The organism is Streptomyces sp. 2131.1 (assembly GCF_900105515.1).
Lineage (GTDB): Bacteria > Actinomycetota > Actinomycetes > Streptomycetales > Streptomycetaceae > Streptomyces > Streptomyces drozdowiczii.
Genome location: NZ_FNSY01000001.1, coordinates 2,623,527 through 2,850,922 on the forward strand (window position 1 = coordinate 2,623,527; position 227,396 = coordinate 2,850,922).

Below are 227,396 nucleotides of genomic sequence, written 5' to 3' on the forward strand. Positions count from 1 at the left end.
CCCTCCTGGGCGAGGGTGCTTAGGCCGGCCGTGAGCTGCTCCCCGCACGCGCGGGGATGGTCCCCCGTGGTGATCGACCGTCACGCCCATGACATCCTGCTCCCCGCACGCGCGGGGATGGTCCCCCGGTCAGGCCCTTACCGACGGACACCGACCGCTGCTCCCCGCACGCGCGGGATGGTCCCTGCCCCACCGTCGCCGACGGTTTCACGCGGTACTGCTCCCCCGCACGCGCGGGGATGGCCCCGGGCAGCAGACCGGGGCTACATCAACGGCCGGCTCTGCTCCCCGGCACGCGCGGGGATCAGTCCTCAACCCGTTCGCGAAGACCTTGGCGCAGGTACCACCGCTTCGGCCCAAACCGTCTTGCCGGGCCCGACTCTGTTCCTCACGCCCCAGGAGGAGGCCACCGCATCAACGATCATGAGTCCCCGACCGCCATCCGCATCCACGTCGGGCTGCGACACCAGCAAGGGGCCGGGGCGGGCGTCGTGAGTGTCGGACACCTCAACCCGCACGACGCCGGTTCCGGACGTATGCACCAATCGAAGCTCGAAGTCCCGTCCCGGCACGCGCCCGTGCAAGACGGCATTGGCAGCGAGTTCCGCCACGAGCAGCGCCACCGTGTCCGAGAGTGAGGTGCCGTACGGAATGCCCCACGCGTCGAGCTGCCATAGGGCCAAGCGGCGCGCGAGGGCCGCGCCACGGCGAGTGGCGGAGTACCTCTGAGTGAACACATTTGCGGTAACGGGGCGTTGCTCCTGGAGCGGTGTCATGCGTACAGCCTTCCGCCCCACCCCGCCCCGGCAGCAGGAACTGCACCCATACAGATCACCCTGTACGAGTTGACCCGCTGGACAGGGTCGGTAGCTCTCCGTAATCCTGGCGATGTTGATCGACGCTCGAAAGGCGGGGCAGCCATGGCGGCACACCACGACGGCACCAGGGCCTCCGGTGAGCCCGAACTCCCGGACGGCTTGCAGACATTCGGCGCCGTCCTGAAGGCCCTGCGCGAGGCCGCCGGTCTCACTCAGGAGGAGTTCGCGCCCCGAGTGCGGTACTCGTCGGCCTACATCGCCAAAATCGAGCAGGGCAAGCGGTTCCCTCCCGAGGACCTGCCGGACCGGGCTGCGGAAGCTCTCGACCCTCTTGCGGGCAAGGTCCTGGCCGCTGCGATCCGCAGCCTACGGAGAAGGGCCGGGCTGGCGTCCTGGTTCCTACAATGGGCGGGGATCGAAGAGGAGGCGATCACGCTTTGCGCGTACGAGTGCCGGGGCATCCCTGGGCTGTTACAGCCGGAGAAATACATCCAGGCCGTGTTCGGACTCCAGCTGCCACCCCTTACCGAGGCGCAGATCGAGCGCCAGGTTGCAGCCAGGCTGGAGAGGCAGAGACTCCTGACCGAACACCCGAACACAGCCTTCAGCTTCATTATTGAGCAGTGCGTTCTGGAGCGTCAGGTTGGCGGGCCTGAAGTAACGCGGGCCGTCATCGACCATCTGCTCGACATCGGGCGGCGCACCAACGTCGAGGTGCAGATCATGCCGCTCCGGCAAGAGGACCACGCGGGAGTCGACGGACAGTTGTACCTGGCCGAGAGCCCTGACAACAGGTGGTTCGGCTACACCGAGGGACACCGCTCAAGTGCTCTGATCAGCGCCTCCAGTGAAGTGAGCATCCTGCTTCAGCGCTATGGCAAGCTGCGTTCACAGGCCTCGGATTGCCGGGCCACGGTGAGCTTGCTGAAACAGATGCGAGGAGCGCTATGAACACCACTCAAGACATGAACTGGTTCAAGAGCAGCTACAGCGGCGGCGACGGCGACAACTGCGTGGAGATCGCTCTGCTGTCCACCACAGTGCACGTGCGCGACTCAAAGGACACCACCCTTCCCCCTCTGTCCGCCTCCGCTGCCGCCTGGTCGGACTTCACCGCGTACGCATCCGCTACCCGCGCCCTCTGATCGGCCTGAGCTCCAAGATTGGTTGGCCGACGGCACGGTGCGGAACAAGAACGGTGGCGGAGCTGCGCGGGCGCGTAACGGCAAGCAAGCCAATTCCGTTGATCGCGTGTGCCGCTGTCAGGAGTTGGAGAGCCGCACGCCGGATCAGGTTCAAGGCATTTGTCCGCAATGTCGGACTCTGCAAAAGTGGTCGAAAATCGTCCGCCGGCTCAGTAACACCGCAGGTCGCGCAGCCTGCTCCCCGCACGCGCGGGGATGGTCCCGGTGGCCGTGTCGTGTACGACGACGAGACCTCCTGCTCCCCGCACGCGCGGGGATGGTCCCCCGCCGGAACGACGCGAATTTCGTGCCGGACGCTGCTCCCCGCACGCGCGGGGATGGTCCCATCACCAAGGGGCGCAAGGCGGTCGGGGCGCTCTGCTCCCCGCACGCGCGGGGATGGTCCCTCCAGCGCAGGTTCAAGGCGGCCTGCGTCCTCCTGCTCCCCGCACGCGCGGGGATGGTCCCGCCTGCAACGACGGCGAGTGGTACAACGCCGACTGCTCCCCGCACGCGCGGGGATGGTCCCTGCTCGCTCTTCGCGCTCATAGCGGGTTCCTTCTGCTCCCCGCACGCGCGGGGATGGTCCCGGATGGTCAGGTCCGAGAACTCCGCCGCTCCGCTGCTCCCCGCACGCGCGGGGATGGTCCCCGGTGCCAGGCCGGGGCGGGCTCCCCGGCGAACTGCTCCCCGCACGCGCGGGGATGGTCCCGCTCTGCCGTACGGGCTCACGGGCGACGTCGGCTGCTCCCTGCACGCGCGGGGATGGTCCCCAGCCCGCCGTCGTCGTCCGGGTCCGGGCGGCCTGCTCCCCGCACGCGCGGGGATGGTCCCGGCGTCTGGTTGCCGTGGCGGCCCTTCTTGAGCTGCTCCCCGCACGCGCGGGGATGGTCCCGACCTGGGCGGGTACCGGTTTCTGTCTTCCCGCTGCTCCCCGCACGCGCGGGGATGGTCCGCCTCCGCAAGGGCCAGACCCTCTTCACCTACCCTGCTCCCCGCACGCGCGGGGATGGTCCCTAGCCAGCTAGTTGATGGGGTTCTTTGCGAGCCTGCTCCCCGCACGCGCGGGGATGGTCCCGGCCTCTTCCCCCGCTGGGGAAGAGGTGTCGGCTGCTCCCCGCACGCGCGGGGATGGTCCCTGTCAGTTGGCTTGAAACTTGCGAGGGTTTTCCTGCTCCCCGCACGCGCGGGGATGGTCCCAGGAACTCGCCCTTCACGCTGGCCACGTGCTCCTGCTCCCCGCACGCGCGGGGATGGTCCCTGCGGCACCCCGAACATCCGGGACACCTCGGTCTGCTCCCCGCACGCGCGGGGATGGTCCAAGTGGCCGAGCTGTCCGGTAGTTCGGACACAGCTGCTCCCCGCACGCGCGGGGATGGTCCCGCCCTCCCGAAGGCCGGCATCCACCGGTGGATCTGCTCCCCGCACGCGCGGGGATGGTCCCCTTCGGAACCTTGGCCTCTTCCACGGCTGACTCTGCTCCCCGCACGCGCGGGGATGGTCCCGTCGCCGGGACCACCGTGCAGAAGGCCCTCCTCTGCTCCCCGCACGCGCGGGGATGGTCCCAGGGAGCGGGTGAGCGAGGTGCAGGGGTAGCCCTGCTCCCCGCACGCGCGGGGATGGTCCCCTGCCCGTCCGCCGGGCTCACGAGTGAGGCCACTGCTCCCCGCACGCGCGGGGATGGTCCCCAGACCACCCTCGCCGTTGCCCGGGACCTCGGCTGCTCCCCGCACGCGCGGGGATGGTCCCGAACGCTGACGGGTGACCAGCAGACGGCCCCCTGCTCCCCGCACGCGCGGGGATGGTCCCGCGGCGACGGCGGCGGAGCTGCGGCGGCGGGCGCTGCTCCCCGCACGCGCGGGGATGGTCCCGAGCCGGTCACGGTGTCGCGGGTCAGCACCTCCTGCTCCCCGCACGCGCGGGGATGGTCCCCGGCGACAGTTCGGCGCCGAACTGCGCCGACTCTGCCCCCCGCACGCGCGGGGATGGTCCCACCACCGTCCCCGGTACCTCGGTGCTCGGCGTCTGCTCCCCGCACGCGCGGGGATGGTCCCCTGTCCAGCACTCCGGAGCTTCAGGAGATTTCCTGCTCCCCGCACGCGCGGGGATGGTCCCTCGACGCAGGGCGTCGCCATCGCCAACAACTCCTGCTCCCCCCACGCGCGGGGATGGTCCCGACTACACCGCACTGTTCGCCGAGGAGTGTGTCTGCTCCCCGCACGCGCGGGGATGGTCCCCCGCTCAGTCCGTATTACGGGCTGCTGGGGCGCTGCTCCCCGCACGCGCGGGGATGCTCCGCCAGGCAGGGCGCGGAATGCCGACGCCAGGCTCTGCTCCCCGCACGCGCGGGGATGACCCCGACACGGCGGTGCGCGCGGCGGCCTCCGAGCTCTGCTCCCCGCATGCGCGGGGATGGTCCCAGCCGCGCTGGCTCGTTGCCCGCGCGAACCAGGGCCCGGGCCCGAGGCGCGGGGGTGTCGTCGGCGGTCTCAACTCAACGCGTCAGCCGTCGTCCGCCACCCGCAACGCGCGTGTGGCCTGTTGACCGAACTAACTTGACTGTTTACGCAGGTCAGTTGTGGTTCTGCTAGCTTCCCGTCATGCCCCGTGAAGAACGTCCCGGCAGGGATCTGAGGAACTTCGTCTTGCCTGAAATAGGCAAGGTGCTGAAGACGGGAGATCCTTGGGAGCCCTACCAGTTGCTGGACCCAGCCGGGAGACCGGTCGAGCCGGTCGCGGTGTACTTCAAGGATTTGATGGCCGGACCCTACTCGCCGCTAACACTTCGCTCGTACGGCATGGACCTGCTGCGATGGTGGCGCTTCCTATGGGTGCTCGGGATCGAGTGGGACCGCGCGACAAGCGAGGACGCCCGGGACTTCATGCTATGGATGAAGCTGGCGGACAAGCCCGTACGCGTCCACTGGCGCCACCGCAGCAAGGACCCCTCTGATATCCCCCGCCCCGGGCCGATAGGCCGGCACCACAGGCCGTGGTAGACGGCGAAGAGCGGGCCGGACAAGCAGGCGCCGGCCGTCCTCAAGTGGGAGAAGAGCAGCTCGGTCGAGTCCGCGAGGAAGGCCGGCAGGTCCGCGGCCGTCACGTGGCGCTGGATGAAAAGGACCTTCTGCTCCGGTACTTCGCGTTCGAGGATCTCGTACATGGCCGGGTTCCTTCCGGTGAGGACCTCACGGGCGTAGCCCACCGCCTCCCGAAGGGCCGCGTGCACGGACTCCTGCTGTCGCCAGTGGGCGGCGAGCAGCCGTACGGGCTCCTCACCACTCGCGACGAGCACCTCCGCGATCCCCGCCAACGGCATTCCGGTGGCACGCAGCAGGGCGATGCGGCGGGCCTGCTCGACCTGGGCGAGGCCGTTGCGGCGGAAACCGGTCCGTGGATCGACCCGGGCCGGTGGCAGGAGGCCCCGTTCCCCGTAGAGCCGCAGAGCCTTCGGGCTGAGCCTGGTCCGTGCGGCGAACTCGCCGATGCTGATCAAGTCCTCGTGCACGGGGCCACTGTGCACTCTCCCCCTGGGGCAGGAACAAGCCCTACGGCAGCAGGCTCCCCCGCCGTCCCAGCAGGAACTTCTTGAAGGCCGCCACCGGAGCCGTGTCCGGGTGCCCGTCCAGCCAGGCCACCCCGATCTCGCGCACCGCCCTCGGCGCCGTCACCGTCAGCTCCACCACGCCCGGCCGGGCCACCGCGGGCGGCGGGAGCAGGGCCACGCCCAGGCCCGCCGCGACCAGGCCCCGGAGGGTCTCCGCCTCCTCGCCCTCGAAGGCGACGCGGGGGACGAAGCCGGCCTCGGCGCAGAGGTCGTCCGTGATGCGGCGGAGGCCGTAGCCGGGTTCGAGGGTGACGAACGTTTCGTCGGCGGCTTCGGCGAGGCGGATGCGGCGGCGGGTGGCCAGGGGGTGGTCGTCGGGGACGACCAGGCGGAGGCGTTGTTCGTCGAGGCGGCGGGTGACGAGGTCGGGGGCGTCCGGGACCGGGGAGGTGAGGCAGAGGTCGAGGCCGCCGGCGCGGAGGCGTTCGATCATGGCCTCGCCGTAGTTCTGGACGAGCTGGAACCGGACCCGGGGGTGGTCGGCCCGGAAGGCGCGGATGAGGGCGGGGACGGTTTCGGAGCCCATCGTGTGGAGGAAGCCGAAGGCCACCTTGCCGGCGGTGGGGTCGGCGTCGGCGCGTACCGAGTCGGCGGCCTTCTCCACCTCCTCCAGGGCGCGCTCCGCCGAGCCGAGGAAGGTGCGGCCGGCCGGGGTGAGGGAGACCGTGCGGCCCTTGCGGGCGAAGAGGGCCACGCCCAGGTCGTCCTCCAGCCGCACCATGGCCCGGGAGAGCGTGGACTGCGGCACGCCCAGCTCCTGCGCGGCGCGGGTGACGTGCTCGTGGCGGGCGACCGCCTCGAAGTACGCGAGGCGCGGTGCGAGGACCGCGCGAATGTCTTCTTCGTAACTGCTCGGTGACAGCCGGGGCTGTGAGCTGCGTTGATGCGCCATGGGATTGATTATCCGTTGTTTGTGCATTGGACGCATGAACCGCGGGAGGCATACGTTCTCGGCATGCCTCCCGCCAGTACCGGGGCGTCCACCCTCACCGTGGCCGCCTCGACCCAGTCGTCCCCCGTCACCACCGACACCACCGGCCGGCTCGAACCGGGGCGCCCCGGCTACCGCCGGATGAGCTTCGCCCTCTTCGCCGCCGGTGTCGCGACGTTCGCGCTCCTCTACTCCACGCAGGCGCTGCTGCCCGCCGTCTCCGTGTCCTTCGGCGCGACGGCCGGGCAGGCCAGCTGGACGGTGTCCGCGGCGACCGGCGCGCTGGCGCTGTGCGTGCTGCCGATGAGCGCGCTGTCCGAGCGGTTCGGGCGGCGGCAGATGATGACCGCTTCGCTGGTGATCGCGGTGACGGTCGGGCTGTTCGTACCGTTCGCTCCCTCGCTGGGTTCGCTGATCGCGCTGCGCGCCGTGCAGGGCGCCGCGCTGGCCGGACTGCCCGCGTCCGCGATGGCGTACCTGGCGGAGGAGGTTCGGCCCAAGGCGCTCGTCGCCGCGATCGGGCTGTTCGTGGCCGGCAACAGCATCGGCGGGATGAGCGGTCGCATCCTCACGGGATGGGTCGCGCAACTGTGGGGCTGGCGGGCGGCTGTCGGCGCGGTCGGCCTGCTGGCCCTGGCCTGCGCGGTCGTCTTCCACCTCATGATCCCGCGCGCCCGGAACTTCACCCCCGGGACGCTGAACCCGAAGGCGCTCGCGAAGACGGTCGGTTCGCACCTCGCCGATCCGCTGCTGCGGCGGCTGTACGCGATCGGCGCGCTGTTCATGACGGTGTTCGGCGCCGTCTACACGGTCATCGGTTACCGGCTCGTCGAGGCGCCGTTCAACCTGCCGCAGGGCATCGTCGGTTCGATCTTCCTCGTGTACCTCGTCGGTACGGTCTCCTCCGCCGCCGCCGGACGGCTCGTCGCCCGGCTGGGGCGCCGGGGCGCGCTGTACCTCGCCGTCTCGACCACGGCCGCCGGCCTGCTGCTCTCGCTGGCGGACCAACTGGCCGCGGTGCTGCTGGGCCTGGTGCTGATCACGGCCGGGTTCTTCGCCGGGCACGCGGTCGCCTCGTCCTCGGTGAGCCGTACGGCCACCACGGGCCGCGCCCAGGCGTCCGCGCTGTACCAGTCGGCGTACTACCTGGGCTCCAGCGCGGGCGGCACGCTCGGCGCGGTAGCCTTCCACGCCGGCGGCTGGGCGGGCACGGTCGCGCTGGGACTGTTCGCGGTCCTCGGTGTCGTCACCATCACGCTGTACGGGACGCGTGCCGCGCGGGTCGAACGGCTCCGGCTCGCGCCCGTACAGAACTGAGACATTCGGCGCACAACCAACCGCTCCCCTTCGCGCATCTAGCAGGCGGAATCACCGCAGTGCGCGCGAAGGGGAGTTGGCGTACATGGGAGTCAGGAAGAGCATGCGGAACATTCGAGACATCGGGGGCATACGGGTCCGCCGCGGGCTCGTTCTGTCGGTCGCGGGTCTGACCGCGATTCCGGCGTTCGTCCTCGGTACGGGCGGCACCGCGCAGGCGGCGTCCTGCACGACGTCCAAGGGCCCGTACCAGAAGCAGGTGGAGAAGTACCTGCACCTGAAGGTGGACGGCAAGCAGTCGGCTGCCGACTGCAAGAAGATCCGTTCGTTCCAGAGCACGTACGGGGTCACCCCGACCATCGGCTACGCGGGACCCGTCACGTGGCGCACGATGCAGACGCTCACCGCGCAGAAGGCGGCAGGCAAGAACCCGAACAAGGCCGGGAAGTGCCCCACCAACAAGGGGCGCATCGCGTGCGTCGACCTGACCCGGCAGATCAGCTGGATCCAGGACGGCAAGAAGCTGAAGTTCGGGCCGGTGCCGGTGCGGACCGGGCGGGACAAGTACGAGACCCGTACGGGTGCGAAGAAGATCTACTGGCGCCACAAGAACCACGTGTCGTCGATCTACAACGTGGCCATGCCGTACTCGCAGTTCTTCGACGGCGGGCAGGCTTTCCACGCGGTCGGCGTGAAGATGTGGAACCCGCCGGGGTCGCACGGCTGCGTCAACATGCGCACCGCCGACGCGAAGTCATACTGGAACCTGTTGAAGAACGGCGACGACGTCTACGTGTACGGCCGCAAGCTCGGGACCTGACCGGTTTCGGCTCTTCCCGCCCCGTTGTCAGTGCCCTGCGGTAGCTTCCGAAGTGTTACGTGAAGTGAGCGGTGTCACAGCACGACAGGGGTGGAGCGGGCGATGAGTGAACTGGCAGCGGCGGCGGGGTCCGGTACGGGAGCCCGCCCGTCGGGCGATATCGACAGCCGCCTGGAGGGACACCGGGTCGAGCTGACCGGTTACTGCTACCGGATGCTCGGCTCGGCCTTCGAGGCGGAGGACGCGGTCCAGGACACGCTGGTACGGGCGTGGCGGAGCTTCGACAAGTTCGAGGGCCGGTCCTCGCTGCGGTCCTGGCTGTACCGCATCGCGACCAATGTCTGCCTGGACATGCTGAACGCGGGCAAGAAGCGGGCCCGGCCGGTCGACCTGACCGGTCCGACGCCGCTCGCGCAGGCCGCGCTCAACCCGCTGCCGGAGAACACCTGGCTGGAGCCCATGCCTGACGGCCGCATCCTCCCGACGACCGACGACCCGGCGGAGGCCGCGGTGGCGCGTGAATCCGTGCGGCTGGCGTTCGTCGCCGCGCTCCAGCACCTGCCGCCGAAGCAGCGGGCCGTGCTGATCCTGCGCGAGGTCCTGGCGTGGAAGGCCGCGGAGGTCGCGGAGCTGCTCGACACCTCGGTCGCCTCGGTCAACAGCGCCCTCCAGCGCGCCCGGGCCACGCTGACCGACCAGGACACCGTGGCCGCCGACGCGGCGAACCCGCTGGACGAGGAGCAGACGAAGCTCCTGGAGCGGTACGTGGCCGCGTTCGAGGGCTACGACATGAAGGCCCTGACCGCCCTGCTCCACGAGGACGCGGTCATGACGATGCCGCCGTTCGACCTCTGGCTCCGGGGCCACGACGACATCACCGGCTTCATGACGACGATGGGCGCGAGCTGCGCCGGTTCCCGCCTCATCGCGACCTCCGCCAACGGCACCCCGGCCTTCGCCCACTACAAGCCGAACCCGGAGGGCCCCGGCTTCGTCCCCTGGGCGGTCCAGGTCATCGACATCAAGGACGGCGCGATCACGGGCATGCACTGCTTCCTGGACACGCCTCGCTGGTTCCCGCTGTTCGGGCTGCCGGACCACCTGGACGACGATGCGGCGTGAGGCGACGGCTCGTCCACGGGCTGGCCGCGGGGTGGGTGGTGCTCGCGGGTGCGGGGTGGGGCGCGACGCAGTGGCTCGGTGAGCCGACGGCGACGTCGGGGCCCGCCCCGGTGACACCGCCGTCGTCGGCCGCCGAGCCCGGACCGCAGCCGGAGTTCGACTGCGCGGAGGCGGTACGGGCGGCGCAGCGGTCACCGTCGCCCTCGGGTGCGAAAGCGGACCGCGTGCCGAAGGGCGGCGGCGTGAACCGGCTCACGGTGGTGGCGTGCGACTACTCGACGTCGGAACGCTGACGCGCGGGGGCCGGGGCGTCCTGCCGGGCCGGAGTGTGCTCCCCGGCCGCCCCCGCCAGCTCCCCCAGCCCCACCAGTTCGAGCAGTGCCCGTAGTTCCGGGGGCGTTCCGTACAGGCGCAGTCGGCGACCGCCCGCTCGCCGGGCCGTGAGCGCGAGGCGGGCCAGGGCCTCGATCGTGGCCAGGTCCGGGTGGACGGCGGCGCTCGCGTCGCAGACCGCCTCGGCGGCGGGGGCGGCGGTCAGGGCCGTGTGCAGTCGGGCGCAGAGGCGGGGGACGTCGGCCCGGGTGAGGTGGTCCGGGAGGACGACGACGGCCGCCGGCTGCTCGGGGTTCATATCCAAGGAGACCGGCGGCGCGCCGAAAACTCATCGCGGCTGAGGACAGGCCGTCAGGCGATGCGCTCCCGGACGACCGGGGTCGCCGTGAACGGGGTGCCCGCGGGCTCGATGTCGTACGCGTCCGGGAGCGCCTTGAGGGCGTAGTCGAACTTCTCCGGGGTGTCCGTGTGCAGCGTCAGCAGCGGCTGGCCGTCGGTGACGACGTCGCCGGGCTTGGCGTGGATCTCGATGCCGGCGCCGGCCTGGACCGGGTCCTCCTTGCGGGCGCGGCCCGCGCCGAGGCGCCAGGCGGCGACGCCGATGTCGTAGGCGTCCAGACGGGTCAGGATGCCGGAGGAGGACGCCTTGATGACGTGCTGCTCGCGGGCGACCGGGAGCGTGGCGTCGGGGTCGCCGCCCTGGGCGGAGATCATGCGGCGCCAGACGTCCATGGCCGAGCCGTCCGCGAGGGCCTTCTCCGGGTCGGCGTCCTTGAGTCCGGCCGCGTCCAGCATCTCGCGGGCGAGGGCCAGGGTGAGGTCGATGACGTCCTTGGGCCCGCCGCCGGCCAGGACCTCGACGGACTCGCGGACCTCCAGGGCGTTGCCCGCGGTGAGGCCGAGGGGGGTGGACATGTCGGTGAGCAGGGCGACCGTGCGGACGCCGCTGTCCGTGCCGAGGGCGACCATGGTGGAGGCGAGCTCGCGGGCGTCGTCCAGGGTCTTCATGAAGGCGCCGGAGCCGACCTTGACGTCCAGGACCAGGGCGCCGGTGCCCTCGGCGATCTTCTTGGACATGATCGAGCTGGCGATGAGCGGGATCGCCTCGACGGTGCCGGTGACGTCGCGCAGCGCGTACAGCTTCTTGTCGGCGGGGGCGAGGCCGTCGCCCGCCGCGCAGATGACGGCGCCGGTGGAGTCGAGGACGTCCATCATCTCGGCGCCTGTGAGGTGGGCCCGCCAGCCGGGGATGGACTCCAGCTTGTCCAGGGTGCCGCCGGTGTGGCCGAGGCCGCGTCCGCTGAGCTGGGGGACGGCCGCGCCGCAGGCGGCGACGAGCGGGGCGAGCGGGAGGGTGATCTTGTCGCCGACGCCGCCGGTGGAGTGCTTGTCCGTGGTGGGGCGGGAGAGGCTGTCGAAGTTCATCCGCTCGCCGGAGGCGATCATCGCGGCGGTCCAGCGGGCGATCTCCGTACGGTTCATGCCGTTCAGCAGGATCGCCATGGCCAGCGCGGACATCTGCTCGTCGGCGACCTCGCCGCGGGTGTACGCGTCGATGACCCAGTCGATCTGCTCGGGTGTCAGCTCGCCGCGGTCCCGCTTGGTGCGGATGACGGAGATGGCGTCCATGGTCTGGCGTCCTTCCGGCCGTTACGTACAAACGCGTGGGTCCCGTTGACTCTACGCGCATAGAGAGAGAAAGAGGCGCCGGGTGGGCCCGAAGGGGGCCCACCCGGCGAGGGGTTCAGCCGAGGTGCGACGGCCCGAAGGCCTGGGGCAGCATCTCGTCCAGGGTGCGGAGACCGTCCGGGGTCTCCAGGACGAGCTCCGGTCCGCCGAACTCGTACAGCAGCTGCCGGCACCGCCCGCACGGGACCAGGATCGCGCCGGTCCCGTCCACGCAGGTGAAGTGGGTCAGCCGGCCGCCGCCCGTGGCGTGCAGCTGGGAGACCAGACCGCACTCGGCGCACAGGCCGATCCCGTACGAGGCGTTCTCGACGTTGCAGCCGGTGATCGTACGGCCGTCGTCGACGCGGGCGGCGACGCCGACCGGGTAGCCGGAGTACGGGGCGTACGCCCGGGACATGGCGTCCCGGGCGGCGGTCCGCAGGGCGTCCCAGTCGGCCTCGGTGGCCTGGGGGGACGCGGTCACTTGCCCTCACCCTTGCGGTACGGGAGACCGTCGGCCTTCGGCATGCGCAGCCGCTGCGCGGACAGGGCGAGCACCAGCAGCGTGGTGACGTACGGCGCGGCGTCGACGAACTGGCTCGGGACCTGGTCCGTCAGCGCGTACCAGGTGAACAGCACCCCGGAGCAGACGGCCGCGACGACCGCGGTGACGTACTTCTTGCGGTAAAGCTGCCAGACGGCGGCGATGATCACGAGGATGCCGAGAAGCAGCAGCATCGCGTGGACGTTCTCCGCGCCACCGCGCAGCTTGAGGCTGTCGGTGAAGCCGAAGAGACCGGCACCGAGCGCCATGCCGCCGGGCATCCAGTTGCCGAAGATCATCGCGGCGAGACCGATGTAACCGCGGCCGCCCGTCTGGCCCTCCTGGTAGATGCTGGTGGCGACGATGGAGAGGAAGGCGCCGCCCAGGCCCGCCAGACCGCCGGAGATGACTACGGCGATGTACTTGTACTTGTAGACGTTCACGCCGAGCGTCTCGGCGGCCACCGGGCTCTCACCGCAGGAGCGGAGCCGCAGGCCGAAGGCCGTGCGCCACAGCACCCACCAGGTGACCGGGACCAGGAGCAGGGCGACGACGGTCAGCAGGGAGAGACCGGTGACGAGCCCACCGATGATGCCGGCGAGGTCGGACACGAAGAACCAGTGGTGTTGCTGGAGGTCCTGCAGCCAGTCCGAGAGGCCCGGGATGGTGATCTTGTCGATCTCGTCCACGCGGGGTGACTGCTTGGAGGAGCCGCCGGGCGCGTCGGCGAAGGTGAAGTTCGACAGGTAGCGGGTGACACCGGCGGCGAGGATGTTGATCGCCACACCGGAGACGATGTGGTTCACGCCGAAGGTGACCGTCATGACCGCGTGCAGCAGACCGCCGAGCGCGCCGCCGATGATGCCGAACAGCACGCCGACCCAGGGGCCCCACTGGAAGCCGGCCCAGGCACCGAACCATGTGCCGAGGATCATCATGCCTTCGAGGCCGATGTTGACGACCCCGGCCCGTTCGGCCCACAGGCCGCCGAGACCGGCGAGGCCGATGGGTACGGCCAGTTCCAGGGCGCCGGCCACCTGACCGACGGAGGTCACGTCGTTCGCGCCGCTGATCAGGCGGACCAGCGAGACGAGGGCGAGCGCGCCGGCGAGCAGCAGCAGGACCACGGGCAGGGAGAGTTTGCGGCGGCCGCCCTTCGAGGGGGCGAGGCGTGCGGCGGAGACCTTGGTGGTGCTCACAGGGCCGCCTCCTTCTCGGTCGTGAGGGCGTGGCCGGCGGCGAGTTCTTCGCCGACCTTCTGCTGCTGGCGGCGGGTCCCGTAGCGGCGGACGAGTTCGTAGCTGATGACGACGGAGATCACGATCAGGCCCTGCATGATCGTGGCGATCTCCTTCTCGAAGCCGAACTGGTCGAGCGGGGAGGACGCCTTGTCCAGGAACGCGATCAGCAGGGCGCTGAGCGCGATGCCCACCGGGTGGTTCCGGCCGAGCAGGGCGATGGTGATGCCGGTGAAGCCGATGCCCACGGGGAAGTCGAGGCTGTAGGTGTGGGTGTCGCCGAGCAGGGTCGGCATGCCGGCCAGGCCGGCGACCGCGCCGGAGACCAGCATCGAGGTGAGGACCATCTTCTTGGCGTCCACACCGGATGCCTGCGCGGCGCTCTCGCTGGCGCCGGTGGCGCGCAGGTCGAAGCCGAAGCGGGTGCGGTTCAGAACGAACCAGTAGACGAGGCCGCAGCCGGCGGCGACGAAGGTGAAGCCGTAGATCTCACCGGACTCGGGGCCCAGGGAGAGCCCCGGGAACCAGCCGGACTCGTGGATCTCACCCGTGGTGAGGTTGTTGGAGCCGGCGGCCTGGTCACCGAAGTTCTTCGGCAGGATCAGCCAGGCGATCAGCGAGGTCGCGATGGAGTTGAGCATGATCGTCGCGACGACCTCGCTCACGCCCCGGGTCGTCTTGAGGATGCCCGCGATGCCCGCCCAGAAGGCACCCACCAGCATCGCCACGATCACGATGAGGGCGATCTCCAGCGGTCCGGGCAGGTCGACGCTCGCGCCGACGAGGGCCGCCATCATCGCCGCCAGACGGTACTGGCCGTCGACGCCGATGTTGAAGAGGTTCATCCGGAAGCCGACCGCGACCGCGAGAGCGGCGAGGTAGTACGTACCGGCCTGGTTGATGATCAGGACCTGGACGTCGGAGTACGACGCCTGCTCGAACAGCAGCCGGTACAGCTCGAACGGATCGCGGTTCGACACGAGCAGCACCAGGGTGCTGAGCACGAAGGCGACGACCAGGGCGAGTACCGGGCCGGCGAAGCCCAGGATCAGCCGGTCCTTGTCGAGTTTCTTCATCAGGCCTGGTCCTCCGGTGCTGCCTCGAGGTGACCTGCGGCGGCGCCGGTCATGGCCGAACCCAGTTCCTCGGGGGTGATGGTCGCGGGGTCCGCGTCCGCGACGAGCTGTCCGCGGTACATGACACGCAGGGTGTCGGAGAGCCCGATGAGCTCGTCCAGGTCCGCGGAGATGAGCAGGACGGCGAGTCCTTCGCGGCGGGCCTCGCGGATCTGGTCCCAGATCTGTGCCTGCGCGCCGACGTCCACGCCGCGGGTGGGGTGGGCGGCGATCAGGAGCTTGGGCCCGTGGCTCATCTCGCGGCCGACGATCAGCTTCTGCTGGTTGCCGCCGGACAGGGAGCCTGCCGTGACCTCGATGCCGGGGGTGCGGACGTCGTACTCGCGCACGATCCGGACGGTGTCCTCGCGGGCCGCCTTGGGGTCGAGCAGGAAGCCGCGGCTGTTGGGCTTCTCGGTGACGTGGCCGAGGATGCGGTTCTCCCAGAGCGGGGCGTCCAGCAGGATGCCGTGCCGGTGCCGGTCCTCGGGGATGTAGCCGATGCCGCCCTCGCGCCGCTTGCGGGTGGGGGCGCGGGTGATGTCCTGGTCGTCCAGGGTGATCACCCCGCTGTCGGCGGTCCGCATGCCGATGAGGGCGTCGATGAGCTCGGTCTGGCCGTTGCCCTCGACGCCTGCGATGCCGAGGACCTCGCCCTTGTGGATGGTGAAGTCGACGTCGGACAGGACGTCGCGGACGACACCGTCCGGGTCGGTCATGGCGAGTGAGAGCCCCTCGACGCGGAGCATCGGGACGTCGGTCACCGTGGACTCGCGGGTCTCGGGCGACGGCAGTTCGCTGCCGACCATCAGCTCGGCGAGCTGCTTGGTGGTGGTGTGCGCCGGGTCGGCGGTGCCGACCGTCGTCCCGCGCCGGATCACCGTGATGTCGTCGGCGACCGAGAGCACCTCGCCGAGCTTGTGCGAGATGAAGATGACGGTGAGGCCCTCGGCCTTGAGCTCGCGGAGGTTCGCGAAGAGCGCGTCCACCTCCTGCGGGACGAGCACGGCGGTCGGCTCGTCGAGGATGAGGATGCGGGCACCGCGGTAGAGGACCTTGAGGATCTCCACCCGCTGCCGGTCGGCGACGCCGAGGTCCTCGACCAGCGCGTCGGGCCGGACGCCCAGGCCGTACGCGTCGGAGATCTCCTTGATCTTCTTCCGCGCGGCGGAGCCGATGCCGTGCAGCTTCTCGCCGCCGAGGACCACGTTCTCCAGGACGGTGAAGTTGTCGGCGAGCATGAAGTGCTGGTGGACCATGCCGATGCCGCGCGCGATGGCGTCGCCCGGGTTGGAGAACGAGACCTGCTCGCCGTCCACCGCGATGGTGCCCTCGTCCGGCTTCTGCATGCCGTAGAGGATTTTCATCAGGGTGGACTTGCCGGCACCGTTCTCGCCGACGAGGGCGTGGACGGTGCCCTTGCGGACGGTGATGCCGATGTCGTGGTTGGCGACGACGCCGGGGAAACGCTTGGTGATGCCGTGCAGTTCCACGGCGGGGGGGCTGCTGGACGCGTTGATGACGCACTCTCCTTGGCCGGACAGGAGTGGGGGCGGAGGGGCGGGGCGGGCTGAAGTTATCGCGCCTGAGGGCTGTCTACACGCGTAGCGTTGCCGAATCGTCAGACGCTCGCGTGCGGCAGGGCCGGAACACCGGGGTCCACTGCCTGTCCGAGAGTGCAGTGCTACGGGCGGAACTCACTTCGCGGAGTGACCCGCAGGCCCGGAGCGGCGGTCGCCGCGCGCTCCGGGCCTGGGAAGCCAGCCGTACGACGGGTCGTTACGGGGCGGTCTTGACGGTGATCTTGCCGTCGATGATCTCCTGCTTGGCCTTGTCCACGGCCTTGATGACGTCGGTCATCTTGGTGAACGCCGGGTTCGACATGGCCAGGCCCACGCCGTCCTTGTCGAGGCCGTAGCGGACCTCACCGGACTGCGGCTTGCCGTCCTGGACGGACTTGATCAGGTTGAAGACCGAGTCCTCGACGTCCTTGGTGACCGAGGTCAGGATCGACTCCTTGTAGGCCGCGAGACCCTTCTGGCTGTACTGGTCGGAGTCGACGCCGATGTTCCACTTGCCGGCCTTGGAGACGGCCTCGATCGCACCGGAACCGGCCAGACCGGCCGCCGAGTAGATCACGTCGGCCTTCTTGTCGAGCTGGCCCTGGGCAGCGGCCTTGCCGAGGTCGGGCTTGGAGAAGCCGTCGAAGTTCGGCGGCTGGGTCAGGTACTGGGAGATGACCTTGACCGAGGACTTGGTGTCCTTGACGCCCTGCGTGAAGCCGGCCTCGAACTTCTTGATCAGCGGGGTCTCGACACCTCCGATGAAGCCGACCGTGTTGGTCTTCGTGACCTTGGCGGCTGCCACGCCCGCGAGGTAGGAGCCCTGCTCCTCGTTGAAGACGATGTTGGCGATGTTCTTGCCGGTCACCGAGGCGTCGTCGATGATGCCGAAGGTGATCTTCGGGAACTTCGGCGCGACCTTCTTGATGGCCGGCGCGTAGGCGAAGCCGACGCCGATGACCGGGTTGTTCCCGGCGCGGGCCAGCGAGGTCAGGCGCTGGACCTTGTCCGCGTCCGACTCGCCGTCCGAGGGCTCGGCCTCGGTGCCCTTGACGCCGAGGTCCTTCTCGGCCTTCGCCAGGCCGGCGTACGCGGCGTCGTTGAACGACTGGTCGCCGCGGCCGCCGATGTCGTACGCGAGGGCGGTCTTCTTGCCCTTCGAGTCGGAGCTGCTGCTCGACGACGAGGACGAGTCACCACACGCTGTGACGCCGAGCGCGAGTGCCGCGGACATGACGCCCGCGGCGGCAATGCTAGTGATCCGGCGCAAGGGAAGGCTCCTTCAAACCTGACCGAAGCGCCTCTTCCGGCGCTGGTTTCGCGGCGATCGTAACGCGCGTAGATGTCAGATAAAGCCCTGTACGGAAGCCGTTATCGGATCGTCGCGAACGCGGGGCGACCTGTCCGGTTACGGATGGTTGACGTGGAGCAACGCGGAGGCGGTGAAGAGTTCGACGGCCACGGTGATCGCCTCCTCGTCGACGTCGAAATTGCCGCGGTGGAGGTCGAGTCCGCGCGTGTCGCCGGGGGTGCGGACCCCGAGGCGGGCCATGGCGCCCGGGACGTGCTCCAGGTACCAGGAGAAGTCCTCGCCGCCGAGGCTCTGCTCGGTGTCCTCGACCGCGTACGGGCCGCGGCGGGCGGACATCGCGCCGGCCAGGAGGTCGATCGCGGCGGCTTCGTTGACCACGGGCGGGACGCCGCGGACGTAGTTGATCACCGTCTTGGCCCGGTGCATTCCGGCCACCTCGTCGATCGCCGCGTGCACCAGGTCCGGCGCCTCGCGCCACGCCTTGATGTCCAGGCAGCGGACCGTGCCGGAGAGCTCCGCGTGCTGCGGGATGACGTTGCAGGCGTGGCCGGTCTCCAGCCGGCCCCAGGTGAGCGCGAGCCCGGACCGTGCGTCGACCCGGCGGGCCAGCAGCGCGGGCACCTCGGTGGCGACCTTGGCGGCGGCGGTGACCAGGTCCGTGGTCAGGTGCGGGCGGGCGGTGTGGCCGCCGGGCCCGTCCAGGGAGAGCTCGAGGCGGTCGCAGGCGGAGGTGATCGCGCCGACCCGGAGGCCGATGCGGCCGACGTCGACCTTGGGGTCGCAGTGCACGCCGAGGATCCGGCCGACGCCCTCCAGGGCCCCGGACTCGATCGCGTCGGGCGCCCCGCCGGGCAGCACCTCCTCGGCCGGCTGGAAGATCAGCCGCACCGGGTTGGGCAGCCGCCCCTGCCGGTCCAGCTCGGCGAGGACCAGGCCGGCGCCGAGGACGCCGGCGGTGTGGACGTCGTGGCCGCAGGCGTGGGCGCGGTCGGGCACGGTGGAGCGGTACGGCACGCCGGCCTTGGTGTCCGGGATGGGCAGCGCGTCGATGTCGGCCCGCAGCGCGAGCATGGGGCGGGTGTCCTCGCCGCGCGTCCCGACGTCGCAGATGAGCCCGGTCCCGGAGGCGAGCACCCGTGGGACGAGGCCCGCGCGCTCCAGCCTGTCCTTGATCGCCGCGGTGGTGCGGAACTCCTGTTTGCCCAGCTCAGGGTGCATGTGGAGGTCCCTGCGGAAGGCGATCAGCTCCGCGCGCAAGGCGTCGGAGAGGGCGCCGGGCAGGTTCTCGCCCTGGGACGGGCCGGCTTCGGACTCGGGGCAGATCAACTGGCTCACCTTTTGAAGGGTAAGCCTGTTCCCTCCTCAACTGACCATGAAACAAGAAAACTTCAGCCACACAGGCGAATGTTTGGCCGCGTCTCAGCGTGTGGGACGCGCGCGGGATGGGTACACTCCCGCGCTCGTCCCGCGGTGAAGCCCCGGTTGCGGGCGTGGTGAGGGGGGCCGGTGCGGGTGCCTGTGCTCCTACGCCTCCCCCGTCACCGCCGTGACCCGCCACGGCGCCAGGCGGTGGACGTCCCGGGCGGTCTCCGTGACGCCGCTCAGGAAGCCCTGGGCGCGCGGGGACGCCGTCTCGTGGAGCCATTCCGGGGCGATGTCGCAGACCGCCACCTTCACGTCGGTGCCGGCCAGCGCGAGGGGCAGGGTGTGGACGACGGTGGACGGGAAGCTCAGGACCGTACGGCCGATGGGGCCGCGGCGGGCGATGAGCTCCAGGGGGAGGTCGGGGCGGACGATCTCCAGGCCGGTGACCGCCTCCAGGGCGTGCAGCTTCTCGGTGGACTCGCGGCGGTGCGCGAAGTAGCGGGTGGCGCCGTGCGTACGGGCGAGGGCGCCGACCGCCTCCAGATAGCGGTCCCGGTCCACCACACCCGTCTCGACCAGCGAGGTGCCGACCAGGTCCGCGCCCTTGGTGAGCGTGGGCGGACCGAAGCGGGTCCGGGTCCAGGAGAAGGTGTTCGGGATGAGGGTGACGCCCGGTGGCGGGATCACCGGCATGGCGGTGAACAGCTCGACCTCGCGCGCCGCCGACGGGGTGAACCGGCGCCGCGCGGTGGCCGTCACCGGGGCCAGGGCCAGGCCGCGCGGGTCGAAGCCGCCGCGCCGGTGCCAGCGCACCAGGCGCTCGCCGCGGGTGACCTGGGCGACGAACTCCATGGTGGCGGTGCCGTCGTCGACCACGGTGAGGCGGCGGGGGCGCACGAGCGACAGCAGCAGCTGCACGTACCGCGAGAACGGGTCGCCGATGACGATGTGGTCGGCGTTGCGGACGAGCCGGGTGAGGGCGCGCAGCGACTTCACGGGGGTGCCCGAGTCGCCGCGCGCCTCCTGCCAGCGCACGGTCATGCCCTCGTCGCGGGCCAGCTCCGCCATCCGGCGCAGCTGACCGCGCGACATCGGGTCGACCGGGGGGAGGACGACGACGGTGACGTCCGTGAGGACGCGTCCGCCGCCTCCCTCGGTGACGGCCCACTCCAGGACGTTCAGGAGCTGGACCGGGCTCTCGACGAAGGCGAGGTTCACCGGCCGGCCCGTCAGACCGCGACCGGCTCGGCGGCCGGGGCCGCCGCGTCGCTCTCCGCCACGACGCCCGGGACCCGGCGGAGCTTCTTCATCGGGCCGAGCTCGGACTCGTACACCTTCTTGACGCCGTCGCCGAGGCTCGCCTCGATGGTGCGGATGTCGCGGACGAGGCGGGACAGGCCCTGCGGTTCGACGGACGCGGCCTGGTCGGAGCCCCACATGGCGCGGTCCAGGGTGATGTGGCGCTCGACGAACGCGGCGCCCAGCGCGACGGCGGCGAGGGTGGTCTGGAGGCCCGTCTCGTGGCCGCTGTAGCCGATCGGGACGTTGGGGTACTCCTGCTGGAGGGTGTTGATGACCCGCAGGTTCAGCTCCTCGGCCTTCGCCGGGTACGTGGAGGTGGCGTGGCAGAGCAGGATGTTGTCGGAGCCGAGCACCTCGACGGCGTGCCGGATCTGGCGCGGGGTCGACATGCCGGTGGAGAGGATCACCGTGCGGCCGGTGGCGCGCAGGGTGCGCAGCAGCTCGTCGTCGGTGAGCGAGGCGGAGGCCACCTTGTGGGCGGGTACGTCGAACTTCTCCAGGAAGGCGACGGCCTCGGTGTCCCACGGGGAGGCGAACCAGTCGATGCCGCGCTCGGCGCAGTGCTCGGAGATGGCCCGGTACTCGTCCTCGCCGAACTCGACGCGGTGGCGGTAGTCGATGTACGTCATGCGGCCCCAGGGGGTGTCGCGCTCGATGTCCCACTGGTCGCGCGGGGTGCAGATCTCCGGGGTGCGCTTCTGGAACTTGACGGCGTCGCAGCCGGCTTCGGCGGCCACGTCGATGAGCGCGAGGGCGTTGTCGAGGTCGCCGTTGTGGTTGATGCCGATCTCACCGGTGATGTACACGGGGTTGCCGGGTCCGGCGGTGCGGTTGCCGAGGGTGCGCAGGCGGGAGGTGCTCATGAGGGTGTTCCTTACTGGGTGGGGGCTGTGGTGAGGGTGGGGCCCAGGAGCCAGGCCGCGATCTCGCGGATGGCGCCGGAGCCGCCGGGGGTGGTCGTCACGGCGCGCGCCGCGGCGCGTACCGAGTCGTGGGCGCTCGCGACGGCCACGGGCCAGCCGGCGAGCGCGAAGCAGGGGAGGTCGTTGACGTCGTTGCCGACGTACATGACGCGTTCGGGGGCGAGGGACTGCTCGTCGCACCACTGTTTGAGCGCGAGGTCCTTGCGGTCGACGCCGTGCAGGACGGGGACGCGCAGCTTGTGGGCGCGGGCGGCCACGACCGGGTTCTGTTCCGTGGAGAGGATCAGCAGCGGGATGCCCGCCTTGCGCAGGGCCGCGATGCCGAGCCCGTCGCCCCGGTGGACGGAGACGGTCTCGCGGCCGTCGGCGTCGACGAGGACCCGGTCGTCGGTCTGGGTGCCGTCGAAGTCGAGGACGACGGCGTCCACGTCGTCGCGGGTGGGCAGCGGGGCCGGGTCGACGACCGGGGCGAGCGCGCGGGCGCGGGCCAGGTCGTGCGGGTCGTCGATCTCCAGGACGCGGGCCGGGTCGGTGCGCACCAGCGCGGTGTGGCCGAAGAAGCGGTGGCGGTGGGTGCGGAACCCGACGGCGTCCATGGCGTAGGCGGCGCCCGTCTCCAGGAGGTCCTCGGGGCGGTCCTGGCGGCGGGGGCGGACCCGCTTGTCGTGGTTGACCCCGTAGTTGTGGTCCTCGACCGCGGTGCCGTCGCGCCACAGGAAGCCGTGGAAGGGGGCGACGGTGACGGCGGTGTCGGCGCCCTCGCGGGCGACGGCCGCGGCGACCCCGTCGATGTCCTCGCGGGCCACGAAGGGGCTGGTGCACTGGACGAGCAGGACGACGTCGGCGGTGCGGTCCCGCATGGCCTCGTAGGCGTCGAGCGCGTGCAGGACGGCGGCCTCGCTGGTCGCGGTGTCGCCGGCGATGTCCTCGGGGCGCTGTACGCAGTGCAGCCGGGCGCCCTCGCCGAGCGCTTCGGCCGCCGCGCGGGCCGCTTCGGCGACGGCGGGCGCGTCGGTCGTCACGACGACGTCGGTCACCTCGCCGGAGGCCAGGCAGGCGCGGACGGCGCGGGCGACGAGCGGCACGCCGCCGACCCTGGCGAGGTTCTTGGCGGGTACGCCCTTGGAGCCGCCGCGTGCGGGGATCACGGCGAGCACGGTGGGTCGGTTCATCGGTGCTCCAGTGGGTGGCTCGGAGGTGGTGTTCACAGCTCGCCCATCCGCCGGACGACCGGGGCGACGCGCTGGACGCCGTGCCGGTACGCGCCCCGGGCCGCGTCGCGGACCGCCTCGCGCACCGCCGTCCTGACCCGGCCGGCCTCGCGGGGCGCGGCGGCGCCGGGCACCGGGTGCCCGTCGGGGCCCAGGTGGTGGCGGGCGAGGATGCCCGGGAGGTAGCCGGGGGCGGTGGCGGACGTGTAGTAGGGCGCCGGGTCGGGCAGCCGGCCCCGGGCGAGCAGTGTGGTGACCCGGGCGCGGGCGGTGTCGTACGCGGTGGCGTAGCTGCCGTCGGCGGCGACGCCCTGGCCCGCCAGCCACGCGGGGTCGGGCCGGGGGCGGGCGCCCGCGTCCAGGTGGTCGAAGGAGGTGAGCAGGCCGGACCCGGTGAAGTGGTGGTTGCCGAGCGCCTCGCGGACCCCGAGGTCGGTGAGGACGGCGGTGGGGATGCGGCGGTGCAGGGACTCCAGGGCGGCCGTGGAGGAGACGGTGACCAGCAGGTCGGTGCGGTCCAGGACCTCGCCCATGTGCCCGTACACCAGGCGGAAGTTGGGCGGGAGGCCACCGGGCAGGCGCTCGGCGAGCCGCTGGTACGGGTGTTCCTCGATGTGCGTGGTCTGCTCGCCGGGCTTGGAGCGCAGCTTCAGCAGGACCTCGCGGCCGGGGTGCAGCCGGGCGTGCTCGACGAGCCTGCGCAGCAGGTACGTACGGTCGGCGCGGTTCTCCGGGACGGAGGGCTGGGCGGCGAAAACCAGGGTGTCGCGGCCCGGTTCGGGCCGGTACGGGTCGCCGCCGAGGAACGGGAGGGCGGCTTCGGTGACGGCCGAGGCGTCGGCCCCCACGCCCTCGTACACCGCGCGGAAACGCTCCGCGTCGTGGCGGGAGTTGGCGAGGACGACGTCGGCGCCGTGCCGCAGCAGGAGCCCGTCGGTGAGCTTCTCGTAGACGACGCCGACGTATCCGGTGACGAGGACGGGCCGGACGGGCAGCCGGAGCGCGGCGATGCCGTGCAGCATGGCCTGGACGGCGCCGCCGACGAGCGCGAGGACGACGACGTCGTACCCCTCGTCCCGTACGGCGTGCAGGAATTCGACGGCGGTGACCTCGCGCACCCGGTCGGCGTCGATCCCCACGTCGCCGACCTCGGCGAGCTGGCGGGGGGTCGGGGTCGCCCGGCCGCGGAGCAGGAATCCGGTGGTCCGTGCCCGGGGCGCGCTCGCACCGCCCTCCGGAGTCAGCCGGCGCGCGGTGAGCGCGCCCCACTTCCATCGGGTGTCGGAGTCGGCGAGCACGGCCACCCGGAGCGCGGGGAAATCCGCCGCGGGAGGGACCGAATTGCTGTTGCTGAGGGGCACGTCCAAGACGTTAGGAAGGCCCGGGGGTGGGCGGCCCAACGTGAAAGCAACAAAGGGTTAACAGCCCGCCGACGCTTGTCGAACCCGCAGCCGGGCGCATTGCGTCCGGCCGGGGAATTCCCCGGCCGGCCTGCCGGTTCATCGTCCCGACGGATTTCGTTCACCCGCCGTCCGCACGGCCGACAGGGCGGATGCCCGGCCCGGAACTAGCGTGACGCGGGTGGTCAAGCTCTCCGTCATCGTGCCGTTCTACAACGTGCGGACATACGCGCCAGACACCCTCAGAAGCCTCCGGGCCAATGCTCGGGAGGACTTCGAGTTCATCCTCGTCGACGACTGTTCGACCGACGGGACCGCGGAGCTGCTGCGCCGCGCACAGGACGGGATTCCGGGGGTGGTCGTCCGCAGACACGAGAAGAACGGCGGACTGGCCACCGCCCGGAACACCGGCCTGGACGCGGCCCGCGGCACCTATATCGCCTTCCTCGACGGCGACGACTGGCTGGCCCCCGGTTACTACGCCGAGCTGCTGGCCAGGACCGAGGCCCTGGGCTGCGACTTCGTGCGCACCGACCATGTCCAGGTCGAGGGCCGAGCCCGTACCGTGCACCGCGTCCCGCACGGCCGCCGCGACCAAGTGGCCGCGCCTCGCGACGCGATCCTGCCCGCGACCAGGACCACCTCCGTCGACTACGCGTACGCCTGGGCGGGGCTCTACCACCGCCGGCTCCTGGACCGGGGGCTGCTGCACTTCACGGACGGGCTGCGCACGGCGGAGGACCGGCCGTGGATCTGGCGGCTGCACCGCGAGGCGGATTCCTTCGCGGTGCTCGGCCTCCTCGGCATTTTCTACCGGCGCGGCGTCGCCTCTTCGCTGACGCAGATCGGCGACATGCGCCAGCTCGATTTCATTCGTTCGTTCGACCAGGTGGTGCGGGAAACGGCGGCGGACCGCGATGCGCGGGAACTCCTGCCGAAAGCGGTGCGCAACTATTGCGCGATCATTTCCCATCACATGAGTACGTTGGAAAGGTTCGAGCCGCCCGTGGCCCGCGCGCTGAAATCGATGAGTTCCGGTGCGCTGCGGCGCATGCCGCAGGACGTGCTGGACGAGGCGCTGGATTCGATGGACGTGGAGCGCGCGACCCTGCTGCGCCGGCTGCGGCGGCGGTCCGCCGCGAAGGAGGTGGCGGCCGCGTGAGCCGGAGCCGTACGACGCAGGTCTTCCTCGCCTCCACCCTCTACGGGACGGCGACGCTCGCCGCCGCCCTGGACGCGGGCCTCTTCCCGGACGCGGGGCGGCGCGTCCTGCTCGTCGCGAACAACGCGTCGGTCCCGGAGACGACCCCGGCGCTGGACGGGATGCCCGGGTTCGACGCGCTGCGCACGCGTTTCGACGACGTCGTGTCGTGGAACGCGACGATCGCCCCGCACCACCCCGCCGCCTGGTCCCCGCGCCCGGACGACATCCCGCTGTGGGAGCGGCATCTGCGGCTGGCCTGGGGGCTCGGGGACGACGACGTCGAGCTGGCCGTGGAGTCGATCCAGGTGGACCCGGCCATGGCGGTCTGCCGGATCTTCACCGGCGTACCGGTCGATGTGTACGCGGACGGGCTGATGAGTTACGGACCGACCAGGAACCGGATCGATCCGCTGGTCGGTACGCGGGTGGGCCGCCTGCTCCACCTCGATCTCGTGCCGGGCCTGCGGCCGATGCTCCTCACGGAGTTCGGGGTACGGGCGGAGACCGTGCCGACGGACGCCTTCCTGAAGGTGCTCGGCGAGCTGGACGAGGCCGCCGGTGCGGCGGGGCTGCCGGCCGTGGAGTCCCCGGCACTGCTGCTGGGCCAGTACCTCTCGGCGCTCGGGCTGATCAGCGTGGTCGAGGAGGAGGAGCTGCACCTGCGGATGATGCGGGGCGCGGTCGGGCGGGGGCACCGCAGTCTGGTGTTCAAGCCGCATCCGACGGCGCCGGCGCAGTGGTCGCGGGCGATGGAGGAGGAGGCGGCCCGGCTCGGCGCGGAGCTGACCGTGCTGGACGCGGACGTCCTGACCGCTCCGGTCCTCGCCGAGGTGCTGTACCGGCGGATGCGGCCGGCCCTGGTCGTCGGGTGCTTCTCGACGGCGCTGCTGACGGCGTCGGAGTTCTACGGGCTGCCGGTGGCCAGGGTCGGTACCCGGACGCTGCTGGAGCGGCTGACGCCGTTCGAGAACAGCAACCGGGTGCCGGTGACGCTGGTGGACGCGCTGGTGCCGGACCTGGAGGACGGGGAGGCGCGGGAGGCGGCGCCCGCGGTGGCGCCGGAGGGGCTGAGCGACCTGGTGACGGCGGTTGGCTTCGCGATGCAGCCGAAGATCTATCCGCAGCTGAGGCCGGTGGCGGAGCGGTATCTCGCCGCCCGGCTCACGGACGGGACCTGGCGCTACTTCAAGCGCAGGCGGCTGACGTCGCTGGGGCTGCCGGGCGGGGTACCCGCGCAGTTCGCGTTCCTGCCGCGCAACGCGACGGTACGGCGGGTGGCCCGGCGGGCGCGGGCCCTGCGGCGGATGGCGCTGCGCTAGGCGCTACGAAGGAACGGCGAAGGGGGCGGGGTCCGGTCGGACCCCGCCCCCTTCGCGTGCGTCAGACGCCTCTCAGGTCAGCCGCGTTGGCCTCGGTGACCTTCCACAGCTCCTGCTGGCGGGCGTGCACGTCGGCGACCGCCGCCGCGTGGTCGTCGAGCAGCCCGGCCGCGCGCTCCACCAGCCGCGCCCCCAGGTGGCGGTCGTGGACGGAGATGCCCCACTCGGGCCGGTCGATGTCGGACAGGAAGTACGCCATCTTGGGGTGCGAGATCAGGCTGATGACCGGGGTCCCGCAGCCGAACGGGATCATGCCCGCGTGCCCGCGCATACCGATGACGAGCTTGGTCCGGGCGTAGGTGTCGCGGATCTCGTCGTTGCCGAAGTCGTACATCGGGATGACCGGGAGCGAGACGCCGTGCTCGCGGCGCAGGTCGAAGGCGATCCGTTCGTCGTCCAAGGAGTGGGCGACGCACTTGACCTCGGCGCGGCCGCCGAGCGCCTTCACCGCGGCGGCCGTCTCGGCGAGGAAGTGGGCGTAGTCGTGGCCGAAGCGGAGCCCCGACCGGTCGTACGCGGCGTTGAGCAGCACGGTGTCCTCGCGCCGCGCCGGGTCCGTCCAGCCCTCCACCAGGTGCCGGGTGACCGTGGTCGGGCAGGGCTGGAAGCGGACCTTGTCGTGCAGGGAGGCGGGCAGCAGCGCGCGCACCTTCTCGATCGACCCGTGATTGCGCAGCCCGAAGAACGCCGCCCGTTCCACGAGGGTGCGCAGCGAGGACAGGAAGCGGCCGCGCCCGTGGCCGTACGCCTGGCCGTCGAAGGCGTTGAAGCCGACGGCGTAGACCATGATCGGTACGTCGATCCGCTCCAGCAGCCGGTCCGGCACGTTCCACTGCCAGCCGCTGTTGCCGTTGGGCGCGGTGTCCGGGATGAACAGCCCGCCGCCGCCGATGACGAGTCCGCGCCGGGCGTTGACGCGTTCGAGGGCGGCCTCGTCGAAGAGGCGGTGGGCGTGGACGGAGTGCCAGCGGCCGGGTCCGGTGTCGCGGTCGAAGGCGAGCCGGACGCTTTCCGGGAGGAGCTTGTCGCCGGCGTTGCCCTGACGCTCCATGTAGAACGCGACATGGGCGAGCTGGCGCTCCGCGGGGCCCTCCTCGGGTGCGGGGGCGGGCTGGGTTCGCAGGTGCATCAGCCGGTTCGCCCGGTGGGTCGGGTCCACGGCGAGCCCGTCGCGCGCATACCGGGACGCGGCCTCGTCGTCGCCGTGGATCCAGGCGATCTGGGCGAGCCGCGAGAAGGCGGTGGCGGCCCTGTTGGGGGCGGCGGCGGCCAGCAGGAGCTGGGTGCGGGCCTCCTCGTAGCGGGAGACGCTCATCAGCGCGTGGCCGAGGACCTCGTGCGGCCACGCCTCGTCCACGGGGATGCGGACGGAGCCGAGCAGGTCCGCCGCCTCCTGGTACTCGCCCGCCGCGATGTGCGCGGCGGCGACCCGGCGGGCGCTCTCCGGGTCGCCGGTGCGGCGGACGTGCGGGGTGCCGTAGTGGACGAGCAGGTCGTGGTGCTTGGCGCCGGGCCGGGCCAGGTAGGCGGCGTGGAACTCGGCGTCGCTCATCTCGTAGTGGCGCCAGCGGTCCTCGGCCTGCCCGTACCCGGCCTCGCCGCCCTGCCAGGGCTTGTGGCGCCCGGTGAAGTGCAGGATCGCGGTGGTGTCCGGCACCGGGAGGTCACCGGAGAGGCGGCGCTTGACGTAGTTGTAGCGGGCGTCGAGCTGGACGAATTCACCGTCCAGCACGGCGTTCAGGATGCCCTGGTCGTGCTTGTCCAGCTCGTACGCGCCGGAGCGGCCGGTCTCGTCGATCCTGGCGCAGAAGTCGTCGCTCAGGTACGGGCGCTGGATGACCAGCAGGCCGCTGTTGAGCTTGTGCTGCCCGTAGAAGAACTGCGGTACGGCGGCGAGCCCGTCGCGCAGCCTGAGCAGTTCGCCCAGGTCGCCGAGGACCACCATGTCGGTGTCGAGGGTGATCACGGTGTCGTAGTCGCGCAGCCGGAACACGTCGAGGATGAAATAGGCCTTGCGTACCAGGTAGTTGTCCTGGTCGCCCTTGGCGTACGTGTCGTAGTGGTCCGCGTCCACCCGGCGGAAGTCGGCGCGCGGGTGCAGGGCCCTGATCCGTTCGACGGACGCGGGACGCAGTCCGTCGTGCAGGACGACGAAGTCCTCGCAGATTCCGGGGTTGGACAGGGCGAGGCTGCGCAGCAGGGTGAGGAAGCCGGGCAGGTAGTTCTCGTCCACGAAGCTCGCGAAGGCCACGCGACGCTTGCCGGTGAGGGCGTTGGCGGGGGCCGTCGGGGCGGGGGTCGTCGTCATCGCAGGGCGATCCTCGTCTCGGTGACGCTCTGGGCGCGTTCCATGACCCACGCCTTCTCACTGGTGTACTCGTGCACGGAGGTGATGGGCATCTTCATCGCGGCGGGGATCCGGTAGGCGCCGCTCTCGTAGAAGTCGAAGCCGATCAGGTCGAGCTTGGGGCTGACGTCCAGGAAGTCCAGCAGCCACAGCATGTTGAAGCCGCTGGTGGGGATGGACGGCCAGACTTCGGTGCCGACCCGGCCGATGTCGCGCATCGGCCAGCGCAGCGACTCGTCGCCCAGATACCGCTGGGCGCCCGGCACCAGCCGGGTGCGCAGCGACTGCTTCCAGTCGCCCGGAACCCCGCCGAAGACGAGCCGGGTGTCCACCTCCTTGTCCCAGTTGAAGCCGTGCTTGTGGATGGTGGCGTGGATGTCGGTACGGCTGCCGGTGGCCGCCGGGTCGATGCGGTACGAGTTGAAGCGGACCACCAGGTCGTACGCGTCGATCTCGCCACCCAGCGAACTGCTGCCGACGCGCTGCGAGTTGGCGATGAGGCAGATGGACTTGCCGGCGATCCGGTTGCGGAACTCGCCGAGCGTGGTCCAGGTGACGCCGCCGAAGAGGGGGTCGGCGACGGGTCCGCGCATCCGGGACCGGCGCTGCGCCGCGTAGAGCGCGACCAGCTCGTTGAGCGCGGCCGTGTCTCCCGTGGCCGTGGGGGTGCCGCCGCTGCCGGGTGCGCCGGCCGCGGCCAGCGCGAGGGCGAGGTACTGGCCCAGCGCCTCCTGGATCTCCGGCACGGGGGCGCCGGTGCGCTCCTGGGCGAGGAGGGCGCCGATCAGCCGGGAACGCGCCCGGTTCCAGTCGCCGCGCCCGGCGAGGGCCAGGCCTTCGGCCCAGACGTCGGTGACGGACGCGGCGGCGAAGGCGCCGGCCTCGGGGCAGCCGCGTTCGAGCGTCCGCAGCAGTTCGTCCTGGTACCCGGCGCCAGCGCGCAGCCCGGCGGTCCTGGCCGCGATGCCGAAGCCGTCCTCGTCGGTGAGGGCGAGGTAGCGCTCGTACGCCTGGACGGCGTCGTTCTCCGCGCCCATCGCCTCCAGCACTCGGGCCCGCAGCCGCCAGGCGGCCCGGGAGTTCTTGCGCTGGGTGAGCACGGCGTCCGTGACGAGGACGGCGAGCTTCAGCTCGTCCTCGTACCCGCAGTCCAGCGCCTTGGTGCCGACCGCGAGGAGCGGATCGAGCAGCCGGTCGCCGAGGACCAGCGCGGCACCGGGGCCGCCGCGGGCGGCGCGGCGCAGCAGGGGCACGGGGGCGGTGCCGGGGGTTGTCTGCTCCATCGCGGCGTGGGTGGCGAGCAGGTGCCGCAGCGCCTCGGCGAGCGCGTTGCGGCGCCGGTCGAGTGAGGTGACGAGCTTCCCGCTGTGCGCGCCACAGGCCCGCAGGCAGGTCTCCAGATCCGTCGGGCGGACGGTCGCGAGGGAGGACGTGCCGTCACCGTCGGGTATCGGCTGCTCGGCCTCGCGCTGTCGTGGCCAGCGGGTGCGGGCTTTCGTCATGGCGCTCCAAAGCGTCTGGTGCCCGTGGGGGGTAGGGGCGGAGGAAGGGGCCGATGTCCATCGGCCGTCGGGGGTTGCGTGCACGTTAGGAAACCTGAACGGCCACCGGATGAACTCGCCCTGTCGACACGGGAAACTGCGTTCCGGTGGGTCGGCGACGCGTGATGACGGCCCTTCGGCGACCGGATGAACGCCTGCGGACCATCGGGTGAACCGCCTTTGCGGGCGCGTGATTTCACGATGTTCGATGACATATTCGACGCATCATGAGGACTCCGTCGCTACTCCGATCGCCGCGCGGCCGGAGCGCCGCCCTGGCCGCCCTGCTCTCCGTCGCGACCGTCTGCGCCGGGGACGCGGCGGCGGGCGGCTTCCCGTTCGGCCGGCGCACCCGCAGCGTGAACGACCTGGGCAATCAGTTCGTCCCGTTCCACACCCACCTGTGGGACCTGCTGCACGGCCGGGCGGACGGCGGGCTGCTGCTGAACTGGCAGTCCGGGTACGGAACGAGCTTCCTGCCGGATCTCGGTACCTATCTCACCAGCCCGTTCGCCCTGCTGGTCGGGGTGTTCCCGAGGGACCGCGCCGATCTGGCGGTCTACGTGATCACCCTGGTGAAGACGGGCGCGGCGGCGGCCGCCATGACGTGGCTGCTCACCGCGTTGCGCCGGGGGCGGGGCCGGGAGTGGGCGGCCCTGGTGCTGGGTGCCTCGTACGCGCTGTGCGGGTGGTCGGTGACCGAGGCCGTGTACAACCCGATGTGGCTGGACGGGCTGATCGCCTTCCCGCTGCTGTGCCTGGCCGGTGAGTGGGCGCGGACCGGGCGGCGGCCCGTGCTCGGCACGCTCCTGGTGACGCTCGCCTGGGTGTCGAACTTCTACACCGCGTACATGGCCACGCTCGGCGCGGCGCTCGTGCTGGCGGTCCGGTTGCTGCTGGAGGACGGCACGGCCCGCGGACGGCTGCGCGGGCTGGGGCGCGCGGCGCGCACGGTCGTGCTGGGCATCGGGCTCGCCGCCCCGGTCCTGCTGCCGGTCTTCCTCGGCACCCGGCACGCCTACCCGGGCTGGACCCGGCAGTTCGCCCGGGCCGGCTGGCCGGACGCCGCCGCCCGGCTGCTGCCCGCCACCTACGGGTTCTTCAGCCCCGCGCTCTTCCTCGGCACCGGTTCCCTGCTGCTCGCCTGCGCCCTGGCCTTCCACCGCGGGTTGCCGCGCGCCGAGCGGTGGGTGTGGCCGGGACTGGTGGCGCTCGTCGCCCTCTCCTTGCAGTGGAGGCCCGCACATCTGCTCTGGCATGCCTTCGCGACGCCGAACGGCAGCGCGTTCCGCCAGACGTTCGTGCTCTCGGGCCTGGCGGTGATCGCCGCCTGGATGGCTGTGGCGCGCGGCTGGCCCGACCGGCGGGCGCTGCTGGGCGGGGCCGGGGTCCTGGTCCTGATCGCGGCGGGCGCCGCGCCGAGCGACCTGGTCACCCGCTGGACGTATCCGCTGTTCGCGGCGGGACTGCTGGCGGCGCTCTGCGCGCTGGCGCTGGTACGAGGGGGCCGGTTCGCCGTACTCGCGGCGGTGCTGCTGGTCGGGGCGCAGGCCGGACAGGCCGCCGCGACGACCGCGTACGCCGACCGGCAGCGGCTGAAGCAGCTCGACGACTACGCGCCTTGGGGCGAGCGTCAGCGCCTGGAGGCCGAGGCGGTCGCCGGGGCCGACGGCTGGCCGCGTTACCGCACCGATCCGGGACTCGAACAATCCACTGCCAACGACCCGTTGACGGTCGGCGGCCAGGGCGGGGCGTACTACAGCAGCCACACGCCGGACGTGACGACCCGCACCTTCCTCGCTCTCGGCGCCGGCTGGACCTCGCGCGGGCGCGCCCTCCAGAGTCTGGACAACCCGGTGACCGACGCGGTGTTCTCCGTCGGCGCCCGGGTGCACATGCCGCGCGACCCGCACCAGGTCTGGAACCGCCCGGACGCCCGCCCGGTGACCGTGACCCGGCAGGACGTTCCGCCGCTGGTGACCGTACGGCCGCCGGGCGCCGCGGCCTCCGGCTGGGAGCGCTCGCCGTTCCGCAACCAGGAGAGGCTGCTGGGCGCGCGGGTCTACACGCTGCCGACGACCGCTCTGCGCTCCGACGACGGTGCGCCCGCCGCCGACCGGAACGCCCGCGCGTACGAGGTGGAGCCCGGCGCGTACACGCTGAGCGCGAGCTGTCCGGCGGGCAGCCGGGTCTTCCTGTGGACGCCCGACCTGTTCGGCACCGCACTGCTGGGCACGGCCGGCGATCCGCAGGACGTGCGGGGCGACCTCCCGGCCCGGCGCGCGGGCATCCTGCAGCTCGGCACGGGATCGGGCCGGATCGCGGTAACTCTGCGGGTGGAGCGCCCCGGAAGCGTCCCGCACGACTCCGTCGGCTGCCTGGCCCCTGACCGGCTGGCCGCTGCGGTGGCCGGGCTGAAGCGGACGGGGGCGACGCGGGTGGCGGTCTCCGGCAGCGGTGTTCTGGCGGAACTCCCGGCGGGGGCAAGCGGGATCGCGGTGCTGGCCGCGCCCCGGATCGCGGGCTGGACGTGCGACGGCCGCCCGGCCGGCTCGTACCACGGGCTGGTCGCGGCCCCGCTGGCGGAGGGCCGGACGACGGTGGACTGCGCGTTCCGCCCGCCGGGCCTGCGCGGGGGGACGGCGACGGGCGCGGCGGCGCTGGCGGCCCTGCTGGCCGTGGTGTTCACGCCGCTGATCCGGAACCGGGTGCGGGGGGCGCGTCCGGGCGTGAGGTCCGCCGGGCAGCCGGGTCAGACGCTGCTGAACGAAAGCTTCGCCGCGAACCCCAGGAACAGCACTCCCGCCGCCGACGTGGCCCCGGCCGAGAGCCGCCGGCGCCTGCGGAACGCGGCGGACAGCCGGGTGCCGCCGAAGATCAGCGCCGACAGGTACAGGAAGCTGGCGATCTGGAGCAGGGTCCCGAGGACCAGGAAGGACAGCGCCGGGTAGGCGTAGCCGGGGTCCACGAACTGCACGAAGAACGAGATGAGGAAGAGGATCGCCTTCGGGTTGAACAGGCTGACCACCAGCGCCCGCCGGTACGGCCGCTCCATGGCCCCCGGGGCCTGCGCCTCGGCCTGCTCCTCGTCCGTGATCTCGGCGAACCTGCGGTGCCGCTCGCGCCACATCGACACGGCCGTGCGCAGCATCCCGATCGCCATCCAGGTGAGATAGCCCGCGCCCGCGTACTTGACGATCGCGAACAGCACGGGCGTCGTCCGGAGCAGCGACGAGGCACCCAGCGCGGACAGCGTCATCAGCACGGTGTCGCCGGTCCACACCCCGGCGGCGGCCACGTACCCGGTCCGCACCCCGCGCCGCGCGGCGACGGACAGCACGTACAGGGAGTTGGGCCCCGGCAGCAGGACGATGAGCGCGAGGCCGGCGAGATAGGTCGGAAGATCGGTGACACCCAGCATGGGACGGAGTCTCGCACGCGGGCGGAATGATCCGGAAGCGGGTCTTGCGGGGGTATCGGCACGCGGAGGTGCGTTCTCCGTCACAGAAGCGCGACGGGAACTGCGGGACAGGATTCGGCAACCGGGTGGAGCGGGAACCCGTCCCATGAGATACGCGGGTTCAGGGCCCGACGACGCCGGGGCCGAGGACGCAGGGGGCTGGGATGACGAGCACGGGCAGGACCGGGCGCGGTTACGCACTCCGAGGAGCGGCCGCCGCCGTGGCCGTGGTGGCGCTGGCCGCCGTGACCGCGGGCTGCAAGGAGCAGCCCGCGTCCGGCGCCTCGGCCGCGCCCTCCGCGCCGCGGAGCGGTGACTCCCCCGCCGACGACGCGAAGCCGGGCGGCGGCTCCGCGAGTCCGTCCGCGAGCACGCCGGCGAAGGCCTCGCCGAAGCCGAGCGCGAGCCGCACCACGACTCCGCCGACACCCTCGGCCACGCCCACGGCCGATCCGCAGGGCAAGGTCCTGATGGCGAGCGGGTCCGAGGGCAAGCAGGTGCGCGAACTCCAGGCGCGGCTGCGGCAGATCGGGCACTTCAACCGCACCCCCACGGGCTACTACGGGACCGTCACGGTCGCCGCCGTGCAGTCGTTCCAGGGCAAGCGCGGCCTGTCGCGCACCGGAAGGACGGACAGCGTCACCTGGCAGAAGCTCCTCGGCATGACGCACGCGCCGACGGCCGCCGAGCTGAACCCGCCGACCACCCGGCCGGTGGCGAAGCCGGACAAGCGGTGTCTGACCGGGCGGGTGCTCTGCATCAGCAAGAACAGCCGCACGCTGTCCTGGATGATCGACGGCAAGGTCGTCTCGTCGATGGACGTACGGTTCGGCTCGCAGTACACGCCGACCCGCGAGGGCACGTTCTCCGTGTACTGGAAGTCGCGGCACCACGTCTCGACGATCTACCACACGGCCATGCCGTACGCGATGTTCTTCAGCGGCGGCCAGGCGGTGCACTACTCGTCCGACTTCGCGGCCCGCGGCTACAGCGGGGCCTCGCACGGATGCGTGAACGTCCGGGACGAGGGCAAGATCGCGGCCCTGTTCGCCGCGGTCCGCAACGGCGACAAGGTCGTCGTCTACAAGTAGGGGCACCGGATACGGAGAGGGGCGCGGGCGGGACCGGGGGAACGTGTCCCGCCCGCGCCATGTGCGCCGAGCCGCAGGTACGGGGGGAACCCCGGCTCCGGGCGCTGCCGATGACCAGTCGGCTCATTGCGTACAGCGTCGGGCGGCCGAAAAACGTCACACCGACCGGTACGTGCGGTCAGCGGGCGGCCGCTCCAGCGGTGGCCCAGGGGGCGTCGGCCACGGCGGAACCCGACGGCTCCGGGGCCGGGGCGATGGCCGCCATCGAGGGGCCGGGCGACTCGGAGAACCGGATCGAGGGGAGCGGGCCGGACGCGTCGCCGCCCTGGTCGTCGTCCCCGTCGGCGGGATCGCCGCTCTTGCCGTCGCCCTGTCCGCCCTTGCCGTCGAGCAGCCGGTCGCAGAACCGGTCGAGGTTGCCGGCGCCCTTGGCCAGGGTTTCGAGCCGGGTGCGGCGGTCGTCGTCGAGCTTGCCGTCGCGGTAGTCGCGGCAGGCCTTCAGGGTCTTGGCGTACCAGGTGCCGGCCCCGCTCCCGTCGTTGCCGCCGGACTGCCCGGTCCCCTTGCCGGGGTCCGGGGCGCCGTCGCCGTCGTCGGAGCCGGTGTCGCCGGAGCCCGTACCGGCGCCCGGCCGGCTGCCGTCCGTCCGGTCGGTGCCGGTGGTGCCGTCGCCGCCCTTGCCGCCCTGGCCGCCCCGGGGGGCGCTGCCGCCGGGGCGCGCGGTGTCGTTCCTGTCCTTGCCGGTGCCGGTGTCACCGCCGGGGGGCGGGGTGTCCGGGGACGGGGTGCCCGGCGGCGGGGGCGCGGAGGTCTCCTCGTCGGGCATGACGTCCGCGCCGAGTTCCTCCGGGGAGGCGGCGGCCGAGACCGAGGTGGCCGGTGAGGGGGTGTGCCGGCCGAAGGGCGCGGGCAGCATCCCGGAACCGGCGGCCACGGCCACCCCTCCTATGGCGCAGCACGCCAGGGACGCGACCAGGCCGAAGCGCAGGGGCCGGCTCCAGCGGAAGGTGCGGTCACCGCGCGAATCCCCGGCCCCGCCCCCCGTACCGGAGGCGGCCCTGCCTATGTGGACCGGGGCGAGCACCGCGCTCTCGTGGCCCTCGCCCTCGCCGTGCGCGGACCGTGCCGGTGCGGCGGTGCGGCGGGGGGCGGCGCGGAAGGCGGCCAGCGCGGCGGCCTCGCCGGGCAGTTCGCCGGTGGCGGGGAGGGCGGTGCGGGCCGCGTCGCCGAGGGCGGCGGCCAGGCGTTCGGCGTCCTGACAGGGACGGCCATCGGCAGGGTCGACCGGTTCGCCGCGGAGCAACTTCTCCGCCGCTTCCTTGTCAAGCCATGCGTACTGCTCGTCGGCCATCACATGTCCTTCTGCGTCCACAGACGCGAATGCGTCACACCGGCGGGAGCCACCAGGCCGGTGCGCGGAGGGCGTTGTACGGGTACGGCGGCGAGCCCCCCGGTCCGTCCCGGAGCGCCCGGCGCATTCTCCCGCAGCGACGCCGACGGCGCCTCGGGGCCACCCGCCACGCGGGGCGGAACCGGTGCGTCGGGGGTCGGGGTTACGCCCGGTCCGCCGTCCGCCGGCACCGGTACGCCCGGTCCGTCCGCCGGCACCGGTGCGCCCGGGCCGCCCCGGCCGCCGTCCACGGCGGCGACGCTGTCCGCCCGCAGCAGTTCCGCCAGCCGCTTCAGGCCGCGGTGAGCGGCGGTGCGGACCGCACCGGGGCGCTTGCCGAGCGTCTGCGCCGCGCTCTTCGCGTCGAGCCCGACGACCACGCGCAGCACCACGGCCTCCGCCTGGTCCTGCGGCAGCTGGGCGATGAGCGACATGGTGCGGCCGGTGGCCAGGGCCTCGATCGCCTCGTCGGCCGTGTCGGAGCCGGCCGGCTTGTCGGACAGCTCGGTCTCGTCGCCGCCTATGGCGGGCCGCCTGCCGCGCATCCGCAGATGGTCCAGGGCGCGGTTGCGGGCTATGCGCGCCGCCCAGCCCCGGAAGCGGTCGGCGTCCCCGGTGAAGCGGTCGAGGTCCCGGGCTATCTGAAGCCACGACTCGGACGCCACGTCCTCGGCGTCCGGCTCCCCCACCAGCGTCCTTATGTAACCCAGCAGCCGCGGCTGCACAGCGCGGTACACAGTACGGAAGGCGTCCTCGTCCCCGCGCTGTGCCGCGAGCACCGCGGCAGTAAGCCCCGCGTCGTCCCCCAGCACTACCTCAACCCTGCCCTGCTGTCCGAATCGCAGCTGGTCACCACTGCCGCGCCACCCTGCGCGACTCAGCACGCTACGTCCTCGGCGTGCACCGCGTCCATGACTTGTACAACCCGCAACATTCCATCGTCTGCCCCCGGTGTGACAGAAAACGCACCCGCGGCGCTGAGATGAATACGGGGTCGTCCTGCGGCCCCGCGGAAGACGACCGGGGCCTCTCCTGTGGGGGGTGGCGGCCCCGGTCGTCCTCGTTCTTCCCGCCACGCGGCGGCGGTCACGTACGAGGATGACTCCGTGACGACGACTCAGGGCGTTCCCGCCCTTCCGATCCGCGTCTGCGCGGCCCTGGTCGAGGGGGATCTCGCGGCAGGCGGCGAGCTCTGTCTCATCCGCCGCGAGCGGCCCACCGGCGCCCAGTACTCCCTGCCGGGCGGGATCCTCCACCCGGACGAACAGGTGCCCGAGGCGCTCGCCCGTGAGCTTCGGGAGGAACTCGGGCTCGACGTCGCCGCCCTGCCCGGGCGGCCCCGGCTGCTCTGGGCGCAGGACCAGGCCACGACCCGGCCGGGCCGGCCCGGCACGTTCCGCCGGCTCCATCTCATCCATCTACTCGCCGTGGATCGGGAGGTGCGCGCCGCCCTTCCGGCGGCCGAGCTGGACGCCGAGGACCGCACGCGGGTGGTCTGGGTGACCCTCGCGGAGGCCGCCGGGCTCCACCTCTACCCGCCGGTCGGCCCGGCGCTCGGCGGGCTGACCGGGCCGGCCGCAGACGTGCTGCTGCCCCCGGTCACCGACCGGACCTACGCCTGGCGGTAGCCGTTTCAGCCCCGCACCCGGGCCCGCCGGGCCGCCGCCGCCCGCAGTACCCGCTGGCCCTCCGTCGAGACGTCGAGCACCTGGCGGAGGCCGGCGCCGGCGGGGGCGTCGTCGTCGATGCCCGCGAGCATCTCCAGGATCAGGACCTGCCGCGCCACCTCACCGGCCAGCAGCGGCCCGGCCCCGGACGGGTCGCCCGCGCGGCAGCGGGCCACCCGGTCCGCCGCCGCGGGCCCGGTCGCGTCGTGGCCGAGGTGGACCTCCAGGGCCAGCACCGAGCAGGCGTCGGCCCAGACGCGCAGCTCCTCGCCGGCCCGGTCGTCCGGAGCCCGGGCCAGCAGTTCCCGGACGCGTCCGACCGGCTCCCCCGGGTCCGCGAGGGAGTCCAGGGCGGCGCGGGCCTCGGCGAGCCGGCGGGGCCAGAGCCCGGGGTCGGCGCAGCCGGCCCAGAGCGGGCGGAGCGGGTCGGGCTCGTCGCCCGGGGCGGGCTGGGGCAGACAGCGTTCGAGGCACGCGGCCGCGCCGGCGGCGAGCCCGCGTTCGTCGGCGGCGGCGATCAGGTCGAGCAGGCTCATCGGCGTCTCCTGTCAGCCCTCCCGTAGGTGCCCCATGCCGGGACACAGGGGGGGCGCAGCGCTTCCTGTTATCGCGTTCAGCGCCGAATGGCCGAAAAGCGTCACTGCCGCTGGCTGATTACCGCCGCCCCGATGCGCGCCGCCTCAGTGCGCCCGCTCCACGGGGAGCGGGCCGGTCATCGCGCGCAGGGTCTGCATCGCCGTCAGCCTGCGGACGAACAGGATGGCCAGGACGGCCGCGCCGACCTCCAGCGCGTCGCAGAACGCGATCATGTCGAGGCCGTCGATGATCTTCTCGCCGGTCTCGGCCGCCTCGTAGGCCCGGCTGCCGACCCCGGACAGGATCTCCGCCGCGAGGAACGCCGCCCACCAGCCGTTCAGCAGTCCGCGCGGGGCGGCGGACCGGCCGCCGGGGGTGTCGGCCGGCGCGCTCGCGGTCCAGACGCCGCTCGCCACCCGGTAGGGCAGCCAGAAGTTGCCGACGGGCACGAACCAGGCGCCGATCGCCCAGCCGGGGACCATCGAGTGGGCCTGCGGGTCGAACACCTCGGCGTTGAGCCGGACCCGGCGGAACCACACGACGAAGACGACGGCGCACACCAGGAAGGTGAGCGCCTGGAGCCTGTCGGCCCCCCGGTACAGCAGGTCGGCGCGGTCCCACGCCTCCGCGTCGACCGCGAGGAAGCCGCCGTCCAGCCCGTCCGCGAGCAGCATGCGGGTGTGGATACCGGCGGCGATCGCCAGCACGTCCGCGACGGCCACCGCGCCGAGCAGCACGCAGACCGCCTTGGCCAGGCCCACCGGCGAGCGCAGGGCGTCCAGCCGGGCCGGTGTCGGCATCAGGCCGCCGGCCCGTGCCCGGTGCGTGGCGGCGCACACGGTGCACCGCCCGTCGGCGGTGGAGGCCGGTCTCGTACCGCAGAGTGAACAGAGCATGGAAAAGGAACCCCCCCAGGATTCGGACAGACATTCAGACGTCGACGCGAGAAGCGCGCGTCCCCTCCCCAGGACGACGCGGCCCCCGGACCGTAGTGCTCCGGGGGCCGCGTTGTCCATGGTCAGAGGCGCGTCGAGGGGGGCAGGGGCCGGCTCAGCCCGCGTCGATCTCCTTCGCCAGGGACTGGAACTTCGCGTAGCTCAGCTTCGGCTTGCCCGGGACCCACAGCTTCTGGGCCGTCGCCGCCAGCGGCATCCGGATGCCGTCGGCGACCTGTTCGGCGGTCTGCGCGTTCGGGAAGTCGCCCCAGACGGCGAACCGGCCGCCGAGGATCTGGTCCGAGTAGCGCGCGGGGACCGGGGTGGTGCCGCGCAGGACGAGCGGGGTCCACAGCTCGTAGATCCGCTTGCCGGTCGGGTAGACGAAGGCGTTGGGCTGGCCGAGCACGTAGTACATGAACTCGTCGTTGAGGTTGAGCACCTTGCGGCCCTCGCTCAGGTACTCCTCCGGCGACCGGGCCCCGTACTCCTTGCCCGTCCAGTACTCGACCTCGATGTCCTTGTCCGCGCGGACCTTGCTGTCGCGGAACTGGCCGTCGTTCCACGCCTTCGGCTGCTTGCCGTGCTTGCGGACGACGTCGGCCCGGTCGTTGAGCCAGCCGGTGGCGAGGTCGGAGATGCCGGCCCCGGAGCCGTACTTCGCGACCGCCGCGCGCTGGAGCTGCGGGTAGGAGGCGGCCGGGTTGCTCGCCATCAGCGCCCGGTACTCGTCGCCGCCCAGGTGCCAGTACGTGCCGCCGAACAGCTCCGCGTACTCGCCCAGCAGCTCGTCGATCAGCTTGGCCGCGCCAGGCTTCGAGATGTCGAGCGACCCGGTCGAGGCCACGCCGGAGACGTTGTGCAGCTGGAGATCGGGGTGGGCGCGCAGCACCGCGCCGAGGTGGCCCGGCGAGTCGATCTCCGGGACGACCTGGATGTGCAGCCGGCCGGCCAGCGCGAGGATGTGCCGGACCTGCTTCTTCGTCAGGTGATCGGGCGAGACCACCTCGGGGTGGCTGTCCGACTCGATGCGGAAGGCCTGGTCGTCGGAGAAGTGCAGGCCGAGCTGGTTGAGCTTGAGGTCGGCCATCTCGCGCATCCGGTCCTCGATCCAGGACGCGGTGTAGTGCTTGCGGGCGATGTCGAGGTTGAGGCCGCGCTGCGGTTTGGCGGGCCGGTCGCGCACCTCCCCCTCGGGCATGGAGCCGTCGGCGCGCACGGACTGCTTCAGCGTGCGCGTCCCGTAGAAGACGCCCGCCTCGCCGGGTCCGCTGATCTTGACGCGTCCGTCGGCGGTGCGCAGGGTGTACGACTCCGCGCCGCCGGACGCCTTCGGGGTGAGTGCCAGCTCGACGTCACCGGCGCGGGCGGCCGCCTCGCCCCGGTAGTGGATCTTCAGCTCGCCGGCCAGCAGCTTTCCCTCGTCGGCGAGCTTGCCGCTGCCCTTCGCGATGACGACCCCGCTGTCCTTGCCGGGCTTCCAGCCGGGCCCGTGGGCGGGGGTGTGCTCGCGTACGGCCGGGATGGTGCGGGGGGTCCTGGAGAGCGGGTAGCTCCGGGTCGGCGAGGGCTCGGGGGACGGGGACGACGCCGCGCGGGACGTCTCGGGACCGTTGCCGTGCTCGGTTCCGGAGCCGTCGCAGCCGACGAGAGCGACGCTCGCCGCGGCCGCCGCCGTCACGGCCAGGAGGGCGCCGCGTGAGGGTGCCATCTGTCAGAAACCTCCGGTTCGGGGGAAGGGGTCGGAAAGGGAGCACAAGGGGGCAGAACTGCGAGAGAACGGGGCAGATGCAGGGAGGTAACCGGGCATTCTCCTCACACATCCGCTCGCCGGGCATCGCGAAACTCTCCCGTCCGGGTGAAATTCGCGCATCCTTCGCCCGCCCTTATCCCCTCCTCGCTAGCGTTGAGCACCCTCAGTCCCTTCAGTCTCTCCATTTCGGGAGCCCACGCTGTCCAGGTCCAGCGAGTCCCACGCCGGCCTCCCCGAGCGACCGCCCCGGCCCGCCCGGCGCACCGCCGTGCCCGTCCAGCACCGCGGCGGCACGCCCGCCCGGTCCGCCGCGCACGGCTGGGACCTGCCCCGGTTCAACGAAGCGCCCGCCCCGGAGGCCGAGGCCGCCCTGCTGGAGTGCTTCGGCAGCCGGGCCTGGGCGCAGCGGCTGGCCTTCCACCGCCCCTACCCGGACACGGAGGCGCTGCTCGCGGCGGCCGACGAGGCGGTCTACGACCTCTCTCCCACCGACCACACCGAGGCGCTGGCCGCCGAGGTGTCCCCGGGGCTGCGGCCGGACGCGCCGCGCTCCGCCCACCTCGCGCTGGCCGCCGCGCACGCCGAGTACGAACGCAAGTTCGGCCATGTCTTCGTGATCTGCCTGGACGGCTACCCGCCCGCCGAGCACCCGGACCAGGTGCTGGCCGGCATCCGGGCCCGGCTGGCGCACGAGGAGGACCGGGAGCGGGCGGTCACGGCGGACGAGATGCGGCGACTCGCCCGGGGCCGCCTGACCGTGCTGGTATCGAGTCGGTAACGGGTCGGCGGCGAGCCGCGCGGCCCCGTATCCCCGGCAACAGGCGGGTCAGCGGGGTGCCGGAGGCCCGTCCATAGCCCGTCCGTGCCTGTTTCGTTGCCACTTTGATCACACCAGAGGCCCCCGCGCGATCGAACCGACAATCCGTCGCTACGATGGCCGGGGCCGGTGGACCGTACCCGGCCGGGTCAGACCGACAGTCAAGCCGGCCGACCCCAATCCCCGCTCCCGGAGGGTTCTTCCGTGCCGGCTGGAACGCTGTACCGCGGCCGGGAAGGCATGTGGTCCTGGGTGGCTCATCGAGTCACCGGTGTCCTCATTTTCTTCTTCCTGTTCGTGCATGTCCTGGACACCGCCCTCGTCCGCGTCTCTCCCGAGGCGTACGACGACGTCGTGTCCACGTACAAGACGCCGATCGTCGCGTTGCTGGAATACGGCCTGGTGGCCGCGATCCTCTTCCACGCGCTGAACGGTCTGCGCATCGTCGCCGTGGACTTCTGGGCCAAGGGCCCGCGCGTTCAGAAGCAGATGCTCTGGGCTGTGCTGGGCATCTGGATCGTGCTGATGCTGGGGGCGCTGTACCCCGTGCTCGGCCACGCCGTACGCGAACTCTTCGGGAGCTGAGGCCCATGTCCACCGAGACTTCCGCGATCGGCGCCGTCGAGGGCGTTTCCCTGTACGACGTCGACAACCCGGCCCCCGTCATCGAGCCGCCGCGCAAGCGGACCGGCAAGACCCCCAAGGGCTCGCGCACCAACTTCGAGATGTACGCCTGGCTCTTCATGCGCCTGTCGGGCATCGTGCTGGTCGTCCTGGTCATCGGCCACCTGCTGATCCAGCTGGTGCTGGACGGCGGCGTCTCCAAGATCGGCTTCGCCTTCGTGGCGGGCCGCTGGGCCTCGCCGTTCTGGCAGGTCTGGGACCTGGCGATGCTGTGGCTCGCCATGCTGCACGGCGCCAACGGTCTGCGTACGGTCATCAACGACTACGCCGAACGGGACAACACCCGCTTCTGGCTGAAGATGCTGCTGTACACCGCCACGGTGTTCACCGTCCTGCTGGGCACGCTGGTGATCTTCACCTTCGACCCGAACATCCGCTAGGCGCCGGGCCCGAAGGACCAGAGGTAAACCATGCAGATCCACAAGTACGACACCGTCATCGTCGGCGCCGGCGGCGCCGGCATGCGCGCGGCCATCGAGTCGACCAAGCGCAGCCGCACCGCCGTGCTGACCAAGCTCTACCCCACCCGCTCCCACACGGGCGCCGCGCAGGGCGGCATGGCCGCCGCGCTGGCCAACGTGGAGGAGGACAACTGGGAGTGGCACACCTTCGACACGATCAAGGGCGGTGACTACCTGGTCGACCAGGACGCCGCCGAGATCCTGGCGAAGGAGGCCATCGACGCCGTTCTCGACCTGGAGAAGATGGGCCTGCCGTTCGGCCGTACTCCCGAGGGCCGGATCGACCAGCGCCGGTTCGGCGGTCACTCCCGCAACCACGGCGAGGCCCCGGTCCGCCGTGCCTGCTACTCGGGCGACCGCACCGGCCACATGATCCTCCAGACGCTGTACCAGAACTGCGTCAAGGAGGGCGTGGAGTTCTTCAACGAGTTCTACGTCCTTGACCAGCTGGTCGTCGAGGTGGACGGCGTCAAGAAGTCCGCCGGCGTCGTCGCCTACGAGCTGGCCACCGGCGAGATCCACGTCTTCCAGGCGAAGTCGGTCATCTACGCCTCGGGCGGCACCGGCAAGTTCTTCAAGGTGACGTCGAACGCGCACACCCTGACCGGTGACGGCCAGGCCGCCTGCTACCGCCGGGGTCTGCCGCTGGAGGACATGGAGTTCTTCCAGTTCCACCCGACGGGCATCTGGCGCATGGGCATCCTGCTGACGGAGGGCGCCCGCGGTGAGGGCGGCATCCTCCGCAACAAGGACGGCGAGCGCTTCATGGAGAAGTACGCGCCCGTCATGAAGGACCTCGCGTCCCGTGACGTCGTCTCGCGCTCCATCTACACGGAGATCCGCGAGGGCCGCGGCTGCGGTCCCGAGGGCGACCACGTCTACCTGGACCTGACCCACCTGCCGCCGGAGCAGCTGGACGCCAAGCTCCCGGACATCACCGAGTTCGCGCGTACGTACCTCGGCATCGAGCCCTACACGGACCCGATCCCGATCCAGCCGACCGCGCACTACGCCATGGGCGGCATCCCGACCAACGTCGAGGGCGAGGTGCTGGCCGACAACACCACCGTCGTCCCGGGCCTGTACGCCGCCGGCGAGGTCGCCTGCGTGTCGGTGCACGGCGCCAACCGCCTCGGCACGAACTCGCTGCTCGACATCAACGTCTTCGGACGCCGCGCGGGCATCGCCGCCGCCGAGTACGCCGAGAAGAGCGACTTCGTCGAGCTTCCCGAGAACCCGGCGCAGCTGGTCGTCGACCAGGTCGAGCGGCTGCGCGACTCCACGGGCACCGAGCGGGTCGCGACGATCCGCCAGGAGCTCCAGGAGTGCATGGACGCCAACGTGATGGTGTTCCGCACCGAGCAGACGATCAAGACCGCGGTCGACAAGATCGCGGAGCTGCGCAAGCGCTACCTGGACGTGTCCGTCCAGGACAAGGGCAAGCGGTTCAACACGGACCTGCTGGAGGCCATCGAGCTGGGCAACCTGCTCGACCTCGCCGAGGTCATGGCGACGTCGGCGCTGGCGCGCAAGGAGTCCCGCGGCGGTCACTACCGCGAGGACTACCCCAACCGCGACGACGTCAACTTCATGCGCCACACCATGGCGTACCGCGAGGTCGCCGAGGACGGCACCGAGTCGATCCGGCTGGACTACAAGCCGGTCGTCCAGACCCGCTACCAGCCGATGGAGCGTAAGTACTGATGGCTACACCCACCCTGGACAAAGCCGACAAGGCTCCCGAGCCCGAGGCCGGCTTCGCCGACTCGCCGTACATCACGGCCACGTTCCGCATCCGGCGGTTCAACCCGGAGGTCTCCGACGAGGCCCAGTGGCAGGACTTCCAGATCGAGATCGACCCGAAGGAGCGTGTGCTCGACGCCCTTCACAAGATCAAGTGGAACCAGGACGGGACGCTCACGTTCCGCCGCTCCTGCGCGCACGGCATCTGCGGTTCGGACGCCATGCGGATCAACGGCAAGAACAGGCTCGCCTGCAAGACGCTGATCAAGGACCTGAGCCCGGAGAAGCCGATCACGATCGAGGCCATCAAGGGCCTCACGGTCCTCAAGGACCTCGTGGTCGACATGGACCCGTTCTTCCAGGCCTACCGCGACGTCATGCCCTTCCTCATCACCAAGGGGAACGAGCCGACCCGCGAGCGCCTGCAGTCCCCCGAGGACCGCGAGCGCTTCGACGACACCACCAAGTGCATCCTGTGCGCCGCGTGCACGTCCTCGTGCCCGGTGTTCTGGAACGACGGCCAGTACTTCGGCCCGGCGGCGATCGTCAACGCGCACCGCTTCATCTTCGACTCGCGCGACGAGGGCGGCGAGCAGCGCCTGGAGATCCTCAACGACCGTGACGGTGTGTGGCGTTGCCGCACCACCTTCAACTGCACGGACGCCTGCCCCCGCGGCATCGAGGTCACCAAGGCGATCCAGGAGGTCAAGCGCGCGCTGATCACGCGTCGCTTCTGATCCCCCGAGCACGTGAAGAGGCCCGGTCCCCCGAGGGGGGCCGGGCCTCTTGCCGTCCCCGGGTGCCCGGTGGTCGAGGGACGCCACCTCAAGTCCGGTGCGCGGTACGAGACCGACGGGCCCGACGACGCGGAGCGCATGACGCCGGGCATGCGCGAGTGGCGGCGCACCCCGGTGCCGTCGAGGTGTCGCAGCTGGTGACCGCGCCGGACCTCAACGGCCGGCTGCCGCTGCGGCTGGCCTCCCCGGACCGCCCCGGGCTCCTGGAGGCGCGGGGCCGGATGTGGGGGCCGGACGGATCCGGGGCGCTCCGGCGGGGTTCGGCGAAGGCGCGGGCCGACCTGGTCGCGTGGTGGTCGGCGGCGGAGGGGTGGAACGAGGCGGCGGGCCGACTGCTGGAGCTCGGCCCGGACGGGATCCGCGAGGAGCTGGCCAGGCAGGCGGCGGAGGGTCGCCCCGGCGAGGAGAGCGAGGAAAGCAGGACGAGCAGAGAAAGCAGGGACGCGTCGAAGGACTGACTCAGTCCCAGGCGGCGCCGCCCTGGTCCTCGGCGACCACCATGATGCGCCGCAGCATGTCGTTGAGCAGCGCCCGCTCCCCCTTGTCCAGGACGCCCAGCAGCCGTTCCTCCTCGTGGCCGAGGATGCCGATCGCGCCGAGCCAGGTCGCCCGGCCCTCGTCGGTCAGCTGTACGTCGACGCGCCGCCGGTCCGTGGTGGACGGGGTGCGCCGGACGAATGCGCGGCGTTCCAGCGCGTCGAGCCGGCCGGTGACGGAGGCGGGGGCGAGGTCGAGGTCGGCGGCCAGATCGGACGGGGTCGCGGTGCCGCCGCGTCCGGCGAGCTTGTGCAGGGTGTCGAACTCCTGCCGGTCCAGGTCGAAGTCGACGAGGGACTGCTCGCGCACCCGGCGCAGATGGACGGAGAGCTTCTTCATCCTGGTCACCGCGCCCTCGACATCCGCGTCGAGCTGGGGAAGCACGGGTCTCCACCGGTCCACGTGCCCGTCGGTCCAGTCGCGTCGCTGCATGCGCCTCAGCCTACGCGTACCGCCCGCTGGATACTTCGGAACCGAAATGAAGTTCCCGCGCACGGCCCACCGGGATGCCCGCGACCGGCGAGGGGCCGGGCCCCGGATACCCTCGGGCCGTGGTGAAGGAAGAGAAGGACGTGAAGGCGGTCAAGGCCCCCAAGAGCGAGCAGACCCGTGCCCTGATCCTCGAAACCGCGCTCCGGCTCTTCCAGGAACGCGGCTTCGACCGGACGACGATGCGGGCCATCGCCCAGGAGGCCGGCGTCTCCGTGGGCAACGCCTACTACTACTTCTCGTCCAAGGAGCACTTGGTCCAGGGCTTCTACGACCGGCTCGCCGCCGAGCACGCTGCGGCGGTGCGGCCGGTACTGGAGGAGGAGACGGACCTCGCGGCGCGCATGCGCGGGGTGCTGATGGCCTGGCTGGACGTGGCGGAGCCGTACCGCCCGTTCGCCACCCAGTTCTTCAAGAACGCCGCCGATCCGGAGAGCCCGCTCAGCCCGTTCTCGGCGGAGTCGGCCGGGGCGCGCGAGGTGGTCATCGCCCTCCACGAGCGCTGCCTGACCGGCTCCACCACCCGGACGGACCCGGAACTTGCGCCGCTGCTCCCGCAGTTGATGTGGCTCATGCACATGGGCCTGGTGCTGTTCTGGGTGTACGACCGGACGGAGGGCGCCGAGCGCAGCCGCCGCCTCGTCGCGCGCACCGTACCGATCGCGGCCCGCGCCGTGGCCCTGTCCCGGTTCCGGGTGCTGCGGCCGCTGGTGCGCCAGGTGCACGAGGTGCTGGAGGAGTTCCTGCCGGAAACGACGGCGCGGACGGCCGGACCGGAGAAGTCCTAGCCGCCCGCGCCACGGGGTCGATCAGATCCAGCCGAGCTCCCACAGGCGCCACACGCCCGTGCCGTCGGAGAGGTACTGCGAACCGGACACGTCGGCCTTGGCGACGACGTAGTCCTTCTTCTGCCACAGCGGGACGAGCGGCACGTCCTCGCCGACGAGCTTCTGGAGCTCCTTGAAGTCGGCCGAGGCCCGGCTGCGGTCGCTGTACTGCAGCGTCGCGCTGATCAGCTGGTCCATCTTCTTGCTGGTGTAGCCGTTGTGGAGGCTGCTGTCGCGGCCGACGAGCGGCTGGCTGAAGGTGTCGGGGTCCGGGTAGTCCGGGAGCCAGCCGACGGTGTACATGTCGTACTCGCCCTTGGCGTAGCCCTTCTGGAACCTCGTCCACTCGACGGCCTTGATGCTGACCTTGAACAGCCCGGTGGCGTTCAGCTGACGCTGGATCTCCTTCGTCTCCGCGATGTACTGGTCACCCTCGCGGTAGGCGAAGAGGACGGGCAGCGGCGTCTGGACGCCGGCGTCCTGCATGAGCGCCTTCGCGCGCTTGGTGTCCGGCGAGGGGTAGGCGTCGAAGAACGGGGTGCTGTGCCCGATGGTGCCCTGGGGGATCAGCGAGTAGAGCGGTTCGACGGTGCCCTTGAAGACGTCGCTCACCAGCGGACCGCGGTCGATGACCGCCGCGATGGCCTGGCGGACCCGGCGGTCGGCGAGCGGGGAGTCCTTGCGGACGTTGAAGACGAGGTTGCGGATCTCGGCGGAGTCGGCCTCGGTGACGCGCTTGTCGGAGTCGCCCGGGTTCAGGTTCGCGAGCGTGGACGGCGGCAGCTGACGGTGCGTGACGTCGACCTGTCCGGACTTCCAGGCGGCGAGGAGGTCCTCGGACTGCTTGTAGTAGCGGACGGTGACCGGGCCGCCGGTCTTGGTCAGCGCGCCCTTGTACCGCGAGTTCGGCACGAGTTCGGCCTTGACGCCGGGCTCGTAGGACTTCAGGACGTACGGCCCCGAGCCGCTCACCTTGTCGTCGGCGCGCAGCTTGTGCTCCGAGTAGGCGTCCTTCTCGACGATGGCGCCAGCGCCCGTGGCGATCTTCTGCGGGAAGGTCGCGTCGCGCGCGGAGAGGTTGAAGGTGATGAGCCTGCCCTCGGTGACCACGTTCTTCAGGCTGGGGAAGAGGACCGAGGGACCGACGTCCGTCTTGATCTCCAGCATCCGGTCGAACGAGTACTTGACGTCCTCGGCGGTCACCTTCTTGCCGTCGGAGAACGTCAGGTCGTCACGGAGCTTGCACTGGTACGTCTGCAGCTTCCCGCCGAGGAAGCTGCAGCTCTCCGCGGCGTCCGGCTCGGGCACGATCGCGCCCGACTTGAACGTCATCAGCGACTGGTAGACGTTGCTGTACATAGCCCAGGAACCGGCGTCGTAGGCGCCCGCCGGGTCGAGCGAGGTCACCGCGTCGGTCGTGCCGACGACGACCGGATCGGAGTTCCCCTCGTCCGAAGGAATCAGTTGCCAGGCGACCACGCCTGCGATGACCAATACCGCGAAAATCGCGAGAATCCGTAGCCGGATCGACCGCATTGACGTGCTCTCCCTTAACTGCCCCACCTCGGTGTCGCGCTCAGATACGCAGATCACCGCACGTTCGCGCTCAGCCAATCACACGATTTTCACATCTGGAAGGGGAGATCAGAGGCTCACAGTCAATTGTTTGCCAGTCGAAACCTTCGGCCGTTACCGCGAATACAGAGGGTTCACCGCCGGTCACCCGATCGGCCATTACGCCTGCCCGGAGGCGAGTTCGACGACGGTGATGTCGGAGGGGGCGCCGACCCGTACGGGCGGACCCCAGGCACCGGCGCCCCGGGTGACGTACAGCTGGGTGTCGCCGTAGCGTTCGAGCCCGGCGACCGTGGGGTTGGACAGCCCGGCGATGTGGTTGCCGGGCCAGAGCTGGCCGCCGTGGGTGTGCCCGGAGAGCTGGAGGTCCACGCCGTATTCGACGGCCTCGTCGACGACCACCGGCTGGTGTGCCATGAGCACGACCACGCGGCCCGGATCGCGGTCCCCGAGGGCGCGGGCGAAATCGGGTCCCTGCCCTTCGCTCTCGCCGGCGATGTCATTGACGCCAGCCAGATCGAAACCGCCCGTCTCCACCCGGGCGTTCTCCAGCGGGTGAAGCCCCAATTCCCTTACATGATCAACCCATTGGGCCGCGCCGGAGTAGTACTCGTGATTGCCGGTGACAAAGAACGCCCCGTGCCGGGCGCGGAGAGCGGCGAGCGGTTCGGCGGCCGGGCCGAGGTCGGCGACCGATCCGTCGACCAGGTCGCCGACGACCGCGATGAGATCGGGCTGCGTCCCGTTGACCGCGTCCACGACCCGCTGCGTATGGGACCGCCCGAGGATCGGGCCGAGGTGGATGTCGCTGACGACGGCGATACGGAAGCCGTGGGCGGACCGGGGCAGCCGGGCGAGCGGCACGGTGACCCGCTTCACCCGGGGCCCGCGCAGCACGCCGTACGCCCCGTAGCCGGTGGCCCCGAGCCCCGCCACCGCGGCGGCGCCACCGACGGCCCGCGCCACGAAGAGCCGCCGCGAGGGGGCGCCGGGCGCGGGCTCCGGTACGGGCCCGGGCTCCGGTACGGGCCCGGGTGCCGGTTCCGGTACGGGCGCGGCCTCCGGCGCGGAGGCGGGTACGGACACCGGCGCCGGTTCCGGTTCGGGCTCCGGCGCGGCCCGGCGCGCGAGCCACCGCCGGAGCAGGGGCCGCACGGCCTCGCCCACCAGCAGCGCGAGCGTCAGGTAGAGCAGCGCGGCGAGCCAGAGGAACCCCGGCCAGGCCAGCACCTGCTGGAGGAGGAAGGGCGCGCCCGCGCGGCCGGAGACCAGGGCGCCGACGCTGAGCAGCGGCAGCACGTACGCGGCGGCCGTACCGGCCCGGCGCCACGGGCTGCCGGGTGTCGTCGTGTCACCGACGAACCGGCGCCACACATAGCGGTGCACTCCCACGAGCAGCGCGAGCACCGCGACCGCCGCCAGAGCGAATCCCACGACCCGCATGCTGCCTCTCCCGCCCCATTCGTCCCGGTACCAGCCGGTTCAGGCCCCGGTCGGGACCGGTGGTTTCAAGCCTTCTCGGCGCGCAGGGCCCTGACGCCCCGGAACCCGATCCATCCCACGGCCGTCCCCAGGAGAAAGGACGTGATGGCGAGCAGCAGATGCACCCAGAAGTACGCGGTCGGGTCCCCGGCGTCGTCGAAGGCGAGGCCGCTGCCGTCCTTCCACAGGTTTTTGACGAAGGTGACCCAGATGAACCAGCTCCACACCCCGAAGGCGAGCAGGAACCAGGAGACGGGGCGGCTGAGCTTCATGGATTCAGTATCGCCGCCGCGCTCCGGGCGGTTCGGGCGGGGTGGTCCGTCCCGGCGGTCCGCCCGGCGGGTCACGCGGGCGGTACATATATTCACATCAACTGCATGTACGTTTTCGACCGTGCCAGCTCTCAAGAAGGCCGCGTTGGCGGTCACCTCTGCCGCCCTGCTGTCCGCTTTTGCCGTCACGCCCGCCTCCGCGGCCGGCGGGGACGACGACGCCCCCAAGCCTCCGGCGGACATGTCGCAGGTCGGGGGCGCGCAGCTGGGGCGGTCCGGCACCCAGGCCAATCTCCTGGCCGGCGCCCCGGTCCTGCCCAAGAAGCTGACCGGCCGGTCGTGGATGGTCTCGGACGCGGAGAGCGGCAAGGTGCTCGCCGCGCACAACGCGCACTGGCGGCTGCCCCCGGCGTCCACGCTCAAGATGCTCTTCGCGGACACCCTGCTGGAGGACCAGGCGCTCCTGCCCAAGACGCGGGAGTACACGGTGAAGGACGAGGACCTCGCCGATCTCGGGGAGGGCAGCAGCCTGGTGGGGATCAAGGAGGACCTCAGCTACACGGTCCACGACCTGTGGCTCGGAGTCTTCCTGCGTTCCGGGAACGACGCGGTGCACGTACTGGCCTCGATGTACGGCGGTGTCCCGAAGACCGTCCAGGCCATGCAGGACCGCGCGGTGGAGCTCCAGGCGCTCGACACGCACGTGGTGTCGCCCGACGGGTACGACGCGCCCAACCAGGTCTCCAGCGCGTACGACCTCTCGCTCTTCGCCCGCGACGGACTCCAGAACGCGGACTTCCGGGAGTACTGCTCGACCGCCGCGGCGCAGTTCCCCGGGGAGAAGAAGAAGGGCAAGAAGCGCGAGACCTTCGGCATCCAGAACACCAACCGGCTGCTCACCGGGGCCGACGGCGTCGACGCGTACAAGGGCATCGCGGGCGTCAAGAACGGCTACACCTCGCACGCCGGCAACACCTTCACCGGTGTCGCCGAGCGCGATGGCAAGGTCCTCCTGGTCACCGTCATGAACCCGTCGTCCGACGAGACCCACGCGGTCTACAAGGAGGCGGCCCGGCTGCTGGACTGGGGGTTCGCCGCGAGCGGCAAGGTGACCCCGGTGGGTGAGCTGGTCCCGCCGAAGTCCGCGCTCGTCGACGAGGGCTCGGACACCGAGGGCACGGGCAAGGGCGCGGAGGCGCCGACGCCGGCCGGGGGCAAGGGCGAGCACGGGGCCGGTGCGGCGCAGGCGGCGGCCGCCACCGACGGCTCCAGCGGGGCCGGGATCGCGCTGGGCGTCGTCGGCGGCGTCCTGGTCCTGCTGGCCGGCGGGGTGTTCCTGGTCAACCGGCGCTGGCCGCTGCCGGACCTGATGCGTCGCCGTCCCCGCCCGTGACGCGCCGGGCGGCGGGCGCGGGATCCTCCTCCGCGTCCACCGCCGGGTCGTCCTCCTTGCTCGGCGTCGCCGTCCACGCGGCGCAGAACAGCAGCAGCTTGGCCGTGAAGTTGATCCACAGCAGCAGGGCGATCGGCACCCCGAAGGCGCCGTACATGCTCTTGGACGCGACGCCCCGCATATAGCTGCCGAGCAGCAGCTTCAGCAGCTCGAACCCGACAGCGCCGAGCAGCGCCGCCACCATCAGCCGGCGGCGCGGCGGTTCGACGCCGGGCAGCAGGGTCAGCAGGTAGAGCAGCAGCAGGAAGTCGGCGGCCACGCCCACCAGCAGGGCGGCGATCCGCAGCAGCACCCCGCCCGCCCCGTTCTCGGGGATGTTGAGCAGGTCCGCGACCCAGCCGACGGCCACCGAGCCGACCGAGGAGATCGCGAGGGTCACCAGCGCCGCGCCGCCCAGGCCGAACAGCACCCCGGCGTCCTTGATCTTGCGGACGACCGGATTGCCCTCGTCGAGGTCGTCCATCTCCCAGACCGCGCGCAGGCAGTCCCGCATCGAGCCGATCCAGCCGATGCCCGTGAAGAGCAGCAGCGCACCGGCCACCAGACCGACCGTCCCCGCGTGGGCGACCAGGTTGTCGATGCCGAGCTGGTCGGAGATCCCGGGCACCTGGTCGGCGATCTTGCCCTCGATCCTGTCCAGCTGCTTGTCGGAGAGGAGCGCGGCACCGATGGCCGCGCCGACCGCGATCAGCGGGAAGAGGGCGAGGAAGCTGATGAACGTGATCGCCGCGGCGAGCCGGGCCCAGTGGACCCGCACCAGCGTCTCGTAACTGCGCCACGCGTGCGTCTCCATCAGCCGGGAGACGAGCGGCCCGATGACGGGGAGATTTTTCAGCCAGTCCATGTCCCACGACTACCCCTCGTGCCCGGGAAAACCGAAATCCGTTGCGGAGTGGAGGAGATGACGGACGTTCAATCACCCATTTCGGTGAGTGTTGTAACAAATCCCTCAGAGGTGTTATCCCGGGCGATACGGTCACCTCCATGTCTGTCGACACCGTGTCCCTGACCGGCTGGGGCCGCACCGCCCCGACGACCGCGCTGCGTTTCCGCCCCCGTAGTTACGAGGAGGCCGCGGCGACCGTGCTGGGCTGCGGGCCTCGCGGTTCGATCGCCCGGGGCCTGGGCCGGGCGCACGGCGACGCGGCGCAGAACGCCGGGGGTTCGGTCCTGGACATGACGGCCCTGGACCGCGTCCGGGCGATCGACGCGGCGGCCGGTCTGGTGGTGTGCGACGCGGGCACGACCCTGCACCGGCTGCGCGAGGTCATGCTGCCGCTCGGCTGGTTCCTGCCGGTGGTGCCCGGCGGGCGTTACGTCACGGTGGGCGGCGCGATCGGCTCCGACGCCCACGGCGACAACCACCGCGCGGCCGGCTCCTTCGCCCGGCACGTCACGGAGTTCACACTGCTCACGGCCGACGGCGAGGTGCGTACGGTCCACCCCGGCACCCCGCTCTTCGACGCGACCGCCGGCGGTCTGGGCCTGACCGGGGTGATCCTCTCGGCCACGCTCCGGTTCCGCCCGGTCACCACCTCCCTGATGGCGGTCGACACCCAGCGGGCTGATGGGCTCGACGACCTGCTGGCCCGGATGACGCGCGGCGGCCACCGCCCCTACGAGTACGCCCGGATCGACCTGACCGCCCGGGGCCGGGCCACCGGGCGCGCCGTCCTGGTGACGGCGGACCACGTCCCCGTGCACGCGCTCCCGGCGTCCGCCCGGCGCACCGCGCTCGCGCTCCGCCCGGCGCCGCGCCGCCCCGGCGGACTCCCGTTCCTGTCCGGCCTGTTCGGGCGGCTGTCCGCGAGCGCGCTCAACGAGATCGGCTACCGCTCCGCGCCCCGGTCCCGGACCGGCGAACTCCGGTCGCTCGCCGCCTTCTTCCACGCCCTGGACGCCGCGCCGCACAGCAACCGCGTCTCCCCCACCGGCGGCCGCGTCCACTACGCGTTCCTGGTCGGTCACGGGCAGGAGGAGACGCTGCGCCGGATCGTCGGCCGGATCGCCCGCAGCCGCTGCCCCTCGTTCCGCGCGGTGCTCAGGCGGTGCGGCGAGGGCGGCCCCGGCTGGCTGTCCTTCCCCGCGCCCGGCTGGAACCTCGCCCTCGATCTGCCGGCCGGCCTGCCGGGGCTCGCCCGCTTCCTCGACTCCCTGGACGAGGAGGTGGCGGCGGCGGGCGGCCGGGTCTCCCTGACGGAGGACGCCCGGCTGCGCCCCGACGCGCTCGCCGCGATGTACCCGCGGCTGCCCGGCTTCCGGGCGCTGCGGGCCGAGCTGGACCCGACCGGGGCGTTCCGCTCGGACCTGTCCCGCCGGCTGTCGCTGTAGACCCCTCTTCCCCTTCCAAGGAGCGTTCCCGTGAAGGATGCCTTCGGTGCCCCGCAGTCCCTGCTCGTCCTCGGCGGCACGTCGGAGATCGGGCTCGCCACCGCACGCCGCCTGATCGCCCACCGCACCCGCACGGTCTGGCTGGCCGGCCGCCCGTCGCCCGCCCTGGAGGCGGCGGCGGAGGACCTGCGCCACCGGGGGGCGTACGTGCAGACCGTGGCCTTCGACGCGCTGGACACCGAGTCCCACGAGACGGTCCTGGGCAAGATCTTCACCGAGGGCGACATCGACATGGTGCTGCTCGCCTTCGGCATCCCGGGCGACCAGGAGCGCGACGAGGAGGAGCCGCTCGCGGCGGTCCGGGTCGCGCAGACGAACTACACCGGCGCAGTCTCCGCCGGTCTGGTGTGCGCGGGCGCGCTCCAGGCGCAGGGGCACGGTTCGCTGGTGGTGCTGTCCTCGGTGGCCGGTGAGCGGGCCCGGCGGGCCGACTTCATCTACGGGTCGAGCAAGGCGGGCCTCGACGTGTTCACGCAGGGCCTCGGGGACGCGTTGCACGGCACGGGGGTGCACGTGATGGTGGTGCGGCCGGGGCTCGTGGTGCCGGACTCGGCTGCGGCGCGGGGCACCGGGGGGCCGCTGGCGACGATCCCGTTCACCCGGACGCCGCTGGTGACGACGCCGGGGGCGGTGGCGGACGCGATCGTGACCGGGCTGCGGCGGCGGTCGGAGACGGTGTGGGTGCCGGGGGCGCTGCGCGCGGTGATGTCGGCGCTGCGGCACGTGCCGAGGCCGCTGTTCCGGCGGCTGCCGGTCTAGGCCGGGAGGCCGGTCCGGCTTCCCGCTACGGGCGCAGGGACGGGGCGTCCAGGGAGCTGCCGCTCTGCGCGGGGACGGCGGGGCCGGTGCCGCCCGCGCCGAACGGGAACTCGTTGATCTTGCGCCAGACGCGGTCCAGGCGGCCCTGCTCGTACAGGGCGAAGGAGCCGCAGATCCAGGACGCCTCGTAGTCGGCGAGCTCCGCGTACGCCCGGTCCATCGCCGCCTCGGAGATGTCGTGGGCGACGGTCACGTGCGGGTGGTACGGGAACTGGAGCTCGCGCACCAGGGGCCCGGAGGCGTCCCGTACCCGCTTCTGGAGCCAGGAGCAGGCCGACGCGCCCTCGACGACCTGGACGAAGACGACCGGCGAGAGCGGGCGGAAGGTGCCGGTGCCGGAGAGCCGCATCGGGAAGGGGCGGCCGCCGGTCGCGATCGAGGCGAGGTGCGCCTCGATCGCGGGCAGGTCGGCCGCTTCCGCCTCGGTCGGCGGCATGAGGGTGACGTGGGTGGGAATGCCGTGTGCGGCAGGGTCCCCGAAGCTCGCGCGCCGCTCCTGGAGCAGGCTGCCGTAGGGCTCCGGGACCGCGATCGAAACGCCGAGCGTTACGGTCCCCACGTCGTTCTCCTCAATCCTCGGTGGTCTGTTTTCAGCCACGGACGGCCGCAAGCATCACGCCGCAAGTGTGCCGCCTGCGGGTGCCCCGCCGCCAGGGTCCTTGGACTCAGTGCTTCGCGGGCAGAAGACCCATCCGGTCGTAGGTGAGCGCGAGGGTCTCCGCCGCCACGGCCCGCGCCTTCTCGGCGCCCTCGGCCAGGATGGAGTCCAGCGTCTCCGTGTCGTCCAGGTATTCCTGCGTACGCGTGCGGAACGGTGTGACGAAATCGACCATGACCTCGGCGAGGTCCGTCTTCAGCGCGCCGTAGCCCTTGCCCTCGTACTTCTGCTCCAGCTCCGGCAGCGACGCACCGGTGAGCGTGGAGTAGATGGTCAGCAGGTTGCTGACGCCGGGCTTCTCCGCACGGTCGAAGCGGATCACCGTGTCGGTGTCGGTGACGGCGCTCTTGACCTTCTTGGCGGTCGCCTTCGGCTCGTCCAGGAGGTTGATCAGGCCCTTCGGGTTCGCCGTCGACTTGCTCATCTTCGACGACGGGTCCTGGAGGTCGTAGATCTTCGCCGTCTCCTTGAGGATGTACGGGTCCGGGATCGTGAAGGTGTCACCGTACGTCGTGTTGAACCGCTCGGCGAGGTTGCGGGTCAGCTCCAGGTGCTGGCGCTGGTCCTCGCCCACCGGGACCTCGTCGGCCTGGTAGAGCAGGATGTCGGCGACCATCAGCATCGGGTAGGTGAAGAGACCGACCGTGGTGCGGTCGGTCCCCTGCTTGGCGGACTTGTCCTTGAACTGCGTCATGCGGGACGCCTCGCCGAACCCGGCCAGGCAGTTCATGACCCAGCCCAGCTGGGCGTGCTCGGGGACATGGCTCTGGACGAACAGCGTGCAGCGCTCGGGGTCGACGCCGGCGGCGAGCACCTGGGCGACGGCGAGCCTGGTGTTGGCGCGCAGCTCGGCGGGGTCCTGGGCGACGGTGATCGCGTGCAGGTCGACCACCATGTAGAAGGCGTCGTGGGACTCCTGCAGGGCCACCCACTGGCGCACGGCGCCGAGGTAGTTGCCGAGGTGGAACGAGCCTGAGGTGGGCTGGATTCCGGAGAGCACACGGGGACGTTCAGAGGCCATGGACTCATTGTCTCAGGTGCGCGGGCCTTCTCGGGCAGCCGGTGGAGTAATCGCCCGCCGGGCCCGCGCGGCGGAAGAATCAGCCGCGCCGCGAACCGAAGGTTTCCTCGTGGGCGAACCGACCGACGATACAAAGTGGGCCCAACCTCAGCCCACGCCGCACGACGATCGGAGATCCCGTGTCGACCACGGAAAACGCCATCGCCTCCGCCGAGGCGCACAGCGCGCACAACTACCACCCGCTGCCCGTCGTCGTCGCCACGGCGGACGGGGCCTGGATGACCGATGTCGAGGGCCGGCGCTACCTCGACATGCTCGCCGGGTACTCGGCGCTCAATTTCGGCCACGGCAACCGCCGGCTGCTCGACGCGGCGCGGGCGCAGCTGGAGCGGGTCACGCTCACCTCCCGCGCCTTCCACCACGACCGGTTCGCCGAGTTCTGTACGCGCCTGGCGGAGCTGTGCGGCATGGAGATGGTGCTGCCGATGAACACCGGGGCGGAGGCCGTCGAGACCGCGGTGAAGACCGCCCGCAAGTGGGGCTACCGGGTGAAGGGCGTCCCGGACGGCATGGCGAAGATCATCGTGGCCGCCGACAACTTCCACGGCCGGACGACGACGGTCATCAGCTTCTCCACGGACCCGGAGGCCCGCGCCGACTTCGGCCCGTACACCCCCGGCTTCGAGATCGTGCCGTACGGGGACCTCACCGCGATGCGCGAGGCCATGACGGAGAACACCGTGGCGGTGCTCCTCGAACCGATCCAGGGCGAGGCGGGCGTGCTGGTGCCGCCGCAGGGCTATCTCGCCGGGGTCCGTGAGCTGACCCGCGAGCGGGACGTGCTGTTCATCGCCGACGAGATCCAGTCCGGGCTCGGCCGGACCGGGAAGACCTTCGCATGCGAGCACGAGGGCGTGGTGCCCGACATGTACCTCCTGGGCAAGGCGCTCGGCGGCGGGGTGGTGCCGGTGTCGGCCGTGGTGTCGTCGGCGGCGGTGCTCGGGGTGTACCGGCCCGGGGAGCACGGCTCGACGTTCGGCGGCAACCCGCTGGCCTGCGCGGTGGCGCTGGAGGTCATCGCGATGCTGGACACCGGCGAGTACCAGCAGCGCGCCGTCGAGCTGGGTGACCACCTGCACCGGGAGCTGGGTCTGCTGGTGGGCGGGGGCGCGGTGCGTGCCGTACGGGGACGCGGGCTGTGGGCGGGCGTGGACATCGAACCGGCCCTGGGCACGGGCCGGGAGATCTCCGAGCGGCTGATGGAGCGCCGGGTCCTGGTGAAGGACACCCACGGCTCCACGATCCGGATCGCCCCGCCGCTGGTGATCGGCAAGGAGGACCTGGACTGGGGTCTTGAGCAGCTGCGCGAGGTCCTGCGGGGCTGAGGGCCGCTTCACGGCCTGTCCGATGATTCCCGTCGTCGCACGGAGGGCGGCCGGGCGGCGTGCGCGCATGGCGTCGAGCGGCTGACGGGACTCTACGGACACGCCCTAGGTGAGCACCCGGAGCAGCGCCTCCAGCGCGCCCGTCCAGGCGCTGTCCGTCGGGGTGCCGTAGCCGATGACCAGCGCCTCGCGCTCCGGGTCGGCGTCCGGGTGGCGGTACCAGGCCAGGCCCTCGACCGCGAGGCCCTGCCAGGCCGCCGCCCGGATCACCTCTGCCTCGCCGCCTTCCGGCAGTTCGAGGACGGCGTGCAGCCCCGCGGCGATCCCGCTGACCCGGATGTGCGGGGCGCGCTCGGCCAGGGCCGCGACGAGCTGGTCGCGTCGGTTGCGGTAGCGCAGCCGCATGGACCGCACATGCCGGTCGTACGCGCCCGAGGCCATGAACTCCGCGAGCGTCAGCTGGTCCAGCGCGCCCGGCGCCCAGTCGCTCGCCCCCTTCGCCTCGGCGATCTCGGCGGCCAGGGCGCGCGGCACCACCATCCAGCCGAGCCGCAGCCCCGGTGCCAGGGACTTGCTGGCGGTGCCCAGGTAGACGACGCGCTCCGGGTCCAGGCCCTGGAGGGCGCCGACCGGCTGGCGGTCGTAGCGGAACTCGCCGTCGTAGTCGTCCTCCAGGATCAGCCCGCCGGTGGACCTCGCCCAGTCGACGGCCGCCGCCCGCCGGTCCGGGTGGAGCGGGACGCCCGTGGGGAACTGGTGGGCCGGGGTCAGCAGGACCGCGCCCGCGTGGCGCAGGGTGTGCAGCTCGCCGGTCAGGGTGCCGTGCTCGTCGAGCGGCAGGCAGGGGATGCGCAGCCCGGCCTCGGTGAGCAGGCGGGTGTGGATGCCGAGACAGTACGACTCGACGGCCACCTCCCGGACCCGGCGCCGACGGAGCACCTTGCCGAGCAGCATCAGGCCGTGCACGAATCCGGAGCAGACGATGATCCGGTCCGGGTCGGCGTACACCCCGCGTGCCCGGGCCAGGTACTCGGCGAGGACGGTGCGCAGCTCGATCCGGCCGCGCGGATCGCCGTAGCCGAAGGCGTCGTTGGGCGCGGCGGACAGGGCGCGCCGGGCGGCCTTCATCCACTCGGCGCGCGGGAAGGTGGCCAGGTCCGGTGTGCCCGGCTTCAGGCTGTACGCCGGTGTGCTTCGCGGCGGCCGGGTGCGGGGCGCGGCGGCCGCCGGGGGCCGGGGCTCGGCGCGCCGGGCGACCCGGGTGCCGGAGCCCTGCCGGGCGGTGAGCCAGCCCTCGGCGACCAGTTCCGCGTAGGCGTCGGCGACGGTGTTCCGGGCGATGCCGAGGTCGGCGGCGAGGGTGCGGGAGGACGGCAGGCGGGTGCCGGGGGTCAGCCGGCCGGTGCGGACGGCCTCGCGCAGGGCGTCCATCAGGCCGGCCCGCAGCCCGGTCGAGCCGGTCGGGTCGATGTGGAGGTCGGCGCCGAAAGTGGCCCAGGTATCCGTCATGGGAATGGACCATAGCGCTGCGCCACTCCCCCCGTAGCGTGAGGGGCATGACGACGAACGAGAACAGCGGCAACACCTCCGAGCACTGCCCCGAGCACACCCAGCGGCTGGCCTGGTCGCAGCACGCCCCGGACGTCTACAAGGCGATGGCCCGTCTGGACGCCGCCTCCCGGAAGGGCATCGACCCGGTGATCGGCGAGCTGGTGAAGATCCGCGCCTCGCAGATCAACCACTGCGCGTTCTGCCTGGACATGCACACCAAGGACGCACTCGCGGCCGGCGAGTCGCTGGAGCGGATCATCCAGCTCAGCGCGTGGGAGGAGTCGCAGCACTTCTACACCCCGAAGGAGATCGCCGCGATCGAGCTGACCGAGGCGGTGACCGTGCTGACCGACGGCTTCGTCCCGGACGAGGTGTACGCGCGGGCCGCGAAGCACTTCGGCGAGGAGGAGCTGGCCCACCTCATCGGCGCGATCATCACGATCAACGCCTGGAACCGGTTCGCCGTGTCCACCCGCATGGTGCCTGGTCACTACACGCCCGGCGACCACGGCTGAGCGGCCCGGTGACCGCGTCCGGCCTGCGGGCCCTGCATCACGGCCGCGCCCCCGGCGACCCGCTGGTCCTCCCCGGCCCGTGGGACGCCGCGAGCGCCCGGGTCCTCGCCGAGGCCGGTTTCCGCGCGCTCGCCGTCCCGAGCGCGGGGGTCGCCGCGTCACTGGGGTACGAGGACGGCGCGACGCCCGCCGACGAGATGTTCGCGGCGGTGGCACGGATCACCCGGGCCGTGTCCGTACCGGTGTCGGCGGACATCGAGGCCGGATACGGGCTGGCGGCCGGTGAGCTGGTGGAGCGGGTGCTCGCCGCGGGGGCCGTCGGCTGCAATCTGGAGGACACCGTGGACGGGGTGCTGGTGGACGCCGGGCGGCAGGCGGACCGGCTGGCGGCGGTGCGGGCGGCGGCCGGGGACGCGTTGTTCGTCAACGCCCGGATCGACACGTACGTGACGGGCGTGCCGGACTCCGTGGACCCGGTGGCGGAGACCCTGCGCCGGGCCCGGCTGTACGTGGCGGCGGGCGCGGACTGCCTCTACCCGATCGCCGCGCCCGTCGAGGTGTTCGGCCCGCTGGCCGGTGCCCTGCCGGGGCTGCCGCTGAACGCGCTGGCCGTCCCGGACGGACCGGGGCCGGGGCGCCTGGGCGAGCTGGGGGCCACCCGGATCACCTTCGGACCGGGGCTCCAGCGGCGGGCCATGGCGGCCCTGCGCGGGATCGCGGACGGTCTGCGCTGACATAGGAAACACCACGCCCCCGGCAGCGCTGCGGCTGCCGGGGGCGTGTGCGTACCCAGGGGGTGTCTCAGATGAGGCCGAGCTCGCGGACCGCGTCGCGCTCCTCGGTGAGCTCCTTCACCGAGGCGTCGATGCGCGCACGGGAGAACTCGTTGATGTCCAGGCCCTGGACGATCTCGTACTTGCCGTCCTTCGTGGTGACCGGGAAGGACGAGATGATGCCCTCGGGCACGCCGTAGGAGCCGTCCGACGGGATACCCATGGAGGTCCAGTCGCCCTCGGCGGTGCCGTTGACCCAGGTGTACACGTGGTCGATGGCGGCGTTGGCGGCGGAGGCGGCGGAGGACGCGCCACGGGCCTCGATGATCGCGGCGCCGCGCTTGGCGACGGTCGGGATGAAGGTGTCCGCGAGCCAGGCCTCGTCGTTGACCAGCTCGGCGGCGTTCTTGCCGGCGACCTCGGCGTGGAAGATGTCCGGGTACTGGGTGGCCGAGTGGTTGCCCCAGATCGTCAGCTTCTTGATGTCGGAGACGGCGGCACCGGTCTTGGCGGCCAGCTGCGAGATCGCGCGGTTGTGGTCCAGGCGGGTCATCGCGGTGAAGCGCTCGGCCGGGACGTCCGGGGCGGCGGCCTGCGCGATGAGCGCGTTGGTGTTCGCCGGGTTGCCGACGACGAGGACCTTGATGTCGTCCGCGGCGTTGTCGTTGATCGCCTTGCCCTGCGGCTTGAAGATGCCGCCGTTGGCGGAGAGCAGGTCGCCGCGCTCCATGCCCTTGGTGCGGGGGCGGGCGCCGACGAGGAGGGCGACGTTCGCACCGTCGAAGCCGACGTTGGCGTCGTCGGTGATCTCGATGCCGCGCAGCAGCGGGAAGGCGCAGTCGTCGAGCTCCATCGCGGTGCCCTCGGCGGCCTTCAGCCCCTGGGGGATCTCCAGGAGGCGCAGGTTGACCGGCACGTCCGGGCCGAGCAGGTGGCCGGAGGCGATGCGGAAGAGCAGCGCGTAGCCGATCTGGCCGGCTGCGCCGGTCACGGTGACATTCACGGGAGTGCGGGTCATGGCGATCTCCGTTAGACAGCTGGCGGTCCGGGCTCCTGGCCCCTGGTGCGGGACATCCCTGAATCTTGATGTGAAGAGATATCCGCCCGCCAGGCTATCCGACCCGGAACCCCACGGCCGCCCGGCCCCCGTTGCCCGACGATCACACAGTGGCGGAATGGTCACTTCCGTGCCACAGGCGACAGCCATCCCTTGAACGGGTGAGGCCCGTCAACAAGGCTGGACGCAGGCCGGGGCAAGGCCGCTCACGTCGCCGAGTTCGGAGCTTTCCGCTCCGGGTTGCCCCCGCCCCCGGTGTCCGTCCCTTCTCGGGGGAGGGGACGGGCACCGGTTCTTTTGCCGCAGGTCAGCGGACCGTGAAGTGGACCGCGTCCTCCAGGAACGGGATGTCCAGCCACGGCTTCGGCTGCGCGACCAGCGCCAGCAGCACGATGAGGGTCCCGAGCAGCCCGTACGTCACCAGGTCGGTGAACCGGGACCGCACGGCGAGCATGCCCACCGAACGGACGGCGATGCGCAGCACCGCGCCCGTGACGAGGGCCAGGCCGATCAGTATCGTGCCGACGCGGAATGCCTCGTCGAAGGAGTCGGCCGCCACGATCAGCAGCCCGGCGCCGGCCGTGCAGAGCACGGCGAGCAGCGGCCACTGGCGCGCGGGCGCCGGGGCGTCGCTGCCGGCCGCCCGTCCGCCGCCCTCGGGCCGCGCGGTGTCCCGCGTCAACGAGAACCGCCGCGACCGCCGCGTCTCAGCGGTGGCGCCGGTGTCGGGGGTGGCGGGGGTGGCGCCGGTGCCGGGGCCGGCGCCGGTGTCGGGGCCGGCGGTGGCCCCGTCCGGGGCGGCCGCCGGCTCGCCCGCCTCGGCCGCACCGGACGCGGCTTCCGGCTCCGCCGGGGCGTCGGCCGCTTCGCCGTCCCCGGCGGCGACCGTCGCATCCGACGCGCTCCGGGCGGGCGCGGGCCCATCGCCCTCGGCAACGCCGGACGCCGCATCGCGCTCCGCCGGGGCGTCGGCCTCGGCCGCGCCGTCAGCCGGACTCGTACCCATGGGGTTCCTCCCGGACCTGATCAGCCGGCGGAGACGGCAGACGCGTCGCGCTCGGCGGCCTCGACCACGTTGACGAGCAGCTGGGCACGGGTCATCGGGCCGACACCGCCCGGGTTCGGCGAGATCCAGGCGGCGACCTCGGCCACGCCCGGGTGGACGTCGCCGACGATCTTGCCGTTCTCGTCGCGGCTGACGCCGACGTCCAGGACGGCCGCGCCCGGCTTCACGTGCTCCGGCTCGATGATGTGCGGCACACCCGCGGCGGCGACGATGATGTCGGCCTGCTTCAGGTGGGAGGCCAGGTCACGCGTACCGGTGTGGCACTGCGTCACCGTGGCGTTCTCCGACTTGCGGGTGAGCAGCAGCGGGATGGACCTCCCGATGGTGACGCCGCGTCCGACGACCACCACGTGCGCGCCGTTGATCTCGACGCCGTGGTGGCGCAGCAGCTCGACGACGCCCTGCGGGGTGCACGGCAGTGGGCCCGTCTCGTTGAGCACGAGCCGGCCGAGGCTCATCGGGTGGAGGCCGTCGGCGTCCTTGGCCGGGTCCATCAGTTCCAGGACGCGGTTGGTGTCGATTCCCTTGGGCAGGGGCAGCTGCACGATGTAACCCGTGCAGGCGGGGTCGGCGTTGAGCTCGCGGACGACCTCCTCGATCTCCTCCTGCGTGGCGGTGTCGGGGAGTTCGCGCTGGATGGAGCCGATGCCGACCTGCGCGCAGTCGCGGTGCTTGCCGTTCACGTACCACCTGCTGCCCGGGTCGTCCCCGACCAGCAGGGTTCCCAGGCCGGGCGTGACGCCCCGGGCCTTGAGGGCCGCCACGCGGGCGGTCAGATCGGACTTGATCGCGGCTGCGGTGGCCTTGCCATCGAGAATCTGGGCAGTCATGGTCCCCATACTCGCGGATGACCCCGCCCTCGGACCAATCCCGCCCACGGTCCGAGCAGGCCAGGTTGCACTTGCACAACTTCTTCGGGCGTGACTGGACAAACTTACTTTCCACTTATAACGATGAAGGCCGCAGTGCCGCAGAAGTACCCGGGGGGCGGACCACTGACGTTTTCTCTCCTCCGTTCCGTGCGGCCTCACCCGTCCCCGTACGTCCGTTGGAGGAACGCCCACATGAGCTTCGGCGACCCGAACCCGAACAACCCCTACGGGCAGCAGCCCGGCCAGCCGCCGCAGGGCCAGCCCGGATACGGCTACCCCCAGGCTCCCCAGGGCGTCCCGCCGCAGGGCCAGCCGGGCTACGGCTACCCGCAGGGCGGCGTCCCGCCGCAGGGGCAGCCCGGTTACGGCTACCCGCAGCAGCCGGGCGGCCCCGGCGGTCAGGCCCCCGAGGGCTACGCGAACGTGCCCGGGCTCGGCGTCGTGGAGGTCGGCACGTACGGTGCGCGCTTCGGCGCCCGACTGCTCGACATGATCTTCGCCTACATCGTGGTGATCGTGCTCAACATGATCATCTTCGGTGCGGCCTTCGCCGGTTCCAAGGCGAGCGACGGCGATTCCGCCGGACTCGCCCTGGGCTCCCTCTTCGGCGCCCTGCTCGTCACGGCACTGACGTTCATCTTCTACGACGTCATCTTCGTCAGCACCATGGGCACCACGCCCGGCAAGATGATCCTCGGCATGCGGATCGTCAACTCCCGCACCGGCCAGAAGCCGAGCTTCGGCCCGGCGCTCGTCCGCTGGGGCTTCCCCATCGGCCTCGGCTACATCACGTGCGGTCTGGGCTACGTCCTGATCGTCATCTCGCCGTTCTTCGACAACACGGGCCAGCTGCGCGGCTGGCACGACAAGGCCGCGAACACCCTGGTCATCAAGAAGTAACGCACCGGCGGCACACGAAGGGCCGGTCCCCCCGAGCGAGTTCGGGGGGACCGGCCCTTCGTCGTACGGATCAGGCGTACCGGTCAGTGGAAGAAGTGCCGCGTACCCGTGAAGTACATCGTCACGCCCGCCTTCTTCGCGGCCTCGACCACCAGCTCATCGCGGACCGAACCGCCCGGCTGGGCCACGGCCTTGACGCCGGCGGCGGTCAGGATCTCCAGCCCGTCCGGGAAGGGGAAGAAAGCGTCGGACGCCGCGTACGAACCGGCCGCCCGCTCCGCGCCCGCGCGTTCGACGGCCAGCTTCGCGGAGTCGACCCGGTTGACCTGGCCCATGCCGACGCCGACCGAGGCGCCGTCCTTGGCGAGCAGGATCGCGTTGGACTTGACCGCGCGGCACGCCTTCCAGGCGAAGGCCAGCTCGCGCAGCTCCCCGGCGGAGAGCGCCTCGCCCGTGGCGAGCGTCCAGTTGGCCGGGTCGTCGCCCTCGGCCTGGAGGCGGTCGGTGACCTGGAGCAGCGCGCCGCCGTCGATGGGCTTGACCTCGACCTCGGCGGACGGGGCCTCGGGGGCGCGCAGCACGCGGATGTTCTTCTTGCGGGACAGGACCTCGACCGCGCCGTCCTCGTACGCGGGGGCGACGATGACCTCGGTGAAGATCTCCGCGACCTGCTCGGCCATCTCGACGGTCACCGGACGGTTGACGGCGATGACACCGCCGAACGCGGAGAGCGGGTCGCAGGCGTGCGCGTTGCGGTGCGCCGTGGCGACGTCGTCGGCGATGGCGATGCCGCACGGGTTGGCGTGCTTGATGATCGCGACGCACGGCTCGTCGTGGTCGTACGCGGCCCGGCGCGCGGCGTCGGTGTCCGTGTAGTTGTTGTAGGACATCTCCTTGCCGTGCAGCTGCTCCGCCTCGGCGAGACCGCCGGTGCCGGAGGTGTAGAGCGCGGCGGGCTGGTGCGGGTTCTCGCCGTAACGCAGGACGTTCTCGCGGGCGTACGTCGCACCGAGGAAGTCCGGGAAGCCGGAGTCGTCGGCGGCGGCGTACTCGTCGGCGAACCAGCCGGCGACGGCCACGTCGTACGCGGCGGTGTGCTGGAACGCCTCGGCGGCGAGCCGCTTGCGGGCGGTCAGGTCGAAGCCGCCCGCCTCGACCGCGGCGAGCACGTCGGCGTAACGCTCCGGGCTGGTGACGACGGCCACGGACGGGTGGTTCTTGGCGGCGGCGCGGACCATCGAGGGGCCGCCGATGTCGATCTGCTCGACGCACTCGTCGTCGGACGCGCCGGAGGCGACGGTCTCCTTGAACGGGTAGAGGTTCACGACCACCAGGTCGAACGGCTCCACGCCCAGCTCGGCGAGCTGCTCGCGGTGCGCGTCGAGGCGCAGGTCGGCGAGGATGCCGGCGTGGACGCGGGGGTGCAGCGTCTTGACGCGGCCGTCGAGGCACTCGGGGAAGCCGGTCAGCTCCTCGACCTTGGTGACCGGGACACCGGCGGCGGCGATCTTTCCGGCGGTGGAGCCGGTGGAGACCAGCTCGACACCCGCCTCGTGCAGACCGCGGGCGAGGTCTTCGAGCCCCGTCTTGTCGTAGACGCTGACCAGGGCGCGGCGGATGGGCTTATTCACCGACATGACCGAGATGAACCTTTCGTCCCTCAATGCGATAGCCGTCACGGGCGAGCCGCCCCACGGCCTCGACGAGCAGCTTGCGCTCGACTTCCTTGATGCGTTCGTGGAGGGCCGCTTCGCCCTCCGGGGTGTCCTCTTCGGTCACCTCGACCACGCCCTGCGCGATGATCGGACCGGTGTCGACACCGTCGTCGACGAAGTGGACGGTGCACCCGGTGACCTTCACGCCGTACGCGAGCGCGTCGCGCACGCCGTGGGCACCGGGAAAGCTGGGGAGCAGGGCGGGGTGCGTGTTGACGAACCGGCCGCCGAACCGGGCCAGGAACTCCTTGCCCACGATCTTCATGAACCCGGCGGACACCACGAGGTCCGGCCGGTGCGCCTCGGTGGCCCCGGCGAGCGCGGCGTCCCACTCCTCGCGCGAGGCGTGGTCCTTGACGCGGCACACGAAGGTGGGGAGCCCGGCGCGCTCGGCCCGTTCCAGGCCGGCGATGCCGTCGCGGTCGGCGCCGACCGCGACGATCCGGGCACCGAAGCCCTCGGGGTCGTCGCCGATCGCGTCGAGCAGGGCCTGCAGATTCGTACCGGAACCGGAGACCAGGACGACCACACGGGCCGGGGCGGCGGAGGGAAGCGGGGAGGCCACGGCTGGGCCCTTTCTCGCGTGCGAGCGGTTCGAAGCGGCCGGCCCGCCGCCACGGCACCGGGGCGGCATGCGATTTGTACGGTCGTACGAAAGAAGCGCGCTCCCCGATACGGGGAACTCTACGAACGGGCCGACCGTCAGCAACGATACCGGCACCTCGCCCAACCCCTGCCTGACGGGGTGAGGCAGCCCCGGCCGGGCCGTCCGCGCGCACGGGCCCGCGACGCCCGCGCTCCCCGCTTTCGGCGTCTCCTCGCCGGAAGGTAGCGTCAGGGGCAGCGAACCGTCCGCCGGGCGGAAACGACGAGATGGGGAAGACGTTCACCACATGCCGGACCGACGCCGCACCGCCTTCCGCCAGCCGCTGCCCGAGCGGGCCACCCTGCTGATGCGCGAGCGCTCCTCCTCGTCTTCCTCTTCCTCGTCCGCCGGCTCCTCCGACGCGTCCGGAGGCCGTCGGGACGACGACAACCCGTTCGCGCCGCCGCCGGAGGGCCGCCCCGACCAGCCCTGGCAGCCGCGCCACCCGTCCGGCGGGGGCAACGGCGACGGAGGCAACGGCGAGGACGCGCCCGAGGGGCAGCCGTCGGACGACCGGCCCGTGTGGGGCAGCCAGTGGAGCAGTCAGCAGCCGGGCCGCCAGAACGGCCCGTTCGGGGGCCGGCCCGCAGGACCGGGCGGACCGAACGGCAAGGACGGCCCCGACGGCGCCCCCGCCGGCCCGCGCTGGGACCCGACCGACCCGATCCAGCGGCGCGCGCGCTACGCGCTGCTCACCGGCATGTGGGCCTTCTTCTTCGCGATCTTCGACTTCTCGGAGATCGCCCTGCTGCTCGGCGCGCTCGCCACGTACTGGGCGATCAGCGCCCTGCGGGCCAAGCCGAAGCCGCCGGTGGCGGGGGCCCCCGACCCGGCCACCGCGGCAGCACCGGCGCCGGGCGCCGGGAGCACCACGCCCCCGCCGAACGTCCAGGCCGCCCAGCGCGGGAACCGGCAGCAGACCACCGCCGCGGTGAGCGGTCTGGTGACGGGCGTGGTCGCGCTGGCGATCGTGGCGACGACGTTCACCGTGCAGATGGTCTACCGCGACTACTACACCTGCGTGAACGACGCCCTCACCAAGTCGGGCCAGCTGACCTGCAACGAACTGCTCCCGAAGCCGCTGGAGCCGTTCTTCGGGGTGAAGCGGTAGCGCTGCGCTAGGCGTCGGCGGCGGGCGGGCCCGTCTCGGAGGACGCGTCGGCGTCGGCGACAGGCAGGTCCGGCTCGGAGGACGCGTTGGCGTCGACGGCAGGCAGGTCCGTCTCGCAGGACGCGTCGGCGTCGTCGGCAGGCAGGTCCGTCTCGCAGGACGCGTCGGCGTCGGGCTCGGGACGCGGGGGCGTCGGCTCCTGGCCCGGGCGCTCGGGCTCCGGGAGCGGAGTCGCGGGCTCCTGACGCGTGTGCCAGGGGTCCGTCGGCAGGAAGTCGTACGAGTCGAGGTCCGCCTCCGGGCCGCCGGACGGCGGTACGGGGACGGTGGCGGCCGCCCCCTCGGCCTGCGGCTCGTCGGCGGTGCGGGCGGGCCGGGACCACCACCTGTGGCGGGGACCGGCCGGTTCGGGGACGGCGGCGGGGGCCTTGCTGTCCTCCTTGCGGTCCGCCTTGGTCTCCTTGGTCTCCTCCTCGCCCTCCTCCTTCGTACGTCTGCGCAGCCGCCAGGCCCGCAGCAGCAGGGCCGCCGGGACACCGATGACCGTCGACCAGGCCAGGGCCGCCGCCCCGGTGAGCCACCAGAGCGGGCCGAAGTCCGCCAGGGCGTGCGTGCCGAGCGGGCCCCCGGACGCCGCCGCCAGCAGCGCGGCGCCGATGCCGCAACCGACCGCTCCCAGCGCGGTGGTGAGCGCGGTATCCCCCAGGCCCCACGCCTCCTCCCGGTCGCCCTCGGCGGGCACCGCCCTGCGTACGGTGAACCAGGCGACGGTCAGCGCCGCCGCCACCGGGACCGCACCGGCCGCCCAGTTCAGGGGCGTGCCCGCGCCGTGGGCCGGCATCGCGGCGAGCAGCGGGAAGTCGGGGAGGGCCGGGCGCCCGGTGAAGGCGAGCGGGGTCACCGTCGACGCCGTACCGAGGACGAATCCCGGTCCGAGCCCGTACGCCGCGCCCCACACTGCCGCGTTCGGCACCAGTCCGAGCGCCAGCAGGAGGAGGGCGACGCGGCCGCCCCAGTCACCGGCGAGCCGCAGGAAGGAGTCCTGCACCGGAGCGCCGTGCCAGACCAGGGCCGACGCGACGACCAGGGCGCCGCCGCCCAGCAGGACCGCGGTCCCGGCCAGCGCCGCCCGGCCCACCGCGTCGGCCCGCCGCAGGAACCGGGTGCGCGCCATCGCCTCGTGCAGCCGCACCGGCGCCCAGGACGGCGGCGGGCCGAGCGGGTACCCGCAGGCCGTCCAGACCCCGGCCGCGGCGGCGGCCGCCACGACGAGGGCGGCGGGAAGGAGCAGCGAGAGCGGGCGGGCGGACAGCGTGGCATCTCGCGCGTAGAGGGCGACCGCCCCGCCGACCAGCAGGTATCCGCCCGTCACCGAGGCGAACGCGGCCCCGGGCGACGGGGCGCCACGCCCCTCGTCGGGCTCCAGGACGTCCCGGGCCGCGCGGTGCACGAGCCACACCGGCAGCGCGGCGAGCAGCAGCGGGACGACCCCCATGGGTGCGGGGACGCCGGTCAGCGTCTCGGTTCTGATCAGCTCGGCGCCGTGCGCGAGCAGCCACATCGCGGCCGCCGCGTGGAACGCCTCGCCGGGCCCGCTGTCGGGGGCCGGCGAGCTGATCCAGAGCGCGGCGACGAGGACGGAGACGGAGCCCAGGCCGAGCCCGGCCGCGAGCGCTCCGCGCAGTACGGCCGCGACCAGCACGGCGGGCCGTCCCTGATCGGCCGACAACGACGGGCTGCGTTCGGTCACTTGGGTCACGCGGTCATGCTGCCAACGACACGCGCTTATTCCGTGTAACGGGCGAACAGCCGGGGTGTCGATCAATATACGTTTATGTACTTTATGACCCGGTGCAGGTCCTGTGGGTGGGCGTCATGACGCAGAGCACGTCCGACGCCACCGCCGCCTCCCCGCTCCCCTCGCCGAAGGAGCGGCGCAGGCTGCGGGAGGCGAAGTCGCTGACGGAGGAGCAGGTGGCGGCGGCCGTGGGCGTGACCCGGGCAACGGTACGGGCCTGGGAAACCGGCCGTACCAGCCCGCGCGGCCGCAAGCGCGAGGCGTACGCCCGCCTGCTCACCGATACGGGTGCGGTGTCCGGCACCGCTCCCGCCGAGCCGTCGGCGCCCCCTCCACCCGCCCCCGTCGAGCCCAGCGGGAGCGATGCCATGGCCGCCATGGAGCCCGGCGAGGCGGTGGAGCCCGGCGGAGCGGTTGAGCCCGGCGAGGCGGTTGAGCCCGGCGACGCCGGTGAACCGGAGGCGGGCGCCGAGGCCGTCGCGCCGCTTGCGCCGGTAGGGCCGGGGGCCGGCGTGCCCGCCGTGGCGGTGGCGGTGGCGGTGGCGGACGGGGCCAGTGCGCCGCAGGCCGTCGCGCCGGTTGCGCCGACTGCGCCGGAGGCCGGCGTGCCCGAGGCCCCACCGGCCGCACCGGACGACGCGGCCGACACCGCCGACACCGCTGACACCGCCGAAGGCGGCCTCTCGCCGGCGCAGGCGTTCGACGCGCTGTACCAGCACGCCGCCTCCGCCCTCTTCCGGCAGACCTACCTGCTCACCGGGCGGCACACCCTCTCCCGCACGGCCGTGGCCAAGGCGTTCGAGCTGGCCTGGGAGCGGTGGCCGGAGGTGGCGGTGGACCGGGACCCGGTGGGGTGGGTGCGGGCCGCCGCGTACGAGTACGCGATGTCCCCGTGGCGCCGGCTGAACCGGGAGCACCGCCGCCCCGACCCGCCGCCCGAGGCCCCCGACTCGCGTGCGCTGCTCGACGCGCTGCTCGCCCTGCCCCCCTCGTACCGCCGCACACTGGTGCTGCACGACGGTGTCGGGCTCGGGCTGCCGGACACCGCGGCGGAGACCGAGGCGAGCACGCGCGCCGCGGCCGGGCGGCTGGTGACCGCGCGGGCGGCCGTCGCCGAGCGGCTGCCCGAGGTCGCCGGAACCACGTCCCCGGACGCGCAGTCCGCACTGATCCACGAGCACCTGGGCACGCTCGCCCGCAGCAGGCCCGCCGCCTCGCTCCCCGTACCGGAGCTGATCCGGACCGGCAGCGAACGCAAGGCGCAGCTCTGGGCCAGGACGGCCATCGCGTTCACCGTGCTGATCGTCGGGCTGACGCTGATCACCCTGGCGACGGCCCCGCGGAAGTACGAGACGCCCCCGTCGCCCGCCCAGAAGGTCGGCGGGGTGCCACCGGTCGGCGGTCCGCAGAAGCTGACGCCGCAGGACGTGAAGCTCCGCAAGCAGCTGGGCGACGAGCTGTTCAACGGCCCCGCCCGGCTGGTCCCCGAGACCGGCTGAACCGGCCCGGCACACAACGACGCGGGCCCGCCCCCGGTGAGGGGACGGGCCCGCGTCGTGCGTACGGTGACACCCTGCCGGGCGAGCGCGGCGGCGGTGTCAGGCGCCGAGGATCTCGCGCGCCAGCTTGGCGGTCTCGGTCGGCGTCTTGCCGACCTTCACGCCGGCGGCCTCAAGGGCCTCCTTCTTGGCGGCGGCCGTACCGGAGGAGCCGGAGACGATGGCGCCCGCGTGGCCCATGGTCTTGCCCTCGGGGGCGGTGAAGCCCGCGACGTAACCGACGACCGGCTTGGTGACGTTCTTCGCGATGAAGTCCGCCGCACGCTCCTCGGCGTCGCCGCCGATCTCGCCGATCATGACGATCAGGTCGGTCTCGGGGTCCGCCTCGAACGCCGCGAGGGCGTCGATGTGCGTCGTACCGATGACCGGGTCGCCACCGATGCCGACGGCGGACGAGAAGCCGATGTCACGGAGCTCGTACATCATCTGGTAGGTCAGCGTGCCGGACTTGGACACGAGACCGATGCGGCCGGGCTTGGTGATGTCGCCCGGGATGATGCCGGCGTTGGACTGGCCGGGGGTGATCAGGCCGGGGCAGTTCGGACCGATGATCCGGGTCTTGTTGCCCTTCGAGCCGGCGTACGCCCAGAAGGCGGCCGAGTCGTGGACGGCGATGCCCTCGGTGATCACGACGGCGAGCGGGATCTCGGCGTCGATCGCCTCGACGACGGCGGCCTTCGCGAAGGCCGGCGGCACGAAGAGGACGGACACGTCGGCGCCGGTCTTCTCCATCGCCTCGGCGACGGAGCCGAACACGGGCACCTCGGTGCCGTCGAAGTCGACGGTCGTGCCGGCCTTGCGCGGGTTCACGCCGCCGACGATGTTGGTGCCGTCGCCGAGCATGAGCTTGGTGTGCTTCATGCCCGTGGCGCCGGTCATCCCCTGGACGATGACCTTGCTGTCCTTGGTGAGGAAGATAGCCATGGTGGTCTGAGTCCCTCTTCCTTACTTCGCAGCCGCGGCGAGCTCGGCGGCCTTGTCGGCCGCGCCGTCCATGGTGTCCACGCGCTGGACCAGCGGGTGGTTGGCGTCGGAGAGGATCTTGCGACCCAGCTCCGCGTTGTTGCCGTCGAGACGCACGACGAGCGGCTTGGTGACGTCCTCGCCCTTCGTCTTGAGCAGCTCCAGGGCCTGGACGATGCCGTTGGCGACCTCGTCGCAGGCGGTGATGCCGCCGAAGACGTTGACGAACACGGACTTGACGTCCGGGTCGCCGAGGATGATCTCCAGGCCGTTCGCCATGACCTCGGCGGAGGCGCCGCCACCGATGTCGAGGAAGTTGGCGGGCTTCACGTTGCCGTGCTTCTCACCGGCGTACGCGACGACGTCCAGGGTCGACATGACCAGACCGGCGCCGTTGCCGATGATGCCGACCTCGCCGTCCAGCTTGACGTAGTTGAGGTTCTTGGCCTTGGCGGCGGCCTCGAGCGGGTTGGCCGCGGCCTTGTCCTCGAGGGCCTCGTGCTCCGGCTGGCGGAAGTCGGCGTTCTCGTCGAGCGAGACCTTGCCGTCCAGGGCCAGGATGCGGCCGTCCTTGGTCTTCACCAGCGGGTTGACCTCGACGAGGAGCGCGTCCTCGGCGACGAAGGTCTCCCACAGGGTGACCAGAGCCTCGGCGACACCCTCGGCCACGTCGGCCGGGAACTTCGCCTGGGCCACGATCTCGCGGGCCTTGGCGATGTCGACACCGTCGACGGCGTTGACCGGGACCTTGGCGAGGGCCTCGGGGGTCTTCTCCGCGACCTCCTCGATGTCCATGCCACCCTGCACCGAGGCCATCGCCAGGAAGGTGCGGTTGGTGCGGTCCAGGAGGTACGAGACGTAGTACTCGGCCTCGATCTCCGGCGACAGCTCGGCGATCATCACCTTGTGGACCGTGTGGCCCTTGATGTCCATGCCGAGGATGTCGGTCGCGCGGGCGACCGCCTCGTCGGCGTTCGCCGCCAGCTTCACGCCGCCGGCCTTGCCGCGGCCGCCGACCTTCACCTGCGCCTTGACGACCGACTTGCCGCCCAGCCGCTCGGTCGCCTCGCGGGCTGCCTCAGGCGTGTCGATGACTTCACCGGCCAGCACCGGTACACCGTGCTTGGCGAAGAGGTCCCTCGCCTGGTACTCGAACAGGTCCACGCGCGTCCGTCCCTTATCAATGGTCTCGCGGTTGGTTTTCTGCGTGGGCGTGCCGCGAGGGGCAACGTGACTGCGGTGTCACTAGGAAGGCGCACACGGTGACCGAATACGCGGCATGTCCATCTCGCAGGTTATCCCCGAGGCCGGTGTGACCCTAAATCGCAGATCACACCTGGGCGGTGATTACGGTCACAGAATCGCCGGTGGTGGGGCCGTGGGCGCCGGTCAGGAGGGCTCCTTGTCGGGTATCGGCAGGGGCCGCTTCTCGATCGCGGCGGCCATCACGTCGGGGAAGAGGTCCGGCGTGCAGGCGAAGGCCGGAGCGCCCAGGGCGGACAGGGCGGCCGCGTGGTCGCGGTCGTAGGCGGGGGCGCCCTCGTCGGAGAGGGCGAGCAGCGTCACGAACTGCACGCCCGACGCCTTCATGGCCGCGACCCGCTTCAGCATCTCGTTGCGGATGCCGCCCTCGTACAGGTCGCTGATGAGCACGACGACGGTGTCGGCCGGCCGGGTGATCCGGGACTGGCAGTAGGCGAGGGCGCGGTTGATGTCGGTGCCGCCGCCGAGCTGGGTGCCGAACAGGACGTCGACCGGGTCGTCGAGCTGGTCGGTGAGGTCGACGACGGCCGTGTCGAAGACGACGAGCCGGGTGTTCAGGGCGCGCATCGAGGCGAGCACGGCGCCGAAGACGGACGCGTAGACCACGGACGCGGCCATCGAGCCGGACTGGTCGATGCAGAGGATGACCTCCTTCTTCACTGACTGCGCGGCCCGCCCGTAGCCGATGAGCCGTTCGGGGACGACCGTGCCGGCGCCGTCCTGGCCGGGCAGCTCCAGGTAGTTCTTGAGGTTGGCCCGGATGGTGCGGTCCCAGTCGATGTCGTGGTGGCGGGGACGGGTGACCTTCGCGGACCGGTCGAGCGCGCCGGTGAGCGTGGCCCGGGTGCGGGTGGTGAGCCGCTTCTCCAGCTGCTCGACGACCTTGCGGACGACGGCCCGGGCGGTCTCCTTCGTCGTCTCGGGCATGGCCTTGTTGAGGGAGAGCAGCGTGCCGACAAGGTGTACGTCCGCCTCGACGGCCTCCAGCATCTCCGGTTCGAGCAGGAGCGCGGAGAGACCGAGGCGGTCGATGGCGTCTCGCTGCATGACCTGGACGACGGAGCTGGGGAAGTACGTCCGGATGTCACCGAGCCAGCGCGCCACGGAGGGCGCGGAGGCGCCGAGCCCGGCGGAGCGCCCGCCGCCGCTCCGGCCGCCCGGGCGGCCGCCGTTCTCGTAGAGGGCGGTGAGCGCCTGGTCCATCGCGGCGTCGCGGCCGGTGAGCTTCCGGCCGGTGCTCGCCTCGCTGTCGGCGCCCAGCACCATGCGCCAGCGGCGCAGCCGCTCGTCCTGGGCGGCGTCGGTGCGGCCCGGGCCGGCGGCGCGGGAGGCCGTGGTGTCCGTGGTCGTCATCATGCCGTTTCCCCCAGTGGCGTGTCGTCGTGGTGGGCGGGGGCCGTGGCCGGGGGCCGTCCGCCGTGGGCGCCGGGCGCCGTGGTCGCGGGGTGCGCGGGCGTGCCCGGGACGGTCGTCGCGGGGCGCTCGTCCAGGCCGAGGACGAGGCGGAGGACCGGGAGGACCGCGTCGGCGCGGGCCGTGTCCAGGACCGGTCCGAAGCCCGGGGCCGTCGCGCCCGCGCCCGCCGGGGTGCCGGCCCCCGGGGCCCCGGCGGGGACCGGGCCGCGCCGGACGAGGTCGCCCAGGGTGCGCCGGACGCCCGCTTCGTACGCGGAGAATGTGCGCCGCAGCAGGGGCAGCACGTCGGTGAACGTGTCGGTGGGGACGCCGGTGAGCCAGGCGTCGACCAGGGCGAGCAGCCGTTCGTCGTGGACGAGGAGCATGCCGCCGCCCGCCGCCCCGCCGACGAAGCCCTCGATCCAGGCGGCGGCGTCGGCGGGCGGGGTGCCCGGGGAGAGGGCGAGGCCCATCAGCCGGGCGGCGGCGTCCTGGTCGAGGTGGCCGTCGTCCAGGAGCAGCCGGGCGGCCCGGCCCCGGATGACTCCGGCGACCGTGTCCCGGACGGTGAGCTTGTGCAGCACCGCGCGCCACCGCTCGCGCAGCCCGTCCGCGCTCGAAGGGACGGCTCCGGCGAGCAGCCCGATGGCGGTGTGGACGCCGTCCACCTGGCGGCGAAGCGCCTCGGCCCCTTCGGCGTCGAGGCCGGTGCAGGCCGGCGGCAGGCCGACGCAGATGCGTTCCGCGAGGCCGGCGGCGACCTCGCCGAGCGCGGTGGTGTCCGTGGCGCGGACGTCCCCGTAGCGCAGGGTGCGGGCGAGGGCGGGCAGGGCGTCGGCGAGGTGGCCGACGTCGGAGTCGAGCGCGGCGCGGTCGGCGAGGGCCCGCATCACGACCGGCAGGGCGTCGGGCAGATCGGCGAGCAGGCAACGCTCGGCCAGCGCGGTCACCTCGGCGAGCGCGGTCGCGGCCACGGCGTCCGACTCGGCGCGGGCGGTGGCGGCGGCGAGCACGGTGGTCCCCCAGACGCCCGCTTCCGCGACGCGCACGTACAGCTCGGGCTCCCAGCGCAGCCGCCAGCTCTCCCGGAACGTGCCGGTGCTCCCCCGGCCCGCGGCCGGTTCGCCCCAGCCGATTCCGAGGACGCGCAGCCGATGCAGCAGGCGACTGCGGGAGGCGTCGGTGTCCTTGCGCAGGTCGAGCTCGATCTCCCGCTCGTCGGCCTCCGGCTTGAGCCGCAGGGTGCGCTGCTGCCGGGTGAGGTCGCGCTGGAGCGGGACGGCGGGCGCGGTGTCGGGGACCTCGCCCAGCGTGGTGCCGACGACGAGGCGGTCGTGGACGAGGGCGAGCGGCACGTCGGAGCCGTCGCACATGACGGCCCGGATCGCGTCGGTCGTCTCGCTCAGCCCGGCGAGCGGCCGGCCGCGCATCGCGGCGAGCGTCGCGGCGAGCCGGACGGCCTCTATGACGTGGGCGGACGACACGAACCGGTCCTCGTCGCGCAGGAGTCCGGCGACCTTCGTCATCCAGCGTTCGACCGGGCGGTCCGGGGCGGCGAAGAGGTGTTCGTACCAGCCGGGCGACTCGATGCCGGCCCCGTATCCGCTGTGCCGGGCGAGCCGTCGGTGGGTCCAGGGCACCCAGGTCAGTTCGGCCTTGACCTTGGGCAGGCCCTTGAGCAGGGCCCGGTCTGCCGTGAGCGTCGTACGCGTACGCAGGGCGGGGACGTGCCAGGCGCCGCAGACCACGGCGAACTCGTCCCCGAACTCCTTCGCCGCCGTACGGAGTTGGATGCGCATGTACGCCTCGCGCACCGCGTCCCGGGGGTGGCCGCCGTCCCCGTACGCCTCGCGCAGGGCGGCCATCGCCTCGCCGAGGGCGGCGAAGGCGGTGAGCGGTCCGGCCGCCTCTCCGCTGCCGGGCACGCGGTGTTCGACGACGTCCTCCCACCAGCGCTCGGGGTCGTCGTAGCCCGCGGTCTCCGCGAGCACCCGGATCGGGTCGACGGGGACGAGCCGCTCCTCTGCGGTGTCGTCCGGGTCCGCCTCCGCGTCGGCCTCCATCGCCAGCGAGTGCGCGGCGGGCAGGTCGATGAAGCGGACGGGCACGTCGCGGGCCAGGGCCCAGCGGATCGCGACCCACTCGGGGGAGAACTCGGCGAACGGCCAGAACGCCGCACGCCCTGGGTCGTCCACCGCGTGGGCGAGAAGGGCGACCGGGGGCCGCATCTCCTCGTCGGCCGCGAGCGGCAGGAGCGCGTCGCCCTCGGGCGGGCCCTCGATGAGGACCGCCCGGGGGTTCGCCGCGTCGAGTGCGGCGCGCACGGCGCGGGCCGAGCCGGGGCCGTGGTGCCGCACCCCCAGCAGCAGCGGCCCCGAAGCGGGGGTGCCGCTCATGCGGACGCCTCCCGGCAGGCGCGGTAGAAGTCCTTCCAGCCGTCGCGCTCGCGCACCACGGTCTCCAGGTACTCCTGCCAGATCACCCGGTCCGCCGCCGGGTCACGGACGACCGCGCCGAGGATGCCGGCCGCGACGTCCCCGGGACGCAGCACGCCGTCCCCGAAGTGGGCGGCGAGCGCCAGGCCGTTGGTGACGACGGAGATGGCCTCGGCGGTGGAGAGCGTCCCCGAGGGGGACTTGAGCTTGGTGCGGCCGTCGGTGGTGACGCCGTCGCGCAGTTCGCGGAAGACCGTGACGACACGGCGGATCTCGGCGAGGCCGTCGGGCGCGGGTGGCAGGTCCAGCGAGCGGCCCACCTGGTCGACGCGGCGGGAGACGATGTCGACCTCGGCCTCCGGTGTCGCGGGCAGCGGCAGGACGACGGTGTTGAACCGGCGGCGCAGCGCGCTCGACAGCTCGTTGACGCCCCGGTCCCGGTCGTTGGCGGTGGCGATGACGTTGAACCCGCGCACCGCCTGGACCTCCTGGCCCAGCTCGGGCAGCGGGAGGGTCTTCTCCGACAGGATCGTGATCAGCGAGTCCTGCACGTCGGCGGGGATGCGGGTCAGTTCCTCGATGCGGGCGGTCATGCCCTGGGACATGGCGCGCATCAGCGGGCTGGGCACCAGCGCGTCGCGGCTGGGCCCGTGGGCGAGCAGCTGCGCGTAGTTCCACCCGTAGCGGACGGCTTCCTCCGGAGTGCCCGCCGTGCCCTGGACGAGCAGCGTCGAGTCACCGCTGACGGCGGCCGCCAGATGCTCGGAGACCCATGTCTTGGCGGTGCCGGGGACGCCGAGAAGCAGCAGGGCCCGGTCGGTGGCGAGCGTGGTGACGGCCACCTCGACGAGGCGGCGCGGGCCCACGTACTTGGGCGTGATGACGGTCCCGTCGGGCAGGGTGCCGCCGAGGAGGTACAGGGCGACGGCCCAGGGCGACAGGCGCCAGCGCTCGGGCCTGGGGCGGTCGTCGGCCGCCGCGAGCGCCTTCAGCTCCTCGGCGAAGGCGTCCTCGGCATGCGGGCGCAGGGCCTCGCCGGTGCTTGCTTCGGTGGTTTCGGACACGGTCATGGATCCCCCTCCGGATCGGTCGCCAGGTCGGTCGGCCGGATGTGGTTCCACCGTGCACCATGGCACTGACAATCGGTCTTTGCACAGGTCAGGGCGATTGTCAGTGGGGCCACCTAACGTCGTTGGCATGCTGCTGACTGACGGGGGAGAACCCTTGGGCGCCGCTGCCTCGGCCGCGCGCTGGACGGTGGAGCAGGTACTGGCCCTGGCTCCTGACGACGCCTCACGCAAGGCGGGGAACAAGCTCGGTGCGGCCGGCTCCTGGTCGGACACCGGGTGGGACGTGACGGGTGCGGTCTGGGGGCTGTGCAAGGGGAGCGGAAGCAAGCCGTACCGGACGGTGGTGGACACCACCGGTCCCGCGTACAAGTGCAGTTGCCCCAGCCGGAAGTTTCCGTGCAAGCACGCGCTGGGCCTGTTGCTGCTCCGCGCCGCGGACGACGCGGCGGTGCCCGCCGGGTCGCCGCCGGACTGGGCCGAGGAGTGGCTGACCGGCCGCCGGGCCCGCGCGGAGGCGAAGGCGCGGCCCGCCGGAAGTGACGGTGCGGCGGGGCCCGCCGATCCGGAGGCGGCCCGCAAGCGGGCGGAGAAGCGCGCCGAGCGGATCGGCGGCGGGGCGAGGGAGTTGGAGCAGCGTCTGACGGACCTGCTGCGCGGCGGTCTCGCCTCGGCCGAGCAGGCCGGGTACGGGCTGTGGGAGGAGACGGCCGCGCGCATGGTCGACGCGCAGGCGCCCGGACTCGCGGGCCGCGTGAGGGAGTTGGGTGCCGTCCCGGCGTCGGGCCCCGGCTGGCCGATGCGGCTCCTGGAGGAGTGTGCGCTGTTGCATCTGCTGGACTCGGCGTGGCTGGGCCGCGACCGGCTGCCGCCCGCGCTGGCGGCCACGGTCCGCACCCGGGTGGGCCTGCCGGCCTCCCCGGAGGGACCGCCGGTCCGCGACCGCTGGCTGGTCCTCGCCCAGTACGACACCCCCGAGGGCAAGATCGTCACCCGCCGCATCTGGCTGTACGGCGAGGAGTCGGGCCGCACGGCCCTGCTGCTCTCCTTCGGCGCGGCCGGCCGCTCCCCCGCCCAGGCGCTGCCCGTGGGCGTCACCATCGACGCCGCGCTGACGCCCCACCCGGGGTCCGGGCAGCTGCGGGCCGAGCTGGGCGAACGGTTCGGGGTGCCGGTGCCCGCCGTCACGCCCCCGCCGGGGGTCACGGCCGCCGAGGCGATCGGCTCCTACGGGCGGGCGCTGGGCGACGATCCCTGGCTGGAGTCCTGGCCGGTGACGCTGCGCGACGTCATACCCGTGCCGTCCCCGGACGGCTGGCAACTGATCGACGCGGAGGCCGGGGAGGCCCTGCCGGTGACCCCTGCCGCGCTGAACCGGCCGGCGCTCTGGAAGCTCGTCGCCGTCTCGGGCGGCGAGCCGGTCACCGTCTTCGGCGAGTGCGGGCACCGGGGGTTCGACCCCTTGGCGGCGTGGCCGTCGGCGGCGGTCGCGGCCCACGCGGGCACGTCCGCGTCCGCCGTCTCCGCCGCGTCCGCCGGCATCGAGACCGTCGCGCTCATCTGACTCCGTAGTCCGGCTCCGAAGGAGGGGCGATGTCCCGTACGACCACACCACCCGCCACCCCGACAGCCGCCCCGCCCATGGCGGCGGGCGCGGCACCCGCGCACGGCGGGCTCACGGACGCGCTCGCGGCCACGCCGTGGGAAGAACTCGTCACCTCGGCCCTGCTGGGCACGGACCGCCGCCCGCCCGAGGGCGCTTCCGGCACCGGCCCGGACGGCGCGGCCGCCGCCCTGCTGGACGCCGCCGCGCTGCACACCGTGCGGCGGCGCGCGGGGCTGCTGCCCGCCGCCGCGTCCCCGCCCCCCGCACCGGCGCCCGACGATCCCCGGCCGCCCCTTCCGGAGGCCGCCCGTGGCCGGCTGGCCCAGCTCCTCGCTGACCGGGCGGCTGGTTCCGGCGGCCGGCGGGGCACGGCTCCGGACCTCACGGAGCTGATCCCGCAGTGGCTGGCCACCGCCAACGTCCACGGCTACCGGGCGCCGGACTCCGCCCTGCCCTCGCTGCTCGACGCGGCCCGGGCCCGGACCGATCTGCGCCCGCAGACCCTGGAGTTCGCGGGGCCGCGCGGCCTGTGGCTGGCCGGGCTGAACCCGGAGTGGAAGTTCGCGCTGCGCGGTGCTTCCGGGTCCGCTCTACTGCCGTCGCCGGACGATTCGGAGGCGGTTCAACGGCTGTGGGAGGAGGGCCTGTTCGCTGAGCGGATCGCGCTGCTCGGGGCCGTACGGGCACGGGACGCGGACGCCGCCCGGGCGCTGCTGGCCGCCACCTGGAAGACGGAACGGGCCGAGGACCGGCTGATGTTCGTGGACTCGTTGCGTACCGGGCTGTCCGCCGACGACGAGGAGTTCCTGGAGCGGGCGCTCGCCGACCGCAGCCGCAATGTCCGGGCGACGGCGGCCGAGTTGCTGTCCGCGCTGCCCGGTTCGGCGCTCGCCCGCCGGATGGCTGACCGCGCGCTGTCCTGCGTGAGCCCCGGCCTCACCGGGGACGAGCCGTTCGTCGCGGTGGAGGCGCCGCACGAGTGCGACGAGGGGATGCAGCGGGACGGCGTGGTGGCGCTCCCGCCGTCCGGCCGGGGCGAACGGTCCTGGTGGCTGGGCCAGTTGGTGGAGGCGTCGCCGCTCTCCGTCTGGCCGGCGCGGTTCGGCGGGCGCGGCGCGGCGGAGATCGTGGCGCTGCCGGTGGCGGACGGCTGGGGCGAGGAGCTGCACGCGGCGTGGTGCCGGGCGGCCGTGCGGCAGCGGGATGCCGCATGGGCGCGGGCGCTGCTCGGCCCGCCGTCGACACCCCCGTCGAACGGCCCCGGTACGGCCTCGCTCGCCGAGCGGGCGAAGCTCCTGGCCGTGCTGCCTCCGGCGGAACGGGCGTCCTGGGTGGCCGACTTCATCGCCGCGCACGGCTTGTCGGAGGCGTTCCAGCTGCTGGGCGTGTGCCCGGTCCCGTGGGACCGGCCGCTCGGGCGGGCCGTGGTGGACGCCCTCGACATAGCCAGGGACGCGGGCAGCTACCCGTGGAGCTTCAGCGGTGTCATGGGCCTCGCCGAACGCTGCCTCGACCCGTCGGAGGCGGACCGCCTGGAGGTCCTGACCACCACCCCGGCCGAACCGGCGGACGCCTCCCCCGGCGCGAACGGCTACTGGTCCGAGGCGTTCCAGCGCCTGGTCTCCACGCTGCGCCTACGCGCCACGATGGACAGCGAGCTGTCCGGGTCCCCGGAGCGCTGAGCCACCGGTCCGGTGCCGCGCCCGCCGGACCACGCGCCGGCTTGGCCGGCGAGCGCGCGGCCGGCTCGCCCCGGGGGTTCGATGGCGTACCGACGCGGCCCGGCCCCTCAGGGGCACCCCGGGCGTGAACCTCGCGCGCCCGAGCGCGTGCTTCACCGGGGCACCATCAGGCGACCGGCGCTCCGGCGCGCGAAGCGCTCGGGCCCGGCGCGGCCCGGAAGCCGCCCGGCAGCCCGGTGGGACGCCCGACCCGCCCGGCTGGACGCCCCCCGCCCGCCGGGCACAGGCCCGACGCCGCCCGGAAGCCGCAGAACCGACCCGCAAGACGGCCCGCCCCACCGGCACAGGAGCGACAGCGCCCGGAGCCGCACGCTCGCCCCGCGAGACGCCCCGGTTCTGGCAGGCACCCGGTGCCCCGCGACCATCGCGGAAATCCCCGGCCCCCGGGCCGGCTACGCCTCGGCCGGGGTGCGGACGTTCGCGTTGACCCAGTCCACGATCGCCGTCGTCGTCGCGCCGGGGGTGAAGATCTCCGCGACGCCCTGTTCCTTCAGGGGGGCGATGTCCGCCTCCGGGATGATGCCGCCGCCGAAGACCTTGATGTCCTCCGCCTCGCGCTCCTTCAGGAGTGCGATCACCTTGGCGAAGAGCGTGTTGTGCGCGCCGGAGAGGATCGAGAGGCCGATCGCGTCGGCGTCCTCCTGGATCGCGGTGTCGACGATCTGCTCGGGCGTCTGGTGCAGCCCCGTGTAGATGACCTCCATGCCGGCGTCGCGCAGCGCCCGCGCGATGACCTTCGCCCCTCGGTCGTGGCCGTCGAGGCCCGGCTTCGCCACCACTACACGGATCGGACCGGTCACACCCATCTCTGCCTCCACCTGCGTCTCCCGTGCCTGAAGGGCCGGGGATGTGAACGAACGTTATCCACAGCATCCCGCAAGCCGCAGTTTCGCGGTGAGCCGGGAGGGGGAAATCACACATGGGACATTGTTCACGGGCACCGGTCCCAGGGCCCGCGGCGGTTTCGCCGTGTGGGACCGGGCGCCCGGGGAGCCGCATCGGGTCGCCGTATCACCGCGCCGTCAGCCGCACGGCACGGTGGTACGGGCCTCCGTCCGACACGGACACCGTCCGCAGGGACCTGCGACGCGGCGCCCCGCCCGGGCAGACCGGAGCCCCGGGCCACCGGAGCAGGAGGCCGATCATGAAGACCCCCAGCCTGCCGTTCCCCTCTCCACCGACCGCGCTGCTCAGAGCGACCGCACTGGAACTCGTGGTGCTCGCCGGGCACGCCCTGCTGTATCCGACCGGGATCACCGGCGAACGGCGCCCGGGCCGGACCCCGGCCGCCCGGTGCGCCCCGGCCGCCGAGGGCGTCCGCACGGACATCCCGCCCGCCGACGGCACCGAACGGCCACCCGTCGTCTTTCTTCACGGTTTCATCGACAACCGCTCGGTCTTCGTCCTGCTGCGCCGCTCGCTGGCCCGGCACGGCTGGCGTCACCTGGAGTCGCTCAACTACTCCCCGCTGACCAGCGACATCCGTACGGCCGCCGAGCTGCTGGACCGGCACATCGAGGAGATCTGCACCCGCACAGGCCACCACCGGGTCGACATCGTGGGCCACAGCCTCGGCGGGCTCATCGCCCGCTACTACGTGCAGCGACTGGCCGGTGACCACCGGGTCCGCACCCTGGTCACGCTGGGTACGCCGCACGCCGGTACGGCCGTCGCCCCGCTGGCCGGCGCACTGCCCATCGTGCGCCAGATGCGCAAGGGGTCGGCCCCCATCGAGGAGCTGCGGCTGCCCGCGCCCGGCTGCCGCACCCGGTTCGTCAGCTTCTGGAGCGAACTCGACCGGGTGATCGTGCCGGCGGAGGCGGCCTGCGTCGACCACCCGGACCTCGACGCGGTCAACGTACGCGTCACCGGCATCGGGCACCTCGCACTGCCGGTGCACCCGGCGGTGGCGGCCGCCGTACGCCAGGCGCTGGACACGCCTGACACCGCCCCGGGGGCCGCAGGAGCCACCGGCCCGGCATCCGTCGCCTGAATTCGAACAGGTTTCGAACGTAGAGCCAAGGGTCTGTGCGGGCTCCGTCGAAAGACGGCCGATTGCCCAATTTCTCGAGCCCGGCGGCGCCGTCGAAGATTGTCGACGGCGGATACCGCCGGGTACAGTCGCGGCCACTGCTTAGCCCCGGGGTCCCCACGCCCCGGACGGGTCCTGCTGCCGAGGCGAGAGAGAAGTTGGTGAACGACCAGCACCCCCACGCCGCCGGGTATGCCGGATACGACGGTCACTCCACGCGCAGCTTCGACAGTGACCCGCTCTTCGGCTCCCTCCCCGGCACCTACGACGCCTCGTACGACACCACCGGCGGCTACGGCATTCCGTACACCGACGGACAGGCCGACCACACCGGCTCGTACGACGCCACCCAGTGGGACACGGGCGCGCACCACACCTTCGGGACCGGCCAGTACGACGCCTACCCCGCGTACGCCGACCAGACACAGCAGCATCCGCAGTGCGACGGAATGCCGCAGTACGACACCGCCACGACCTGGCTGCCGACGGAGGGCTACGCCCCCGGCATCCCGTCCCAGGGCGGCGCACCCGACACCTCCGGCCAGTGGGACACCACCACCTGGACCACCGCGACCGCGTGGCCCGCCGACGACACGGCCTCGTACGACACCGGCGTGTACGACGCCACCGCCTGGAACACCGGCGCCACGCCCGGGCACGAAGAGCAAAATGTGCAAAGCCCGGCCGCCTCGAACGAAGCCGAACAGTCGGCACCCTCGGAGTCGTACGAAAGCTACGAGGCCTACGACCACACCGGCTCCTACGACTACGACCCGTACGAGCCCTACCGCACCGCCGATGAGAGCGGTGACGGGACCGGCGGTCATCCCGTGCCGGTCGACGAAGCCGACGCCGAGGACACCGAGCACCCCGCTCTCGCCCCGGCCGGGACCCGCCGCGACGCGGCCCGGCCCGCCGCCCGCACCGGGGGCCGCAGCCGCAGGCGCACCCCCGCGAAGCGCTCCGCGCTTCTCACCGTCGCCGTTCCGTCCGCCTGCGTGATGAGCGTGGCGGGGATCGCCGCCGCCTCCGTGAGCGGCATGGGCGGGGGCGAGACGAAGAAGGACGCGACCACCACCATGGCCGCCGCCGACCCCGGCACGGTCAAGCCGGTCGCGGCCAACAACGCGCTGGACACCCAGCTCGCCAACCTCAGCGCCGACGCGGAGAACTTCGCGGACCGCGCGAGCCGCACCCAGGAACGCATCGACCTGAAGGCGCGGCAGGCGGCCGAGAAGAAGAAGCGCGCGGAGGAGGCCGCCCGCAAGGAGGCCCTGCGCCCCAAGTTCGTGCTGCCGGTCAAGCAGCACGGGCTGAGCGCGTACTTCGGCCAGGCGGGCGTGAACTGGATGTCCGTGCACACGGGCATCGACTTCCCGGTCCAGTACGGCACCCCGGTGATGGCGGCGACGGACGGCACGGTCCGCACGCAGTACAACAGCGCCTACGGCAACATGGCGATCGTGACCATGGCCGACGGCACGGAGACCTGGTACTGCCACCTCAGCAGCACCCGTATCCGCTCGGGCCAGGTCAAGGCCGGCGACGTCATCGCGTACTCGGGGAACTCCGGCAACTCGACCGGTCCGCACATGCACTTCGAGGTGCGGCCCGGTGGAGGCGCGGCGATCGACCCGCTGCCCTGGCTGCGCAGCCACGGAATCGATCCGACCTGAACGCGTAACGGACCGCCGTGACGGACCGCCGTGACAGACCGTCGTAACGGCCGGGGGCCTCGGGGCTCCGGCCGTTACGCGTGTCCCGGGACCTGCGGTCTCAGAGCTTCTGCACCGGCGCGTACCGCAGGAGCAGCTTCTTCGGGCGGTCGTCGCCGAAGTCGACCGTGGCCTTGGCCTGGTCGCCGACGCCCTCGACCGCCGTCACCGTGCCGAGGCCGAACTGGTCGTGCGTGACCCGGTCGCCGGCGACCAGTGTGATCGTCGGCTTGTCGGAGGTCCGCCGGGTCGCGAAGCCCGAGGGCCCGGAGCGGGCACGCGAGGCGGAGAGCGACGAGGTGATCCCCGAGGTGGGGCCCGCCGGGGCGGCCATCGGGCCCTTGCGCTTCCAGTCCAGGTGCTGGTCCGGGATCTCCTCCAGGAACCGCGACGGCGGGTTGTACGAGGGCTGGCCCCAGGCGCTGCGCATGGCGGCCCGGGTCAGATAGAGGCGCTCGCGGGCGCGGGTGATGCCGACGTACGCGAGGCGGCGCTCCTCCTCCAGCTCCTTGACCTGGCCGAGCGCCCGCATGTGCGGGAAGACGCCGTCCTCCATGCCGGTCAGGAAGACGACGGGGAATTCGAGGCCCTTCGCGGTGTGCAGGGTCATCAGCGTGATGACGCCGGAGCCGTCGGTGTCCTCGTCGGGGATCTGGTCGGAGTCGGCGACGAGCGCGACCTGCTCCAGGAACTCCGCGAGCGTGCCCGCGCCCTCCTCCTCGCCCCGGTCCTGCTCGAATTCGAGGGCGACGGCGGCGAGCTCCTGGAGGTTCTCGATACGGGTCTCGTCCTGCGGGTCGGTGGACGCCTGGAGCTCGGCGAGGTAGCCCGTACGCTCCAGAACCGCTTCCAGCACCACGGCGGGGCCGGCGCCGGACTCGACGACCGTGCGCAGCTCCTCCATCAGCGTGTTGAACCGCTTCACGGCGTTGGCGGAGCGGGCGGCCATGCCGTACGCCTCGTCGACGCGGCGCAGCGCCTGCGGGAAGGTGATCTTCTCGCGCAGCGAGAGGGCGTCGATCATCGCCTCGGCGCGGTCGCCGATGCCGCGCTTGGGGACGTTGAGGATGCGGCGGAGCGGGACGGTGTCCTCGGGGTTGGCGAGGACCCGCAGGTAGGCCAGGACGTCCCGGACCTCCTTGCGCTCGTAGAAGCGCACCCCGCCGACGACCTTGTACGGCAGGCCGACGCGGATGAAGATCTCCTCGAAGACACGGGATTGCGCGTTCGTCCGGTAGAAGACGGCGACGTCACCGGCCTTGGCGTCGCCCGCGTCGGTGAGGCGGTCGATCTCCTCGGCGACGAACTGCGCCTCGTCGTGCTCGGTGTCCGCGACGTAGCCCGTGATGCGGGCGCCGGTGCCGGCGTTGGTCCAGAGGTTCTTCGGGCGGCGGCTCTCGTTGCGCTCGATGACCGCGTTGGCGGCGGACAGGATCGTCTGGGTGGAGCGGTAGTTCTGCTCCAGCAGGATCGTCGTCGCGTCCGGGTAGTCCTCCTCGAACTGGAGGATGTTGCGGATGGTCGCGCCCCGGAAGGCGTAGATCGACTGGTCCGCGTCACCCACGACGCACAGCTCGGCGGGCGCGTCCTCGGGACCGGCCGGGCCGACCAGCTCCCGTACCAGGGTGTACTGGGCGTGGTTGGTGTCCTGGTACTCGTCGACCAGGACGTGCCGGAAGCGGCGGCGGTAGTGCTCGGCGACGTCCGGGAAGGCCTGGAGCAGGTGGACCGTCGTCATGATGATGTCGTCGAAGTCCAGCGCGTTGGCCTCGCGCAGCCGGGCCTGGTACATCGCGTACGCCTGGGCGAGCGTCTTCTCGAAGCCGTCGGAAGCCTGGCCGGCGAAGGTCTCCTCGTCGATGAGCTCGTTCTTGAGGTTGGAGACCTTGGCGGTGAAGGACTTCGGCGGGTAGCGCTTGGGGTCCAGCTCCAGGTCGCGGCAGACCAGGGCCATGAGGCGCTTGGTGTCGGCCGCGTCGTAGATCGAGAACGAGGACGTGAAGCCGAGCTTCTTCGACTCGCGGCGCAGGATGCGGACACAGGCGCTGTGGAAGGTCATGACCCACATGGCGTTGGCCCGGGGCCCGACCAGCTGCTCGACGCGCTCCTTCATCTCGCCGGCGGCCTTGTTGGTGAAGGTGATCGCCAGGATCTGACCGGGGTGCACGCCCCGCTCGGCCAGCAGGTGGGCGATGCGGTGGGTGAGCACCCGGGTCTTGCCGGAGCCGGCGCCGGCGACGATGAGCAGGGGCGACCCGGCGTGCACGACGGCGGCGCGCTGCTCGGTGTTCAGCCCGTCGAGCAGCGCCTCGGGGTCGATGACCGGGCGGTGCGCGCCGTCGCGGTAGTACGCGTCGCGGGACGGCGGGGGCCCGTCGAACACGCCCGCGAAAAGGTCCTCCGGCACCGCTTCGGGTGCGGAGTCCTCGGGGGGCGGCGGAGGCCCTTCCTCCTCGTTCTGGAGGCCGGCCAGGAAACTGTCGTCAAAGAGGCTGCTCATCGCTGTCCGAGTCTAAGGCGCCCGACTGACACTCGACCCCCGTCCGAAAAGGTCACGGAAATGTATCGGGCATATCGAACACCAACCTTCACAGCGGCCCCATGAGTTGGCTAGCGTGCACGTTCGGACGGCCCGTACCCCCAGAGGCGACCCACGCCGAACGTGCCTCCACGCCGAATCCGGGCCCGCCCGGAACCGGGGACCCACACGCATCACCGGGGTGAATCGGTCCTTCCCCACTGGACCGTAGGGCAGCCTTCCGTTCCGCCCGAACCCGACAGCTAACCCGGTAGGCGGTCCACGGAAGGAGATGCCGGCCTTGGCGTCGCATCGCAAACCGCGCACCCGGGTGCGCGCCACCGCCCCCGCCGTCGGGCTCACCTCGGCCGCGCTGGCCTCGGTGACCCTGCTGTCCTCGCAGAGCGCGATGGCCGCGCCCACGCCCAAGCCGAGCATCGAGGAAGTCCAGAAGAGGGTCGACGACCTCTACCGGCAGGCGGGCACCGCGACCCAGAAGTACAACCAGGCCAAGGAGGCCACGGACAAGCAGAAGAACAAGGTCGACGCGCTGCTGGACGACGTGGCCGAGCGCACCGCGAAGGTGAACGACGCCCGCAGGACGCTGGGCAACTACGCCGCCGCCCAGTACCGCGACGGCTCCCTCGCGCCGACGGCGACCTTCTTCCTGGCCGACGACCCGCAGTCGTTCTTCGACCAGACCCACCTCATGGACCGGATGGCCGAGCGCCAGCAGCAGGCGGTCACCGAGTTCCGTACGCAGCAGACGAAGGCGTCGAAGCAGCGGGCCGAGGCCGTGAAGAGCCTGGAGACCCTCACCGAGTCGCAGACCGCGCTGCGCACCAGCAAGCAGAACGTCCAGACGAAGCTGACCGAGGCCCGGACGCTGCTGTCGAAGCTGACCGCCGAGGAGAAGGCGCGCCTGGCGGAGCTGGAGCGCAAGAAGGAGGCGGAGGCCGAGCGCAAGGCGGAGGAGCTGGCGAAGAAGCAGGCCGCCGCCAAGAAGGAGGCCGAGCGCAAGGCGAAGGAGGCGGGCGGCAGCGGTACGGAGGCGGGCTCGGGGTCGGGTTCCGGCTCGGGGTCGGGTTCGGGTTCCGACAGCAGCGCCTCGACGAAGGCGGAGAAGGTCCTCGCGTTCGCCCGCGCCCAGATCGGCAAGCCGTACGTCTGGGGGGCGACCGGTCCCGCTTCGTACGACTGCTCGGGGCTGACGCAGGCGGCCTGGAAGGCGGCGGGTGTCGACATCCCGCGCACCACCTGGGACCAGGTGAACGTCGGAACGCGGATCGCCACGGACGATCTGCAACCCGGTGACCTGGTGTTCTTCTACGACGACATCAGCCACGTCGGGATCTACAAGGGCGACGGGATGATGATCCACGCGCCGAAGCCCGGGGCGAACGTGCGCGAGGAGTCGATCTACTACATGCCGATCTACGGGAGCGTGCGCCCGGCCTGAACCGGCGAAGGGGGCCGGTGGCCTGACCGGCGAAGGGGGCCGGTGGCGTGACCGGCGAAGGGGGCCGGTGGCGTGACCGGCGAAGGGGGCCGGCCCGGGCGGGCCGGCCCCTTTTCTTCGAGGCGCGTCCGTCTCTTTCGCGGCCTGTCTCTCAGGTCCAGAGCGTGGCGATGAAGATGTTGGCGAGTGTCAGGGCGCCGACCGCCGCGAACAGGCCCTTCTCGACCTTCTCCTCGTCCCGCTTGACGTAGACGAGCCCGAGGATGACGACCAGGATCAGCAGCTTGATCCCGATCTTGACGTTGTTCACGGGGTGGTCGTCGGCCTGGTCGAGGCCGACGAGAGCGACTCCGGTGACCAGCATGGTCAGCGCGCCGTGCAGCATGCCGGGGACGAACCGGGCGGTGCCGGCCTTCATCGCCTTCATCTGGCCGAGGAAGCCGCCGAGCAGGGCGGCGATGCCGATGATGTGCAGGGCGACGACGAAATCGATGAGTACGCGCATGGTTCCGCACCCTAGCCCCGGGGGTTCCGGCCCCTTGCGGGCAGGGTGGGCCCCTACGGGCCGCTTGAATGATGAATGCACTATTTGCCGGTATCTGCGGCTATTTTTCCTGTCGCTCACGCGTCACACACGGTCGTTCAGCGACAATGCCACGCCAAGAGTGGGCAATAACCGCCATAACGACACCTTCCCGTGACCTGGGATTAGCGTCCCTTCCCGGTGGCCGGCCCAGGCGCCGTCCTCTCCGGACCACCGAACCAGCCCGCCGGTAGACCCCGCCGGGCAGTCGCACGGAAGGACGCCCGCCCTCGTGGCAGCGCATCGCAAACCCAGGCAGCGCCTCTCCACCGGCTCCGCGGCCCGCACCGCGGCGACCCTCGCCTTCGCCGGGGCCGCGACCGCCGCCGTGCTGCCGGGGGCCGCGCACGCCGACCCCGCGCCGACCGCCGCGCAGGTCAAGGCGCAGGTGGACCGGCTGTACCGGGAGGCGGAGACCGCCACCGAGAAGTACAACGGCGCGAAGACCGAGGCGGCCGCCGCGGCCAAGTCGGTGGACGCCCTGCGCGACGAGGCCGCCCGCAGGACCGAGCGCCTCAACGCCGCCCGCGACGTGCTCGGCGCGTACGCCGCCGCGCAGTACCGTTCCGGCGGGCTGGACCCGTCCGTTCAGCTGGCGCTCTCCTCCGACCCCGACCAGTACCTGCGCCGCGCCACCTACGCCGAGCAGGCCGGGGAGCGCCGCGCGACCGAGGTGCGCACGGTGCGGCGCCAGGTCGCGGAGATCGCCCAGGTACGCGCCGAGGCGGCCGGGAAGCTGACCGAGCTGGCCGCCAAGCAGGCCGACCTCAAGAAGCACCGGGCGACCGTCCAAGCCAAGCTGGCCGAGGCCCGCCGCCTGCTCGCCCGCCTCACCCCGGCCGAACGGGCCGCCTACGACGCGTCCGAGGACGGTCGCGGCACCGGCCACGCCGACCGCAGCGCCCCACGTTCCACCGTCGCCGCGCCGAACCCACGCGCCGCCCAGGCCGTCGCCTTCGCGTACGGCGCCCTGGGCAAGCCGTACGTCTGGGGCGCCACCGGGCCCGACTCCTTCGACTGCTCCGGCCTCACCCAGGCCGCCTGGCGCTCCGCAGGCGTCTCGCTCCCGCGGACCACGTACACCCAGATCAACGCGGGCCAGCGGGTACCCCGGTCCCAACTGGCCCCGGGAGATCTCGTGTTCTTCTACTCGGGCGTCAGCCATGTCGGCCTGTACATCGGGAACGGGAAGATGATCCACGCCCCGCGCCCCGGAGCGCCGGTCCGTGTCGCGCCGATCGACGAAATGCCTTTCGCGGGGGCGGCCCGGGTGGCATAGGCTCCGGCCTCCGAGCCCCGGACCCGACCGCGCGAAGGACACCCGCACATGCCGATGGACGCCGACGTCCAGACCCATGCCCGTACGCTCACACTGCGCTCCCCGGACCACGTCCGGGTCGGGCCGTTCGTGATCCGCTACAACCCGAACTGGTCGCTGAAGTACGCCAACTACGCGATCCCGGACCGGGACGCCGAGCCGACGCCCGCCGAACTCGACGCGCTCGTAGCGGCGTTCCGCGAGCGGGACCGGATGCCCCGCCTGGAGTTCCTGCCCGGCTGGGCGCCCGCCGTCGAACCGGCGCTCCTCGCCGCCGGGTTCACCGTCGAGAACCGCGCCCCCATCCTCGCCTGCGCCCCCGGCGACCTGGTGGACCCGAAGCCGGTCGCGGACCTGGTCATGGCCGAGCCCGCGACCGACGCGGAGTGCGCGGCCGCCGCGCTCGTCCAGCACCTCGGGTACGGCGGGGAGGGAGAGCCCGAGGACGGCACGGCCGAGTGGCTGCGCAACGCGGTGGCCGGCGGCGGGGTCGCCGCGCTCGCGACGGTCGGCGGCATACCGGCGGGCGCGGGCGGCTGCTCGGTCCCGGTGGACGGGCTCAGCGAGCTCGCCGGTCTCGCGGTCGGCGCGGACTTCCGCCGCCGGGGCATCGGGGCCGCGCTCTCCGCCCACCTGACGCGCACCGCGTTCGAGCGGGACTGCCGGGTGGTCTGGCTGGAGCCGGGCGACGCCGACGTGGAACGGATCTACGCGTCCATCGGCTACAGCCGGGTCGGCGAGAAGCTGAACATCTCGCTGGACCCGGCCTGATCCGGGCGGAAGGCCTCAGACGAGCCTGCGGGCGGTCGCCCAGCGGGTCAGTTCGTGGCGGTTGGAGAGCTGGAGCTTGCGCAGCACCGCCGAGACGTGGGACTCAACGGTCTTCACCGAGATGAACAACTGCTTGGCGATCTCCTTGTACGCGTACCCCCGGGCGATCAGCCGGAGCACTTCGCGCTCGCGCTGGGTCAGCCGGTCGAGGTCCTCGTCGACCGGGGGCGCGTCCGTGGAGGCGAAGGCGTCGAGAACGAAGCCGGCCAGGCGGGGCGAGAACACCGCGTCGCCGTCCTGGACCCGGAAGACCGAGTCGACCAGGTCGGTGCCGGTGATCGTCTTGGTGACGTAGCCCCGGGCGCCGCCGCGGATGACCCCGATGACGTCCTCCGCGGCGTCCGAGACGGACAGCGCGAGGAAGCGCACCGGGTTCTCCGCAGCGCCCATCAGGGACGCGCAGCGGCGGAGCACCTCGACACCGCCGCCGCCGGGGAGGTGGACGTCGAGGAGGACGACCTCGGGGCGGGTCGCCGTGATGACGGTGACCGCCTGGTCCACGTCGGCCGCCTCGCCGACGACCTCGACGCCGGTCTCCTCGGTGCGGCCGATCTCGGCCTGGACGCCGGTGCGGAACATCCGGTGGTCGTCGACCAGCACGACTCGTACCCGGCGCTCCGGGCCCTCGTGGCCCCCGGTCGCCTCACTGGTCCCGTTCATCGCTCGTCCTCTCCATCTCAAGCTCGACCTCGGTGCCCCCGCCGGGCACCGAACGCAGCCGGGCCGTACCGCCGTTGCGCTGCATCCGGCCGATGATCGATTCTCGTACGCCCATTCTGTCCCCCGGTACGGAGTCCAGGTCGAATCCCGGGCCCCGGTCGCGCACGGAGACGAAGACCGTCCGGCCCTCGACCTCCGCGTAGACCTGGACGGCGCCGCCCTCGCCACCGTACTTCGCGGCGTTGACCATCGCCTCGCGCGCGGCCTGCATCTGCGCGGCCAGCTTCTCGTCGAGCGGGCAGTCGCCGACGACGACGACCTCCAGCGGGACGCCGTGCTTGTCCTCGACCTCGGCGGCGGCCCGTTTGACGGCCTCGGCCAAGGTCTCCGGCTCGTCGTCCTCGTCCTTGCCGGTGCCCTCGGGGTTGTACAGCCAGTTGCGCAGCTCGCGCTCCTGGGCGCGGGCCAGCCGCCGGACCTCGCCGGCGTCGTCGGCGTTGCGCTGGATCAGGGTGAGGGTGTGCAGCACGGAGTCGTGGACGTGGGCGGCGACCTCGGCGCGCTCCTGGGCCCGGATGCGCATGAGCCGTTCCTCGGAGAGGTCCTGGGTCATGCGGACCAGGTAGGGGCCGGCGAGGAGGGCGATGCCGGTGAGCACGGCGATGGCGGCGGTGAGGACGTTGCCCAGCTGGGCGGCGGAGCCGCGTACGACCATGAAGACGGCGAGCCCGAGGCCGACGAGGGCGACTCCGGCGAGGGCCCGGGCCAGCTGGAGGACGCGGCGGCGGCGGCCGACCTCCATCCAGCGGGCGCGGCGGGCGTTGTCCGCCTGGCGCCAGACGAGGACGGAGCCGGCGCCGATGAGGAGGCTGGGCCAGATGTAGCGGTCGGCCTTGCTGCCCATGTCGACGTTGCCGACGAAGACGGCGGCGCCGAAGAGCAGCGCGATGAGGGCGAAGACCTGGCCCTTGTCGGGCTTGCGCAGCCTTCGGGTGCCGTCGGGGGCGGTCTCGAAGACGGACCTCGGCCCCTCCACGCCGCCGACACCGAGCGGGACCACGATCCAGAACACCGCGTACAGCAGGGCGCCCAGGCCGTCCGCGAAGAACAGGCCGAGGAAGACGAACCGGAGCCAGGCGACCGGCAGGCCGAGGTGCCCGGCGAGCCCGCGCGCCACTCCGCCCAGCAGCCGGCCGTCCGCGCTGCGGTAGAGCTTGCGCAGCGGGGGCTCCTCCGGGTCGGGGGCTTGAGAGCTTGCGGCTCGGGCGGTGGCGGCTGGCATGGACCGATCGTCACATGCGCGCCCGTGCGGGGGCATCAGGGTCGGCCCCCAGTTCGACCCTGAAACCCCCAGGGCGGTGTGGGGGGCGGAAGGGCGGAACGGGCTTTCGCGTCCCTGAGGCCGGGGCGGACCAATATCAGGGACCGGCCAGGGTCGGGGCGGGTGCCGGAGGGGCGCGGGGGCCGTCACCATGGAGTTATGACCGTTCCTCAGGACGCGCCACCCGCCGCGCCTCCCCCGCCCCCCGCTCCGCGCCTGCACCGCAGCCCGCGGCACAAGGTGGTGGCCGGGGTGTGCGGCGGGATGGGCCGGTACTGCGACGTCGATCCGGTGATCTTCCGGATCGTGCTCGGAGTGCTGTCGGTGACCGGCGGCTTCGGGCTGATCTTCTACGGCTTCGCCTGGCTGCTGATACCGGTGGAGGGCGAGGACGAGAACGAGGCACGCCGGCTGCTATCGGGGCGCGTCGAGCTGGCATCGCTGAGCGCGGTGCTGTGCGCGCTGATCGGCTGCGGTCTGTTCCTGTCGATGCTGGGCAACGGCGGCACGCTCGCCTTCTCCGCCATGCTGTCGGTCGCGGTCCTCGGCTTCTCCATGTGGACGCAGGCGCGCAAGAGAGCCGATCCCGAGGACCCGCTGCACCATGCGGCCGCGCAGGCCGCGTCGGACGCCCCGCCGGAGGTCATGGCGCCGCCGACGCTGTCGTGGCCTTCCTGGTGGCGCGACCCGATCATCAAGGACGGGTCGACGGGCAAGGTGGCGATCGGCTATCTGTGGGGGCCGCCGGACGCGACGGTCAGCGGGGAGCCGCTCGGGGCGACACCCGACGCACCGTTCCGCCCGCCGCCGCCCCGGTCCCGGGAGGTGCGCGGCCCGCGGTCCATAGCCGGCCCGGCGTTCCTGGCCGCCCTGCTGGCGGGCGGCCTCGGCACGGGGCTGAGCTGGGACTCGCAGCCGCTCGGGACGAGCCTGGAGATCGGGCTCGCCGCCGCGCTGGCGGTGTTCGGCCTCGCGATGCTGGTCAGCGCGTTCGTCGGGAGGACCGGTTTCGGCACGCTGCTGATGGCGATGACCACGGCCGGGCTGCTGGCGGGTGCCGCGACGCTGCCCAAGGACATCAGCACCCACTGGGTGCGCGAGGAGTGGCGCCCGGCGTCCGTCGCCGCGGTCCAGCCGCGCTACGCGGTCGGCTCCGGGCAGGCCGAGCTGGACCTCACCCGGATCACGGTGCCGAAGGGCGACACCGTGCGGACCCGGGTCGAGGCCCGGGCGGGCCGGGTGCTGGTGCACGTCCCGCCGGAGGTCACCGTCCGGGTGCACGCGCGGACCCGGGTCGGCGCGCTCGTGCTGGTGGACGGGCATCGCAAGGGTGATCTGGACATCCGCGCCTCGCAGGACGAGCGCCGGACGCTGTCGCCGGCCGAGGGCAGTACCCCGGGCGGCACGATCGAACTCGATCTGGAAGTGGACTACGGACAGGTGGAGGTCAACCGTGCCGCGTCATGAGTTCCGGCCCGGGCGGGCTGTGACGGGTCTGGTGATGCTGGCCCTGGCCGGCGGGTACGCGGCGGACGCGGCGGGCGCCTGGGACGCCTCGCCGCAGTTCTTCATCGCCCTGTTCTGCGGCGGTCTGTGGACCGCCGCCTGGGTCACCTGGATCGGCTACCGGATCCGTCGCCGGCGCGCCGCGAGGAGCGCGTCGAGGGAGAGCGAGGCGCCGCCGCCCAGCAGCAGCGGGAGCCACGCCATGAGATAGATCAGGTCGTTGCCGAGGTAGTACGGGGAGACCTGCCAGCTGACGGTCAGCCAGAGGCTCAGCGAGATCAGGGCGCCGCCGAGCGCGGCGATCCGGGTCCACAGGCCGAGGAGGGTGCCGATGCCGACGGCCAGCTCGCCGAGGGCGATGGCGTACCCGAAGCCGGACGGGCTGTTGAGCGCCAGGTCGACGAGGCCGGGGATCGCGGCGGAGTCGCGGACGGCGTGCATCTGCTCGCCGATCGATCCGGGGCCCGAGGCGTGGAAGAAGGCGCTGTCGGTGAGCTTGTCGAGTCCCGCGTAGAGGAAGGTGACGCCGAGGAAGATCCGCAGCGGCAGCAGGGCGTGCTCCCGCCCCAGGTCCCGCAGGCTCCTGGCCTCGCCGAGGCCCCGCCCGTTACCGCCGCCGTACCCGTACATGCTGCTCCCGCCTTCCGCGGCCGTGCCTTGTCGTGACATGCCCTGCCGTGACGCGGCCCGCCGTAACGGCCGTGACGACCGTGCCCAGCCGTGACGTGCCGTGCCGTCGTGCGGCCGCCCGGCCGTTGTCACCGGACCGTGTGGCCCGTCACCCGACCTTACGTACGAACGCGGCGGAAGGAACCGGCGCGGTCGGGTTCACAGGAAAGGAGGCACCCGCATGGTCCGGGTTCGCGGGGAGGGGGCTCGGCATGGCTGGCCCGCGCGGCGGGGGGGGCTCGGCGTGCCTGGCCCGCGCGGCGGGGGGGCTCGGCGTGCCTGGCCCGCGCGGCGGGGGGCTCGGCGTGCCTGGCCCGCGCGGCGCGGGGGGCTCGGCGTGCCTGGCCCGCGCGGCGCGGGGCTCGGCGTGCCCGACCCGCGCGGCGCGGGGTGTCACCGCGGACCCCCTGCCGATCGACACGGCCGGCCGGCTCGGGGCGTGCCCCGTCAGTCGGTACCGTGCCCCCTCAGTCGGTACCGTGCCCCCTCAGTCGGCGGCGTGCCCCGTCAGTCGGTGACGTCGATCTCGACGCGGTTGGATTCCGTGCCCGCGGCCGTCACGACCTGTACCTCGACCACGCCGGGCTCCACCTCCACCGGCACCGGCACGGTGAGCAGCGTGTCGGAGGGGTTCGCGAAGCCGCCGGTGACCGGCACCAGCGGGACGTGGACGTGGACGGAGCCGATCCGTACGACGACCCGGGCCAGCCGGTCCGGTGCCCCGGCGCCGGGCGGCACGAACCCGGCGCCCCGGATCTCGATGTCGTCGCCGGTGCGGATCGGCGCGTCCAGGTCGCCCGCCTCCCGGGACCGGACGACCGAGAGCACGACGGGCCGCCCGCCCTCGCCGTACTTGCCGGTGAAGTAGACAGCCGCGGAGACGGCGACGAGGAGGGCGAGACCCCAGGGCAGGTCGGGGAGTTGTTCGGGCCTGCGGGCCAGGCGGACCGCGGCGAACACCACCGCGACGGTGGACACCAGCACGTACTGCACATCGGTGAAGCCGCCGCGCCCCGAGTCGTCGGTGAGCAGGTCCGCCGCGCGCGGCCGGTCGGCCCGCAGCTTCTGGAGCCGCCCGGACAGCACCCGCACGCTCACCACCCGGCGTACGGCCACCGCGACGGCGCACACGAGCGCGAGCACGGACACCACGCCCGCGCCGCGTGCCAGGTCGAGGCCCTCGATCAGCTCGTCGCGGCGGGCGTGTCCGGAGGCGGCGGCCAGTTCCAGGGCGAGGACGAGGACGGAGAACACGGCGAGCAGCACCCAGGACGCGGCGACGGCGCGGGAGGTGGAGAGCCGGTTGTCCTCGCCGATCAGCGGCGCGAGGAGGCCGCCGCGCGCCCGGTGGACGTGGGCGGCGCCGGTCAGCAGCGCGGCGGTGACCAGGCCGGCGAGGAGTCCGGCGGTACGGGCGTGGGTCCAGCCCACGCCGATCGCGGTGGCGGCCTCGGCGAGGGCCAGCACGGCGAGGCCGCCCCAGACGATGAGCAGGGTGCGCTGCCACACCCGGTACAGCCAGGCGTCCCCGGCCTCGCGGCCCCGGTCGGCCACCTCGCGGGCGGACTCGGTGAGTTCGTCGGAGACCCACTGCCGGGTCGCGGAGGCGGACTGCGCCACCCCGGCGGGCAGCCCCTGGCCCGCCGCGAACTCGTCCCGCTTGGCCAGGAAGGCGGCCACCGCGCGCCGGTGTCCCTGGCGCGCCCCGTGCGGGCAGTCGCCGCAGGTGCAACCACCGCCGTGCGCGCCCTGTCGTGCCTCGTCCAACGCCACGGAGAACGCCGCCCCTTCCCGCCCCTGTTGTTGCCGTCGCCCGGCCAACTCGTCCTTGAACGCTGCGAATTGTGCCGTACGGGGTCGGCGGTTGCCGCATCGGGGCGCACCGGAGGGGCATCTTCGTCAGCGCGTTCGAAATTCGCTCAGGCGCCGAGGGCTTCGCTCAGGCGCCGAGGACGAGGTAGGCGAGGCCGAAGGTGCCCCGGTAGCCGCCGTAGTAGCCGGTGCGCCGCTCGTCGACGGCGGCGACGACCCCGTCGCGCAGGGGGTGGTCCGGGTGGGCCAGCGCCCAGCGCTCGCCCCGGCCGATGTTGGCGTGCGACTCGAAGAGGTCCCATTCCCGCTGGTCGGCGACGGTCACCTGGAGCGCCCGCAGCCCCGCCGCCTCGGCCTGCCGGATCAGGTCGAGCAGTGAGCCGAAGTCGCCGGGTTCGGCGCCGAGCCCGGCCAGCGCCGCCGCGTCCGGCTCCCGCTCCCAGAAGCCCTCGCCGAACAGCACCCGGCCGCCGGGCCGTACGGACGCCCGCAGCGCGGCCAGTGCCTCGGCGGTCCCGCCGGGCCAGGCGTGCGAGGCGCCGATGGACACGGCCAGGTCGTAGTCCCTCTCCGGCCACTCGGCGGCCGGCACCTCGTGGAACCGTACCCGCTCCGCGAGCCCCCGCTCCCCCGCGAGCGCCCGGCCGCGCGCGACGGCCTCCGGGTCGGTCTCGACGCCGTCGCCCGTGCTGCCGGGCGCCGACTCCACCAGTCGCGCCAGCAGCTCGCCCCAGCCGCTGCCGAGGTCCACGATCCGCGCGCCTGGCGCGGGTGCGCAGGCGGCGACGAGCCGGGCGGCGTGCTCGTCGGAGAGCGGGGTGTTCCAGGTCAGGCGGTCGTTGTGGGCGGCGGACATCAGAGCGCGGATCTCTTCGGACGACATGGGGGCGGAGCCTGCCACGGGCGCCCCGGCGCCCGCCATGAGTTTTCGGGGGCGCGGCTGGAGGGCTGGTGCGCCTGCGGCGGAATCCCGGTACGACGATGCCGCCGCTCGGCGTACCGGGCGGCGGCATCGTCAGGGTCCTGCGGGGAGGGTCACTCCCACTCGATGGTCCCCGGCGGCTTGCTCGTCACGTCGAGCACCACGCGGTTGACGTCGGCGACCTCGTTGGTGATGCGGGTGGAGATCTTGGCGAGGGTCTCGTACGGCAGCCGCGACCAGTCGGCGGTCATGGCGTCCTCGGAGGAGACCGGGCGCAGCACGATCGGGTGGCCGTAGGTGCGGCCGTCGCCCTGGACGCCGACACTGCGGACGTCCGCGAGCAGGACCACCGGGCACTGCCAGATGTCGCGGTCCAGGCCGGCGGCGGTCAGCTCCTCGCGGGCGATGGCGTCGGCCTCGCGCAGCAGGTCGAGGCGGTCCTTGGTGACCTCGCCGACGATGCGGATGCCGAGGCCGGGGCCGGGGAAGGGCTGGCGCTGGACGATCTCGTCGGGCAGGCCGAGCTCCTGGCCGACCATCCGGACCTCGTCCTTGAACAGCTGGCGCAGCGGTTCGACGAGCTCGAACTCGATGTCCTCGGGGAGGCCGCCCACGTTGTGGTGGGACTTGATGTTGGCGGTGCCGGTGCCGCCGCCGGACTCCACGACGTCCGGGTAGAGCGTGCCCTGGACGAGGAAGGCGACCTCGGGGCCGTCCTCCTGGAGGATCTCCAGCTGGGCCTGCTCGAAGACGCGGATGAACTCGCGGCCGATGATCTTCCGCTTCTGCTCCGGGTCGGACACGCCGGCCAGGGCGTCGAGGAAGCGCTTCTCGGCGTCGACGACCTTCAGCTTCGCGCCGGTCGCGGCGACGAAGTCCTTCTCGACCTGCTCGGTCTCGCCCTGGCGCATCAGGCCGTGGTCGACGTACACGCAGGTGAGCTGGGAGCCGATGGCCTTCTGTACGAGGGCGGCGGCCACGGCGGAGTCCACGCCGCCGGAGAGGCCGCAGATGGCGCGCTTGTCGCCGACCTGGGCGCGGATCGCGGCGACCTGCTCATCAATCACGTTGCCCGTGGTCCAGGTGGGCTCGATGCCCGCGCCCCGGTACAGGAAGTGCTCCAGGACCTGCTGGCCGTGCGTGGAGTGCATGACCTCGGGGTGGTACTGGACGCCGTAGAGCTTCTTCTCGTCGTTCTCGAAGGCGGCGACCGGGACGACGTCCGTGGACGCGGTGACGGTGAAGCCCTCGGGGGCGGCGGAGCAGGCGTCGCCGTGCGACATCCACACCGACTGCTCGTCCGGGGTGCCCTCGAAGAGGGTGGAGCCGGACTTGGAGACGGTGAGCGGGGTGCGGCCGTACTCACGGGCGCCGTTGTCGTCGACGGTGCCGCCGAGCGTGGTCGCCATCAGCTGGAAGCCGTAGCACATGCCGAAGACGGGGACTCCGGCCTCGAACAGCGCGCGGTCCAGCGAGGGCGCGCCCTCGGCGTAGACGGAGGAGGGGCCGCCGGACAGGATGATCGCCCGGGGGTTCTTGGCCAGCATCTCGGCCACCGGCATCGTGGACGGCACGATCTCGCTGTAGACCCGGGCCTCACGGACGCGGCGGGCGATGAGCTGGGCGTACTGCGCGCCGAAGTCGACTACCAGGACCACGTCGGTGGTGGTGTCGGGGGCGGCGGGGGGTGCTGCTGGCACGGGCGGCCTTCCGGCGGTGGAGAGGGGTCGGTCCTCCAATTCTACCGGCGGCCGGAAGTGACCTGCCCCGGCTACGGGCGCCCGGCGGCGGACGTGGGCCGTCTCACGATCCGTGCCCGGCGTGAGCAAGGGGCGGGGCCGTCTCACGCTCCCGGCCCGCCGTGAGCAACACGAGCCCGGCCCGCCGTGAGCAAGGAGCGGGGCCGTCTCACGATCCGGGCCCGGCGTGGGCCAGGGGCCGGGGTGGGGCCATACTGTCCTCATGCGTCAGCACACGACCTTCGTCTTTACCTATGGCATCCGGCCCGCCGGCTGCCATGGTCGTGCTGCTTGAGCAACTGACAAGCGACGTTCCAGGCGCCCCGGGCCGACAGGCCCGGGGCGTTCTTGCGTTCCGGGCCCGTCGGCCCCCGGGGAGCCGCATCTCACCGGGAGACCCGACATGAGCACCAGCACCCCCGCCGCCAGGACCGCCACCGAGGCGACCGGCGCCCGCACCGACGAGGCCGCGTCCCTGATCGGCGACGCCCGCACCCGTATCGACGCCCTCGACGACCGGATCATCGGGCTCGTCCAGGAGCGGATGGCCGTCTCCGCGGTGATCCAGGAGGCCCGGATCACCTCGGGCGGCCGCCGGGTCAACCTGTCCCGCGAGACGGAGATCCTCGGCCGCTTCCGGGACGCCCTGGGCAAGCCGGGCACCCCGCTGGCGATGACGCTGCTGGAGCTGTGCCGCGGCCGGGTCTGAGCCCGGCGCTCCCCCGCCGTATCCCAGTTCGGGCGGAGTCTCACCCGTACGGCGCGTGACCGGGCCCGGCGCGGCTTCGTTGGTCCCGGTGTCCGTGTCAGCCAGGGGCGGGCTCTCGATGGGAACCACATGTGGCTCCGCCGGGGCGTGTGGCGTACCGCTCGGTACGCCGTGGGACCGCGCACCGGCGTGCGTGACCGGTCGGCAGGGGACAGCAGCCCGGTCACTCGGAGAGACCGTTCATTCGGTCACTCCATGGAACGGCCGGATCCGGGGACGCCCGGAGCCGGCCGCTTCCGCGTGTACGGACCTCGGCGCGCCACCGCCGTACGAACCTCAGCGCGCCGCCGCCACCGCCGTACGAACCTCAGCGCGCCGCCGCCACCGCCGTACGAACCTCAGCGCGCCGCGCGCCGCCGCGACACCGTGAACAGCACGCCGCCCGCGAGCAGCGCGGCGAACGCCGCGGCGGTCGCCGCGAGCGCGACGGTCCCCGTGGAGGCGAGCGCGCCGCCGGAACCGCCGGAGCCGCCGGAACCGGACCCCGTCGTACCGCTCGTGCCGGACGACGAGGACGGGCCGCCCGAACCCGTGCCGGACCCGGTCGTGGCGCCCGTGGAGCCGTCGGTGGAGCCGCCGCCCGTGGCCGTGGAGCCGGAGCCGCCCGTCGTGGTGTGCCCGTCCTCGGCGTTGAGCACCACGGACGCCTTGTTGTTGCCGGTCTCCGGGTCGAAGGACAGCGGCGGGGCCTGGAGGTGGGTGTCGCGGACCACGACGGCGCCGGTCGCCCCGGCCCCCGCCGTGCCGATGTTCAGCCGGAACGGCAGGGCGAAGTCCGCGTCCTCACGCACGGACATGGGCGTCGAGCAGAAGTAGCGCGGGGCCTTCTCCTGGTTCTCGCGGTACTCGCCGGACGCGGTCACGCCCCGGCAGCCGTCCGGCTTGGAGACGACGTAGGCGCCGCGGGGCACGGTGAAGTCGACGGTGGCGACGGCCTCGCCGGAGCGGATGTAGCCGACCCAGGCGGGCCCCTTGTTGCGAAAGCCCAGGGTCACGTCGACGGTGTCGCCCGGCTTGCCCGCGGCCCGGTCGCCGTAGGCCGCGAAGTCGGCGGTGTTCGTGGTCCGGAAGTCCGTCTCCTGCTGGTTGTCGGCCGGGTCGAGGTCGGCGGAGCGGAGGGACGGGGTCCTGCGCAGGGTCAGCTTCGCGCCCTTGCCGGGGCTGAGGCGGGCGCCGGCGCGCTGCGCGGTGCGGGCGTCGGTGCCGTCCTCGTTGATCCGGTAGAGGAAGGTGTCGTAGAAGGCGTGCTCGGTGGCCCGCAGGACGGGCGGCACCTCCAGCGTGTACGTGGCGCCGGGCTCGTAGCTGCCGGGGAAGGTGCAGAGCGCGACGGTCCAGACAGCGGGGCTGCCCATGCCCCCGTCGTCCTCGCTGTACTCGCAGTTCTGGTACCGCTCGGTGAGTTCGAGGCCGCGCGTGTTGCGCAGGGTGAGCAGGACGCCCTGGGCGGCCCGGGTGCCGTTGTTCGTGAAGGTGATGGGCACCGGCTGGCTGTCGCCGGGCTTCAGCTCCGTCTTCAGCCGCAGCGGCTTCATCGACAGGTCGGGTCCGCCGACGGAGACGCGCGCGGTGAACGGCCGGAAGGTGGCGCCCTCCCCCTCGGCGGTGACCGCGATGGTGCCGGAGTCGCCGTCCTCGCTGCCCTTGGCGGCGGTGACCTCCAACTCGGCGAGGGTGCTCAGACCGGGCCATACCCCGTAGTCGTGGCAGACGGCGGTGGTCCCGGTCCGCTCGCAGTCCAGGCTGCCGTCCTCGCCGAAGGCCACGTCCGCGACGCCCGCCAGCCCGCTGAAGTCGAAGCGCACGGTGTACTCGTGCTGGTAGGCGCCGTTCTCCTCGTCCTCGGACGGGTTGGTGACCGTGAGGCCGAGGCTCGCCTTCTGCGGGGAGCCCGTGGCCGGGTACGGGTGCAGGGCCGTCTCGGCGGGGCCGCCGATCGTGAACTCGGGGTCGGCGGCGTGCGCGGGACCGGCCGTCGTGAGCGTTCCGGCGGCCAGCAGACCGGCCGAGGCCAGGACGCCCATCGCACGGCGGAACGGAATCGTGCTTCTCATTCTCGGGGCCTTCGGGGTCGTCGGGAGCTGTGTGGCCGCTGGGGCGGCGACAGGGGGTACGACCGGGGGCGCCCGGGAAAAGTTGCCCGGGATCAGATCACGGATCGAGCACGACGGGCGAAGTGATCCACCTCACATAAGGATTTCATCAGTACGAGGACAACCATCGAGGCGTCCGGCAGGTCATGCATGCGGAACACCGGTTGTCGGTTGTTGTACGACGGACCGGTTACAGCGTGAGGGGCTGCACTGGGAGGGGGGTGCAGCCCCTTCTGCTGTTCTCAGGCCGTTTCCGCCTCTGCCTTCTTCGGCGGCACCGTCGGCATACCCAGGAACGGCAGCCGGAGCGCGCCGAACGCCTCCTTCGGGACCGCCGGAGCCTGCGGTTCCACCGCCGCCAGCCGCTCGTACGCCTCACCCTGGGCCGGGCGCGGGTCGGCCTCGCCCTTGTTGGGCCAGAACGACATGGCGCGCTCCGCCTGGGCGGTGATCGTCAGCGACGGGTTGACGCCGAGGTTCGCGGAGACCGCCGAGCCGTCGACGACGGAGATGCCCGGGTGCCCGAACAGCCGGTGGTACGGGTCGATGACGCCCTCGTCCGCGCTGGCGCCGATGGGGCAGCCGCCGAGGAAGTGGGCGGTGAGCGGGGTACCCATCAGCTCGCCGATGTTGGACCCGGGGAAACCGTTGATCTCGTCCGCGAGGAGCGAGGCGCTCCGGGTCGCCTCGGCTATCTGCGTCGGGTTGGGCGCGCCGTGGCCCTGGCGGGCGGTGAGCAGGCCCTTGCCGATGCCGCTGGGCTTGCGGTACGCGGTCAGGGAGTTGTCGAGCGACTGCATGACGAGCCCGATGATGGTCCGCTCCGACCAGCGCCGGTTGGAGAGCGAACGGACCGCGAGCGTGGGGTGCTTGGCCAGGTTCCCGAACCAGGCGAGGACCCGGTGGGTGCTGAACGGCACCTGGAGGATGGTCATGCCGCCCATGGCGTTGGAGCCCTTGCCGTAGCGGACGGGCTCGATGTGGGTGTTCTCGTCGGGGTGGATGGACGAGGTGATGGCGACACCCTTGGTGAAGTCGGGGTTCGTCCCGTGCTTCTTGCGGTAGCGCCGCTCGGAGGTCTGCGCGCCGACGAGCCCCTCGGAGTTGGTACGGGTCAGCTCGCCGAGCCTCGCGGAGAGCCGGGGCAGCAGCCCCTTGTCCTTCATGGTGTGCAGCAGGGTCTGGGTGCCGTACGTGCCCGCCGCGACGACCACCTTGCGGGCGCGCAGCGCGGTGGGCTTCGCCTTCTTCCGGCGGTCGGTGGGCACGGTGGCGACGCGGTAGCCGCCGTCGGGGTGCTCGGTGACGCCGACGACGGAGGTCATGGGATGGATGACCGCGCCGGCCTTCTCGGCGAGGTGGAGGTAGTTCTCGTTGAGGGTGTTCTTCGCGCCGTGGCGGCAGCCCGTCATGCACTCGCCGCACTCGGTGCACGCCTTGCGGGCCGGGCCCGCGCCGCCGAAGTACGGGTCCGCGACCGTGCCGCCGGGCTTCGCGCGCGCCGTGCCGTCCGCGTCCTCGCCGTCCCCGAAGAAGACGCCGACCGGGGCGAGGTGGAAGGTGTCGCCGACGCCCATGGCCTCGGCGGTCGCCTTGAGGTGGACGTCCGAGGGGGTCGTCGTGGGGTTGAGCCGGACCCCGAGCATCCGCTTGGCCTGGTCGTAGTACGGCTTCAGCTCGTCCTGCCAGTCCGTGATGTGCGCCCACTGGCGGTCCTCGAAGAACGGCGCGGGCGGCACGTACAGCGTGTTGGCGTAGTTGAGCGAGCCGCCGCCCACCCCGGCGCCGGCCAGCACCATCACCTTGCCGAGCAGGTGCACGCGCTGGATGCCGAAGAGGCCGAGGGCGGGCGCCCAGAGGTAGTTCTTCAGGTCCCAGGAGTTCTTCGGCAGGGTGCCCGGGGTGAAGCGGCGGCCCGCCTCCAGGACGCCGACCCGGTACCCCTTCTCGCTCAGCCGCAGCGCCGAGACCGCGCCGCCGAAGCCCGAGCCGACGACGAGCACGTCGTAGTCGTACGCGTCGTCGTCGGCCGCACCGGCCGGCCGGTCCTGATTCTGGGCAGGGCTGTCCTGGGACATGGCACTCCTCGGTACGAAAAGGACAGAAGTGGTGCGGTGCGCGGGGGCGCGGGGGCGTCAGCGCAGGCGGAAGGCCTTCATCGCCTTCAGGCTGCGGCTCATGAACGCCGCGTACTTCTCGTCGTCCATCCCGAAGGACGGGGCGAGCGGGATCAGGCGCTGCTGGGCAACGGTCTGGGCCTCGGTGTACTTGAGGATGCCCTCGGAGCCGTGGCGCCGGCCGAGACCGGAGTCCTTCATGCCGCCCATCGGGGACTGCACGCTGCCGTACGCGGGGGCGTACCCCTCGTTGATGTTGACCGTGCCGGTGCGCAGCCGGGCGGCGACGCGGTGGCCGCGCTTGGAGTCCTTGGTCCAGACACTGGAGTTCAGGCCGTACGGGGTCGCGTTGGCCAGCTCCACGACCTCGTCCTCGTCGCGGAAGCGGTAGATCGAGACGACCGGGCCGAAGGTCTCCTCGGTGCACACGGCCATGGGCGCCTCGACGCCGTCCAGGATCGTCGGCTCGTAGAAGAGCGGGCCGATGTCGGGGCGGGCGACCCCGCCGGCCACCAGCTCGGCGCCCTTCTCGACGGCCTCGGCGACGTGCCGGCTGACGGTCTCCAGCTGGCGTTCACCGACCAGCGAGCCCATGTCGGCGCCGTACGCGAGGGAGTTGCCGAGCCGCATCGCCTTCGTACGGGCGGCGAACCGCTCCACGAAGTCGTCGGCGACCGACTCGTGGACGTACAGCCGCTCGATGGAGATGCAGAGCTGGCCGGCCGAGGAGAAGCAGGCGCGCACGGCGCCGGCGGCCGCCTTCTCCACGTCGGCGTCGGCCAGGACCAGCATGGCGTTCTTGCCGCCGAGCTCCAGCGAGACGCCGACGAGCCGGGCGGCCGCGCCCTGGGCGACCTCGCGGCCGGTGCGGGTGGAGCCGGTGAACGAGACGTAGTCGGCGTGCTTGACGACCTCGGGGCCGACGACGGGTCCGTCACCGAGGACCACCTGGAAGACCTCCGGCGGCAGCCCGGCCTCGATCAGGAGGTCGCGGGCCCACAGGGCGGTCAGCGCGGTCTCGGTGTCGGGCTTCATCACCACGGCGTTGCCGGAGACGAACGCGGGCAGCGCGTCGCCGACAGACAGCTCGAAGGGGTAGTTCCACGGAGCGATCTGGCCGATGACACCGCGCGGCTGGCGCAGCTCGGTGACCTTGGTGAGGGTCGGTACCACGCCGGTGTGCCGCTTCGGCTTCAGGTACGCGGACGCCTTGCGGCCGTAGTGCCGGGCGGCGACGGCGACCGCCTGCACCTCCTCGTGGGCGTGCAGCCGGGCCTTGCCGGTCTCCAGCTGGATGAGGTCGAGGACCTCGGACTGGCGGCCGATGACCAGGTCGTGGAAGCGCAGGAGGACCGCGGCCCTGGTGCGGACGGGCAGAGCGGCCCAGGCGGGCTGGGCGGCGCGGGCCCGCTCGAAGGCGGTGGCCACGTCCTCCGGGGTGGACTCCGGCAGGTCGGCCAGCTTCTCGCCGGTGAACGGCGTGTGGTTGGCGGTGCGGCCGGAGCCGACGACGCCGCGCGTCAGCTGGGCGATCACCTCGGGCGTCACGACGTCGGCGGCCGTGCGCACGCCCGCGGGGGCGGCGGCGACGGGGTTGGTGCCGACAGCGGCGGCGGAGGGGGACGTGAGGGCCTGCGAGTCCGTCATGAGGGCGAGAGTACGTCGGCCGGAAGGCTTTGGGTACCCGTGGGTAACAGCTTTTCACCGTCTCTCCCGGAGTCCCGCCACCCACCCGTCGACTCAGCCAGCGATCACTGGCGGCATAACCCCTGATCAGGGGCGTTCGCTCGACTGAGGGCCTACTGCTCGGCCGGCGGGCGCCAGCTGCGGAGGATCGCGTTGAATCGGTCGCGGGTGTCGTCCCAGTCGTCGGCGGGGCCCGTCATGTAGAGCGCGTACTCCGGGCCGCCCTCCTTCTCGAAGTACATCTGGTCGATGGCGTGCCGCGCCTCGCCGTTCTTCTCGGTCCAGGTGAACTCCCAGATGGACCCCGGGTAGTCGCGGTAGAGGTTGGTGTTCAGCTCCAGCCGGTGGTACTCCGGCAGGCGGGTGCTGAGGGTCGCCTCCAGCCCCGTCATGTGGTCGTAGGAGTTGTCGAAGTCGGGGGCGGGGTCGACGCTCACCCGCAAGTAGTGCACACCGCCGTCGGGGGTGTAGTCGATGTTGTTGTCGGTGACCTTGCGCTCCCAGCCCTCCGGCAGCAGGACGCTGAACCCGGAGGGGTCCTCGACGCGCCGCCAGCCGTCCGGCACGTTCTGCGTCGCCGTGTCCCCCGAGGGCGAGCCCGTCGGGGTCGGCGTGGGCGTCGGCTTCGGCTTCGGCGGCCCCGGCGTGCGGGTGCCTTCGGAGGTCGTGGAGCCGGTCGTGGAACCGGCCGCGTCCGTGCGGTGCGCGTACAGCATCGCGGCGATCCCGGCGCCGCCGCCGAGCAGGGCGGCCAGGGCGATGACCAGGACGGCCGTACGCCACCGGCTGCGGCGGGCGGCCGGGGCGGGCGCCGGCACGGGCGGGGGCATTACGGCGGGGCCGGGCTGCGGCAGCACCGCGGTGCCTCCGCGCAGCATGTCCTCGGAGACCTGCTGGGTCGGGACGAACGCCTGGGCGGCCCGGGGCGTACGGCCCTCCATGGCCTCCAGGAGCATCCGCTCGGTCTCCGCCGCCGTCGGGCGGTCCTCCGGCTCCTTGCGCAGCAGCGCGGTGATGACGGGGGCGAGCGCCCCGGCCCTGGCAGGCGGCGGCGGTTCCTCGGTGACGACGGCCTGCATGGTCGATATGGGGGACGTCCGGCGGAACGGCGAACGCCCCTCGACGGCCGTGTACAGCGTGGCGCCCAGCGACCACAGGTCGGACGCGGGGCCGGGGTCGCCGCCGCGTACCCGTTCGGGCGCCAGGTAGTCGATGGAGCCGACGAGTTCACCGGTTCTGGTGATGGTGGAGTCGCCCTCGATCGCGGCGATCCCGAAGTCGGTGAGCAGGACCCGGCCGTCCCGGGCGAGCAGCACGTTGCCCGGCTTCACGTCGCGGTGCAGCACCCCGGCCCCGTGCGCGGCGCGCAGGGCGCCGAGCACGTGCAGCCCTATGCGGGCGGCCTCGCGCGCGTCGATCTCGCCGCCGGACTCCTTCGCCCGGTCGGCGAGCGAGGGGCCGTCGACGTACTGCATGACGATCCACGGCCGGTTGTCGTACTCGACGACGTCGTGGACGGTGACGACGCCGGGGTGGGTGATCCGGGCGGCCGCGCGGGCCTCCTTCTGCGTGCGCTGGTGCAGCACGATCCGGTCCGACTCGGCCACGTACAGACCGGCGGTCAGCTCCTTGACGGCCACCGTGCGGTGCAGCACCTCGTCGTGGGCGCGCCACACCTTGCCCATGCCGCCGCGCCCGAGTACGTCGCCCAGCCGGTACCTCCCGGCCAGCAACAGCCCAGCTTCCGTGCCCTGTGATCGATCCACCTGTGTCCCCGCCCCCGTTGCTTCGGAAGACAGGTTACGGAGGGGACGCGCGGCCACGGAACCTCGCATCGCCCACGAGACCGCACTGTGATGCAGATCCTGTGCTTCAGCCCGTCACTCGGTAGGACAGGCCGGCCTGTTGGTAGATCTCGGTGATCCGGTCGCGCTCGTCCTCCGGGCCGATGACCTGGAGGATGTGGTAGCGCCCGCCGACGAGCATCACGAGGTTGCGTACGTACACCTCGCGGCCGTTGACGTCCTGCCAGGTGAACTGGCCCTCCGCCATGGCCTGTCGGCCCACGTCCGTACGGCGCAGTCCGCTCGCCGTCGACCAGCTGGAGTCCCGGAACGGCTTCAACTCCGGTTCCCTGTCCCGCTGGTAGTCGAGCGGGTCGCTGCCGTTGGCCTTGGCGGTGTCGCGCCCGGGGACGATGAGCACGCTGAAGCCGTCGCTGCCGTAGCGGACCTGGCGCTCCGCGTTGGCCGGGCTGCGCTGCCAGCCCTTGGGCAGCCCGACCTCGAAGCCCTCGGCGTCCTTGCGCAGCGTGTAGCCGGGCGCGAGCGCGGCGGCGGACCGGCTGGTCTGCGGCTTCTGCGCCCCGGACGACTTGGCGGGCGACGGCTTCTTCGAGGCGCCGGCCGTGGGCTCGGGCGTCGCGGAGGCCGGGGGCGCGGAGGCGGTACGGGAGGGTGCGGCGCCGGTCCCCTTGTCCTCGCCGTCCTCGCCGGACCTGGGCATGAACAGCACCGCGTACGCGATGGCCCCGACGAGCGCCAGCAGGATCAGGACGAGCAGGGTCCGGCCGAGGCTGCGCGGCCGGTCGCCCTGCCGCAGCGCGCGGGGCTCACGGGGTTCCCGGGGCCGGCGGGGCTCCTTCAGCCGTGGCTCGTGGTGCGTTACGGCGGTACGGTCCACGGCGTCCCGGGTCTGCCGGTGCCGGGCGTGCGTCCCGCCGCCGCGACGGGCGCGCCGCTTGCGGACGAGCTCGCCGCGCCGGCGTACGACGGGCAGCCGCGTGGCGTCCTCGGCGGGCATCATCACGACGTCGAGCCCGGCCTCCGGTTCCGGCGCCGACCGTACGAGGGAGCGCAGCCAGCCGCTCAGCTCCTCCACGTCGGGCCGTTCGGTCGGGTCTTGGCGCAGCAGCGACTCGACGACCGGGCGCAGCGGCCCGCACTCCTCGGCGAAGGCGGGTGGCTCGCCGCAGACCATCTGGACCAGCTCGGCGGCGCTGTCCTCCGGGTAGGGCGCGTGCCCCTGTACGGCGCGGAACAGCAGCGCGCCCAGGGCCCACAGGTCGGTGGCGGGCCCGATGGGCGGCGCCAGCTGCCAGTTCCCGTGCACGGGCCCGGCCTGCTCGGGCGCCCAGCGCTCGGTGACGGCACCGACCACGGCGATCCGAGCCTGCCGGGCCCGCTCGGCGGCGAGCGCGGTGGCGGGGCCCTGGTACCCGGACCCGCCGGGTGCCTCGGAGTCGTCGTCCCACCGCGAGGAGGGTGCCTCACGCCCCGCGTCCCGCCCGCGCGGCCCGGCGCCGTACGGTTCGCGACCGGCCGATGGCAGCTCGGCGCGCCGGGTTTCCTGGCGACCGGGCGTCCGACGGCCGGAGGCGTCGCGACCGGCCGGCGGCAGCTCGGCGCGCCTGCCCGGGGCCGCGCCCCTCCGCGCCGCGTCGGCGCGCAGCGCGTCCTCGCGGGAGCCGCCCGCCGGGACGGGCCGGCCGGCGGCGGGGCCGTCGTCCCACGTACCGGTCAGGTGCAGCCGTCGCGGCGGCGGCCCGCCGTCGTCGTCCTCGTCGTCGTCCTCGTCGTCATAGGGCTCGGGGTCGTAGGGCGGCACCTGGCCGTACGGTCCCCGCGCGTCGGGGTCGCGCACCCAGCCCCCGGGCAGCTGAGGCAGTTCGGGGCGGGGGTGCGGCGGGGTGCTCCAGGAGCGAGCGGGCCCCCGCTCGTCGCCGAACTCGTCGTCCCGCGCCGGCGGAAGGACGCTCCAGGCCCCGGAGCCCGTGCCCGGCCCGTCCCCGTCCTCGGCGTCCACCCCCTGCGGGCCGTCCCACCACGGCCGGCCGTCACCCGTCTCCTCGCCCCGCCCCACCGGCACGGCCCCCCAGCCACCCGACGGCGCGCCCGGGTCGTCCCCGTACGTGTCGTCCCGCCCCTGCGGCGCCACACTCCAGTCACCCGACGGCGCACCCGAGTCGTCCCCGTACCCGTCATGCCGCCCGTGCGGGCCCAAGCCCCCGGCGCCCGACGGTGCCTCCGGGTCGTCCCCGTACCCGTCATGCCGCCCGTGCGGGCCCAAGCCCCCGGCGCCCGACGGTGCCTCCGGGTCGTCCCCGTACCCGTCGTCCCGCCCCTGCGGTCCCGCACCCCAGGCCCCGGAGGCCGCGTCCGGACCCTCCCCGTACTCGTCATCGGCCCCCTGCGGCCCCGCACCCTCGCGCGTCCCCGGCGGCAGTGCCGCCCCCGTGGCGCGGGCGCCCGCACGGGTGCCCGCGCGGTACGCGGCGATCGCGCCGGCCCGGGCGCGGGCCGCGCTGTCCGTGCCGGCGGCGGGCGCCGACCCGTCGTACGGGCCCGACTCGATCGCGGCGGGGCCGCGCGACGCGGGCAGCCGCCCGGGGTCGGTGGCGGGCGGCACGTAGGGCCCGGTGGGGCCGGTCTCGACGGCGGGGCCGCCGTGGCCGTCCTCGTCCGGCTCGTCGTCCTCGGGGCGCGGCACCGGGCTGTAGCCGCACAACGCCTCCTCGGCCGCACCGGCGGCGAGCCCGGTGAGGACGACGCGTCCGTCGTCGCAGACGAGCACCGTGCGTGCGGTGATGTTGCGATGGGTCCAGCCGTGCGCGTGCAGCACGCGGAGCGCGGTGAGCACGTCGGAGCCGATCTCCGCCGCCCGGTACGGGGTGAGCGGGCGCTCCGCGAGCAGGGCCGCGAGCGGTCGGGACGCGACGAGTTCGCTCACTATCCAGAGCGAGCCCGCCTCCGCGAAGACGTCGAAGACCTGGTCGAGGCGCGGATGGTCGGGGACCTGGGCCGCCGCCTGGGCGGCCTCGATCGCGCGCCGCACGGCCGGGTCCGCCGGCCGCCGGACGTCGGCCAGCACGGCGGACGCGCGCCCGTCGCCCTCGACGAACTCCGCGTCCACCACCTCGGGCAGCGGCACCTGACGGACCAGGACCTCCTGCCCGCTGTACGTGTCGAAGGCCCGTGTCTCGACGAGTTCGTACGCGTCGGACGGAGGCAGCGGAAGGCGATAGCGGTCGGCGAGCACCCGACCCGCGTAGTCGTCCACGACGCCTCCCCAGAGCGCGCTGTCCCCCGGTCACGAAGACCGCACCGAATCGGTCGATCGCGGTCGCTTGCGGTGCAATTGACTGCGTGTTTCGGCTGCGTACGGTCTCCGGGCTCTCACCATACGTGGCATGCGGCGGCCGCGCGGCAGGGTCGGTGCAACCCGGCCGCCCGGCCGGCCCTCAGTCCACCGGCTCGAACGAGTCGAACGCCGTCTTCCGCAGCGTCCGGCACTCCTTGCCGTCCCACTCGTCGGCCTTGCAGCTGATCATGATCGCGTAGCCGTGGCTGCCGTCGGCCTTAAAGCCCCGGTTGAGCACCCGGACCCGCTGCCCGTGCTGCGTGCGTTCGAACTGCCAGTCGGCGACGGTCGGGTAGCCCTTGTACTGCACCTTCTGGATGCCGAGGTGGTGGTAGTTCGAGCTGGAGGAGGCGACCCCGCCCCGGGCGGCCTTCCACGCGGCGGCTGCGTCGCCGCCGGGCGAGGAGGTGTAGTCGACCTGGAGCCGGGGGAAGCCGCCGTCGGCGTTGTAGATGGCGCCGGCGCCCTGCCCGGACGTGGTGTCGAAGCGGAAGCCCTTGGGCATCGCGATGGAGAAGTGGAACCGCTTGTTGGTGACGGTGTGGTAGCCGGCGGGCACGGCGTCCTCGGCCGAGTCGCCCTTCTTCCCGCCCTCGCCCTGCTGGTCGGCGTCGCCGTTCCCGCCGGCGTCCTTGCCCTTGTCCTCGCCCTTACCGGTCTCCTGCTGCTTGCCGCTGCCGCCCTGTTCGGCGTCGGCCGGGTCGGACGAGCCGCCGGTGCTGGGCGTCGCGGCGGGCGCGGACGCGCCGGTGTTCTTCCCGCCCGAGTCGTCGGGGTCGTCGCCCCCGCCGAGTGTGAGGGCCAGCACCGTACCGAGGACGGCGAGCACGATGACGGCCGCGATGATCGCGAGGGTGCGGCGCGGCACCACGTCCGTGAGGGACGCCCGGGGCGCGGTGACCGGCGAGGAGGCCGGGCGCTGCGGCGGCACGGCACCCGAGGGGGACGCGGCGCCGGGGGCCGGGGTCGGCCGGGCCGGTACGGGCGGCGCGGTGACGGGCGCGGCGGCCGCACCGGCGGCGGGCGCCGTCCGGGCGCTCCGCACGGAGCGCAGCGCCCCGCGCAGCCGGTCACGGGTGCCCTCGCCCGCCTCCGCGTCGGCGACGCCCTTGGGCAGCGCCATCACCTGCGTGGCGTCGGCCGGGGGCGGGACCGGGCGCTCCGGCTGCTCGAAGGAGCTGATGACGTCGTTGAGCAGGGCGCGCGCCCCCGCGTCGTCGAGCCGCTGGTCGGGGTCGCGGGTGAGCAGGCCGTAGATGACGTCCTTCAGCGGGCCCGCGTTCTTCGGCGGGTCCAGCGGTTCGGTCATCACGGCGGTCAGGGTCGCGATGGCGGAGCCCTTGTCGTACGGCGGGGAGCCCTCGACGCTCGCGTACAGCAGACCGCCGAGCGACCAGAGGTCGGCGGGCGGGCCGGGCTTGTGCCCGCGCGCCCGCTCCGGCGAGATGTACGAGGGGGCGCCGACGAGCATGCCGGTGGAGGTGACCGAGGGGTCACCCTCGACCTGGGCGATGCCGAAGTCGGTCAGCACGACCCGGCCGTCCTCGGCGATCAGCACGTTGGACGGCTTCACGTCGCGGTGCAGGATGCCCTCGCGGTGCGCGGAGCGCAGCACGTCGAGGAGGGCGAGGCCGATCTCGGCCGCCCGCTTCGGGGTCAGGACACCGTCCTCGCGGACCGCCTCGGCCAGCGACTTGCCCTCGATGAGCTCCATGACGATCCACGGCCGGTCGTCCTCGTCGACGACGTCGTAGACCGTGACCGCGCCGTTGTTCCGGATGCGCGCGATCGCCTTGGCCTCGCGCAGCGTGCGCGTGATGAGCCGGCGCTTCTCGTCCTCGTCGATGGCCGAGGGAAATCGCAGTTCCTTGACCGCGACCGTGCGGCCCAGTGTCTCGTCGACGGCACGCCAGACCGTGCCCATACCGCCCCGGCCGAGCACCTCCCCCAGCCGGTACCGCCCCGCAAGGAGCCGTCCGTCCTTGTCCCGTTGGGGCTCCCGTGCCTGCTCCGCCTCCGACATGCGTCCCCTCTGCGATCAACCCGCCCTGGCAGAGCTGTCATTGTCCCTCACCCCGGGACCGGCCCCGGTGCCGGGGCCGGTCCCGTGTCCCGGGCTCGGCCGTGACGGGGCCCCGGCGCTGTCCGTGGAGCCCCGCTGAACGCCCGTCAGAGCGGCACGATGTCCGGTGCGCCCAGCCGCGCCGCGTCCGCCGTCAGGTCGTCCGGCTGGCGCTGCGATTCGCGTTCGGCCTCCACCCGCTTCTCGTAGTGCGCGACCTCGCGGTCGATCTGGCCCGCGTCCCAGCCGAGGACCGGCGCCATCAGCTCGGCGCAGAGCCTGGCCGAGCGGGCGCCCCGGTCGAAGGTCTCGATGGAGATCCGGGTGCGCCGGGTCAGTACGTCGTCCAGGTGACGCGCCCCCTCGTGCGAGGCGGCGTACACGATCTCGGCCTTCAGGTAGTCGTCGGCGGCCGGCAGCGGCTCGCCGAGGACGGGGTCGGCGACGATCAGCTCCAGGAGCTCCTCGGTCATCGAGCCGTACCGGTTGAGCAGGTGCTCCACCCGGGCGACGTGCAGTCCGGTGCGGGCGGCGATCCTGGCGCGCGCGTTCCACAGGGCGCGGTAGCCCTCGGCGCCGAGCAGCGGGACGTCCTCGGTGACGCAGTCCGCGACCCGCTGGTCCAGGCCGTGCACCGCCTCGTCGACGGCGTCCTTCGCCATCACCCGGTACGTCGTGTACTTGCCGCCCGCGACGACGACGAGCCCGGGCACCGGGTGGGCCACGGTGTGCTCGCGGGACAGCTTGCTCGTGGCGTCCGACTCACCGGCCAGCAACGGCCGCAGGCCCGCGTAGACGCCCTCGACGTCGTCCCTGGTCAGGGGTGTCGACAGGACCGAGTTCACATGTTCAAGGAGATAGTCGATGTCGGCGCTGGAGGCGGCCGGGTGGGCCTTGTCCAGGTCCCAGTCGGTGTCCGTGGTGCCCACGATCCAGTGCCGGCCCCAGGGGATGACGAAGAGCACGGACTTCTCGGTGCGCAGGATGAGGCCGGTCGAGGAGTGGATGCGGTCCTTGGGGACGACCAGGTGGATGCCCTTGGAGGCGCGGACGTGGAACTGGCCGCGCTCCCCGATCAGCGACTGGGTGTCGTCCGTCCAGACCCCGGTCGCGTTGACCACCTGTTTGGCCCTGATCTCGTACGTGCCGCCCGCCTCGGCGTCCTCCACGAGGGCGCCGACGACGCGCTCGCCCTCCCGGAGGAAACCGGTCACCCGCGCCCGGTTCGCCACCCGCGCGCCGTAGAGGGCGGCGGTGCGCACCAGCGTGGCCACATAGCGGGCGTCGTCCATCTGGGCGTCGTAGTACTGCAGGGCCCCCACCAGGGCGTCCCGCTTCAGGGCCGGCGCGACGCGCAGGGCCCGGCGGCGGGAGAGGTGGCGGTGCACGGGCAGACCGCGGCCGTGCCCGGACGACACCGACATCGCGTCGTACAGCGCGACCCCGGATCCGGCGTACAGCCGCTCCCAGCCCTTGTGCCGCAACGGATAGAGGAACGGCACCGGCTTCACCAGGTGCGGGGCGAGCCGTTCGAGGAGCAGCCCGCGCTCCTTCAGCGCCTCCCGCACGAGGGCGAAGTCGAGCATCTCCAGATAGCGCAGCCCGCCGTGGATCAGCTTGCTCGACCTGCTCGACGTGCCGGACGCCCAGTCGCGCGCCTCGACCAGGCCGGTCGAGAGCCCTCTGGTGACCGCGTCCAGCGCCGTGCCGGCGCCGACCACGCCCGCCCCGACGACCAGCACGTCCAGTTCGCGCTCGGCCATGGCGGCGAGCGCCTCGGTGCGCTCCGCGGGTCCCAGTGTCGCTGTCCTCACTGCTGCCTCCCGGTGGATCGGGGTGGTCCGGCACGGAATACGGCCCCGATCGTGCGTTCGGGACCCGTGCCCACAGATCGATTCTGTCCGCGCTCGGCGACTTCAGCCACCGCCTGTGGACAACACCCGGGCGACAACGCCCCGACAATGCGACATACAGGTCATATTTACGCCTAACCTGACATAGCGCTGTCCACAGCGGTTGCGCTTTCTGTCTCCTGGTCTTAAGGGAAGGACGGCCACCCACGTGCCCGCAGACCTCGCCGTCATCGGACTCGGCCACCTCGGCCTGCCCCTCGCTCAGGCCGCCGTCCACGCCGGCATCCAGACCATCGGCTACGACACCGACCCCCGGGCCTTCGCGGAGGTCGCGGCCGGCCGCGCCCCGGTCGAGGGGTCGCTCCCGGCGTCCGACATCCGCCGCATGCTGTCCCTGGGCTTCCGGCCCACCACCGACCAGGCCGAGCTGGGCCGGGTCCGCACCGCCGTGATCTGCGCTCCGACCCCGCTCGGCCCCGACCGCACCCTCGACCTGAGCGCCGTCGCCGACGCGGCCCGCGCCCTCGCCGCCCGGCTGCGCCCGCACACCACGGTGCTCCTGGAGTCGGCCGTGCCCCCGGGCACCACGGAGAACTTCCTGCTCCCGATCCTGGAACAGGGCTCGGGGCTGCGCGGCGGGCGCGACTTCCACCTCGCGCACTCCCCCAGCCGGCTCGACCCCGGCAACCGCACCCACGTGTACGCCAACACCCCCAAGGTCATCGGCGGCCTCACCCCCGCCTGCACCGAGTCGGCCGCCGCCTTCTACGGCCGGCTCACCGACAAGGTGGTCCGCGCCAAGGGGCCGCGCGAGGCCGAGATGACGAAGGTCCTGGAGACGAACTTCCGGCACGTCAACATCGCCCTGGTCAACGAGATGGCGGTGCTCTGCCACGACCTCGGCGTCGACCTCTGGGACGTCATCCGGTGCGCCGAGACCAAGCCGTTCGGCTTCCAGCCGTTCCGCCCGGGGCCCGGCGTCGGCGGCCACGGCGCCCCGGTCGACCCCGGCCACCTCCCGTACAACAGCCGCACCCCCGGGCCGCCGCTGCGGATGGTCTCGCTGGCGCAGGAGATCAACGACCGGATGCCGCAGTACGTGATCCAGCGCTGCGCGACCCTCCTCAACGAACACGGGAAGGCGGTTCGGGGCGCGAGAATTCTCCTCCTCGGCGTCACCTACAAGCCCGACCTCGCCGACCAGGAGGCGTCCCCCGCCCGCGAGATCGCCACCCGGCTGATGGACATGGGCGCCCAGATCGGCTTCCACGACCCGCACGTCCTGGACTGGCGCGTCCGCCAACTCCCCGTCCCTCGCGCCGATTCGCTCTACGAGGCCGCTGCCGGCGCGGACCTGACGGTCCTGCTCCAGCACCACCGCACGTACGACCTCCAGGGCCTCGCCGTGAAGGCGCAGCTCCTCCTGGACACCCGCGGCGCGACCCCCGCCGGAGCCGCGCACCGGCTCTGATGACGGGCCCTCAGCCCAGTTCCCCCAAGGATTTCGGTGGGCCGATGTCGGAACCGGCTGCTAGCCTGCGGCGTCACTCCTCGCACAGCAGTGCGTAGACGTCCCCAGGGGGAGAAACCCAGCATGAGCCAGCCCGTCCCGCCGCCGAACCAGCCCTACGACGCCCAGCCCCAGGGCGGCAACCCGTTCGCCGGCGGCCAGCAGCCCGGCGGCGCCCCGTTCGGCGCCCCCGCCCCGTTCATCCCCCCGGCCCCGCCGGCGCGCGACAACATCGCGCTCGGTCTGGTGGCCGCCGTCGTCGCGGCGCTCGTCGGCGCACTCGTCTACGGCCTCATCCTCGGCAACTTCGAGCACGAGATCGGTTACATCGCCGTCGGCGTCGGCTTCCTCGTCGGCTTCGGCGCGAGCAAGGTCGGTGGCGCCAACCCCGCCCTGATCGTCGTCAGCGCTCTGCTGTCCGTCGGCGCCGTCTACATCGGCCAGATAGCGGGCGTGTCGATCGCCCTCACGGACGTGGCGCAGGAGTCGGCGACCAGCATCTTCTTCAACCACTTCGGTGACCTGTCGCACGCATGGGGCCAGGCGGCCGACTTCAAGACGTACATCTTCCTGGCGCTCGGCGCGGTCGGTGCCGTCGCCGGTGCGAAGAAGGCTGCGTAACGAGAACCCGACGCCCGGACCGCGAGGCGGTCCGGAAGGGGTTGTTGCAACGCGCGGTCATGTGATCAGGCCGCAAGCAGTACATGCATGCGCTCGGCGGGGGTCTACCCGCCGAGCGTTTTGCGTGGGCGGTCGTTGGGTTCGGCGGCGCCGGTACGGGTCTTCACAGCGCCCGTGAAAGCGTCGCGGACGGCCTCGCAGGTGCGGCCCGTCGGGCACCGCCCCGGTCCTTGCGGACCAGGGCGGGCCCTTGCTCTGCGCCTACTTCGCGGAATGCGTGTAGCGGTAGCCAACGGCCTTTCGGGCCGTGCCCTTACCCACGTACCTGCCGTCGAGCTTGCTGTAGATCTTGAAGGAGTACGACTTGTAGATCGGGTATGCCTTCAGCGTGCCGAACTTGCCCTTCGGAACGCCCCAGCTGCCCGACATGCTCTTCGTGCGGGACTTCGTGACGTCGAACCCGACTGCACCCGAGATGGCCCCCTCAGTTACCGTGACCGTCGAGCTTTTGGTGTTGCTCACGGTCTCGATTGAAGTCAGTGTGAGCGTCATGGGCCCCCGCCCCTGCACTATGGCGATGGCCGCCTTCCCTTGGACCACACCCTCGTACTTGACGTTCTTGAGCTTGCAGTAAACGAAGTGGCCGCCTCTGCTCAGACAGACCCGCTTGCTGACTGCCTGGGCTTCACCAGCCATGCCCATCGTCGCAAGGACGACAGCAAGAACGGCAGTTGCAGCGCCTATCCCTCGGGCGACAGCAGAATTCGTGAATCGCAAAACTTCCCCCTCGTCGTGGCTGCTGATCAGGGCAGCGCCCCGACGCTAGTCCGGCTCGCGGCTCCGCACACGACTCTCCCACTCGAATTGAGCGAGATCTGAGCTCCGTCAGGACACTGGCGAGTGGGAAGCCACCTCCCGAGGCACACACGTGATGGGGGCCCACCGATCCGGTGGGCCCCCATCACGTCCTGAAATGACACAGCGTGCTAAGGCACAGTCAGCGACGGTGCTGCGAGTCCGCCACCGTTACCTCGACGCGCTGGAACTCCTTGAGGTCGCTGTAGCCCGTGGTGGCCATCGCGCGGCGGAGGGCGCCGAAGATGTTCATCGAGCCGTCCGGGGTGTGCGAGGGGCCCGTGAGGACCTCCTCCGTGGTGCCGACCGAGCCGAGGTCCACCAGCTTGCCGCGCGGCACGTCCTCGTGGACGGCCTCCATGCCCCAGTGCCGGCCGCGGCCGGGCGCGTCCGTCGCGCGGGCCAGCGGGGAGCCCATCATCACGGCGTCCGCGCCGCAGGCGATGGCCTTCGGCAGGTCGCCGGACCAGCCGACGCCGCCGTCCGCGATGACGTGCACGTACCGGCCGCCGGACTCGTCCATGTAGTCGCGGCGGGCACCGGCCACGTCGGCGACGGCGGTCGCCATCGGGACCTGGATGCCGAACACGTTGCGCGTGGTGTGCGCGGCGCCGCCGCCGAAGCCGACGAGGACACCGGCAGCGCCGGTCCGCATCAGGTGCAGGGCCGCGGTGTACGTGGCGCAGCCGCCGACGATCACCGGGACGTCCAGCTCGTAGATGAACTGCTTCAGGTTCAGCGGCTCGGCCGCGCCCGAGACGTGCTCGGCGGAGACCGTGGTGCCGCGGATGACGAAGATGTCGACGCCCGCGTCGACGACCGCCTTGGAGAACTGGGCGGTGCGCTGCGGGGAGAGCGCGGCGGCGGTGACGACGCCGGCGTCCCGCACCTCCTTGATGCGCTGGCCGATCAGCTCCTCCTGGATGGGGGCGGAGTAGATCTCCTGGAGCCGGCGGGTCGCGGACTCGACGGGCATCTCGGCGATCTCGTCGAGCAGCGGCTGCGGGTCGGCGTGCCGGGTCCACAGCCCTTCCAGGTTGAGGACGCCGAGGCCGCCGAGCTCGCCGATGCGGATGGCGTGCTGCGGGGACACCACGGAGTCCATGGGGGCGGCCAGGAACGGCAGCTCGAAGCGGTAGGCGTCGATCTGCCAGGCGATCGAGACCTCCTTCGGGTCGCGGGTCCGGCGGCTCGGGACGACGGCGATGTCGTCGAATGCGTATGCCCGGCGGCCGCGCTTGCCGCGCCCGATCTCGATCTCAGTCACGATGATGTGGCCTTTCCCTCTGCGTCTGCGCTGTCCAGTATCCCCGACACACACGTGAGGGGCGGTCCCGGGAACCCCGGTCCGCCCCTCACCTGCGCTGTCGCGTTACTTCCTGCTGTAGTTCGGTGCTTCGACCGTCATCTGGATGTCGTGCGGGTGGCTCTCCTTGAGGCCCGCCGAGGTGATCCGCACGAAGCGGCCCTTGCTCTCCATCTCGTCCACCGACGCGGCGCCCACGTAACCCATCGTCTGGCGGAGGCCGCCGACCAGCTGGTGCAGCACGTTGGCGAGGGGGCCGCGGTAGGGGACCTGGCCCTCGATGCCCTCGGGGACGAGCTTGTCGTCCGAGGCGACCTCGGCCTGGAAGTACCGGTCCTTGGAGTAGGAGCGGCCCTGGCCGCGGGACTGCATCGCGCCCAGCGAGCCCATGCCGCGGTACGACTTGAACTGCTTGCCGTTGATGAAGAGGAGCTCGCCCGGCGACTCCTCGCAGCCCGCGAGGAGCGAGCCCAGCATCACGCTGTCGGCGCCGGCGGCGAGCGCCTTGCCGATGTCGCCCGAGTACTGCAGGCCGCCGTCGCCGATGACCGGGACGCCCGCGGCGCGAGCCGCCAGGGCGGCCTCGTAGATCGCGGTGACCTGCGGGACGCCGATGCCGGCGACGACGCGGGTCGTACAGATGGAGCCGGGGCCGACGCCGACCTTGACGCCGTCCACGCCGGCGTCGATCAGGGCCTGGGCGCCGTCGCGGGTCGCGACGTTGCCGCCGATGACGTCGACGGAGACGGCCGACTTGATCTTGGCCATCCAGTTGAGCGCGTTGCTGTTGTGGCCGTGCGAGGTGTCGACGATCAGGAAGTCTACGCCCGCCTCGGCCAGCGCCTGGGCGCGGTCGAGCGCCTCGGGGCTGGCGCCCACGGCGGCGCCGACGAGCAGCCGGCCGTCGGCGTCCTTGGCCGCGTTCGGGTACTGCTCGGCCTTCTTGAAGTCCTTGACCGTGATGAGGCCCTTGAGGATGCCCGCCTCGTCGACCAGCGGGAGCTTCTCGATCTTGTGGCGGCGCAGCAGCTCCATGGCGTCCACGCCGGAGATGCCGACCTTGCCCGTGACCAGCGGCATCGGCGTCATGACCTCGCGCACCTGGCGCGAGCGGTCCGACTCGAAGGCCATGTCGCGGTTGGTGACGATGCCGAGCAGCTTGCCCGCCCGGTCGGTGACCGGGACGCCGCTGATGCGGAACTTCGCGCAGAGCGCGTCGGCCTCCGCGAGCGTGGCGTCCGGGCCGACCGTGATCGGGTCGCTGACCATGCCGGACTCGGACCGCTTCACCAGGTCGACCTGGTTGACCTGGTCCTCGACCGAGAGGTTGCGGTGCAGCACGCCGACGCCGCCCTGCCGGGCCATGGCGATGGCCATGCGGGCCTCGGTCACCTTGTCCATGGCGGCGGACAGCAGCGGGATGTTGACGCGTACGTTGCGCGAGATGAGCGTCGAGGTGTCGACCGCGTTGGGCAGCACTTCGGATGCGCCCGGCAGCAGCAGCACGTCGTCGTATGTCAGCCCGAGCGTCGCGAATTTCTCGGGCACTCCGTCGACGTTTGCAGTCATGACACCTTCCCCAAATGGCCTTGATCGGTGCGGATGTCCATGCTAACGGCCTCTGGAGGCGTCTCATTCCACGAGCAAGATCACCCGCAGGTTCTGTAGCTTCCTACGGCAGTGGCGTACGTCTCCGAGGGGCCCGGCCCACCTTCGGACCCTGCCGGCTCACTGCTCGGCGAGGGCCCGCAGCCGGCTCAGCGCCCGGTGCTGCGCGACCCGGACGGCGCCCGGGGACATGCCCAGCATCTGCCCGGTCTCCTCGGCGGTCAGCCCGACGGCGACGCGCAGCACGAGCAGCTCGCGCTGGTTCTCCGGCAGGTTGGCCAGGAGCTTCTTGGCCCAGGCGGCGTCGCTGCTGAGCAGCGCGCGCTCCTCGGGTCCGAGCGAGTCGTCGGGCCGCTCCGGCATCTCGTCGGAGGGCACGGCGGTCGACCCCGGGTGCCGCATCGCGGCGCGCTGGAGATCGGCCACCTTGTGACCGGCGATGGCGAAGACGAATGCTTCGAAGGGTCTGCCGGTGTCCTTGTAGCGCGGCAGCGCCATGAGCACCGCGACGCAGACCTCCTGCGCCAGGTCCTCGACGAAGTGGCGGGCGTCACCGGGCAGCCGGTTCAGCCGGGACCTGCAGTAGCGCAGGGCGAGCGGGTGGACGTGGGCCAGCAGATCGTGGGTGGCCTGCGCGTCGCCCTCGACGGCGCGGTGCACCAGGGCACCGATCACCGTCGTTCCGTCGTCGCGCATCGAACCATGGTGCCCCGGTCCCACTTCATCCGCGGCACCGCGTCCGTAGTTGTGCACCGAAGCGTTATGAGCGGGTGCGCCGGAAGTCATGTCCTGCGCCCTCCCCTTCCGCTCGACCGAATCGTTCCCGAGGAACTCCACGTCTCAAGGATGCGGCATCGGCCGGGAAGCGTCACATACCGCCGGAGCGCGGGCTCCGTCGGGCGGGGTACGGCTCGCGCCGCACCCCCCGGCCCGGGCCGGCCGTCAGCGGACCAGGCCCCACCGGAAGCCGAGGGCCACCGCGTGCGCCCGGTCCGATGCGCCGAGCTTCTTGAACAGCCGCCGGGCGTGCGTCTTCACCGTGTCCTCGGAGAGGAACAGCTCGCGGCCGATCTCCGCGTTGGAGCGGCCGTGGCTCATCCCTTCGAGGACCTGGATCTCGCGGGCCGTGAGCGTGGGCGCCGCACCCATCTCGGCCGACCGCAGCCGGCGCGGGGCGAGCCGCCACGTCGGGTCGGCCAGGGCCTGGGTGACGGTCGCCCTGAGCTCGGCCCGGGAGGCGTCCTTGTGCAGATAGCCGCGGGCACCGGCGGCGACCGCGAGCGCGACGCCGTCCAGGTCTTCCGCGACGGTCAGCATGATGATCCGGGCGCCGGGATCGGCGGAGAGCAGCCGGCGGACCGTCTCCACCCCCCGAGGCCGGGCATGCGTACGTCCATGAGAATGAGATCCGAACGGTCGGCACCCCAGCGGCGGAGGACTTCCTCGCCGTTGGCGGCCGTCGTCACACGCTCGACGCCGGGCACGGTCGCAACCGCGCGACGGAGCGCTTCTCGGGCAAGCGGGGAGTCGTCGCAGACGAGGACGGATGTCATGACCGCCCTCCGCAGCTGATGCGCGTCACCTTGAGCCTCCAGGCTGTTACAAGTCGTCACCTGTGCGGTTGACGCTCTCGGACATCTGCCCGATCGCTCTTTCTGCCAACCGCCTCCGCACTCTCAACGATGGTCACTCGAAAGAGTTACGGGTTGGAAGACCGAGTTCGGCACTCTACGTGAGGAAGCGCTCACGGAGCAGAGCGCCACGGGTTGTACAGCCGTCAACCGAAACTTTTGGTGCACCCGTGCCCCATTTAGCGGGATTTCTTCCCTTTTGCTGGTGTCTGTGGCTAGATTCGCAATCAGTCATATTTACATCTACTAACACCGTAGATGTACGGTCTTGTACACGGTCATCGACGAGCACCCGCCCACGACGCACGACGACGCTTCCGACTCAGCACGGTTTCGAGGGGACAAGCAATGGCCGATTTCTCCCGCCTTCCCGGACCCAACGCCGATCTGTGGGACTGGCAGCTGCTGGCCGCCTGCCGCGGGGTCGACAGTTCGCTCTTCTTCCATCCCGAGGGGGAACGCGGGGCCGCCCGGAGCGCCCGCGAGACCTCCGCGAAGGAGGTGTGCATGCGCTGCCCCGTACGCGCGGAGTGTGCGGCGCACGCCCTGGCCGTCCGTGAGCCCTACGGGGTGTGGGGCGGGCTGACCGAGGACGAGCGCGAGGAGCTGATGGGGCGTGCGCGCAATCGGCTGATCACGGCCGCGGTGCCGGCTTCGCCGCCGGAGCACGGCTGACGCCCCGCGCGCCGCACGTTAGAGGAGAAACGTTTCTTCACCCCACCCCGCCCCTTCCCGGAACCGGGGCTCCGCCCCGGACCCCCCTCCTCAAGCGCCGGAGGGGCTGGGTTTCGGGGCTCCGCGCCTCAAACGCCGGCGGGGCTGGAAGTGGCGGTGAGGCCTGAGCTGGCCCGGGCCAGTTCGTCCAGGGTCGCCGAGACCGCCGGGACCCTTGCCAGGTCGGGGAGGGTCAATGCGACGATCTCGCGTTCGATGGCCGGCTCCACCGTGACGGTCCTGGCCCCCCTCGGGCGTACCGACTCGATGGCCAGCGCCGGCAGCACGGCCACGCCCAGGCCCGCGCCGACCAGGCCGATCACCGCCGGGTAGTCGTCGGTGGCGAAGTCGATGCGCGGGGTGAAGCCGGACTCCTCGCACACCTCCACGAGCTGCCTGCGGCACCGGGGGCACCCCGCGATCCAGGACTCCCCGGCGAGTTCCGCGATGCCGACCGCGTCCCGGTCCGCCAGTGCGTGGCCCTCGGGGACGAGGCCGGTCAGCCGGTCGGTGAGCAGGGGGCGCACCACCAGGTCGTCCCACTCGGCGCCCGGTTCGCCGTACCGGAAGGCGAGGGCGATGTCGCAGTCGCCGTCGCGCAGCATCTCCTCGGACCGGGGCGGCTCGGCCTCGACGAGGGACACCCGCGTCCCGGGGTGCGCGGCGCGCAGTGCGGCGAGGGCACCGGGGACCAGGGACGAGCTGCCGCTGGGGAACGAGACGAGGCGGACCCGGCCGGCCCGGAGCCCGGCGATGGCGGCGACCTCCTCCTCGGCGGCGGTGAGCCCGGCGAGGATGCCGGAGGCGTGCCGTACGAGTGCCTCGCCCGCCTGCGTCAGCCGCATCTCGCGGCCCGTCCGGATCAGCAGCGTGGTCCCCGCCGAGGACTCCAGGGCCTTCATCTGCTGGCTGACCGCGGGCTGGGTGCAGCCCAGTTCGCGGGCGGCGGCGGAGAACGAGCCGGTGGCGGACACGGCGCGCAGGACGCGGAGGTGGCGGGCTTCGATCACCCCTCCAGCATAAGCGGGTCTTGGGGCAGCGGCGAGTTCCCGCGTGCGGGCTTTGAGGGCGGGCCGTCCGGCTCTCCGGGCGTACCACTAACGTGCCGCGTATGACGACTGCACTGATCACGGGCGCGACGGCGGGCATCGGCGCCGCCTTCGCCCGGCGGCTCGCCGCCGACGGGTACGACCTGGTCCTGGTGGCCCGGGACACGGAGCGGCTGCGCGAGCAGGCGACCGAGCTGCACGACCGGCACGGCATCGAGGCCGAGGTGCTGAGGGCCGACCTGTCCGACGACAAGGGGATCCGCGCGGTCGAGGAACGCCTCGGGGACGCCCGGCACCCGGTCGACCTGCTGGTGAACAACGCGGGCTTCGGCAACAAGGGCCGTTATCTGGACGTCCCCATGGCCGACGAGCTGGCGATGCTGAAGGTGCACTGCGAGGCGGTGCTGCGGCTGACCTCGGCGGCGGCGGCCGGTATGAAGGAGCGCGGCCGGGGCGGGATCGTGAACGTGGCCTCGGTGGCGGCGTTCGTGCCGCGCGGTACGTACGGGGCCTCCAAGGCGTGGGTCGTGCAGTTCAGCCAGGGCGCGGCGAAGGACCTCGCCGGGTCCGGGGTGCGGCTGATGGCGCTGTGCCCCGGCTTCGTGCGTACGGAGTTCCACCAGCGGGCCGGGATGGGCACGGGCAACATCCCGGGCTGGATGTGGCTCGACGCGGACAAGCTGGTGAGCGCGGCGCTCGCGGACCTGGCGCGCGGGAAGTCCGTGTCGATCCCGGACCCCCGTTACAAGGTGCTGATGGGCGCGGTGAAGCTGGCGCCCCGCGGCCTGCTCGGAGGGCTGACCTCGCGGACGGGCCGCAAGTACGGGCCGCAGTAGGGGGCCTTCACTCCTCCGGGAGCCGGAGTACGGCGGTGGTGCCGTCGTGCCAGGCCACCCGGATCTCGTGGGGGCTGTGTACGTGGATCCCGGCGAGGGTGTCGACGGGCGCCGGGTCCGCCTCCCCGGTGAGCGAGGCGAGCGCGACGAAGAGGGACCGGGGTCCGGTGGTCGTGCCCTCGACGGCCAGGAGCCGGGAGGTCTCGCCGAACATGGTGTCCCCGCCGGGCCGTTCGCGGACTCCGCCCTCGTAGCCGTGGACCGGGTGGAGCTGGGCGGTGAGCGCCTGGTCGTCCCCGGTCGCCCACCCCGTCTGGCGGACGGGCGTGCCCTCGGGCGCGCCCGTGACCAGATGCGCGCGGACCTCGGCGCGGCCGTGGGCGAGGGTGGCGGAGACGACGCGGACGCCGGGGCGCGGGGTGTGCGCGGAGGCGGCGTGGCCGAGGGGGTCGGCGGTGAGGCGGGCGGTCGGTTCGCCGCCGTCGACGAGCAGCGCGAAGTGGTTGTCGCGTTCGGCGTCCCCGTGCGTGGGGCCGGTGCGGGTGGAGTACGCGAAGCGGGCGTAGCCGGGGTCCTCGTCGTCGCCCACGTGGTTCGAGCCGTGGTTGTGGAGCCGGACCAGGCCGTCCGCGGCGGTGGACTGGAGGAGCAGGCCGGTCGGCCCGAGGACGGTCACGGCGTCCTCCCGCTCGGCGGGCAGCGGCTCCTCGTCGGCCGTCCAGACGGGGTGGTCCGGGGGCATCAGCAGCCCGAGGAAGCCCTTGGACGCCCAGTACGGGGAGGCGGGGCCGGAGTACGTCTGGAGCACGGGTTCGTACGGGCCGTGCCAGCCGAGGGTGAGAAGGCCGTCCCGGCCGGTGGCGCCCCGGTCCAGGAAGTAGCCGAGGGTGCCGGAGGCCAGGCGGCGGGTGGCGCCCGGGGTGAGCGGGGTGTGGCCGGTCATGGCGCCGAGCCAGGGGGCGGCCGCGGCGGCGAAGCGGTAGGTGAGGGAGCGGCCGAACGGCATGGGGGCGCCGTCCGCGCCGAACATGCGGCTGTAGTCGTCGAGCTGGCGGTGCAGCCGGGGGCCGTAGCGGTCGAGGAGGTCCCGGTCGCCCGCGAGCTGGGCGTGCAGGACGGGGTAGAAGTGCATCGCCCAGGCGTTGTAGTGGTCGAAGGAGCGGTTCGGGCCGTCGCTGTACCAGCCGTCGCCCACGTACCAGTCCTCGACGTGCTCCAGCGCGCGGTCGATCGTGCGCCGGGCGCGGTCGGTCTCGATGCCCGCGTCCTGGAGGAAGCCGGCGACGGTGAGCCCGAAGAACCACCAGTTGTTGTTCACCGGGGGCGCGTCCAGGGCGGGGAGCAGCCAGTCGACGGCGCGCTGCCGGGTGGTGTCGTCGAGGGTGTCCCAGAGCCAGGGGCGGGTGAGGCGCAGGCCCAGGGCGAGGGAGGCGGACTCGACGATGGCCTGGGGGACGTCCGCGATGCGGGGCCAGGCGTCGGGGCTCCCCGCCGGGTCCGACGTACCGGCGGCGAGCCCTTCGGCGTACCGGCCGAGGAAGCCGTGCGAGTCCTCGCCGCCCGCCCCGGCGATCCGGAACGCGGCGAGCAGCCAGGTGCGCGCGTAGCCTTCGAGGCCGTCGGAGAGGGGTCCGGACCAGCTCGGCCGGGGGCCGGGGAGGTCGATGCGGCCGTTCCGGGGCGAGGCGTAGGGGCGTACCGCGAGCAGCAGCTGGTCGGCCGCCCGCTCCCAATCGGCACGGGTGCGGCCCGTGTACGGACTCGTCGTGGGCATGATGCTCCCCTGGAGGCGGACTGCGGCGTCGCCGGGAATCCTGAACCGTGGACGATCGAACGTCAATGGCGAAGTAGCGAATGATCGAAACTTCCGTCAATCGATCACACTGCACTAGGGTCTCCGGTGCGGGTCGGGGTCCGGCCGAGCCACCGCATCGGAATTCACGAGGGGGACTGCCGCCGTGCGCGAGAGTGCTGCTGAACGTCACGACCGACTTCTGGCCCTGGTACGGGAGCGCGGCTCGGCCCGCGTCTCGGACCTGGCCGGCCTGCTGGGGGTCTCCCCCGTCACCGTGCGCCGCGACGTCGAGGCGCTGTCCGAGCGCGGGCTGCTCGACCGGGTACACGGTTCGGTCTCCTGGCCCCGGGACGCCGCGGCCCCCGCCGGCGCCGACCCGGCCGGCGGCCCGGTGATCGGGCTGATCGCGCCGTCGGCGACGTACTACTTCGCCGAGGTCATCCGCGGTGCGCACGAGGCCGCGGCCCGCGCCGGCGCCCGCCTGGTGCTGCGGATCTCCGACTACCGCCCCGAGGAGGACCGGGCGCGCGCCGAGGGGCTGCTGGCCTCCGGGGCGGACGGGCTGCTGATCGCCCCGGCCTGGCGGGGCGCCGAGGACCAGGCGGCGTACGGGGACTGGATGGCCGGGCTGCCGGTGCCCACAGTGCTCCTGGAACGCACCCCGGCGCCCGGGTCACCCCTCGACGGCCTGGACCGGGTCTGCTCGGACCACCGGCACGGGGTCCTGCTCGCCGTGCGCCATCTGGTCGGCCTGGGCCACGGCACCCCGCTGCTCGTCGCCCGCGCCGACAGCCCGACCGCGCTCGCGGTGCGCTCCGGGTACGAGGACGCGCTGGCGGTGCTGGGGCACACCGGGGCACCCGCGATGATCGGGACGTCCGGCCCCGAGGTCGACCCGGCCCGCTTCGACGCGGCGGTGCGGGAGGTGCGCGACGCGGTGGTCTCCGGCCGGGCCGCGTCCGCGCTGGTGCACAACGACGTGGACGCGATCCACCTGGTCCAGCGCCTGTCGGACCTGGGCGTGCGCGTGCCGGAGGACCTGGCGGTGATCGCGTACGACGACGAGGTGGCCGCGCTGGGTGACATCCCGCTGACCGCGGTCAGCCCGCCGAAGCGTCATATCGGGCGCTGCGCAACGGAGTTGCTGATCAGCAGGCTCGGTTCCGGGCAGGACGAGGACGAGCCCGGCCGGCATCTGGCGCTGCTGCCCCGACTGCGGGTGCGGGCTTCGACCACTCGATAACGTTCTGATCTTTTCTCGATCAATCAATCTTTCGCTCTTGACTTCGGACATCGCTGGGCCAAGGATCACGCCCAACGTCAATGTCGCCGCTGATTCAGGAGCTACGCCGTGAACCGCAGTTGGAGCAGAACGACTCTTTCCATAGCCGGAGCCGTCACCGCCCTCGCCGTCGTCACGGCCTGCGGCGGGAGCGGAGACGACTCCGACGGCGGCGGCACCGGCACCGCCGCCAAGCCCGTGACCATCACCTTCTGGGGCTGGGCCAAGGGCACCAAGGAGGTCGTGGACGCGTTCAACGCCTCGCACAAGAACATCCGCGTGAAGTTCGAGGAGACCCCGTCCGGCAACGCCGGCGGCTACGCCAAGATCTCCAACGCGATCAAGGCGGGCAACGCCCCCGACCTGGTCTCCGTCGAGTACCCGCAGCTCCCCGAGTACGTCAGCCAGGGCGGCTTCCAGGACATCGGGAAGTACTTCACCGAGGAGACCCGGAAGAAGTTCCTGCCTCAGGCCGTCGAGCAGACGACCCTCGGCGGCAAGACCTGGGCGGTCCCCTTCGACGCGGCGCCGCAGGCCTTCTTCTACCGCAAGGACCTGTTCGAGAAGTACGGCATCGCGGTGCCCAAGACCTGGGACGAGTTCAAGTCCGCCGCCGAGAAGGTGAAGAAGGCCGACTCCAAGGCCCGCATCGGCACCTTCTTCCCGGACGACCCGACCACCTTCGAGGCGATGGTCTGGCAGGCCGGCGCCCAGTGGTTCAAGGCCGACGGCGACACGTGGAAGGTCAACACCACCGACGGCACCACCACCAAGGTCGCCGACTACTGGCAGGGCCTGATCAAGGGCGGCCTGGTCCGCACCGACGCCTCCTTCTCGCCCGCCTGGACCAACTCCCTGAAGACCGGCGGCACCATCGGCTACCTCGGCGCCTCCTGGGGCGGCGGCGTCCTCGGCTCCACGCTGCCCGAGCAGAGCGGCAAGTGGGCCGTCGCCCCGATCCCGACCTGGGACGGCAAGCCCGCCAGCGGCATGCTCGGCGGCACCACCTTCGCCGTGCCGAAGAACAGCGAGAAGGCCGCGGCGGCCGTCGAGTTCGCCACCTGGATGACCACCACGGAGGAGGGCATCAAGGCCCGCATCTCCTCCGGCACCTCCAGCGCGTTCCCGGCCGCGCTCTCCCTGCGCCCCGCCGCGAAGAAGGCCTTCGACACCGAGTTCTACGGCGGCCAGGACATCTACCAGGTCTTCGAGGACGGCGGCTCCGCCATCGCGCAGGGCTGGACCTGGGGCCCCTCGATGGGCACCACCAACACCACGCTCAAGGACCAGTTCGGCAAGCTCGCCGGCGGCGGCACCACCGTCCCCGAGGCGGTGAAGGCGGCCCACGACGCGACCGTCGCGGAGCTGTCCAAGCGCGGCCTGAAGGTCGAGGGCTGACCGGATGAAAGCCCGCACCCGCGCCGCCGCGACCCTGCTGACCCCGTTCTTCGTCCTGTTCACCGTCGTGATGCTGATCCCGATCGGTTACGCGGTCTGGCTCAGCCTCTTCACCGAACAGCAGTCGGGGCTCGGCTTCGGCGGATCCGAGACGGTCTTCACCGGACTCGGCAACTACACGGCGGCGCTGGGTGACCGGGTCTTCCGCGACGGCTTCCTCGTCCTGCTCGGCTACTGCGTCGTCTACATCCCGCTGATGGTCGGCGGAGCCCTCGCGCTCGCGCTGCTGCTCGACTCGGCGCTCGCCCGCGCCAAGCGCTTCTTCCAGCTCGCGCTGTTCCTGCCGCACGCCGTGCCCGGCATCATCGCCGCGATGATCTGGCTGTACCTGTACACCCCGGGCCTGAGCCCCGTGGTCTCCGCGATGCACTCCGGCGGGATCGGCTTCGACTTCTTCTCCCCGGGCGGCGCGCTCCCGTCCATCGTGAACATCGCGCTCTGGGAGTGGCTCGGCTACAACATGGTGATCTTCTACGCCGCGCTCCAGGCCATCGACCGCTCGGTGCTGGAAGCCGCCACGGTCGACGGGGCGAGCGGCGGGCGCATCGCGTTCAGCATCAAGCTCCCGCTGATCCGCTCCTCGGTCCTGATGGTCGTACTCTTCACGATCATCGGCTCGCTCCAGCTGTTCACCGAACCCCTGATCCTCAACACCGGCTCCGGGTCCGCCGTCTCCTCCTCCTGGACACCGAACATGTACGCCTACACCGCGGCCTTCTCCCGCAACGACTTCGGACTCGCGGCCGCCGCCTCCGTACTCCTCGCGCTCACCGCCGCCCTGCTGTCCTTCGTCGTCACCCGCCTCACCGGCCGGAAGGGCGCGCACGCATGAGCACCACGACCCGCAAGAACCCCTGGCTGTCGAAGGCCGCCGTCAACGGAGCCCTGCTCCTGGCCGTCCTCTACATGCTCTTCCCGCTCGTCTGGCTGGTCACCGCCGCCACCAAGGACACCGGCTCTCTGCTCGCCGGGGACACCTTCTCCTTCGAGGGCTTCGACCTCTCGAAGAACCTCTCGGACATCGCCTCGTACGGGGACGGCGTCTACTTCCGCTGGTACGGGAACAGCCTGCTGTACGCGGGGGTCGGGGCTGCCGTCTGCTCGCTGATCTGCGTCGCGGCCGGGTACGCCTTCGACAAGTACGAGTTCCGGGGCAAGGAGAAGCTGTTCGGGCTGGTCCTGCTCGGCGTGCTCGTGCCCACGACGGCCCTGGCCCTGCCGATGTACCTGCTGGCCAGCAAGATCGGGATCGTCAACACGTACTGGTCGGTGCTGATCCCCGTCCTGGTGAACCCCTTCGGCGTCTATCTCGCCCGGGTCTTCTCCGCCGGCTACATCCCAGGCGAGGCGCTGGAGGCGGCCCGCATCGACGGTGCGGGCGAGCTGCGCACCTTCTTCTCCATCGGGCTGCCGATGATGATGCCGGGCTTCGTGACAGTGTTCCTGTTCCAGTTCACCGCGATCTGGAACAACTTCTTCCTCCCCCTGGTGATGCTCTCGGACCGCAAGCTCTTCCCGCTGAGCCTCGGCCTGTACTCCTGGAACACCAACACCCACAGCGAGCCCGGCTTCTACCCGCTCGTCGTCACCGGGTCCCTCCTCGCCGTCATCCCCCTGATCGTCGCCTTCGTCTCCCTTCAGCGGCACTGGAAGGCCGGACTCACCGCCGGCAGCGTCAAGTAGCCCACCGCGACCCCCAGGGAGCCACCACCGCCATGCAGTCCACCTCCGCCCACCGGCCCTCGCTCCTGCTCGCGATGGGCCCGGACATCTACGAGCGCCTCTTCGAGCCGCGCCACCGCGACCGGCTCACCGCCCTCGCCCGTACGGACCCGGCCCTCGTCGCCCACGACCTGGCCGACCCGGACCCCCGCGTCGCCGCCGCCCTCGCCGAGGCCGAGGTCCTCCTCACCTGCTGGGGCGCGACCCCGCTCACCGACCGGGTCCTCGCCGCCGCGCCCCGCCTCAGGGCGGTCGTCCACGCGGCCGGTTCGGTCAAGCACCACATCACGGACGCCTGCTGGGAACGCGGCCTCGCCGTCTCCTCGGCGGCCGGGGCCAACGCCCTGCCCGTGGCCGAGTACACCCTGGCCACGATCCTCCTGGCCAACAAGCGCGTCCCGCACTCCGCCCACGTCTACCGCGAGGTCCGCGCCGACCACGACTGGCGCGCCGAGCTGGACGGGGCCGGCAACTACCACCGCACGGTGGGCATCGTCGGCGCCTCCCGCATCGGCCGCCGCGTCATCGAGCTGCTCCGGCCGTTCGACCTGCGGGTCCTGCTGTACGACCCCTTCGTCACCGCGGCGGAGGCGGCGCGGCTCGGCGTCGAACCGGTCGGCCTGGACGAGCTGTGCGCCCGCGCCGACGTCGTCTCCGTACACGCCCCCCAGCTCCCCGGGACCCACCACATGATCTCCGCCCGCGAGCTGTCCCTGATGCGGACCGGCTCGACGCTGATCAACACCGCCCGCGGCTCCCTGATCGACGAGGCGGCCCTGCTCCGCGAGGTGGTCCCGGGCAGGCTGCACGCCGTACTGGACGTGACGGACCCCGAACTGCCGCCCGCCGACTCCCCGTTGTACGACCTGCCGAACGTGCTCCTCACCCCGCACGTCGCCGGCTCCCTCGGCAACGAGCTCCACCGCATGACCGACCACACGCTGGACGAGCTCGAACGGTACGCGGCGGGCCGCCCGTTCGCGGACCCGGTGCATCCGGCTGCGCTGGACCGCTCGGCGTAACCGGCACATCCAGCCCCGCCGGCACAGGATGTGCGGAAGGCCCGGCACCCCCGAGGGGGGCGCCGGGCCTTCCGTTTGCGCCGGAGCGCTACACGCTAGTGGGAGTGACCGTGGCCGTGGCCCGCGGCCTCCGGCTCCTCCTCGGCCGGCTTCTCGACGACCAGGGTCTCGGTCGTGAGCAGCAGCGACGCGATGGACGCGGCGTTCTCCAGCGCGGAGCGGGTGACCTTGACCGGGTCGATGACGCCGGCCTTCACCAGGTCGCCGTACTCGCCGGTCGCGGCGTTGAAGCCCTGGCCCTTGTCGAGCTCGGAGACCTTGGAGGTGATGACGTAGCCCTCCAGGCCGGCGTTCTCGGCGATCCAGCGCAGCGGCTCGACGGCTGCGCGGCGGACGACCGCGACACCGGTGGCCTCGTCGCCGGTCTTGCCGAGGTTGCCCTCGAGGACCTTGACGGCGTGGACGATGGCGGAGCCACCACCGGAGACGATGCCCTCCTCGACCGCGGCGCGGGTCGCGGAGATGGCGTCCTCCAGACGGTGCTTCTTCTCCTTGAGCTCGACCTCGGTCGCGGCACCGACGCGGATCACGCAGACACCGCCGGCCAGCTTCGCCAGGCGCTCCTGGAGCTTCTCGCGGTCCCAGTCGGAGTCCGTGGCCTCGATCTCGGCCTTGATCTGGTTGACGCGGCCGGCGACCTCGTCGGACTTGCCGCCACCGTCGACGATGGTGGTGTCGTCCTTGGAGACGGTCACGCGGCGGGCGGTGCCCAGCACGTCCAGACCGGCCTGGTCGAGCTTGAGGCCGACCTCCTCGGCGATGACGGTCGCACCGGTGAGGGTGGCGATGTCGCCGAGCATGGCCTTGCGGCGGTCACCGAAGCCGGGGGCCTTCACGGCGACGGCGTTGAACGTACCGCGGATCTTGTTGACGACCAGGGTCGACAGGGCCTCGCCCTCGACGTCCTCGGCGATGATCAGCAGCGGCTTGGAGCCACCGGCCTGGATGACCTTCTCCAGGAGCGGCAGCAGCTCCTGGATCGAGCCGATCTTGCCCTGGTGGATCAGGATGTACGGGTCGTCGAGGACGGCCTCCATACGCTCCTGGTCGGTCACCATGTACGGGGACAGGTAGCCCTTGTCGAAGGCCATGCCCTCGGTGAAGTCGAGGTCCAGACCGAAGGTGTTGGACTCCTCGACGGTGATGACACCGTCCTTGCCGACCTTGTCCATCGCGTCCGCGATGAGCTCGCCGACCTGGGCGTCCTGCGCGGAGAGCGCGGCGACGGCGGCGATGTCGGACTTGTCGTCGATCGGGCGGGCGGTCGCCAGAAGCTCATCGGACACGGCCTTGACCGCGGCGTCGATGCCCTTCTTCAGGGCGGCCGGGGAGGCGCCGGCGGCGACGTTGCGCAGACCCTCGCGGACGAGCGCCTGGGCGAGGACGGTGGCGGTGGTCGTGCCGTCACCGGCCACGTCGTTGGTCTTGGTCGCCACCTCCTTCACCAGCTGGGCACCGAGGTTCTCGTACGGGTCGTCCAGCTCGACCTCGCGCGCGATGGTGACACCGTCGTTGGTGATGGTGGGGGCACCGAACTTCTTGTCGATGACGACGTTGCGGCCCTTGGGGCCGATCGTCACCTTCACCGTGTCGGCAAGCTTGTTGACGCCGCGCTCAAGGGCGCGACGGGCGTCCTCGTCGAACTTCAGGATCTTCGCCATGGAGCTGAACTGTTCCTCTCGAAAACAAGAACTGCGCCCCTGCCGCCCGGCTAGTTATGTCGCAGGGGGCCAGGGGCGCAGAACAGAAGCAAACGTGGGTGAATTACTTCTCGATGATCGCGAGCACGTCGCGAGCCGAGAGGACGAGGTACTCCTCGCCGTTGTACTTCACCTCGGTGCCGCCGTACTTGCTGTACAGCACGACATCGCCGGTCTTGACGTCGAGCGGCAGGCGCTCGCCGTTCTCGAAGCGGCCCGGGCCCACGGCCAGGACGACGCCCTCCTGGGGCTTCTCCTTGGCGGTGTCCGGAATAACCAGGCCGGAGGCCGTGGTCTGCTCGGCGTCGAGCGGCTGGACCACGATGCGGTCCTCGAGCGGCTTGATCGCAACCTTGGAGCTGGCGGTCGACACGATCCGGTCTCCCCCTTCGGAGATCTCACGGGGTTTAACAGTCTTGGGTGTGGCGACCAGGTGAGCCCGTCGTCGCGGGTGCCGGACCTGCCGGTCGCACAGTACTGCTGGCACTCTCCAGTGGGGAGTGCCAGCACTGACACTATGACTGCGATTAGCACTCGGTCAAGCGGAGTGCCAATTCCCGCCCCTCGTGGCGTACGCGGCACCTCCGCCCCGTAGGGACAACGCGGGGGCCGCCCGGTCCGTTCCGGGGGAGGGTGACGGCATGCGCATACGCCCCGCAGGACCGGACCGCCCGGGGCCGCCGCCCCCGCGTGCGCCGCCCTCCCTACACGTAGTCCTCCAGGCGGGCCACGGAGTAGCCCTGGTCCGTGACGACCTTCATGACGGACCGGATCAGGTCGGGCATGCCGCCCTTCCACTCCTTCGTGCCGCGGAAGTGGGTGAGGATGATGTCGCCGGGGTGCAGCTTCCGGTCCCCCTCGCGCCACTCCATGTGGTCGGGGAACGCCTCCGCCTCCCACAGGGGCACGGCGGTGATGCCGCAGGACTTGGCGATCCTCAGGGTGTCGGTGTTGTAGTTGCCGTACGGCGGCCGGAAGAGCCGGGGCCGCTTGCCGAACTGCTGCTCCATGATGTCCTGCTGGTCGCAGATCTCGCGCTTCTGCTCCTCGTGGGACAGGCCCGGCATGTAGCGGTGGTTGAGCGTGTGGTTGTTGAGCGTGAGCCCGCGGGCCTGGGCGTCCTTGAAGTACGTGTAGTCGTCGCGCACCAGGTAGTCGGTGAGGAAGGCGCTGTACGGGATGTTCAGCTCCGACATCATCTTCAGCAGCTCGGGATCCTTGTCGTCCCCGTCGTCCATGGTCAGGAAGACGACCTTGTCCGTGGTGGGGACCCGGGTGAAGACCGGCGGCAGCGAGTCGTCCTGGCCCTCGACCTCGAAGCCCTTGCGGGTCGTGATGTGCGGCTTCTTCGCGGGCGGTACGGGCGCCGCGAGCGGCGTGCTCGCCAGGCCCCACTTCTTGGCGGCGACCACGCGGGCGGCCTGCGCCAGCTTCGCCCGCTCCGCCTGCGCCGCGCGGGTGCCCAGCGCCCCGGCCGCCGGCTCCGCCTGCGCGCCCGGCTGACCGGCCTGGAGCTTCGCGCTCCGGGCCGCGGAGTCCGCGTCGCCCCCGGCCGCACAGCCGGAAGCGGCGGCGGCGACCAGGAGCGCCGCGAGGACCGCGTAACCCGGCCTGCGCCGCAGGCGAGCCCGTACCCGCTGCCGCCCGCCCGTCACCGCACCCGGTTCACGCCCATTCATGGCCAATTTGTCCTTTTGTCGTACTGGCTGCATGGCGCCGGATACTGCCAGCACGAAGGAGGGCCGCCGCCCCGACACCGCCGCAGGCCCCGCGCGGTCCCCCGGGTGGCTCACACGGAGGCGGCCGAACAGGGCCGCCCGGTTCAGCGGTGGGCGCCGCCGCCCCACGCGGGCAGCGGCTCGGGCGCGGCCGTCCCGGTCACCGTGCGGACGATCCAGCGCCGGTGCCAGAACGCCTTGAAGACGCCGATGAGCCCGACGATCCAGGCCAGCAGCCCGAGCCCCATGATCAGGGCCACCAGCCCGTACGTGTCCTCGCCCCGGACCGCGCCCGCGGGCACGACGACGCAGGCGAACAGCCCCAGCGCGGCCAGCACGAAGGAGGTCAGCAGCCACACCAGGCTCACGCCCGGCAGCCGGAGTCCGGCGTCGCGGGCGGGGTCGCGGTCCAGCTCGCCCCACTGCGTGAGCAGCCGGCGCACCGCCACGTCCCGGCGCACCCCGGCGCCGACGAGGATCGCCGCCGGGATCAGGGCGGCGGCGCCGAGGGCGAGCATCACCACGCCGAAGATCGCGCCGACGGGGTCGTACGACTCCTCGAAGGCGATCAGCGCCGTCCCGATCAGCGACCAGCCGAGCGCGCCGACCGCACCCCACAGCGACAGCAGCCCGAGCCGCCCCGGGCCGATGTGCGCCTCGACCAGCACGCCGAGCAGGTACGACCGGTCGGCGAGCAGCGCGTCCCGGTCGGGCCAGGCACGTATCTCCGGGGGCGGCGGAGGCGGCGGCAGCACGGAGCGGGGAGGCATGGGGCAGACCCTATCGAGCCGCCGCATGCCCCAATTGCCGCATGGGGCTCAGGCGTTGCGGATGGCCTCGATGTCCAGGCGCTTCATGCCGAGCATGGCCTTCATCGCGCGGGCGGCCTTCTCCGGATCGGGGTCGCCCAGGGCGTCACCGAGGCCCGGCGGGACGATCTGCCAGAAGAGGCCGTACTTGTCCTTGAGCCAGCCGCACTGGATCTCCTGGCCGCCGTCGGAGGTGAGCGTGTTCCACAGCCGGTCCGCCTCGTCCTGCGAGTCGCACTCCACGGAGAGCGAGGCGGCCTCGTTGAAGGTGAATTCGGGCCCGCCGTCGAACGCGACGTACTCCGCGCCGTCCAGCTGGAACCGTACGGTCATCGCCTTCCCCGCCTCGCCGGGGCTCGCGGCGGTCCAGTGGGTGGTCTCCAGGACGCGCGAGTCGCCGCCGATGACGGAGACGTAGTAGTCGGCCGCTTCCTCGATCAGGTCCTTCGGGAACCACAGGAACGTGGTGACCTTCTGCATGGTCCTCTCCTCACGTACAGGGGCAAAGTGCCGTGAAGGGTAGACCGCGGAAGCGTCCGGAACTCATCGACCTGCCGGGTCGCCCAGCGATTCGAAGCGCCAGCGGTGCACCGCCCGGGTGACCAGGGCGGCATCCGGATCGGGCAGCTCCGGCAGCTCGTCGGCGTACCCGCCCCGCCACCAGGTGATGACCAGGACCCGGTCCTGCGGGGCCCGCAGCAGCTCGCTGCGGAGCGGGGTCCGGGGCAGCTCGGCGGCGCGGGCGCGGGCCCACTCCAGGAGCTCGCCGCCCCGGCCGTCGGAGGCGCGGGCCTCCCACATCAGGGCGGTGACGGGGGCGCTCATGAGTACAGGTTGTCCTTGCTGACCTCGTGCACGTGGTCGTGGTCGTGGCTGTGGGCGCCGGGGACGTGGGTCTCGGTGACGGGCAGCGAGGAGTCGGCGGACAGCTCCAGGTCGGAGGCGGGCCGGTTGCGGGCGACCATCTCGGCGCCGAGCGCGGCCACCATCGCGCCGTTGTCGGTGCACAGCTTGGGGCGGGGCACGCGCAGCCGGATGCCGGCCCGCTCGCACCGCTCCCGGGCGAGCGCGCGCAGCCGGGAGTTGGCCGCGACACCGCCGCCGATCATCAGGTGGTCGACGCCCTCGTCCTTGCAGGCGCGGACGGCCTTGCGGGTGAGCACGTCGACGACGGCCTCCTGGAAGGACGCGGCCACGTCCCGTACCGGCACCTCCTCGCCGGCCGCCCGCTTGGCCTCGATCCAGCGGGCGACGGACGTCTTCAGGCCGGAGAAGGAGAAGTCGTACGCGGGGTCGCGCGAGCCGGTCAGGCCGCGCGGGAAGGCGATGGCCGCCGGGTCGCCCTCGCGGGCGAGGCGGTCGATGACCGGGCCGCCGGGGAAGCCGAGGTCCAGCACCCGGGCGATCTTGTCGAACGCCTCACCGGCCGCGTCGTCGATGGTCGCGCCCAGCGGCCGCACGTCGTTGGTGATGTCGGGCGCGAGGAGCAGCGAGGAATGCCCGCCGCTGACCAGGAGCGCCATGGTCGGCTCGGGCAGCGGCCCGTGCTCCAGCTGGTCGACGCAGATGTGGGAGGCCAGGTGGTTGACCCCGTACAGCGGCTTGTTCAGCGCGTACGCGTACGCCTTGGCGGCGGAGACGCCGACGAGCAGCGCGCCCGCGAGGCCGGGCCCGGCGGTGACGGCGATGCCGTCGAGGTCCCGGCCGCTGACGCCGGCCTCCTTCAGGGCGCGCTCGATGGTGGGGACCATCGCCTCCAGGTGGGCGCGGGAGGCGATCTCCGGGACGACGCCGCCGAAGCGGGCGTGCGTGTCGACGCTGGACGCGACGGCGTCCGCGAGGAGCGTCGTCCCCCGGACGATGCCGACCCCGGTCTCGTCGCAGGAGGTCTCGATACCGAGTACGAGGGGTTCGTCAGCCATCAGTCAGTCTCGTTTTCTTGTACGTCTTCGTGTACGTGGAGGCGCATGACGAGCGCGTCGATGTTGCCCGGCTGGTAGTAGCCGCGGCGGAAGCCGATCGGTTCGAAGCCGAAGCGCTCGTAGAGTTTCTGGGCGCGGGTGTTGTCGACGCGGACCTCGAGGAGCACCTCGGCGCACTCGAACGCCGTGGCGTGCTTGAGCAGGTCGGTCAGCAGCTCGGAGCCGAGCCCGCCGCCCCAGTGGTCGCGGGCGACGGCGATGGTCTGTACGTCGGCGAGGTCGCCGGCGGCGGCGAGGCCCGCGTACCCGACGATCCGGCCGGTGCCCCGCTCCTCGGCGACGACGTAGCGGCGGGTGGCCGCCGGGCCGCGCGCGTACGCCAGCTCGGACCAGAACATGCCTGCCGACCAGGCGTCCTCCGGAAACAGCTCGTGCTCCAGGGCGAGCACCGGGTCGATGTCCCACCAGCGCATCTCGCGCAGCACCGCGGTCGTGACGGTCACTTCGGGGTGACCACCTTGTAGTTCTTCGGGACCTGCGCGTCGGGCCTGCGGAGGTAGAGCGGCTGCGGCGGCAGCAGCTCCTCACCGGCGGCCAGGCGCTCGGCGGCGAGACCGGCCAGCGCGCCGGCCGCGAGGTGCTCGGGACCGCGCGCGTCCGGGAACGCCTCGGGGTAGAGCACCGCGCCCGCGCCGACGACGGGCAGGCCCGCGAGCCGCTCCGCGATGTCGGCGGGCCGGTCGACGGAGGGGCCCTCGGTCCGGGTGCGGGCGTCCTGGTACCGCGCCCAGTAGACCTCCTTGCGGCGGGCGTCCGTGGCGACGGCGAAGGGGCCTTCCAGCCCGGCGGCGTACGCGAGGCCGTCCAGGGTGCACAGCCCGTGCACGGGCACGGAGAGCGCCGAGCCGAACGTGGCGGCCGTCACCAGGCCGACGCGCAGTCCGGTGTACGGGCCGGGGCCGACGCCCACGACGACGTCCGTCACGGCGTCGAGTTTCACCCCGGCGTCGGCGAGGACCCGGTCGACGGCGGGCAGCAGCAGCTCCCCGTGCCTGCGGGCGTCGACCTGCGCGGACTCGGCGACGACGCGGGTCCCGTCGTGCAGGGCGACGGTGACGGCGGGGGTGGCGGTATCCATTGCGAGCAAGAGCACGCAAACAGCCTACGGCTCCGGCGCGGCCCGCCCCGCGCCCCGTACGGCATCCCGGTACGGGCGGTCCCGGCTGCTACCGTCACCGGGTATAAGCGGAGTACGTGTAAACGCTTGTACGACTTACAGTTCGCGCCTTACGGCACACGACAGCGAAAGAGGCACGCACGGTGGCAAGGGGCAGCTCGGGAATCGTGGCCGCGCTCACCGCGGCGGCCGTCGCGGGGGTCGCTTTCCTGGCCTACCAGGCCTCCGCCAACGTGCCGGACGACCTGGCGGCGAAGCCTAAGGCGTCCAGCAGCGCGTCGGCGCCGGCTCCGGCCGGCGGGCACGGCGAGGCCAAGCCGAAGAAGGACCCGCTGGCCGTTCCCGCCGGGTCCGGCAGCGGGATGCGGGTCGTGTACGCGCTGAAGGACCGGCGGGTGTGGCTGGTGGACGCGAAGGGCAAGGCGTCCCGGACGTTCAAGGTGATGCCGAGTTCGGTGAGCGCCGTGCCGGGCAGCTACGCGGTGACCTCGCGGTCGGGCAGCGTGAAGGGGTCGGACGGGGTGCCGATCGAGCACGTCGTGCGGTTCGCCACGGTGAACGACGTGACGATCGGCTTCAGCGCCGCGCAGGACGGGTCCATGGAGGAGCCGGACCCGGCGGTGAAGGCGGGGGGCGTGCGGATGTCCCGGGCCGACGGAGATGCGGTGTGGCGGTTCGCCACGGTGAGCGTGAAGGTGGTCGTCGTCCCGTAGCCGGGGGCTGGCTTTCTCCGTGCGGGCCGTCGTCCGGCCCGCGTCACAGATGTCCTCAATCGCCGGACGGGCTGGATGTTGCCGCCCGTCCGGCTCTTGCTGCGGGCTTCTTCTTCGGCGTCTGCGGGGCCGGCGGTGTCGACACCGCGCTCGCCGCCGCGTTCGCGGCCAGTAGGGCGGTCATCGATACCGTCGGCCGCGGCGGACGCGGTTCGCGCTCGGGTGTCGGCATGGACGCCTCCTGGGCTCCGGTGGAAGGCATGGTTAGGTAGACCTAACCCGCTCTCGTCCTCCATGTCACCACGCCTGCCCCGCCCCGCGCAACATTTTGCCGACAGCACGTCGGAATCTCGGAAGAACTCAGCCCCAGGGCGCCCAGGACTCGTTCCGCAGCCCCGCCCAGCGCGTCCCCACGCCCACCAGCGTCACCGTGCGCCGCTCGTCGTCCGTGTCCCCCACCGCACGGTCGATGAACACCTGGAGCCGGTCGTCCGACAGCTCCTCGACCTTGCCGTCGCCCCACTCGACGACCACCACGGACTCCGGCAGCGAGACGTCGAGGTCCAGGTCCTCCATCTCGTCGAGCCCGCCGCCGAGCCGGTAGGCGTCGACGTGGACCAGCGCGGGGCCCCCGGAGAGCGGGGGGTGGACGCGGGCGATCACGAAGGTGGGGGATGTCACCGCGCCGCGCACGCCCAGGCCCTCGCCGAGCCCCCGGGTCAGGGTCGTCTTGCCGGCGCCCAGCTCGCCGGTGAGCATGACGAGGTCGCCGGGGCGCAGCGCGGAGGCGAGCCGGCGGCCCAGGGCCCGCATTTGTTCGGGGGAGTCGACGGCCAGCTTGACGGTGACGGCGCCGGGGACGTTCTCGTACGCGGTGGCCTCAGCGGCCGCCGGGCTGTTCTGCGGTTCCATGCCCGCCAACGTTAGAGGACTCCGGTACGGCTCCGGCGCGCACCAGCAGGTCCGCGAGCCGGTCGGTCACCGTCTCGGGGTGCTCCAGCATCACCAGGTGCCCGGCGTCCGGGACGATGACGAGTTCCGCGTCCGGCAGCCGGTCCGCGATGGCCTCACTGTGCGAGCTGGGCGTCACCAGGTCCTTGTCGCCGGCCAGGATGAGGACGGGGAGATCGCGGAAGAGGGACAGGGTCGCGCTCTTGTCGTGCTCCGCGAAGGCCGGGTAGAACTCCGCGACCACGTCGATCGGGGTGGACTCGATGAGGCGTTCCGCGAACCGTGCGACGGCCGGGTCCACGTCCCGCGAGCCGAACGAGTAACGCTTGATCAGCCCGGCGAACAGGTCCGCGGTCGCCCGCCGCCCCCGCTCCACCAGCTCCGCCTGCGAGCCGAGCGCCCGCAGCACGCCGGGCAGGACCCGCCGCACCGCGTTGACGCCCATGACGGGCAGCCCGAAGCTGACCTCGTTCAGCCGGCCGCTCGACGTGCCGACGAAGGCGACTGCGGCGACCCGGTCGCGGATCAGCTCCGGGTACTGATCGGCCAGCGCCATGATCGTCATGCCGCCCATCGAGTGGCCGACGAGCACGAGCGGGCCCTCGGGGGCGGCGGCGTCGATGACGGCCTTGAGGTCGCGGCCGAGCTGGTCGATGCCGACGGGCACCCCTCCCCCGGCGCGGGCCTGGGCGCGGCCCCGCTCGGAGCGGCCGTGGCTGCGCTGGTCCCAGTGGACGGTGCGGACGATCCCGCGCAGCGCGGCGCGCTGGAAGTGCCAGGAGTCCTGGCCGAGGCAGTAGCCGTGACTGAAGACGACGGTGACGGGGGCGGGGGCCTTGCGCCCGAAGAGCCGCCGCCTGCGGGAGCCCGAGGGGGCGGCGTCGTCGGGGGGATCGACCTCGTCGACCTCGTAGTACAGCTCGGTGCCGTCGTCGGCGGTGGCCCGGCCGGGCGTCCCGCGCAGCGAGCCGTACGGGCCGGTGGCGTCCAGGGCGAGCCGGGCGCGCTTGCGCATGCCCCGGCCGACCGTCAGCCGCTCCACGGCGACCCCGGCCGCCGCTCCCGCGGCGATCACGCCTATGGCGGCGCCGGCGATGCCCGCCCGGCGCCAGCCGGCTCCCGAGGCGGCCGCCGTCGCCACCACGTCCCCCGTGCTGATGTCGCTCACCGTGCCGCGCTCCTCGTGAGTCGTGTCGGTCGGTCCCGGCCCGAGCCGGGGCCGCCTTCAGATCGTGCCTGGTCAGGGGCGCTTGCCCGGTCAGGGCCCGGCCGGGGACCCGTCGGCCGTCGCGCCCAGGTGGACGCGTGGCACCCGGCCGCCGATCCGGGTGACGATCTCGTACGCGATCGTGCCGGCGGCCTCCGCCCAGTCCTCGGCGCTCGGCTCGCCCCGGTCGCCGGGGCCGAAGAGCACCGCCTCGCTGCCCGCCGCCGGCTCGTCGCCGTCGAGGTCGACGACGAACTGGTCCATGGCGACCCGGCCCGCGATCGTCCGGCGCACCCCGCCGACGAGGACGGGGCCCCGGCCGGACGCGTGGCGCGGGATGCCGTCGGCGTACCCGAGGGGCACCAGGCCGAGGGTGGTCCCGCGGGGCGTCGTGTAGTGGTGGCCGTAGCTGATGCCGTGCCCGGCCGGGACCCGCTTGACCAGGGCGACGGACGCGGCGAGCGTCATCACGGGCCGCAGCCCGAAGTCGGCGGACGTGCCCAGCTCCGGGCTGGGCGAGATCCCGTACATGGCGATCCCCGTGCGTACGAGGTCGAAGTGGGACTCGGGGACGGTCAGGGTCGCCGGGGAGTTGGCGATGTGCCGCACCTCGGGCTCGACACCGGCCTTCTCCGCGTACGCCACCATGTCGCGGAAGGTCTCCAGCTGGGCGGTGATCGAGGGGTGGCCCGGCTCGTCGGCGCAGGCGAAGTGGGACCACAGGCCGGTGACGCGGACGGCGCCGGCGCGCTCGGCGGTGCGGGCGGCGGCGACCAGTTCGGGCCAGTCGGCGGGCTGGCAGCCGGCCCGGCCGAGTCCGGTGTCGGCCTTGAGGTGGATCCGGGCGGTCCGGCCGGCCGCCTCGGCAGCCCCGGTGACCTCGCGCAGCGCCCACATGCCGCTGACCGACACGTCGATGTCGGCCTCGATCGCCTCGCGCCAGGGCCCGCCCGGCGTCCAGAGCCAGCACAGCATCCGGCCGTCGAGCCCGGCCGCGCGCAGGGCCAGGGCCTCCTGGGGGGTCGCGGTGCCCAGCCAGGCGGCGCCCGCCTCCCGGGCGGCGCGCGCGCAGGGGACCGCGCCGTGCCCGTAGGCGTCGGCCTTGACCACGGCCATCAGTTGCGCCCCGGCCGCCCGGGCACGCAGGACGCGCACGTTGGCGCGGAGTGCGGCGAGGTCGATCTCGGCACGGGCTCGCAAGGACGCTGTCTCGTTCATATCGCGCCCAGTCTCTCAGAGCCGTCCGCGCGGGCCGGTCCGGCGGGGCGCGTCAGCGGTGGCGCAGCTCGTGCTCCAGGTGGTCGGCGAGGACCGGTACGTGGCTGTGCTCGACGTCCTTGACGGCGGTGACGAGCGTGACCGGGCCGCCGTCGCGGACCAGCCCCACCAGCTCGTCGACGGCCGCCGTCTCCGCCGGTCCGGCCAGTTCGGCGCGGTAGCGCTCCACGAAGGCGTCGTAGCGGGTGGCCGAGCGGTCCTCGTGGTACCAGGAGCGCAGCTCGTCGGAGGGGGTGAGGTCCTTGAGCCAGCGGTCGATCGCGGCCTTCTCCTTGGACACCCCGCGCGGCCAGAGCCGGTCGACGAGGACGCGGGTGCCGTCGCCCCCCTCCACCCCGTCGTAGACCCGGCGTACGCGGACGTCACCGCTGCTGCTCACGGCCGGCCACCTCTCCTCGGCTCCTTCGCGGACGTTCTCCTCAGCTTCGCTCAGGCCCGGACGTCCCGCCACGCCCCGGGGATCGCCTCGGCGACGTCCAGCGCGGCGAGCGGGGAGCCGTCCGCCGCGCGCCGGGCGGCGAGCCCGTGCAGATACGCCCCGGCGGACGCGGCGTCGAGCGGGGCGAGTCCGGCGGCGAGCAGGGAGCCGGTGAGACCGGAGAGGACGTCGCCGCTGCCGGCGGTGGCCAGCCAGGAGGTCCCGGTCGGGTTGACCCGGACCGGGGTGCGCGGGGTATCGGTGGCGATCAGGGTCGTCGAGCCCTTGAGCAGGACCGTGGCACCGAACCGCCGTGCGAGTTCCCGTACGGCGGCGAGCCGCCCCGCCTCGACCTCCTCGCGCGCCACGCCGAGCAGCGCGGCGGCCTCCCCGGCGTGCGGGGTGAGGACGGTGGGCGCGGTACGGGCCCGGACCACGTCCACGTCCAGCAGCCGCAGCCCGTCCGCGTCCACGAGCACCGGCACCTCGGCGGCCAGCACGTCGGAGACGGCGTCCACCGCTTCGGTGCCGTCGCCGAGCCCGGGTCCGACGACCCACGCCTGCACCCGCCCGGCCCCGGAGGGGCGGCCGGCGTGGACCAGGGTCTCCGGGTGCCGGGCGATGACCGCCTCGCCGCCGGGGCCCGCGTAGCGCACGGCCCCCGCCCCGCCGCGCAGTGCCCCGGAGACGGCGAGCACGGCGGCGCCCGGGTAGCGCGTCGATCCGGCGGCGATGCCGACGACACCGCGCCGGTACTTGTCGCTCTCGGCGGCCGGTACGGGCAGCAGCGCGGCGACGTCCGCGTACTGGAGCGCTTCCAGGTCCGGCACGGCCGGGAGTTCGGCATCGAGCCCGATGTCGACGAGGCGCAGCGCCCCGGCCCGTTCGGCGGCCGGGTCGACGAGCAGCGCGGGCTTGTAGGCCCCGAAGGTGACGGTGGCGTCCGCGCGCACCGCGTCCCCGGTCACCTCGCCGGTGTCCGCCTCGACCCCGCTGGGCAGGTCGACGGCGACGACGGGCGCGCCGTGCGCGGTGTACCGCCGGACCAGCTCGGCCGCCTCGGGCCGCAGTCCGCCGCGTCCGCCGATGCCGGTGATGGCGTCCACGACGAGGTCGATACGCCCGGCCCAGTCCTCGTGGGCGGTGCTCTCCTCACCGTCGACGACGTGTCCACCGGCGGCGGTCAGGGCCGCTGTGCCGCCCTCGTGGGACCTGCCGGGGGTGACCCGTACGGCGACCACGCCCGCGCCGCGCCGGGCCAGCCGGGCTCCGGCGTACAGGGCGTCGCCGCCGTTGGCGCCGGTGCCGACGAGGAGGACGACGCGGGAGCCGTAGACCCGGCCGGCCCGTCGCAGCAGATCGGCACAGGCGGCGGCGAGCCCGGCGGCGGCACGCTGCATCAACGCCCCTTCGGGAAGCCGCGCCATGAGGGCCTGCTCGGCGGCCCGTACGGTGTCAACGCTGTAGGCGGTACGCATGCCTTCAACGTACGCATGTTCAGAAGCGCGCGCAGACCTCGGCCACATCGAGCCCGTCCGGCGATTGCAGACCTCAGCCACATCGAGCCCGTCCGGCGATTGAGGACGGAACCGGCCCGCCGGACCCCCCGAGGCCACCGGAGCACCGCACCCCGGACCGGCTAGGCCCCCTCCGCGATCACCACAGCGGAAGCGACCCCCGCATCGTGGCTGAGTGACACATGCCAGCTCCGCACCCCCAACGCGGCGGCGCGAGCCGCCACCGTGCCGCGCACCCGCAACCGCGGCTGCCCGCTCTCCTCCACGTACACCTCGGCGTCCGTCCACAGCAGCCCCCCGGGCGCGCCGAGCGCCTTGGCCAGGGCCTCCTTCGCGGCGAACCGGGCGGCCAGCGAGGCGATCCCGCGCCGCTCACCGCTCGGCAGCAGCAGCTCCGCCTCCACGAACAGCCGCGAAGCGAGCTGCGGCGTACGCTCCAGCGCCGCGTCGAACCGCTCGATCTCCGCCACGTCGATCCCGACCCCGATGATCACGTTCCCACCCTCACTGCTCGGCTCACTCCACGGTGACGGACTTCGCCAGGTTGCGCGGCTGGTCCACCTCGTTGCCGCGGGCCGTCGCGAGTTCGCAGGCGAAGACCTGCAACGGCACGGTGGCGACCAGCGGCTGAAGCAGCGTAGGCGTTGCGGGGATGCGGATGAGGTGGTCGGCGTACGGGACGACCTCGTCGTCGCCCTCCTCGGCGATGACGACGGTACGGGCGCCGCGGGCCCGGATCTCCTGGATGTTCGACACGATCTTGCCGTGCAGCACGGAGCGCCCGGCCGGGGACGGCACCACGACGACGACGGGCAGCCCGTCCTCGATGAGCGCGATCGGCCCGTGCTTCAGCTCACCGGCGGCGAACCCCTCGGCGTGCATGTACGCGAGTTCCTTGAGCTTCAGCGCGCCCTCCAGGGCGACCGGGTAGCCGACGTGCCGGCCGAGGAAGAGCACGGTGTCGTGGGAGGCCAGCGAACGGGCCAGCTCCCGGACGGGTTCCATGGTCTCCAGGACCCGGTCGACGGAGCCGGAGATCTCGGAGAGCTGCCGGATGACGGTCCGGATCTCGTCGCCCCACTTGGTGCCGCGCACCTGGCCCAGGTAGAGGGCGACGAGGTAGCAGGCGACGAGCTGGGTGAGGAACGCCTTGGTGGAGGCGACGGCGACCTCGGGCCCGGCGTGCGTGTAGAGCACGGCGTCGGACTCGCGCGGGATGGTGGAGCCGTTGGTGTTGCAGATGGCGAGCACCTTCGCGCCCTGTTCGCGGGCGTGCCGCAGCGCCATCAGGGTGTCCATGGTCTCCCCGGACTGGGAGATGGCGACGACCAGCGTGTGCGGGTCCAGGATCGGGTCGCGGTAGCGGAACTCGCTGGCCAGTTCGGTCTCGCAGGGGATACGGGTCCAGTGCTCGATGGCGTACTTGGCGATCATCCCGGCGTGGAACGCGGTGCCGCAGGCGACGATCACCACCTTGTCGACCTCGCGCAGCTCGCCGCGCGTGATGCGGACCTCGTCGAGGTGGAGGGTGCCCTCCGGGTCGATGCGGCCGAGGAGGGTGTCGGTGACGGCCTTCGGCTGCTCGGCGATCTCCTTGAGCATGAAGGAGGCGTAGCCGCACTTCTCGGCGGCCGACGCGTCCCAGTCCACGTGGTACTCGCGCACCTCGGCGGGCTCGCCGTCGAACCCGGTGACCAGGACGCCGTCCCGGCGCAGCTCCACCACTTGGTCCTGGCCGAGCTCGATCGCGTCCCGGGTGTGCTCGATGAACGCGGCGACGTCGGAGGCGAGGAAGGACTCGTCCTCCCCCACCCCGACGACGAGCGGCGAGTTGCGCCGGGCCCCGACCACCACGTCCGGGGCGTCCGCGAAGACCGCGACGAGCGTGAACGCCCCTTCGAGGCGGCGGCACACCTGGCGCATGGCCTCGGCCGGCTCCCCGCTCTGGCTGTACGCCTCGGCGAGGAGGTGGGCGACGGTCTCGGTGTCGGTCTCGGAGAGCAGGTCGTGGCCGCGCTCGCCCAGCTCGGCGCGCAGGGCCGCGAAGTTCTCGATGATCCCGTTGTGGACGACGGCGACGCGGCCGGCGTTGTCGAGGTGCGGGTGGGCGTTGACGTCGGTGGGTCCGCCGTGGGTGGCCCAGCGGGTGTGCCCGATCCCGGCGGTGCCGGCGGGCAGCGGCTGCTCGCTCAGCGCCTTCTCCAGGTTGACGAGCTTCCCGGCCTTCTTGGCGGCGGCGAGCCCGCCGTCGGCGAGGACGGCGATCCCGGCGGAGTCGTACCCCCGGTACTCCAGCCGCTTGAGGCCCGCGACGACGACGTCCTGCGCCGACTGCCCACCGACGTAACCCACGATCCCGCACATAGTGGCCCTTTCCTGATCACCAGCCCGCGTTCTTCGCATAGTCGCAGAAGTGACCCCTATTTCAAGCGCAACGGAGCCCGTAGGCCCCGTCCGGCCACTTCAAGCCCGTCCGGCCGCCACTTCCAGCCCGTCCGGCGATTGAGGACAAGGCGCCGCCGAAGGTGGCGCGCCCCCTCACCCGGCCCGCACGGCCTCCGCCACCGCACCACCCTCCACAGCCTCCGGCGCCTTCGGCGCCCCGCGCCCGCCCTTGACCAGCAGCAGCACCGCCACCCCGGCGACGATCCCGACCGCACCGGCCACCACGGCCGCCGTGTTCAGCCCCGACGCGAACGCCGACCGCAGCGCCTGCTCCGGCACCCCGGCGGCCCGCAGCCCCGCCGCGCCGCCGCCCGCCAGGGCGTGGGACTTCGCGTCGCCCAGGCTCTCCCCCATCCGGGCGGTCAGCACCGTCCCGAGCACGGCGACCCCGAAGGCGTACCCGAGCTGGCGGAAGGTGTTGACCGCGCCGCCCGCCATGCCGGCCCGCTCCGGCGGCACCGCGGCGAGCGCCGCGCCCGCGATGGCCGGGGAGACCAGGCCCGTACCGATGCCCGCGACCGCCAGGCCCGGGATCAGCACCGGCCACGAGGAGCCCTCGCCGAGCACCGCCTGGCCGAGGGTGCCCGCGCCGACGAGGACGAGCCCGACGCCGATGGTGAGGCGCGGCGGCGCCCCGTGCAGCAGCCGGCCGCCGACGGCGGCCACCACGAACGAGGTCGCGGCCAGCGGCAGCACCGCCAGGCCGCCCTGGACGGGGCTGAGTCCGAGGACCGTCTGCAGCCAGATCGAGGTGTACGGCAGCACGCCGAAGGCCGCCAGGTTGAACGCGAGCGACCCGGCCATCACCCCGGTGAACGCGGAGGTGCGGAACAGCGACAGGTCCAGCAGGGGGTGCGCCACGCGCAGTTCCACGACGACGAAGCAGACGAGGGCGAGCGCGGCGATCCCGAACGTGGCGAGCGTCTGCCCGGAGGCCCAGCCGGCACTGCCCGCCCGGACGACGGCGTACGTCGCCGCCCCCGCGAACACCGCGAACGCGGCGGTCCCCGCCCAGTCGGTGCGCCGGTCCCGCGCCCCGTGCGACTCGGGCACGGTCCTGCCGGTCAGCCAGATGGCGGCCACGCTGACCGGGAGGTTCACGAAGAAGATCCACCGCCAGCCGGGCCCCTCGGTCAGCAGCCCGCCGACCACGGGCCCGATCGCGGCGGCGCCCCCGGCCACCGCGCCCCACAGCCCGAGCGCGACGGACCGGTCCTTGCCCCCGTACACCGAGGCGAGCAGCGGCAGCGTCGTCGCGAACATCGCGGCGGCCCCGACGCCCTGCACCCCCCGCGCGGCCACCAGCAGCGCCGGCGAGGAGGCGAGCCCGCAGGCCAGCGAGGCGGCGGCGAACAGCACGATGCCGACGACGTGGACCCGGCGCCGGCCGAGCCGGTCGGCCGCCGCCCCTATGCCGAGCAGCAGGGCGGCGAGCGCGAGGGCGTAGCCGTCGATGACCCATTGCAGATCGGAGAGCGAGGCGTCGAGCGCCCGCGCCATGTCGGGCAGTGCCACGATGACGATCGTGACGTCCAGCAGCAGCATGAACGTCCCCAGACAGACCGCGGTGAGCGGCCCCCACTTACGCATGTCCTTGGTCCTTCTCCCGTACGGCTTCGGCGTGACCGGCGGCCACCCCGTACGTACGATCGGACGACCGCGTCCGGAATCCCCAGCCAGTGACACCCCGGCGCCGGAATCCGACACGGAAGAGGTTCTCGGAAGTGGAATCACCCATCCGGGGCGACGCCCTGGACCTGCGCCTGCTGCACGCCCTGGAGCTGGACGCCCGCGCGCCCTTCAGCCGCATCGCGTCGGTGCTCGGCGTCTCCGACCAGACGGTCGCCCGCCGCTTCCGCCGGCTCCGGGCCGAGGCGGGGCTGCGGGTGGTGGGGGTGCGGTGCGCGGCCGCGGAGGAGTCGTTCGAGCACTGGCTGCTGCGGGTGCGGTGCGCGCCGGAGGGCGCGACGGCCATCGCGGAGGCCCTGGCCAAGCGGCCGGACACCTCGTGGATCGGGCTGACGTCGGGCGGTACGGAGGTGACGTGCACGGTCAACGTCCGCAGCCGGGGCGACGCGGACGACCTGCTGATCGGCAAGCTGCCGCGTACCCCGCACATCGTCGACATCCGCGCCCACCAGCTGCTGCACCGCTTCTACGGCGGCCCCGCCGGCTGGCTCCACAAGAGCGGCGCGCTCACCCCGGAGGAGACCGCCGCCCTCACCCCGCCGCCCTCCCCGGCCCCGTCCGGCCCGGCCGTCATCACCGCCGATGACGAACCCCTGGTCACCGCCCTGGAACGGGACGGCCGCGCCACCTACCCCGAGCTCCAGCGCGCGACCGGCCTATCCGAATCGGCGGTCCGCCGCCGCCTGGCCCGCCTGGTCGCCTCGGGGGCGCTGTACGTGGACGTGGAGTTCGACTCCGACCACATCGGCTACCGCAACGCGAGCATGCTGTACGTCACCGCCGCGCCCCGCGCCCTGCACGCGGTGGGCACGGCCCTGGCGACGGACCGCGAGGTCGCGTACGCGTCGGCCACCACGGGCCCGTCCAACATCGTCGCGGTCGTCATCACCCGCGACTCGGCCCACCTCTACCGCTACCTCAGCGACCGCTTGGGCGGCCTGGACGGCGTCGAACACGTGGAGTCGATGCCGCTCCTGCGCCGCGTGAAGCAGCTGACGTACCGGCCGTTCCGGGGGTAGCGCCCGGACGCCACGGGCCCACCCGTCACCCCGCCGCTCCCGGCGACCGCAGCCACCCCGCTCCCCTCGCCACCTCTCCCGCCGTGCGCAGGAGTTGGGCGACCAGGGGGCGTGCGCCGCGACCCCGGGTGAGCAGGTGGAGTTCGATGGCCGCGTCCCCGGTCAGCGGGCGCCAGACCAGGCCGGCGGGCAGGCTCGGTGCGGCCGAGCCGCCGACGACCGAGACGGCCTCGCCGCGGGCGACCGGGGTGTGTCCGGCGTCGAACGACAGCGCGCGCAGGAGGAGTCGGGGCGCGGCGCCGGCGCGGTCCAGGAGGGCGGTGATCGCGTCGTAGTGGCCCGGGTTGGCCTCGCGCGGGTGGATGAGGACGGTCTCGGCGGCCAGCTCGGCCGGGTCCACGGCGGGCCGCGCGGCGAGCCGGTGGCCGGCCGCCATCAGGACGCCCTGGGGCTCCAGCCGTACGAGCGTCCGCACCAGCTCAGGCGTCGGCGGCGGGCAGCGGACCAGGCCCGCGTCCAGAGTGCCGTCGGCGACGCCGGAGAGGATCTCGGCGGTGGACAGCAGCCGGGTGTCGGCGGTGACGCCGGGCAGCCGGTCCGCCAGGGCGGCGAGGATCGCGGGGGCGGTCTCGTAACTCGTGCTCATGCTGTAGCCGAGCACCAGCGTGCCGCACTCGCCGCCGGCGAAGCCGCGTACATCGCGCCAGAGGCGGTCCGCCTCCTCGCAGAGGGCGGTACCGCGCTCCATCAACAGCCGCCCGGCCTCCGTGGGTTCGACGGAGTGCGTGGTGCGGTCCAGGAGCTGGACGCCCAACTCCCGCTCCAGTTCGCGTATCTGGCGGCTGAGCGCGGGCTGCGCGATATGCAGCCGCTCGGCGGCGCGGGTGAAGTTCCGTTCCCCGGCCACGGCCAGGAAGTAGCGCAGGCGCCGCAGATCCATCATGGCAAGGAGCATACGAGGGGACTCTGACCAGCGGTGATGCCGGATGGTTCTGGAACCATCGGAAACAGGTCTTTCCCTGGGCGGCCCCGCACTCCATAGCGTTCAGGCATCGGAGGGAACCACTCGACGAAAGGCCTCACGATCATGAACGGCACCCCCAAGGACGTCGTCCTCGACTACATGAAGACCCTGGCCGAGGGCGACATGGACCGGCTGAGGGCGTTCTTCGACGCCGATGTCACCTGGACGCTCGCCGGGGACCTGCCCGTCTCGGGCACCTGGACCGGCCCGGACGAGATCTTCGACGAGTTCGTGGCGGCGATGACCGCCCGGCTGGTGCCGGAGACGGTGGAGATCGAGTTCCTGGACGTCCTCGCGGAGGGCGAGCGGGTTCTCGCCGAGTGGCGGACGCGCGGGCTGACCCGCAAGGGCGGCCGGTACGACCAGCACTGCCTGGCCGTGTTCACCGTGCGCGACGGCCGTATCGCCTCGGTGCGGGAGCACTTCGACACCCTCCACGCCCACGACGTCGTCTTCGCCTGAGGAGCCAGCGATGCGCGCACAACTCCCCGTCGCCGAAGCGGGCGGCACCGTCCGCGTCGGCGACGCCCCCGAACCCGTCCCGGCCGCCGACGAGGCGCTCGTCGCGGTGGAGGCGTACTCCGTCAACCGGGGCGAGACCTTCCAGCTCGACGGGCGACTCGACCGCCGGTGGCCCGGCTGGCGGCCCGGCAAGGACGTCGCCGGGACGGTAGTACGGGCGGCGGCCGACGGCACCGGCCCGGCAGCCGGCACCCGCGTCGTCGCCCACCCGCCCGCGTACGGCTGGGCCGAGCGCGCCGCCGTCCCGGTGCACAGCATCGCCGCGCTCCCCGACAGCGTCGACGCGGTGACGGCGGCGGCCCTCCCGCTGGCCGGCATCACCGCGCTGCGCCTGCTGCGCGCGGCGGGCCCGGTCGCGGGGCGGCGCGTGCTGATCACCGGTGCGAGCGGCGGCGTCGGCCACTACGTCACCGAGCTGGCGGCGTCCTCGGGCGCGGCGGTGACGGCGGTCAGCGCGACCCGGGAGCGCGGGGCGCGGCTGCTGGAACTGGGGGCGCACGCGGTGGTGACGTCGCCGGCGGACGCCCAGGGCCCGTACGACGTGGTCCTGGAATCGGTGGGCGGCGACTCGCTGCCGGCCGCGCTGGCCCGGCTGGCCCCGGGCGGCCTGCTGGTCTGGTTCGGCCAGGCGAGCCGCGACCCGGTCACGCTGGACTTCTTCGACTTCTTCAAGGGCCCGGCCCAGGCCCGTATCGCCCACTTCGACTACACCCGCGCGGACACCACGTACGCCGACGAACTCACCACGTTGGTACGGCTGGTGGCGAGCGGACGCCTGCACCCGGAGATCGGCTCGGTCCGCGACTGGTCCCGCACGGCGGACGTCGTCGCGGACATCCGGGCGCGCCGAGTGCGGGGGAACGCGGTGCTTACGGTGGGATGAGCAACCGGGACGGTGTACGGCGATGAGTCCGGGCCGCCCGGGGAGTCACCCCTTGCGTTGCCACCCATTCACCGGGAGAAAGCACTCATGACTCAACTCCTGAAGGTCCAGAACTTCACCGTCTCCGCCGACGGCGTCGCCTGCGGGGAGAACCAGACGCTGGAGCGGCCCTTCGGCCATGTCGACCCGGGGCAGCTGTTCTCCTGGGCCGGGGCGACCGCGAGCTGGCCCAACCGGACCGATCCGGGCGGGAGCCGGGGCCTGGACGACTACATGACGCGGGACTTCTCGCACAACATCGGCGCCGAGATCATGGGCCGCAACAAGTTCGGTCCGCAGCGCGGCCCGTGGGAGGACCACGAGTGGCAGGGCTGGTGGGGCGGCGAACCGCCGTTCCACACCCCGGTGTTCGTCCTGACCCACCACGAGCGGCCCTCGTTCACGCTCTCCGACACCACGTTCCACTTCGTGGACGGCGAGCCCGCCGAGGTGCTGGCGCAGGCCCGGGAGGCCGCCCAGGGCAAGGACGTGCGCCTCGGCGGCGGGGTGTCGACCATCAGGGAGTTCCTGGACGCCGACCTGGTCGACACCCTGCACGTGGCGGTGGCGCCGATGAAGCTGGGGTCGGGCATGCGGCTCTGGGAGTCGCCCGACGACCTGCGCGACCGCTTCCACCTGGACGTCGTACCGAGCCCCAGCGGGATGACGCACCACCTGTTCTGGCGGAAGTGAGCTCGTACGCCCCTCAGTGGTAGGCGTGCACCACGGCGTGGCCCTTGCCCCGGCCGATCATCCACCGGTTGACCGGTGTGGTGATCACGAAGGCGAGGACCAGCGAGCCGGCGAGCGCGCCCCAGAAGAGGAGGTCGGACAGGCCCGCGTCCATGGCGCCGGGGATCGTCACCATGACGGTGTTGTCGATGATCTCCATGACGGCGATGGACAGCGTGTCGGCGGCCAGCGCCACCTTCAGCGCCTGCCGCAGGGGCACGCCCGCCTTCAGGACCCCGCGCATGGTCAGCGCGTAGCCGAAGACGAAGGCCAGCACGACGGAGAGGGCCACGGTCGCACCGTTGTGCAGCCCGGCCGCCGTTCCGATCACCATGCCGAGGATCTCGCCGATGGCGCAGCCGGTGAGGCAGTGCAGGGTGGCCTGCGCGGCCATGCGCCAGGTGGTGGGGGCGGCGTGACCGTCGTGGCCCGCGTGGTCGTGGTGCCCGTGTCCGTGGTCGTGGTCCATGGCACTTCCCTCCGTAAGGCGTACGGGACGGGTGTCGGATGTCGGGTTGCCCCGCCCGCACGACGACAACCATATACCCCCTAGGGGTATTCCCCCGCAGGAGACGCACTCGCGTTGCATGATCATGCGAGATGATGCATAATCTTCCTATGTCTAAGGTCCTCACCTCCCTGCCCACCGGCGAACGCGTCGGCATCGCCTTCTCGGGCGGCCTCGACACCTCGGTCGCGGTCGCGTGGATGCGCGACAAGGGTGCCGTCCCCTGCACCTACACCGCCGACATCGGCCAGTACGACGAGCCCGACATCGCCTCGGTGCCGGGCCGCGCCAAGGCGTACGGCGCCGAGCTCGCCCGCCTGGTCGACTGCCGCGCCGCGCTCGTCGAGGAGGGCCTGGCCGCGCTGACGTGCGGGGCGTTCCACATCCGCTCGGGAGGCAGGGCGTACTTCAACACCACGCCGCTGGGCCGCGCGGTCACCGGCACGCTCCTGGTCCGGGCGATGCTGGAGGACGACGTCCAGATCTGGGGCGACGGCTCCACGTTCAAGGGCAACGACATCGAGCGGTTCTACCGCTACGGCCTGCTGGCCAACCCGCACCTGCGCATCTACAAGCCCTGGCTGGACGCCGAGTTCGTGACGGAGCTCGGCGGCCGCAAGGAGATGTCGGAGTGGCTGGTCGCCCACGGCCTGCCCTACCGGGACAGCACCGAGAAGGCGTACTCCACCGACGCCAACATCTGGGGCGCCACCCACGAGGCGAAGACGCTGGAGCACCTGAACACCGGTGTGGAGACCGTCGAGCCGATCATGGGCGTGCGGTTCTGGGACCCGTCGGTCGAGATCGAGACCGAGGACGTCACGATCGGCTTCGACCAGGGCAGGCCGGTCACCATCAACGGCGAGAAGTTCGAAACCGCCGTCGACCTGGTCATGAAGGCCAACGCCATCGGCGGCCGCCACGGCATGGGCATGTCCGACCAGATCGAGAACCGGATCATCGAGGCCAAGAGCCGGGGCATCTACGAGGCCCCCGGCATGGCCCTGCTGCACGCCGCGTACGAGCGCCTGGTCAACGCGATCCACAACGAGGACACCCTCGCCCAGTACCACAACGAGGGCCGCCGCCTCGGCCGGCTGATGTACGAGGGCCGCTGGCTGGACCCGCAGGCGCTGATGGTCCGCGAGTCGATCCAGCGCTGGGTCGGTACGGCCGTCACCGGCGAGGTCACCCTGCGGCTGCGGCGCGGCGAGGACTACTCGATCCTCGACACCACGGGCCCGGCGTTCAGCTACCACCCGGACAAGCTGTCCATGGAGCGCACCGAGGACTCCGCGTTCGGCCCGGTCGACCGCATCGGCCAGCTCACCATGCGCAACCTCGACATCGCGGACTCCCGCGCAAAGCTGGAGCGGTACGCCGGCCTCGGCATGATCGGCAACGCCAACCCGGCCATCGGCGCGGCCCAGGCCGCCGCCACCGGCCTGATCGGCTCCCTCCCCGAGGGCGGCGCCGAGGCCATCGCCTCCCGCGGCGAGGTCTCGGACCAGGACGAGATGCTGGACCGCGCGGCGATGGAGTCCGGCACGGACTAGTCGCCACGACGCGTACGAAAAGGCCGGGCACCCCTGGGGCGCCCGGCCTTTTCGTACGCCGCTCCCCCACGTGACCGAGCCCACCCTCCGCTCCCGCAAAACTCCCGCAACAATGAAGACGTGATCACTTCACCCGCACGGAGCCCCCGACGCGCCGAGCACGCCGCGACGCCGTACGTCGATCTGACCCGGGCGGAGTGGAGCGCGCTGCGGGACAGGACGCCGCTGCCGCTGACCGCCGAGGAGGTGGAACGGCTGCGCGGGCTCGGGGACGTCATCGATCTCGACGAGGTGCGGGACGTCTATCTGCCGCTGTCCCGGCTGCTGAACCTGTACGTGCAGGCCACCTCCGGGCTGCGCGGCGCGCTGAACACCTTCCTCGGGGACGCGGGCAACGGGCAGGGCGCGCAGCGCGGGACGCCGTTCGTCATAGGGGTCGCGGGCAGTGTCGCCGTGGGGAAGTCCACCACCGCGCGCATCCTGCGGGCACTGCTGGCGCGCTGGCCGGAGCACCCCCGGGTGGAGCTGGTGACCACGGACGGGTTCCTGCTGCCGATGAAGGAGCTCCACGCGCGCGGCCTGATGTCCCGCAAGGGGTTCCCGGAGTCGTACGACCGGCGCGCCCTCACCCGTTTCGTCGCCGACATCAAGGCGGGCAAGGACGAGGTGACCGCGCCGGTCTACTCGCACCTGATCTACGACATCGTGCCCGGCGAGCGTCTCACCGTACGGCGCCCGGACATCCTGATCGTCGAGGGGCTCAACGTCCTCCAGCCCGCCCTCCCCGGCAAGGACGGCCGAACCCGGGTCGGGCTCGCCGACTACTTCGACTTCAGCGTGTACGTGGACGCCAAGCCGGAGGACATCGAGACCTGGTACCTCAGCCGCTTCCGGAAGCTGCGCGAGACGGCGTTCCAGGACCCGTCCTCGTACTTCCGCAAGTACACCCAGGTCTCGGAGGCCGAGGCGATGGAGTACGCGGCCACCATGTGGCGGACCGTCAACCGGCCGAACCTGGTGGAGAACGTGGCGCCGACCCGGGGACGTGCCACGCTGGTGCTGCGCAAGGGGCCCGACCACAAGGTCCAGCGGCTGTCGCTGCGCAAACTCTGAACCGGGAAGGGTCCGCCCCGTGCTGCATCTGCGCCTGCTCGTCCCCGCCGACCGCACGAACGAGGTGACCGACCTGCTGGAGCGGACCGTCGGCACCGCGCACCTCGCGGTGCTGCCGGGCGTCGCGCGGGACCCCGTGGGCGACATCGTGCTGTGCGACGTGGCGCGCGAGGCGGGCGACGAGCTGATCGCCGAGCTGCGCCGCCTCGGGCTCGACGACTTCGGCGCGATCACCGTCGAGAACATGGACCTGACGCTCTCCGCGCGCGCCGACCGGGCGGAGGAGGCGGCACCGGGCGAGGGTTCGGACGCGGTGCTCTGGGAGGAGCTGGTCGAGGCCACGCACGACGACTCGACGTTCAGCGCCACCTATGTCGCGTTCCTCGCGGTCGCGACGATGCTGGCCGCCTGCGGGGTGATGCTGGACAACGCGATCCTGATCGTGGGCGCGATGGCGGTGGGGCCCGAGTTCGGGCCGCTCGCCGGGATTTCGACGGCGCTGGTGCAGCGCGCCCCGCGCCTGGTGGGGCGCTCGCTGATCGCGCTGATCGGCGGGTTCGCCGCGGCGATGCTGCTGACGGTCGGCTTCGCCTGGCTGATGGACGTCTTCGGGCTGTTCAACGCCGACATGATCGAGGGGAAGCGGCCCAACACCGCGTTCGTCTGGCAGCCGGACTGGATGTCGTTCGTCGTGGCGTTCCTCGCGGGCATCGCGGGGACGCTCTCCCTGACCTCGGCGAAGTCCGGCGCGCTGATCGGGGTCGCGATCTCGGTGACCACCGTGCCGGCGGCGGCCAACGCGGCGGTGGCCTTCAGCTACCGGGACTACAGCCAGATGACGGGGTCCGTGCAGCAGCTCCTTGCGAACCTCGGCGGGATCGTCGCGGCGGGGACGCTGACGCTGCTGGCCCAGAAGGCGCTGTGGCGGACGACCCGCCGCCACCAGCGGGCCCACCAGCGCGCCCACACGAAGCCCACGGCACCGACGCGCTGAGAAACGAGCACGGGAGGGGCGGGCGCCCGCAAGAGCGCCCGCCCCTCCCCCGGGCTCCTAGCCCAGCGCCGACTTCACGACGTCCGCCAGCCGGCCCGCGACCGCGCGCGCCTGCTCGATGTCCGCCGCCTCGACCATGACCCGTACCAGCGGCTCCGTGCCCGACGGGCGCAGCAGCACGCGGCCGGTGGCGCCCAGCTCGTGCTCGGCCTGCGTGACGGCGGCGGACACCTCCTGCGAGGTGTGCACGCGGGACTTGTCGACGTCCGGGACGTTGACGAGGACCTGCGGCAGGCGCTCCATGACCCCGGCCAGCTCCGCGAGCGAGCGGCCCGTCGCGGCGACCCGGGCCGCGAGCATCAGGCCGGTCAGCGTGCCGTCGCCGGTCGTGGCGTGGTCCAGGACGATGACGTGGCCGGACTGCTCGCCGCCCAGCGCGTAGCCCTCGGCCTTCATCGACTCCAGGACGTACCGGTCGCCGACGGCCGTCTGGACGAGCCGGATGCCCTCGCGCTCCATGGCGATCTTGAAGCCGAGGTTCGACATCACGGTGCCGACGACGGCGTCCCCGCGCAGCTGGCCGGCCTCGCGCATGGCGAGGGCCAGCACGGCGAGGATCTGGTCGCCGTCGACCTCCTCGCCCGCCGCGTCGACGGCCAGGCAGCGGTCGGCGTCGCCGTCGTGCGCGATGCCCAGGTGCGCGCCGTGCTCGACGACGGCGGCGCGCAGTAGCGCCAGGTGCGTCGAGCCGCAGCCGTCATTGATGTTCAGCCCGTCCGGCTCGGCGCCGATCGTGACGACCTCGGCCCCGGCGCGGGCGAACGCCTCGGGCGAGACGCGGGCGGCGGCGCCGTGGGCCTCGTCGAGGACGACCTTCAGGCCGTCGAGGCGGTTCGGCAGGACGCCGATGAGGTGGGCGACGTAGCGGTCGAAGCCCTCGGCGTAGTCGGTGACGCGGCCGACGCCGGCGCCGGTGGGGCGGGTCCACGGCTCTCCGGTGCGGTGCTGCTCGTACACCGTCTCGATGCGGTCCTCCAGCTCGTCGGCGAGCTTGTGACCGCCCCGGGCGAAGAACTTGACACCGTTGTCCGGCATGGCGTTGTGGCTGGCCGAGAGCATGACCCCGATGTCGGCGCCCAGGGCACCGGTGAGGTGGGCGACGGCCGGGGTCGGCAGCACGCCGACCCGCAGGACGTCGACGCCCGCGCTCGCGAGGCCGGCCACCACGGCGGCCTCCAGGAACTCTCCGGAGGCACGCGGGTCGCGGCCCACCACGGCCGTCGGCCGATGGCCCTCGAAGGTGCCCGCCTCGGCCAGTACGTGCGCCGCGGCCACCGAGAGGCCGAGCGCGAGCTCGGCCGTCAGGTCCGCATTGGCGACGCCGCGCACGCCGTCCGTGCCGAAGAGTCGTCCCACTGGTGTCCTCCGAAAGTGCTCCGAAACGCAAAAGTCAGATCACGCAAACCAACAAGCCTATGAACGCCTTATGTCGCTATATGCCCGAGGATGTCGATAAACGAACGCCCCGGCAGCACGAGGTGTGCCGCCGGGGCGAACGTATAACGCGGATGAGCAGGCGGTTTAGCGCTTGCTGTACTGCGGGGCCTTGCGGGCCTTCTTGAGACCGGCCTTCTTGCGCTCGACCGCACGGTCGTCGCGGGAGAGGAAGCCGGCCTTCTTCAGCGTCGCGCGGTTGTTGTCCACGTCCGCCTCGTTCAGCGCGCGGGCCACGCCGAGGCGCAGGGCGCCGGCCTGACCCGAGACGCCGCCACCCGCGATGCGGGCGATGACGTCGTAACGGCCGTCGAGCTCGAGCACCTTGAAGGGCTCGTTGACTTCCTGCTGGTGCACCTTGTTCGGGAAGTAGCTCTCGAGGGTGCGCCCGTTGATCTTCCACTTGCCGGTGCCCGGAACGATCCGGACGCGGGCGATGGCGTTCTTGCGACGGCCAAGGCCGGCGGCGGGCTGCGGGTCGCCGAAGCGGCCGGCGAGCGACTCGGAGGTGTACTCACCCTCGACGGGGACCTCCGACTCGAAGGTGGTCACCTCGGCGTAGGTCTCCTCGCCCTCGGTGCCCTCGGCGGTCTCAACAGTGGTCTCGGCCACGATTCTCCTCAGATCTTTCTTTATGTCTTTGGGGGGAGGCCGGAACTACTGCGCGACCTGGGTGATCTCGTACGGGACCGGCTGCTGCGCAGCGTGCGGGTGCTGCTCGCCCGCGTAGACCTTCAGCTTCGAGATCATCTGGCGGCCCAGGGAGTTCTTGGGGATCATGCCCTTGATGGCCTTCTCGACGGCCTTCTCGGGGTTGTTCGCGAGGAGGTCGTCGTAGCGCACGGAGCGCAGACCGCCCGGGAACCCGGAGTGGCGGTAGGCCATCTTCTGGGTCCGCTTGTTGCCGGACAGGTGAACCTTGTCGGCGTTGATGATGATGACGAAGTCGCCCATGTCCATGTGGGGGGCGTAGATCGCCTTGTGCTTGCCTCGCAGGAGGTTCGCAGCCGTGGTGGCGAGACGGCCCAGGACGACGTCCTGTGCGTCAATGATGTGCCACTGGCGAGTCACATCGCCGGGCTTGGGGCTGTACGTACGCACTTCGTAGCCTTCGCTTCTTCAGTGGATGGGGTCCAGACACACGACACCTCTGAAGCGATCATGCAGCTGGGGCGCACAATGCCGGGACGAGGCCCGTATGCGTGCCACTGGTAACTGCTCCAGAGAACCTGCGTGAGGGCTCTGCGCGCCTTGACGGCGCAGCCCAAACGCATAACAAACGTCGAGACTACCCGCCCGGTCCCGGACGGGTCAAAACGCCTCCGCCGCTACCGCGCCCGCTCGACCCGCCGCTCGTCCCACACCGGCTCCGACGTCTCGCGTACGACCCCGTCCGAGCCGAAGACCAGGTACCGGTCGAAGCTCTTCGCGAACCACCGGTCGTGCGTCACCGCGAGCACCGTGCCCTCGTACGCCTCCAGACCGTCCTGGAGCGCCTCCGCCGACTCCAGGTCCAGGTTGTCCGTCGGCTCGTCGAGCAGCAGCGCGGTCGTGCCGGACAGCTCCAGGAGCAGGATCTGGAACCGGGCCTGCTGGCCGCCCGACAGCTTCTCGAACGGCTGGTCCCCCTGCCGCTCCAGCTCGTAGCGGCGCAGCACGGACATCGCGGCGCCCCGGTCCTTCGCGTGCTCGGTCCACAGGATGTCGACGAGCGTGCGGCCCAGCAGCTCCGGGTGCGCGTGGGTCTGCGCGAAGTGGCCGGGGACGACCCGGGCACCGAGCTTCCACTCCCCCGTGTGCGCCACCGGCTCGCCCGCGAGGAGCCGCAGGAAGTGCGACTTGCCGGACCCGTTGGAGCCGAGGACCGCGACCCGTTCCCCGTAGAAGACCTCCAGGTCGAACGGCTTCATCAGGCCGGTCAGCTCCAGCCGCGCGCAGGTCACCGCCCGCACCCCGGTCCGGCCGCCGCGCAGCCGCATCCGGATGTCCTGCTCGCGCGGCGGCTCCGGCGGCGGACCCGCCTCCTCGAACTTCCGGAACCGGGTCTGCATCGCGTGGTAGCGGCTCGCCATGTCGGGGCTGATCGCCGCCTGCTGCCGCAGCCGGTGCACGAGCGCCTTCAGCCGCTTGTGCTCCTCCTCCCACCGGCGCAGCAGCTCCTCGAAGCGGGCGAACCGCTCCTTGCGGGCCTGGTGGTACGTGTCGAAGCCGCCACCGTGCACCCATACGTCGCTGCCGGCCGGGCCCGGCTCCACGCTGACGATCTTCTGCGCGGCCCGGGACAGCAGTTCCCGGTCGTGCGAGACGAAGAGGACCGTCTTACGGGTCTCCTTCAGCCGCTCCTCCAGCCACCGCTTGCCGGGGACGTCGAGGTAGTTGTCCGGCTCGTCGAGCAGCAGCACCTCGTCGGGGCCGCGCAGCAGGGCCTCCAGGACCAGCCGCTTCTGCTCACCACCGGACAGCGTGCGCACCTCGCGCCACTGCGCCTTCTCGTACGGGACGCCGAGCGCGGCCGTCGTGCACATGTCCCAGAGCGTCTCGGCCTCGTACCCCCGCGCCTCCGCCCAGTCGCTCAGCGCCTGCGCGTACGCCATCTGCGCGGCCTCGTCGTCCACGGTGAGGATGCGCTCCTCGGCACGGTCGACGGCGCGCGCGGCCTCCTGGATGCGGGGCTGCGCCACGGAGACCAGCAGGTCGCGGACCGTGCGCTCGTCGCGCACCGAGCCGACGAACTGCCGCATCACGCCGAGCCCGCCGCTCACGGACACCGAGCCGCCGTGCGGCTGGAGCTCCCCGGCGAGCAGCCGCAGCAGCGTGGTCTTGCCGGCCCCGTTCGCCCCGACGAGGGCGACCACGGCACCGTCGGCCACCCGGAACGAGGCGTCGCCGAGCAGCACCCGCCCGTCCGGAAGGTAGTACTCAAGGTGGCCTGCTTCGAGATGTCCCATGCACAGCATTGTCACGGGCCTCGGCGGGATCACCCAACCGGATTAAAGGCCCTAGGATGCGCGGCATGAGCTTTGGGGATGGGGGGCCCTCCTGGGGGCCTGCGGGGCCCGCGGGGCCGGGGAACAGCGGAACTCCCGACTGGGAGGCAATGGCCGAGGCGTCCGCGTCACGCGCCAGGCGCAGGAAGTGGCTGATGATCGGCGGCGGCGCGCTCGCCACCGCGGCCGTCGCGGCGCTCGTGGCGACGGCGGTCATCCGGGCCAACGGCCACGACCCCGGCGCCACCGCCGGGAAGCACGCCGGCGAACTGCCCACCGCGAACGACCTGCCGAGCGAGACCTCCGCGCCCGAGCCGTCCTTCTCCTCGGTCGCGCCGCCGCCCCCGCCGGACCCCAGGGACTACATAGCCGACGCCAGGAAGGACCGGCTGCCGGTCGGCGTCGAGGCGTTCTTCCCCGGCGACAAGCTGGTCTCGCGCGGCCACACCTACGCCAGGGGCGCGACCCACCGCACCACGAGCTGCGCCTCGACCACCCAGGGCGCGCTGGGCTCCATCCTCACCGCCAACGGCTGCGACCAGGTCATCCGGGCCACGTACAGCCGGGACGGCGTGGCGGTCACCGTCGGCATCGCGGTCTTCAAGACCGAGGCCCGGGCGAAGAAGACCGCCCAGCAGGCCAGCGGCGGCCTGGCCTCGCTCAGCGGGTCCGGCGTCCCGGTCTTCTGCCGCGACGGCGCGATCTGCCGCCGCACCGCGAACTCGTACGGCCGGTACGCGTACTTCACGGTCGGCGGCTTCACGAACGGCAAGAACGTCACCAAGGCGGACAAGAACGTGTTCACCGTCGGCGACGACCTGACGGACTACACGTTCCGCCAGATCCGCCACCGCGGCGAGGTCCAGGCATCGGCCGCCGCGAACCTCACGACGACCTAGCAGGCCGGCCTAGCAGCAGGAGGCCCCCGGCAGGCTCCGCACGTTGCGCGCCTCCACCGCACGCGCCGCCAGCAGCTCGTCCGCCGGGTACGCGACCTCCTCCAGCGTCAGCCCGTGCGGACGCACCACGTGCACCCCGGGGTCGCGCACCCCGGCCGCCAGCACCTCGGCCGGCCACGGGTCGGGGCGCCGCCCGTCGCCGACGAAGAGCATCGCGCCCACCAGGGCCCGCACCATGTTGTGGCAGAAGGCGTCCGCCTGCACGGTCCCGGTGATGATCCCGGTCTCCGCGTCGCGCACCCAGTGCAGCTTCTGGAGCGTCCGGATGGTCGTCGCGCCCTCGCGCTTCTTGCAGTACGCGGCGAAGTCGTGCTCCCCGGTCATCCGGGCCGCGGCGGCGTTCATCGCGGCCACGTCCAGCGGCCGGTCGTGCCAGAGCACGTGGCCCCGGACCAGGGGGTCGACGCCGCCGGGGCGGTCGGCGACACGGTACGCGTACCGGCGCCACAGGGCCGAGAAGCGGGCGTTGAACCCGGGCGGCGCCTCCTTGATCCGCCAGACCCGCACATCGGCGGCCATCCGCCCCGCGAGCCGCCGCAGCAGCTTCTCCTCGTGCTCGGCCCACACCTCGGCCGGCAGGTCCACATGGGCGACCTGACCGCGGGCGTGCACCCCGGCGTCGGTGCGGCCGGCCACCGTCAGGTCGTACGTTCGCGAGGAGCGGGTCACGGTCCGCAGCGCGTCCTCGATCTCGCCCTGGACCGTCCGCCGGGCGGTCTGCTTCGCCCAGCCCGAGAAGTCCTTGCCGTCGTAGGCCAGGTCCAGCCGCACCCGTACGAAGCCGGGCTCCACGTCGTCACTCACCAGCGCATCCTCTCAAGATCCCGCACAGCCGAACGGGCCCGCACCTCCCCGGAGGGTGGTGCGGACCCGTTCAGTGGTTCCGGAACGCTCAGGCGTCCTTCGCGTCCTCGACGGACTCGACCGGGGTCTCGTCCTTCTTGGCCGCGTCTTCCTTGACCGCACGCTTGGTGGCGGCCTCGGCCTCACCGGTGGCCTGCTGCGCCACGGTCAGCGCCTCGACCAGCTCGATGACGGCCATCGGGGCGTTGTCGCCACGACGGTTGCCGATCTTGGTGATGCGGGTGTAACCACCGGGGCGGTTCTCGTACCGCGGGGCGATCTCGGTGAAGAGCGTGTGGACGATGCCCTTGTCCGTGATCGACTGCAGCACCAGGCGACGGTTGTGGATGTCGCCCTTCTTCGCCTTGGTGATGAAACGCTCCGCGACCGGACGCAGGCGGCGGGCCTTGGCCTCGGTCGTGGTGATGCGGCCGTGCTCGAACAGCGACTTCGCGAGGTTGTTGAGAAGAAGCTTCTCGTGCGCGGCGCTGCCGCCCAGACGGGCACCCTTGGCGGGCTTCGGCATGGGTTTTCTCCTTGTGTGCTGCACCGGCCGTATCAGGTACCGGTGTCAGTTCCCACCCGGCGGCTGCCGAGCGGAAGTGTGTGTGCTGTCTCCGGACCGGCTCTCGCGAGTCGAATCCGCACTCAGAATCCGGGCCCCAGCCCGAAAACCAAGGGCGCCCGCACTCGACATCAGGCCTCAGCCCGAAAACCACGGGCGTCCGCCCCCGAAGTCCGGGCCTCAGCCCGAAAACGAGGCGCGTCCGCACTGGACATCGAGCCTCAGCCCGAAAATCAAGCCCGTCCGGCGATTGAGGACGAAAGTCCTCGCCCGGACCGGGACACCCACACGGGCACCCCGGCCGGGAGGCGACTCAGTACTGCTCGGTCTCCACGAAACCGGCGTCCGCGTCGTCATCGGCGCCGAAGGCGTCGGCGGCGGCGGTCGGGTCGAAGCCGGGAGGCGAGTCCTTCAGCGCCAGGCCCATACCGGCCAGCTTCGCCTTGACCTCGTCGATCGACTTCGCACCGAAGTTGCGGATGTCGAGCAGGTCCGCCTCGGAGCGGGCCACCAGCTCGCCCACCGAGTGGATGCCCTCGCGCTTCAGGCAGTTGTACGAGCGGACCGTGAGCTCCAGCTCCTCGATCGGCAGCGCCAGGTCCGCCGCGAGCGCGGCGTCCGTCGGCGACGGGCCCATGTCGATGCCCTCGGCGTCGATGTTGAGCTCGCGCGCCAGACCGAACAGCTCGACCAGGGTCTTACCGGCCGAAGCCATCGCGTCACGCGGACGCATGGCCTGCTTGGTCTCGACGTCGACGATCAGCTTGTCGAAGTCGGTGCGCTGCTCGACACGGGTCGCCTCGACCTTGTACGTGACCTTGAGCACCGGCGAGTAGATGGAGTCGACCGGGATACGGCCGATCTCCTGGCCCACCTGCTTGTTCTGGACGGCGGAGACGTAGCCGCGACCGCGCTCGACGGTCAGCTCCATCTCCAGCTTGCCCTTGCCGTTCAGCGTGGCGAGGACCAGGTCCGGGTTGTGCACCTCGACACCGGCCGGCGGCGCGATGTCCGCGGCGGTGACCAGGCCGGGGCCCTGCTTGCGCAGGTACATCACGACGGGCTCGTCGTGCTCCGAGGAGACGACCAGCTGCTTGATGTTGAGGATGAGGTCGGTCACGTCCTCCTTGACGCCCGGCACGGTGGTGAACTCGTGCAGGACACCGTCGATGCGGATGCTGGTGACAGCGGCACCCGGGATCGAGGAGAGGAGCGTGCGGCGCAGGGAGTTGCCGAGCGTGTAGCCGAAGCCGGGCTCCAGCGGCTCGATGACGAACCGGGAGCGGAACTCGTCGACGACCTCTTCGGTCAGCGACGGACGCTGAGCGATAAGCATGCTGTGATCCTTCAGTCGTGGGCACCCACTATTTGATGCCCGACAGATGTAACAAGGGTACGGGCGGTACGCCTCATAAGAGGTGTACCGCCCGGACCCGGCGCTACTGGCGCACGGCCGTCACCGGCCGTGACGACTCAGACGCGGCGACGCTTCGGCGGACGGCAGCCGTTGTGCGGCGTCGGGGTGACGTCCTGGATCGAGCCGACCTCCAGGCCGGTGGCCTGGAGCGAACGGATCGCGGTCTCGCGGCCGGAGCCCGGACCCTTCACGAAGACGTCGACCTTGCGCATGCCGTGCTCCTGCGCGCGGCGGGCGGCCGACTCGGCAGCCATCTGCGCGGCGAAGGGGGTGGACTTGCGCGAGCCCTTGAAGCCGACGTGGCCGGCGGAGGCCCAGGAGATCACGTTGCCCGAGGGGTCCGTGATCGAGACGATCGTGTTGTTGAACGTGCTCTTGATGTGCGCGTGGCCGTGAGCGACGTTCTTCTTTTCCTTGCGACGCACCTTCTTGGCTGCGCCCTGACGACCCTTGGGGGGCATGTCTTGACTCCAGATGGAGAGGGGAGGTGATCGGTCCTACAGCGAAGACCGCTGGTTGCTGCGGAGGCCCGGGATTCCGGTCGCTCGCAGTGCGTCCGCTGAGGACTACTTCTTGCCCGGCTTCTTCTTGCCGGCGATCGCGCGACGCGGACCCTTGCGGGTACGGGCGTTGGTGCTGGTGCGCTGGCCGTGGACCGGCAGACCGCGGCGGTGACGGAGACCCTGGTAGCAGCCGATCTCGACCTTGCGGCGGATGTCGGCCTGGATCTCGCGGCGGAGGTCACCCTCGGTGCGGAGGTTGGCGTCCACGTACTCGCGGATCTTGACCAGGTCCTCTTCGGCCAGGTCACGAACGCGGGTGTTCGGGTTCACGCCGGTGGTGGCGAGGATCTCCTTGGACCGGGTGCGCCCGATACCGAAGACGTAGGTGAGGGCAACCTCCACGCGCTTTTCGCGCGGGATGTCAACACCTGAAACGCGTGCCATTCAATGGCTCCAGTTGTTAAGTCGGGGGTCTTCCGCAGAACCACTCCCGACCGCCGACCTCTCACTCGGAGAGGTGGTACGTCCGGGTCCCCGGCCCCCGCCGGAGGTGTCGTCAGCCGTGGCTTGGACGGGCTCTGCGTATGTACGTGTTACGTGCGTCGCGCGAAGAACTGCGAGATGCAGGGGGTCGTGCGTCAGCCCTGGCGCTGCTTGTGGCGCAGGTTGTCGCAGATGACCATGACCCGGCCGTGACGGCGGATCACCTTGCACTTGTCGCAGATCTTCTTGACGCTCGGCTTGACCTTCATGGGATGTCAGGTTCTCCGGGTCAGTGCCAACACCGCGCCGAGGCGGGCGGCGGCAAGATCTACTTGTAGCGGTAGACGATCCGGCCACGCGTCAGGTCGTACGGAGACAGCTCCACTACGACCCGGTCATCCGGGAGGATGCGGATGTAGTGCATACGCATCTTGCCGCTGATGTGCGCGAGGACCTTGTGACCGTTCTGAAGTTCCACCTTGAACATGGCGTTCGGGAGGGACTCGATCACGGTGCCCTCAATTTCGATGGCACCTTGCTTCTTGGCCACGCTTCGCCCTTCGAATCGGCTACCTTGATCGACTTTCGCTCTTCGCATGCGGACACACGGATGCACGAGAGCCGACGAGTCAGTCTACGTCAGCGGACTCCCAAAGGCGAATCCGTCAAGTTTGCCCACCCCGGGAGATCCTTAGACCTTCCGGAGCCAACCGATCAGCCCAGGGGGTCGGGCGCCGCCTCGATCCCGTACGCCGCCAGCCGCTCGCGGCCGCAGTCCGGGGCGGTGAGGACCAGCGGCCCCTGCTCCGTGAGGGCGATGGAGTGCTCCCAGTGCGAGGACCAGGTGCCGTCGGTGGTGATGACGGTCCACTCGTCCTCCAGCACCTCGGTGTGCGGGGTGCCCAGCGAGACCATGGGCTCGATGGCCAGGCAGAGGCCCGGGACCAGCTTGATGCCCTTGCCGCGCTTGCGGGAGACGTAGTTCAGCAGGTGCGGGTCCATGTGCATCTCGGTGCCGATGCCGTGCCCGCCGTAGTCCTCGACGATCCCGTACTTGCCCGTGGCCGGGCGGGGCTGGCGGCGGATGTAGGACTCGATGGCCTTGGAGATGTCGACGAGGCGGTTGTTCACCTTCATCGCGGCGATGCCGGCCCACATCGACTCCTCGGTCACCCGGGACAGCTCGATCAGCTCCGGAGCGTGACCCGTACCGACGAAGGCGGTGTACGCGGCGTCGCCGTGCCAGCCGTCGACGATCGCGCCGGCGTCGATGGAGATGATGTCGCCGTCCTTCAGGACCGTCTTGTCGTCCGGGATGCCGTGGACGACGACCTCGTTGACCGAGGTGCAGATGGTCGCGGGGAACCCGCCGTACCCGAGGAAGTTCGACTTCGCCCCGTGGTCCGCGATCACCTTGCGGGCGACCTGGTCCAGGTCGCGCGTGGTGGCGCCGGGCACCGCCGCCTCACGGGTGGCCGCGTGGATGGCAGCGACCACCAGCCCCGCCTCGCGCATCTTCGCGATCTGCTCGGGGGTCTTGATCTGCACCATGCTGCGGCGCCTTTCCGGTAGGGACGGTGACGGGGGCGGGTAGTCCACGATACGCGGCCACAAGCAGTCGGCCGCGGCGTCCGAGGACGCCGCGGCCGACTTGTACTGCGCTACTTCGGGGTGGGGAGCGCTCAGCCCTCCGCGGGCTTCTTCAGCGCCTCCATGGCCCGGTCGGTCACCTCGGTGACCTTGCCGAGCGCGGAGATGGTGACCACCAGGTCCTGCGCGCGGTAGTAGTCGATGATCGGCTCGGTCTGCGTGTGGTAGACCTCCAGCCGGGTACGCACCGTCTCCTCGCTGTCGTCCTCGCGCTGGTACAGCTCGCCGCCGCAGGTGTCGCAGACACCCTCGGTCTTCGGCGGGTTGTACGTGGCGTGGAAGACGTGCGCGCTGTCGTTGCGGCAGATGCGGCGACCCGCGATCCGCTTCACGACCTCGTCCTCGGGGACCTCCAGGTCGAGCACGGCGTCCAGCTTCACGCCCTCGTCCTTGAGCATCACGTCCAGGGCTTCGGCCTGTCCCACGTTGCGCGGGAAGCCGTCGAGCAGGAAGCCGTTGACCGCGTCCGGCTGGGACATGCGGTCCTTGGCCATTCCGATCGTCACCTCGTCCGGCACCAGCTGCCCCGCGTCCATGAAGGCGCGGGCCTGCTTGCCAAGGTCGGTGCCCTGGCTGATGTTGGCGCGGAAGAGGTCGCCCGTGGAGATGTGCGGAATCGACAGGTTCTTGGCAAGGTACGCAGCCTGCGTTCCCTTGCCGGCACCCGGCGGGCCGACGAGGACGATTCGCATCAGCGGAGGAACCCTTCGTAATTGCGCTGCTGGAGCTGACTCTCGATCTGCTTCACGGTCTCCAGACCCACACCCACGATGATGAGGATGCTCGTCCCGCCGAACGGGAAGTTCTGGTTAGCGCCGCCGAAGCCTGCCAACGCCATCGTCGGCACCAGAGCGATCAGACCCAGGTACAGCGAGCCCGGCCAAGTGATCCTGTTGAGCACGTAGCTCAGGTACTCGGCAGTAGGTCGACCAGCCCGGATACCCGGGATGAAGCCACCATACTTCTTCATGTTGTCGGCGACTTCCTCGGGGTTGAACGAAATCGCCACGTAGAAGAAGGCGAAGAAGACGATCAACAGGAAGTAGGCGGTCATGTAGTACGGGTGCGTGCCCTTGGTCAGGTTGTCCTGGATCCAGATCGCCCAGCCAGCCTTGGAGTTGGAGAACTGGACGATGAGGGCCGGGATGTAGAGCAGCGAAGAAGCGAAGATGACGGGAATCACACCCGCCTGGTTCACCTTGAGCGGGATGTACGTGGACGTTCCGCCGTAGGAACGGCGGCCGATCATGCGCTTCGCGTACTGCACCGGGATACGGCGCTGGGCCTGCTCGACGAAGACGACGAGCGCCACCATCACGAAGCCGACCAGGATCACGGTGAAGAACTCGATCCAGCCGTCCGCGAGCTTGCCGCTGGTCTTGATGGCCCAGAGGGCGGACGGGAAGCTGGCGGCGATCGAGATGAACATCAGGATCGACATGCCGTTGCCGATGCCGCGGTCGGTGATGAGCTCACCGAGCCACATGACGGCGGCGGTGCCGGCGGTCATCGTGACGACCATCACGATCGTCGTGAACATCGACTGGTTCGGGACGATCTGGTCGGCGACCGGGCAGCCGCTGAAGAGCGCGCCGCTGCGGGCGGTGGCCACCAGGCCGGTGCCCTGGAGGATGGCGAGCGCGACCGTCAGATAGCGCGTGTACTGCGTGATCTTGGCCTGGCCGGACTGCCCCTCCTTCTTGAGCGCCTCGAGTCGGGGGATGACCACGGTCAGCAGCTGGAGAATGATGCTGGCCGTGATGTACGGCATGATGCCGAGCGCGAAGATCGTGATCTGCAGCAGCGCACCACCGCTGAACATGTTCACCAGGCCGAAGAGGCTGTTGTTGCCCTTGCTTGCCTGATCAACACAGGTCTGGACGTTCTCGTAGCTCACACCCGGGACCGGGATGTGGGCCCCGAGCCGGTAGAGCACGATGATGCCGAGAGTGAAGAGCAGCTTCTTGCGCAGGTCGGGCGTCTTGAACGCCCGGGCGAAGCCGGTGAGCACGGTGCCTCCTGCGACCCCCGCGCAGAGCGTAGAGGTGACGGTCTTGAGGATCGACGGATACGTAAAAGCCAAGGAGCCCCGGGCGGGTGGGCCCAGGGGTTACCACAGCAACGGACGCCACCTTACCGGCGGACATGCCCCCCTAGGAACGACCAACCGGGGATGCCCCATTTGAGAGGGCATCCCCGGTCGGATGTTCAGGTCACCTGAGTGTCCGAGTTGTCTCAGACGAGCTCGGTGACGGTACCGCCGGCGGCGGTGATCTTCTCCTTGGCGGAGCCGGAGACGGCGTCAACCGAAACCTGCAGCGCCACGGAGATCTCGCCCTGTCCGAGGACCTTGACGAGGTGGTTGTTGCGCACGGCACCCTTGGCGACCAGGTCGGCCACCGTGACCTCTCCACCCTCGGGGTAGAGCGTCGCGAGCTTGTCCAGGTTCACGACCTGGTACTCCGTGCGGAACGGGTTCTTGAAGCCCTTGAGCTTCGGGAGACGCATGTGGAGGGGCATCTGCCCACCCTCGAAGCGCTCCGGAACCTGGTAGCGGGCCTTGGTGCCCTTGGTGCCACGACCAGCGGTCTTACCCTTGGACGCCTCACCACGACCCACACGGGTCTTGGCGGTCTTGGCGCCCGGGGCAGGCCGGAGGTCGTGGGCCTTCAGCGGCTTGTTCTCCGCCATGTCAGTCGACCTCCTCAACCGTCACGAGGTGGCGGACGGTGTGCACCATGCCGCGGAACTCGGGGCGGTCCTCCTTGACAACCGAGTCGTTCAGGCGCTTGAGCCCGAGCGAACGCAGGGTGTCGCGGTGGTTCTGCTTGCTGCCGATGTACGACTTCGTCTGCGTGATCTTGAGGCGAGCCATTACGCACCCGCTCCCGCACGCGCACGAAGCAGAGCCGCGGGGGCGACGTCCTCGAGGGGCAGACCGCGGCGGGCCGCGATCTCCTCGGGACGCTGCAGGCCCTGGAGGGCCGCCACGGTCGCGTGCACGATGTTGATCGGGTTCGAGGACCCGAGCGACTTCGACAGGATGTCGTGGACGCCGGCGCACTCCAGCACGGCGCGCACCGGACCACCGGCGATAACACCGGTACCGGGGGAAGCCGGCTTGAGCAGGACGACGCCCGCAGCCTTCTCACCCTGGATCGGGTGAGGGATGGTGCCCTGGATACGCGGGACCTTGAAGAAGTTCTTCTTGGCCTCTTCCACGCCCTTGGCGATGGCCGCGGGAACTTCCTTGGCCTTGCCGTAACCGACACCGACGGTGCCGTCACCATCGCCCACCACGACCAGCGCGGTGAAGCTGAAGCGACGACCACCCTTCACAACCTTGGCGACTCGGTTGATCGCGACGACGCGCTCGACGTACGCGGTCTTCTCGGCGGCAGCAGCGCCGCCGTCACGGCCCTTCCGGTCCCGCCGCTCGCCGCCACCGGCACCGCTTCCGCGGCGCTGGGGTCCAGCCATTGGATTTACCTCTCTCTGTTACGTCCGCTGTGCGTAGGAACCGGGGCTAGAACTTCAGCCCGGCTTCACGGGCGGCGTCAGCCAGAGCGGCAATCCGCCCGGCGTACTGGTTACCACCGCGGTCAAACACGACGGCCTCGACGCCTGCGGCCTTGGCACGCTCGGCGACCAGGGCGCCGACCTGCTTGGCCTGGCTGCTCTTGTCGCCCTCGCCGCCACGGATGGAGACGTCCAGGGTCGACGCCGACGCGAGCGTGTGGCCCGCGATGTCGTCGATGATCTGGGCGACCATGTGACGGTTGGAACGGGTCACGACCAGGCGCGGACGCTCCGGCGAACCGGAGATGTGCTTGCGGACGCGGATGTGGCGCCGCTTGCGGGCCGCGCGCTTGTAGGCGTCGCCCTTGGCGATCTTCACGCCGTATGCCATGGCTACTTACCAGCCTTTCCGACCTTGCGGCGGATGACCTCGCCGGCGTACTTGACGCCCTTGGCCTTGTACGGGTCAGGCTTCCGCAGCTTGCGGATCTTGGCCGCGGTCTCGCCGACCTTCTGCTTGTCGATGCCCTCGACGGTGAACTTCGTGGGGGTCTCCACCTTGAAGGTGATTCCCTCCGGGGCCTCGATCAGGATCGGGTGGCTGTAGCCCAGGGCGAACTCCAGGTTGGAGCCCTTCGCCTGGACGCGGTAACCGACACCACTGATCTCGAGCGCCTTGATGTATCCCTGGGTCACACCGGTGATCATGTTCGCCACCAGCGTGCGGGACAGGCCGTGCAGGGCCTTGTTCTGACGCTCGTCGTTCGGGCGGACGACGTTCAGGACGCCGTCCTCACCCTTGGTGACCTCGATCGGCGACGCGACGGTGTGCGTGAGGGTGCCCTTGGGGCCCTTCACGTTGACCGTGCGGCCATCGATGGTGACGTCCACACCGGCGGGAACCTGGATGGGGAGCTTGCCGATTCGCGACATGAGCTATTCCTCCGTTCCCGACTACCAGACGTAGGCGAGGACTTCCCCACCTACGCCCTTCTTGCTGGCCTGCTGGCCGGTCAGGAGACCGTGGGACGTGGAGATGATCGCCACGCCCAGGCCGCCGAGGACCTTCGGCAGGTTGGTGGACTTTGCGTAGACACGCAGACCCGGCTTCGAGATTCGCTTGATGCCGGCGATCGAGCGCTCGCGGTTCGGGCCGAACTTCAGCTCGAGGACGAGGTTCTTGCCGACCTCGGCGTCCTCGACCTTCCAGCCGGTGATGAAGCCCTCCTGCTGGAGGATCTCCGCGATGTGCGACTTGATCTTGCTGTGCGGCATCGTGACGTCGTCGTGATACGCCGAGTTCGCGTTGCGCAGACGCGTGAGCATGTCTGCGATGGGATCAGTCATGGTCATGAGTTGGCCTTCGGCCTCTCTCGCCGGGGTTTCCTGTATGCGCCATCCCTCTCCCCGCTCAGAGGCGGGACGGGTGCGGTGCGGGGACCTACGGCGTAGTAAGTCGGTCATGGGCGGCAGGCGCCCAACCCTGCAAGCCTACGGCATGCGGGGCCGGGCTCCTGCCGACCAGATGCTTACCGAGAGTCTCCGGTGATTCCCAACGCCCAAAGGGCGAAGGAGAATTACCAGGAGCTCTTGGTCACGCCCGGCAGCTCGCCACGGTGAGCCATCTCACGAAGGCACACGCGGCACAGGCCGAACTTGCGGTAGACGGAGTGGGGCCGGCCGCAGCGCTGGCACCGGGTGTAACCCCGGACGCCGAACTTCGGCTTGCGGGCGGCCTTAGCGATCAGAGCCTTCTTCGCCACGGTCAGTTCTCCTTGAACGGGAAGCCGAGGTGACGAAGGAGGGCACGACCCTCGTCGTCATTGGTCGCCGTGGTGACCACGGTGATGTCCATGCCCCGGACCCGGTCGATCTTGTCCTGGTCGATCTCGTGGAACATGACCTGCTCCGTGAGACCGAAGGTGTAGTTGCCACGGCCGTCGAACTGCTTCGGCGACAGGCCGCGGAAGTCACGGATACGCGGAAGCGCGAGCGACAGCGTACGGTCCAGGAACTCCCACATGCGGTCACCGCGGAGGGTGACGTGGCAGCCGATCGGCTGCCCCTCGCGCAGCTTGAACTGCGCGATCGACTTGCGGGCCTTGGTGACGGCCGGCTTCTGACCGGTGATCGTGGTGAGGTCCTTGACGGCACCGTCGATCAGCTTGGAGTCGCGGGCGGCGTCGCCCACACCCATGTTGACCACGATCTTGACCAGACCGGGAATCTGCATGACGTTCTCGTAGGAGAACTCCTCACGCAGCTTGCCGGCGATTTCCTCGCGGTAGCGCGTCTTGAGACGCGGCGCGGTGGTGGTAGTCATCAGATGTCCTCACCGGTGCGCTTGGCAACACGGATCTTGTTGCCCTCGTCGTCAAAGCGGTAGCCGACGCGAGTAACGACCTTGTTGCCGTCCTTCTCAACAACCAGCTGCACGTTGCTGACGTGGATCGGGGCCTCGGTCGTCACAATGCCACCGGTCTGCGAACCGCGAGCGGTCTGGCCGGCCTTGGTGTGCTTCTTGACCCGGTTGACACCCTCGACGAGGACGCGGTCCTGAGCGGGGTAGGCCACGATGACCTTGCCCTGCTTGCCCTTGTCCTTACCGGTGATGACCTGTACCAGGTCGCCCTTCTTGATCTTCATGCTTACAGCACCTCCGGCGCGAGCGAGATGATCTTCATGAACTTCTTCTCGCGCAGCTCACGGCCCACCGGGCCGAAGATACGGGTGCCGCGGGGGTCGCCGTCGTTCTTCAGAATGACGGCGGCGTTCTCGTCGAAGCGGATGTACGAGCCATCCTGGCGACGACGCTCCTTGACGGTGCGAACGATGACCGCCTTGACGACGTCACCCTTCTTCACGTTGCCACCGGGGATCGCGTCCTTGACGGTGGCGACGATGACGTCACCGATGCCCGCGTAGCGGCGACCCGAGCCACCGAGAACACGGATGGTGAGAATTTCCTTCGCACCCGTGTTGTCGGCGACACGCAGTCGCGACTCCTGCTGGATCACGTCTATCTCCTGATCGTCTGCCGGTTCCCGGCAGGGGCTCCGTTGCGGGAGCCCCTGCCGAGCCTGGCGGAACTGACCTGAGGGGAAGTCCCCTCAGGAATTACTTGGCCTTCTCGAGGATCTCGACGATGCGCCACCGCTTCGTGGCGGACAGCGGCCGGGTCTCCATCAGGAGGACGCGGTCGCCGACGCCGGCGGCGTTCTGCTCGTCGTGGGCCTTGAGCTTGTTCGTACGGCGGATGACCTTGCCGTACAGCGCGTGCTTCACGCGGTCCTCGACGGCGACGACGACGGTCTTGTCCATCTTGTCGCTGACGACGAGGCCCTCGCGGGTCTTGCGGAAGCCGCGCTCGGTCTTGGTCTCAGTCACAGTCTTCTCGCTCATCAGACGCTCTCCACCGTCTCGATACCGAGCTCGCGCTCGCGCATCAGGGTGTAGATCCGGGCGATGTCCTTACGGACGGACTTGAGCCGACCGTGGTTCTCGAGCTGGCCCGTCGCCGCCTGGAAGCGGAGGTTGAACAGCTCTTCCTTGGCCTCGCGGAGCTTGTTCAGGAGCTCCTCGTTGCCCAGCTCGCGCAGCTCGGACGCCTTGGTACCGGCCGACATCACGCTTCACCTGCCTCGCGCTTGACGATCCGGCACTTCATCGGCAGCTTGTGGGCCGCGCGAGTAAGCGCCTCACGGGCGATCTTCTCGTTGGGGTACGACAGCTCGAACATGACGCGTCCGGGCTTGACGTTGGCAATCCACCACTCCGGCGAACCCTTACCGGAACCCATGCGGGTCTCGGCAGGCTTCTTGGTGAGGGGACGGTCCGGGTAGATGTTGATCCAGACCTTGCCGCCACGCTTGATGTGACGGGTCATCGCGATACGAGCGGACTCGATCTGACGGTTCGTCACGTACGCCGGGGTCAGCGCCTGGATGCCGTACTCGCCGAACGCAACCTGCGTGCCACCCTTGGACATGCCGCTGCGCTTCGGGTGGTGCTGCTTGCGGTGCTTGACCCTACGGGGGATCAGCATTTCGGTCAGGCCTCCGTTCCGGTGCTCTCAGCAGCCGGAGCAGCGGCGGGCGCCTCGGCCTTGGGGGCCTCGGCGGCCGGAGCCGACTGCTGCGGCTTGCGGCCGCGTCCGCCACGCTCGCCACCGCGGCCACCGCGGCCGGCCGGACGGTCAGCGCCGCCACGGGCCGGGCGGTTGCCCGCACGGGCAGCAGCGTTCTCGGCGCGGACCTCGGCGATGTTCTTGACGTCGCCCTTGTAGATCCAGACCTTCACGCCGATGCGGCCGAAGGTCGTCTTGGCCTCGAAGAAGCCGTAGTCGACGTTCGCGCGGAGCGTGTGCAGGGGCACACGGCCCTCGCGGTAGAACTCCGAGCGGGACATCTCGGCGCCGCCGAGGCGACCGCCGCACTGGACCTTGATGCCCTTGGCGCCGGCCTTCATCGTGCTCTGCATGCTCTTGCGCATGGCACGACGGAAGGAGACGCGGGAGGAGAGCTGCTCGGCGACGGCCTGGGCCACCAGCTGAGCGTCCACCTCGGGGTTCTTGACCTCGAGGATGTTCAGCTGGACCTGCTTGCCGGTCAGCTTCTCCAGCTCGCCGCGGATGCGGTCGGCCTCGGCGCCGCGGCGGCCGATGACGATGCCCGGACGAGCGGTGTGGATGTCGACGCGGACGCGGTCGCGGGTGCGCTCGATCTCAACCTTCGAGATGCCGGCGCGCTCCATGCCCTTCGTCATCATGCGACGAATGGCGACGTCTTCCTTGACGTAGTCCTTGTACAGCTTGTCGGCGTACCAGCGGGACTTGAAGTCCGTGGTGATGCCGAGCCGGAACCCGTGCGGGTTTACCTTCTGGCCCATTACCGGGTTCCTTCCTTGCTGCTGACGACCACGGTGATGTGGCTGGTCCGCTTACGGATCCGGTAGGCACGGCCCTGGGCACGCGGACGGAACCGCTTCAGGGTCGGACCCTCGTCCACGTACGCCTCGCTGATGACCAGCGAAGAGGCGTCGGTGTGGTCGTAGTTGTGTGCGGCGTTGGCAATGGCGCTGTCCAGCACCTTGCCGACCGGCACGCTCGCGGCCTGCGGGGCGAAACGCAGGACCGCCTGAGCCTCCGTGGCATCCATGCCACGGATGAGGTCCACCACGCGGCGGGCCTTCATGGGCGTGACGCGGATGTACCGCGCCTGGGCCCTGGCTTCCATGGTTGTCCCTTCGGTGTAAGTCATAGTCAGTCACCCCGCTTTAGCGGCGCTTCGACTTCCGGTCGTCCTTGACGTGGCCGCGGAAGGTGCGAGTCGGCGAGAACTCGCCGAGCTTGTGGCCGACCATCGACTCGGTGACGAACACCGGGACGTGGATCTTGCCGTTGTGCACCGCGATGGTGTGACCCAGCATGGCCGGGACGATCATCGAGCGACGGGACCAGGTCTTGATGACGTTCTTGGTGCCGGCCTCGTTCTGTACGTCCACCTTCTTGGCGAGGTGGCCGTCGACGAAGGGCCCCTTCTTGAGACTGCGCGGCATCTAAACCCGCTCCTAGCGCTTCTTGTTCGTCTTGCGGCGGCGGACGATGTACTTGTTCGACGCCTTCTTGGGCGAACGAGTACGACCTTCCTTCTTACCCCACGGCGAAACCGGGTGACGGCCACCGGAGGTCTTACCCTCACCACCACCGTGCGGGTGGTCGACCGGGTTCATCACGACACCACGGACGGTCGGGCGGACGCCCTTCCACCGCATGCGGCCGGCCTTGCCCCAGTTGATGTTCGACTGCTCGGCGTTGCCGACCTCGCCGATGGTGGCGCGGCAGCGGGCGTCGACCAGGCGGATCTCACCCGACGGCATACGAAGGTGGGCCATGGTGCCCTCCTTCGCCAGCAGCTGCACGGAGGCACCCGCGGAGCGGGCGAACTTCGCGCCGCCGCCGGGCCGCAGCTCGATGGCGTGGATGGTCGTACCGACCGGGATGTTGCGCAGCGCCAGGTTGTTGCCGGGCTTGATGTCGGCGGCCGGGCCGTTCTCGACACGGTCGCCCTGCGCCAGGCCACGCGGCGCGATGATGTAGCGCTTCTCGCCGTCCGCGTAGTGCAGGAGCGCGATGCGCGCGGTGCGGTTGGGGTCGTACTCGATGTGCGCGACCTTGGCCGGCACGCCGTCCTTGTCGTGACGACGGAAGTCGATCACGCGGTAGGCGCGCTTGTGGCCACCACCCTGGTGGCGAACGGTCACACGACCGGTGTTGTTACGGCCGCCCTTGCTGTGCAGGGGGCGGACCAGCGACTTCTCCGGCGTGGACCGCGTGATCTCGACAAAGTCGGCGACGCTGGAGCCACGACGGCCCGGGGTCGTCGGCTTGTACTTGCGGATACCCATTTCTCAGTCCTCGTCCGATTCCGGACGACTCGGCCTCACTAGGAGGTCGGGCCGCCGAAGATGTCGATACGGTCGCCCTCAGCGAGGGTCACGATGGCGCGCTTGGTGTCAGCGCGCTTGCCGAAACCGCTCTTGGTGCGCTTGCGCTTGCCCTGGCGGTTGATCGTGTTGACCCCGGTGACCTTGACCGAGAAGACCGCTTCCACGGCCTGCTTGATCTGGGTCTTGTTGGAGCCCGGCGCGACGATGAACGTGTACTTGTTCTCGTCGAGCAGCGCGTAGCTCTTCTCCGAGACAACCGGCTTGACGAGAACGTCGCGCGGGTCGTCGTAGGTCTTGCTGGTAACGGTCGCCTCGCTCATCAGGCGTCGCTCCCTTCGGTCTCAGCGGTCTGGGGGCCAGACACGAAGGACTCGAAGGCGGCCTGGGTGAAGACCACGTCGTCGGAGACGATCACGTCGTACGTGTTCAGCTGGCCCGGCTCCAGGATGTGCACCTGGGGCAGGTTGCGGGCGGAGAGCCACGCGGCCTCGTCGGCGCGGTCGACGACCAGGAGCAGGTTCTTGCGCTCCGAGATCTTGCCGAACAGCGTCTTGGCGGCCTTGGTGGAGATCGCACCCTCGACCACGCCGGTGACGACGTGGATGCGGGAGTGACGCGCCCGGTCGGAGAGGGCACCGCGGAGGGCGGCGGCCTTCATCTTCTTCGGGGTGCGCTGCGAGTAGTCACGCGGCTGCGGGCCGTGGACGACGCCACCGCCGACGAACTGCGGCGCACGGGTCGAACCCTGGCGCGCGCGGCCGGTGCCCTTCTGGCGGTAGGGCTTGCGCCCACCACCGCGGACCTCGCCACGGGTCTTGGTCTTGTGCGTGCCCTGACGGGCAGCTGCCAGCTGTGCGACGACGACCTGGTGGATCAGCGGAACGCTGGTCTTCGCGTCGAAGATCTCCGCGGGGAGCTCGACGGTACCGGCCTTGTCGCCTGCCGGCGAAAGGATGTCAATGGTGCTCATTACCTCAAGCCCCCTTGGCCGCGGTACGGACCAGGACGAGGCCGCCGTTCGGACCGGGGACCGCGCCCTTGATGAGGAGCAGACCCTTCTCCGCGTCAACCGCGTGGATGGTCAGGTTCTGGGTGGTGACGCGCTCGTTACCCATGCGACCGGCCATGCGCATGCCCTTGAAGACACGCCCAGGGGTGGCGCAGCCACCGATCGAACCGGGGGAACGGTGCTTGCGCTGCACGCCGTGACCGGCGCCGAGGCCCCGGAAGTTGTGACGCTTCATGACACCGGCGAAGCCCTTGCCCTTGCTCTTGCCCGTGACGTCGACCTTGACGCCGGACTCGAACACCTCGGCATTGATCTCCTGGCCGAGCGTGTACTCGCTCGCGTCAGGGGTACGGATCTCCACCAGGTGGCGGCGCGGGGTGACGTCGGCCTTGGCGAAGTGACCCTTGAGGGGCTTGTTCACCTTGCGCGGGTCGATCTCGCCGAAGGCGATCTGCACCGACTCGTAGCCGTCGCTGTCGTTCGTACGGACCTGCGTCACGACGCACGGACCGGCCTTGACGACGGTCACCGGGACGACCCGGTTGTTCTCGTCCCAGACCTGGGTCATGCCGAGCTTCTCGCCCAGGACGCCCTTGATGTTCTTGCTCATCTCGGCCCGTCCCCTCAGAGCTTGATCTCGATGTCGACGCCCGCCGGCAGGTCGAGGCGCATCAGCGAGTCAACCGTCTTCGGCGTGGGGTCGAGGATGTCGATGAGGCGCTTGTGCGTGCGCATCTCGAAGTGCTCGCGAGAGTCCTTGTACTTGTGCGGCGACTTGATGACGCAGTACACGTTCTTCTCAGTGGGCAGCGGCACCGGGCCCGCGACCGACGCACCAGTGCGGGTCACCGTCTCGACGATCTTCTTCGCCGAGGAGTCGATGACCTCGTGGTCGTAGGCCTTGAGCCGGATGCGGATCTTCTGTCCCGCCATGGCTACTAGTAGTCCTGTCTCTCGTTTAACGCTCTGGAACCCGGGGTTCGGTAACTTCTCCTCCGACCCACGCGGTCGGGCGTGTCGCATCCCCTCTACGCAGAAGTCCCGAAGGATTTCCCAACCAAGGGGGTGCGGGCCGAAGACCACGCTGCCGGGGGTGAAACCCCACCGGGCGCCTGGCCGGTGCCCCACTTACGCTTCCCGGAAGATTCCCGTACGTCCGGCCCGCATGGGGCCGACGAGTACTGTGGGACTCGCTTCCGGTCCTCCCGGCGGGAGGCGCGCAGCATTGACACTCAACCGAGCAACCTGGCTAGTGTGCCATACGGGTCACGAGCCTGGCCAATCGGGCCGGGGATCTTACCCCGGCCGAGTGGCTGGTCAAACGCGGGCACGCATCGGGGTCCTTCACGGACCGGCCGGATCAGGTACGGGTCAACGTCCAGCAGCCGCTGTACTTGTCCTCGCACAGCGACCGGTGCCGGTCGTACGGGTTCCTGGCCGGGTCCATCAGGGAGGTCGTCAGATCCCGGCGGACGATCGTCCGGGTCACGCCACCGTCCCCGTCCGCCCGGGCCACCGGGTCGACGAACGTGTAGTCCGCGTGCACCCGCACCTGGCCCCGCTCCCCCGCCGCGAACGTCAACGGTGCTCACGGGCTCGCCCTTTCACGGTGAGTACGGGACGGCACGGGGCCGCACAAGATCACCGGACATTGTCGTCACCGCACCTGCCGTGTCCGTAACCGACCGCGTCGAACTCGTGATCCATCCGGTGCGGAGCCGAGTCCGGGAGCCCCTCGCCGAGCCGGCCGTACGCGTTATTGGTTCGTACGCGAGGGGCCCGCCCACCTACAGTTTCCGGCCGGGAACGGCGCGACGGTACGGGGGCGGAAGATCATGCGGACGCACTATCCACGGACCCCTCATCTGCCCTGGTCGCCCGGGGCCACGTCCGACGACGTGCGGATGACCGACCTCGCCGCGCTGGCCGGGACCGAGGTCGTCGTCACCGAGAAGCTGGACGGGGAGAACACCACGTTGTACGCGGACGGGCTGCACGCCCGTTCGCTGGACTCGGCGCACCATCCGTCCCGGACGTGGGTGAAGGCTCTCCAGGCGCGGGTCGGTCCCCGGATTCCGCCGGGGTGGCGGATCTGCGGGGAGAACATGTTCGCCCGGCACTCCCTCGCGTACGAGGCGCTGGAGAGCCACTTCTACGGGTTTTCCGTGTGGGACGGCGACCGCTGCCTGGGCTGGGACCGGACGGTGGAGTTCCTGCGCTCCCTGGGCATCCCGGCGCCGCCGGTGCTGTGGCGCGGGGTGTTCGACGCGAAGGCGCTGCGCGCGCTGAAGCCGGACACGGGGCGGCAGGAGGGGTACGTCGTGCGGCCGGCGGCGGACTTCCCGGCGGCGCTGTTCGGGCGCGTCGTCGGCAAGTGGGTGCGGCCGGGGCATGTGGTGACCGATACGCACTGGATGCACGCGGAGGTCGTGGAGAACGGGCTCGGGTCTGCGGCGGCGCTGTGGGCGGTACGGTCCGGAGCACCCGTCGACCCGACAGCGCTGGCGGCGGCGGTGGGTGCCGGTCCGGGAGGCGGGGTGTCCGGGGGGCCCGCGGGTCCGGCGCGCGAGGTCCCCGGCGCCGCGGGCCCCCCGGACACCCCGCACCGCGCCGCCGCCCTCGCCGCCGCCGATGCCCTGGACGCCCTCGGCCGCACCGGTGACGACCGGCTCACCGGCGTCCTCGCCGCCCTGCTGCACGGCACCCGCCGCACCGCCCTCGCCCCGCTGCTGGCCCCCGCCCTCGGCATGCCGCTCGCCCGCCGCGTCGCGGACCTCGTAGGGCTCGCCCCCGGCCTGCACCGCCCCTACCCCGACGAGGAGCGGCGCGCCGGGCTGGCCCGGATGGCGCTCGCCGCCGACCTGCCCGTGCTGCACGCGGTGTCCGGGGTGCTGGCGGACACGGCCGTGGCGCGGGAGCAGGTCGAGTGGTCGGCCCTGCACGCCGAGGACGTAAGGGAGCCGGACGGGCTCGCCGGGGCGTTCGCCGATCTCTCGCCGGAGGCCGCCGACCGCTGCCTGGCGCAGGCCCGCGAGGCGTACGCGGACGGCCGCATCGCCACCGCCGAGGAGGCGGTCGCCGCGACCTGGCGGTGGCGGTCCGGGGACTTCCCGCGCCTGGTCCAGCTGGCCGGGCCCCCGGGCAGCGGAAAGAGCACCTTCGGCCGGGGCCTGCCGGGCGTCGCCACGTACATCTCGCTGGACGACCTGCGCCTGGCCCGGGGCTCGCGCGCGGACCAGAGCGCCAACGGGGACGTGCTGCGCGAGGGTCTGGACCGGCTGGACGCGGCCCTCGTCCCCGGCGCGACGGTGGTCTGGGACGCGACCTCGCTCAACCCGCACCAGCGTTCCCTGGTCCACGCGGTCGCCCGCCGCCGCGACGCGCTGGTCACCCATGCCGTGGCCTGGGTCGGCGAGGCGGAGCTGGCCGCGCGCAACGGGCGCCGGGAGCACCCCGTACCGCCGCAGGTGCTGGCGTCGCAGCTGCACCGGTTCGTCCCCCCGTACCCCGGCCAGGCGCACCGCACCTGGTACGTCGGCAGCAGCGGAACCGTGGAGGACCGGGCCTGATGCGCACGAGCGAGGAGATCTACCACCGGGTCCGCTGGGACGCCCGCTTCGACCCGGCGCGCTTCGTGCTGGGCGTGGCGCAGCGCGGCCGGGAGCCGAAGCGGGTGCCGCTGGACCGGTTCACACCGGGCGGGGACATCCCCTGGCACCGGGTCCTCTTCTTCGAGGCGGACGGCGAGGTGGTCTGGGACCGGGCGACGGGCACGGACCGCATCGACGCGACGGACGCCGGCCGGATACGAGAGTCGCGCCGCCTGCCGTCCCCCTACTTCACGGCCCGGATCCCGCACGCGTACTCCCCGGCGACGGGAACCTGGGAACCGGCGCCCACGGGCACGAAGGGCCCGCCCGGCCCGCTGACGGTCCTCACCTGGAACACCCTCTGGGACCGCTACGACAGCGACCGGATCGACACCGCCCGTCGCCGTCCCCTGCTGGCCGAGGCCCTGCGCGCGGCGGACGCGGACGTGATCGCGCTCCAGGAGGTGGAGCCCGCGCTGCTCACACTGCTGCTGGGCTGCGACTGGGTGCGTGCCCACTACACGCTCGCGACCGACCCCGCCGGGCACGACGTCCCGGACAACGGCCTGCTGCTGCTCAGCCGCCTGCCGGTGAGCGAGGCGGCGGTGCACGTGCTGGGCCCGCACAAGGCGGTCGCGGCGGCGGTCGTGGAGACGGCGGAGGGCCCGGTCACGGTGGCCGTCACGCACCTCAGCAGCGACCACTCCCCCGAGGGCGCGACCCGCCGTGACGCCGAACTGACGGATCTGGCAACGGGGTTGGCGGCGGTGGCGGGCGAGCTCGTACTCGTCGGCGACTTCAACGACGGCGGCGACCACCCGCAGACCCGCCTGGCGATGACGGACGCGTGGACGCAGGTGCGCGGCCCGGCGGACGACACCCCGACCTTCGACCCGTCGGCCAACCCGCTGGCCGCGATCTCGTCCCTCTCGGGCCGGGTCTCCCGCCTGGACCGGGTGCTGCTGCGTACGGAGCGGCTGCGGGCGTGCGGGGCGGCCCTGCTCGGGGAAGAGCCCGGGCCGGGCGGGCTGTATGTGTCGGATCACTACGGGGTACGGGTGGGGCTCGGCGCGGCTTCCCGGGTGGCCGCCGAACCCGAGCGCTCCGCCCCGGAGACCGAGGCCGTGACCGCCCGCGTCGCCGCCGCCCTCCCCGACGCACTGGTCCACCTCGTCGGCTCCCGGCGCATGGGCTGCGCACGCCCCGGCGCGGACCTGGACCTGGTGGCGGCGCTCCCCGACGTCCCGGGCGTGCGGGACCGGCTCGCCGCCGCCTTCCCGGAGGCGCGGGACCTGCGCGAGGTTACGGGCGCCCGGGTCCCGGGCCTGCGGTGGTACGTGGACGGCCTGCGGGTCGACCTGGTCACCGTGGCAACGGGCCCCCTCCCCCCGGCCGAAGCGGTCGCCCGCCGCGCGGAGTCGGGCGAGGCGGCGGCGGTCGCGCTGAGCGCGGTGAGCGACGCGGAGGCGGTGCTCGCGGCGGCGGAGCACCACCGGGAGGCGTTCACCGCCCTGGCCCGGGGCGTGAAGGAGTGGGCGGCGGCGAGGGGTCTGGACTCCGCGCCGTGCGGCGGCCTCCCGGGGATCGCCTGGGCGCTGCTCGCGGCCCGCACGGCCCACGAGGGCGGCGGCCTGCGGGACTTCTTCGCGACCTGGGCCGCATGGGACTGGCGCACCCCGGTGGGCGAGGGCCCGGCGACGGGCGACCCGGTCACGGTGTACACCCCGACGGCCCCGGTCCGTTCCTGCACGACCCAAGTGAGCACCGCAGGGCGCGACTTGCTGACGGCGGAGCTGTTCCGGGCCTGGGAGCTCCTGGACACCGATCCGGACCGGCTCTGCGCCCCGCCGACCCTCACCGAGCACACCGCCTGGGCCCTCGCGACGGCGGCCCCGCCCGAGGAGGGCCGCCTCCGCGGACGCCTCCTCGCCCTCACCGCCGCCCTGGCGGAGGCGGGCGCCCCGGACTGTCGCGTGTGGCCGCGCCCGGTCACGGCCCCCGACCGCACGGGCTACGCGATCGGCCTGGGCGCGACACCGCCGGACGGGGCCCGGCTGGCGGAGATCGGGGCGGAGGTGCTGCGCGGGCTCAGGGGGGCGTCGCTGCGCCCCGGCCCGCGTCCGGGCGACGTCTGAGACCAGGCGGCTACGGGGTCTCGTGCCGCGTCAGCCAACTCGCGACCTCGTCCACCACGGCGGGGTCCACATGGCCGGGCCGTGCGTAGTCGGCCGGGGTGGACGGGCCGCTCCCGGCGAAGAAGAGGTGGTCGAGGTGTTCATGGACCCGGACGGACACCTCCGGCCGGCCCGCCAGGGCCCGCCGCCAGCCCGGCAGGTCGTCGGCGACGGTCACCTGGTAGTCCCGGCCGCCCTGGAGGATCAGCATCGGGCATTCCAGCCCGGCCGCCGCGGCCGCCGGGTCGTAGCCGCGCAGGTCGAGCCAGTAGGAGGCGGAGAACCCCAGCGGCAGCGACTCCGGGGGCGCGTCGGGCGTGAGACCCGGGTCCGCGACCGCGGCGGCCTGCCGGACCAGGGTCGCCACCATCGCGTCGGCGGCCGGCCCGGGCGCTAGCCGCGCCAGGTGGCGGGCCACGCGGACGGCCGCCTCGTGCATCGGCTGCGTGTCCGCGGCGAGCATCACCAGACCCGCGATCGACGGATCGGCCGCGGCGATCCGGGGCGCCGCCTTGCCGCCCATGCTGTGCCCCAGCAGGTGGATGCGGTCCGGAGCCACCTCGGGCCGCTGCCGCAGCAGCCGGACGGCGGCGACGGCGTGCGGCACGTACTCGTCGGCCATCGTGAAGTCCGGCCGCAGACGGTCCGGGTGGGCGAAGGTCACCTTGTCGAAGCGCAGCACGGCCACCTGCCGGGAGGCGAGGCCCCACGCGAGGTCCTTCAGCGGCTTGTTCGCGCCGCTGCTCTCGTCCCGGTCGAACGCGCCGCCACCGCTGAGCAGCACCACGGCGGGCCACGGCCCCTCGCCCCGGGGCAGGGTGAGCGTTCCGGGGACCGCGAGCGGCCCGGTGCCCACGACGACGTCGCACTCGGTGAACCGGTCCTCGTCCACGTACCCCGGCGGCTCCCACGCGGCGCCGCCCTGCGCGTCGAACCGCAGCCCCTGCAAGAGACCGTCGGCCCCGGCCGACGTGACCACGGTGAACCCGCCTTCGGCGCAGACCACGGGTATGCGTGCGCGCGCCGAGCCGGCCTCGGCCACCGGCTCCTCGACGGCCGCGCAACCGCCCCGTCCGGCGACCTCGGCCGCCCACGCGAGCCGCAACTGCTCTCCGGACACGGCCGCGCGCAGCGGAGGCGCGAACAGTTCCACCGACTCCTCGAACTGCTCGGCCCGCAGCAGCGCGGCGAACCGACGCGCCGCCTCCGGCACCCCACCCTCAACCGTTCTCATAGTTGAGAAAGGTATCAGCCATGAGAAGGTGAGCGGGTGGACTCCTTGGACCTGCTCGCCCATCCCATCCGGCTGCGGATCGTTCTCACGATGGGCGGCGCGCGCACCCTGACCACCTCTCAGCTCTGCACCCGCATCCCGGAGGCGTCCAAGGCCACGGTCTACCGGCACATCGACCTGCTGACGTCCGGCGGGCTCCTTGAGGTGGTCGAGGAGCGCCGGGTGCGCGGTGCGGTGGAACGCCACTACCGGCTCCGCCAGGACCGGGCCACGATCAGCCCGGAAACGGTCTCCACGCTCACCCCGGAGGACCACCGGCGCGCCTTCACCACCGCGATGACCGCCCTGCTGGCCGAGTTCACCGCCTACCTGGCCCGCGACGAGGCCGACCCCGTGGCCGACCGGGTGGGCTACCGCCAGCACGCGCTGTGGCTCAGCCCGGCGGAGCTGGAGGAGCTGATCGGCGGCCTGCGCGCGGCCATCGCCCCGAAGCTCGCCAACGAGCCGGGCCCCGGGCGCACGCAGTACCTGCTCAGCCCGATCCACTTCCCGATGGAGGCGCCGTCCCCGGAACCCGGCGCGCAGGCGCCCCGCGCCTGATCAGTGGCAGCGCCGGCCCATGGGGTTGCTCGCCGCGGCGTCCAGCGGACGGCCCGCTCGGTGGCGGGGCAGAGGCACGGGCCGGGACAGGTCAAGGCCGCCCGAGCGGTTCAAAGCCCTCGGGCAGCGGAAGCCCGAAGCGCCGGCACAGGAGGGGCACGTCGTGGCGGTCGACGTCACGGGGCTCGTAGCCCGTGTGGCAACGCACCGCCCAGTCAGCCGACTCACACCGAACCGGGGTGCCCGCGATCGATCCGCGCCCGGCAAGCGCGTCGGCGGAGAAGACCGTACCGGTCACCACGGACCCGTAGTGCAGCCTGCCTCCGGCAAGCGGCTCGTACAGGTGCAGGTCGATGCGCCGACGGACGCCGTCGTGCAGGACGAAGTTCCACGGCCGATCGTCCGGCCACGGGAAGATCCGGTCGACACCGGCCTCCGCGAACGCGCGGAACAGGGCCTCAAGGTGTGCGGCCGGCACCCATACGTCGAGGTCGGAGTGGTCTCGCGTCTGCTCCCCGAGCAGTGCGTCCACGCCCCACCCGCCGCCGATGCACGCATCCACGCCGTGGGCGTCCAGCCGCTGAACCAGCGCGACCACGTCTTCGGCCGGCATCGCATAGTCGCTCACCACGCCAGGGTAGGAGCCGGCGGCCTCCTGCTCACGCGTTTTTCGGCTGCCGCCACTCGCACCACGATCCTGAGCGCCCCCCGCAGCCTCGGGGGGCGCTCAGTGCCGGGTCACCGACCGGCGGCGTACGAAACGAACCCCGCCCACGCGGTCTCGCCGAAGGCGAGCGGCGGCACGGACAGGTCCTTGGAGTCACGGACGTGCACCGAACCGGACGCCGACGCGACCTCAACGCACTCGTTGCTGTCGCTGCTGTCGCTGTAGCTGCTCTTGAACCACTCCAGCCGAGGAACGTCGGCGCCGAAGTTCTCGCTGATCATGTCTCTCCCAGTACTTGCTCGATGAAGGCCCGCGACTCCCGAGGCGTGAGAGCCTGAGCCCGCATGATCCCAGTTCGCAGCTCGATGATTCGCAGGTGCCTCGGATCCGCGACCGGACGGCTGCCGAACTCGCCTTCGGAACGCCCCACCGCGGACCCGTCTTTGAACTTCAGCACCTGCATCACGCCACCCATTCCCGCATGGTCCTCGCGGCTGGTCGGCATCACCTGGATCTCAACGTGCCGCAACTCCCCCACCTCCAAAAGGTGTTCGAGCTGACGTCGCAGGACCATTCTGCCCCCGAGAGGGCGCCGCAGCGTCGCTTCTTCCTGCACAAAGCTGAGCTCCGGCGCAGGTGAGCGGCTGAAGATGGATTTTCGGGCCATGCGAGCAGCGACCAGCCGATCGACTTCGTCGGGCGAGAAGGCCGGCCGCCGCATTCCGAACAGCGCCCGCGCGTACTCCTCCGTCTGCAACAGACCGTGGAGGTTGTGACTTCCGTAGGCCGAGAGCTCGACGGCCTGAGCCTCCATCTTCGCCAGCTCGCGAATCTTCTTCGGGTACCGCACCGCCGCCAGGTCCTGCTTCATCGCGGCGATCTTGCCGCCCGCTCCGCACACCTGATCCGCCATGTCCAGCAGCTCCGGCCGAGGAATCCGCCGACCGCCCTCCACCTTGTAGATCAGGTTCTCCCCGTAACCGAGCCGCGTCCCGAACTCCGCCGCCGTGAGCCCCGCCGCCTCCCGCCAGGCCCTGATCTGGCGGCCCACGGCGGCGACCACCGCGACGCCCGACTCGTCGTCCGGGTCGACGTCCCAGCCCGGTTCGTCCGCCCCGGCGTCGGGCTGCCACTGCGTACCGATCTCGTCCACACTCATCCGTGCCCCGCTTCCGCGCGCGTGCCGTTCTTCCTCAACCGTGTACGTCCCCCGGGCGTCACCCCGTACAGCGGGGACAGCGCTGGACAAGCTGGGGACAATGACCGTACGTAAGCACCGAGTCACTGTTCACGGTAGGCGCCCACGGCCACCCTGAGTGACGTGAACCGAGAAATCACCCGACCCGAACGTTCCGCTCCTCCCCGGCAGTTCGCGGTCCAGCTCTCCCCCACGCGCCGGGGCGCACGGCTCGCCCGGCTGCTCACCACGGCGCACCTGGGCCACTGGGGGCTCCCCACCGAAGCGGCCGCGCACATCGTGGCCGAGCTGGCCGCCAACGCCGCCGTGCACGGGCGCGTGCCGGGCCGCGACTTCCGGCTGAGGCTCACGGTGAGCCCGGAACAGCGCCTGCGGATCGAGCTGACGGACACCCGGAGTGACCGCCTGCCCGTGCCCGACTCCCCCGGCCCCTACGCGGAGAGCGGGCGCGGTCTGCTCATCGTCGAGGCCCTGGCCGACCGCTGGGGCGTCGTGGAGGGGCCGGTGCCCCGCAAGACGGTGTGGGCCGAGCTGGACCTCGTACCGTGACCGACTCCACCGCGTCGCGGCCGACCGCGTCCCGGGCCACCGGGTCGTGGTCCTCCGGGACGTAATAAAGGCTTTTAAAGAACCCGGGAAAGAACCTCACCCAACCCCACCCCACCCCGCTCTGACCTGCATCACTCGCGCGGGTGAACTCGGGCAACTGGGCTGGATTCGGCACGGGTTGGCTGGCATATGCTCGCCGCGACAACACCACACAACGTAACGGCCCCCGGCGAGACGCCAATCTCCACCGAGGGCCTGACCAACGAGGAAGTAGTCCCTTCCTGATGGCTATCCCGCAGATTATCGCGCCCCCGCGCAGCCGATCCGGCTCCCCCACCGCAGGCGTCCAGCACGTCAACGTCCGCCACAGCTCCGGCTTCACGGTGATCGGCAACCACCTCGCCCAGCACCCGGACCTCTCGCTGCTCGCGATCGGGCTCGCCGCGCACATCCAGTCACTGCCCGCCGGGGCCAGGGTCGGCATCAAGTGCCTCACCGCCCGCTTCCCGGAGAGCGAGGCCCGGATCGCCGCCGCGCTGAAGGAACTGGAAGCCGCCGGATACCTGCACCGCAGCCGCGTACGCCTCCCGGACGGCCGCGTCGTCACCCGCACGACGTCGTACAACCAGCCACAGGCCACCGCCGCACCCGCGTCCCCGCCAGCTCACCGGAAACGCCCACCCACGCGCCACCTGCTCCCCCCGTGCCCAGGAAGCAGCCCCTGCCGCCGCCCCCACCGCACATCCCGAGCAACCCAGACCACCGGCCGACCGCGAACCTCCTCGCCGGACGCCGCCGCCACGCACCCCAACTCACGCTCTCCGAGCGGGACATCACCGCGCTCGCCCCAGCGGTCGCCACCTGGCTCGACCGCGACGTGCACCCCGCGACCATCCAGCACGCACTGACCAGCGACCTCCCGGCCCCCCTCAGGCACCCGGCAGGCTTCGTACGCAACCGCCTCACCGCGCTCCTGCCGCCCCCGCTCCCACTCCCGCTCCCCGACACGGCGGCACCGCGCCCCGCAGTCATCCCGCTCCAGGACTGCGACCTCTGCGACCGCGTCTTCCGCGCCCCGGAGCCCGGCCACTGCCGGGACTGCCGCGAGGCGGAGACGTACGGAGCCGTCTGACCGGCGGGAACCCTCCCCGCCGGGCTGGACGTCCACCTGTATATGGAAACCGAACAGACGTCCCGGCGCGAAGCCGCCATCGGCGCAGCCGGCCTCCTGACAGCGGTCCTCGGCGCCCTCGCCGGCCTCGCCGTCTGGCTCCCGTACGGCCGCAGAGGCATGTTCGGCGCGTTCGAAGGCGAGCGGAACACCGACGTGCTCCTGCTCGGCCTGCCCGTCCTCGTCGTCGGCGGGACCGTCGCCGCCCTGGCCGCCTTCGCCGCCGCACGGGGCCGGTGGCGCACCGCGCTCGGCCTGGCGACGGCCGTCGCGGGGCTCACCGCGCTCGGGTACGGCTTCGACGTCCTGGCCGCACCGCAGGCGGCGACGGACTGCGGGTCGCCCTGCTGAGCCCGTCCGATCTCGCGGGCCGGAACGGCGACGGCCGCCCACCCGCCCTCTGACAGACTCCCGTCATGCACGTACGTACCACCCAAGCCTGGGACCTGCGCCCCGCCACCCCCGGCGACCTGGGGGACATGGTGGAGCTCCGGGCCGTCGTGATGCGCCCCGACCAGGTCCGCCTCGGCCGCTTCGACGAGCACCGGGTGTGACAGCGGATGCGCGCCTCGTACGTCCCCGAGCGCACCTCGGTCATCGTGGTGGACGGGCGGTTCGCGGGCTGCGTGACCCTGCGGCCGTACGAGGACGGGTGGTGCCTGGAGAGCTTCTTCCTGGACGCGGCGCTCCAGGGGCGCGGCATCGGCTCCGGCGTACTGCGGCACCTGCTGGACCGTACGGACGCCGAAGGGGTGCCGGTGCGGCTGAACGTGCTCCGGGGCAGCGCCGCGCGGCGGCTGTACGAGCGGCACGGGTTCGTGACCGAGCGGGAGGACCCGGTGGACGTGTTCATGATCCGGCGGCCCGGCGCCGTCGCGTAACCCCCGTAAAAAACCGAAGGGCCCCGCCCCACCGCGTGAACGGTGGGACGGGGCCCTTCTTGGTGCTCTGTGCGGAGCTACCAGGTCAAACCAACAAGGACTTACTTGTTGATCTTGGTGACCTGGCCGGCGCCCACGGTCCGGCCACCCTCACGGATGGCGAACTTCAGGCCCTCCTCCATGGCGACCGGCTGGATCAGCTGGACCGACATGACGGTGTTGTCGCCCGGCATGACCATCTCGGTGCCCTCGGGGAGGGTCACGACGCCGGTCACGTCCGTGGTACGGAAGTAGAACTGCGGGCGGTAGTTGTTGAAGAAGGGGGTGTGACGGCCACCCTCGTCCTTCGACAGGATGTAGGCCTGGGCCTCGAACTCGGTGTGCGGCGTGACCGAACCGGGCTTGATGATGACCTGGCCGCGCTCGACGTCCTCGCGCTTGATGCCACGGAGGAGCAGACCGACGTTCTCACCGGCCTGGCCCTCGTCGAGCAGCTTGCGGAACATCTCGATGCCGGTGACCGTGGTGGTGGTCTTCTCCTGCTTGATGCCCACGATGTCAACGGTCTCGTTGACCTTGAGGACACCACGCTCGATGCGGCCGGTGACGACGGTGCCACGACCGGTGATCGTGAAGACGTCCTCGATCGGCATCAGGAACGGCTTGTCGACGTCGCGCTCGGGCTGCGGGATGTTCTCGTCCACGGCCTTCATCAGGTCGAGAACGGTCTGGCCCCACTCCTTGTCGCCCTCGAGCGCCTTGAGCGCCGAGACCTTGACGACCGGAAGGTCGTCGCCCGGGAACTCGTACTCGGAGAGCAGCTCGCGGACCTCGAGCTCGACGAGCTCCAGGATCTCCTCGTCGTCCACCATGTCGGCCTTGTTCAGGGCGACGACGATGTACGGAACGCCGACCTGGCGGGCCAGGAGCACGTGCTCCTTGGTCTGCGGCATCGGGCCGTCGGTGGCGGCGACCACGAGGATGGCGCCGTCCATCTGCGCGGCACCGGTGATCATGTTCTTGATGTAGTCCGCGTGACCCGGGCAGTCGACGTGCGCGTAGTGACGCGACTCCGTCTGGTACTCGACGTGCGCGATGGAGATGGTGATACCGCGCTGGCGCTCCTCGGGAGCCTTGTCGATCTGGTCGAAGGCCGAGGCCTCGTTCAGGTCCGGGTACGCGTCGTGCAGCACCTTGGTAATGGCGGCCGTGAGGGTCGTCTTACCGTGGTCGATGTGACCGATGGTGCCGATGTTGACGTGCGGCTTAGTCCGCTCGAACTTTGCCTTCGCCACTGGGGTCCTCCTGAGTGGTTCTGTACGCCTTGCTTCATCGGCGCCAGGTGATCTTTGCTGGGATGCCGGTGCCGGGGGCATTCGCCACGCTACTTACGCGCTGCGACGAATGCCCGACCGGACTCCGGTGATAAGCCTAAAGCGTGTGCTCCGAAGAGTTACTCGCCCTTGGCCTTCGCGATGATCTCCTCGGCGACGTTCCGCGGAACCTCGGCGTAGGAGTCGAACTGCATCGAGTAGCTTGCGCGACCCGAGGTCTTGCTGCGGAGGTCTCCGACGTAGCCGAACATCTCCGAGAGGGGCACGAGGCCCTTCACGACGCGAGCGCCGCTGCGCTCCTCCATGGCCTGGATCTGGCCACGGCGGGAGTTGAGGTCGCCGATGACATCGCCCATGTAGTCCTCGGGCGTGGTGACCTCGACGGCCATCATCGGCTCGAGGAGCACGGGGGACGCCTTGCGGGCACCCTCCTTGAACGCCTGCGAACCGGCGATCTTGAAGGCGAGCTCCGAGGAGTCGACCTCGTGGTAACCACCGTCGATCAGGGTGACGCGGACGCCCACCATCTCGTAACCGGCCAGGACACCGAACTGCATGGCTTCCTGGGCACCCGCGTCCACCGAGGGGATGTACTCACGGGGGATGCGGCCACCGGTGACCTTGTTGACGAACTCGTACGACGCGTCGCCGCCCTCGAGGGGCTCGATGGCGATCTGCACCTTCGCGAACTGGCCGGTACCACCAGTCTGCTTCTTGTGCGTGTAGTCGATGCGCTCGACGGCCTTGCGGATCGTCTCGCGGTACGCGACCTGCGGCTTGCCGACGTTCGCCTCGACGCGGAACTCGCGCTTCATGCGGTCGACGAGCACCTCGAGGTGAAGCTCGCCCATACCACCGATGATGGTCTGGCCGGTCTCCTCGTCGGAGTGCACCTGGAAGGACGGGTCCTCCTCGGAGAGGCGCTGGATGGCGACACCCAGCTTCTCCTGGTCACCCTTGGACTTGGGCTCGATCGCGACCTGGATGACCGGCGCCGGGAAGTCCATGGACTCCAGGATGACCGGGTTCTTGTCGTCGCACAGCGTCTCACCGGTGGTGGTCTGCTTCAGGCCCATGACGGCGATGATGTCGCCGGCGCCCACCGAGTCGATCTCCTCACGCTTGTTCGCGTGCATGCGGTAGATCTTGCCGATGCGCTCCTTCTTGCCCTTGACGGAGTTCAGCACCGCGGTGCCGGCGTCCAGGCGACCGGAGTAGATCCGGACGAAGGTGAGCTTGCCGAGGTGCGGGTCGCTCGCGATCTTGAACGCCAGAGCCGAGAGCGGCTCGTCGTCCGAGGGCTTGCGCTTGATGACCGTCTCGGGGTCCTTGGGGTCGTGGCCCTCGATGGCCTCGACGTCCAGGGGGGAAGGCAGGTAGCGGACGACCGCGTCGAGCAGGGGCTGGACGCCCTTGTTCTTGAACGCCGTGCCACAGAACACCGGGGTGACGGTGACGGAGTCGGCGCTGCCCTTGGAAGCCAGCGTGATGCGACGGATCGCCTCGTGCAGCTGCTCCTGGGTGGGCTCGGTGCCCTCCAGGTACAGCTCCATCATGGCGTCGTCGTTCTCGGCGACGGCCTCGAGCAGCTTGCCGCGCCACTCGTCGGCCTGCTCCTGGAGGTTCTCCGGGATGTCGACGATGTTGTACATCTCGCCCTTGGCGGCCTCTTCGGGGTACACGAAGGCCTTCATCGACACGAGGTCGACGACGCCCGTGAAGTCCGCCTCGGCGCCGATGGGCAGCTGCATGACGATCGGGGTCGCGCCGAGGCGGTCCACGATCATGTTGACGCAGCGCAGGAAGTCGGCGCCGGTGCGGTCGAGCTTGTTGACGAAGCAGATGCGCGGCACGCCGTAGCGGTCCGCCTGACGCCAGACGGTCTCGGACTGCGGCTCGACGCCGGCCACACCGTCGAACACGGTGACGGCGCCGTCGAGGACGCGGAGCGAACGCTCCACCTCGACGGTGAAGTCGACGTGACCCGGGGTGTCGATGATGTTGATGGTGTGGTCAACATCGTTGAGCGGCCAGTGACAGGTCGTCGCGGCGGACGTGATGGTGATGCCGCGCTCCTGCTCCTGCTCCATCCAGTCCATCGTGGCAGCGCCGTCGTGGACCTCACCGATCTTGTACGAAACGCCGGTGTAGAACAGGATCCGCTCAGTGGTGGTCGTCTTGCCCGCGTCGATGTGGGCCATGATCCCAATGTTGCGGACCTTGGCCAGGTCAAGCGAAGTGGTGGCCATAAGGCTCAGTCTTCTCTCGGTCTCGATGGGGGTAGCGACTACCAGCGGTAGTGCGCGAAGGCCTTGTTGGACTCGGCCATCTTGTGGGTGTCCTCACGCTTCTTGACGGCAGCGCCAAGACCGTTCGAGGCGTCGAGCAGCTCGTTCATGAGCCGCTCGGTCATCGTCTTCTCGCGGCGGGCGCGGGAGTAACCCACGACCCAGCGCAGCGCGAGGGTGGCGGCACGACCGGGCTTGACCTCGATCGGCACCTGGTAGGTGGCGCCACCGACACGGCGGGACTTGACCTCGAGCGAGGGCTTGACGTTCTCCAGGGCGCGCTTCAGCGTGATGACCGGGTCGGCGCCGGTCTTCTCACGAAGACCCTCCATGGCGCCGTACACGATCCGCTCGGCGGTGGAACGCTTGCCGTCGAGCAGGATCTTGTTGATCAGCGACGTGACAAGAGGAGAGCTGTAGACCGGGTCGATGATGACCGGGCGCTTCGGGGCGGGGCCCTTACGAGGCATTCTTACTTCTCCTTCTTGGCGCCGTAGCGGCTGCGGGCCTGCTTGCGGTTCTTGACACCCTGGGTGTCGAGCGAGCCGCGGATGATCTTGTAACGAACACCCGGCAGGTCCTTCACACGGCCACCACGCACGAGCACGATGGAGTGCTCCTGCAGGTTGTGTCCCTCACCCGGGATGTAGGCCGTGACCTCGATACCGGAGGTCAGGCGCACACGTGCGACCTTCCGGAGCGCGGAGTTCGGCTTCTTCGGGGTGGTCGTGAACACACGCGTGCAGACGCCGCGGCGCTGGGGCGAACCCTCGAGTGCGGGCGTCTTGTTCTTCTCGACCTTGTCCTGCCGGCCCTTCCGGACCAGCTGCTGGATCGTAGGCACTACTTCTCCGGTTTCTGTGTGCCGTCGGTGAAACTAACCTGGAACGTCACCGACCCACGCGGTCGGGTGTGTCGAATCCTGCGAGCCCGTACCGGAACGGCATGAGGAGCACGGATCACGGTGGCCGAAGACAGGCTCGCCATGCGGTTGAGGACACGCACGCGAACCCAGGCACACCCCAGGCACAAGGTCTGAGCGTACCTACCTCACGGACCTGGGTCAAAACAAATGGCGCCCAGGCCCGGGGCGGCGGCCCGCGCGCACCATTTTGGACATGGCGTGACCACCCCGGCACGCTACGTGGCCGAAACGCCTCCGGTCACCGGCCCACCCGACGGAACCGTCAGTACATTGAACCGCGCCGACGAATCGGGGGGTCGTATGACGGGCGCCACAGCCCTGCCCGGCGAGGACGGACTCGACGACCGGGTGCCCTTTCTCGCGCGCCTGGAACGCGAGGAGCGGGAAGCCCTGCTCGCGCTGGGACGGGAGCTGTCCTTCGCTCCCCGGGCACCTCTGCTCCAGCAGTACGAACCGTCCTCCCACGTGCTGCTCATCCTGCGCGGCTGGACCAAGGTCATCGCGGCGGCCGAGAACGGCTACGAGGCCCTGCTCGCCCTGCGCGGGCCCGGTGACATCGTCGGGGAGTCGGCCGCCCTGACGGGCCGCCCCCGCTCGGCGACGGTGACCGCGCTGGCTCCCGTACGTGCCGTCGTGATCACTCACGAACGGTTCCGCGACTTCGTGAGCCGCTCCCCCTCCATCTCGCTGAAGCTGCTGGGTCTCACGTCGGACCGGAACAGGGCGGCGGACCGGCGGCGGCTGGAGTTCGCGTCCATGAGCGTCCGCGAGAGGTTCGCGGTGCTCCTCCTCGACCTCGTGCGGTCCCACGGACGGCGCACCGGTGAGGGGATCGAGATCACCGTGCCACTCAGCAAGCAGGAGCTGGCCGGCGCGATCGGCGCCTCCCGCGAAATGGTGCAGCGTCTACTGAAGGACCTCCGGGCCCGGGGCATCGTGATCACCGGCCGCCGGACCCTGGTGGTCGTACGCCCGAGCGCCCTGCGGCTGATGGCCCGCACCTCGTTCCAGCAGTCTGCCGAGCTGCCCCAGCAAAGCACTCCCGCCCCCTGACGTCTGTGCACGCTGTCACAGTGCGAGTGCGTCTTCTGCCCTCACCACCGCGGCCCCGCCGGCGACAGGCTCTTGCCGAACCAGCCGACGGCGAGAGGCAGCACTCCCATGTCCGACCCTGTGAACAGCACCATCTTCCTTCTCGATATCGAGAACTTCAGCAAACGCGATGACGTGGAGCAGGCGTATCTGCGCCGCATGCTGTTCGAACTCGCCGATCGTGCGCTGCTGACCGCGGGCATCGAGATGACCCGGCGGCAGCGCGCCGACCGGGGCGACAGCGTGATGGAGCTGATCGACTCCAACGCGTCGGTGACCGCGCTGCTGCGTACGCTCCTCACTTTCGTACCGGCGGAACTACGAGCGGTGAACCGCACGGCCTCCAGCTCTGCGCAGATGAGGCTGCGCGGGGTCGTCGCGTCCGGGTACGTGGCGGTCGACGGTGGCGGCGGCTGGGTGGGGTCCGACCTCAACCACGCCTGCCGACTGCTCGACGCGAAGGTGCTGCGGCAGGCGCTGGAGGAGCGGCCCGGCAACGACTTCGCCCTGGCGGTGTCGGAATCTGTCTACCGGGGCGTCGTACGGCACAACCATCCCGGGGTACCGGCCGACGAGTTCCACGCCGTCACCATGGACAGCAAGAACGGCCCGCTGCCGGCCTGGCTGCACGGGTGGGGGCCAGCACCGGAAGCATCCGCCGGAGCGAGCGACACCACCCCCTCCGCGGCCCCCCTCCGGCAGCCCGCTCCGCAGGCGTCCACGTTCGACCTCGGTGGGGCGACGGTGAACGGCGGCGTCTTCGGCGGCGAGAACCGCGGCATTGGCGGCGGGGTATTCCACGGCAATGTCCACTTCGGGGACGACCGCGGAGACCGGGGGTGAGCGGCGAACCCGATCCCCGTCAACCGGCCGATGAGGAGCAGTCACCGGCCGCCGCGCCCGCCGTGCACACGGACGAGGCGGCCGACGGCGCCCCGGCGGACCGGCCGCAGGATGCCTGGGCGGCGCGCCGGGACCTGGAGGACCACGCCCCGCGCTCCATGGCGTTCGGCGCGGAGACACGGCTGGCAGGTGGTGTGCTGGGCGGCGTCAACCACGGCATCGGGGGCGGCTTCTTCCACGGAGACGTCCATGTGGACGCCAGGACCCATGTCCACTACGGGTTCGGCGCCCTGTCGGCCGCCCATTCCTCGGGCGAGATCCGCGCCGCCATGCTGAGCGGGATCGCCGCGTGCTTCGCCGATCCGGGGCCGGCGTTCACGGCGCTCGTCGAGCAACTGCGCGAGGAGCGCGTACTCGTACTCAGCGGACCCCGGTCCTCGGGCCGTCGTACCGCCGCGCTCATGCTGCTGCACCGCCTCGGCCTCTCCCCGGTGCACTCACTGGCCCGGGACACCTCACCGCACGCCCTTCTTCCGGAGAGCGACGACGACGCCGGGGCACAGGGGCACCTTCTGTGCGACCTGGAGACCGACAGAAACAAGCCGTTACGGGACGTCGATCTGCTGGCCCTGCGCGACCGGCTCGGCCGGCGGGACGCGTACCTGGTGATCACGATCGGTCCCACGGCGTGCCTGGAGGATGTGCGGCCGCGTCCCTGGCAGCCGCCCGCACCGGCCGATGTACTGGCCGCGCACCTACGGGCCCGGCTCGACGAGGACACCGCCGCGGACCTGCTGGCCCTGCCGGTGGTCGCGGAGTTCCTCGCACGCGACCACCAGCCCCGCGAGACCTCCGCCTTCGCGTCCGTACTGGTCGAGCACACAGCCGGGAACGCCAGCGGGGAGGACGTCGGCAACTTCTCGCTGGCGGCCCTTGAGGACCAGGTCCGGGAGTGGTTCGAGGAGGACGACACCGTGCTGCACCTGCGGGAGAAGTCCTTCCTCATCGCACTCGCGGCGTTCGACGACGGACCGTACGCGCTCACGGCCGAGGTGAGCGACCGGCTGTACGCACGTTTGCAGGAGACTGCGGACTCCCAACTTCCCGCCGCCGTACCCGTATTCGGTACGCACATCGGCAGACGTCTGCAACGGGCTAGGGCACTCCGCTACGAGGCCGACGAGCCCACCGAGTGGGGCCCGGTACGGCAGGTGAAGGCGGCCTTCCGGGACGACCGGACCTCGCTCGTCCTCCTGCGGGAGGTGTGGACCGGACACCCCTCGGCACGGCCGGCCCTGGTGCAGTGGCTGCAGGAACTGGCGAAGGACGGCAGGCCGCTCGTCCGTACCCGTGCGTCCTCCACGGTCGCGGTCCTCGCCCATACAGACCTTCCCTCCGCCATGGCACTCGTCATCGAGCCCTGGGCGGCTTCCCCGCTGTACGGGCCGCGAACCGTCGCTGTGCACGCTCTGGCTCTCGCGCATCGCATCGGCACTCCGAACGTGCCGCAGATCCTCGACGCCTGGTGCGACAGCGACGCGCTCCATCTCCGCTGGGTCGCCATCCGTACGCATGGACTGATCGGACCCGAACGGCCGGTCGAGACCCTGGCGGCCCTGCGCACCGCGGCACACCGGGAGGACCGGGACGATCCGGAAGAGGCCCCCGGTCAGGACGACGGGGAACTGGGCGAGGCGCTGGCCGAGTCGGTGGAACTTCTCCTGCTCTCCACAGCCAACGACCAGGTGCTCGACGAGCTCCTGAGAACCCAGGAACGCGACCGGCGCATGCGGACCCTGGCCATGAACGGCTTCCTCGGCGCCTGCGGACGCACCGAGCGCGGCGCCCCCAAGGGCCGGCCGATCGTCCTGGACTGGTACGCGACGTCCCTGACGACGCACACGCCTGCGGCAACGGGGATCCGGTCGCTCATGCGTACGGCGCTGAACGACCGGGACCACCGCAAGCACGCCCTCGACGTGCTGAGCCGGTGGGTGCTCTCGGCCGAAGGCGTACCCGGGGCCGAGAGTGCACTCTCCCACCTGCTGTCCGGCCTCGCCGTGGACGAGCAGGAGCGCCGGCGCATCAGCCACCTGTTGCGCACGCTCACGGGCGACGACGGCACACAGCCGCCCTTGGCGAACCGCCTGCTGGCCGCGCTGCCGCTGCCCTGAACCTCCCGACAAGCACAGGAGACCCGCCGACATGAACCCGTTCCACGGTCCCCCCGAGTGGGAGCAGCCGGCCGGACGCCATACCCCTCTCACCGATCCGGTGCTGACCGTGCGCCAGATCTCCCGCTTCGGCTTCGTGCCCCGCAGGCTTACCCGCATCGACCACGCCCTGGTGTTCGCGACCCCTTCCGGCCGGTACACCACCGCGTTGCCGCCGATTCGGCCGACGCGGGCGGAGATCATCAGCAGGCGCTACACCGCCGTGTACGAGGTGGACATGGGCGTCCATCCCGTCCGCGCCGAGCTGTCGCTCCCCAGCAGGAACGACGCCCTGCAGTTCGTGAGTGTCGCCGAGTTGAGCTGGCAGGTGGGCGATCCCGCGGCCTTCGTCGCGTCGAGACACCGCCACGTACCGCGACTGCTGCTCGGTGAACTGGAGCAGGCAGCCCGTGCCGTCGCGCGACGCTTCCCCATCACCGGCAGCACCGAGGCCGAGGCGGAAGTTCTGCGAGCGGTACGGGCCCGGGGCCCACTCGGCGCGCAGGCGGGACTTCTTGTCACGTGGACGCTGAGGCTGCACCGGGATCAGGACAACATCGCCCACGAGCAGCGCATGCAGAGCATCGACCACGCCGCAGTCGAAAGCGTCCACCGCGAACGCCGCGCCATGGAACACGACTTCGAGACGACCCGCCGCGCCCTGGTGCACGGCGAACAGCAGCAGGCACTGGCGCTCCAGCAGCAGAAGTGGCTCACCGAGTTGAAGGACGCGGAACTCGCCAAGGTCGACTTCTACCAACGCCAGCTGGAACAGGGCGGAGTCCGGGCCTTGGCGCTGCACCTCGCCGAACATCCCGACGACACCCGGCTGGTCATGCAGAGTCTTCGCCAGGACCAGCTGAGCATGATCCGGGCCAAGGCGGAGATGGTCACTCAGCTGCTCAACAGCGACAACGTCGAGGGGTACGAGCTCGAAGGCCCCAAGAACCTCGCGCTGCGTGCCCTGCACGACATCCTGAACCACCAGCTGCCGGCGGACGAGACGGGCCGGGGAGCCCCCGCGCCTCGGCTGCCGCTGTCCTCCGAGTGGCCCGAAGAGCCGGAGTCGCCGTTGCCCGATGTGCAGGTCCCCGTGGCCCGGCAACAGCCCCGCACCTCACCACCCGCCCCCGACCAGGACGTGTACCTGTCCAAGGACACGCCGTGAACAGCCCGGACCCGGCCCCCGGCGCGGAGGCCGCGGCACGTCTGCTGGCCGACCTCCGCACCGAGATCGCCCGCGCCGACAGCAAGGCGGCCGTCGTGGTCGCCGCTCTCGGGATCAGCTCGGGCATGGTCTGCGGCATCCTGGCCGGCACCCAGTGGCCGTCGAGCCGTCTGTCCGGGTGGGGTTCCGTCGTCTGGTGGACGGGGATCACCGTCCTTGCCGTCGCCCTGTTGTGCCTCCTGATGGCCGTCGTCCCACGCTACCGGGTCCGTGGCGGAGGGCCGGGCGCTCCCCTCACGTACTTCGGGGACATCCAGCGGGCGGTACGGCTGAACCGGCTTCCCCAGGCACTCGCCGAGACCGAACAGCTGCCAATGCCCGCTCTCCTGGCAGCTCTCGCCGAGACGAGCCGGATCGCGTTGCGCAAGCACCAGTGGATACGGGCCGGACTGGCCGCGGCCTGCTTGGGCGCTCTGATACTCCCCCTTTCCGTGGTCATCGGCTGACCTCCCCTATCCCCCGAGGACGGACATGCCTCAGTACCCCGAACACCAGCGCGACGACCAGGATCGAACCGCCGGTACCGAAGCGGTGGACGATCTCGAGTACCGCCACGCCCCCGGGACCCGACTGCACTTCGCCGCGCGCCAACGCCGGGTGGACACCGCCGCGCTGGGCGGCCTGGCGCTCCACCTCCCCGCGTTCGCGTTCAGCCTCGGAGCGCTTCTAGCCGTCGGCCGGCTCCTCGATCTCGCCTGGCAGGTGCCGTACTGGCTCCCCGCCCTGATCTGGCTGGCGTCCGGGCTGCTGGTCTTCCACCGGCCGGCGGAGGATCTGTACGCCCGGTACGTACTGGGATTCCGCTATCCCCTCCCCGGGGAGCGCGCCCGGTTGGACCCGGTCTGGCGGGAGGTCACGGCACGAGCAGGCGTCGAGGGCGACCGTTACCGCCTCTGGGTGGAGAACACCCCGAACCTCAACGCGTACGCGGCAGCCGGTCACATCGTCGGCGTGACCCGGTTCGCGCTGGAGAACCTGTCGAGCGCCCAGCTCGCGGCCGTACTCGCCCACGAGCTGGGCCACCACACGGGCGGCCACAGCTGGTCCACGCTGGCCGGACGCTGGTACACGCTGCCTGCCCGCGCGGCGTTCCGGGCCGGACGCGCGATCCTGCTCAGCGCCGGAGACCGGGCCCTGCAGCTCGGCTCGGTCACCACCGCGGCACTGATCACCGGGTGCGGCGTCGTGCTACTCGGACCGGCGGCGATCCTGCTGGGCGCGGCGCCGCTGGTGCTGCTCGCCCTCCCCTACGCCGCAGCGGCGCTGAGCAGACGGGCCGAGCTTCGGGCGGACCTGCACGCCGCTTCACTCGGCTTCGCCCCCATGCTCACCGAGGTCCTGCTCGCCATGGAGGAGGGGGAGATCCCCTCGCACTCGGGCCCCGGGCCGGCCACGTCCGGGATGCGCGGCGCCCGTCCAGGACCCGCCGCGCACCTGCTGGCCTCCCACCCGGACTACGCGACCCGCGTGCACCGCCTCCGCCCCTTCCTGGCCCCCGACCGCTGAACGGCGCGAGCCGGAAACGCCGAAGGGCGGCCACCCCGCGTACGGGACGACCGCCCTCCGGGCGTATCAAGCGACTCGCTTACTGGTTGTACGGACCGTAGTCGTAGTCCTCCAGCGGAACGGCCTGGCCGGAGCCCGTGCCGAACGGCGAGTAGTCGATGTCGTCGTAGCCGACGGCCGAGTACATCGCGGCCTTGGCCTCCTCGGTCGGCTCGACCCGGATGTTGCGGTAGCGGGACAGACCCGTACCGGCCGGGATGAGCTTACCGATGATGACGTTCTCCTTGAGGCCGATGAGGCTGTCGGACTTGGCGTTGATCGCCGCGTCCGTCAGGACTCGGGTCGTCTCCTGGAAGGAGGCGGCCGACAGCCAGGATTCCGTCGCCAGCGAGGCCTTGGTGATACCCATCAGCTGCGGACGGCCGGAGGCGGGGTGACCGCCCTCGGTGACCACACGACGGTTCTCGGTCTCGAACTTCGAGCGCTCGACGAGCTCGCCCGGCAGCAGCTCCGCGTCGCCGGACTCGATGATCGTCACACGGCGGAGCATCTGCCGGATGATGATCTCGATGTGCTTGTCGTGGATCGACACGCCCTGCGAGTTGTAGACCTTCTGGACCTCGCCGACCAGGTGGACCTGGACCGCACGCTGGCCGAGGATGCGCAGCACGTCGTGCGGGTTGGTGGCACCCACGGTGAGCTTCTGGCCCACCTCGACGTGGTCGCCCTCGCCGACCAGGAGACGGGCGCGCTTCGAGATCGGGAAGGGGATCTCGTCGCTGCCGTCGTCCGGGGTGACGACGAGCTTCTTGGTCTTCTCGGTCTCCTCGATGCGGACGCGGCCCGCGGACTCGGAGATCGGGGCGACACCCTTGGGCGTACGCGCCTCGAAGAGCTCGACGACACGCGGCAGACCCTGGGTGATGTCGTCACCGGCCACACCACCGGTGTGGAAGGTACGCATCGTCAGCTGGGTACCGGGCTCACCGATGGACTGGGCGGCGATGATGCCGACCGCCTCACCGATGTCGACCAGCTTGCCGGTGGCGAGCGAGCGTCCGTAGCAGAAGGCACAGGTGCCGACCGCGGACTCACAGGTCAGGACCGAGCGGGTCTTGACCTCCTCGACGCCGGCGCCCACCAGGGCGTCGATCAGGACGTCACCGAGGTCGACGTTGGCAGGCGCGATGACCTTGCCGTCGACGACGACGTCCTCGGCGAGCATGCGGGCGTAGACCGAGGTCTCGACGTCGTCCGTCTTGCGGAGGACACCGTCGGCACCCTTGACGGCGATCTTCAGCTTGAGGCCGCGGTCGGTGCCGCAGTCCTCCTCGCGAATGATCACGTCCTGCGAGACGTCCACCAGACGACGGGTCAGGTAACCCGAGTCGGCGGTACGCAGGGCGGTGTCCGCCAGACCCTTACGGGCACCGTGCGTGGAGATGAAGTACTCCAGAACGGTGAGGCCCTCACGGAAGGACGCCTTGATGGGACGCGGGATCGTCTCGTTCTTGGCGTTGGACACCAGACCACGCATACCGGCGATCTGACGCATCTGCATCATGTTTCCTCGGGCACCCGAGTCAACCATCATGAAGATGGGGTTCGTCTTGGGGAAGTTCTCGTTCATGGCCTCGGCAACCTCGTTGGTCGCCTTGGTCCAGATCGCGATGAGCTCCTGCGTGCGCTCGTCCTTGGTGATCAGACCGCGCTCGTACTGCTTCTGGACCTTCTCGTCCTGCTCCTCGTAGCCCTTGACGATGGCCTTCTTGGCCTCGGGCACGACGACGTCGGAGATGGCCACGGTGACGCCCGAACGGGTCGCCCAGTGGAAGCCGGCCGCCTTCAGGTTGTCGAGCGTCGCCGCCACGATGACCTTGGGGTAGCGCTCGGCGAGGTCGTTGACGATCTCGGAGAGCTGCTTCTTGCCGACCGAGTAGTCGACGAACGGGTAGTCCTCGGGCAGCAGCTCGTTGAAGAGCGCGCGGCCCAGGCTCGTCCGCAGCCGGAAGGTGTCACCCGGCTGGTACTCGGGCTCACCCTCCTCGGCGACCGGCGGCACCCAGCCACGCGGCGGGATGGTGCCCACCGGGAAGCGGATGTCGACGGACGACTGGAGCGCCAGCTCGCCGGCGTCGAACGCCATGATCGCCTCGGCCGTGGAGCCGAACGCGCGCCCCTCGCCCTTGGTGTCGCGGAGCTCGCCGTCGGTGGTCAGGAAGAACAGGCCCAGCACCATGTCCTGGGTCGGCATGGTGACGGGACGACCGTCGGCCGGCTTCAGGATGTTGTTCGAGGACAGCATCAGGATGCGGGCCTCGGCCTGCGCCTCCGCGGAGAGCGGCAGGTGCACGGCCATCTGGTCACCGTCGAAGTCCGCGTTGAACGCGGTGCAGACGAGCGGGTGGATCTGGATGGCCTTGCCCTCGACCAGCTGCGGCTCGAAGGCCTGGATGCCGAGGCGGTGCAGGGTGGGCGCACGGTTCAGCAGCACCGGGTGCTCGGCGATGACCTCTTCGAGGACGTCGTACACCACGGTGCGGCCGCGCTCGACCATGCGCTTGGCCGACTTGATGTTCTGCGCGTGGTTCAGGTCGACCAGGCGCTTCATCACGAACGGCTTGAAGAGCTCCAGCGCCATCGCCTTCGGCAGACCGCACTGGTGCAGCTTGAGCTGCGGACCGACGACGATCACGGAACGCGCGGAGTAGTCCACACGCTTGCCGAGCAGGTTCTGACGGAAACGGCCCTGCTTGCCCTTCAGCATGTCGCTGAGGGACTTCAGCGGGCGGTTACCGGGGCCGGTGACCGGGCGACCACGACGACCGTTGTCGAAGAGGGCGTCCACGGCCTCCTGGAGCATGCGCTTCTCGTTGTTCACGATGATCTCGGGCGCGCCGAGGTCGAGAAGCCGCTTCAGGCGGTTGTTGCGGTTGATCACGCGGCGGTACAGGTCGTTCAGGTCGGAGGTCGCGAAGCGGCCACCGTCCAGCTGCACCATCGGACGCAGGTCCGGCGGGATGACCGGCACGCAGTCGAGCACCATGCCCTTGGGCTTGTTGCTGGTCTGCAGGAACGCGGAGACGACCTTGAGGCGCTTGAGCGCACGGGTCTTCTTCTGGCCCTTGCCGGTACGGATGATCTCGCGGAGGCGCTCGGCCTCCTCGTCGAGGTCGAAGGACTCCAGGCGCTTCTGCAGCGCGGCGGCGCCCATGCAGCCGTCGAAGTACGTGCCGAAGCGGTCACGCAGCTCGCGGTAGAGCAGCTCGTCGCCCTCCAGGTCCTGGACCTTGAGGTTCTTGAAGCGGCTCCACACCTCGTCGAGGCGGTCGATCTCGCGCTGCGCACGGTCGCGCAGCTGCTTCATCTCGCGCTCGGCACCCTCGCGCACCTTGCGGCGCACGTCGGCCTTGGCGCCCTCGGCCTCCAGCTCGGCCAGGTCGGTCTCGAGCTTCTTGGCGCGGTTCTCCAGGTCGGAGTCGCGGCGGTTCTCGATCTGCTGGCGCTCGACGGAGACGTGCGCCTCCAGCGACGGGAGGTCGCGGGTACGGCGCTCCTCGTCGACGAACGTGATCATGTACGCGGCGAAGTAGATGACCTTCTCGAGGTCCTTCGGCGCGAGGTCCAGCAGGTAGCCGAGGCGCGACGGGACGCCCTTGAAGTACCAGATGTGGGTGACGGGAGCGGCAAGCTCGATGTGACCCATGCGCTCACGGCGCACCTTGGCGCGCGTGACCTCGACGCCACAGCGCTCACAGATGATGCCCTTGAAGCGGACACGCTTGTACTTGCCGCAGTAGCACTCCCAGTCCCGGGTCGGACCGAAGATCTTCTCGCAGAAGAGTCCGTCCTTTTCGGGCTTGAGGGTGCGGTAGTTGATGGTCTCCGGCTTCTTGACCTCGCCGTGGGACCAGGTCCGGATGTCGTCCGCGGTGGCAAGGCCGATCCGCAGCTCGTCGAAGAAGTTGACGTCGAGCACTTGTCGTCAATCCCTCTTTCGGGGGTTCGAGCCCCCTCGCGTCACGCGAGTAAAACGGGGCACTTCAGCAATGGTCTGAACGGGTCCGGGGAGAGCCGGCCGGATCACGGGGATCCGGCCGGCCAACCCGTCAGACCTCTTCGACGCTGCTCGGCTCGCGCCGGGACAGGTCGATACCGAGCTCCTCCGCCGCGCGGAAGACGTCCTCGTCCGTGTCGCGCATCTCGATGGACATGCCGTCCGAGGACAGCACCTCCACGTTGAGGCAGAGCGACTGCATTTCCTTGATGAGCACCTTGAAGGACTCGGGAATGCCCGGCTCGGGGATGTTCTCGCCCTTGACGATCGCCTCGTAGACCTTCACGCGGCCGGTGACGTCGTCGGACTTGATCGTCAGGAGTTCCTGGAGGGCGTATGCGGCGCCGTAAGCCTCAAGGGCCCACACCTCCATCTCACCGAATCGCTGACCACCGAACTGCGCCTTACCACCCAGCGGCTGCTGCGTGATCATGGAGTACGGGCCGGTCGAACGCGCGTGGAGCTTGTCGTCGACCAGGTGGTGCAGCTTGAGGATGTACATGTAGCCGACCGAGACCGGGTCCGGGAACGGCTCGCCGGAGCGGCCGTCGAACAGCTGGGCCTTGCCGGAGGGCTGCACCAGACGCATGCCGTCGCGGTTCGGGATCGTGGCCTCGAAGAGACCGGAGATCTCGTCCTCGCGCGCACCGTCGAAGACGGGCGTGGCGACGTTGGTGCCGGGGGCGACCTGGTCGGCGCCGATGGCCTGCAGGCGCTTGGCCCACTCGTCACCGAGGCCGGAGACGTCCCAGCCGCGGCTGGCGAGCCAGCCGAGGTGGATCTCCAGGACCTGTCCCGGGTTCATTCGGGACGGGACACCCAGCGGGTTGAGGATGATGTCGACCGGGGTGCCGTCCTCCAGGAACGGCATGTCCTCGATCGGCAGGATCTTCGAGATGACGCCCTTGTTGCCGTGACGGCCGGCGAGCTTGTCACCGTCGGTGATCTTGCGCTTCTGCGCGACGTAGACGCGGACCAGCTGGTTCACGCCCGGCGGCAGCTCGTCGCCCTCTTCGCGGTCGAAGACGCGGACGCCGATGACCTTGCCGATCTCGCCGTGCGGCACCTTCAGCGAGGTGTCGCGGACCTCGCGCGCCTTCTCACCGAAGATCGCGCGGAGCAGGCGCTCCTCGGGGGTCAGCTCGGTCTCACCCTTGGGCGTGACCTTGCCGACCAGGATGTCGCCCGCGACGACCTCGGCACCGATACGGATGATGCCGCGCTCGTCGAGGTCGGCGAGGACCTCCTCGGAGACGTTCGGGATGTCCCGGGTGATCTCCTCGGGGCCGAGCTTGGTGTCACGGGCGTCGACCTCGTGCTCCTCGATGTGGATCGAGGAGAGGACGTCGTCCTGCACGAGGCGCTGCGACAGGATGATCGCGTCCTCGTAGTTGTGACCCTCCCACGGCATGAACGCGACGAGCAGGTTCTTGCCGAGCGCCATCTCACCGAACTCGGTGGCCGGACCGTCGGCGAGGACCTGGCCCTCGATGACCCGGTCGCCCTCGGAGACGACGACCTTCTGGTTGACCGAGGTGCCCTGGTTGGAGCGCATGAACTTCGCGATGCGGTACGTGGTGTACGTACCGTCGTCGTTCGTCACTGTGATGTAGTCCGCGGAGACCTCCTGGACCACACCGTCCTTCTCGGCCTTCAGCACGTCACCGGCGTCGGTGGCGCAGCGGTACTCCATGCCGGTGCCGACCAGCGGGGCCTCGCTCTTGATGAGCGGGACCGCCTGGCGCATCATGTTCGCGCCCATGAGGGCACGGTTGGCGTCGTCGTGCTCCAGGAACGGGATCATCGCGGTGGCGACGGACACCATCTGGCGCGGCGAGACGTCCATGTAGTCGACCTCGCCACCGGGGACGTAGTCGACCTCGCCGCCACGACGGCGGACCAGGACGCGGGGCTCGGTGAAGCGCAGGTCGTCGGAGAGCGTCGCGTTCGCCTGGGCGATGACGAAACGGTCTTCCTCGTCGGCGGTGACGTAGTCGACCTCGTCGGTGACCTGGCCGTCGACGACCTTGCGGTACGGCGTCTCGATGAAGCCGAACGCGTTGACGCGGCCGTACGAGGCGAGCGAACCGATCAGACCGATGTTCGGACCTTCGGGGGTCTCGATCGGGCACATGCGTCCGTAGTGGGACGGGTGCACGTCTCGGACCTCGAAGCCGGCCCGCTCACGGGACAGACCACCCGGGCCGAGCGCCGACAGACGGCGCTTGTGGGTGAGACCCGAAAGCGGGTTGTTCTGGTCCATGAACTGCGACAGCTGGCTGGTGCCGAAGAACTCCTTGATGGAGGCGACGACCGGCCGGATGTTGATCAGGGTCTGCGGCGTGATCGCCTCGACGTCCTGGGTCGTCATGCGCTCGCGCACGACGCGCTCCATACGGGCGAGACCCGTACGGACCTGGTTCTGGATGAGCTCGCCGACGTTGCGCAGACGGCGGTTGCCGAAGTGGTCGATGTCGTCGGTCTCGACGACGATCGTCCGGCCGGACTCGCCCACGGTCTCGGTCTCACCGGCGTGCAGCTTGACCAGGTACTTGATGGTCGCGATGACGTCGTCGGTGGTGAGCACGCCGGCGTCCAGCGGCTCGTCGGCGCCGAGCTTCTTGTTCACCTTGTAGCGGCCGACCTTCGCGAGGTCGTAGCGCTTCGGGTTGAAGTAGAGGTTCTCGAGCAGCGTCTGAGCGGCCTCGCGGGTGGGCGGCTCGCCCGGGCGGAGCTTGCGGTAGATGTCGAGCAGCGCGTCGTCCTGGCCCTGGGTGTGGTCCTTCTCCAGGGTGGCGCGCATCGACTCGTACTCGCCGAACTCCTCGAGGATCTGCTCGGTGGTCCAGCCGAGAGCCTTCAGGAGGACGGTGACGGACTGCTTGCGCTTGCGGTCGATGCGCACACCGACCATGTCGCGCTTGTCGATCTCCATCTCCAGCCAGGCACCCCGGGAAGGGATGATCTTGGCGGAGAAGATGTCCTTGTCGGACGTCTTGTCGATCGACGAGTCGAAGTAGACACCCGGCGAGCGGACCAGCTGCGACACCACGACACGCTCGGTGCCGTTGATGACGAAGGTGCCCTTGTTGGTCATGAGCGGGAAGTCGCCCATGAAGACCGTCTGGGACTTGATCTCGCCGGTCTCGTTGTTGGTGAACTCGGCCGTGACGAAGAGCGGGGCGGCGAACGTGAAGTCGCGCTCCTTGCACTCGTCGATCGAGTTCTTCGGGGGCTCGAAGCGGTGGTCGCGGAACGTGAGCGACATCGACCCGGAGAAGTCTTCGATCGGTGAGATCTCCTCGAAGATCTCCTCGAGGCCGGACTTGGTGGGGACGTCTTGTCCACTGTCCAGAGCAGCCTCGACGCGAGCCTTCCAGGCGGCGTTGCCGAGGAGCCAGTCAAAGCTCTCGGTCTGCAGCGCGAGGAGGTTCGGAACCTCGAGGGGCTCCTTGATCTTTGCAAAAGAGATGCGCAGCGGGGCGGTGCTGGCGCCGTTGTTCGTATTCGCGGTCGAGGCGTTGCGCGAGGCGGCCAAGAGGGGGTCCTTCCGAGGGCTCGGACTCACTACGCGCGTACCGGTCCCAAACTGGACATGAGGGCAGAAAATCCCTGGTCAGGGATGATCGGTCCACGATGCACAAGATGGGTATGCCCCTGGTGACGGGCAGGAGGCAGCTAACAGGCAGCGCAAAGGGTCAGTGTAGCCAAGTGCCACACTGATGTCCAGTCGGGGTTTTCAGAGACCCACGTTGCTCTCAACAGCTGTTCTCAACACCCTTGTCCAAGCCCTGCGCGAGGTGCGCCCTTCTTTACTGCCCGCTTCACCGTCGATCCATGCCTCGGATTCGGATCGATTCGGCGACGCGCCTTGAGAATTGCGCGCCGCGTGCGGTTCGTCAAGGCCCCCTCGGCCCCGCCGGCCCCCGGGCCCCGCGTACGCCCGCCCTCGGCGGCGGCCACGCGCCCCACGAGAGGCGCACGGCGAAGATCACCATACTCGTCAACGCGGGAAGGGCAAGGCACCCGCCCCGGGGACGCCGAAAGGCGACCACCCGAACGGGTGATCGCCTTTCGCGATGTGACTCCGTGCCTCGCGGCACGGGTGTCCTGAGGAGTCAGAGGACTCCTGAGGTCACTTGACCTCGACGGAGGCGCCGGCGCCCTTGAGGGACTCGGCAGCCTTGTCCGCGGCGTCCTTGGCGACCTTCTCGAGGACGGGCTTCGGGGCGCCGTCGACGAGGTCCTTGGCCTCCTTCAGGCCGAGGGAGGTCAGCTCGCGCACGACCTTGATGACCTGGATCTTCTTGTCACCGGCGGCGGTGAGGATGACGTCGAACTCGTCCTTCTCCTCCTCGGCCGGGGCAGCCGGGCCACCCTGGGCCGGGCCCGCGACGGCGACGGCCGCGGCGGCGGTGACGTCGAACTTCTCCTCGAAGGCCTTCACGAACTCGGCGAGCTCGATGAGGGTGAGCTCCTCGAACTGAGCGAGCAGGTCTTCCTGGGACAGCTTCGCCATGACAGGCGTCCTTCCACTATTCGGCAGGTGCCGGATGTATGTGTCGGCGGGCGTACACGGTGCCCGCTGGACCGCTGAGCGTGATTACTCGGCGGCCTCGGCGGGAGCCGGCGTACCGGCACCGCCCTGCTCCTCCAGCTTGACGCGAAGCGCTTCCGCAGTGCGGACGAACTTCGACGGCAGCGCCTGGAAGAGCTGCGCAGCCTGGGTCTGCTTGCCCTTCATGGCACCGGCCAGCTTGGCGAGCAGAACCTCGCGGGACTCGAGGTCCGCGAGCTGCTTGATGTCATCGGCGGACAGTGCCTTGCCATCAAGGACACCGCCCTTGATGATCAGGTTCGGGTTGTCCTTGGCGAAGTCACGAAGACCCTTCGCCGACTCCACCGGGTCACCGGTGACGAAGGCAACCGCCGTCGGACCTGCGAACAGGTCGTCCAGCGTGTCGATCCCGGCCTCGTTGGCCGCAATCTTGGTCAGCGTGTTCTTCACCACGGCGTACTGGGCGTTCTCACCGAGCGAACGGCGCAGCTGCTTGAGCTGTGCAACGGTGAGACCCCGGTACTCGGTCAGCACGGCGGCGTTCGAGCTGCGGAACTGGTCCGCGAGCTCGGCTACCGCAGCAGCCTTGTCGGGCCTTGCCATAGCGTCGGCCTCCTTCCGGGTGATGAGGACCGCTCAAAAGGACCCGGAAAGACGAAACGCCCCGGCGCAGGCGCCAGGGCGTAGCTCGACCGAAACGAAGTCCGGGAGCTTTCCACAGTCACCTGCGCAGGTCGTCCGCATCAACGGAGCCTTCGGTTGCCCGAACCCTTGCGGATCCAGGACAACGACCAGCGGTCTTTGGCTTCTGCAGAAGAGTACGCGACTCGGGTCGCGCCGGGCAAATCCGTCCCGCTTCGGATGGTCCCGGGAGGTTTGAACCCGGCGGGACCGGGTTACGAGGCGGCGCCCTGCTGCTGCTTCATCAGCTCCGCGAAGTCGACGGTCTGGTCGGCCGGCGGGCGCTCGACGGAGACCTTGGTGCCGTAGTCGCTGTAGTACACCGTGGAGTTGAGCTCGCCGGTCTTCATCTGGCCGCGCTCGGTCTTCTTCACCAGCAGGTCGTTGTCGTCGACCCAGATGTCGACGGTCTCCGTGGTGATCCCCGCGTCCGCCAGCTGCTTCTTGAAGGCGTCGAGCTCGTCGGCGCTGAGGCTGCTGTTCTTGGCGGTCAGGGCGGCGACGTCGACGGTGCCCGCGTAGTGCGTGGTGCTGACGCCGCGGACGTCCTCCTGACCGACCTTCTTCACGTCACCGGAGGCCAACAGCGACTTCACGCCCTGCTCGGGGGTGCTGTTCTGCATCTGATCCTTCAGCGCCGCCCCCGAGGCGCCGGCCATCTTCTCCAGGTCGTCGTAGCTGTAGCTGATCCAGCGCTTGCCGCCGGTCTGCTGGGACATGGCCTCGCCCATGTCCGCCGCGTACCCGTCCTTGAAGTAGCGGGCCTCCATGGTGCCGCTGCCGCCGGCCTGCTTCATGGCGTCCGCCATGGTGCCGCCGGTGTACGTGATCTTCATGGAGCCGGTGATCCCGTCGGACCAGTCCATGACACCCGCCTGCTTCATGGACATCGTGCTGCCCATGGCGGTGTCGCCCTCGATCCGCGCCGACTGTGCCTGGCCCGTCTTCTTCTGAACGGCGACCAGCGCGGCGATCGGATCGACCTTCGCCACAGAGCTGCCGGCGCTCTCCTTGTTGCCCCCGTCGTCCGATCCACCACAGGCCGCGACCGACGTCAGCGCCGCCACCACGGCCACGGACAGACCCACGCGCCGTACGTTATTGGTCAGCATCTCTGATCCCACCCCTCGTTCGACTCTCGGTTACCCACGCTAACGCAGGGCACCGACAACCATGTCCACGTACGAATGAGGACGGGCCCCGCACCTCGAGAGGTTGCGGGGCCCGTCCCATGTCACACGTGACGCGACGGTCGTTCGAGCGCGAGGGCTCAGACGGCGGCCGGGTCCTCCTCGACAAGGAGGTTACGGGTGCGGTTGGAGTCCAGCGGAATGCCGGGGCCCATCGTGGTGGCCAGCGCGGCCTTCTTGATGTAGCGGCCCTTGGCGGCGGACGGCTTCAGACGGAGGACCTCTTCCAGCGCCGCTGCGTAGTTCTCCACCAGCTTGGTCTCGTCGAAGGAGACCTTGCCGATGATGAAGTGCAGGTTCGAGTGCTTGTCGACGCGGAACTCGATCTTGCCGCCCTTGATGTCGTTGACAGCCTTCACGACGTCGGGGGTGACGGTGCCGGTCTTCGGGTTCGGCATCAGACCACGCGGACCGAGCACGCGGCCGAGGCGGCCGACCTTGCCCATGAGGTCCGGGGTCGCGACGACGGCGTCGAAGTCCAGACGGCCCTTCGCCACCTCGTCGATGAGCTCGTCGGAGCCGACGATGTCGGCCCCGGCGGCTTCCGCGGCCGCAGCACGGTCACCGGTCGCGAAGACCAGGACCCGGGCGGTCTTGCCGGTGCCGTGCGGGAGGTTCACGGTGCCGCGGACCATCTGGTCGGCCTTGCGCGGGTCGACACCCAGGCGGAAGGCGACCTCGACGGTGCCGTCGAACTTCGTGGAGGCGGTCTCCTTGGCGAGACGGACGGCCTCGAGCGGGGCGTACAGGCGCTCCCGGTCGATCTTGGCGTCCGCAGCGCGGAGGTTCTTGCTGCGCTTCACTTCTACTCCTGATGGTTTCAGAGTGTGGAGTCGTGGTGCGGACCAGCGCTTGGTCCTACCACTGAGGGGGTGGGGCTGAATCAGCCTTCGACCGTGATGCCCATGGAACGGGCGGTGCCGGCGATGATCTTCGACGCGGCGTCGAGGTCATTGGCGTTCAGGTCGGGGAGCTTCGTCGTGGCGATCTCGCGGACCTGGGCAGCCGTCAGCTTGGCGACCTTGGTCTTGTGCGGCTCGCCGGAGCCCTTGTCCACACCCGCGGCCTTGAGGATCAGCTTGGCGGCCGGCGGAGTCTTGGTGATGAAGGTGAAGGAGCGGTCCTCGTAGACCGTGATCTCCACCGGCACGACCATGCCACGCTGCGACTCGGTCGCGGCGTTGTAGGCCTTGCAGAACTCCATGATGTTGACGCCGTGCTGACCCAGTGCGGGGCCGACCGGCGGGGCCGGGTTGGCCGCACCGGCGTTGATCTGGAGCTTGATAAGCCCCGTGACCTTCTTCTTCTTGGGAGGCATGTGCTCTCTCCGGGTCCTAGTGAGAGTTTTTCGCCGTCATCCGGTCATCCGGATGCAGGCATACCGCACAACGATAACGGGTATAGCTGCGCGACCAAAAACCAAGCAGGTCAGACCGGCTTCGACAGCCTGTCTGACCTGCTCGGTAGGCATGTGTCCAGAAGCGAGCGGAAAGCTCAGTTCTTCTGGATCTGGTCGAAGCTCAGCTCGACCGGGGTCTCGCGACCGAAGATCTCGACGAGGCCCTTGACCTTCTTCGAGTCGGCGTTGATCTCGTTGATCGTCGCCTGCAGCGTCGCGAACGGGCCGTCGGTGACGGTGACCGAGTCGCCGACCTCGAAGTCGAGGACCTCGACGGTGACCTTGCGGGCCGGAGCCGGCCTGCCCTCGGCCTCGGCGGCCTCGCGCGCGGCCTTCTCCTCGGCCTCCGGAGCGAGCATCTTGACGATCTCGTCCAGCGTCAGCGGGTACGGGTCGTAGGCGTTGCCCACGAAGCCGGTGACACCGGGGGTGTTGCGGACGACGCCCCAGGACTCGTTCGTCAGGTCCATGCGCACCAGGACGTAGCCCGGGAGCTTGTTCTGGCGGACGTTCTTGCGCTCGCCGTTCTTGATCTGGACGATTTCCTCCTCAGGCACCTCGGCCTGATAGATGAACTCCTCCACGTTCAGCGAGACGGCACGCTGCTCCAGGTTGGCCTTCACACGCTTCTCGTAACCGGCGTACGTGTGGATGACGTACCAGTCGCCCGGCAGACCGCGGAGTTCCTCGCGCAGGGCGGTGACGGGGTCGACGGGCTCGGCCGGCTCGGCCTCCTCCTCGTCGGCCGCGGCCTCGGTCTCCTCGGCGGCGGCCTCGGGGGCCTCGTCGGTGTCGGCGGCTTCGGCCTGGTCCGACTCCTCGGCGTCCGCCGCCTCGACGATGTCGAGCTCGTCCTCGGCGGACTCGAAGGCGCCCGCCGTCGGCTCGACGGCGTCGTTCAGGTTCGGGTCAGACACGGTGGCTTCTTCCTGGATACATATGGGTGGAACATGCGAAAGGGGCGCCCATCAGGCGCCCTTCGCGTGGATCAGCCGAAGACGTACTTGACGACCCGCGCGAATCCGAAGTCAATCACGGTTACGAGGCCAATCATGACGACTACGAACGCAATCACCACAGTGGTGTACGTCGTCAGCTGGTTGCGCGTCGGCCAGACGACCTTGCGCAGCTCCGCGATGATCTGGCGGTAGAAGAGCGCGAGACGGCCCAGAGGGCCCTTCTTTCCGCGCTTACCGCCCTTCCGAGTCTTCTTCTTCGACTCGGGGGCCTCGTCCTCGGCATCAGGCTTGTCGATGGAGCCCACGGCGTCCGTCACGCTTCTCACCTGATTCCGGGTCATGGCCGTGCCGCGCCCGGTGGAGCCGCACGGCGGTGCATTGAAGTACGTACATGCGCACACATCCTGGCGAAGGAGTGTGTAGCAGGGCCGGAGGGACTTGAACCCCCAACCGCTGGTTTTGGAGACCAGTGCTCTACCAATTGAGCTACGACCCTTTGTGGATTCCACCAACCTACCGCATGTTCCCGGATGACCCGAGTGCAGGAACGGTGCGGCTGGTGAAGGCCAACGACAGGAGAGTGTACGTGCTCAGGGGCCCGGCGTCGAACAGAAAGCTCCTGATCGCTCCTGGTCCCTTCCTGTCCGCATGCTGTCCGAGTGCTGTCCGGTCCCTGAAACCCCTGTGCCGACGCGGAAAACGGTCTGCGAGCATGGGGGCATGAGCGCTGCTACTTCTCCGTCCGAGAGCCGGGTCTCCGCCCGCATCGGTGCCATCTCCGAGTCCGCCACCCTCGCCGTCGACGCCAAGGCCAAGGCCCTCAAGGCCGCCGGCCGTCCGGTGATCGGCTTCGGTGCGGGCGAGCCCGACTTCCCGACGCCCGGCTACATCGTCGACGCCGCCGTCGAGGCCTGCCGCACCCCGAAGTACCACCGCTACACGCCGGCGGGCGGGCTCCCCGAGCTCAAGGCCGCCATCGCGGAGAAGACGCTGCGCGACTCCGGTTACGAGGTCGACGCCTCTCAGATCCTGGTGACCAACGGCGGCAAGCAGGCGATCTACGAGGCGTTCGCCGCGATCCTCGACCCGGGCGACGAGGTCATCGTCCCGGCCCCGTACTGGACCACCTACCCCGAGTCGATCCGGCTGGCCGGCGGCGTCCCGGTGGAGGTCGTGGCCGACGAGACCACCGGTTACCGGGTCTCGGTCGAGCAGCTGGAGGCCGCCCGCACCGAGCGTACGAAGGTCGTCCTGTTCGTCTCCCCGTCGAACCCGACCGGTGCGGTCTACAGCGAGGCGGACGCCGAGGCGATCGGCCGCTGGGCCGTCGAGCACGGCCTGTGGGTGATGACCGACGAGATCTACGAGCACCTGGTCTACGGCGACGCGAAGTTCACCTCGCTCCCGGCGATCGTGCCCGAGCTGCGCGACAAGTGCATCGTGGTCAACGGCGTCGCCAAGACGTACGCGATGACCGGCTGGCGCGTCGGGTGGATCATCGGCCCCAAGGACGTCGTGAAGGCCGCGACCAACCTCCAGTCGCACGCCACGTCCAACGTCGCCAACGTCTCGCAGGCCGCCGCGCTGGCCGCCATCTCCGGGAACCTGGACGCGGTCGCCGAGATGCGCACCGCGTTCGACCGGCGCCGCAAGACCATCGTGCGGATGCTCAACGACATCGACGGCGTGTTCTGCCCGGAGCCCGAGGGCGCGTTCTACGCCTACCCCTCGGTCAAGGAGCTGCTCGGCAAGGAGATCCGCGGCAAGCGCCCGGCGACCTCGGTCGAGCTGGCGGCGCTGATCCTGGACGAGGCCGAGGTGGCGGTCGTCCCGGGCGAGGCGTTCGGCACGCCGGGCTACCTGCGCCTGTCGTACGCGCTGGGCGACGACGACCTCGTCGAGGGCGTCTCGCGGCTCCAGAAGCTGCTGGGCGAGGCGAAGGCGTAACTCCGCACCCTTCCCGTAAAAGCGACCCCCGATGTCCGGATCGGGGGTCGCTTTCGCGTTCGAGGGGGCACTCGATGGGGAAAGCGGCTACCGCGCCGCCCCGTCCGTGCGGCAGGATCTTGAAATGGAACGTGATGTACGGCTGCTGCCCAAGGCCCACCTGCACCTGCACTTCACCGGGTCGATGCGGCCCACGACGCTGCTGGAGCTCGCCGACAAGTACGGGGTGCGGCTGCCCGAGGCCCTGACCGGCGGCGAGCCGCCCAAGCTGCGCGCGACGGACGAACGGGGCTGGTTCCGCTTCCAGCGGCTCTACGACATCGCCCGGTCCTGCCTGCGGGCTCCCGAGGACATTCAGCGCCTGGTGCGCGAGGCCGCCCAGGAGGACGTGGCGGACGGCTCCGGCTGGCTGGAGATCCAGGTCGACCCCACCTCGTACGCGCCCCTGCTGGGCGGGCTGATCCCGGCGATCGAGATCATCCTGGATGCCGTGGACGCCGCCTCCCGTGAGACCGGGCTGCCGATCCGGGTGGTCATCGCGGCGAACCGGATGAAGCACCCGCTGGACGCCAGGACCCTCGCGCGCCTCGCCGTGCGGTACGCGGACCGGGGCGTCGTCGGCTTCGGCCTCTCCAACGACGAGCGGCGCGGGATGGCCCGCGACTTCGACCGGGCCTTCGCCATCGCCCGGGAGGGCGGCCTGCTCGCCGCCCCGCACGGCGGCGAGCTCTCGGGCCCTTCCAGCGTCCGGGACTGCCTGGACGACCTCGACGCGGCCCGGGTCGGGCACGGTGTGCGGGCGGCGGAGGACCCCCGGCTGATGCGCCGGCTGGCGGAGGCCGGGGTGACCTGCGAGGTGTGCCCCGCGTCGAACGTGGCGCTCGGCGTCTACGAGAAGCCCGCCGACGTACCCCTGCGCACTCTGTTCGACGCCGGGGTGCCGATGGCGCTCGGCGCGGACGACCCGCTGCTCTTCGGCTCCCGCCTGGCCGCCCAGTACGACCTGGTGCGCCGCCACCACGCGTTCACGGACGAGGAACTGGCCGAGCTGGCCCGCCAGTCGGTACGAGGGTCCTCGGCGCCCGAGCCGGTGCGGACGGAGCTGCTGGCGGGCGTGGACGCGTGGCTGGCGGAGCCGGTGGCCTGAGCCCTCAGTCCGCCAGGCCCCGGAGCAGGGTGCGGGCCAGGGACGCCGCGAAGTCGTCGAGCGGCTGGGGCGGTTCGCCGTCCGCCGTGGCGTCGTAGGCGAACGCGCGCTGGGCGCAGGCTCCCAGGAGCAGTGAGGCGGCCGCGTAGGTGTCGGCGTCGGCCCGGACGCGGCCGGCGGTCTGTTCGGCCCGCAGATACGTGGCGACACCGCGGATGGGCAGGTGGGGGCCGGTACCCAGCTCGCGCATGGCCGCGTCGTGGCGCTCCTTGAGCGTCGGCTCCGCGTACAGGGAGGCGGCGATCGGGAAGCTCTGCTCGTAGAACAGGGCGGCCTGGCGGGCGATGACGGCGAGGTTCTCCTCGACCGACCGCTCCCCCGCACCCGGGTCGTCGGTGAGCTGCCGCAGGTCGATCTTCGGCAGCCGCTCCTTGAGGACCACGACGAACAGCTCCTCCTTGCTGAGGAAGTGCTTGTAGAGCGCGGCCTCCGAGCACCCGGCGGCCTTGGCGATCTCCTTGGTGGTGGTGCGGGCCAGGCCCTTGGTGAGCATGAGCTGATGGGCGGCGTCGACGAGACGAACGCGGGCCGGCTTCTGCTCCATGTGTGCTCCAACAAAGCTTGACGGGTGGGTGAATACCCACTCACTCTAGAGGTGAGTGAATACTTACCCACCTTGGGAGGGGTGTGTCATGAAGCTCACGGTGTTCGGCGCGACAGGCGGTATCGGTCAGGAGATCGTCCGCCAGGCGGTGGCGGCGGGGCACGAGGTGACGGCGGTGGTCCGCGATCCCGCCAGGCTCGCGGTCCCGCTCTCGGACGTCACCGTCCACACGGCGGCCCGGGTCGACGACCCGGAGGCGCTGCGCGAGGCGGTGGCGGGCCGGGACGCGGTGCTCTCCGGCCTCGGCGCGAAGGGCCGCAAGGCGGACGGGATCGCGGAGCGGCTGACCCGCTCCGTGCTGACGGCGATGGAGGCGGAGGGCGCCCGGCGGCTGCTGGTGGTCAGCGCCGCCCCGGTCGCCCCGCAGCCCGCCGACGACCCGCTGCTCGACCGGGTGATGCTCTCGATGATCGGCGCGATCCTCAAGGAGGTGTACGCGGACCTCACGGCGATGGAGGCGGCACTGGCGGCCTCCGCCACGGACTGGACGTCGGTCCGGCCCCCGAAGCTCACGAACGGGCCGCTGACGGGCACGTACCGGACGGTCGTCGGCGGCAACCCGCGCAGCGGCCGGTCCATCTCGCGGGCCGACGTGGCCCACGCGATGCTGGCGCTGATCGACGATCCGGCGTCGGTGAAGCAGGGCGTGGGCGTCGCGTACTGAGCGGCCCGGCCCGCCCCACGAGGGCCCTACAGGCTCACGCCCACCGTCACCGGTTCGTTGACGAGGGTGACGCCGAAGGCGGCGTGCACCCCGTCGACGACCTCGCGGGCCAGCGCGAGCAGGTCCTCCGTGGTCGCCGCGCCCCGGTTGGTGAGGGCGAGGGTGTGCTTGGTGGAGATGCGGGCGGGTCCGGTGCCGTAGCCCTTGGTGAAGCCGGCCCGGTCGATGAGCCAGGCGGCGGAGGTCTTGGTGCGCCCCTCACCGGCCGGGAAGGCGGGGGGCGCGACCTCGGGGCCGAGCCGGTCCGCGACCCGGGCCAGGAACGCGTCGAACTCGGCCTGTTCCAGGATCGGGTTGGTGAAGAAGGACCCGGCCGACCAGGTGTCGTGGTCCTCCGGGTCGAGCACCATGCCCTTGCCGGCGCGCAGCCGGAGGACGGTTTCGCGGGCGGCGGCCGCGGGAACGCGGTCACCCTCCTCGACGCCCATGGCCCGCGCGGTCTCGGGGTACTTCAGGGGCGCCGAGAGCCCGCCGGACTCCTCCAGGCCGAAGCGGACGCGCAGCACCACGTACCGGTCGGGTTCGGCCTTGAAGCGGCTGTGCCGGTAGGAGAAGTCGCACTCGGAGTTGGGCAGGACGACCGTTTCGCGGGTGCGCCGGTCGTAGGCGACGACCTCCGTGATGGTGGAGGACACCTCCTGCCCGTACGCGCCGACGTTCTGGATCGGCGTGGCGCCCGCGGAGCCGGGGACGCCGGCCAGGCATTCGAGGCCCGCGAGGCCGGCCTCCACGGTGCGGGCGACGGCGTCGGTCCAGACCTCGCCGGCGGCCAGTTCCAGGGAGCCGCCGTCGAGGACGAAGCCCTTGGTGGCGATGCGCAGGGCGGTGCCCTCGAAGCCCTTGTCGCCGATGACCAGGTTGCTGCCGCCGCCGATGATCAGGAGCGGGGTGCCGCTGTCGTCGGCCTCGCGCACGGCGCCGACGACCTCGGCGTCCGTGGTGGCGGTGAGGAGCCGGGTGGCGGGGCCGCCGAGCCGGAAGGTGGTCAGGGGGGCGAGGGGAGCGTCGTGGAGTTCCTGCACGGGGACAAGAGTACGGTCCGTGGCCCCGCCGCTGGGCGGGGCCACGGACCGTATCGGGTGTACGGGGCGCGTCAGGCGGGGACGGAGACCCGCTCCTCGGCGGGCTCCGCGGCCTCGGCCGCCTCCGTGGCGGGCTCGGACTTCGCGGCGGCGCGGCGGCCCGGGATCATCAGGGCGACGAGCGCGGCCAGGGCGACGACTCCGGAGCCGATCCAGACGGCCGGCACGGTCCCGTCGGTGAAGGACCGCGCGGATTCGAGGCCGCCCTGCGAGGCGAACACGGTGGTGAGCACGGCGACTCCGAGGGCGCCGCCGACCTCGCGCAGGGCGTTGTTGGCGCCGGACGCGATGCCCTGCTCACCGGGGCGGACGCTGGACATCACCAGGCTGGCGGCCGGGGCGAAGTACAGGGCCATCCCGATGCCGCCGACGATCAGGCCGGGCAGCTGCGAGACGTAGGAGGCGTCCGGGGAAATGGCCATGGCGAAGAGGGCGAGACCGGCCGCCTGGAGGGCGAGACCCGTGACGACCACCGGACGGCCGCCGAATCGGTCGGAGAGCATTCCGGCGATGGGGGCGACGAGCATCGGCATTCCGGTCCAGGGCAGCATCCGCAGTCCGGCCTCGGTGGGCGAGTAGCCGAGGACGCCCTGGAGGTACTGGCTGAGCAGGAAGATCGAGCCGAACATCCCGAGGTACATCAGCATGCTGGAGATGTTGATCCCGAAGAAGCCGCGGTCCCGGAAGAGGCGCATGGGCAGCATGGGCTTGCGGCCGCGGAAGCCGTGGCCGATGAAGGCGCCGATGAGCGCGGTGCCGGCGACGAGTGAGGTCAGGACGGTCGGGTCGGTCCAGCCGTCGGCGTTGGCGTTGACGAGGCCGTAGACGATCCCGAAGAGGCCGCCGCTGACCAGGAGGGTGCCGGGGATGTCGAGCCGGGCGCCGGGGGCGTACGACTCCGCGAGGCGGAAGCGGGCGAGCGGCAGCAGGAGCAGGCCGACCGGCACGTTGAGCCAGAAGATCCACTGCCAGGAGATGTGCTCGGTGAGGCTGCCGCCGATCAGGGGTCCGCTGGCCACGGCGAGGCCGGTCGCGGCGCTGAAGATGCCGAGCGCCATGCCGCGGCGGGCGGGTTCCACGGCGGCCGTGAGCAGGGTGAGGGTGAGCGGCATCATGATCGCGGCGCCGACGCCCTGGACCGCGCGGAAGGCGATCAGTTCGTTGATTCCGGGCGAGAGAGCGGCCGCGGCGGAGGCTCCGGTGAAGACGGTGAGCCCTGCGAGGAAGAGCCGGCGGCGGCCGAAGCGGTCACCGAGGGCGGCGCCGAACATCAGCAGGACGGCGAAGGTCAGCGTGTAGGCGTTGACCGTCCACTCCAGCTCCTCCATCTCTCCGCCGAGGCTCTCGCGGATGGACGGCAGGGCGGTGGTGACGACGAGGTTGTCGAGGGCCGCCATGAATCCGGCGACGCTGGTGATGACGAGTGCCCAGGCCGCTCCTGCGCGGCCGGTCGTGTGCTGGTTCACTGCTCCCCCTGGAGGGTTAGTTATTGATGACTAACTTTCGCGGGCAGAAAACCGGGCCGAACCCGGGTGGGACGTCTTTCAGTCGACCGGCTGGGCGGAGGCGTAGAAACCGGACCAGATCCGGTGTCCGGCCGGGAAGCCGAGCGAGGTCAGCGTGTTGGCGAGCATGCCGTACGCGAGGAACGTGGTGGCGTCGTTGACATCGGCACCGAGCGCGAGGTTGACGGAGTCGAACAGCTCCAGCCAGCCGGCTCGCACCGACTCGCCGAACTCGTGGTCGCCGGCCGCCTCGGCGGCGGCGACTGCCGCGTACACCTGCATCTGCATGAGCAATTTGTCGGGGTCGTCGGCGATCAGCCGCTGGTACGCGCGGGCCATGGAGTGGAGCGCCTCTTCGCCCTCCAGCCCCTGGGCCGCCTTCTCGAACACCTCTCGCGTCTCCAGGAGGCAGCGCTCGGCCGCCGCGAGGAACATCGCCTGCTTGTTGGGGAAGAGGCGGAAGAGGTACGGCTGCGAGACACCCACACGCTTGGCGATCGCCTCGGTGGAGGTGGAGCTGTACCCGCCGCGGGCGAACTCGGTGACCGCCGCGCGGATGGCGCTCTCGCGCCGCTCATCTGCACTCATCCTTGCCATGCCCCAAAGTTATTGCTCAATCACTAACTTTGTCAACCGGGACGGTGGAGCGGGTCGCGAGCAGGGGTACGGGTAAGGGGCACGGCCCATTGGACCGTGCCCCTTGCGTCAGGCCGTTCGCACCGGTCAGGCGAGCTGCACCACGGCCCGGGACATGCCCAGGACCTTCTTGCCGTCGCTCATGACCGTCAGGTCGACCCGCACCCGCCGGTCGTCCAGCAGGGCAGCCACCTTGCCGGTGACCTCGATCTGCGCGCCCTTGTCGTCGTCCGGGACCACCACGGGCTTCGTGAAGCGCACGCCGTACTCCACGACCGCGCCGGGGTCGCCGGCCCAGTCCGTGACCACCCGGATCGCCTCGGCCATCGTGAACATGCCGTGCGCGATCACATCGGGCAGCCCGACCTCGCGCGCGAAGCGCTCGTTCCAGTGGATCGGGTTGAAGTCGCCCGAGGCACCCGCGTACTGCACGAGCGTCGCCCGGGTGACGGGGAAGGTCCGCGCCGGCAGCTCCGTACCGACCTCGACCGCCTCGTAACTCACCTTCGCCGTCATCACGCCTCCTCGGCGGCGCGCGCCACCAGCTTCGTCCAGGCGGTCACGACCAGCTCACCGGACTCGTCGTGGACGTCACCGCGGACGTCCAGGATGTCGTTGCCCGCCATGGACTTCACGGCCTCGATCGTCGACGTGACCGACAGTCGGTCCCCCGCGCACACCGGGCGCACGTAGACGAACTTCTGATCGCCG

At 71.5% G+C, this 227,396-nt stretch carries 211 protein-coding genes, 1 tRNA gene, 5 pseudogenes, 2 CRISPR repeat arrays and 1 riboswitch (2 of these 220 cut by a window edge); of the genes and pseudogenes, 73 read left to right on the forward strand and 144 right to left on the reverse strand.

Annotated elements, in window-relative coordinates:
- Positions 1-311: direct repeats of the CRISPR family, unit length 29 nt; unit sequence CTGCTCCCCGCACGCGCGGGGATGGTCCC (it extends 1,186 nt beyond the left edge of the window).
- A complete protein-coding gene (locus tag BLW14_RS11610; protein WP_093706891.1) occupies positions 312-737 on the reverse strand; it encodes an ATP-binding protein in 426 nt (141 codons plus the stop codon).
- Between the two features lie 183 nt (positions 738-920).
- Between BLW14_RS11610 and BLW14_RS11615 the strand changes: the two genes are divergently transcribed.
- The 3 genes from BLW14_RS11615 to BLW14_RS35110 all read left to right on the forward strand — a co-directional run bounded on the left by BLW14_RS11615 (position 921) and on the right by BLW14_RS35110 (position 5,001).
- Positions 921-1,769 carry a helix-turn-helix domain-containing protein gene (locus tag BLW14_RS11615; RefSeq protein ID WP_093706893.1) on the forward strand — a complete coding sequence of 283 codons (849 nt, stop codon included), beginning with the start codon at positions 921-923 and terminating at the stop codon, positions 1,767-1,769.
- Positions 1,766-1,963, forward strand: a complete 198-nt coding sequence (locus tag BLW14_RS11620; protein ID WP_093706895.1) for a DUF397 domain-containing protein — start codon at positions 1,766-1,768, stop codon at positions 1,961-1,963. Before BLW14_RS11615 ends, BLW14_RS11620 begins: the two co-directional genes overlap by 4 nt.
- A gap of 234 nt (positions 1,964-2,197) precedes the next feature.
- A CRISPR array of direct repeats spans positions 2,198-4,422; the repeat unit is 29 nt; unit sequence CTGCTCCCCGCACGCGCGGGGATGGTCCC.
- Between the two features lie 378 nt (positions 4,423-4,800).
- The gene (locus BLW14_RS35110) at positions 4,801-5,001 is read left to right on the forward strand and encodes a hypothetical protein (RefSeq protein ID WP_256332999.1); all 201 of its coding nucleotides are present in this window, start codon (positions 4,801-4,803) and stop codon (positions 4,999-5,001) included.
- A 302-nt stretch (positions 5,002-5,303) separates the two neighbouring features.
- Here the strand turns inward: BLW14_RS35110 and BLW14_RS35115 are convergent.
- Positions 5,304-5,525: pseudogene (locus BLW14_RS35115) on the reverse strand (MerR family transcriptional regulator); the annotation flags it as partial.
- 25 nt (positions 5,526-5,550) lie between these two features.
- A complete protein-coding gene (locus BLW14_RS11635; protein ID WP_093706901.1) occupies positions 5,551-6,501 on the reverse strand; it encodes a LysR family transcriptional regulator in 951 nt (316 codons plus the stop codon).
- Positions 6,502-6,564: 63 nt separating this feature from the next.
- Here BLW14_RS11635 and BLW14_RS11640 point away from each other — a divergent pair, with 63 nt between their 5' ends.
- The 4 genes from BLW14_RS11640 to BLW14_RS11655 all read left to right on the forward strand — a co-directional run bounded on the left by BLW14_RS11640 (position 6,565) and on the right by BLW14_RS11655 (position 10,092).
- Entirely contained in the window at positions 6,565-7,857 is a 1,293-nt protein-coding gene (locus BLW14_RS11640) for an MFS transporter (protein WP_093706903.1), read from the forward strand.
- Between the two features lie 103 nt (positions 7,858-7,960).
- Positions 7,961-8,677, forward strand: a complete 717-nt coding sequence (locus BLW14_RS11645; RefSeq protein WP_093706905.1) for a L,D-transpeptidase family protein — start codon at positions 7,961-7,963, stop codon at positions 8,675-8,677.
- Between the two features lie 102 nt (positions 8,678-8,779).
- Positions 8,780-9,799, forward strand: coding sequence for a sigma-70 family RNA polymerase sigma factor (locus tag BLW14_RS11650; RefSeq protein ID WP_093706907.1), 1,020 nt, complete (start codon positions 8,780-8,782; stop codon positions 9,797-9,799).
- On the forward strand, positions 9,796-10,092 hold the full coding sequence (locus BLW14_RS11655) for a hypothetical protein (RefSeq protein ID WP_093706909.1): 297 nt from the start codon (positions 9,796-9,798) through the stop codon (positions 10,090-10,092). Before BLW14_RS11650 ends, BLW14_RS11655 begins: the two co-directional genes overlap by 4 nt.
- On the opposite strand, the gene BLW14_RS11660 is transcribed toward BLW14_RS11655, so the two are convergent.
- The 12 genes from BLW14_RS11660 to BLW14_RS11715 all read right to left on the reverse strand — a co-directional run bounded on the left by BLW14_RS11660 (position 10,071) and on the right by BLW14_RS11715 (position 23,676).
- A complete protein-coding gene (locus tag BLW14_RS11660; RefSeq protein ID WP_093706911.1) occupies positions 10,071-10,430 on the reverse strand; it encodes an STAS domain-containing protein in 360 nt (119 codons plus the stop codon). The genes BLW14_RS11655 and BLW14_RS11660 overlap by 22 nt on opposite strands.
- Positions 10,431-10,483: 53 nt before the next feature.
- Positions 10,484-11,761 carry a thymidine phosphorylase gene (locus tag BLW14_RS11665; RefSeq protein WP_093706913.1) on the reverse strand — a complete coding sequence of 426 codons (1,278 nt, stop codon included), beginning with the start codon at positions 11,759-11,761 and terminating at the stop codon, positions 10,484-10,486.
- Between the two features lie 115 nt (positions 11,762-11,876).
- Positions 11,877-12,284 (reverse strand): cytidine deaminase, encoded by a 408-nt coding sequence (locus tag BLW14_RS11670; protein ID WP_093706915.1) that lies wholly within the window; start codon positions 12,282-12,284, stop codon positions 11,877-11,879.
- The gene (locus BLW14_RS11675; RefSeq protein WP_093706917.1) at positions 12,281-13,543 is read right to left on the reverse strand and encodes an ABC transporter permease; all 1,263 of its coding nucleotides are present in this window, start codon (positions 13,541-13,543) and stop codon (positions 12,281-12,283) included. Before BLW14_RS11675 ends, BLW14_RS11670 begins: the two co-directional genes overlap by 4 nt.
- On the reverse strand, positions 13,540-14,658 hold the full coding sequence (locus BLW14_RS11680; protein WP_093706919.1) for an ABC transporter permease: 1,119 nt from the start codon (positions 14,656-14,658) through the stop codon (positions 13,540-13,542). Before BLW14_RS11680 ends, BLW14_RS11675 begins: the two co-directional genes overlap by 4 nt.
- Complete coding sequence (locus tag BLW14_RS11685) at positions 14,658-16,190, reverse strand: ABC transporter ATP-binding protein (protein ID WP_093706921.1); 1,533 nt, start codon at positions 16,188-16,190, stop codon at positions 14,658-14,660. The genes BLW14_RS11680 and BLW14_RS11685 overlap by 1 nt, the downstream gene beginning before the upstream one ends.
- Before the next feature lie 286 nt (positions 16,191-16,476).
- On the reverse strand, positions 16,477-17,529 hold the full coding sequence (locus BLW14_RS11690; RefSeq protein WP_093706923.1) for a BMP family lipoprotein: 1,053 nt from the start codon (positions 17,527-17,529) through the stop codon (positions 16,477-16,479).
- Between the two features lie 138 nt (positions 17,530-17,667).
- On the reverse strand, positions 17,668-18,897 hold the full coding sequence (locus tag BLW14_RS11695) for an amidohydrolase (RefSeq protein WP_093706925.1): 1,230 nt from the start codon (positions 18,895-18,897) through the stop codon (positions 17,668-17,670).
- A 198-nt stretch (positions 18,898-19,095) separates the two neighbouring features.
- A complete protein-coding gene (locus BLW14_RS11700; RefSeq protein ID WP_093706927.1) occupies positions 19,096-20,154 on the reverse strand; it encodes a hypothetical protein in 1,059 nt (352 codons plus the stop codon).
- An 11-nt stretch (positions 20,155-20,165) separates the two neighbouring features.
- Positions 20,166-21,101 carry an N-acetylneuraminate synthase family protein gene (locus BLW14_RS11705; RefSeq protein WP_018519148.1) on the reverse strand — a complete coding sequence of 312 codons (936 nt, stop codon included), beginning with the start codon at positions 21,099-21,101 and terminating at the stop codon, positions 20,166-20,168.
- 11 nt (positions 21,102-21,112) lie between these two features.
- Positions 21,113-22,333 (reverse strand): acylneuraminate cytidylyltransferase, encoded by a 1,221-nt coding sequence (locus BLW14_RS11710; protein ID WP_093706929.1) that lies wholly within the window; start codon positions 22,331-22,333, stop codon positions 21,113-21,115.
- A gap of 32 nt (positions 22,334-22,365) precedes the next feature.
- Positions 22,366-23,676, reverse strand: coding sequence for a DUF6716 putative glycosyltransferase (locus BLW14_RS11715; RefSeq protein WP_256333000.1), 1,311 nt, complete (start codon positions 23,674-23,676; stop codon positions 22,366-22,368).
- Positions 23,677-23,953: 277 nt separating this feature from the next.
- On the opposite strand from BLW14_RS11715, the gene BLW14_RS11720 reads away from it, so the two are divergent.
- Positions 23,954-24,934, forward strand: a complete 981-nt coding sequence (locus BLW14_RS11720) for a glycosyltransferase family 2 protein (RefSeq protein ID WP_093710699.1) — start codon at positions 23,954-23,956, stop codon at positions 24,932-24,934.
- On the forward strand, positions 24,931-26,295 hold the full coding sequence (locus tag BLW14_RS11725) for a polysialyltransferase family glycosyltransferase (RefSeq protein ID WP_093706933.1): 1,365 nt from the start codon (positions 24,931-24,933) through the stop codon (positions 26,293-26,295). The genes BLW14_RS11720 and BLW14_RS11725 overlap by 4 nt, the downstream gene beginning before the upstream one ends.
- 61 nt (positions 26,296-26,356) lie before the next feature.
- On the opposite strand, the gene BLW14_RS11730 is transcribed toward BLW14_RS11725, so the two are convergent.
- A complete protein-coding gene (locus BLW14_RS11730) occupies positions 26,357-28,663 on the reverse strand; it encodes a glycosyltransferase (RefSeq protein WP_093706935.1) in 2,307 nt (768 codons plus the stop codon).
- Entirely contained in the window at positions 28,660-30,204 is a 1,545-nt protein-coding gene (locus tag BLW14_RS11735) for a hypothetical protein (protein ID WP_093706937.1), read from the reverse strand. Before BLW14_RS11735 ends, BLW14_RS11730 begins: the two co-directional genes overlap by 4 nt.
- A 266-nt stretch (positions 30,205-30,470) precedes the next feature.
- Here BLW14_RS11735 and BLW14_RS11740 point away from each other — a divergent pair.
- A pseudogene (locus BLW14_RS11740) lies at positions 30,471-32,957 on the forward strand (YfhO family protein); the annotation flags it as partial.
- A 38-nt stretch (positions 32,958-32,995) separates the two neighbouring features.
- Here BLW14_RS11740 and leuE read toward each other — a convergent pair.
- On the reverse strand, positions 32,996-33,664 hold the full coding sequence (gene leuE, locus BLW14_RS11745) for a leucine efflux protein LeuE (protein WP_093706939.1): 669 nt from the start codon (positions 33,662-33,664) through the stop codon (positions 32,996-32,998).
- Between the two features lie 203 nt (positions 33,665-33,867).
- Here leuE and BLW14_RS11750 point away from each other — a divergent pair, with 203 nt between their 5' ends.
- On the forward strand, positions 33,868-34,794 hold the full coding sequence (locus BLW14_RS11750) for a L,D-transpeptidase family protein (RefSeq protein ID WP_093706941.1): 927 nt from the start codon (positions 33,868-33,870) through the stop codon (positions 34,792-34,794).
- Positions 34,795-34,972: 178 nt separating this feature from the next.
- Here the strand turns inward: BLW14_RS11750 and BLW14_RS11755 are convergent, their stop codons facing one another.
- Together BLW14_RS11755 and BLW14_RS11760 are read right to left on the reverse strand one after the other, a co-directional pair.
- The gene (locus tag BLW14_RS11755; RefSeq protein WP_093706943.1) at positions 34,973-36,145 is read right to left on the reverse strand and encodes a hypothetical protein; all 1,173 of its coding nucleotides are present in this window, start codon (positions 36,143-36,145) and stop codon (positions 34,973-34,975) included.
- On the reverse strand, positions 36,145-36,996 hold the full coding sequence (locus tag BLW14_RS11760) for an RNA polymerase sigma factor (protein ID WP_093706945.1): 852 nt from the start codon (positions 36,994-36,996) through the stop codon (positions 36,145-36,147). Before BLW14_RS11760 ends, BLW14_RS11755 begins: the two co-directional genes overlap by 1 nt.
- A 294-nt stretch (positions 36,997-37,290) precedes the next feature.
- On the opposite strand from BLW14_RS11760, the gene BLW14_RS11765 reads away from it, so the two are divergent.
- Positions 37,291-37,812, forward strand: a complete 522-nt coding sequence (locus BLW14_RS11765; protein ID WP_256332744.1) for an NUDIX domain-containing protein — start codon at positions 37,291-37,293, stop codon at positions 37,810-37,812.
- A 5-nt stretch (positions 37,813-37,817) separates the two neighbouring features.
- Here BLW14_RS11765 and BLW14_RS11770 read toward each other — a convergent pair whose 3' ends face one another.
- The 3 genes from BLW14_RS11770 to BLW14_RS11780 form a co-directional block, all read right to left on the reverse strand.
- The gene (locus tag BLW14_RS11770) at positions 37,818-38,387 is read right to left on the reverse strand and encodes a hypothetical protein (protein WP_093706947.1); all 570 of its coding nucleotides are present in this window, start codon (positions 38,385-38,387) and stop codon (positions 37,818-37,820) included.
- A 144-nt stretch (positions 38,388-38,531) separates the two neighbouring features.
- Positions 38,532-39,323, reverse strand: a complete 792-nt coding sequence (locus BLW14_RS11775; RefSeq protein WP_256332745.1) for a DUF4328 domain-containing protein — start codon at positions 39,321-39,323, stop codon at positions 38,532-38,534.
- A gap of 154 nt (positions 39,324-39,477) precedes the next feature.
- On the reverse strand, positions 39,478-41,073 hold the full coding sequence (locus BLW14_RS11780; protein ID WP_093706949.1) for a beta-N-acetylhexosaminidase: 1,596 nt from the start codon (positions 41,071-41,073) through the stop codon (positions 39,478-39,480).
- 310 nt (positions 41,074-41,383) lie between these two features.
- On the opposite strand from BLW14_RS11780, the gene BLW14_RS11785 reads away from it, so the two are divergent.
- From BLW14_RS11785 to BLW14_RS11810, 7 genes are all read left to right on the forward strand, one after another.
- Positions 41,384-41,893, forward strand: coding sequence for a 2-oxo-4-hydroxy-4-carboxy-5-ureidoimidazoline decarboxylase (locus BLW14_RS11785; protein ID WP_093706951.1), 510 nt, complete (start codon positions 41,384-41,386; stop codon positions 41,891-41,893).
- A 243-nt stretch (positions 41,894-42,136) separates the two neighbouring features.
- Positions 42,137-42,517, forward strand: coding sequence for a succinate dehydrogenase, cytochrome b556 subunit (gene sdhC, locus BLW14_RS11790; RefSeq protein ID WP_026242571.1), 381 nt, complete (start codon positions 42,137-42,139; stop codon positions 42,515-42,517).
- A gap of 5 nt (positions 42,518-42,522) precedes the next feature.
- Positions 42,523-42,996, forward strand: a complete 474-nt coding sequence (locus tag BLW14_RS11795; protein ID WP_073964328.1) for a succinate dehydrogenase hydrophobic membrane anchor subunit — start codon at positions 42,523-42,525, stop codon at positions 42,994-42,996.
- A gap of 30 nt (positions 42,997-43,026) precedes the next feature.
- Entirely contained in the window at positions 43,027-44,781 is a 1,755-nt protein-coding gene (gene sdhA, locus BLW14_RS11800; protein ID WP_018519181.1) for a succinate dehydrogenase flavoprotein subunit, read from the forward strand.
- Positions 44,781-45,557, forward strand: coding sequence for a succinate dehydrogenase iron-sulfur subunit (locus BLW14_RS11805; RefSeq protein WP_018519182.1), 777 nt, complete (start codon positions 44,781-44,783; stop codon positions 45,555-45,557). The genes sdhA and BLW14_RS11805 overlap by 1 nt, the downstream gene beginning before the upstream one ends.
- A 69-nt stretch (positions 45,558-45,626) precedes the next feature.
- The gene (locus BLW14_RS35120; protein WP_256332746.1) at positions 45,627-45,758 is read left to right on the forward strand and encodes a hypothetical protein; all 132 of its coding nucleotides are present in this window, start codon (positions 45,627-45,629) and stop codon (positions 45,756-45,758) included.
- Positions 45,755-46,075 (forward strand): hypothetical protein, encoded by a 321-nt coding sequence (locus BLW14_RS11810; protein WP_143052002.1) that lies wholly within the window; start codon positions 45,755-45,757, stop codon positions 46,073-46,075. The genes BLW14_RS35120 and BLW14_RS11810 overlap by 4 nt, the downstream gene beginning before the upstream one ends.
- 1 nt (position 46,076) lies before the next feature.
- Here BLW14_RS11810 and BLW14_RS11815 read toward each other — a convergent pair whose 3' ends face one another.
- On the reverse strand, positions 46,077-46,586 hold the full coding sequence (locus tag BLW14_RS11815; RefSeq protein ID WP_093706955.1) for a MarR family winged helix-turn-helix transcriptional regulator: 510 nt from the start codon (positions 46,584-46,586) through the stop codon (positions 46,077-46,079).
- 119 nt (positions 46,587-46,705) lie between these two features.
- On the opposite strand from BLW14_RS11815, the gene BLW14_RS11820 reads away from it, so the two are divergent.
- Positions 46,706-47,431, forward strand: coding sequence for a TetR/AcrR family transcriptional regulator (locus BLW14_RS11820; RefSeq protein ID WP_093710701.1), 726 nt, complete (start codon positions 46,706-46,708; stop codon positions 47,429-47,431).
- Between the two features lie 21 nt (positions 47,432-47,452).
- Here the strand turns inward: BLW14_RS11820 and BLW14_RS11825 are convergent, their stop codons facing one another.
- The 3 genes from BLW14_RS11825 to BLW14_RS35125 form a co-directional block, all read right to left on the reverse strand.
- Complete coding sequence (locus tag BLW14_RS11825) at positions 47,453-49,006, reverse strand: ABC transporter substrate-binding protein (protein ID WP_093706957.1); 1,554 nt, start codon at positions 49,004-49,006, stop codon at positions 47,453-47,455.
- A 198-nt stretch (positions 49,007-49,204) separates the two neighbouring features.
- The gene (locus BLW14_RS11830) at positions 49,205-50,488 is read right to left on the reverse strand and encodes a metallophosphoesterase (protein ID WP_093706959.1); all 1,284 of its coding nucleotides are present in this window, start codon (positions 50,486-50,488) and stop codon (positions 49,205-49,207) included.
- Positions 50,489-50,553: 65 nt separating this feature from the next.
- Complete coding sequence (locus tag BLW14_RS35125; protein WP_018550495.1) at positions 50,554-50,799, reverse strand: SCO4848 family membrane protein; 246 nt, start codon at positions 50,797-50,799, stop codon at positions 50,554-50,556.
- 121 nt (positions 50,800-50,920) lie between these two features.
- On the opposite strand from BLW14_RS35125, the gene BLW14_RS11835 reads away from it, so the two are divergent.
- On the forward strand, positions 50,921-52,192 hold the full coding sequence (locus BLW14_RS11835) for a D-alanyl-D-alanine carboxypeptidase family protein (RefSeq protein ID WP_371128068.1): 1,272 nt from the start codon (positions 50,921-50,923) through the stop codon (positions 52,190-52,192).
- On the opposite strand, the gene BLW14_RS11840 is transcribed toward BLW14_RS11835, so the two are convergent.
- Complete coding sequence (locus tag BLW14_RS11840; protein WP_093706963.1) at positions 52,140-53,096, reverse strand: YihY/virulence factor BrkB family protein; 957 nt, start codon at positions 53,094-53,096, stop codon at positions 52,140-52,142. The genes BLW14_RS11835 and BLW14_RS11840 overlap by 53 nt on opposite strands.
- A 140-nt stretch (positions 53,097-53,236) precedes the next feature.
- On the opposite strand from BLW14_RS11840, the gene BLW14_RS11845 reads away from it, so the two are divergent.
- Together BLW14_RS11845 and BLW14_RS11850 are read left to right on the forward strand one after the other, a co-directional pair.
- Complete coding sequence (locus BLW14_RS11845) at positions 53,237-54,583, forward strand: FAD-binding oxidoreductase (RefSeq protein ID WP_093706965.1); 1,347 nt, start codon at positions 53,237-53,239, stop codon at positions 54,581-54,583.
- Positions 54,584-54,613: 30 nt separating this feature from the next.
- Entirely contained in the window at positions 54,614-55,402 is a 789-nt protein-coding gene (locus tag BLW14_RS11850; RefSeq protein ID WP_093706967.1) for a decaprenylphospho-beta-D-erythro-pentofuranosid-2-ulose 2-reductase, read from the forward strand.
- Positions 55,403-55,427: 25 nt separating this feature from the next.
- Here the strand turns inward: BLW14_RS11850 and BLW14_RS11855 are convergent, their stop codons facing one another.
- Together BLW14_RS11855 and trpS are read right to left on the reverse strand one after the other, a co-directional pair.
- On the reverse strand, positions 55,428-56,021 hold the full coding sequence (locus BLW14_RS11855; RefSeq protein ID WP_093706969.1) for a 2'-5' RNA ligase family protein: 594 nt from the start codon (positions 56,019-56,021) through the stop codon (positions 55,428-55,430).
- Positions 56,022-56,127: 106 nt separating this feature from the next.
- Positions 56,128-57,141: a tryptophan--tRNA ligase gene (trpS, locus tag BLW14_RS11860; protein WP_093706971.1), complete on the reverse strand. Its 1,014-nt coding sequence runs from the start codon at positions 57,139-57,141 to the stop codon at positions 56,128-56,130.
- A 179-nt stretch (positions 57,142-57,320) separates the two neighbouring features.
- Here trpS and rocD point away from each other — a divergent pair, with 179 nt between their 5' ends.
- Complete coding sequence (gene rocD, locus BLW14_RS11865) at positions 57,321-58,526, forward strand: ornithine--oxo-acid transaminase (RefSeq protein WP_093706973.1); 1,206 nt, start codon at positions 57,321-57,323, stop codon at positions 58,524-58,526.
- Between the two features lie 105 nt (positions 58,527-58,631).
- Here the strand turns inward: rocD and BLW14_RS11870 are convergent, their stop codons facing one another.
- Positions 58,632-60,035: a MocR-like pyridoxine biosynthesis transcription factor PdxR gene (locus tag BLW14_RS11870; RefSeq protein ID WP_093706975.1), complete on the reverse strand. Its 1,404-nt coding sequence runs from the start codon at positions 60,033-60,035 to the stop codon at positions 58,632-58,634.
- A 47-nt stretch (positions 60,036-60,082) separates the two neighbouring features.
- Between BLW14_RS11870 and BLW14_RS11875 the strand changes: the two genes are divergently transcribed.
- On the forward strand, positions 60,083-60,592 hold the full coding sequence (locus tag BLW14_RS11875; protein WP_093706977.1) for a carboxymuconolactone decarboxylase family protein: 510 nt from the start codon (positions 60,083-60,085) through the stop codon (positions 60,590-60,592).
- A gap of 8 nt (positions 60,593-60,600) precedes the next feature.
- A complete protein-coding gene (locus BLW14_RS11880) occupies positions 60,601-61,326 on the forward strand; it encodes an isocitrate lyase/PEP mutase family protein (RefSeq protein WP_093706978.1) in 726 nt (241 codons plus the stop codon).
- 67 nt (positions 61,327-61,393) lie between these two features.
- Here BLW14_RS11880 and BLW14_RS11885 read toward each other — a convergent pair whose 3' ends face one another.
- The 3 genes from BLW14_RS11885 to BLW14_RS11895 form a co-directional block, all read right to left on the reverse strand.
- Positions 61,394-62,383, reverse strand: coding sequence for a malate dehydrogenase (locus BLW14_RS11885; protein ID WP_093706980.1), 990 nt, complete (start codon positions 62,381-62,383; stop codon positions 61,394-61,396).
- A gap of 346 nt (positions 62,384-62,729) precedes the next feature.
- The gene (locus tag BLW14_RS11890) at positions 62,730-63,428 is read right to left on the reverse strand and encodes a DUF3017 domain-containing protein (protein ID WP_093706982.1); all 699 of its coding nucleotides are present in this window, start codon (positions 63,426-63,428) and stop codon (positions 62,730-62,732) included.
- A gap of 20 nt (positions 63,429-63,448) precedes the next feature.
- On the reverse strand, positions 63,449-64,318 hold the full coding sequence (locus tag BLW14_RS11895; RefSeq protein WP_093710702.1) for a bifunctional methylenetetrahydrofolate dehydrogenase/methenyltetrahydrofolate cyclohydrolase: 870 nt from the start codon (positions 64,316-64,318) through the stop codon (positions 63,449-63,451).
- A 234-nt stretch (positions 64,319-64,552) separates the two neighbouring features.
- Between BLW14_RS11895 and BLW14_RS11900 the strand changes: the two genes are divergently transcribed.
- Positions 64,553-65,260 (forward strand): RDD family protein, encoded by a 708-nt coding sequence (locus BLW14_RS11900; protein ID WP_093706984.1) that lies wholly within the window; start codon positions 64,553-64,555, stop codon positions 65,258-65,260.
- Between the two features lie 83 nt (positions 65,261-65,343).
- On the opposite strand, the gene purH is transcribed toward BLW14_RS11900, so the two are convergent.
- Positions 65,344-66,897: a bifunctional phosphoribosylaminoimidazolecarboxamide formyltransferase/IMP cyclohydrolase gene (purH, locus tag BLW14_RS11905; protein WP_093706986.1), complete on the reverse strand. Its 1,554-nt coding sequence runs from the start codon at positions 66,895-66,897 to the stop codon at positions 65,344-65,346.
- Complete coding sequence (gene purN / locus BLW14_RS11910; RefSeq protein ID WP_093706988.1) at positions 66,884-67,540, reverse strand: phosphoribosylglycinamide formyltransferase; 657 nt, start codon at positions 67,538-67,540, stop codon at positions 66,884-66,886. Before purN ends, purH begins: the two co-directional genes overlap by 14 nt.
- Positions 67,541-67,868: 328 nt before the next feature.
- Here purN and BLW14_RS11915 point away from each other — a divergent pair, with 328 nt between their 5' ends.
- A complete protein-coding gene (locus BLW14_RS11915; RefSeq protein ID WP_093706989.1) occupies positions 67,869-68,732 on the forward strand; it encodes a hypothetical protein in 864 nt (287 codons plus the stop codon).
- A gap of 7 nt (positions 68,733-68,739) precedes the next feature.
- On the opposite strand, the gene BLW14_RS11920 is transcribed toward BLW14_RS11915, so the two are convergent.
- Positions 68,740-70,482 (reverse strand): cell division protein PerM, encoded by a 1,743-nt coding sequence (locus BLW14_RS11920; protein ID WP_093706991.1) that lies wholly within the window; start codon positions 70,480-70,482, stop codon positions 68,740-68,742.
- Between the two features lie 125 nt (positions 70,483-70,607).
- Here BLW14_RS11920 and BLW14_RS11925 point away from each other — a divergent pair, with 125 nt between their 5' ends.
- Positions 70,608-72,029 carry a helix-turn-helix domain-containing protein gene (locus BLW14_RS11925; RefSeq protein WP_177153955.1) on the forward strand — a complete coding sequence of 474 codons (1,422 nt, stop codon included), beginning with the start codon at positions 70,608-70,610 and terminating at the stop codon, positions 72,027-72,029.
- A gap of 99 nt (positions 72,030-72,128) precedes the next feature.
- Here BLW14_RS11925 and sucD read toward each other — a convergent pair whose 3' ends face one another.
- From sucD to BLW14_RS11950, 5 genes are all read right to left on the reverse strand, one after another.
- The gene (gene sucD, locus BLW14_RS11930; protein ID WP_018519209.1) at positions 72,129-73,013 is read right to left on the reverse strand and encodes a succinate--CoA ligase subunit alpha; all 885 of its coding nucleotides are present in this window, start codon (positions 73,011-73,013) and stop codon (positions 72,129-72,131) included.
- 21 nt (positions 73,014-73,034) lie between these two features.
- Positions 73,035-74,216: an ADP-forming succinate--CoA ligase subunit beta gene (gene sucC, locus BLW14_RS11935; RefSeq protein WP_018519210.1), complete on the reverse strand. Its 1,182-nt coding sequence runs from the start codon at positions 74,214-74,216 to the stop codon at positions 73,035-73,037.
- A 225-nt stretch (positions 74,217-74,441) separates the two neighbouring features.
- Positions 74,442-75,668 (reverse strand): VWA domain-containing protein, encoded by a 1,227-nt coding sequence (locus BLW14_RS11940; protein WP_093706992.1) that lies wholly within the window; start codon positions 75,666-75,668, stop codon positions 74,442-74,444.
- Positions 75,668-78,106, reverse strand: a complete 2,439-nt coding sequence (locus BLW14_RS11945; protein ID WP_093706994.1) for a DUF5682 family protein — start codon at positions 78,104-78,106, stop codon at positions 75,668-75,670. Before BLW14_RS11945 ends, BLW14_RS11940 begins: the two co-directional genes overlap by 1 nt.
- Positions 78,103-79,215, reverse strand: a complete 1,113-nt coding sequence (locus BLW14_RS11950; RefSeq protein WP_093706996.1) for an ATP-binding protein — start codon at positions 79,213-79,215, stop codon at positions 78,103-78,105. Before BLW14_RS11950 ends, BLW14_RS11945 begins: the two co-directional genes overlap by 4 nt.
- Before the next feature lie 127 nt (positions 79,216-79,342).
- Between BLW14_RS11950 and BLW14_RS11955 the strand changes: the two genes are divergently transcribed.
- Together BLW14_RS11955 and BLW14_RS11960 are read left to right on the forward strand one after the other, a co-directional pair.
- Entirely contained in the window at positions 79,343-80,776 is a 1,434-nt protein-coding gene (locus tag BLW14_RS11955; RefSeq protein WP_256332748.1) for an SWIM zinc finger family protein, read from the forward strand.
- Between the two features lie 29 nt (positions 80,777-80,805).
- Entirely contained in the window at positions 80,806-82,500 is a 1,695-nt protein-coding gene (locus BLW14_RS11960) for a DUF5691 domain-containing protein (protein ID WP_093707000.1), read from the forward strand.
- Between the two features lie 452 nt (positions 82,501-82,952).
- Here the strand turns inward: BLW14_RS11960 and BLW14_RS11965 are convergent, their stop codons facing one another.
- On the reverse strand, positions 82,953-83,366 hold the full coding sequence (locus BLW14_RS11965; RefSeq protein WP_018519216.1) for a coenzyme B12-dependent isobutyryl CoA mutase small subunit: 414 nt from the start codon (positions 83,364-83,366) through the stop codon (positions 82,953-82,955).
- A gap of 338 nt (positions 83,367-83,704) precedes the next feature.
- Between BLW14_RS11965 and BLW14_RS11970 the strand changes: the two genes are divergently transcribed.
- Positions 83,705-84,553 carry an esterase/lipase family protein gene (locus BLW14_RS11970; RefSeq protein WP_093707002.1) on the forward strand — a complete coding sequence of 283 codons (849 nt, stop codon included), beginning with the start codon at positions 83,705-83,707 and terminating at the stop codon, positions 84,551-84,553.
- 200 nt (positions 84,554-84,753) lie between these two features.
- Positions 84,754-86,268, forward strand: a complete 1,515-nt coding sequence (locus BLW14_RS11975) for a M23 family metallopeptidase (RefSeq protein WP_093707004.1) — start codon at positions 84,754-84,756, stop codon at positions 86,266-86,268.
- Positions 86,269-86,368: 100 nt separating this feature from the next.
- Here the strand turns inward: BLW14_RS11975 and pcrA are convergent, their stop codons facing one another.
- The gene (gene pcrA / locus BLW14_RS11980; RefSeq protein WP_093707006.1) at positions 86,369-88,807 is read right to left on the reverse strand and encodes a DNA helicase PcrA; all 2,439 of its coding nucleotides are present in this window, start codon (positions 88,805-88,807) and stop codon (positions 86,369-86,371) included.
- A 161-nt stretch (positions 88,808-88,968) separates the two neighbouring features.
- A riboswitch (cyclic di-AMP (ydaO/yuaA leader) is annotated at positions 88,969-89,119 on the forward strand.
- Here pcrA and BLW14_RS11985 point away from each other — a divergent pair.
- Entirely contained in the window at positions 89,118-90,284 is a 1,167-nt protein-coding gene (locus BLW14_RS11985; RefSeq protein ID WP_177153956.1) for a C40 family peptidase, read from the forward strand. It overlaps the preceding riboswitch by 2 nt.
- 151 nt (positions 90,285-90,435) lie before the next feature.
- Here BLW14_RS11985 and BLW14_RS11990 read toward each other — a convergent pair whose 3' ends face one another.
- Positions 90,436-90,789: a hypothetical protein gene (locus BLW14_RS11990; protein ID WP_093707008.1), complete on the reverse strand. Its 354-nt coding sequence runs from the start codon at positions 90,787-90,789 to the stop codon at positions 90,436-90,438.
- A gap of 310 nt (positions 90,790-91,099) precedes the next feature.
- On the opposite strand from BLW14_RS11990, the gene BLW14_RS11995 reads away from it, so the two are divergent.
- Positions 91,100-92,146, forward strand: a complete 1,047-nt coding sequence (locus tag BLW14_RS11995) for a C40 family peptidase (RefSeq protein WP_093707010.1) — start codon at positions 91,100-91,102, stop codon at positions 92,144-92,146.
- A 48-nt stretch (positions 92,147-92,194) separates the two neighbouring features.
- Positions 92,195-92,956: a GNAT family N-acetyltransferase gene (locus BLW14_RS12000; protein WP_093707012.1), complete on the forward strand. Its 762-nt coding sequence runs from the start codon at positions 92,195-92,197 to the stop codon at positions 92,954-92,956.
- A gap of 15 nt (positions 92,957-92,971) precedes the next feature.
- Here the strand turns inward: BLW14_RS12000 and BLW14_RS12005 are convergent, their stop codons facing one another.
- Both BLW14_RS12005 and BLW14_RS12010 read right to left on the reverse strand, forming a co-directional pair.
- A complete protein-coding gene (locus BLW14_RS12005) occupies positions 92,972-93,676 on the reverse strand; it encodes a LuxR C-terminal-related transcriptional regulator (protein ID WP_093707014.1) in 705 nt (234 codons plus the stop codon).
- Entirely contained in the window at positions 93,660-94,958 is a 1,299-nt protein-coding gene (locus tag BLW14_RS12010) for an ATP-binding protein (protein ID WP_093707015.1), read from the reverse strand. The genes BLW14_RS12005 and BLW14_RS12010 overlap by 17 nt, the downstream gene beginning before the upstream one ends.
- A 198-nt stretch (positions 94,959-95,156) precedes the next feature.
- Between BLW14_RS12010 and BLW14_RS12015 the strand changes: the two genes are divergently transcribed.
- Positions 95,157-96,464, forward strand: coding sequence for a PspC domain-containing protein (locus BLW14_RS12015; protein ID WP_093707017.1), 1,308 nt, complete (start codon positions 95,157-95,159; stop codon positions 96,462-96,464).
- A gap of 156 nt (positions 96,465-96,620) precedes the next feature.
- On the opposite strand, the gene BLW14_RS12025 is transcribed toward BLW14_RS12015, so the two are convergent.
- The 4 genes from BLW14_RS12025 to guaA form a co-directional block, all read right to left on the reverse strand.
- Positions 96,621-97,133, reverse strand: a complete 513-nt coding sequence (locus BLW14_RS12025) for a DoxX family protein (RefSeq protein ID WP_093707021.1) — start codon at positions 97,131-97,133, stop codon at positions 96,621-96,623.
- A gap of 546 nt (positions 97,134-97,679) precedes the next feature.
- On the reverse strand, positions 97,680-98,945 hold the full coding sequence (locus BLW14_RS12030) for a hypothetical protein (protein WP_177153957.1): 1,266 nt from the start codon (positions 98,943-98,945) through the stop codon (positions 97,680-97,682).
- A 166-nt stretch (positions 98,946-99,111) separates the two neighbouring features.
- On the reverse strand, positions 99,112-99,867 hold the full coding sequence (locus tag BLW14_RS12035) for an SAM-dependent methyltransferase (RefSeq protein WP_093710705.1): 756 nt from the start codon (positions 99,865-99,867) through the stop codon (positions 99,112-99,114).
- 152 nt (positions 99,868-100,019) lie between these two features.
- On the reverse strand, positions 100,020-101,606 hold the full coding sequence (gene guaA, locus BLW14_RS12040) for a glutamine-hydrolyzing GMP synthase (protein WP_093707025.1): 1,587 nt from the start codon (positions 101,604-101,606) through the stop codon (positions 100,020-100,022).
- A 442-nt stretch (positions 101,607-102,048) separates the two neighbouring features.
- Here guaA and BLW14_RS12045 point away from each other — a divergent pair, with 442 nt between their 5' ends.
- A complete protein-coding gene (locus tag BLW14_RS12045) occupies positions 102,049-102,354 on the forward strand; it encodes a chorismate mutase (RefSeq protein ID WP_093707027.1) in 306 nt (101 codons plus the stop codon).
- Between the two features lie 398 nt (positions 102,355-102,752).
- Here BLW14_RS12045 and BLW14_RS12050 read toward each other — a convergent pair whose 3' ends face one another.
- The 7 genes from BLW14_RS12050 to BLW14_RS12080 all read right to left on the reverse strand — a co-directional run bounded on the left by BLW14_RS12050 (position 102,753) and on the right by BLW14_RS12080 (position 117,325).
- Positions 102,753-104,438 (reverse strand): COG1361 family protein, encoded by a 1,686-nt coding sequence (locus BLW14_RS12050; RefSeq protein ID WP_093707029.1) that lies wholly within the window; start codon positions 104,436-104,438, stop codon positions 102,753-102,755.
- Between the two features lie 311 nt (positions 104,439-104,749).
- Entirely contained in the window at positions 104,750-106,585 is a 1,836-nt protein-coding gene (locus BLW14_RS12055) for a GMC oxidoreductase (protein ID WP_093707031.1), read from the reverse strand.
- A gap of 57 nt (positions 106,586-106,642) precedes the next feature.
- A complete protein-coding gene (locus BLW14_RS12060; protein ID WP_093707032.1) occupies positions 106,643-108,271 on the reverse strand; it encodes a succinic semialdehyde dehydrogenase in 1,629 nt (542 codons plus the stop codon).
- A 152-nt stretch (positions 108,272-108,423) separates the two neighbouring features.
- The gene (locus BLW14_RS12065) at positions 108,424-110,076 is read right to left on the reverse strand and encodes a serine/threonine-protein kinase (RefSeq protein ID WP_256332749.1); all 1,653 of its coding nucleotides are present in this window, start codon (positions 110,074-110,076) and stop codon (positions 108,424-108,426) included.
- 106 nt (positions 110,077-110,182) lie between these two features.
- Complete coding sequence (locus BLW14_RS12070; protein WP_093707036.1) at positions 110,183-113,368, reverse strand: protein kinase; 3,186 nt, start codon at positions 113,366-113,368, stop codon at positions 110,183-110,185.
- A 181-nt stretch (positions 113,369-113,549) separates the two neighbouring features.
- Positions 113,550-115,472, reverse strand: coding sequence for a serine/threonine-protein kinase (locus tag BLW14_RS12075; protein WP_093707038.1), 1,923 nt, complete (start codon positions 115,470-115,472; stop codon positions 113,550-113,552).
- Between the two features lie 146 nt (positions 115,473-115,618).
- Positions 115,619-117,325 carry a glycerol-3-phosphate dehydrogenase/oxidase gene (locus BLW14_RS12080; RefSeq protein ID WP_093707040.1) on the reverse strand — a complete coding sequence of 569 codons (1,707 nt, stop codon included), beginning with the start codon at positions 117,323-117,325 and terminating at the stop codon, positions 115,619-115,621.
- A gap of 247 nt (positions 117,326-117,572) precedes the next feature.
- On the opposite strand from BLW14_RS12080, the gene BLW14_RS12085 reads away from it, so the two are divergent.
- Together BLW14_RS12085 and BLW14_RS12090 are read left to right on the forward strand one after the other, a co-directional pair.
- Positions 117,573-118,835 (forward strand): nucleotide sugar dehydrogenase, encoded by a 1,263-nt coding sequence (locus tag BLW14_RS12085; RefSeq protein WP_093707042.1) that lies wholly within the window; start codon positions 117,573-117,575, stop codon positions 118,833-118,835.
- Positions 118,836-118,958: 123 nt separating this feature from the next.
- On the forward strand, positions 118,959-119,495 hold the full coding sequence (locus tag BLW14_RS12090; RefSeq protein WP_093707044.1) for a hypothetical protein: 537 nt from the start codon (positions 118,959-118,961) through the stop codon (positions 119,493-119,495).
- Between the two features lie 261 nt (positions 119,496-119,756).
- Here BLW14_RS12090 and BLW14_RS34215 read toward each other — a convergent pair whose 3' ends face one another.
- Complete coding sequence (locus tag BLW14_RS34215) at positions 119,757-120,017, reverse strand: hypothetical protein (protein WP_143052003.1); 261 nt, start codon at positions 120,015-120,017, stop codon at positions 119,757-119,759.
- Between the two features lie 69 nt (positions 120,018-120,086).
- Here BLW14_RS34215 and BLW14_RS34220 point away from each other — a divergent pair, with 69 nt between their 5' ends.
- Positions 120,087-120,374 (forward strand): hypothetical protein, encoded by a 288-nt coding sequence (locus BLW14_RS34220; protein ID WP_143052004.1) that lies wholly within the window; start codon positions 120,087-120,089, stop codon positions 120,372-120,374.
- Between the two features lie 118 nt (positions 120,375-120,492).
- Here the strand turns inward: BLW14_RS34220 and BLW14_RS12100 are convergent, their stop codons facing one another.
- The 4 genes and pseudogenes from BLW14_RS12100 to BLW14_RS12115 all read right to left on the reverse strand — a co-directional run bounded on the left by BLW14_RS12100 (position 120,493) and on the right by BLW14_RS12115 (position 124,817).
- Entirely contained in the window at positions 120,493-121,617 is a 1,125-nt protein-coding gene (locus BLW14_RS12100; protein WP_093707048.1) for a GuaB3 family IMP dehydrogenase-related protein, read from the reverse strand.
- 105 nt (positions 121,618-121,722) lie between these two features.
- Entirely contained in the window at positions 121,723-123,225 is a 1,503-nt protein-coding gene (gene guaB, locus BLW14_RS12105) for an IMP dehydrogenase (RefSeq protein WP_093707050.1), read from the reverse strand.
- Between the two features lie 159 nt (positions 123,226-123,384).
- Complete coding sequence (locus tag BLW14_RS12110; protein ID WP_018101160.1) at positions 123,385-123,960, reverse strand: sigma-70 family RNA polymerase sigma factor; 576 nt, start codon at positions 123,958-123,960, stop codon at positions 123,385-123,387.
- Between the two features lie 246 nt (positions 123,961-124,206).
- Positions 124,207-124,817 (reverse strand): annotated as a pseudogene (locus BLW14_RS12115) (response regulator).
- A 426-nt stretch (positions 124,818-125,243) separates the two neighbouring features.
- On the opposite strand from BLW14_RS12115, the gene BLW14_RS12120 reads away from it, so the two are divergent.
- Complete coding sequence (locus tag BLW14_RS12120; protein ID WP_093707052.1) at positions 125,244-125,570, forward strand: WhiB family transcriptional regulator; 327 nt, start codon at positions 125,244-125,246, stop codon at positions 125,568-125,570.
- 128 nt (positions 125,571-125,698) lie between these two features.
- Here BLW14_RS12120 and BLW14_RS12125 read toward each other — a convergent pair whose 3' ends face one another.
- The gene (locus BLW14_RS12125; protein WP_093707054.1) at positions 125,699-126,619 is read right to left on the reverse strand and encodes a LysR family transcriptional regulator; all 921 of its coding nucleotides are present in this window, start codon (positions 126,617-126,619) and stop codon (positions 125,699-125,701) included.
- Positions 126,620-126,720: 101 nt separating this feature from the next.
- On the opposite strand from BLW14_RS12125, the gene BLW14_RS12130 reads away from it, so the two are divergent.
- Complete coding sequence (locus BLW14_RS12130; RefSeq protein WP_093707056.1) at positions 126,721-127,494, forward strand: SDR family NAD(P)-dependent oxidoreductase; 774 nt, start codon at positions 126,721-126,723, stop codon at positions 127,492-127,494.
- Between the two features lie 7 nt (positions 127,495-127,501).
- On the opposite strand, the gene BLW14_RS12135 is transcribed toward BLW14_RS12130, so the two are convergent.
- Complete coding sequence (locus BLW14_RS12135) at positions 127,502-129,268, reverse strand: DUF2264 domain-containing protein (RefSeq protein WP_093707058.1); 1,767 nt, start codon at positions 129,266-129,268, stop codon at positions 127,502-127,504.
- 184 nt (positions 129,269-129,452) lie between these two features.
- Between BLW14_RS12135 and BLW14_RS12140 the strand changes: the two genes are divergently transcribed.
- The 5 genes from BLW14_RS12140 (at position 129,453) to BLW14_RS12160 (ending at position 134,773) form a co-directional block, all read left to right on the forward strand.
- Complete coding sequence (locus BLW14_RS12140) at positions 129,453-130,532, forward strand: substrate-binding domain-containing protein (RefSeq protein WP_093707060.1); 1,080 nt, start codon at positions 129,453-129,455, stop codon at positions 130,530-130,532.
- Between the two features lie 108 nt (positions 130,533-130,640).
- Complete coding sequence (locus tag BLW14_RS12145; RefSeq protein WP_093707062.1) at positions 130,641-131,969, forward strand: ABC transporter substrate-binding protein; 1,329 nt, start codon at positions 130,641-130,643, stop codon at positions 131,967-131,969.
- A gap of 4 nt (positions 131,970-131,973) precedes the next feature.
- Positions 131,974-132,861, forward strand: coding sequence for a carbohydrate ABC transporter permease (locus BLW14_RS12150; RefSeq protein ID WP_093707064.1), 888 nt, complete (start codon positions 131,974-131,976; stop codon positions 132,859-132,861).
- Complete coding sequence (locus BLW14_RS12155) at positions 132,858-133,712, forward strand: carbohydrate ABC transporter permease (RefSeq protein ID WP_093707066.1); 855 nt, start codon at positions 132,858-132,860, stop codon at positions 133,710-133,712. The genes BLW14_RS12150 and BLW14_RS12155 overlap by 4 nt, the downstream gene beginning before the upstream one ends.
- Before the next feature lie 32 nt (positions 133,713-133,744).
- Entirely contained in the window at positions 133,745-134,773 is a 1,029-nt protein-coding gene (locus BLW14_RS12160; RefSeq protein ID WP_093707068.1) for a hydroxyacid dehydrogenase, read from the forward strand.
- 95 nt (positions 134,774-134,868) lie between these two features.
- On the opposite strand, the gene groL is transcribed toward BLW14_RS12160, so the two are convergent.
- The 9 genes from groL to tsaB all read right to left on the reverse strand — a co-directional run bounded on the left by groL (position 134,869) and on the right by tsaB (position 142,120).
- Positions 134,869-136,494, reverse strand: coding sequence for a chaperonin GroEL (gene groL, locus BLW14_RS12165; RefSeq protein WP_018519251.1), 1,626 nt, complete (start codon positions 136,492-136,494; stop codon positions 134,869-134,871).
- A gap of 103 nt (positions 136,495-136,597) precedes the next feature.
- A complete protein-coding gene (groES, locus tag BLW14_RS12170) occupies positions 136,598-136,906 on the reverse strand; it encodes a co-chaperone GroES (RefSeq protein WP_018101172.1) in 309 nt (102 codons plus the stop codon).
- Between the two features lie 331 nt (positions 136,907-137,237).
- On the reverse strand, positions 137,238-138,245 hold the full coding sequence (locus BLW14_RS12175) for a polysaccharide deacetylase family protein (protein ID WP_256332750.1): 1,008 nt from the start codon (positions 138,243-138,245) through the stop codon (positions 137,238-137,240).
- 110 nt (positions 138,246-138,355) lie between these two features.
- Positions 138,356-139,021 carry a hypothetical protein gene (locus BLW14_RS12180; protein WP_093707072.1) on the reverse strand — a complete coding sequence of 222 codons (666 nt, stop codon included), beginning with the start codon at positions 139,019-139,021 and terminating at the stop codon, positions 138,356-138,358.
- A 48-nt stretch (positions 139,022-139,069) separates the two neighbouring features.
- Complete coding sequence (locus BLW14_RS12185; protein ID WP_093707074.1) at positions 139,070-139,540, reverse strand: VOC family protein; 471 nt, start codon at positions 139,538-139,540, stop codon at positions 139,070-139,072.
- Between the two features lie 63 nt (positions 139,541-139,603).
- Positions 139,604-139,885 carry a hypothetical protein gene (locus BLW14_RS12190; RefSeq protein ID WP_093707076.1) on the reverse strand — a complete coding sequence of 94 codons (282 nt, stop codon included), beginning with the start codon at positions 139,883-139,885 and terminating at the stop codon, positions 139,604-139,606.
- On the reverse strand, positions 139,882-140,982 hold the full coding sequence (gene tsaD, locus BLW14_RS12195; RefSeq protein ID WP_093707078.1) for a tRNA (adenosine(37)-N6)-threonylcarbamoyltransferase complex transferase subunit TsaD: 1,101 nt from the start codon (positions 140,980-140,982) through the stop codon (positions 139,882-139,884). Before tsaD ends, BLW14_RS12190 begins: the two co-directional genes overlap by 4 nt.
- Positions 140,982-141,485 carry a ribosomal protein S18-alanine N-acetyltransferase gene (rimI, locus tag BLW14_RS12200; RefSeq protein WP_018519258.1) on the reverse strand — a complete coding sequence of 168 codons (504 nt, stop codon included), beginning with the start codon at positions 141,483-141,485 and terminating at the stop codon, positions 140,982-140,984. Before rimI ends, tsaD begins: the two co-directional genes overlap by 1 nt.
- A complete protein-coding gene (gene tsaB / locus BLW14_RS12205) occupies positions 141,482-142,120 on the reverse strand; it encodes a tRNA (adenosine(37)-N6)-threonylcarbamoyltransferase complex dimerization subunit type 1 TsaB (protein ID WP_093707080.1) in 639 nt (212 codons plus the stop codon). The genes rimI and tsaB overlap by 4 nt, the downstream gene beginning before the upstream one ends.
- Positions 142,121-142,326: 206 nt before the next feature.
- On the opposite strand from tsaB, the gene BLW14_RS12210 reads away from it, so the two are divergent.
- Entirely contained in the window at positions 142,327-142,872 is a 546-nt protein-coding gene (locus tag BLW14_RS12210) for a hypothetical protein (RefSeq protein WP_093707082.1), read from the forward strand.
- Positions 142,873-143,232: 360 nt separating this feature from the next.
- Here BLW14_RS12210 and tsaE read toward each other — a convergent pair whose 3' ends face one another.
- From tsaE to BLW14_RS12250, 8 genes are all read right to left on the reverse strand, one after another.
- A complete protein-coding gene (gene tsaE / locus BLW14_RS12215; RefSeq protein ID WP_093707084.1) occupies positions 143,233-143,784 on the reverse strand; it encodes a tRNA (adenosine(37)-N6)-threonylcarbamoyltransferase complex ATPase subunit type 1 TsaE in 552 nt (183 codons plus the stop codon).
- Positions 143,753-144,991 carry an alpha/beta fold hydrolase gene (locus BLW14_RS12220; RefSeq protein ID WP_093707086.1) on the reverse strand — a complete coding sequence of 413 codons (1,239 nt, stop codon included), beginning with the start codon at positions 144,989-144,991 and terminating at the stop codon, positions 143,753-143,755. Before BLW14_RS12220 ends, tsaE begins: the two co-directional genes overlap by 32 nt.
- A 90-nt stretch (positions 144,992-145,081) precedes the next feature.
- The gene (alr, locus tag BLW14_RS12225; RefSeq protein ID WP_177153958.1) at positions 145,082-146,248 is read right to left on the reverse strand and encodes an alanine racemase; all 1,167 of its coding nucleotides are present in this window, start codon (positions 146,246-146,248) and stop codon (positions 145,082-145,084) included.
- 52 nt (positions 146,249-146,300) lie between these two features.
- Positions 146,301-146,687, reverse strand: coding sequence for a DUF488 domain-containing protein (locus BLW14_RS12230; RefSeq protein WP_093710706.1), 387 nt, complete (start codon positions 146,685-146,687; stop codon positions 146,301-146,303).
- A gap of 50 nt (positions 146,688-146,737) precedes the next feature.
- Positions 146,738-148,204, reverse strand: coding sequence for an NAD(P)H-hydrate dehydratase (locus BLW14_RS12235; protein WP_093707090.1), 1,467 nt, complete (start codon positions 148,202-148,204; stop codon positions 146,738-146,740).
- A 161-nt stretch (positions 148,205-148,365) separates the two neighbouring features.
- Positions 148,366-148,737: a holo-ACP synthase gene (locus BLW14_RS12240; RefSeq protein ID WP_093707092.1), complete on the reverse strand. Its 372-nt coding sequence runs from the start codon at positions 148,735-148,737 to the stop codon at positions 148,366-148,368.
- 22 nt (positions 148,738-148,759) lie between these two features.
- Positions 148,760-150,607, reverse strand: a complete 1,848-nt coding sequence (gene glmS / locus BLW14_RS12245; RefSeq protein WP_093707094.1) for a glutamine--fructose-6-phosphate transaminase (isomerizing) — start codon at positions 150,605-150,607, stop codon at positions 148,760-148,762.
- A gap of 174 nt (positions 150,608-150,781) precedes the next feature.
- Positions 150,782-152,278 (reverse strand): MFS transporter, encoded by a 1,497-nt coding sequence (locus BLW14_RS12250; RefSeq protein ID WP_093707096.1) that lies wholly within the window; start codon positions 152,276-152,278, stop codon positions 150,782-150,784.
- Between the two features lie 134 nt (positions 152,279-152,412).
- Here BLW14_RS12250 and BLW14_RS12255 point away from each other — a divergent pair, with 134 nt between their 5' ends.
- Positions 152,413-153,396 (forward strand): Lrp/AsnC family transcriptional regulator, encoded by a 984-nt coding sequence (locus BLW14_RS12255; RefSeq protein WP_093707098.1) that lies wholly within the window; start codon positions 152,413-152,415, stop codon positions 153,394-153,396.
- Positions 153,397-153,421: 25 nt separating this feature from the next.
- Here BLW14_RS12255 and BLW14_RS12260 read toward each other — a convergent pair whose 3' ends face one another.
- Positions 153,422-154,339, reverse strand: a complete 918-nt coding sequence (locus BLW14_RS12260) for a LysR family transcriptional regulator (RefSeq protein WP_256332751.1) — start codon at positions 154,337-154,339, stop codon at positions 153,422-153,424.
- A 144-nt stretch (positions 154,340-154,483) separates the two neighbouring features.
- On the opposite strand from BLW14_RS12260, the gene BLW14_RS12265 reads away from it, so the two are divergent.
- The 3 genes from BLW14_RS12265 to BLW14_RS12275 all read left to right on the forward strand — a co-directional run bounded on the left by BLW14_RS12265 (position 154,484) and on the right by BLW14_RS12275 (position 156,557).
- Positions 154,484-154,882 (forward strand): nuclear transport factor 2 family protein, encoded by a 399-nt coding sequence (locus tag BLW14_RS12265; RefSeq protein WP_093707102.1) that lies wholly within the window; start codon positions 154,484-154,486, stop codon positions 154,880-154,882.
- A 10-nt stretch (positions 154,883-154,892) separates the two neighbouring features.
- A complete protein-coding gene (locus BLW14_RS12270; RefSeq protein ID WP_093707104.1) occupies positions 154,893-155,825 on the forward strand; it encodes a zinc-binding dehydrogenase in 933 nt (310 codons plus the stop codon).
- Positions 155,826-155,912: 87 nt separating this feature from the next.
- On the forward strand, positions 155,913-156,557 hold the full coding sequence (locus tag BLW14_RS12275) for a dihydrofolate reductase family protein (protein WP_093707106.1): 645 nt from the start codon (positions 155,913-155,915) through the stop codon (positions 156,555-156,557).
- 13 nt (positions 156,558-156,570) lie between these two features.
- Here BLW14_RS12275 and BLW14_RS12280 read toward each other — a convergent pair whose 3' ends face one another.
- Entirely contained in the window at positions 156,571-157,065 is a 495-nt protein-coding gene (locus tag BLW14_RS12280) for a DUF4396 domain-containing protein (RefSeq protein WP_093707108.1), read from the reverse strand.
- A gap of 149 nt (positions 157,066-157,214) precedes the next feature.
- On the opposite strand from BLW14_RS12280, the gene argG reads away from it, so the two are divergent.
- The 3 genes from argG to BLW14_RS12295 all read left to right on the forward strand — a co-directional run bounded on the left by argG (position 157,215) and on the right by BLW14_RS12295 (position 160,767).
- Positions 157,215-158,660, forward strand: coding sequence for an argininosuccinate synthase (argG, locus tag BLW14_RS12285; RefSeq protein ID WP_093707110.1), 1,446 nt, complete (start codon positions 157,215-157,217; stop codon positions 158,658-158,660).
- 120 nt (positions 158,661-158,780) lie between these two features.
- Positions 158,781-159,773, forward strand: a complete 993-nt coding sequence (gene coaA / locus BLW14_RS12290) for a type I pantothenate kinase (RefSeq protein WP_093707112.1) — start codon at positions 158,781-158,783, stop codon at positions 159,771-159,773.
- Between the two features lie 19 nt (positions 159,774-159,792).
- Entirely contained in the window at positions 159,793-160,767 is a 975-nt protein-coding gene (locus tag BLW14_RS12295) for a DUF389 domain-containing protein (RefSeq protein ID WP_093707114.1), read from the forward strand.
- Between the two features lie 57 nt (positions 160,768-160,824).
- On the opposite strand, the gene glmM is transcribed toward BLW14_RS12295, so the two are convergent.
- From glmM to BLW14_RS12315, 4 genes are all read right to left on the reverse strand, one after another.
- A complete protein-coding gene (gene glmM / locus BLW14_RS12300) occupies positions 160,825-162,183 on the reverse strand; it encodes a phosphoglucosamine mutase (RefSeq protein WP_093707115.1) in 1,359 nt (452 codons plus the stop codon).
- Between the two features lie 165 nt (positions 162,184-162,348).
- Positions 162,349-162,873, reverse strand: a complete 525-nt coding sequence (gene rpsI, locus BLW14_RS12305) for a 30S ribosomal protein S9 (RefSeq protein WP_018519279.1) — start codon at positions 162,871-162,873, stop codon at positions 162,349-162,351.
- 45 nt (positions 162,874-162,918) lie between these two features.
- Positions 162,919-163,362, reverse strand: a complete 444-nt coding sequence (gene rplM, locus BLW14_RS12310) for a 50S ribosomal protein L13 (protein WP_093707117.1) — start codon at positions 163,360-163,362, stop codon at positions 162,919-162,921.
- Positions 163,363-163,589: 227 nt separating this feature from the next.
- Positions 163,590-165,218, reverse strand: a complete 1,629-nt coding sequence (locus tag BLW14_RS12315; protein WP_177154214.1) for an ABC-F family ATP-binding cassette domain-containing protein — start codon at positions 165,216-165,218, stop codon at positions 163,590-163,592.
- Positions 165,219-165,274: 56 nt separating this feature from the next.
- Here BLW14_RS12315 and BLW14_RS12325 point away from each other — a divergent pair, with 56 nt between their 5' ends.
- Positions 165,275-166,147 carry a hypothetical protein gene (locus tag BLW14_RS12325; protein WP_177153959.1) on the forward strand — a complete coding sequence of 291 codons (873 nt, stop codon included), beginning with the start codon at positions 165,275-165,277 and terminating at the stop codon, positions 166,145-166,147.
- 9 nt (positions 166,148-166,156) lie between these two features.
- On the opposite strand, the gene truA is transcribed toward BLW14_RS12325, so the two are convergent.
- The 32 genes from truA to BLW14_RS12490 form a co-directional block, all read right to left on the reverse strand.
- Positions 166,157-167,011: a tRNA pseudouridine(38-40) synthase TruA gene (gene truA, locus BLW14_RS12330; protein ID WP_093707125.1), complete on the reverse strand. Its 855-nt coding sequence runs from the start codon at positions 167,009-167,011 to the stop codon at positions 166,157-166,159.
- Positions 167,012-167,099: 88 nt separating this feature from the next.
- Positions 167,100-167,576, reverse strand: coding sequence for a 50S ribosomal protein L17 (gene rplQ, locus BLW14_RS12335; protein WP_093707127.1), 477 nt, complete (start codon positions 167,574-167,576; stop codon positions 167,100-167,102).
- 352 nt (positions 167,577-167,928) lie between these two features.
- On the reverse strand, positions 167,929-168,951 hold the full coding sequence (locus BLW14_RS12340) for a DNA-directed RNA polymerase subunit alpha (RefSeq protein ID WP_003966937.1): 1,023 nt from the start codon (positions 168,949-168,951) through the stop codon (positions 167,929-167,931).
- Positions 168,952-169,088: 137 nt separating this feature from the next.
- Positions 169,089-169,493, reverse strand: coding sequence for a 30S ribosomal protein S11 (gene rpsK, locus BLW14_RS12345; RefSeq protein ID WP_003956432.1), 405 nt, complete (start codon positions 169,491-169,493; stop codon positions 169,089-169,091).
- A gap of 105 nt (positions 169,494-169,598) precedes the next feature.
- Positions 169,599-169,979: a 30S ribosomal protein S13 gene (rpsM, locus tag BLW14_RS12350; protein WP_018519286.1), complete on the reverse strand. Its 381-nt coding sequence runs from the start codon at positions 169,977-169,979 to the stop codon at positions 169,599-169,601.
- A 194-nt stretch (positions 169,980-170,173) separates the two neighbouring features.
- Complete coding sequence (rpmJ, locus tag BLW14_RS12355; RefSeq protein ID WP_003956441.1) at positions 170,174-170,287, reverse strand: 50S ribosomal protein L36; 114 nt, start codon at positions 170,285-170,287, stop codon at positions 170,174-170,176.
- Between the two features lie 59 nt (positions 170,288-170,346).
- Positions 170,347-170,568 (reverse strand): translation initiation factor IF-1, encoded by a 222-nt coding sequence (gene infA / locus BLW14_RS12360; RefSeq protein ID WP_003956442.1) that lies wholly within the window; start codon positions 170,566-170,568, stop codon positions 170,347-170,349.
- A gap of 164 nt (positions 170,569-170,732) precedes the next feature.
- Positions 170,733-171,569, reverse strand: coding sequence for a type I methionyl aminopeptidase (gene map, locus BLW14_RS12365; protein ID WP_093707129.1), 837 nt, complete (start codon positions 171,567-171,569; stop codon positions 170,733-170,735).
- Between the two features lie 131 nt (positions 171,570-171,700).
- A complete protein-coding gene (locus tag BLW14_RS12370) occupies positions 171,701-172,360 on the reverse strand; it encodes an adenylate kinase (protein WP_018519288.1) in 660 nt (219 codons plus the stop codon).
- The gene (gene secY, locus BLW14_RS12375) at positions 172,360-173,679 is read right to left on the reverse strand and encodes a preprotein translocase subunit SecY (RefSeq protein ID WP_093707131.1); all 1,320 of its coding nucleotides are present in this window, start codon (positions 173,677-173,679) and stop codon (positions 172,360-172,362) included. The genes BLW14_RS12370 and secY overlap by 1 nt, the downstream gene beginning before the upstream one ends.
- Positions 173,680-173,903: 224 nt before the next feature.
- Positions 173,904-174,359: a 50S ribosomal protein L15 gene (gene rplO, locus BLW14_RS12380; protein ID WP_018519290.1), complete on the reverse strand. Its 456-nt coding sequence runs from the start codon at positions 174,357-174,359 to the stop codon at positions 173,904-173,906.
- A 1-nt stretch (position 174,360) separates the two neighbouring features.
- Entirely contained in the window at positions 174,361-174,543 is a 183-nt protein-coding gene (gene rpmD, locus BLW14_RS12385; RefSeq protein WP_003966943.1) for a 50S ribosomal protein L30, read from the reverse strand.
- Positions 174,543-175,148: a 30S ribosomal protein S5 gene (gene rpsE, locus BLW14_RS12390; RefSeq protein WP_018101216.1), complete on the reverse strand. Its 606-nt coding sequence runs from the start codon at positions 175,146-175,148 to the stop codon at positions 174,543-174,545. The genes rpmD and rpsE overlap by 1 nt, the downstream gene beginning before the upstream one ends.
- 46 nt (positions 175,149-175,194) lie before the next feature.
- Complete coding sequence (gene rplR / locus BLW14_RS12395) at positions 175,195-175,578, reverse strand: 50S ribosomal protein L18 (RefSeq protein WP_018101217.1); 384 nt, start codon at positions 175,576-175,578, stop codon at positions 175,195-175,197.
- Between the two features lie 2 nt (positions 175,579-175,580).
- On the reverse strand, positions 175,581-176,120 hold the full coding sequence (gene rplF / locus BLW14_RS12400; RefSeq protein WP_018101218.1) for a 50S ribosomal protein L6: 540 nt from the start codon (positions 176,118-176,120) through the stop codon (positions 175,581-175,583).
- A 21-nt stretch (positions 176,121-176,141) separates the two neighbouring features.
- Positions 176,142-176,540 (reverse strand): 30S ribosomal protein S8, encoded by a 399-nt coding sequence (gene rpsH / locus BLW14_RS12405; RefSeq protein WP_018519291.1) that lies wholly within the window; start codon positions 176,538-176,540, stop codon positions 176,142-176,144.
- Between the two features lie 224 nt (positions 176,541-176,764).
- Positions 176,765-176,950, reverse strand: coding sequence for a type Z 30S ribosomal protein S14 (locus BLW14_RS12415; RefSeq protein ID WP_003948630.1), 186 nt, complete (start codon positions 176,948-176,950; stop codon positions 176,765-176,767).
- A 2-nt stretch (positions 176,951-176,952) separates the two neighbouring features.
- Complete coding sequence (gene rplE / locus BLW14_RS12420; protein ID WP_018101220.1) at positions 176,953-177,510, reverse strand: 50S ribosomal protein L5; 558 nt, start codon at positions 177,508-177,510, stop codon at positions 176,953-176,955.
- On the reverse strand, positions 177,510-177,833 hold the full coding sequence (gene rplX / locus BLW14_RS12425; protein ID WP_003966949.1) for a 50S ribosomal protein L24: 324 nt from the start codon (positions 177,831-177,833) through the stop codon (positions 177,510-177,512). Before rplX ends, rplE begins: the two co-directional genes overlap by 1 nt.
- Before the next feature lie 2 nt (positions 177,834-177,835).
- Positions 177,836-178,204: a 50S ribosomal protein L14 gene (gene rplN / locus BLW14_RS12430; RefSeq protein WP_003966950.1), complete on the reverse strand. Its 369-nt coding sequence runs from the start codon at positions 178,202-178,204 to the stop codon at positions 177,836-177,838.
- Between the two features lie 100 nt (positions 178,205-178,304).
- Complete coding sequence (gene rpsQ / locus BLW14_RS12435; protein ID WP_018519292.1) at positions 178,305-178,589, reverse strand: 30S ribosomal protein S17; 285 nt, start codon at positions 178,587-178,589, stop codon at positions 178,305-178,307.
- On the reverse strand, positions 178,589-178,813 hold the full coding sequence (gene rpmC / locus BLW14_RS12440; protein ID WP_014047786.1) for a 50S ribosomal protein L29: 225 nt from the start codon (positions 178,811-178,813) through the stop codon (positions 178,589-178,591). Before rpmC ends, rpsQ begins: the two co-directional genes overlap by 1 nt.
- A complete protein-coding gene (gene rplP / locus BLW14_RS12445) occupies positions 178,813-179,232 on the reverse strand; it encodes a 50S ribosomal protein L16 (protein ID WP_018101222.1) in 420 nt (139 codons plus the stop codon). The genes rpmC and rplP overlap by 1 nt, the downstream gene beginning before the upstream one ends.
- Positions 179,233-179,237: 5 nt before the next feature.
- Complete coding sequence (rpsC, locus tag BLW14_RS12450) at positions 179,238-180,074, reverse strand: 30S ribosomal protein S3 (RefSeq protein ID WP_018519293.1); 837 nt, start codon at positions 180,072-180,074, stop codon at positions 179,238-179,240.
- The gene (gene rplV / locus BLW14_RS12455; protein WP_004571827.1) at positions 180,074-180,421 is read right to left on the reverse strand and encodes a 50S ribosomal protein L22; all 348 of its coding nucleotides are present in this window, start codon (positions 180,419-180,421) and stop codon (positions 180,074-180,076) included. The genes rpsC and rplV overlap by 1 nt, the downstream gene beginning before the upstream one ends.
- A 40-nt stretch (positions 180,422-180,461) precedes the next feature.
- On the reverse strand, positions 180,462-180,743 hold the full coding sequence (rpsS, locus tag BLW14_RS12460; RefSeq protein WP_018101224.1) for a 30S ribosomal protein S19: 282 nt from the start codon (positions 180,741-180,743) through the stop codon (positions 180,462-180,464).
- A gap of 12 nt (positions 180,744-180,755) precedes the next feature.
- Entirely contained in the window at positions 180,756-181,592 is an 837-nt protein-coding gene (rplB, locus tag BLW14_RS12465) for a 50S ribosomal protein L2 (protein WP_018519294.1), read from the reverse strand.
- Positions 181,593-181,630: 38 nt separating this feature from the next.
- Complete coding sequence (gene rplW, locus BLW14_RS12470) at positions 181,631-181,954, reverse strand: 50S ribosomal protein L23 (protein ID WP_018101226.1); 324 nt, start codon at positions 181,952-181,954, stop codon at positions 181,631-181,633.
- On the reverse strand, positions 181,954-182,604 hold the full coding sequence (gene rplD / locus BLW14_RS12475; protein ID WP_018519295.1) for a 50S ribosomal protein L4: 651 nt from the start codon (positions 182,602-182,604) through the stop codon (positions 181,954-181,956). Before rplD ends, rplW begins: the two co-directional genes overlap by 1 nt.
- Positions 182,605-182,608: 4 nt before the next feature.
- Positions 182,609-183,253 carry a 50S ribosomal protein L3 gene (rplC, locus tag BLW14_RS12480; protein WP_018101228.1) on the reverse strand — a complete coding sequence of 215 codons (645 nt, stop codon included), beginning with the start codon at positions 183,251-183,253 and terminating at the stop codon, positions 182,609-182,611.
- A 14-nt stretch (positions 183,254-183,267) separates the two neighbouring features.
- Positions 183,268-183,576 carry a 30S ribosomal protein S10 gene (gene rpsJ, locus BLW14_RS12485; RefSeq protein ID WP_003948644.1) on the reverse strand — a complete coding sequence of 103 codons (309 nt, stop codon included), beginning with the start codon at positions 183,574-183,576 and terminating at the stop codon, positions 183,268-183,270.
- 427 nt (positions 183,577-184,003) lie between these two features.
- Positions 184,004-184,225: a hypothetical protein gene (locus BLW14_RS12490; protein WP_256332752.1), complete on the reverse strand. Its 222-nt coding sequence runs from the start codon at positions 184,223-184,225 to the stop codon at positions 184,004-184,006.
- A gap of 253 nt (positions 184,226-184,478) precedes the next feature.
- Between BLW14_RS12490 and BLW14_RS12495 the strand changes: the two genes are divergently transcribed.
- Together BLW14_RS12495 and BLW14_RS12500 are read left to right on the forward strand one after the other, a co-directional pair.
- Positions 184,479-186,212 (forward strand): RNA ligase family protein, encoded by a 1,734-nt coding sequence (locus BLW14_RS12495; protein WP_093707133.1) that lies wholly within the window; start codon positions 184,479-184,481, stop codon positions 186,210-186,212.
- Positions 186,212-188,368 (forward strand): RNA repair domain-containing protein, encoded by a 2,157-nt coding sequence (locus tag BLW14_RS12500; protein WP_093707135.1) that lies wholly within the window; start codon positions 186,212-186,214, stop codon positions 188,366-188,368. The genes BLW14_RS12495 and BLW14_RS12500 overlap by 1 nt, the downstream gene beginning before the upstream one ends.
- A gap of 10 nt (positions 188,369-188,378) precedes the next feature.
- Here BLW14_RS12500 and BLW14_RS12505 read toward each other — a convergent pair whose 3' ends face one another.
- Complete coding sequence (locus BLW14_RS12505) at positions 188,379-189,641, reverse strand: alpha/beta hydrolase family protein (protein ID WP_093707137.1); 1,263 nt, start codon at positions 189,639-189,641, stop codon at positions 188,379-188,381.
- A gap of 36 nt (positions 189,642-189,677) precedes the next feature.
- Between BLW14_RS12505 and BLW14_RS12510 the strand changes: the two genes are divergently transcribed.
- Positions 189,678-190,241 carry a helix-turn-helix domain-containing protein gene (locus BLW14_RS12510; RefSeq protein WP_093707139.1) on the forward strand — a complete coding sequence of 188 codons (564 nt, stop codon included), beginning with the start codon at positions 189,678-189,680 and terminating at the stop codon, positions 190,239-190,241.
- A gap of 91 nt (positions 190,242-190,332) precedes the next feature.
- Here the strand turns inward: BLW14_RS12510 and BLW14_RS12515 are convergent, their stop codons facing one another.
- The 3 genes from BLW14_RS12515 to BLW14_RS12525 all read right to left on the reverse strand — a co-directional run bounded on the left by BLW14_RS12515 (position 190,333) and on the right by BLW14_RS12525 (position 192,067).
- Entirely contained in the window at positions 190,333-190,869 is a 537-nt protein-coding gene (locus BLW14_RS12515; RefSeq protein ID WP_256332753.1) for a nucleotidyltransferase domain-containing protein, read from the reverse strand.
- Between the two features lie 110 nt (positions 190,870-190,979).
- A complete protein-coding gene (locus BLW14_RS12520) occupies positions 190,980-191,189 on the reverse strand; it encodes a DUF397 domain-containing protein (protein ID WP_093707141.1) in 210 nt (69 codons plus the stop codon).
- Positions 191,186-192,067, reverse strand: a complete 882-nt coding sequence (locus BLW14_RS12525; protein WP_093707143.1) for a helix-turn-helix domain-containing protein — start codon at positions 192,065-192,067, stop codon at positions 191,186-191,188. Before BLW14_RS12525 ends, BLW14_RS12520 begins: the two co-directional genes overlap by 4 nt.
- 162 nt (positions 192,068-192,229) lie before the next feature.
- On the opposite strand from BLW14_RS12525, the gene BLW14_RS12530 reads away from it, so the two are divergent.
- The 4 genes and pseudogenes from BLW14_RS12530 (at position 192,230) to BLW14_RS12545 (ending at position 194,707) form a co-directional block, all read left to right on the forward strand.
- A complete protein-coding gene (locus BLW14_RS12530; protein ID WP_093707145.1) occupies positions 192,230-192,655 on the forward strand; it encodes an ATP-binding protein in 426 nt (141 codons plus the stop codon).
- Between the two features lie 284 nt (positions 192,656-192,939).
- Positions 192,940-193,787, forward strand: a pseudogene (locus tag BLW14_RS12535) (helix-turn-helix domain-containing protein).
- A 42-nt stretch (positions 193,788-193,829) separates the two neighbouring features.
- Positions 193,830-194,177 (forward strand): hypothetical protein, encoded by a 348-nt coding sequence (locus BLW14_RS12540; RefSeq protein ID WP_093707147.1) that lies wholly within the window; start codon positions 193,830-193,832, stop codon positions 194,175-194,177.
- A 65-nt stretch (positions 194,178-194,242) separates the two neighbouring features.
- A pseudogene (locus tag BLW14_RS12545) lies at positions 194,243-194,707 on the forward strand (N-acetyltransferase family protein).
- Between the two features lie 101 nt (positions 194,708-194,808).
- Here the strand turns inward: BLW14_RS12545 and tuf are convergent.
- The 4 genes from tuf to rpsL form a co-directional block, all read right to left on the reverse strand.
- A complete protein-coding gene (gene tuf / locus BLW14_RS12550; protein ID WP_093707149.1) occupies positions 194,809-196,002 on the reverse strand; it encodes an elongation factor Tu in 1,194 nt (397 codons plus the stop codon).
- A 158-nt stretch (positions 196,003-196,160) separates the two neighbouring features.
- Complete coding sequence (gene fusA / locus BLW14_RS12555; RefSeq protein ID WP_093707151.1) at positions 196,161-198,290, reverse strand: elongation factor G; 2,130 nt, start codon at positions 198,288-198,290, stop codon at positions 196,161-196,163.
- A gap of 38 nt (positions 198,291-198,328) precedes the next feature.
- Complete coding sequence (rpsG, locus tag BLW14_RS12560; protein WP_018101248.1) at positions 198,329-198,799, reverse strand: 30S ribosomal protein S7; 471 nt, start codon at positions 198,797-198,799, stop codon at positions 198,329-198,331.
- Positions 198,800-198,801: 2 nt separating this feature from the next.
- Positions 198,802-199,173 carry a 30S ribosomal protein S12 gene (gene rpsL, locus BLW14_RS12565; RefSeq protein ID WP_003948652.1) on the reverse strand — a complete coding sequence of 124 codons (372 nt, stop codon included), beginning with the start codon at positions 199,171-199,173 and terminating at the stop codon, positions 198,802-198,804.
- A 381-nt stretch (positions 199,174-199,554) separates the two neighbouring features.
- On the opposite strand from rpsL, the gene BLW14_RS12570 reads away from it, so the two are divergent.
- From BLW14_RS12570 to BLW14_RS12595, 6 genes are all read left to right on the forward strand, one after another.
- Complete coding sequence (locus BLW14_RS12570) at positions 199,555-200,307, forward strand: Crp/Fnr family transcriptional regulator (protein WP_093707153.1); 753 nt, start codon at positions 199,555-199,557, stop codon at positions 200,305-200,307.
- A gap of 108 nt (positions 200,308-200,415) precedes the next feature.
- Complete coding sequence (locus tag BLW14_RS12575) at positions 200,416-201,189, forward strand: hypothetical protein (protein WP_093707154.1); 774 nt, start codon at positions 200,416-200,418, stop codon at positions 201,187-201,189.
- Positions 201,186-203,363 (forward strand): hypothetical protein, encoded by a 2,178-nt coding sequence (locus tag BLW14_RS12580; protein ID WP_093707156.1) that lies wholly within the window; start codon positions 201,186-201,188, stop codon positions 203,361-203,363. Before BLW14_RS12575 ends, BLW14_RS12580 begins: the two co-directional genes overlap by 4 nt.
- A 31-nt stretch (positions 203,364-203,394) precedes the next feature.
- Complete coding sequence (locus tag BLW14_RS12585; protein ID WP_093707158.1) at positions 203,395-204,570, forward strand: hypothetical protein; 1,176 nt, start codon at positions 203,395-203,397, stop codon at positions 204,568-204,570.
- Complete coding sequence (locus tag BLW14_RS12590) at positions 204,567-205,076, forward strand: Pycsar system effector family protein (protein ID WP_093707160.1); 510 nt, start codon at positions 204,567-204,569, stop codon at positions 205,074-205,076. Before BLW14_RS12585 ends, BLW14_RS12590 begins: the two co-directional genes overlap by 4 nt.
- A 25-nt stretch (positions 205,077-205,101) precedes the next feature.
- Positions 205,102-206,136 carry a M48 family metalloprotease gene (locus BLW14_RS12595; RefSeq protein WP_093707162.1) on the forward strand — a complete coding sequence of 345 codons (1,035 nt, stop codon included), beginning with the start codon at positions 205,102-205,104 and terminating at the stop codon, positions 206,134-206,136.
- A 79-nt stretch (positions 206,137-206,215) separates the two neighbouring features.
- Here BLW14_RS12595 and BLW14_RS12600 read toward each other — a convergent pair whose 3' ends face one another.
- The 10 genes from BLW14_RS12600 to BLW14_RS12650 all read right to left on the reverse strand — a co-directional run bounded on the left by BLW14_RS12600 (position 206,216) and on the right by BLW14_RS12650 (position 219,476).
- The gene (locus BLW14_RS12600; protein WP_093707164.1) at positions 206,216-210,115 is read right to left on the reverse strand and encodes a DNA-directed RNA polymerase subunit beta'; all 3,900 of its coding nucleotides are present in this window, start codon (positions 210,113-210,115) and stop codon (positions 206,216-206,218) included.
- 130 nt (positions 210,116-210,245) lie between these two features.
- Positions 210,246-213,731, reverse strand: coding sequence for a DNA-directed RNA polymerase subunit beta (rpoB, locus tag BLW14_RS12605; protein WP_018519319.1), 3,486 nt, complete (start codon positions 213,729-213,731; stop codon positions 210,246-210,248).
- Positions 213,732-214,328: 597 nt separating this feature from the next.
- Positions 214,329-214,712 (reverse strand): 50S ribosomal protein L7/L12, encoded by a 384-nt coding sequence (rplL, locus tag BLW14_RS12615; protein WP_073964461.1) that lies wholly within the window; start codon positions 214,710-214,712, stop codon positions 214,329-214,331.
- 84 nt (positions 214,713-214,796) lie between these two features.
- Positions 214,797-215,354, reverse strand: a complete 558-nt coding sequence (gene rplJ / locus BLW14_RS12620; protein ID WP_018101258.1) for a 50S ribosomal protein L10 — start codon at positions 215,352-215,354, stop codon at positions 214,797-214,799.
- A 293-nt stretch (positions 215,355-215,647) separates the two neighbouring features.
- Positions 215,648-216,544 carry an SCO4651 family lipoprotein gene (locus BLW14_RS12625; protein WP_093707166.1) on the reverse strand — a complete coding sequence of 299 codons (897 nt, stop codon included), beginning with the start codon at positions 216,542-216,544 and terminating at the stop codon, positions 215,648-215,650.
- A gap of 158 nt (positions 216,545-216,702) precedes the next feature.
- Positions 216,703-217,425 (reverse strand): 50S ribosomal protein L1, encoded by a 723-nt coding sequence (rplA, locus tag BLW14_RS12630; RefSeq protein ID WP_018519321.1) that lies wholly within the window; start codon positions 217,423-217,425, stop codon positions 216,703-216,705.
- Positions 217,426-217,505: 80 nt separating this feature from the next.
- Positions 217,506-217,940 carry a 50S ribosomal protein L11 gene (rplK, locus tag BLW14_RS12635; protein ID WP_010058817.1) on the reverse strand — a complete coding sequence of 145 codons (435 nt, stop codon included), beginning with the start codon at positions 217,938-217,940 and terminating at the stop codon, positions 217,506-217,508.
- A gap of 176 nt (positions 217,941-218,116) precedes the next feature.
- Positions 218,117-218,938, reverse strand: coding sequence for a transcription termination/antitermination protein NusG (gene nusG, locus BLW14_RS12640; protein WP_093707168.1), 822 nt, complete (start codon positions 218,936-218,938; stop codon positions 218,117-218,119).
- Positions 218,939-219,009: 71 nt separating this feature from the next.
- Positions 219,010-219,297, reverse strand: coding sequence for a preprotein translocase subunit SecE (gene secE / locus BLW14_RS12645; RefSeq protein WP_093707170.1), 288 nt, complete (start codon positions 219,295-219,297; stop codon positions 219,010-219,012).
- A 106-nt stretch (positions 219,298-219,403) separates the two neighbouring features.
- Positions 219,404-219,476 (reverse strand) — tRNA-Trp (locus tag BLW14_RS12650).
- A 224-nt stretch (positions 219,477-219,700) separates the two neighbouring features.
- On the opposite strand from BLW14_RS12650, the gene BLW14_RS12655 reads away from it, so the two are divergent.
- Both BLW14_RS12655 and BLW14_RS12660 read left to right on the forward strand, forming a co-directional pair.
- Positions 219,701-220,927, forward strand: a complete 1,227-nt coding sequence (locus BLW14_RS12655) for a pyridoxal phosphate-dependent aminotransferase (RefSeq protein WP_093707171.1) — start codon at positions 219,701-219,703, stop codon at positions 220,925-220,927.
- A gap of 124 nt (positions 220,928-221,051) precedes the next feature.
- Entirely contained in the window at positions 221,052-222,074 is a 1,023-nt protein-coding gene (locus tag BLW14_RS12660) for an adenosine deaminase (RefSeq protein ID WP_093707173.1), read from the forward strand.
- Between the two features lie 4 nt (positions 222,075-222,078).
- On the opposite strand, the gene BLW14_RS12665 is transcribed toward BLW14_RS12660, so the two are convergent.
- Positions 222,079-222,678 carry a TetR/AcrR family transcriptional regulator gene (locus BLW14_RS12665; RefSeq protein WP_093707176.1) on the reverse strand — a complete coding sequence of 200 codons (600 nt, stop codon included), beginning with the start codon at positions 222,676-222,678 and terminating at the stop codon, positions 222,079-222,081.
- A gap of 88 nt (positions 222,679-222,766) precedes the next feature.
- Between BLW14_RS12665 and BLW14_RS12670 the strand changes: the two genes are divergently transcribed.
- Positions 222,767-223,402, forward strand: a complete 636-nt coding sequence (locus tag BLW14_RS12670) for an NAD(P)-dependent oxidoreductase (protein ID WP_093707178.1) — start codon at positions 222,767-222,769, stop codon at positions 223,400-223,402.
- 26 nt (positions 223,403-223,428) lie between these two features.
- Here the strand turns inward: BLW14_RS12670 and BLW14_RS12675 are convergent, their stop codons facing one another.
- From BLW14_RS12675 to BLW14_RS12695, 5 genes are all read right to left on the reverse strand, one after another.
- A complete protein-coding gene (locus tag BLW14_RS12675; protein ID WP_093707179.1) occupies positions 223,429-224,484 on the reverse strand; it encodes a UDP-N-acetylmuramate dehydrogenase in 1,056 nt (351 codons plus the stop codon).
- Between the two features lie 71 nt (positions 224,485-224,555).
- Positions 224,556-226,010 carry a DHA2 family efflux MFS transporter permease subunit gene (locus tag BLW14_RS12680; RefSeq protein WP_093707181.1) on the reverse strand — a complete coding sequence of 485 codons (1,455 nt, stop codon included), beginning with the start codon at positions 226,008-226,010 and terminating at the stop codon, positions 224,556-224,558.
- A gap of 78 nt (positions 226,011-226,088) precedes the next feature.
- Positions 226,089-226,637, reverse strand: a complete 549-nt coding sequence (locus BLW14_RS12685) for a TetR/AcrR family transcriptional regulator (RefSeq protein WP_093707183.1) — start codon at positions 226,635-226,637, stop codon at positions 226,089-226,091.
- Positions 226,638-226,772: 135 nt separating this feature from the next.
- Complete coding sequence (locus BLW14_RS12690; protein ID WP_093707185.1) at positions 226,773-227,201, reverse strand: MaoC family dehydratase; 429 nt, start codon at positions 227,199-227,201, stop codon at positions 226,773-226,775.
- On the reverse strand, positions 227,201-227,396 hold the final stretch of the coding sequence (locus BLW14_RS12695; protein ID WP_018519332.1) for a MaoC family dehydratase N-terminal domain-containing protein. Its footprint extends 257 nt past the window's final position; only the last 196 of its 453 coding nucleotides appear in the window; its start codon lies beyond the right edge, outside the window; the stop codon is at positions 227,201-227,203. Before BLW14_RS12695 ends, BLW14_RS12690 begins: the two co-directional genes overlap by 1 nt.

Bases quoted from the DNA above. Each gene is read 5' to 3' on its own strand.
- rpsC (WP_018519293.1), bottom strand. From the start codon at position 180,074: ATGGGCCAGAAGGTAAACCCGCACGGGTTCCGGCTCGGCATCACCACG.
- BLW14_RS12520 (WP_093707141.1), bottom strand. From the start codon at position 191,189: ATGATCAGCGAGAACTTCGGCGCCGACGTTCCTCGGCTGGAGTGGTTC.
- BLW14_RS12370 (WP_018519288.1), bottom strand. From the start codon at position 172,360: ATGCGAATCGTCCTCGTCGGCCCGCCGGGTGCCGGCAAGGGAACGCAG.
- BLW14_RS11875 (WP_093706977.1), top strand. From the start codon at position 60,083: ATGACGACGAACGAGAACAGCGGCAACACCTCCGAGCACTGCCCCGAG.
- rpmJ (WP_003956441.1), bottom strand. From the start codon at position 170,287: ATGAAGGTCAAGCCGAGCGTCAAGAAGATCTGCGACAAGTGCAAGGTG.
- rplF (WP_018101218.1), bottom strand. From the start codon at position 176,120: ATGTCGCGAATCGGCAAGCTCCCCATCCAGGTTCCCGCCGGTGTGGAC.
- BLW14_RS11870 (WP_093706975.1), bottom strand. From the start codon at position 60,035: ATGACGGATACCTGGGCCACTTTCGGCGCCGACCTCCACATCGACCCG.
- BLW14_RS12340 (WP_003966937.1), bottom strand. From the start codon at position 168,951: ATGCTTATCGCTCAGCGTCCGTCGCTGACCGAAGAGGTCGTCGACGAG.
- BLW14_RS11895 (WP_093710702.1), bottom strand. From the start codon at position 64,318: ATGACTGCCCAGATTCTCGATGGCAAGGCCACCGCAGCCGCGATCAAG.
- BLW14_RS12185 (WP_093707074.1), bottom strand. From the start codon at position 139,540: ATGCAGAAGGTCACCACGTTCCTGTGGTTCCCGAAGGACCTGATCGAG.
- BLW14_RS11770 (WP_093706947.1), bottom strand. From the start codon at position 38,387: ATGAGCCTGCTCGACCTGATCGCCGCCGCCGACGAACGCGGGCTCGCC.
- rplO (WP_018519290.1), bottom strand. From the start codon at position 174,359: ATGGCGGAGAACAAGCCGCTGAAGGCCCACGACCTCCGGCCTGCCCCG.
- BLW14_RS12045 (WP_093707027.1), top strand. From the start codon at position 102,049: ATGAGCACCAGCACCCCCGCCGCCAGGACCGCCACCGAGGCGACCGGC.
- BLW14_RS12575 (WP_093707154.1), top strand. From the start codon at position 200,416: ATGTCCGACCCTGTGAACAGCACCATCTTCCTTCTCGATATCGAGAAC.
- BLW14_RS12135 (WP_093707058.1), bottom strand. From the start codon at position 129,268: ATGCCCACGACGAGTCCGTACACGGGCCGCACCCGTGCCGATTGGGAG.
- tsaB (WP_093707080.1), bottom strand. From the start codon at position 142,120: ATGGATACCGCCACCCCCGCCGTCACCGTCGCCCTGCACGACGGGACC.
- BLW14_RS12190 (WP_093707076.1), bottom strand. From the start codon at position 139,885: ATGAGCGCCCCCGTCACCGCCCTGATGTGGGAGGCCCGCGCCTCCGAC.
- BLW14_RS12060 (WP_093707032.1), bottom strand. From the start codon at position 108,271: ATGACGGACTCGCAGGCCCTCACGTCCCCCTCCGCCGCCGCTGTCGGC.
- BLW14_RS12625 (WP_093707166.1), bottom strand. From the start codon at position 216,544: ATGCTGACCAATAACGTACGGCGCGTGGGTCTGTCCGTGGCCGTGGTG.
- BLW14_RS11825 (WP_093706957.1), bottom strand. From the start codon at position 49,006: ATGCGGTCGATCCGGCTACGGATTCTCGCGATTTTCGCGGTATTGGTC.
- rpsM (WP_018519286.1), bottom strand. From the start codon at position 169,979: ATGGCACGCGTTTCAGGTGTTGACATCCCGCGCGAAAAGCGCGTGGAG.
- BLW14_RS11620 (WP_093706895.1), top strand. From the start codon at position 1,766: ATGAACACCACTCAAGACATGAACTGGTTCAAGAGCAGCTACAGCGGC.
- BLW14_RS12235 (WP_093707090.1), bottom strand. From the start codon at position 148,204: ATGCGTACCGCCTACAGCGTTGACACCGTACGGGCCGCCGAGCAGGCC.
- BLW14_RS11915 (WP_093706989.1), top strand. From the start codon at position 67,869: ATGCCGGACCGACGCCGCACCGCCTTCCGCCAGCCGCTGCCCGAGCGG.
- BLW14_RS12180 (WP_093707072.1), bottom strand. From the start codon at position 139,021: ATGCCTCCCCGCTCCGTGCTGCCGCCGCCTCCGCCGCCCCCGGAGATA.
- BLW14_RS12525 (WP_093707143.1), bottom strand. From the start codon at position 192,067: ATGAGTGTGGACGAGATCGGTACGCAGTGGCAGCCCGACGCCGGGGCG.
- trpS (WP_093706971.1), bottom strand. From the start codon at position 57,141: ATGGCCTCTGAACGTCCCCGTGTGCTCTCCGGAATCCAGCCCACCTCA.
- BLW14_RS11950 (WP_093706996.1), bottom strand. From the start codon at position 79,215: ATGACCGTGTCCGAAACCACCGAAGCAAGCACCGGCGAGGCCCTGCGC.
- rplK (WP_010058817.1), bottom strand. From the start codon at position 217,940: ATGCCTCCCAAGAAGAAGAAGGTCACGGGGCTTATCAAGCTCCAGATC.
- tsaD (WP_093707078.1), bottom strand. From the start codon at position 140,982: ATGGCTGACGAACCCCTCGTACTCGGTATCGAGACCTCCTGCGACGAG.
- BLW14_RS11955 (WP_256332748.1), top strand. From the start codon at position 79,343: ATGCTGCTGACTGACGGGGGAGAACCCTTGGGCGCCGCTGCCTCGGCC.
- BLW14_RS11945 (WP_093706994.1), bottom strand. From the start codon at position 78,106: ATGAGCGGCACCCCCGCTTCGGGGCCGCTGCTGCTGGGGGTGCGGCAC.
- BLW14_RS12670 (WP_093707178.1), top strand. From the start codon at position 222,767: ATGAAGCTCACGGTGTTCGGCGCGACAGGCGGTATCGGTCAGGAGATC.
- BLW14_RS11845 (WP_093706965.1), top strand. From the start codon at position 53,237: ATGTCTGTCGACACCGTGTCCCTGACCGGCTGGGGCCGCACCGCCCCG.
- BLW14_RS11925 (WP_177153955.1), top strand. From the start codon at position 70,608: ATGACGCAGAGCACGTCCGACGCCACCGCCGCCTCCCCGCTCCCCTCG.
- argG (WP_093707110.1), top strand. From the start codon at position 157,215: ATGTCTAAGGTCCTCACCTCCCTGCCCACCGGCGAACGCGTCGGCATC.
- BLW14_RS12055 (WP_093707031.1), bottom strand. From the start codon at position 106,585: ATGTCCCAGGACAGCCCTGCCCAGAATCAGGACCGGCCGGCCGGTGCG.
- BLW14_RS11735 (WP_093706937.1), bottom strand. From the start codon at position 30,204: ATGACGAAAGCCCGCACCCGCTGGCCACGACAGCGCGAGGCCGAGCAG.
- BLW14_RS12685 (WP_093707183.1), bottom strand. From the start codon at position 226,637: ATGAGTGCAGATGAGCGGCGCGAGAGCGCCATCCGCGCGGCGGTCACC.
- BLW14_RS11805 (WP_018519182.1), top strand. From the start codon at position 44,781: ATGGCTACACCCACCCTGGACAAAGCCGACAAGGCTCCCGAGCCCGAG.
- rplC (WP_018101228.1), bottom strand. From the start codon at position 183,253: ATGAGCAAGAACATCAAGGGCGTCCTGGGCGAGAAGCTCGGCATGACC.
- BLW14_RS12005 (WP_093707014.1), bottom strand. From the start codon at position 93,676: ATGAACGGGACCAGTGAGGCGACCGGGGGCCACGAGGGCCCGGAGCGC.
- BLW14_RS12500 (WP_093707135.1), top strand. From the start codon at position 186,212: ATGCGCACGAGCGAGGAGATCTACCACCGGGTCCGCTGGGACGCCCGC.
- BLW14_RS11965 (WP_018519216.1), bottom strand. From the start codon at position 83,366: ATGGGTGTGACCGGTCCGATCCGTGTAGTGGTGGCGAAGCCGGGCCTC.
- rpsJ (WP_003948644.1), bottom strand. From the start codon at position 183,576: ATGGCGGGACAGAAGATCCGCATCCGGCTCAAGGCCTACGACCACGAG.
- BLW14_RS11705 (WP_018519148.1), bottom strand. From the start codon at position 21,101: ATGAGCACCTCCCGCCTGCGCACCCTCGGCAACCGCACCGCCGGACCC.
- BLW14_RS12250 (WP_093707096.1), bottom strand. From the start codon at position 152,278: ATGCGTAAGTGGGGGCCGCTCACCGCGGTCTGTCTGGGGACGTTCATG.
- BLW14_RS12660 (WP_093707173.1), top strand. From the start codon at position 221,052: ATGGAACGTGATGTACGGCTGCTGCCCAAGGCCCACCTGCACCTGCAC.
- rpsG (WP_018101248.1), bottom strand. From the start codon at position 198,799: ATGCCTCGTAAGGGCCCCGCCCCGAAGCGCCCGGTCATCATCGACCCG.
- rplB (WP_018519294.1), bottom strand. From the start codon at position 181,592: ATGGGTATCCGCAAGTACAAGCCGACGACCCCGGGCCGTCGTGGCTCC.
- rplQ (WP_093707127.1), bottom strand. From the start codon at position 167,576: ATGCCGAAGCCCGCCAAGGGTGCCCGTCTGGGCGGCAGCGCCGCGCAC.
- BLW14_RS11890 (WP_093706982.1), bottom strand. From the start codon at position 63,428: ATGGGTACGAGTCCGGCTGACGGCGCGGCCGAGGCCGACGCCCCGGCG.
- rpsE (WP_018101216.1), bottom strand. From the start codon at position 175,148: ATGGCTGGACCCCAGCGCCGCGGAAGCGGTGCCGGTGGCGGCGAGCGG.
- fusA (WP_093707151.1), bottom strand. From the start codon at position 198,290: ATGGCCACCACTTCGCTTGACCTGGCCAAGGTCCGCAACATTGGGATC.
- BLW14_RS12110 (WP_018101160.1), bottom strand. From the start codon at position 123,960: ATGCGCGACGACGGAACGACGGTGATCGGTGCCCTGGTGCACCGCGCC.
- BLW14_RS12495 (WP_093707133.1), top strand. From the start codon at position 184,479: ATGCGGACGCACTATCCACGGACCCCTCATCTGCCCTGGTCGCCCGGG.
- BLW14_RS12275 (WP_093707106.1), top strand. From the start codon at position 155,913: ATGACTCAACTCCTGAAGGTCCAGAACTTCACCGTCTCCGCCGACGGC.
- BLW14_RS12585 (WP_093707158.1), top strand. From the start codon at position 203,395: ATGAACCCGTTCCACGGTCCCCCCGAGTGGGAGCAGCCGGCCGGACGC.
- rpsH (WP_018519291.1), bottom strand. From the start codon at position 176,540: ATGACCATGACTGATCCCATCGCAGACATGCTCACGCGTCTGCGCAAC.
- BLW14_RS11755 (WP_093706943.1), bottom strand. From the start codon at position 36,145: ATGGCCGACGAGCAGTACGCATGGCTTGACAAGGAAGCGGCGGAGAAG.
- pcrA (WP_093707006.1), bottom strand. From the start codon at position 88,807: ATGAGCAGCCTCTTTGACGACAGTTTCCTGGCCGGCCTCCAGAACGAG.
- BLW14_RS11660 (WP_093706911.1), bottom strand. From the start codon at position 10,430: ATGAACCCCGAGCAGCCGGCGGCCGTCGTCGTCCTCCCGGACCACCTC.
- BLW14_RS11780 (WP_093706949.1), bottom strand. From the start codon at position 41,073: ATGGCACCCTCACGCGGCGCCCTCCTGGCCGTGACGGCGGCGGCCGCG.
- purH (WP_093706986.1), bottom strand. From the start codon at position 66,897: ATGTCGGTGAATAAGCCCATCCGCCGCGCCCTGGTCAGCGTCTACGAC.
- BLW14_RS12120 (WP_093707052.1), top strand. From the start codon at position 125,244: ATGGCCGATTTCTCCCGCCTTCCCGGACCCAACGCCGATCTGTGGGAC.
- BLW14_RS12260 (WP_256332751.1), bottom strand. From the start codon at position 154,339: ATGATGGATCTGCGGCGCCTGCGCTACTTCCTGGCCGTGGCCGGGGAA.
- rpsQ (WP_018519292.1), bottom strand. From the start codon at position 178,589: ATGAGCGAGAAGACTGTGACTGAGACCAAGACCGAGCGCGGCTTCCGC.
- BLW14_RS35110 (WP_256332999.1), top strand. From the start codon at position 4,801: ATGGACCTGCTGCGATGGTGGCGCTTCCTATGGGTGCTCGGGATCGAG.
- BLW14_RS12090 (WP_093707044.1), top strand. From the start codon at position 118,959: ATGAGCCAGCCCGTCCCGCCGCCGAACCAGCCCTACGACGCCCAGCCC.
- BLW14_RS11815 (WP_093706955.1), bottom strand. From the start codon at position 46,586: ATGCAGCGACGCGACTGGACCGACGGGCACGTGGACCGGTGGAGACCC.
- BLW14_RS12025 (WP_093707021.1), bottom strand. From the start codon at position 97,133: ATGTACGGGTACGGCGGCGGTAACGGGCGGGGCCTCGGCGAGGCCAGG.
- sucD (WP_018519209.1), bottom strand. From the start codon at position 73,013: ATGGCTATCTTCCTCACCAAGGACAGCAAGGTCATCGTCCAGGGGATG.
- BLW14_RS11985 (WP_177153956.1), top strand. From the start codon at position 89,118: ATGCCGGCCTTGGCGTCGCATCGCAAACCGCGCACCCGGGTGCGCGCC.
- map (WP_093707129.1), bottom strand. From the start codon at position 171,569: ATGGTGCAGATCAAGACCCCCGAGCAGATCGCGAAGATGCGCGAGGCG.
- BLW14_RS11645 (WP_093706905.1), top strand. From the start codon at position 7,961: ATGCGGAACATTCGAGACATCGGGGGCATACGGGTCCGCCGCGGGCTC.
- BLW14_RS12175 (WP_256332750.1), bottom strand. From the start codon at position 138,245: ATGCAGCCAGTACGACAAAAGGACAAATTGGCCATGAATGGGCGTGAA.
- BLW14_RS12000 (WP_093707012.1), top strand. From the start codon at position 92,195: ATGCCGATGGACGCCGACGTCCAGACCCATGCCCGTACGCTCACACTG.
- sdhA (WP_018519181.1), top strand. From the start codon at position 43,027: ATGCAGATCCACAAGTACGACACCGTCATCGTCGGCGCCGGCGGCGCC.
- BLW14_RS12505 (WP_093707137.1), bottom strand. From the start codon at position 189,641: ATGAGAACGGTTGAGGGTGGGGTGCCGGAGGCGGCGCGTCGGTTCGCC.
- BLW14_RS12315 (WP_177154214.1), bottom strand. From the start codon at position 165,218: ATGCTGTGCATGGGACATCTCGAAGCAGGCCACCTTGAGTACTACCTT.
- rplD (WP_018519295.1), bottom strand. From the start codon at position 182,604: ATGAGCACCATTGACATCCTTTCGCCGGCAGGCGACAAGGCCGGTACC.
- BLW14_RS12690 (WP_093707185.1), bottom strand. From the start codon at position 227,201: ATGACGGCGAAGGTGAGTTACGAGGCGGTCGAGGTCGGTACGGAGCTG.
- rpsS (WP_018101224.1), bottom strand. From the start codon at position 180,743: ATGCCGCGCAGTCTCAAGAAGGGGCCCTTCGTCGACGGCCACCTCGCC.
- rplE (WP_018101220.1), bottom strand. From the start codon at position 177,510: ATGACTACCACCACCGCGCCGCGTCTCAAGACGCGCTACCGCGAGGAA.
- rpmD (WP_003966943.1), bottom strand. From the start codon at position 174,543: ATGGCTCGCCTCAAGATCACGCAGACGAAGTCGTACATCGGCAGCAAG.
- BLW14_RS11885 (WP_093706980.1), bottom strand. From the start codon at position 62,383: ATGACCCGCACTCCCGTGAATGTCACCGTGACCGGCGCAGCCGGCCAG.
- glmS (WP_093707094.1), bottom strand. From the start codon at position 150,607: ATGTGCGGGATCGTGGGTTACGTCGGTGGGCAGTCGGCGCAGGACGTC.
- BLW14_RS11940 (WP_093706992.1), bottom strand. From the start codon at position 75,668: ATGACGACCACGGACACCACGGCCTCCCGCGCCGCCGGCCCGGGCCGC.
- BLW14_RS12655 (WP_093707171.1), top strand. From the start codon at position 219,701: ATGAGCGCTGCTACTTCTCCGTCCGAGAGCCGGGTCTCCGCCCGCATC.
- BLW14_RS11970 (WP_093707002.1), top strand. From the start codon at position 83,705: ATGAAGACCCCCAGCCTGCCGTTCCCCTCTCCACCGACCGCGCTGCTC.
- BLW14_RS12540 (WP_093707147.1), top strand. From the start codon at position 193,830: ATGGAAACCGAACAGACGTCCCGGCGCGAAGCCGCCATCGGCGCAGCC.
- alr (WP_177153958.1), bottom strand. From the start codon at position 146,248: ATGAACGAGACAGCGTCCTTGCGAGCCCGTGCCGAGATCGACCTCGCC.
- BLW14_RS11650 (WP_093706907.1), top strand. From the start codon at position 8,780: ATGAGTGAACTGGCAGCGGCGGCGGGGTCCGGTACGGGAGCCCGCCCG.
- groL (WP_018519251.1), bottom strand. From the start codon at position 136,494: ATGGCGAAGATCCTGAAGTTCGACGAGGACGCCCGTCGCGCCCTTGAG.
- rplX (WP_003966949.1), bottom strand. From the start codon at position 177,833: ATGAAGATCAAGAAGGGCGACCTGGTACAGGTCATCACCGGTAAGGAC.
- BLW14_RS11960 (WP_093707000.1), top strand. From the start codon at position 80,806: ATGTCCCGTACGACCACACCACCCGCCACCCCGACAGCCGCCCCGCCC.
- BLW14_RS11900 (WP_093706984.1), top strand. From the start codon at position 64,553: ATGAGCTTCGGCGACCCGAACCCGAACAACCCCTACGGGCAGCAGCCC.
- rplJ (WP_018101258.1), bottom strand. From the start codon at position 215,354: ATGGCAAGGCCCGACAAGGCTGCTGCGGTAGCCGAGCTCGCGGACCAG.
- BLW14_RS11665 (WP_093706913.1), bottom strand. From the start codon at position 11,761: ATGGACGCCATCTCCGTCATCCGCACCAAGCGGGACCGCGGCGAGCTG.
- BLW14_RS12155 (WP_093707066.1), top strand. From the start codon at position 132,858: ATGAGCACCACGACCCGCAAGAACCCCTGGCTGTCGAAGGCCGCCGTC.
- BLW14_RS12265 (WP_093707102.1), top strand. From the start codon at position 154,484: ATGAACGGCACCCCCAAGGACGTCGTCCTCGACTACATGAAGACCCTG.
- rpsK (WP_003956432.1), bottom strand. From the start codon at position 169,493: ATGCCCCCCAAGGGTCGTCAGGGCGCAGCCAAGAAGGTGCGTCGCAAG.
- BLW14_RS12050 (WP_093707029.1), bottom strand. From the start codon at position 104,438: ATGGGCGTCCTGGCCTCGGCCGGTCTGCTGGCCGCCGGAACGCTCACG.
- rplV (WP_004571827.1), bottom strand. From the start codon at position 180,421: ATGGAAGCCAGGGCCCAGGCGCGGTACATCCGCGTCACGCCCATGAAG.
- guaB (WP_093707050.1), bottom strand. From the start codon at position 123,225: ATGACTGCAAACGTCGACGGAGTGCCCGAGAAATTCGCGACGCTCGGG.
- BLW14_RS11775 (WP_256332745.1), bottom strand. From the start codon at position 39,323: ATGCTCTGTTCACTCTGCGGTACGAGACCGGCCTCCACCGCCGACGGG.
- BLW14_RS12325 (WP_177153959.1), top strand. From the start codon at position 165,275: ATGAGCTTTGGGGATGGGGGGCCCTCCTGGGGGCCTGCGGGGCCCGCG.
- BLW14_RS35125 (WP_018550495.1), bottom strand. From the start codon at position 50,799: ATGAAGCTCAGCCGCCCCGTCTCCTGGTTCCTGCTCGCCTTCGGGGTG.
- BLW14_RS12035 (WP_093710705.1), bottom strand. From the start codon at position 99,867: ATGTCGTCCGAAGAGATCCGCGCTCTGATGTCCGCCGCCCACAACGAC.
- BLW14_RS12130 (WP_093707056.1), top strand. From the start codon at position 126,721: ATGACGACTGCACTGATCACGGGCGCGACGGCGGGCATCGGCGCCGCC.
- BLW14_RS12010 (WP_093707015.1), bottom strand. From the start codon at position 94,958: ATGCCAGCCGCCACCGCCCGAGCCGCAAGCTCTCAAGCCCCCGACCCG.
- rplR (WP_018101217.1), bottom strand. From the start codon at position 175,578: ATGGCATACGGCGTGAAGATCGCCAAGGGCGACGCCTACAAGCGCGCG.
- BLW14_RS11635 (WP_093706901.1), bottom strand. From the start codon at position 6,501: ATGGCGCATCAACGCAGCTCACAGCCCCGGCTGTCACCGAGCAGTTAC.
- BLW14_RS11640 (WP_093706903.1), top strand. From the start codon at position 6,565: ATGCCTCCCGCCAGTACCGGGGCGTCCACCCTCACCGTGGCCGCCTCG.
- BLW14_RS11680 (WP_093706919.1), bottom strand. From the start codon at position 14,658: ATGAAGAAACTCGACAAGGACCGGCTGATCCTGGGCTTCGCCGGCCCG.
- BLW14_RS12075 (WP_093707038.1), bottom strand. From the start codon at position 115,472: ATGTCGGAGGCGGAGCAGGCACGGGAGCCCCAACGGGACAAGGACGGA.
- tsaE (WP_093707084.1), bottom strand. From the start codon at position 143,784: ATGGAACCGCAGAACAGCCCGGCGGCCGCTGAGGCCACCGCGTACGAG.
- BLW14_RS11830 (WP_093706959.1), bottom strand. From the start codon at position 50,488: ATGCGGGTCGTGGGATTCGCTCTGGCGGCGGTCGCGGTGCTCGCGCTG.
- BLW14_RS12270 (WP_093707104.1), top strand. From the start codon at position 154,893: ATGCGCGCACAACTCCCCGTCGCCGAAGCGGGCGGCACCGTCCGCGTC.
- BLW14_RS12570 (WP_093707153.1), top strand. From the start codon at position 199,555: ATGACGGGCGCCACAGCCCTGCCCGGCGAGGACGGACTCGACGACCGG.
- BLW14_RS12015 (WP_093707017.1), top strand. From the start codon at position 95,157: ATGACCGTTCCTCAGGACGCGCCACCCGCCGCGCCTCCCCCGCCCCCC.
- BLW14_RS12665 (WP_093707176.1), bottom strand. From the start codon at position 222,678: ATGGAGCAGAAGCCGGCCCGCGTTCGTCTCGTCGACGCCGCCCATCAG.
- BLW14_RS11615 (WP_093706893.1), top strand. From the start codon at position 921: ATGGCGGCACACCACGACGGCACCAGGGCCTCCGGTGAGCCCGAACTC.
- BLW14_RS11710 (WP_093706929.1), bottom strand. From the start codon at position 22,333: ATGAACCGACCCACCGTGCTCGCCGTGATCCCCGCACGCGGCGGCTCC.
- BLW14_RS11840 (WP_093706963.1), bottom strand. From the start codon at position 53,096: ATGGACTGGCTGAAAAATCTCCCCGTCATCGGGCCGCTCGTCTCCCGG.
- BLW14_RS11795 (WP_073964328.1), top strand. From the start codon at position 42,523: ATGTCCACCGAGACTTCCGCGATCGGCGCCGTCGAGGGCGTTTCCCTG.
- rpmC (WP_014047786.1), bottom strand. From the start codon at position 178,813: ATGTCGGCCGGTACCAAGGCGTCCGAGCTGCGCGAGCTGGGCAACGAG.
- leuE (WP_093706939.1), bottom strand. From the start codon at position 33,664: ATGCTGGGTGTCACCGATCTTCCGACCTATCTCGCCGGCCTCGCGCTC.
- rplL (WP_073964461.1), bottom strand. From the start codon at position 214,712: ATGGCGAAGCTGTCCCAGGAAGACCTGCTCGCTCAGTTCGAGGAGCTC.
- BLW14_RS12160 (WP_093707068.1), top strand. From the start codon at position 133,745: ATGCAGTCCACCTCCGCCCACCGGCCCTCGCTCCTGCTCGCGATGGGC.
- BLW14_RS11990 (WP_093707008.1), bottom strand. From the start codon at position 90,789: ATGCGCGTACTCATCGATTTCGTCGTCGCCCTGCACATCATCGGCATC.
- BLW14_RS11730 (WP_093706935.1), bottom strand. From the start codon at position 28,663: ATGACGACGACCCCCGCCCCGACGGCCCCCGCCAACGCCCTCACCGGC.
- rplP (WP_018101222.1), bottom strand. From the start codon at position 179,232: ATGCTGATCCCCCGTAGGGTCAAGCACCGCAAGCAGCACCACCCGAAG.
- BLW14_RS12150 (WP_093707064.1), top strand. From the start codon at position 131,974: ATGAAAGCCCGCACCCGCGCCGCCGCGACCCTGCTGACCCCGTTCTTC.
- BLW14_RS11750 (WP_093706941.1), top strand. From the start codon at position 33,868: ATGACGAGCACGGGCAGGACCGGGCGCGGTTACGCACTCCGAGGAGCG.
- BLW14_RS12595 (WP_093707162.1), top strand. From the start codon at position 205,102: ATGCCTCAGTACCCCGAACACCAGCGCGACGACCAGGATCGAACCGCC.
- BLW14_RS12280 (WP_093707108.1), bottom strand. From the start codon at position 157,065: ATGGACCACGACCACGGACACGGGCACCACGACCACGCGGGCCACGAC.
- rplW (WP_018101226.1), bottom strand. From the start codon at position 181,954: ATGAGCGAGGCGACCGTTACCAGCAAGACCTACGACGACCCGCGCGAC.